228 protein-coding genes, 1 tRNA gene and 2 pseudogenes (1 of these 231 cut by a window edge) are annotated in these 230,686 nt (G+C 35.3%); 98 read left to right on the top strand and 133 right to left on the bottom strand.

The features are described from left to right. The 3 genes from gndA to trxA form a co-directional block, all read right to left on the bottom strand. A protein-coding gene (gene gndA / locus H3T56_RS06905) for an NADP-dependent phosphogluconate dehydrogenase (protein ID WP_198192343.1) crosses the window boundary here: on the bottom strand, positions 1 to 759 show its 5' portion. Its footprint begins 657 nt before the window's first position; the window shows 759 of its 1,416 coding nt (coding positions 1–759); the start codon lies at positions 757 to 759; its stop codon lies off the left edge, out of view. A 178-nt stretch (positions 760 to 937) separates the two neighbouring features. Beyond that, entirely contained in the window at positions 938 to 2,200 is a 1,263-nt protein-coding gene (rho, locus tag H3T56_RS06900) for a transcription termination factor Rho (protein WP_065577819.1), read from the bottom strand. 326 nt (positions 2,201 to 2,526) lie between these two features. Next, positions 2,527 to 2,853: a thioredoxin TrxA gene (gene trxA, locus H3T56_RS06895; protein ID WP_065577820.1), complete on the bottom strand. Its 327-nt coding sequence runs from the start codon at positions 2,851 to 2,853 to the stop codon at positions 2,527 to 2,529. Between the two features lie 153 nt (positions 2,854 to 3,006). Between trxA and rhlB the strand changes: the two genes are divergently transcribed. Beyond that, on the top strand, positions 3,007 to 4,233 hold the full coding sequence (rhlB, locus tag H3T56_RS06890; RefSeq protein ID WP_065577821.1) for an ATP-dependent RNA helicase RhlB: 1,227 nt from the start codon (positions 3,007 to 3,009) through the stop codon (positions 4,231 to 4,233). A gap of 87 nt (positions 4,234 to 4,320) precedes the next feature. On the opposite strand, the gene H3T56_RS06885 is transcribed toward rhlB, so the two are convergent. Next, positions 4,321 to 4,938: a TfoX/Sxy family DNA transformation protein gene (locus H3T56_RS06885; RefSeq protein ID WP_065651301.1), complete on the bottom strand. Its 618-nt coding sequence runs from the start codon at positions 4,936 to 4,938 to the stop codon at positions 4,321 to 4,323. A gap of 336 nt (positions 4,939 to 5,274) precedes the next feature. Here H3T56_RS06885 and H3T56_RS06880 point away from each other — a divergent pair, with 336 nt between their 5' ends. After that, complete coding sequence (locus H3T56_RS06880; protein ID WP_034903558.1) at positions 5,275 to 5,919, top strand: hypothetical protein; 645 nt, start codon at positions 5,275 to 5,277, stop codon at positions 5,917 to 5,919. Here the strand turns inward: H3T56_RS06880 and glnB are convergent. Continuing rightward, positions 5,912 to 6,250, bottom strand: coding sequence for a nitrogen regulatory protein P-II (gene glnB / locus H3T56_RS06875; protein ID WP_065577823.1), 339 nt, complete (start codon positions 6,248 to 6,250; stop codon positions 5,912 to 5,914). The two genes, H3T56_RS06880 and glnB, sit on opposite strands and share 8 nt — an antisense overlap. Before the next feature lie 25 nt (positions 6,251 to 6,275). Beyond that, a complete protein-coding gene (locus H3T56_RS06870; RefSeq protein ID WP_370545529.1) occupies positions 6,276 to 7,883 on the bottom strand; it encodes an NAD+ synthase in 1,608 nt (535 codons plus the stop codon). A 113-nt stretch (positions 7,884 to 7,996) separates the two neighbouring features. Between H3T56_RS06870 and aroB the strand changes: the two genes are divergently transcribed. After that, positions 7,997 to 9,076, top strand: a complete 1,080-nt coding sequence (gene aroB, locus H3T56_RS06865; RefSeq protein WP_198192341.1) for a 3-dehydroquinate synthase — start codon at positions 7,997 to 7,999, stop codon at positions 9,074 to 9,076. A gap of 259 nt (positions 9,077 to 9,335) precedes the next feature. After that, positions 9,336 to 10,406: a 3-deoxy-7-phosphoheptulonate synthase gene (locus tag H3T56_RS06860; protein ID WP_065577826.1), complete on the top strand. Its 1,071-nt coding sequence runs from the start codon at positions 9,336 to 9,338 to the stop codon at positions 10,404 to 10,406. A 58-nt stretch (positions 10,407 to 10,464) separates the two neighbouring features. On the opposite strand, the gene purL is transcribed toward H3T56_RS06860, so the two are convergent. The 4 genes from purL to H3T56_RS06840 all read right to left on the bottom strand — a co-directional run bounded on the left by purL (position 10,465) and on the right by H3T56_RS06840 (position 18,684). After that, a complete protein-coding gene (gene purL, locus H3T56_RS06855; RefSeq protein ID WP_198192340.1) occupies positions 10,465 to 14,367 on the bottom strand; it encodes a phosphoribosylformylglycinamidine synthase in 3,903 nt (1,300 codons plus the stop codon). Positions 14,368 to 14,733: 366 nt separating this feature from the next. Beyond that, complete coding sequence (gene glnS, locus H3T56_RS06850; protein ID WP_198192339.1) at positions 14,734 to 16,410, bottom strand: glutamine--tRNA ligase; 1,677 nt, start codon at positions 16,408 to 16,410, stop codon at positions 14,734 to 14,736. A 205-nt stretch (positions 16,411 to 16,615) separates the two neighbouring features. Further along, complete coding sequence (locus H3T56_RS06845) at positions 16,616 to 17,959, bottom strand: ATP-binding protein (RefSeq protein ID WP_198192338.1); 1,344 nt, start codon at positions 17,957 to 17,959, stop codon at positions 16,616 to 16,618. After that, a complete protein-coding gene (locus H3T56_RS06840; protein ID WP_198192337.1) occupies positions 17,956 to 18,684 on the bottom strand; it encodes a response regulator transcription factor in 729 nt (242 codons plus the stop codon). The genes H3T56_RS06845 and H3T56_RS06840 overlap by 4 nt, the downstream gene beginning before the upstream one ends. 160 nt (positions 18,685 to 18,844) lie before the next feature. Here H3T56_RS06840 and H3T56_RS06835 point away from each other — a divergent pair, with 160 nt between their 5' ends. The 4 genes from H3T56_RS06835 to H3T56_RS06820 are packed head-to-tail and all read left to right on the top strand — an operon-like array spanning position 18,845 to position 21,173. Next, on the top strand, positions 18,845 to 19,573 hold the full coding sequence (locus H3T56_RS06835; protein ID WP_198192336.1) for an MtnX-like HAD-IB family phosphatase: 729 nt from the start codon (positions 18,845 to 18,847) through the stop codon (positions 19,571 to 19,573). Positions 19,574 to 19,583: 10 nt separating this feature from the next. Continuing rightward, a complete protein-coding gene (locus H3T56_RS06830; RefSeq protein ID WP_065651307.1) occupies positions 19,584 to 20,411 on the top strand; it encodes a carboxylesterase in 828 nt (275 codons plus the stop codon). 5 nt (positions 20,412 to 20,416) lie between these two features. Then, positions 20,417 to 20,773 carry an EamA family transporter gene (locus H3T56_RS06825; RefSeq protein ID WP_034901884.1) on the top strand — a complete coding sequence of 119 codons (357 nt, stop codon included), beginning with the start codon at positions 20,417 to 20,419 and terminating at the stop codon, positions 20,771 to 20,773. Position 20,774: 1 nt separating this feature from the next. Beyond that, on the top strand, positions 20,775 to 21,173 hold the full coding sequence (locus H3T56_RS06820) for a multidrug efflux SMR transporter (protein ID WP_065577831.1): 399 nt from the start codon (positions 20,775 to 20,777) through the stop codon (positions 21,171 to 21,173). Positions 21,174 to 21,235: 62 nt separating this feature from the next. On the opposite strand, the gene H3T56_RS06815 is transcribed toward H3T56_RS06820, so the two are convergent. From H3T56_RS06815 to H3T56_RS06805, 3 genes are all read right to left on the bottom strand, one after another. Further along, positions 21,236 to 22,108 carry an arginase family protein gene (locus tag H3T56_RS06815; RefSeq protein ID WP_086321223.1) on the bottom strand — a complete coding sequence of 291 codons (873 nt, stop codon included), beginning with the start codon at positions 22,106 to 22,108 and terminating at the stop codon, positions 21,236 to 21,238. Beyond that, positions 22,105 to 23,154, bottom strand: coding sequence for a GNAT family N-acetyltransferase (locus H3T56_RS06810; RefSeq protein WP_198192335.1), 1,050 nt, complete (start codon positions 23,152 to 23,154; stop codon positions 22,105 to 22,107). The genes H3T56_RS06815 and H3T56_RS06810 overlap by 4 nt, the downstream gene beginning before the upstream one ends. A gap of 73 nt (positions 23,155 to 23,227) precedes the next feature. Further along, the gene (locus tag H3T56_RS06805) at positions 23,228 to 24,637 is read right to left on the bottom strand and encodes an aspartate aminotransferase family protein (protein WP_086361811.1); all 1,410 of its coding nucleotides are present in this window, start codon (positions 24,635 to 24,637) and stop codon (positions 23,228 to 23,230) included. A gap of 167 nt (positions 24,638 to 24,804) precedes the next feature. On the opposite strand from H3T56_RS06805, the gene H3T56_RS06800 reads away from it, so the two are divergent. From H3T56_RS06800 to gyrB, 7 genes are all read left to right on the top strand, one after another. Continuing rightward, positions 24,805 to 25,554, top strand: coding sequence for a MipA/OmpV family protein (locus tag H3T56_RS06800; RefSeq protein WP_081298796.1), 750 nt, complete (start codon positions 24,805 to 24,807; stop codon positions 25,552 to 25,554). A gap of 118 nt (positions 25,555 to 25,672) precedes the next feature. Then, positions 25,673 to 26,581, top strand: a complete 909-nt coding sequence (locus H3T56_RS06795; RefSeq protein ID WP_198192334.1) for a recombination-associated protein RdgC — start codon at positions 25,673 to 25,675, stop codon at positions 26,579 to 26,581. Positions 26,582 to 26,767: 186 nt separating this feature from the next. Next, positions 26,768 to 27,868, top strand: a complete 1,101-nt coding sequence (gene ompA, locus H3T56_RS06790) for a porin OmpA (protein ID WP_034901896.1) — start codon at positions 26,768 to 26,770, stop codon at positions 27,866 to 27,868. A gap of 165 nt (positions 27,869 to 28,033) precedes the next feature. Then, complete coding sequence (gene dnaA, locus H3T56_RS06785) at positions 28,034 to 29,392, top strand: chromosomal replication initiator protein DnaA (protein ID WP_198192333.1); 1,359 nt, start codon at positions 28,034 to 28,036, stop codon at positions 29,390 to 29,392. A gap of 15 nt (positions 29,393 to 29,407) precedes the next feature. Beyond that, positions 29,408 to 30,511 carry a DNA polymerase III subunit beta gene (dnaN, locus tag H3T56_RS06780; RefSeq protein ID WP_034901901.1) on the top strand — a complete coding sequence of 368 codons (1,104 nt, stop codon included), beginning with the start codon at positions 29,408 to 29,410 and terminating at the stop codon, positions 30,509 to 30,511. A 61-nt stretch (positions 30,512 to 30,572) separates the two neighbouring features. Then, a complete protein-coding gene (recF, locus tag H3T56_RS06775; protein WP_198192332.1) occupies positions 30,573 to 31,643 on the top strand; it encodes a DNA replication/repair protein RecF in 1,071 nt (356 codons plus the stop codon). A 42-nt stretch (positions 31,644 to 31,685) separates the two neighbouring features. After that, positions 31,686 to 34,097, top strand: coding sequence for a DNA topoisomerase (ATP-hydrolyzing) subunit B (gyrB, locus tag H3T56_RS06770; RefSeq protein ID WP_034901905.1), 2,412 nt, complete (start codon positions 31,686 to 31,688; stop codon positions 34,095 to 34,097). 136 nt (positions 34,098 to 34,233) lie between these two features. On the opposite strand, the gene H3T56_RS06765 is transcribed toward gyrB, so the two are convergent. The 13 genes from H3T56_RS06765 to gss all read right to left on the bottom strand — a co-directional run bounded on the left by H3T56_RS06765 (position 34,234) and on the right by gss (position 54,448). Next, the gene (locus H3T56_RS06765) at positions 34,234 to 35,718 is read right to left on the bottom strand and encodes a VWA domain-containing protein (RefSeq protein ID WP_198192331.1); all 1,485 of its coding nucleotides are present in this window, start codon (positions 35,716 to 35,718) and stop codon (positions 34,234 to 34,236) included. A gap of 62 nt (positions 35,719 to 35,780) precedes the next feature. Continuing rightward, positions 35,781 to 37,148 carry a VWA domain-containing protein gene (locus H3T56_RS06760; protein ID WP_198192330.1) on the bottom strand — a complete coding sequence of 456 codons (1,368 nt, stop codon included), beginning with the start codon at positions 37,146 to 37,148 and terminating at the stop codon, positions 35,781 to 35,783. 7 nt (positions 37,149 to 37,155) lie between these two features. Beyond that, positions 37,156 to 37,647, bottom strand: coding sequence for a hypothetical protein (locus H3T56_RS06755; RefSeq protein ID WP_034901911.1), 492 nt, complete (start codon positions 37,645 to 37,647; stop codon positions 37,156 to 37,158). 2 nt (positions 37,648 to 37,649) lie between these two features. Continuing rightward, complete coding sequence (locus tag H3T56_RS06750; RefSeq protein ID WP_198192329.1) at positions 37,650 to 38,339, bottom strand: hypothetical protein; 690 nt, start codon at positions 38,337 to 38,339, stop codon at positions 37,650 to 37,652. Between the two features lie 2 nt (positions 38,340 to 38,341). Next, positions 38,342 to 39,946, bottom strand: coding sequence for an SUMF1/EgtB/PvdO family nonheme iron enzyme (locus tag H3T56_RS06745; protein WP_198192328.1), 1,605 nt, complete (start codon positions 39,944 to 39,946; stop codon positions 38,342 to 38,344). Next, positions 39,903 to 41,126 (bottom strand): ABC transporter permease, encoded by a 1,224-nt coding sequence (locus H3T56_RS06740; protein WP_198192327.1) that lies wholly within the window; start codon positions 41,124 to 41,126, stop codon positions 39,903 to 39,905. Before H3T56_RS06740 ends, H3T56_RS06745 begins: the two co-directional genes overlap by 44 nt. 16 nt (positions 41,127 to 41,142) lie before the next feature. Continuing rightward, the gene (locus H3T56_RS06735; protein ID WP_198192326.1) at positions 41,143 to 41,847 is read right to left on the bottom strand and encodes an ABC transporter ATP-binding protein; all 705 of its coding nucleotides are present in this window, start codon (positions 41,845 to 41,847) and stop codon (positions 41,143 to 41,145) included. 1 nt (position 41,848) lies between these two features. Continuing rightward, on the bottom strand, positions 41,849 to 43,813 hold the full coding sequence (locus tag H3T56_RS06730; RefSeq protein WP_198192325.1) for a vWA domain-containing protein: 1,965 nt from the start codon (positions 43,811 to 43,813) through the stop codon (positions 41,849 to 41,851). A gap of 13 nt (positions 43,814 to 43,826) precedes the next feature. Continuing rightward, positions 43,827 to 44,867, bottom strand: a complete 1,041-nt coding sequence (locus tag H3T56_RS06725; protein WP_198192324.1) for a hypothetical protein — start codon at positions 44,865 to 44,867, stop codon at positions 43,827 to 43,829. Between the two features lie 130 nt (positions 44,868 to 44,997). Further along, a complete protein-coding gene (locus tag H3T56_RS06720; RefSeq protein ID WP_198192323.1) occupies positions 44,998 to 47,670 on the bottom strand; it encodes a putative virulence factor in 2,673 nt (890 codons plus the stop codon). Continuing rightward, positions 47,667 to 50,693 carry a virulence factor SrfB gene (locus H3T56_RS06715; protein ID WP_034901945.1) on the bottom strand — a complete coding sequence of 1,009 codons (3,027 nt, stop codon included), beginning with the start codon at positions 50,691 to 50,693 and terminating at the stop codon, positions 47,667 to 47,669. The genes H3T56_RS06720 and H3T56_RS06715 overlap by 4 nt, the downstream gene beginning before the upstream one ends. An 8-nt stretch (positions 50,694 to 50,701) precedes the next feature. Continuing rightward, positions 50,702 to 52,336, bottom strand: coding sequence for an SrfA family protein (locus H3T56_RS06710; protein ID WP_198192322.1), 1,635 nt, complete (start codon positions 52,334 to 52,336; stop codon positions 50,702 to 50,704). A 219-nt stretch (positions 52,337 to 52,555) separates the two neighbouring features. Next, positions 52,556 to 54,448, bottom strand: a complete 1,893-nt coding sequence (gene gss / locus H3T56_RS06705; RefSeq protein ID WP_065614687.1) for a bifunctional glutathionylspermidine amidase/synthase — start codon at positions 54,446 to 54,448, stop codon at positions 52,556 to 52,558. Between the two features lie 188 nt (positions 54,449 to 54,636). On the opposite strand from gss, the gene ybeD reads away from it, so the two are divergent. Further along, a complete protein-coding gene (gene ybeD, locus H3T56_RS06700; RefSeq protein WP_065577848.1) occupies positions 54,637 to 54,903 on the top strand; it encodes a DUF493 family protein YbeD in 267 nt (88 codons plus the stop codon). Positions 54,904 to 54,965: 62 nt separating this feature from the next. Here ybeD and adk read toward each other — a convergent pair whose 3' ends face one another. From adk to putP, 11 genes are all read right to left on the bottom strand, one after another. After that, a complete protein-coding gene (gene adk, locus H3T56_RS06695; protein WP_065577849.1) occupies positions 54,966 to 55,610 on the bottom strand; it encodes an adenylate kinase in 645 nt (214 codons plus the stop codon). A 39-nt stretch (positions 55,611 to 55,649) separates the two neighbouring features. Next, entirely contained in the window at positions 55,650 to 55,901 is a 252-nt protein-coding gene (locus tag H3T56_RS06690) for a zinc-ribbon domain-containing protein (protein WP_198192321.1), read from the bottom strand. A 3-nt stretch (positions 55,902 to 55,904) separates the two neighbouring features. After that, on the bottom strand, positions 55,905 to 57,371 hold the full coding sequence (gene der / locus H3T56_RS06685; RefSeq protein ID WP_198192320.1) for a ribosome biogenesis GTPase Der: 1,467 nt from the start codon (positions 57,369 to 57,371) through the stop codon (positions 55,905 to 55,907). Between the two features lie 18 nt (positions 57,372 to 57,389). After that, positions 57,390 to 58,562, bottom strand: a complete 1,173-nt coding sequence (bamB, locus tag H3T56_RS06680) for an outer membrane protein assembly factor BamB (protein ID WP_198192319.1) — start codon at positions 58,560 to 58,562, stop codon at positions 57,390 to 57,392. 26 nt (positions 58,563 to 58,588) lie between these two features. Beyond that, positions 58,589 to 59,323, bottom strand: a complete 735-nt coding sequence (locus H3T56_RS06675) for a tetratricopeptide repeat protein (RefSeq protein WP_065577852.1) — start codon at positions 59,321 to 59,323, stop codon at positions 58,589 to 58,591. 23 nt (positions 59,324 to 59,346) lie between these two features. After that, on the bottom strand, positions 59,347 to 60,624 hold the full coding sequence (hisS, locus tag H3T56_RS06670) for a histidine--tRNA ligase (RefSeq protein ID WP_086356660.1): 1,278 nt from the start codon (positions 60,622 to 60,624) through the stop codon (positions 59,347 to 59,349). A gap of 24 nt (positions 60,625 to 60,648) precedes the next feature. Then, positions 60,649 to 61,758: a flavodoxin-dependent (E)-4-hydroxy-3-methylbut-2-enyl-diphosphate synthase gene (gene ispG, locus H3T56_RS06665; RefSeq protein ID WP_198192318.1), complete on the bottom strand. Its 1,110-nt coding sequence runs from the start codon at positions 61,756 to 61,758 to the stop codon at positions 60,649 to 60,651. Positions 61,759 to 61,844: 86 nt separating this feature from the next. Continuing rightward, positions 61,845 to 62,285, bottom strand: coding sequence for a RodZ family helix-turn-helix domain-containing protein (locus H3T56_RS06660; RefSeq protein ID WP_065577855.1), 441 nt, complete (start codon positions 62,283 to 62,285; stop codon positions 61,845 to 61,847). A 58-nt stretch (positions 62,286 to 62,343) separates the two neighbouring features. Next, complete coding sequence (gene pdxY / locus H3T56_RS06655) at positions 62,344 to 63,210, bottom strand: pyridoxal kinase PdxY (RefSeq protein WP_065614695.1); 867 nt, start codon at positions 63,208 to 63,210, stop codon at positions 62,344 to 62,346. A gap of 4 nt (positions 63,211 to 63,214) precedes the next feature. Further along, a complete protein-coding gene (gene tyrS, locus H3T56_RS06650) occupies positions 63,215 to 64,486 on the bottom strand; it encodes a tyrosine--tRNA ligase (protein ID WP_199283287.1) in 1,272 nt (423 codons plus the stop codon). Between the two features lie 51 nt (positions 64,487 to 64,537). Further along, positions 64,538 to 66,031 carry a sodium/proline symporter PutP gene (gene putP, locus H3T56_RS06645; protein WP_086321202.1) on the bottom strand — a complete coding sequence of 498 codons (1,494 nt, stop codon included), beginning with the start codon at positions 66,029 to 66,031 and terminating at the stop codon, positions 64,538 to 64,540. Positions 66,032 to 66,293: 262 nt separating this feature from the next. Here putP and nth point away from each other — a divergent pair, with 262 nt between their 5' ends. After that, entirely contained in the window at positions 66,294 to 66,932 is a 639-nt protein-coding gene (gene nth / locus H3T56_RS06640) for an endonuclease III (protein ID WP_110452986.1), read from the top strand. Between the two features lie 7 nt (positions 66,933 to 66,939). Further along, complete coding sequence (gene smrB, locus H3T56_RS06635) at positions 66,940 to 67,485, top strand: endonuclease SmrB (protein WP_086353772.1); 546 nt, start codon at positions 66,940 to 66,942, stop codon at positions 67,483 to 67,485. 336 nt (positions 67,486 to 67,821) lie between these two features. Here the strand turns inward: smrB and cgtA are convergent, their stop codons facing one another. The 4 genes from cgtA to rplU all read right to left on the bottom strand — a co-directional run bounded on the left by cgtA (position 67,822) and on the right by rplU (position 70,625). Then, complete coding sequence (gene cgtA, locus H3T56_RS06630; RefSeq protein WP_198192317.1) at positions 67,822 to 68,988, bottom strand: Obg family GTPase CgtA; 1,167 nt, start codon at positions 68,986 to 68,988, stop codon at positions 67,822 to 67,824. Next, positions 68,988 to 69,953, bottom strand: coding sequence for a DMT family transporter (locus H3T56_RS06625; RefSeq protein WP_198192316.1), 966 nt, complete (start codon positions 69,951 to 69,953; stop codon positions 68,988 to 68,990). The genes cgtA and H3T56_RS06625 overlap by 1 nt, the downstream gene beginning before the upstream one ends. A gap of 87 nt (positions 69,954 to 70,040) precedes the next feature. Further along, the gene (gene rpmA / locus H3T56_RS06620; protein ID WP_034883716.1) at positions 70,041 to 70,301 is read right to left on the bottom strand and encodes a 50S ribosomal protein L27; all 261 of its coding nucleotides are present in this window, start codon (positions 70,299 to 70,301) and stop codon (positions 70,041 to 70,043) included. Positions 70,302 to 70,316: 15 nt separating this feature from the next. Further along, positions 70,317 to 70,625: a 50S ribosomal protein L21 gene (rplU, locus tag H3T56_RS06615; protein WP_065577863.1), complete on the bottom strand. Its 309-nt coding sequence runs from the start codon at positions 70,623 to 70,625 to the stop codon at positions 70,317 to 70,319. Positions 70,626 to 71,087: 462 nt separating this feature from the next. On the opposite strand from rplU, the gene H3T56_RS06610 reads away from it, so the two are divergent. The 13 genes from H3T56_RS06610 to edd all read left to right on the top strand — a co-directional run bounded on the left by H3T56_RS06610 (position 71,088) and on the right by edd (position 84,447). Beyond that, positions 71,088 to 71,585, top strand: a complete 498-nt coding sequence (locus H3T56_RS06610) for a MarR family winged helix-turn-helix transcriptional regulator (RefSeq protein WP_198192315.1) — start codon at positions 71,088 to 71,090, stop codon at positions 71,583 to 71,585. Between the two features lie 58 nt (positions 71,586 to 71,643). Continuing rightward, positions 71,644 to 72,780 (top strand): HlyD family secretion protein, encoded by a 1,137-nt coding sequence (locus H3T56_RS06605; protein WP_198192314.1) that lies wholly within the window; start codon positions 71,644 to 71,646, stop codon positions 72,778 to 72,780. Next, positions 72,777 to 73,937 carry an ABC transporter permease gene (locus tag H3T56_RS06600; protein ID WP_198192313.1) on the top strand — a complete coding sequence of 387 codons (1,161 nt, stop codon included), beginning with the start codon at positions 72,777 to 72,779 and terminating at the stop codon, positions 73,935 to 73,937. The genes H3T56_RS06605 and H3T56_RS06600 overlap by 4 nt, the downstream gene beginning before the upstream one ends. A gap of 392 nt (positions 73,938 to 74,329) precedes the next feature. Next, positions 74,330 to 75,112, top strand: a complete 783-nt coding sequence (gene agaR / locus H3T56_RS06595; protein WP_065577866.1) for a transcriptional repressor AgaR — start codon at positions 74,330 to 74,332, stop codon at positions 75,110 to 75,112. Between the two features lie 51 nt (positions 75,113 to 75,163). Beyond that, positions 75,164 to 76,330 (top strand): SIS domain-containing protein, encoded by a 1,167-nt coding sequence (locus H3T56_RS06590; RefSeq protein ID WP_065577867.1) that lies wholly within the window; start codon positions 75,164 to 75,166, stop codon positions 76,328 to 76,330. A 44-nt stretch (positions 76,331 to 76,374) separates the two neighbouring features. Then, on the top strand, positions 76,375 to 76,863 hold the full coding sequence (agaV, locus tag H3T56_RS06585) for a PTS N-acetylgalactosamine transporter subunit IIB (RefSeq protein WP_065577868.1): 489 nt from the start codon (positions 76,375 to 76,377) through the stop codon (positions 76,861 to 76,863). A 16-nt stretch (positions 76,864 to 76,879) separates the two neighbouring features. Next, entirely contained in the window at positions 76,880 to 77,662 is a 783-nt protein-coding gene (gene agaW / locus H3T56_RS06580) for a PTS N-acetylgalactosamine transporter subunit IIC (RefSeq protein WP_065614704.1), read from the top strand. Then, a complete protein-coding gene (locus H3T56_RS06575; RefSeq protein ID WP_065614705.1) occupies positions 77,652 to 78,548 on the top strand; it encodes a PTS system mannose/fructose/sorbose family transporter subunit IID in 897 nt (298 codons plus the stop codon). Before agaW ends, H3T56_RS06575 begins: the two co-directional genes overlap by 11 nt. Positions 78,549 to 78,556: 8 nt before the next feature. After that, positions 78,557 to 78,994 (top strand): PTS galactosamine/N-acetylgalactosamine transporter subunit IIA, encoded by a 438-nt coding sequence (agaF, locus tag H3T56_RS06570; RefSeq protein ID WP_198192312.1) that lies wholly within the window; start codon positions 78,557 to 78,559, stop codon positions 78,992 to 78,994. Beyond that, the gene (gene nagA, locus H3T56_RS06565; protein ID WP_198192311.1) at positions 78,984 to 80,144 is read left to right on the top strand and encodes an N-acetylglucosamine-6-phosphate deacetylase; all 1,161 of its coding nucleotides are present in this window, start codon (positions 78,984 to 78,986) and stop codon (positions 80,142 to 80,144) included. Before agaF ends, nagA begins: the two co-directional genes overlap by 11 nt. Before the next feature lie 226 nt (positions 80,145 to 80,370). After that, positions 80,371 to 81,624: a bifunctional glucose-1-phosphatase/inositol phosphatase gene (agp, locus tag H3T56_RS06560; protein WP_198192310.1), complete on the top strand. Its 1,254-nt coding sequence runs from the start codon at positions 80,371 to 80,373 to the stop codon at positions 81,622 to 81,624. 448 nt (positions 81,625 to 82,072) lie between these two features. Further along, positions 82,073 to 82,600 carry a gluconokinase, GntK/IdnK-type gene (locus tag H3T56_RS06555; protein ID WP_065577874.1) on the top strand — a complete coding sequence of 176 codons (528 nt, stop codon included), beginning with the start codon at positions 82,073 to 82,075 and terminating at the stop codon, positions 82,598 to 82,600. Between the two features lie 41 nt (positions 82,601 to 82,641). Beyond that, complete coding sequence (gene edd / locus H3T56_RS06550) at positions 82,642 to 84,447, top strand: phosphogluconate dehydratase (protein WP_198192309.1); 1,806 nt, start codon at positions 82,642 to 82,644, stop codon at positions 84,445 to 84,447. Positions 84,448 to 84,552: 105 nt separating this feature from the next. Here edd and H3T56_RS06545 read toward each other — a convergent pair whose 3' ends face one another. Further along, positions 84,553 to 86,274, bottom strand: coding sequence for a thiamine pyrophosphate-dependent enzyme (locus H3T56_RS06545; RefSeq protein ID WP_198192308.1), 1,722 nt, complete (start codon positions 86,272 to 86,274; stop codon positions 84,553 to 84,555). A 260-nt stretch (positions 86,275 to 86,534) separates the two neighbouring features. Between H3T56_RS06545 and H3T56_RS06540 the strand changes: the two genes are divergently transcribed. From H3T56_RS06540 to fmt, 3 genes are all read left to right on the top strand, one after another. Further along, positions 86,535 to 88,403: an SLC13 family permease gene (locus H3T56_RS06540; protein ID WP_198192353.1), complete on the top strand. Its 1,869-nt coding sequence runs from the start codon at positions 86,535 to 86,537 to the stop codon at positions 88,401 to 88,403. A gap of 104 nt (positions 88,404 to 88,507) precedes the next feature. Continuing rightward, on the top strand, positions 88,508 to 88,810 hold the full coding sequence (locus H3T56_RS06535; protein WP_034902327.1) for a hypothetical protein: 303 nt from the start codon (positions 88,508 to 88,510) through the stop codon (positions 88,808 to 88,810). 121 nt (positions 88,811 to 88,931) lie between these two features. Further along, positions 88,932 to 89,897, top strand: a complete 966-nt coding sequence (gene fmt / locus H3T56_RS06530) for a methionyl-tRNA formyltransferase (RefSeq protein WP_065577878.1) — start codon at positions 88,932 to 88,934, stop codon at positions 89,895 to 89,897. 36 nt (positions 89,898 to 89,933) lie between these two features. On the opposite strand, the gene tehB is transcribed toward fmt, so the two are convergent. Next, positions 89,934 to 90,794, bottom strand: a complete 861-nt coding sequence (gene tehB, locus H3T56_RS06525; protein WP_198192307.1) for an SAM-dependent methyltransferase TehB — start codon at positions 90,792 to 90,794, stop codon at positions 89,934 to 89,936. Positions 90,795 to 90,988: 194 nt separating this feature from the next. Here tehB and fabI point away from each other — a divergent pair, with 194 nt between their 5' ends. Beyond that, positions 90,989 to 91,777, top strand: a complete 789-nt coding sequence (fabI, locus tag H3T56_RS06520) for an enoyl-ACP reductase FabI (RefSeq protein WP_034902336.1) — start codon at positions 90,989 to 90,991, stop codon at positions 91,775 to 91,777. Positions 91,778 to 92,204: 427 nt separating this feature from the next. On the opposite strand, the gene ppnP is transcribed toward fabI, so the two are convergent. After that, positions 92,205 to 92,495: a pyrimidine/purine nucleoside phosphorylase gene (gene ppnP / locus H3T56_RS06515; protein ID WP_034902339.1), complete on the bottom strand. Its 291-nt coding sequence runs from the start codon at positions 92,493 to 92,495 to the stop codon at positions 92,205 to 92,207. Positions 92,496 to 92,769: 274 nt separating this feature from the next. Here ppnP and slyD point away from each other — a divergent pair, with 274 nt between their 5' ends. From slyD to H3T56_RS06500, 3 genes are all read left to right on the top strand, one after another. Beyond that, complete coding sequence (slyD, locus tag H3T56_RS06510) at positions 92,770 to 93,339, top strand: peptidylprolyl isomerase (protein WP_198192306.1); 570 nt, start codon at positions 92,770 to 92,772, stop codon at positions 93,337 to 93,339. A 165-nt stretch (positions 93,340 to 93,504) separates the two neighbouring features. Next, complete coding sequence (radC, locus tag H3T56_RS06505; RefSeq protein WP_034902346.1) at positions 93,505 to 94,176, top strand: DNA repair protein RadC; 672 nt, start codon at positions 93,505 to 93,507, stop codon at positions 94,174 to 94,176. A gap of 49 nt (positions 94,177 to 94,225) precedes the next feature. After that, positions 94,226 to 94,429, top strand: coding sequence for a SlyX family protein (locus H3T56_RS06500; protein WP_034902349.1), 204 nt, complete (start codon positions 94,226 to 94,228; stop codon positions 94,427 to 94,429). A gap of 283 nt (positions 94,430 to 94,712) precedes the next feature. Here the strand turns inward: H3T56_RS06500 and rplQ are convergent, their stop codons facing one another. The 37 genes from rplQ to iscR form a co-directional block, all read right to left on the bottom strand. Further along, on the bottom strand, positions 94,713 to 95,099 hold the full coding sequence (gene rplQ, locus H3T56_RS06495) for a 50S ribosomal protein L17 (protein WP_034884211.1): 387 nt from the start codon (positions 95,097 to 95,099) through the stop codon (positions 94,713 to 94,715). A 29-nt stretch (positions 95,100 to 95,128) separates the two neighbouring features. Then, complete coding sequence (gene rpoA / locus H3T56_RS06490) at positions 95,129 to 96,118, bottom strand: DNA-directed RNA polymerase subunit alpha (protein ID WP_034902352.1); 990 nt, start codon at positions 96,116 to 96,118, stop codon at positions 95,129 to 95,131. A gap of 25 nt (positions 96,119 to 96,143) precedes the next feature. Next, positions 96,144 to 96,764, bottom strand: a complete 621-nt coding sequence (gene rpsD, locus H3T56_RS06485; RefSeq protein WP_065577881.1) for a 30S ribosomal protein S4 — start codon at positions 96,762 to 96,764, stop codon at positions 96,144 to 96,146. Between the two features lie 46 nt (positions 96,765 to 96,810). Continuing rightward, positions 96,811 to 97,200 carry a 30S ribosomal protein S11 gene (rpsK, locus tag H3T56_RS06480; RefSeq protein WP_025314405.1) on the bottom strand — a complete coding sequence of 130 codons (390 nt, stop codon included), beginning with the start codon at positions 97,198 to 97,200 and terminating at the stop codon, positions 96,811 to 96,813. Positions 97,201 to 97,215: 15 nt separating this feature from the next. Then, complete coding sequence (gene rpsM, locus H3T56_RS06475; RefSeq protein ID WP_034902358.1) at positions 97,216 to 97,572, bottom strand: 30S ribosomal protein S13; 357 nt, start codon at positions 97,570 to 97,572, stop codon at positions 97,216 to 97,218. A gap of 173 nt (positions 97,573 to 97,745) precedes the next feature. After that, positions 97,746 to 97,859 (bottom strand): 50S ribosomal protein L36, encoded by a 114-nt coding sequence (gene rpmJ / locus H3T56_RS06470; RefSeq protein WP_034884218.1) that lies wholly within the window; start codon positions 97,857 to 97,859, stop codon positions 97,746 to 97,748. Between the two features lie 26 nt (positions 97,860 to 97,885). Next, a complete protein-coding gene (gene secY / locus H3T56_RS06465) occupies positions 97,886 to 99,223 on the bottom strand; it encodes a preprotein translocase subunit SecY (RefSeq protein WP_198192305.1) in 1,338 nt (445 codons plus the stop codon). Between the two features lie 8 nt (positions 99,224 to 99,231). Next, positions 99,232 to 99,666, bottom strand: a complete 435-nt coding sequence (rplO, locus tag H3T56_RS06460; protein ID WP_034902361.1) for a 50S ribosomal protein L15 — start codon at positions 99,664 to 99,666, stop codon at positions 99,232 to 99,234. 5 nt (positions 99,667 to 99,671) lie between these two features. After that, the gene (rpmD, locus tag H3T56_RS06455; RefSeq protein ID WP_025314400.1) at positions 99,672 to 99,851 is read right to left on the bottom strand and encodes a 50S ribosomal protein L30; all 180 of its coding nucleotides are present in this window, start codon (positions 99,849 to 99,851) and stop codon (positions 99,672 to 99,674) included. 6 nt (positions 99,852 to 99,857) lie between these two features. Further along, positions 99,858 to 100,358, bottom strand: a complete 501-nt coding sequence (gene rpsE / locus H3T56_RS06450; RefSeq protein WP_025314399.1) for a 30S ribosomal protein S5 — start codon at positions 100,356 to 100,358, stop codon at positions 99,858 to 99,860. Between the two features lie 14 nt (positions 100,359 to 100,372). Continuing rightward, positions 100,373 to 100,726, bottom strand: coding sequence for a 50S ribosomal protein L18 (gene rplR, locus H3T56_RS06445; RefSeq protein WP_034902364.1), 354 nt, complete (start codon positions 100,724 to 100,726; stop codon positions 100,373 to 100,375). Positions 100,727 to 100,735: 9 nt separating this feature from the next. After that, positions 100,736 to 101,269, bottom strand: a complete 534-nt coding sequence (gene rplF, locus H3T56_RS06440; protein ID WP_034902367.1) for a 50S ribosomal protein L6 — start codon at positions 101,267 to 101,269, stop codon at positions 100,736 to 100,738. An 11-nt stretch (positions 101,270 to 101,280) separates the two neighbouring features. Next, a complete protein-coding gene (rpsH, locus tag H3T56_RS06435) occupies positions 101,281 to 101,673 on the bottom strand; it encodes a 30S ribosomal protein S8 (RefSeq protein WP_034902370.1) in 393 nt (130 codons plus the stop codon). 17 nt (positions 101,674 to 101,690) lie between these two features. Further along, on the bottom strand, positions 101,691 to 101,996 hold the full coding sequence (rpsN, locus tag H3T56_RS06430) for a 30S ribosomal protein S14 (protein WP_025314395.1): 306 nt from the start codon (positions 101,994 to 101,996) through the stop codon (positions 101,691 to 101,693). An 11-nt stretch (positions 101,997 to 102,007) separates the two neighbouring features. Beyond that, positions 102,008 to 102,547, bottom strand: coding sequence for a 50S ribosomal protein L5 (rplE, locus tag H3T56_RS06425; protein ID WP_025314394.1), 540 nt, complete (start codon positions 102,545 to 102,547; stop codon positions 102,008 to 102,010). Between the two features lie 17 nt (positions 102,548 to 102,564). Then, entirely contained in the window at positions 102,565 to 102,879 is a 315-nt protein-coding gene (gene rplX, locus H3T56_RS06420; protein ID WP_034884230.1) for a 50S ribosomal protein L24, read from the bottom strand. A 10-nt stretch (positions 102,880 to 102,889) separates the two neighbouring features. Further along, on the bottom strand, positions 102,890 to 103,261 hold the full coding sequence (gene rplN, locus H3T56_RS06415; RefSeq protein WP_025314392.1) for a 50S ribosomal protein L14: 372 nt from the start codon (positions 103,259 to 103,261) through the stop codon (positions 102,890 to 102,892). Positions 103,262 to 103,456: 195 nt separating this feature from the next. Next, complete coding sequence (gene rpsQ / locus H3T56_RS06410; RefSeq protein WP_025314391.1) at positions 103,457 to 103,717, bottom strand: 30S ribosomal protein S17; 261 nt, start codon at positions 103,715 to 103,717, stop codon at positions 103,457 to 103,459. 1 nt (position 103,718) lies between these two features. Then, positions 103,719 to 103,910, bottom strand: a complete 192-nt coding sequence (gene rpmC / locus H3T56_RS06405; RefSeq protein WP_034902373.1) for a 50S ribosomal protein L29 — start codon at positions 103,908 to 103,910, stop codon at positions 103,719 to 103,721. After that, positions 103,911 to 104,321 (bottom strand): 50S ribosomal protein L16, encoded by a 411-nt coding sequence (rplP, locus tag H3T56_RS06400; protein WP_025314389.1) that lies wholly within the window; start codon positions 104,319 to 104,321, stop codon positions 103,911 to 103,913. A 12-nt stretch (positions 104,322 to 104,333) separates the two neighbouring features. Beyond that, the gene (gene rpsC, locus H3T56_RS06395) at positions 104,334 to 105,071 is read right to left on the bottom strand and encodes a 30S ribosomal protein S3 (protein WP_034884234.1); all 738 of its coding nucleotides are present in this window, start codon (positions 105,069 to 105,071) and stop codon (positions 104,334 to 104,336) included. A 14-nt stretch (positions 105,072 to 105,085) separates the two neighbouring features. Beyond that, positions 105,086 to 105,418 carry a 50S ribosomal protein L22 gene (gene rplV / locus H3T56_RS06390; RefSeq protein WP_034884235.1) on the bottom strand — a complete coding sequence of 111 codons (333 nt, stop codon included), beginning with the start codon at positions 105,416 to 105,418 and terminating at the stop codon, positions 105,086 to 105,088. A 13-nt stretch (positions 105,419 to 105,431) separates the two neighbouring features. Further along, positions 105,432 to 105,710 carry a 30S ribosomal protein S19 gene (gene rpsS / locus H3T56_RS06385; RefSeq protein ID WP_024496505.1) on the bottom strand — a complete coding sequence of 93 codons (279 nt, stop codon included), beginning with the start codon at positions 105,708 to 105,710 and terminating at the stop codon, positions 105,432 to 105,434. 19 nt (positions 105,711 to 105,729) lie between these two features. Beyond that, the gene (rplB, locus tag H3T56_RS06380) at positions 105,730 to 106,554 is read right to left on the bottom strand and encodes a 50S ribosomal protein L2 (protein ID WP_034902376.1); all 825 of its coding nucleotides are present in this window, start codon (positions 106,552 to 106,554) and stop codon (positions 105,730 to 105,732) included. 18 nt (positions 106,555 to 106,572) lie between these two features. After that, positions 106,573 to 106,875 carry a 50S ribosomal protein L23 gene (rplW, locus tag H3T56_RS06375; protein WP_034885052.1) on the bottom strand — a complete coding sequence of 101 codons (303 nt, stop codon included), beginning with the start codon at positions 106,873 to 106,875 and terminating at the stop codon, positions 106,573 to 106,575. Then, positions 106,872 to 107,474, bottom strand: coding sequence for a 50S ribosomal protein L4 (gene rplD, locus H3T56_RS06370; protein WP_034902381.1), 603 nt, complete (start codon positions 107,472 to 107,474; stop codon positions 106,872 to 106,874). The genes rplW and rplD overlap by 4 nt, the downstream gene beginning before the upstream one ends. Positions 107,475 to 107,490: 16 nt before the next feature. Continuing rightward, complete coding sequence (gene rplC, locus H3T56_RS06365; protein ID WP_034902384.1) at positions 107,491 to 108,117, bottom strand: 50S ribosomal protein L3; 627 nt, start codon at positions 108,115 to 108,117, stop codon at positions 107,491 to 107,493. A gap of 31 nt (positions 108,118 to 108,148) precedes the next feature. Continuing rightward, entirely contained in the window at positions 108,149 to 108,460 is a 312-nt protein-coding gene (gene rpsJ, locus H3T56_RS06360; RefSeq protein WP_006120582.1) for a 30S ribosomal protein S10, read from the bottom strand. A 449-nt stretch (positions 108,461 to 108,909) separates the two neighbouring features. Then, a complete protein-coding gene (locus H3T56_RS06355; RefSeq protein ID WP_086366122.1) occupies positions 108,910 to 109,845 on the bottom strand; it encodes a pseudouridine-5'-phosphate glycosidase in 936 nt (311 codons plus the stop codon). After that, on the bottom strand, positions 109,842 to 110,933 hold the full coding sequence (locus tag H3T56_RS06350; RefSeq protein WP_174564987.1) for a PfkB family carbohydrate kinase: 1,092 nt from the start codon (positions 110,931 to 110,933) through the stop codon (positions 109,842 to 109,844). The genes H3T56_RS06355 and H3T56_RS06350 overlap by 4 nt, the downstream gene beginning before the upstream one ends. Before the next feature lie 167 nt (positions 110,934 to 111,100). Continuing rightward, a complete protein-coding gene (gene fdx, locus H3T56_RS06345; RefSeq protein ID WP_034902394.1) occupies positions 111,101 to 111,439 on the bottom strand; it encodes an ISC system 2Fe-2S type ferredoxin in 339 nt (112 codons plus the stop codon). Between the two features lie 14 nt (positions 111,440 to 111,453). Next, entirely contained in the window at positions 111,454 to 113,313 is a 1,860-nt protein-coding gene (gene hscA / locus H3T56_RS06340) for a Fe-S protein assembly chaperone HscA (protein WP_198192304.1), read from the bottom strand. A 50-nt stretch (positions 113,314 to 113,363) separates the two neighbouring features. Further along, positions 113,364 to 113,870: a co-chaperone HscB gene (gene hscB / locus H3T56_RS06335; protein ID WP_198192303.1), complete on the bottom strand. Its 507-nt coding sequence runs from the start codon at positions 113,868 to 113,870 to the stop codon at positions 113,364 to 113,366. Positions 113,871 to 113,883: 13 nt separating this feature from the next. Next, positions 113,884 to 114,207: an iron-sulfur cluster assembly protein IscA gene (iscA, locus tag H3T56_RS06330; RefSeq protein WP_034902400.1), complete on the bottom strand. Its 324-nt coding sequence runs from the start codon at positions 114,205 to 114,207 to the stop codon at positions 113,884 to 113,886. Further along, complete coding sequence (gene iscU, locus H3T56_RS06325; RefSeq protein WP_034884104.1) at positions 114,207 to 114,593, bottom strand: Fe-S cluster assembly scaffold IscU; 387 nt, start codon at positions 114,591 to 114,593, stop codon at positions 114,207 to 114,209. The genes iscA and iscU overlap by 1 nt, the downstream gene beginning before the upstream one ends. Before the next feature lie 16 nt (positions 114,594 to 114,609). After that, on the bottom strand, positions 114,610 to 115,824 hold the full coding sequence (locus tag H3T56_RS06320) for an IscS subfamily cysteine desulfurase (protein WP_086353762.1): 1,215 nt from the start codon (positions 115,822 to 115,824) through the stop codon (positions 114,610 to 114,612). 30 nt (positions 115,825 to 115,854) lie between these two features. After that, positions 115,855 to 116,310 (bottom strand): Fe-S cluster assembly transcriptional regulator IscR, encoded by a 456-nt coding sequence (gene iscR / locus H3T56_RS06315; RefSeq protein WP_034902406.1) that lies wholly within the window; start codon positions 116,308 to 116,310, stop codon positions 115,855 to 115,857. Between the two features lie 163 nt (positions 116,311 to 116,473). On the opposite strand from iscR, the gene sltY reads away from it, so the two are divergent. Further along, positions 116,474 to 118,414: a murein transglycosylase gene (sltY, locus tag H3T56_RS06310; protein WP_198192302.1), complete on the top strand. Its 1,941-nt coding sequence runs from the start codon at positions 116,474 to 116,476 to the stop codon at positions 118,412 to 118,414. A gap of 11 nt (positions 118,415 to 118,425) precedes the next feature. Continuing rightward, entirely contained in the window at positions 118,426 to 118,716 is a 291-nt protein-coding gene (gene trpR, locus H3T56_RS06305) for a trp operon repressor (RefSeq protein ID WP_199283285.1), read from the top strand. A 38-nt stretch (positions 118,717 to 118,754) separates the two neighbouring features. Here trpR and robA read toward each other — a convergent pair whose 3' ends face one another. The 3 genes from robA to H3T56_RS06290 all read right to left on the bottom strand — a co-directional run bounded on the left by robA (position 118,755) and on the right by H3T56_RS06290 (position 121,113). Continuing rightward, positions 118,755 to 119,675: an MDR efflux pump AcrAB transcriptional activator RobA gene (gene robA / locus H3T56_RS06300; RefSeq protein ID WP_065614722.1), complete on the bottom strand. Its 921-nt coding sequence runs from the start codon at positions 119,673 to 119,675 to the stop codon at positions 118,755 to 118,757. An 85-nt stretch (positions 119,676 to 119,760) separates the two neighbouring features. Continuing rightward, positions 119,761 to 120,339, bottom strand: a complete 579-nt coding sequence (nfuA, locus tag H3T56_RS06295; protein ID WP_034901535.1) for a Fe-S biogenesis protein NfuA — start codon at positions 120,337 to 120,339, stop codon at positions 119,761 to 119,763. Positions 120,340 to 120,441: 102 nt separating this feature from the next. After that, positions 120,442 to 121,113, bottom strand: a complete 672-nt coding sequence (locus tag H3T56_RS06290) for a phosphoribosyltransferase family protein (protein WP_086361422.1) — start codon at positions 121,111 to 121,113, stop codon at positions 120,442 to 120,444. A 254-nt stretch (positions 121,114 to 121,367) separates the two neighbouring features. On the opposite strand from H3T56_RS06290, the gene H3T56_RS06285 reads away from it, so the two are divergent. Further along, positions 121,368 to 121,937 carry a peptidylprolyl isomerase gene (locus H3T56_RS06285; RefSeq protein ID WP_198192300.1) on the top strand — a complete coding sequence of 190 codons (570 nt, stop codon included), beginning with the start codon at positions 121,368 to 121,370 and terminating at the stop codon, positions 121,935 to 121,937. A gap of 72 nt (positions 121,938 to 122,009) precedes the next feature. On the opposite strand, the gene H3T56_RS06280 is transcribed toward H3T56_RS06285, so the two are convergent. Beyond that, on the bottom strand, positions 122,010 to 123,257 hold the full coding sequence (locus tag H3T56_RS06280; RefSeq protein WP_198192299.1) for an SEL1-like repeat protein: 1,248 nt from the start codon (positions 123,255 to 123,257) through the stop codon (positions 122,010 to 122,012). Positions 123,258 to 123,363: 106 nt separating this feature from the next. Here H3T56_RS06280 and H3T56_RS06275 point away from each other — a divergent pair. Next, positions 123,364 to 123,498, top strand: a pseudogene (locus tag H3T56_RS06275) (peptidylprolyl isomerase); the annotation flags it as partial. A gap of 80 nt (positions 123,499 to 123,578) precedes the next feature. On the opposite strand, the gene H3T56_RS06270 reads toward H3T56_RS06275, so the two are convergent. The 3 genes from H3T56_RS06270 to pepB form a co-directional block, all read right to left on the bottom strand. Next, entirely contained in the window at positions 123,579 to 124,622 is a 1,044-nt protein-coding gene (locus H3T56_RS06270) for an SEL1-like repeat protein (protein WP_198192297.1), read from the bottom strand. Positions 124,623 to 124,969: 347 nt separating this feature from the next. Continuing rightward, the gene (locus H3T56_RS06265) at positions 124,970 to 125,356 is read right to left on the bottom strand and encodes a tetratricopeptide repeat protein (RefSeq protein ID WP_198192296.1); all 387 of its coding nucleotides are present in this window, start codon (positions 125,354 to 125,356) and stop codon (positions 124,970 to 124,972) included. 66 nt (positions 125,357 to 125,422) lie between these two features. Then, on the bottom strand, positions 125,423 to 126,703 hold the full coding sequence (gene pepB / locus H3T56_RS06260) for an aminopeptidase PepB (protein ID WP_086353757.1): 1,281 nt from the start codon (positions 126,701 to 126,703) through the stop codon (positions 125,423 to 125,425). A 101-nt stretch (positions 126,704 to 126,804) separates the two neighbouring features. Between pepB and H3T56_RS06255 the strand changes: the two genes are divergently transcribed. Beyond that, positions 126,805 to 127,569: a tyrosine-protein phosphatase gene (locus H3T56_RS06255; protein WP_198192295.1), complete on the top strand. Its 765-nt coding sequence runs from the start codon at positions 126,805 to 126,807 to the stop codon at positions 127,567 to 127,569. 55 nt (positions 127,570 to 127,624) lie between these two features. On the opposite strand, the gene H3T56_RS06250 is transcribed toward H3T56_RS06255, so the two are convergent. Then, positions 127,625 to 128,242 (bottom strand): 4'-phosphopantetheinyl transferase superfamily protein, encoded by a 618-nt coding sequence (locus tag H3T56_RS06250; RefSeq protein WP_198192294.1) that lies wholly within the window; start codon positions 128,240 to 128,242, stop codon positions 127,625 to 127,627. Between the two features lie 98 nt (positions 128,243 to 128,340). Between H3T56_RS06250 and metC the strand changes: the two genes are divergently transcribed. Together metC and tilS are read left to right on the top strand one after the other, a co-directional pair. After that, positions 128,341 to 129,558 (top strand): cystathionine beta-lyase, encoded by a 1,218-nt coding sequence (gene metC, locus H3T56_RS06245; protein WP_198192293.1) that lies wholly within the window; start codon positions 128,341 to 128,343, stop codon positions 129,556 to 129,558. Between the two features lie 11 nt (positions 129,559 to 129,569). Continuing rightward, complete coding sequence (tilS, locus tag H3T56_RS06240) at positions 129,570 to 130,883, top strand: tRNA lysidine(34) synthetase TilS (protein ID WP_198192292.1); 1,314 nt, start codon at positions 129,570 to 129,572, stop codon at positions 130,881 to 130,883. Positions 130,884 to 130,938: 55 nt separating this feature from the next. Here the strand turns inward: tilS and H3T56_RS06235 are convergent, their stop codons facing one another. Further along, on the bottom strand, positions 130,939 to 133,140 hold the full coding sequence (locus tag H3T56_RS06235; protein WP_198192291.1) for a cation-translocating P-type ATPase: 2,202 nt from the start codon (positions 133,138 to 133,140) through the stop codon (positions 130,939 to 130,941). A 204-nt stretch (positions 133,141 to 133,344) separates the two neighbouring features. On the opposite strand from H3T56_RS06235, the gene H3T56_RS06230 reads away from it, so the two are divergent. Next, the gene (locus H3T56_RS06230; RefSeq protein WP_198192351.1) at positions 133,345 to 133,665 is read left to right on the top strand and encodes a helix-turn-helix domain-containing protein; all 321 of its coding nucleotides are present in this window, start codon (positions 133,345 to 133,347) and stop codon (positions 133,663 to 133,665) included. A gap of 87 nt (positions 133,666 to 133,752) precedes the next feature. Here H3T56_RS06230 and suhB read toward each other — a convergent pair whose 3' ends face one another. Then, complete coding sequence (suhB, locus tag H3T56_RS06225; RefSeq protein ID WP_065577905.1) at positions 133,753 to 134,556, bottom strand: inositol-1-monophosphatase; 804 nt, start codon at positions 134,554 to 134,556, stop codon at positions 133,753 to 133,755. 272 nt (positions 134,557 to 134,828) lie between these two features. On the opposite strand from suhB, the gene H3T56_RS06220 reads away from it, so the two are divergent. The 3 genes from H3T56_RS06220 to H3T56_RS06210 all read left to right on the top strand — a co-directional run bounded on the left by H3T56_RS06220 (position 134,829) and on the right by H3T56_RS06210 (position 137,014). Next, the gene (locus H3T56_RS06220) at positions 134,829 to 134,981 is read left to right on the top strand and encodes a hypothetical protein (RefSeq protein ID WP_165755129.1); all 153 of its coding nucleotides are present in this window, start codon (positions 134,829 to 134,831) and stop codon (positions 134,979 to 134,981) included. 171 nt (positions 134,982 to 135,152) lie between these two features. Next, the gene (locus H3T56_RS06215) at positions 135,153 to 136,646 is read left to right on the top strand and encodes a VENN motif pre-toxin domain-containing protein (protein ID WP_198192290.1); all 1,494 of its coding nucleotides are present in this window, start codon (positions 135,153 to 135,155) and stop codon (positions 136,644 to 136,646) included. Positions 136,647 to 136,648: 2 nt separating this feature from the next. After that, a complete protein-coding gene (locus tag H3T56_RS06210; RefSeq protein ID WP_081298801.1) occupies positions 136,649 to 137,014 on the top strand; it encodes a hypothetical protein in 366 nt (121 codons plus the stop codon). 49 nt (positions 137,015 to 137,063) lie between these two features. Here the strand turns inward: H3T56_RS06210 and H3T56_RS11765 are convergent, their stop codons facing one another. Next, the gene (locus H3T56_RS11765; protein ID WP_367642266.1) at positions 137,064 to 137,168 is read right to left on the bottom strand and encodes a SymE family type I addiction module toxin; all 105 of its coding nucleotides are present in this window, start codon (positions 137,166 to 137,168) and stop codon (positions 137,064 to 137,066) included. Between the two features lie 730 nt (positions 137,169 to 137,898). Here H3T56_RS11765 and H3T56_RS06200 point away from each other — a divergent pair. After that, a complete protein-coding gene (locus H3T56_RS06200) occupies positions 137,899 to 138,876 on the top strand; it encodes a VENN motif pre-toxin domain-containing protein (protein ID WP_198192288.1) in 978 nt (325 codons plus the stop codon). Positions 138,877 to 138,983: 107 nt separating this feature from the next. Further along, the gene (locus H3T56_RS06195; protein ID WP_034901483.1) at positions 138,984 to 139,313 is read left to right on the top strand and encodes a hypothetical protein; all 330 of its coding nucleotides are present in this window, start codon (positions 138,984 to 138,986) and stop codon (positions 139,311 to 139,313) included. Between the two features lie 70 nt (positions 139,314 to 139,383). On the opposite strand, the gene H3T56_RS06190 is transcribed toward H3T56_RS06195, so the two are convergent. Next, positions 139,384 to 139,686, bottom strand: coding sequence for a SymE family type I addiction module toxin (locus H3T56_RS06190; protein WP_198192287.1), 303 nt, complete (start codon positions 139,684 to 139,686; stop codon positions 139,384 to 139,386). Between the two features lie 256 nt (positions 139,687 to 139,942). On the opposite strand from H3T56_RS06190, the gene H3T56_RS11760 reads away from it, so the two are divergent. The 8 genes from H3T56_RS11760 (at position 139,943) to csdE (ending at position 146,184) form a co-directional block, all read left to right on the top strand. Then, positions 139,943 to 140,344, top strand: a complete 402-nt coding sequence (locus H3T56_RS11760) for an EndoU domain-containing protein (protein WP_198192350.1) — start codon at positions 139,943 to 139,945, stop codon at positions 140,342 to 140,344. A 3-nt stretch (positions 140,345 to 140,347) separates the two neighbouring features. Beyond that, complete coding sequence (locus H3T56_RS06180) at positions 140,348 to 140,839, top strand: hypothetical protein (protein WP_198192286.1); 492 nt, start codon at positions 140,348 to 140,350, stop codon at positions 140,837 to 140,839. Between the two features lie 258 nt (positions 140,840 to 141,097). Next, the gene (locus H3T56_RS06175; RefSeq protein ID WP_065651368.1) at positions 141,098 to 141,289 is read left to right on the top strand and encodes a hypothetical protein; all 192 of its coding nucleotides are present in this window, start codon (positions 141,098 to 141,100) and stop codon (positions 141,287 to 141,289) included. A 14-nt stretch (positions 141,290 to 141,303) separates the two neighbouring features. Continuing rightward, entirely contained in the window at positions 141,304 to 141,846 is a 543-nt protein-coding gene (locus H3T56_RS06170; RefSeq protein ID WP_086356688.1) for a hypothetical protein, read from the top strand. Positions 141,847 to 142,527: 681 nt separating this feature from the next. Continuing rightward, positions 142,528 to 143,523 (top strand): peptidase U32 family protein, encoded by a 996-nt coding sequence (locus H3T56_RS06165; protein ID WP_198192285.1) that lies wholly within the window; start codon positions 142,528 to 142,530, stop codon positions 143,521 to 143,523. Between the two features lie 139 nt (positions 143,524 to 143,662). After that, positions 143,663 to 144,541, top strand: a complete 879-nt coding sequence (locus H3T56_RS06160) for a U32 family peptidase (protein WP_198192284.1) — start codon at positions 143,663 to 143,665, stop codon at positions 144,539 to 144,541. A 1-nt stretch (position 144,542) separates the two neighbouring features. Then, complete coding sequence (gene csdA, locus H3T56_RS06155) at positions 144,543 to 145,721, top strand: cysteine desulfurase CsdA (RefSeq protein ID WP_370545527.1); 1,179 nt, start codon at positions 144,543 to 144,545, stop codon at positions 145,719 to 145,721. 64 nt (positions 145,722 to 145,785) lie between these two features. Beyond that, positions 145,786 to 146,184, top strand: coding sequence for a cysteine desulfurase sulfur acceptor subunit CsdE (gene csdE, locus H3T56_RS06150; protein ID WP_086321164.1), 399 nt, complete (start codon positions 145,786 to 145,788; stop codon positions 146,182 to 146,184). 58 nt (positions 146,185 to 146,242) lie between these two features. On the opposite strand, the gene dolP is transcribed toward csdE, so the two are convergent. Beyond that, a complete protein-coding gene (gene dolP, locus H3T56_RS06145; protein WP_086321163.1) occupies positions 146,243 to 146,815 on the bottom strand; it encodes a division/outer membrane stress-associated lipid-binding lipoprotein in 573 nt (190 codons plus the stop codon). Between the two features lie 240 nt (positions 146,816 to 147,055). Between dolP and H3T56_RS06140 the strand changes: the two genes are divergently transcribed. Together H3T56_RS06140 and H3T56_RS06135 are read left to right on the top strand one after the other, a co-directional pair. Then, complete coding sequence (locus H3T56_RS06140; RefSeq protein WP_198192282.1) at positions 147,056 to 147,754, top strand: DUF1266 domain-containing protein; 699 nt, start codon at positions 147,056 to 147,058, stop codon at positions 147,752 to 147,754. Beyond that, the gene (locus H3T56_RS06135; protein WP_198192281.1) at positions 147,751 to 150,432 is read left to right on the top strand and encodes a hypothetical protein; all 2,682 of its coding nucleotides are present in this window, start codon (positions 147,751 to 147,753) and stop codon (positions 150,430 to 150,432) included. Before H3T56_RS06140 ends, H3T56_RS06135 begins: the two co-directional genes overlap by 4 nt. A gap of 82 nt (positions 150,433 to 150,514) precedes the next feature. On the opposite strand, the gene H3T56_RS06130 is transcribed toward H3T56_RS06135, so the two are convergent. The 3 genes from H3T56_RS06130 to xthA all read right to left on the bottom strand — a co-directional run bounded on the left by H3T56_RS06130 (position 150,515) and on the right by xthA (position 154,562). Continuing rightward, the gene (locus H3T56_RS06130) at positions 150,515 to 152,185 is read right to left on the bottom strand and encodes a molecular chaperone HscC (RefSeq protein WP_065577969.1); all 1,671 of its coding nucleotides are present in this window, start codon (positions 152,183 to 152,185) and stop codon (positions 150,515 to 150,517) included. 197 nt (positions 152,186 to 152,382) lie between these two features. Further along, positions 152,383 to 153,732: an exodeoxyribonuclease VII large subunit gene (xseA, locus tag H3T56_RS06125; protein ID WP_198192279.1), complete on the bottom strand. Its 1,350-nt coding sequence runs from the start codon at positions 153,730 to 153,732 to the stop codon at positions 152,383 to 152,385. A 23-nt stretch (positions 153,733 to 153,755) separates the two neighbouring features. Beyond that, positions 153,756 to 154,562: an exodeoxyribonuclease III gene (gene xthA, locus H3T56_RS06120; protein WP_086353785.1), complete on the bottom strand. Its 807-nt coding sequence runs from the start codon at positions 154,560 to 154,562 to the stop codon at positions 153,756 to 153,758. Positions 154,563 to 154,677: 115 nt separating this feature from the next. On the opposite strand from xthA, the gene tyrA reads away from it, so the two are divergent. From tyrA to lysS, 23 genes are all read left to right on the top strand, one after another. After that, positions 154,678 to 155,799, top strand: a complete 1,122-nt coding sequence (gene tyrA / locus H3T56_RS06115; RefSeq protein WP_065614739.1) for a bifunctional chorismate mutase/prephenate dehydrogenase — start codon at positions 154,678 to 154,680, stop codon at positions 155,797 to 155,799. Positions 155,800 to 155,889: 90 nt separating this feature from the next. Beyond that, complete coding sequence (glmM, locus tag H3T56_RS06110) at positions 155,890 to 157,227, top strand: phosphoglucosamine mutase (RefSeq protein WP_198192278.1); 1,338 nt, start codon at positions 155,890 to 155,892, stop codon at positions 157,225 to 157,227. Between the two features lie 254 nt (positions 157,228 to 157,481). Next, positions 157,482 to 158,264, top strand: a complete 783-nt coding sequence (atpB, locus tag H3T56_RS06105) for a F0F1 ATP synthase subunit A (protein WP_198192277.1) — start codon at positions 157,482 to 157,484, stop codon at positions 158,262 to 158,264. A gap of 36 nt (positions 158,265 to 158,300) precedes the next feature. Further along, complete coding sequence (gene atpE, locus H3T56_RS06100) at positions 158,301 to 158,531, top strand: F0F1 ATP synthase subunit C (RefSeq protein WP_034901511.1); 231 nt, start codon at positions 158,301 to 158,303, stop codon at positions 158,529 to 158,531. Positions 158,532 to 158,555: 24 nt separating this feature from the next. Beyond that, positions 158,556 to 159,026: a F0F1 ATP synthase subunit B gene (atpF, locus tag H3T56_RS06095; RefSeq protein WP_034901512.1), complete on the top strand. Its 471-nt coding sequence runs from the start codon at positions 158,556 to 158,558 to the stop codon at positions 159,024 to 159,026. Positions 159,027 to 159,039: 13 nt separating this feature from the next. Further along, positions 159,040 to 159,573 (top strand): F0F1 ATP synthase subunit delta, encoded by a 534-nt coding sequence (atpH, locus tag H3T56_RS06090; protein ID WP_065614741.1) that lies wholly within the window; start codon positions 159,040 to 159,042, stop codon positions 159,571 to 159,573. A gap of 11 nt (positions 159,574 to 159,584) precedes the next feature. Further along, entirely contained in the window at positions 159,585 to 161,126 is a 1,542-nt protein-coding gene (atpA, locus tag H3T56_RS06085) for a F0F1 ATP synthase subunit alpha (protein ID WP_034901516.1), read from the top strand. A 14-nt stretch (positions 161,127 to 161,140) separates the two neighbouring features. Further along, complete coding sequence (atpG, locus tag H3T56_RS06080; protein WP_065614742.1) at positions 161,141 to 162,010, top strand: F0F1 ATP synthase subunit gamma; 870 nt, start codon at positions 161,141 to 161,143, stop codon at positions 162,008 to 162,010. 47 nt (positions 162,011 to 162,057) lie between these two features. Next, on the top strand, positions 162,058 to 163,440 hold the full coding sequence (gene atpD / locus H3T56_RS06075) for a F0F1 ATP synthase subunit beta (protein WP_034901521.1): 1,383 nt from the start codon (positions 162,058 to 162,060) through the stop codon (positions 163,438 to 163,440). A 26-nt stretch (positions 163,441 to 163,466) separates the two neighbouring features. Then, a complete protein-coding gene (locus H3T56_RS06070; RefSeq protein ID WP_034901523.1) occupies positions 163,467 to 163,892 on the top strand; it encodes a F0F1 ATP synthase subunit epsilon in 426 nt (141 codons plus the stop codon). Positions 163,893 to 164,158: 266 nt separating this feature from the next. Then, complete coding sequence (gene recC, locus H3T56_RS06065; protein WP_198192276.1) at positions 164,159 to 167,368, top strand: exodeoxyribonuclease V subunit gamma; 3,210 nt, start codon at positions 164,159 to 164,161, stop codon at positions 167,366 to 167,368. Positions 167,369 to 167,380: 12 nt separating this feature from the next. Continuing rightward, positions 167,381 to 168,178: a TatD family hydrolase gene (locus H3T56_RS06060; protein WP_198192275.1), complete on the top strand. Its 798-nt coding sequence runs from the start codon at positions 167,381 to 167,383 to the stop codon at positions 168,176 to 168,178. Between the two features lie 42 nt (positions 168,179 to 168,220). Then, positions 168,221 to 169,186: a bile acid:sodium symporter family protein gene (locus H3T56_RS06055; protein WP_198192274.1), complete on the top strand. Its 966-nt coding sequence runs from the start codon at positions 168,221 to 168,223 to the stop codon at positions 169,184 to 169,186. Between the two features lie 129 nt (positions 169,187 to 169,315). Beyond that, positions 169,316 to 170,704 (top strand): MFS transporter, encoded by a 1,389-nt coding sequence (locus H3T56_RS06050; RefSeq protein ID WP_198192273.1) that lies wholly within the window; start codon positions 169,316 to 169,318, stop codon positions 170,702 to 170,704. Positions 170,705 to 170,723: 19 nt separating this feature from the next. Further along, positions 170,724 to 171,356, top strand: coding sequence for an MBL fold metallo-hydrolase (locus H3T56_RS06045; RefSeq protein ID WP_086365274.1), 633 nt, complete (start codon positions 170,724 to 170,726; stop codon positions 171,354 to 171,356). Positions 171,357 to 171,463: 107 nt separating this feature from the next. Next, entirely contained in the window at positions 171,464 to 172,054 is a 591-nt protein-coding gene (locus tag H3T56_RS06040) for a biotin transporter BioY (protein WP_198192272.1), read from the top strand. Next, a complete protein-coding gene (locus H3T56_RS06035) occupies positions 172,024 to 172,617 on the top strand; it encodes a YiiX/YebB-like N1pC/P60 family cysteine hydrolase (protein ID WP_198192271.1) in 594 nt (197 codons plus the stop codon). Before H3T56_RS06040 ends, H3T56_RS06035 begins: the two co-directional genes overlap by 31 nt. 94 nt (positions 172,618 to 172,711) lie before the next feature. After that, positions 172,712 to 172,787: transfer RNA gene (locus tag H3T56_RS06030), tRNA-Asn, on the top strand. Between the two features lie 212 nt (positions 172,788 to 172,999). After that, complete coding sequence (locus H3T56_RS06025) at positions 173,000 to 173,728, top strand: type 1 glutamine amidotransferase (RefSeq protein ID WP_198192270.1); 729 nt, start codon at positions 173,000 to 173,002, stop codon at positions 173,726 to 173,728. Positions 173,729 to 173,756: 28 nt separating this feature from the next. Then, entirely contained in the window at positions 173,757 to 174,587 is an 831-nt protein-coding gene (locus tag H3T56_RS06020; RefSeq protein ID WP_198192269.1) for a VanW family protein, read from the top strand. A 134-nt stretch (positions 174,588 to 174,721) separates the two neighbouring features. Next, positions 174,722 to 175,348 (top strand): Fe-Mn family superoxide dismutase, encoded by a 627-nt coding sequence (locus H3T56_RS06015; protein ID WP_198192268.1) that lies wholly within the window; start codon positions 174,722 to 174,724, stop codon positions 175,346 to 175,348. Positions 175,349 to 175,523: 175 nt separating this feature from the next. Next, positions 175,524 to 176,622, top strand: a protein-coding gene (prfB, locus tag H3T56_RS06010) for a peptide chain release factor 2 (RefSeq protein ID WP_108720963.1) whose coding sequence is annotated in 2 segments (ribosomal slippage) — positions 175,524 to 175,598 and positions 175,600 to 176,622 — 1,098 coding nt in all. Because the reading frame shifts where the segments join, the coding sequence is not laid out codon by codon here. 31 nt (positions 176,623 to 176,653) lie between these two features. Further along, positions 176,654 to 178,168, top strand: a complete 1,515-nt coding sequence (gene lysS, locus H3T56_RS06005) for a lysine--tRNA ligase (RefSeq protein ID WP_065651387.1) — start codon at positions 176,654 to 176,656, stop codon at positions 178,166 to 178,168. A gap of 371 nt (positions 178,169 to 178,539) precedes the next feature. Here lysS and H3T56_RS06000 read toward each other — a convergent pair whose 3' ends face one another. The 4 genes from H3T56_RS06000 to ung all read right to left on the bottom strand — a co-directional run bounded on the left by H3T56_RS06000 (position 178,540) and on the right by ung (position 182,379). Next, the gene (locus H3T56_RS06000) at positions 178,540 to 179,793 is read right to left on the bottom strand and encodes a uracil-xanthine permease family protein (protein WP_370545526.1); all 1,254 of its coding nucleotides are present in this window, start codon (positions 179,791 to 179,793) and stop codon (positions 178,540 to 178,542) included. Between the two features lie 107 nt (positions 179,794 to 179,900). Further along, positions 179,901 to 180,527, bottom strand: coding sequence for a uracil phosphoribosyltransferase (gene upp, locus H3T56_RS05995; protein ID WP_034902911.1), 627 nt, complete (start codon positions 180,525 to 180,527; stop codon positions 179,901 to 179,903). A 161-nt stretch (positions 180,528 to 180,688) separates the two neighbouring features. Further along, positions 180,689 to 181,693: a gluconate operon transcriptional repressor GntR gene (gene gntR, locus H3T56_RS05990; protein WP_065614755.1), complete on the bottom strand. Its 1,005-nt coding sequence runs from the start codon at positions 181,691 to 181,693 to the stop codon at positions 180,689 to 180,691. Beyond that, positions 181,693 to 182,379, bottom strand: coding sequence for a uracil-DNA glycosylase (ung, locus tag H3T56_RS05985; RefSeq protein WP_198192266.1), 687 nt, complete (start codon positions 182,377 to 182,379; stop codon positions 181,693 to 181,695). The genes gntR and ung overlap by 1 nt, the downstream gene beginning before the upstream one ends. 394 nt (positions 182,380 to 182,773) lie before the next feature. On the opposite strand from ung, the gene grcA reads away from it, so the two are divergent. Next, positions 182,774 to 183,157: an autonomous glycyl radical cofactor GrcA gene (gene grcA / locus H3T56_RS05980; RefSeq protein WP_034902904.1), complete on the top strand. Its 384-nt coding sequence runs from the start codon at positions 182,774 to 182,776 to the stop codon at positions 183,155 to 183,157. A 60-nt stretch (positions 183,158 to 183,217) separates the two neighbouring features. Here grcA and H3T56_RS05975 read toward each other — a convergent pair whose 3' ends face one another. From H3T56_RS05975 to H3T56_RS05960, 4 genes are read right to left on the bottom strand one after another with little or no spacing between them, the layout of a single operon-like run. Beyond that, complete coding sequence (locus H3T56_RS05975) at positions 183,218 to 184,273, bottom strand: tyrosine-protein phosphatase (RefSeq protein ID WP_198192265.1); 1,056 nt, start codon at positions 184,271 to 184,273, stop codon at positions 183,218 to 183,220. 3 nt (positions 184,274 to 184,276) lie between these two features. Beyond that, complete coding sequence (locus H3T56_RS05970) at positions 184,277 to 185,545, bottom strand: PTS sugar transporter subunit IIC (protein ID WP_198192264.1); 1,269 nt, start codon at positions 185,543 to 185,545, stop codon at positions 184,277 to 184,279. 16 nt (positions 185,546 to 185,561) lie between these two features. After that, positions 185,562 to 185,855, bottom strand: coding sequence for a PTS sugar transporter subunit IIB (locus H3T56_RS05965; protein ID WP_232351412.1), 294 nt, complete (start codon positions 185,853 to 185,855; stop codon positions 185,562 to 185,564). Between the two features lie 32 nt (positions 185,856 to 185,887). Next, positions 185,888 to 186,193 (bottom strand): PTS lactose/cellobiose transporter subunit IIA, encoded by a 306-nt coding sequence (locus H3T56_RS05960; protein ID WP_034902898.1) that lies wholly within the window; start codon positions 186,191 to 186,193, stop codon positions 185,888 to 185,890. 170 nt (positions 186,194 to 186,363) lie between these two features. Between H3T56_RS05960 and H3T56_RS05955 the strand changes: the two genes are divergently transcribed. After that, positions 186,364 to 189,060 carry a sigma 54-interacting transcriptional regulator gene (locus H3T56_RS05955; protein WP_198192263.1) on the top strand — a complete coding sequence of 899 codons (2,697 nt, stop codon included), beginning with the start codon at positions 186,364 to 186,366 and terminating at the stop codon, positions 189,058 to 189,060. A gap of 378 nt (positions 189,061 to 189,438) precedes the next feature. Here H3T56_RS05955 and H3T56_RS05950 read toward each other — a convergent pair whose 3' ends face one another. From H3T56_RS05950 to dnaK, 4 genes are all read right to left on the bottom strand, one after another. Beyond that, positions 189,439 to 190,080 (bottom strand): peroxiredoxin-like family protein, encoded by a 642-nt coding sequence (locus tag H3T56_RS05950; protein ID WP_198192262.1) that lies wholly within the window; start codon positions 190,078 to 190,080, stop codon positions 189,439 to 189,441. Beyond that, positions 190,077 to 190,574 carry a MarR family winged helix-turn-helix transcriptional regulator gene (locus H3T56_RS05945; protein ID WP_065651393.1) on the bottom strand — a complete coding sequence of 166 codons (498 nt, stop codon included), beginning with the start codon at positions 190,572 to 190,574 and terminating at the stop codon, positions 190,077 to 190,079. Before H3T56_RS05945 ends, H3T56_RS05950 begins: the two co-directional genes overlap by 4 nt. A gap of 195 nt (positions 190,575 to 190,769) precedes the next feature. Beyond that, positions 190,770 to 191,900: a molecular chaperone DnaJ gene (gene dnaJ, locus H3T56_RS05940; protein WP_198192261.1), complete on the bottom strand. Its 1,131-nt coding sequence runs from the start codon at positions 191,898 to 191,900 to the stop codon at positions 190,770 to 190,772. Between the two features lie 126 nt (positions 191,901 to 192,026). Further along, positions 192,027 to 193,946, bottom strand: a complete 1,920-nt coding sequence (gene dnaK / locus H3T56_RS05935; RefSeq protein ID WP_198192260.1) for a molecular chaperone DnaK — start codon at positions 193,944 to 193,946, stop codon at positions 192,027 to 192,029. A 227-nt stretch (positions 193,947 to 194,173) separates the two neighbouring features. Between dnaK and satP the strand changes: the two genes are divergently transcribed. Continuing rightward, a complete protein-coding gene (gene satP, locus H3T56_RS05930; protein ID WP_034903495.1) occupies positions 194,174 to 194,752 on the top strand; it encodes an acetate uptake transporter in 579 nt (192 codons plus the stop codon). 70 nt (positions 194,753 to 194,822) lie between these two features. Here satP and H3T56_RS05925 read toward each other — a convergent pair whose 3' ends face one another. The 12 genes from H3T56_RS05925 to polA all read right to left on the bottom strand — a co-directional run bounded on the left by H3T56_RS05925 (position 194,823) and on the right by polA (position 208,651). After that, the gene (locus H3T56_RS05925) at positions 194,823 to 195,758 is read right to left on the bottom strand and encodes a hypothetical protein (RefSeq protein ID WP_198192259.1); all 936 of its coding nucleotides are present in this window, start codon (positions 195,756 to 195,758) and stop codon (positions 194,823 to 194,825) included. A 120-nt stretch (positions 195,759 to 195,878) separates the two neighbouring features. Continuing rightward, positions 195,879 to 196,322: a PTS sugar transporter subunit IIA gene (locus H3T56_RS05920; RefSeq protein WP_065651396.1), complete on the bottom strand. Its 444-nt coding sequence runs from the start codon at positions 196,320 to 196,322 to the stop codon at positions 195,879 to 195,881. 15 nt (positions 196,323 to 196,337) lie between these two features. Then, positions 196,338 to 196,835, bottom strand: a complete 498-nt coding sequence (locus H3T56_RS05915; protein ID WP_065577934.1) for a PTS sugar transporter subunit IIB — start codon at positions 196,833 to 196,835, stop codon at positions 196,338 to 196,340. A gap of 38 nt (positions 196,836 to 196,873) precedes the next feature. After that, entirely contained in the window at positions 196,874 to 197,734 is an 861-nt protein-coding gene (locus H3T56_RS05910) for a PTS system mannose/fructose/sorbose family transporter subunit IID (RefSeq protein ID WP_065577935.1), read from the bottom strand. A 43-nt stretch (positions 197,735 to 197,777) separates the two neighbouring features. Next, the gene (locus H3T56_RS05905; RefSeq protein WP_065577972.1) at positions 197,778 to 198,602 is read right to left on the bottom strand and encodes a PTS sugar transporter subunit IIC; all 825 of its coding nucleotides are present in this window, start codon (positions 198,600 to 198,602) and stop codon (positions 197,778 to 197,780) included. A 61-nt stretch (positions 198,603 to 198,663) separates the two neighbouring features. Beyond that, positions 198,664 to 199,644 carry a D-isomer specific 2-hydroxyacid dehydrogenase family protein gene (locus H3T56_RS05900; RefSeq protein WP_198192258.1) on the bottom strand — a complete coding sequence of 327 codons (981 nt, stop codon included), beginning with the start codon at positions 199,642 to 199,644 and terminating at the stop codon, positions 198,664 to 198,666. 338 nt (positions 199,645 to 199,982) lie between these two features. Next, positions 199,983 to 201,656: an asparagine synthase B gene (gene asnB / locus H3T56_RS05895; RefSeq protein WP_198192257.1), complete on the bottom strand. Its 1,674-nt coding sequence runs from the start codon at positions 201,654 to 201,656 to the stop codon at positions 199,983 to 199,985. Positions 201,657 to 201,820: 164 nt separating this feature from the next. Beyond that, on the bottom strand, positions 201,821 to 202,165 hold the full coding sequence (locus tag H3T56_RS05890; protein ID WP_198192256.1) for a YdbL family protein: 345 nt from the start codon (positions 202,163 to 202,165) through the stop codon (positions 201,821 to 201,823). Positions 202,166 to 202,306: 141 nt separating this feature from the next. Further along, a complete protein-coding gene (locus tag H3T56_RS05885) occupies positions 202,307 to 202,492 on the bottom strand; it encodes a YnbE family lipoprotein (protein WP_198192255.1) in 186 nt (61 codons plus the stop codon). An 18-nt stretch (positions 202,493 to 202,510) separates the two neighbouring features. Then, positions 202,511 to 204,115 carry a YdbH domain-containing protein gene (locus H3T56_RS05880; RefSeq protein ID WP_198192254.1) on the bottom strand — a complete coding sequence of 535 codons (1,605 nt, stop codon included), beginning with the start codon at positions 204,113 to 204,115 and terminating at the stop codon, positions 202,511 to 202,513. Positions 204,116 to 204,173: 58 nt separating this feature from the next. Beyond that, entirely contained in the window at positions 204,174 to 205,604 is a 1,431-nt protein-coding gene (gene gltX / locus H3T56_RS05875) for a glutamate--tRNA ligase (protein WP_198192253.1), read from the bottom strand. A gap of 272 nt (positions 205,605 to 205,876) precedes the next feature. Continuing rightward, complete coding sequence (gene polA / locus H3T56_RS05870) at positions 205,877 to 208,651, bottom strand: DNA polymerase I (RefSeq protein ID WP_198192252.1); 2,775 nt, start codon at positions 208,649 to 208,651, stop codon at positions 205,877 to 205,879. A gap of 204 nt (positions 208,652 to 208,855) precedes the next feature. Between polA and folE the strand changes: the two genes are divergently transcribed. From folE to ispH, 5 genes are all read left to right on the top strand, one after another. Next, on the top strand, positions 208,856 to 209,515 hold the full coding sequence (gene folE / locus H3T56_RS05865) for a GTP cyclohydrolase I FolE (protein WP_198192251.1): 660 nt from the start codon (positions 208,856 to 208,858) through the stop codon (positions 209,513 to 209,515). Between the two features lie 123 nt (positions 209,516 to 209,638). Continuing rightward, positions 209,639 to 210,574 carry a bifunctional riboflavin kinase/FAD synthetase gene (gene ribF, locus H3T56_RS05860; RefSeq protein WP_198192250.1) on the top strand — a complete coding sequence of 312 codons (936 nt, stop codon included), beginning with the start codon at positions 209,639 to 209,641 and terminating at the stop codon, positions 210,572 to 210,574. Positions 210,575 to 210,611: 37 nt separating this feature from the next. Further along, positions 210,612 to 213,419 (top strand): isoleucine--tRNA ligase, encoded by a 2,808-nt coding sequence (ileS, locus tag H3T56_RS05855; protein WP_198192249.1) that lies wholly within the window; start codon positions 210,612 to 210,614, stop codon positions 213,417 to 213,419. 118 nt (positions 213,420 to 213,537) lie between these two features. Further along, positions 213,538 to 214,008, top strand: coding sequence for a signal peptidase II (gene lspA, locus H3T56_RS05850; protein WP_198192248.1), 471 nt, complete (start codon positions 213,538 to 213,540; stop codon positions 214,006 to 214,008). A gap of 1 nt (position 214,009) precedes the next feature. Continuing rightward, positions 214,010 to 214,960, top strand: a complete 951-nt coding sequence (ispH, locus tag H3T56_RS05845; protein ID WP_065577947.1) for a 4-hydroxy-3-methylbut-2-enyl diphosphate reductase — start codon at positions 214,010 to 214,012, stop codon at positions 214,958 to 214,960. On the opposite strand, the gene H3T56_RS05840 is transcribed toward ispH, so the two are convergent. Continuing rightward, a complete protein-coding gene (locus H3T56_RS05840; RefSeq protein ID WP_065614797.1) occupies positions 214,957 to 215,211 on the bottom strand; it encodes a YfhL family 4Fe-4S dicluster ferredoxin in 255 nt (84 codons plus the stop codon). The genes ispH and H3T56_RS05840 overlap by 4 nt on opposite strands. A gap of 261 nt (positions 215,212 to 215,472) precedes the next feature. Here H3T56_RS05840 and H3T56_RS05835 point away from each other — a divergent pair, with 261 nt between their 5' ends. Further along, positions 215,473 to 216,675, top strand: coding sequence for an efflux RND transporter periplasmic adaptor subunit (locus H3T56_RS05835; protein WP_198192247.1), 1,203 nt, complete (start codon positions 215,473 to 215,475; stop codon positions 216,673 to 216,675). Position 216,676: 1 nt separating this feature from the next. Beyond that, positions 216,677 to 218,647 carry a MacB family efflux pump subunit gene (locus H3T56_RS05830; RefSeq protein ID WP_198192246.1) on the top strand — a complete coding sequence of 657 codons (1,971 nt, stop codon included), beginning with the start codon at positions 216,677 to 216,679 and terminating at the stop codon, positions 218,645 to 218,647. A gap of 90 nt (positions 218,648 to 218,737) precedes the next feature. Here H3T56_RS05830 and H3T56_RS05825 read toward each other — a convergent pair whose 3' ends face one another. Then, complete coding sequence (locus H3T56_RS05825; protein ID WP_086360958.1) at positions 218,738 to 219,478, bottom strand: DsbA family protein; 741 nt, start codon at positions 219,476 to 219,478, stop codon at positions 218,738 to 218,740. A gap of 14 nt (positions 219,479 to 219,492) precedes the next feature. Beyond that, positions 219,493 to 219,762: a YihD family protein gene (locus H3T56_RS05820; protein WP_065577951.1), complete on the bottom strand. Its 270-nt coding sequence runs from the start codon at positions 219,760 to 219,762 to the stop codon at positions 219,493 to 219,495. 238 nt (positions 219,763 to 220,000) lie between these two features. Here H3T56_RS05820 and mobA point away from each other — a divergent pair, with 238 nt between their 5' ends. Next, the gene (mobA, locus tag H3T56_RS05815) at positions 220,001 to 220,594 is read left to right on the top strand and encodes a molybdenum cofactor guanylyltransferase MobA (protein ID WP_198192245.1); all 594 of its coding nucleotides are present in this window, start codon (positions 220,001 to 220,003) and stop codon (positions 220,592 to 220,594) included. Positions 220,595 to 220,917: 323 nt separating this feature from the next. Here the strand turns inward: mobA and H3T56_RS05810 are convergent, their stop codons facing one another. Further along, positions 220,918 to 221,952: a low specificity L-threonine aldolase gene (locus H3T56_RS05810; protein ID WP_198192244.1), complete on the bottom strand. Its 1,035-nt coding sequence runs from the start codon at positions 221,950 to 221,952 to the stop codon at positions 220,918 to 220,920. A gap of 73 nt (positions 221,953 to 222,025) precedes the next feature. Between H3T56_RS05810 and mobB the strand changes: the two genes are divergently transcribed. Both mobB and mtgA read left to right on the top strand, forming a co-directional pair. Then, positions 222,026 to 222,520 carry a molybdopterin-guanine dinucleotide biosynthesis protein B gene (mobB, locus tag H3T56_RS05805; protein ID WP_086365587.1) on the top strand — a complete coding sequence of 165 codons (495 nt, stop codon included), beginning with the start codon at positions 222,026 to 222,028 and terminating at the stop codon, positions 222,518 to 222,520. 80 nt (positions 222,521 to 222,600) lie between these two features. After that, positions 222,601 to 223,293 carry a monofunctional biosynthetic peptidoglycan transglycosylase gene (gene mtgA / locus H3T56_RS05800; protein ID WP_065614780.1) on the top strand — a complete coding sequence of 231 codons (693 nt, stop codon included), beginning with the start codon at positions 222,601 to 222,603 and terminating at the stop codon, positions 223,291 to 223,293. Between the two features lie 9 nt (positions 223,294 to 223,302). Here mtgA and cobB read toward each other — a convergent pair whose 3' ends face one another. Beyond that, positions 223,303 to 223,989 (bottom strand): Sir2 family NAD+-dependent deacetylase, encoded by a 687-nt coding sequence (gene cobB, locus H3T56_RS05795; protein WP_198192243.1) that lies wholly within the window; start codon positions 223,987 to 223,989, stop codon positions 223,303 to 223,305. A gap of 52 nt (positions 223,990 to 224,041) precedes the next feature. Next, entirely contained in the window at positions 224,042 to 224,809 is a 768-nt protein-coding gene (locus H3T56_RS05790; RefSeq protein ID WP_198192242.1) for a hypothetical protein, read from the bottom strand. Positions 224,810 to 225,033: 224 nt separating this feature from the next. Between H3T56_RS05790 and H3T56_RS05785 the strand changes: the two genes are divergently transcribed. Next, the gene (locus H3T56_RS05785) at positions 225,034 to 225,723 is read left to right on the top strand and encodes an aspartate/glutamate racemase family protein (RefSeq protein WP_065577957.1); all 690 of its coding nucleotides are present in this window, start codon (positions 225,034 to 225,036) and stop codon (positions 225,721 to 225,723) included. Here the strand turns inward: H3T56_RS05785 and H3T56_RS05780 are convergent. From H3T56_RS05780 to H3T56_RS05755, 6 genes and pseudogenes are all read right to left on the bottom strand, one after another. Beyond that, the gene (locus tag H3T56_RS05780; protein ID WP_086360965.1) at positions 225,709 to 226,008 is read right to left on the bottom strand and encodes a hypothetical protein; all 300 of its coding nucleotides are present in this window, start codon (positions 226,006 to 226,008) and stop codon (positions 225,709 to 225,711) included. The two genes, H3T56_RS05785 and H3T56_RS05780, sit on opposite strands and share 15 nt — an antisense overlap. Positions 226,009 to 226,210: 202 nt before the next feature. Continuing rightward, positions 226,211 to 227,071 carry an RNA polymerase sigma factor RpoH gene (rpoH, locus tag H3T56_RS05775; RefSeq protein WP_065577959.1) on the bottom strand — a complete coding sequence of 287 codons (861 nt, stop codon included), beginning with the start codon at positions 227,069 to 227,071 and terminating at the stop codon, positions 226,211 to 226,213. A 162-nt stretch (positions 227,072 to 227,233) separates the two neighbouring features. After that, positions 227,234 to 228,211, bottom strand: coding sequence for a permease-like cell division protein FtsX (ftsX, locus tag H3T56_RS05770; protein ID WP_198192241.1), 978 nt, complete (start codon positions 228,209 to 228,211; stop codon positions 227,234 to 227,236). Beyond that, positions 228,211 to 228,870 carry a cell division ATP-binding protein FtsE gene (gene ftsE / locus H3T56_RS05765; RefSeq protein ID WP_065577961.1) on the bottom strand — a complete coding sequence of 220 codons (660 nt, stop codon included), beginning with the start codon at positions 228,868 to 228,870 and terminating at the stop codon, positions 228,211 to 228,213. Before ftsE ends, ftsX begins: the two co-directional genes overlap by 1 nt. 9 nt (positions 228,871 to 228,879) lie before the next feature. Then, positions 228,880 to 229,803 (bottom strand): annotated as a pseudogene (ftsY, locus tag H3T56_RS05760) (signal recognition particle-docking protein FtsY); the annotation flags it as partial. A 161-nt stretch (positions 229,804 to 229,964) separates the two neighbouring features. After that, entirely contained in the window at positions 229,965 to 230,531 is a 567-nt protein-coding gene (locus H3T56_RS05755) for a pseudouridine synthase (RefSeq protein WP_065577962.1), read from the bottom strand. Positions 230,532 to 230,686 lie beyond the last annotated feature (155 nt).

The raw sequence follows: 230,686 nt of genomic DNA, 5'->3' as shown, positions 1-230,686 counted from the left end.
CAGAATCTTATCAACCAAATAATCGCCATTTTCATCTTTATGTTTAAAAATATCTGCCGTAATTTCGGTTAAATAACTATCTAACTCACCTTTATTCCAATCAGAAAAAACGTCAGAAAGTTCATCATTAGTTAATCCACCTACATGTTTTAAGACACTATAGCTTTCAGCGATTAATTGCATATCACCATATTCAATGCCGTTGTGAGCCATTTTAACATAATGTCCGGCTCCATCAGGACCTATATAAGCTACACAAGGTTCCCCATTTGCTTTTGCAGCAATTTTTTCTAAAATTGGTGCAACAAGTTCATAAGCTTCTTTTTGACCGCCAGGCATAATTGATGGCCCTTTTAATGCGCCTTCTTCTCCACCAGAGACACCTGTCCCAATAAAATTAAAGCCTTCATCGGATAACATTTTATTACGACGAATTGTATCCTCAAAATAAGCATTACCACCATCAATAATAATATCACCTTTATCTAACAAGGGTCTGAGTTCATCAATGACAGCATCAGTACCTTTACCTGCTTGCACCATAATTAGGATACGGCGAGGTTTTTCCAAAGAATTAACAAAATCTTCAATACTATAATAAGGAACCAATCGTTTATCAGAATGTTCAGCTATAACCTCTTCTGTTTTATCTCGAGAGCGATTGTAAATTGATACTGAAAATCCGCGACTTTCAATATTCAGTGCTAGGTTTCGCCCCATAACGGCCATTCCGATGACACCGATTTGTTGTTTAGACATAATTTGGCTCCTCTACTTTACTTGATTTAATCTTTATAACCTTACAAGATTTGATATTACTGCGCTAACACAATTATTTAGTCGCAATTAGATTACATTCTGCCATAAAAAAAGCCGTATCAATACTTAATACGGCTTTTTTTCATAACTTTAATTAAATTGCTTTAAACAAAGCAAATTATGAGCGTTTCATCATTTCAAAAAACTCGTCATTAGTTTTAGTCATGGCAAGTTTGTCGATTAAGAATTCCATTGCGTCAATTTCGCCCATTGGATTGAGAATTTTACGTAAAATCCACATTTTTTGTAATTCGTCAGGAGAAGTCATTAAATCTTCTTTACGAGTACCTGAACGGTTAAAGTCAATAGCAGGAAATACGCGGCGTTCAGCAATTTTACGCGATAAATGTACTTCCATATTACCAGTACCTTTAAACTCTTCGTAAATAACTTCATCCATTTTAGAACCGGTATCAATTAGAGCAGTCGCTATAATTGTTAAACTACCACCTTCTTCCACATTACGAGCTGCACCAAAAAAGCGCTTAGGACGATGTAAGGCATTAGCATCAACACCACCTGTTAATACTTTGCCTGATGATGGGATAACAGTATTGTATGCACGCGCTAAACGAGTAATTGAGTCTAATAAAATAATGACATCTTTTTTGTGCTCGACCAAACGTTTTGCACGTTCAATTACCATTTCGGCAACTTGAACATGTCTTGCCGCTGGTTCATCAAACGTAGAAGCAACAACTTCACCTTTAACTAGGCGTTGCATTTCAGTCACTTCTTCTGGTCGCTCATCGATCATTAAAACAACTAATTCACACTCAGGGTGATTAACCGCTAAACTTTGAGCAATGTTTTGTAGTAACATGGTTTTACCCGCTTTAGGTGGCGCAACAATCAAACCACGTTGACCTTTACCAATTGGAGAGGCTAAATCAAGTACTCTTGCGGTAATATCTTCGGTTGAGCCATTGCCTCGTTCCATACGTAAGCGAGAGTTTGGGTGTAGAGGAGTTAAATTTTCAAAAAGGATCTTATTGCGAGCGTCTTCGGGTTTATCGTGGTTAACTTCATTTACTTTTAATAAAGCAAAATAACGCTCACCTTCTTTTGGCGGTCTAATTTTACCAGCTATAGTATCACCTGTTCGTAAATTAAAGCGCCTAATTTGACTTGGTGAAACATATATATCATCAGGCCCTGCTAAATAAGAACTATCAGCAGAACGCAAAAAGCCAAAGCCATCTTGCAAAATCTCGAGAACACCGTCGCCAAAAATATCTTCACCACTTTTAGCGTGCTGTTTTAAGATTGCAAAGATAATATCTTGTTTTCTAAGACGGGCAAGATTTTCAAGCCCCATTTTTTTCTCACCAAGCGCTACAAGCTCGGCGACAGAAGTGTTTTTTAATTCAGTTAAATTCATAGTTTTAAAAATTCTTGAGGATAAAATTGATATGTTTGCAATTACTGCTTTTGTTGTATATTTCTTTCATTTACTTATAAAAATTTCTCTTTCAAGCAATGTGTAAAATTAATTATTACTTAGCTTTTGATGATAATTACGCGATTGGATATTGAATTTACACCACTTTATCAAGAAAAACAATGGATTGCTGAAAGGGGTTTCTGTAAGATTTCAAGCAATTTACACTAAAATTATAGGGATGTCTATATTTTTGATTATATTTTATAGAAATAAAAATAATAAGCGCCATCATAAACGCTTATTACTAATATTCATTGAACAAATTAAAGTTGTGGGTCGATAAATGCTTTAAGCTGTGCTTTTGACAAGGCACCTACTTGAGTAGCTACTACTTGACCATTTTTAAAAATTAACAATGTTGGAATACCACGAATACCAAATTTTGGCGCTATACTCGGATTTTGTTCTACGTTTAATTTAGCAATAATAATTTTATCACCATATTCTTGCGCGATTTCCTCTAAAATAGGGGCAACCATTTTACAAGGTCCACACCATTCAGCCCAAAAATCAACTAATACAGGTTTTGTTGATTCGTTAATCGTATTATCAAATGTAGCTTCAGAAAGTGAAACAATGCTATGACTCATTTAATTATCTCCTAAGGAATTTATCTGAAATTATATTAGGATATTTTCATATCTACTGCTAGTAATTATTATAATAGGATATAATTATTAGTGAAGTTGTTATATTTAGTATGTTACAATTGCCAAATTCTGATAATTATACTTTAAACAATAATGATTCAATCATATCTTACAAAAACAACTTTCAATCAATTTCCCCTGCATCCATTAGTTATAAAAGCATTGGAGAAAAAAGGTTTCGTTTACTGTACCCCAATTCAAGAACAAACATTACCATTAACCTCAAAAGGAATTGACATTGCAGGACAAGGACAAACTGGTACGGGTAAAACGATTGCGTTTTTGGCTTCAACATTTAATCATTTATTGAATAATGATCCATTAGGCGATCATAAGCCGAATCAACCACGAGCTATCATTATTGCGCCAACGCGTGAATTAGTAGTACAAATTTATCATGATGCGCTACCTCTTTCAGAAGAAACTGGTATTAAATTAGGATTAGCTTATGGTGGTGATGGTTATGATAAACAATTAAAAATGTTGTCTTCTGGTGTTGATATATTAATTGCTACCACTGGTCGACTAATTGATTATGCAAAACAAGATTATATTAACTTAGAGGCAATTCAGGTCGCCGTTCTTGATGAAGCAGATCGTATGTTTGATTTAGGTTTTATCCGTGATATTCGTTGGATATTTAAACATATGACATCACCTAAAAAACGCCTCACTATGTTATTTTCAGCAACTTTAACCCATAATGTTCGTGAACTTGCTTTTGAATATATGAATGAACCACAATATATTGAAGTTGAACCAGAACAAAAAATTGGTCATAGGATTAAAGAAGAACTATTTTTCCCATCAAATGAGGATAAATTAGCTTTACTACAAACTTTAATTGAAGAAGAATGGCCTGACCGCTGTATTATATTTGCAAATACTAAAGTTGCTTGTGAGAAAATTTGGCGCCATTTAGTGGCTGATGGTCATCGTGTCGGCTTATTGACAGGTGATATAGCACAAAAAAAACGTTTATCTATTCTTGATAAATTCACTCAAGGTGATCTTGATATATTAGTCGCAACCGATGTTGCTGCACGAGGTTTACATATTCCAAATGTAACCCACGTTTTTAATTATGATTTACCTGATGATTGTGATGATTATCGACATCGAATTGGTCGAACCGGCCGTGCAGGAGCTGAAGGTTATTCAATTTCATTAGCTTGTGAACGTTACTCTCAAAACCTACCAGCTATTGAAAAAGCAATTGATCACGCTATTCCGGTTAGTCAATATGATCCTCAAGCATTACTCACCGATCTACCTACGCCAAGACCTTTCAAAAGAACAACTCGTAGAAAGCCGTCATAATAAGCTAATAGCTAGCGAATTAATTTAATACCATCATTAAACCAATAAATTTAATGATGGTATTTAACTTAAAGGATAAACCGACAATTAATCGACATTTTGCTTGGTTTGCAAAAACTCCTGATAAGCTAACTCTATTTCTTTTTTCAAATCTTGAGATAATAATGCTACATGTTGGCCAGATAATGCGCCATATAATCCAAATAAAATATTAAGTGATAATTTCGGATTCTTATGTTTAATTCGGTAATAAGTTTCCAAGTAACCCTTTCTTTTAAAACTCTGAATATCGGTAATATCAACACTTATCATTAGTTTTTCTAATGATATTGTCATATTAGGTAACGCTTTTAAACGATTTTGAGTTTTTGCTAATTTTTCGCTTTGATCTTGTTTAGCATGCTCAATGACTATTTTTACAATATCATGTAACTGCTTACGGTCTGTCAGTAGGTTGTCACCGACTTTATAATAATCAAGTAATTTATTTGAACCTTCAAAAACCAAATTAAGAGGCTGCATTCCTAGTTCAATAAAAAGTGATCGATAATTAGGATGAGCTCTTAAATAAACATTTTTTTGATCAACCCACCCGAACATAGTTGACTCACTATTAAGACTAAATCCGCCAAAAAACGATCTTATCGAAACGTCTTTAAAGCCAGAAAACTCTTGTTTTATTTTTTCCGCTAATTTTCTACGCATAATAAGTTCCTTTTTAACTTACTCGTTTAAGTAATTTTAGTGAGTTATTTTTATGTTAAACTATAGCAATTACCTTGATATTTAAATAATTATTTATTATAAATTGATAAATATGGGATCTGTCTTCCATAAATGAACATTAATAATATTTATGCTTGATTAATTATATTTTTTTGTTCTAAAAAATTATGGCTTTTTTAATCGTTCAAATTTGCAGCATCTCTTAATATTTCTTTAAAAAAGAAAAGCTGTTTTTACATTGTTATTATGTTGTAATAATTATACAATCAATAGTAGTTAATTTAATGGTAGATATTTTTTTCAAGATGAATCAACATGTTTAAAAACGTTTTTATATTACTGTTTATGTTTTTTACATCAACCGCATCAGCCGACAAATTAGCTTTGATTGATGCATTAACATCTTGTAATCCTGATTTTTTTAAACATGTATATGAACACAAAGATGAGCTAAAAGATCACACTAACGTCAAAATTTTTAATCAAAATCAAGCTTATATTCCTGTTGAAAACCGTAGTGATACGACAAAAAACTTCGTCTATTTTCAAAGTCCAATCATATATAAAAATCTTAAGCTTATTGGTTACTATGATAGTGCTATGGATTTAAAAAAAATGGGTAAATATTATTTTTGGGGTTTTATTATCGAAAATGATATCCACCAGATCCGCGATAGCTTAGATTTTTTAGAATGGAAAAATATGGAAGATAACCTGCTGTATATTGCTAATCCAAAAATTCGAAGCATTAATGACGATATTCAAGTTTGGCATAAAAATACCGGCTCTGTTGTTGGTGTAAAAACAATTCCTGCACCTAATACAACTGAAAAGTTATTATTACTTGAAAAAGGCGATAATATGCACCTTCTGATTTGTTCAATTCAAGGCGTTATTACTAATAATCTAATTAAGCAAGAACGCCCTGATATTTATGCAGATATGATGCTAATTAAATAGCCGACTCATCCATTTCGCCAGTGCGAATACGGATCACCTGCTCAACGTTATAAACGAATATTTTACCATCACCAATTTTACCTGTTTGCGCTGTTTTCATAATAGTTTCAATACAGGTTTCTAAAATATCATCGGGTACCACAAGTTCAATTTTTACCTTAGGTAAAAAATCGACCATATATTCTGCACCACGATAAAGTTCAGTATGTCCTTTTTGACGACCAAAACCTTTCACTTCAGTCACGGTCATACCTGTAATACCTTGATCAGCAAGTGCTTCTCGAATATCATCTAATTTAAAAGGTTTGATAATTGCTTCAATTTTTTTCATATCTCTATTTACCCTTAATTCGAGATTACCAATTCTTAAATCCAAAAGCAGAAGTAATTGGATAGCGTCTGCCTTTGCCAAAGTTACGAGCAGTAATTTTCGGACCTACTGCTGATTGTCGCCTTTTATATTCGTTAATATCAACTAATTTAATAACACGTCTTATTGTTACTTCATCATAACCTTGTGCAACTAGTTGTTCAATCGAAAAATCCTGTTCTACATAACCCTTTAATATTCCATCTAAAATATCATAAGGTGGTAAGCTGTCTTCATCTTTTTGATCTGGAGCAAGTTCAGCCGATGGAGGACGAGTAATAACGCGTTCTGGAATAACATAAGAGCGACTATTTCGATATTTAGACAATGCAAATACCATAGTTTTAGGTACATCTTTAAGTACATCAAAACCACCCGCCATATCACCATAAAGTGTTGCATATCCGACAGACATTTCACTTTTATTACCTGTTGTTAATACGAGCCTACGACGTTTATTTGACAAAGCCATCAAAATAACACCTCGACAACGTGCTTGTAAGTTTTCTTCGGTAGTATCTTTTTCCGTACCTAAAAACATCGGTGTTAAAGAGGTCATGAAGGCATCAAACATCGGTTCAATTGAAATAATATCAAACTCAACCCCCAATATTTCCGCCTCTTCTTTTGCATCAGCGATACTAATATCAGCTGTATAGCGAAATGGCATCATAACAGCCTGTACTTTATCTTTACCTAATGCATCAACGGCAATAGCTAAAGTTAACGCTGAATCAATACCACCTGATAACCCTAATACCGCACCTTCAAAACCATTTTTAGTAATATAATCACGCGTTGCAAGTACTAGCGCATCATAAACAGCCGCTAATGGATCGCCATTAAGGCTAGGTATTGGTTTATGATTATCATTGAGCTGAAAAACAGAAATTTGCTCTTCAAATGAATTTAATCGCTGGACGATATCACCTTTTTCATTACAGACAAATGAACCACCATCAAAAACAAGCTCATCTTGGCCACCAATTTGATTCAAGTAAACAATTGGTAATCCGATTCTTATTGCATGTTTTTTAATAAGTTCTTGACGATAATGAGGTTTTTCATAGGCATACGGTGAAGCATTGATCGAAATAACTAAATCGGCACAGTTTGCTGCAATTCGATCAATGGGTTCACATTGCCAAAGATCTTCACAGATTAATAAGCCAACTTTTTTACCTTTAAAATCGACCACACAAGTTTGCTCACCAGCAGTAAAATAACGTTTTTCATCAAATACATCATAATTAGGTAATTGCTGTTTGTGATAACACGCTAATTGCTGTCCATCGAGAAATAGTGACAATGAGTTATATATCAAACCATCTTGCCAATGAGGATGACCAACAATTACTCCACATTGTTTACTAGCTTGTTTGATGGCCGATAACGCTTGTTGGCAACGATTTTTAAAGTCATCACGATAAATTAAATCTTCTGGAGGATAACCACAAATTGCAAGTTCAGAGAAAATAATAAGATCATGAGATGAATGGCTTTGCATCAATTCAATGATTTTCTGAGTATTACCTTCAATATCACCTACACACCAATTTTTTTGTGCTAATACGAAAGATAAGGACATATAAATTCAACATTACAGATAAAAATTGGCAGTAAGTTTAAATGATTCTAAGTTGCGCTGCCACTTTTTTATCGTTAACATGCAATATTAAATTGGCATAAACTTGTTTGGAAATAATTATGCAAAAGATCCTAGATGTAGCATTAGAAAATCGCAGTTATCCTATTACTATTGGTGAAAACTTACTTAGTCAATTCGAACATTTCAAACTATACGGCGGCCAGCGAGTACTTATTGCCACCAATGACACGATTGCCCCGCTTTATTTACAGCATTTGATAGATATGCTTGAGGCTCATGGGATAAAAACAGATTTTGTTATAGTCCCTGATGGCGAACAATATAAAACCATGGAAACATGGAATCAAATTCTAACCGCTCTACTTGCCAATAATCATACTCGAAATAGCATCCTTATAGCGCTAGGTGGCGGTGTTATTGGTGATGTTGCTGGTTTTGCTGCTTCTGCTTATCAACGAGGAATTAAATTTATACAAGTACCGACAACGTTATTATCACAAGTTGATTCATCCGTTGGAGGAAAAACAGCCATCAATCATCCTCTTGGTAAAAACATGATTGGTGCATTTTATCAGCCACAAGCTGTCGTTATTGATATTAATTGTCTTAAAACTCTACCACCACGAGAGCTTTCAGCCGGTTTAGCCGAAGTAATTAAATATGGCATCATTATGGATTCTGAGTTTTTTAATTGGTTAGAAACGCATATCGATGATCTACTTAATTTAGATGTAGATGCCTTGAGTTATTGTATTTATCACTGCTGTAAACTAAAAGCACAAGTCGTTGCCGCCGATGAAACAGAACAAGACATGCGTGCTATTTTGAATCTTGGTCATACTTATGGCCATGCTATTGAAGCGGAACTCGGCTATGGTAATTGGTTACATGGTGAAGCAGTTAGTGTTGGTATGTTAATGGCGGCACAAACAGCTAAATTGCTTGGTAAATTGACTGATAAAGATATTGAACGAATAAAAAATCTATTAATTAAAGCTAAACTACCAGTTAAAAGACCGGAACGAATGACAATTGAATCTTATATTCCACATATGCTACGAGATAAAAAAGTTCTTTCAGGACAAATTAGATTGGTCTTGCCAACTAAAATAGGTGCAGTTGAAGTCATTGATGTTGTTGATAAACAATTGATATTAGAAGCAATATCATCTATTTAAATTCTCATTTTTTCACATAACCGGCTATATTCAATATACGGATGCATGCAATTCTCTCACCGCATCCGTACATATTTATTTACATCCACTCAAGTTAAATTATTAATACCTGTAAATATTAGCTTACAAAACATTAATTAATCTAACAATAAGTTAATTTTTGATTTACTATTCCGTAATTTTGTGTTTACATATTGCTTGTTTATGTAATTAATATTTTACATATAAAAATATGAATAATTTTAACAAGGAAAACCAAATGTTAAAAGATACACTAAATAATGTTCGAATCAGAGATGAGCATATGTTAATCACGCCCGAAGAAATAAAAAACCTTTATCCATTATCATCTGAATTAGAAAATCAAATTGCTTCATCCCGACAAACCATTGTTGATATTTTAGAACGTCGAGATCACCGATTACTTATAGTTTGTGGTCCCTGTTCTATTCATGATCCTGATGCAGCTATTGAATATGCACATAAATTAAAAAAACTTTCTGATGAAGTGAAAGATAACTTATTTATTGTTATGCGAGTTTATTTTGAAAAACCAAGAACCACTGTTGGTTGGAAAGGTATGATTAATGACCCGCATATGGATAGCTCATTTGATATTGAACATGGCTTAAAAAAAGCACGTAAGTTGTTACTTGATATCACTAAGATTGGATTACCAATTGCGACAGAAGCGTTAGATCCAAACACTCCGCAATACATTGGTGATTTAATCAGCTGGTCAGCTATTGGAGCGAGAACAACTGAATCACAAACCCACCGAGAAATGGCTTCTGGACTATCAATGCCTGTTGGTTTCAAAAATGGCACAGATGGTAGCTTAGACGTAGCAATTAATGCAATGAAATCAGCTTCAATGGCACATCGATTTGTTGGAATTAACCAAAAAGGACAAGTTACAGTATTACAAACTTTAGGTAATCCACATGGTCACGTGATCCTAAGAGGTGGAAAAGCACCTAATTACGATGCCGAAAATGTTGCATTATGTGAACAACAAATGGATAAGGCTAAATTAGTCCCTAACTTAATGATAGATTGTAGTCATGCTAATTCCAATAAAGATTACCGCAATCAACCTATCGTTGCAGACTCGATTATTGAGCAAATTAAGCAAGGCAATAACTCGATTATTGGAGTAATGATAGAGAGTAATTTATTTGAAGGTAATCAATCATCTGAACAACCAAAAGAAAATTTCAAATATGGTGTATCTGTTACTGATGCTTGTATTAACTTTGAAACGACTGAGCAATTATTGCGAAGAATGAATAATGATTTAGCACAGCCGTTAAAGAGTAGAAAAAAGTAAACAGTTAAAGATAAAATTATCTTTATAAATCGCCGACTATTGTCGGCGATTTTTTTTACTAACTAAGTTGCTTACGAGCATTACGGAAAATTCGCATCCATGGGCTATCTTCACCCCAATTATCTGGATGCCACGAATTGGTTACCGTTCTAAATACTCGCTCTGGGTGCGGCATCATAATCGTTGCTCGACCATCACTTGAGGTTACTGCGGTAATACCATTTGGTGAACCATTTGGATTTGCCGGGTACTGCTCTGTCGCTTTACCAAAATGGTCAATATATCGAACTGCAACCAAGCCAGAAGCTTCTAAACGAGTCAAATGTTCTAAATCACGGGTTTCAACTTGACCTTCACCATGTGAAACCGCAATCGGCATATGCGAACCTGCCATATCGGTAAATAGTAATGACGGACTAGATTGAATTTGAACTAAACTAAAACGCGCCTCAAAACGTTCCGATATATTACGAACAAAGCGAGGCCATAACTCAGCACCTGGTATCAGTTCTTTTAAATTCGACATCATCTGGCAGCCATTACAAACACCTAACGATAAAGTATCATTGCGATGGAAGAATTGCTCAAATTCATGACGGACTTGTTCATTAAATAAAATCGACTTAGCCCAGCCTTCGCCTGCCCCTAATACATCACCATATGAAAAACCACCACAAGCAACTAACGTATTAAATTGATTCAAAGTCACTTGACCTGATAATAAATCAGTCATATGAACATCAATTGACTCAAAACCCGCTCGAGCAAATGCTGCTGCCATTTCAACATGTGAATTGACACCTTGTTCACGTAAAACTGCAACTTTAGGCTTCACCCCTTTGACTATGTAAGGTGCAGCAATATCTTGCTCAATATCAAAAGTAAGATGAACATTTAAGCCTGGATCATCATCATTTTGCTTAGCTTGGTGTTCTTGATCTGCACATTGTGGATTATCACGTAAGCGTTGCATTTGCCAAGTGGTTTCTGCCCACCATGTTCTTAATGTCAATCGCGATTCGCTATACACCACGGCGCTATTATTACGAATAATAAATTGCTGTCCTGTTTTAGCTGTTCCTAATGTATGAATCGCCTGAGATAATCCAAACTGCTTAAAGCATGTCATGACTTTTTCTAAATCACCATTACGAATTTGAATAACTGCGCCAAGTTCTTCATTAAATAGTGAGGCAATAACATCGCTACCAAGTGAATTAATATCAATATCTATACCACAATGTCCTGCAAATGCCATTTCTGCTAAGGTTACCAATAAACCACCATCAGAACGGTCGTGGTAAGCAAGTAAGGTATTTTGCACAACTAAACTTTGGATGGCCTGATAAAAAGCGGCTAATTCTTTAGCATCATGAACATCAGCTGTTCTTTGTCCTAGATGACGATAAACTTGTGCTAATGCTGTTGCTCCTAATGCTTGATGACCTTTAGATAAATCAATAAATAGTAATAGATTATCCTCATCTGTACAAAGTTGTGGGGTAACTGTTTTACGCACATCTTCAACTCGAGCAAATGCGGAAATCACCAATGATAACGGTGAAGTTACCGTTTTTTGTTCACCATCTTGTTGCCATGTTGTTTTCATTGACATAGAGTCTTTACCAACCGGAATAGCTAATCCTAAAGCAGGACATAACTCTTCACCAATGGCTTTAACGGCTTGATAAAGACCAGCATCTTCACCTGGATGACCAGCTGCAGCCATCCAGTTAGCTGAAAGCTTAATACGTTTAATGTCGCCAATATTTGTCGCAGCAATATTGGTAATTGCTTCACCAACCGCTAATCTAGCTGATGCAGCAAAATTAAGTAGAGCAACCGGGGCACGCTCCCCCATCGACATTGCTTCACCGTAATAACTGTCTAAACTTGCTGTTGTCACCGCGCAATCGGCAACCGGCACTTGCCAAGGTCCAACCATCTGATCACGAGCAACCATACCTGTTACCGAACGATCACCAATGGTAATTAAGAAAGTTTTTTCCGCCACAACTGGCAAATGTAATACTCGTTTCACCGCATCATATAAATTGATATCGGATGTTGAAAAATGATCCCCTTCTGCTTGGTTAGATTTAACATCTCGTAACATTTTAGGGGTTTTGCCCAATAACACATCTAACGGTAAATCTATCGGATTATTGTTGAAATGTTCATCATGTAACACGACCGCTTTATTTATTGTGGCTTCACCAATTACTGCATAAGGTGTACGTTCTCGTTTACAAAGTTCATCAAATAGCTCAAGACTTTGCGGATGAATCGCTAGTACATAACGCTCTTGAGATTCATTACACCAAATTTCTAACGGTGACATTCCGGGTTCATCACTTAATATTTTGCGTAATTCAAACTGACCACCACAGCCACCATCGCTAACCAATTCCGGCATAGCATTGGACAAACCACCAGCGCCCACATCATGAATAAATAAAATTGGGTTTTTATCACCAAGTTGCCAACAACGATCGATTACCTCTTGGCAACGACGCTCCATTTCTGGGTTATCACGTTGAACTGAAGCAAAATCAAGATCAGCATCTGATTGTCCTGATGTCATAGATGAGGCAGCACCACCACCTAGACCAATATTCATGGCAGGCCCACCCAAGACAATTAATTTTGAACCGATAGGAAATTCACCTTTTTGAATATGTTCACGACGAATATTGCCCATACCACCAGCTAACATAATCGGTTTGTGGTAACCTCTGACTTCATCACCATTATAACTGTTTACTTTCTCTTCATAAGTACGAAAATAACCAAGTAAAGCTGGACGACCAAATTCATTATTAAATGCCGCACCACCTAAGGGCCCATCCATCATAATGTCAAACGCACTAACAATTCGATCGGGTTTACCAAAATCTTGTTCCCAAGGTTGTTCAAAATTGGGAATTCGTAAGTTCGAAACAGAAAAACCTACTAATCCTGCTTTTGGTTTAGCTCCTTTTCCTGTCGCTCCTTCATCTCGTATCTCACCGCCACTACCGGTTGCCGCTCCCGGCCAAGGAGATATTGCCGTTGGGTGATTATGGGTTTCCACCTTCATTAAAATATCAGCATATTCCTGATGATAATCATAGCTTCGACTATCATAATCAGCAAAGAATCGTCCAACTTTCGAACCATCCATAACCGCGGCATTATCCTTATAAGCGGATGACACATAATCTGGCGTATGTTCAAAAGTATTTTTGATCATTTTAAATAATGATTTTGGTTGTTTTACACCATCAATAATCCAATCAGCATTAAATATTTTATGACGACAATGTTCAGAGTTTGCTTGACCAAACATATAAAGCTCAATGTCAGTTGGATTACGGTTTAATTTCTGAAAATTCTCAACTAAATAGTCAATTTCATCTGGTGCTAAAGCCAAACCTAATTTTAGATTAGCTTCCTCTAATGCTTGACGACCTTGTCCTAACAAATCAATAATTGTTACTGGTTTGGGTTGATCAGCCCTAAATAATTGTTCAGCTTGCTCAAAACTGCTTAAAACGGTCTCCATCATTCGGTCATGTATCAAGCCCAGAAAAGCATTTTTTTGACAATCAGTTAACGGAGAACTAGCTTGCACATAATAAGCAATACCTCGTTCTATTCGATGGATTTGTGATAATCCACAATTATGTGCAATATCAGTAGCTTTAGATGACCATGGCGAAATAGTACCTTCGCGTGGAGTAACTAAAAAGAGTATTTTACTGGTTTTATCTTCGACATCTATTTGTGCACTTTTAGGGCCATATTGTAACAACTTATCTAAGGTTAATTGTTGTTGAACAGTTAATTCAGCACTTAAATCAATAAAGTGAATGTATTGGGCTTCAATATTTGTTATAGGGATAGATTGTTCACGACAAGAGGATAAAATTTTATTAATACGAAATGCAGATAGAGCAGAAGAACCAGCTAAAATTTTCATGCTAAGAGTACTCTTTTTAAGCCAAAATAGGAAAAAAATAGAACAACATTATAAAATAAACTGACCAAAGAGGCTATCTTAAAAATCATAATATAATGTAATCAAAGAATTTTGAGGAAAGGGGTTTTTTAACGCTCAATTCGGCTTTTTATGATTATTTAAAACACTACAATTTTTTAAAATAAATCTTTAATGTTTATTATTAAATTAAGAAATTTTTTAATTACAATCAGTTAGTAATCATTATTATAAGGATTATATTCATACGGCAAAAGTAAGCCAAACTAACCTTCTGACGATGATATCAATAAAAATATAAAGTAGAGTAGATTAATACGCCAACCAGAGTTGGCGTATTGATTATGATTAAGCTTCGTTCCAACTGTCTCTTAATCCCACTGTTCGATTAAATACTAAATTATCTTCAGTGGCATATTTACTATCAAGACAAAAATAACCTTCACGTTCAAATTGATAAGCTTGTTCTGCTTCAGCTTTTTGCAAACTAGGTTCAACAAACCCATGTTTAATAATTAATGAATTTGGATTGATAGTTGATAAAAAGTCCTCTGCACTACCTGGATTTGGAGTATTAAATAGCCGGTCATAAAGACGAATTTCAGCTGGCTTAGAAAATTTAGCTGACACCCAGTGAATAACTCCTTTAACTTTACGTCCATCTTCAGGATTTTTATTTAATGTGGCAGGATCATAACTACAATAAATAGTTTGAATATTACCGTCCGCATCTTTTTCAACACGCTCTGCTCGTATCACATAAGCATTACGCAAGCGAACTTCTTTACCTAATACTAAACGCTTATAATTTTTATTAGCTTCTTCCCTAAAATCAGCTCGATCTATATAAATTTCACGCGTGAATGTCACTTCTCGATGACCTAATTCTGGGCGATTAGGGTGATTTGGCATGCTAAGTACTTCATCTAGTGTTTCCGAAAAGTTTTCAATGACAACTTTAACAGGATCCAGTACCGCCATTGCTCGTGGCGCATTTTCATTGAGATCTTCACGAATACAGAACTCAAGTGTACTCATTTCAACGGTATTTTCTTGTTTAGTTACACCAATTCGATGACAAAATTCACGAATTGATGCCGGTGTATAACCACGGCGACGCAGACCCGATACGGTAGGCATCCGAGGATCATTCCACCCGTCAACAATTTGTTCAGAAACTAACTGGGTTAATTTTCGTTTAGAAGTAATCGCATATTCAAGATTTAATCTTGAAAACTCATACTGATGCGGTCTTGCTTCAATAGTAATATTATCTAAAACCCAATCGTACAAACGACGATTATCTTGAAACTCAAGTGTACAAAGTGAATGGGTTATATTTTCAATAGCATCCGAGATACAATGTGTAAAATCATACATTGGATAAATACACCATTTATTGCCTGTTTGGTGGTGCTCAGCAAATTTTATACGATATAACACGGGATCACGCATAACAATAAATGGTGATGCCATATCGATTTTTGCTCTTAAACAAGCTTTACCTTCTGCAAATTTACCTTCTTTCATTTGGATGAATAATGCTAGGTTTTCTTCAATGCTTCGATCACGATAAGGGCTATTTTTACCTGCTTGTGTTAATGTTCCACGATATTCGCGGATTTCATCAGCAGACAACTCATCAACATAAGCAAGACCTTTATTAATCAGTTCTATTGCATATTCATATAAACGGTCAAAATAGTCAGATGAGTAACAAATTTCACCATCCCACTGGAATCCTAACCAACGAACATCTTCTTTTATAGATTCAACGTATTCGATATCTTCTTTGGCAGGATTGGTATCATCAAAGCGTAAATTACATTTACCCTGATAATCTTGCGCAATTCCGAAATTTAAACAGATAGATTTTGCATGACCAATATGTAGATAGCCATTAGGTTCAGGTGGAAAACGGGTATGGGTTGTTTTATATTTTCCAGCCGCAAGATCTGCATCAATAATTTGACGAATAAAGTTAGTTGGACGAGTTTCGTTCTCTGTCGGTAATACACCGCTCATAAAAAAACCTCTAATTATATATGTTTACTCATGACCAATTTAGAAATGAGATTTTTCTCTTTTATCATTTGACCAAAGAATATAACAAATTTTTTGTTTTTTCGAAACGTTAAAACAAGAGTTTTAAGTTATCTAAAAAATATTGTTATTTAAATCTATATCTTTCTTAATAGTTTTTGATTAAATTTTATTAAATCTGGCTTGATTATTCATCACCTGATTTTATCGAAACCACAAATCTAGCGCCCCCTAATGGACTCGTCACCACAAAGGCTTTACCGTCGTGGAATTCAGCCATTAATTTTACATAAGCAAGCCCTAACCCATATCCGCCAGTTGAACGTGTGCGGCTAGTATCAAGTCGAGCAAAAGGCATAAAAATTTTTTCACGAGCATCAAAAGGAATACCAGTCCCATCATCATCAATCTCTAAAATCACTCGATGATCCTGTTTCGTGATATTCAACACAGCTTTATGTGCAGCATATTTAAACGCATTGAGTAGTAAATTTTTGACAATAGTTTCAGCCAAATTAGTATCAATTTTGGCTTCTACATCTTGACTATTACAAACTAGCTCAAACCCTTCTGGTTTAAATAGTGCTAATGATTGACAAACTTTTTCGCCCCATTCTTTCAACGATACATTAGTAAGATTTAATTCGATGTTACTCTGCTGCATTTTGAAATAATTCAAGCTGGCATTAATTAGCGTTTCAAGTTCGTCAATATCATCGCTCATCCCTTTTTGCAGTAATGCTTTTTCATGCTCATCAGTAGACTCTTCAAGCATACTTAACTCAAATCGCATCCGTGCAAGTGGCGTGCGTAGTTCATGAGCCATAGCATGAGAAATCGTTTGATTAGTACTAACTAAATGTTCTATGTGAGTCCCCATGTTATTGAGTACATTAGCTAACGGTTTGAATAACCAACCTTTCACATTTTCAGTGCGTGCTTTTAAATTTCCCTGCCCCAATTGCTCTGCGGTTTGACGAATATTAACCAGATCTTTCCAAACAGCACTGAAAGCAAAATAGATTAAAATAAAAAAGATAATGGCACTAAACAAAGCCCAAATAATAAGAAATACACTTAACGACATGGTATTCGATTCTAATATATCGCGCATTAAAATCGGACCTAATTGCAATAGATGTCCATCTTTTAAATCAATATAGACAACCTCATCATCACCATCATAAGCAAAACTAAGTTTTTCTAGCTCTTTTTTAACCGAATAAGATAAGATAGTATTTGCTGGTAGTATTTTTATTGGATAACCAAATGAAGGCTGCAATTCATTCACTACATCTTGCAATGGACGTTGCTTATTTTCATCAATGTGTTTACGAATTAAGTTGACAGTTCCGCGTTGAGATTCACGAAAAACAATATGATCATCGGGCATATCAGTTAATGATGAAGGTAATGAGTCAAATACCAATAATGCACCATAAGCAATAATACATTGTAACGAAAGCAAAATAACAAGGTAAAAGACGATGCGGCGATTGAAAAATAGCGGTTTAGCTAATAATTGTTTCAATGATTTTCCCCTTCACGCATAAATAAATAGCCTTTTCCACGCACTGTTTTAATCCGTGATGAGTTGTCAGGATCATCTAGTAATTTGCGCCGTAATCGAGAAATGCGCGCGTCAATAGAACGATCGCTACCGTCAAAATCAATACCTCTTACTTGGGAAAATATGTCGTCTCGAGATAAAATCTTACCGGCGTTATTTGCTAATAACCAAAGTAAATCAAATTCTGCCGTAGTCAAATCGATATCTTGCCCATCTAATAACACTCTTCGATTTTCACCATCAATAACTAAATTATCAAAGACCAGAGTATTATTGTTAAACGAAGTTATTAGTTCCTTATAGCTTTCTTTATCGGTTTCGATCTGTTTTCGTCGCAACAATGCGCGAATACGAGCAAGTAATAACCGCGGTTCTACAGGTTTAGCTAAATAATCATCTGCACCTAACTCTAAACCGACAATTTCATCAATGTTGTCTTCACTCGCGGTCATAATCAAAATATAGTTTGTAAACCACGAACGTATATCTCGACATATATCAAATCCAGATTTTTCTGGCAGCATGACATCTAAAATAACTAAATCAGGGTTGATCTGTTGTATTTTTTCTTCGGCACCGGCACCACTATTATGCCAATCAACCATATACCCTTGACGAATTAGATAAACTTGGATTAAATTGGCTAATCTTTCATCATCTTCGATGATTAATATACGTTCACTCATTTTCGGTTCTCTTTACCGTATAATGTGTACTTCATTTACCTTATTATACAGGTAAATGAAGCCTCGTTACAAAAGATATACAAAGAGCCTACAAAGTTTACTAGCACTATATGAGAGAATTGGCGCCAATATCTATAACTAAGCAATTTTTACGTTAACTATGAATACTTTTTCATCAATTACTAATCACCTTTTTCAGCCATCTTATACTCACCACCAAAACCCTATTATTTTATGTGATTTTGATGGCACAATTAGTGTTAAAGATGTTACTGATACTTTACTTAGCCAATTCGGTCAAGATGGTTGTGATGAACTTGAGGAATTATGGGTTAGTGGCAAAATCGGCTCTCAAGAATGTATGAGTAAACAGATTGCATTAATGGATGCTAGTCTGGAGGAACTCAATCAAGCATTAGCAAAAATTGAAATTGATGATAATTTTAAAGCATTTATTAATTACACCGAAAAAAATCATATTCCAGTTCATGTAGTTAGTGACGGCTTAGATTATGCTATCCAATTTGTCTTAAAACGTCATGGTATTGAGCATCTACCTATTTATGCCAATAAGTTAATGCATAATAATCAACGAAGTTGGCGCCTAGAGTTCCCATTTGCCAATAAGGATTGTATTAAACAAAGTGGTAACTGCAAATGCAATCATGTTAAACAACAGCAACATTTCCCTCAGATACTATATGTTGGTGATGGTACTTCTGATTTTTGCGTTTCTCATCATGTCGATCTGGTTTTCGCCAAAGATAAGTTGATTAATTACTGTGAAAAAAACAATATTAAGCACAGTGCTATTGAGAGCTTTGCTGATGTAACCGCAGCATTAAAACAGATGCAACAAACACTAATTCCAGTCATGGCGGTAAAATAAAGGAATAATAATGAGTACAATTGAAGATTTATCTTATTTTTTACCTGGTAATAAAAATGGCGTGCTATTAATTCACGGTTTAACTGGTACACCAAATGAAATGCGTATTTTAGCCAATGGTTTACATAAAGCTGGATTTACTGTGTATGCAATACAGCTAGCTGGTCACTGTGGTACAGAAGCAGATCTATGTAAAACAACTTGGCAAGATTGGTATAAAAGTGTTCAAGATGGTGCTGATTATTTAGCTCAACATGTTGATAATCTGTTTGTCGCAGGTTTATCTATGGGCGCATTATTAGCGTTAAAATTAGCTGCCGATCGTCCCAATCAAGTGAAAGGTGTTGGTGTTTTAGCGCCTACATTTTCTTATGATGGCTGGAGCATGCCATTTTGGGCTAAAAAATTCTTCTTTTTATTAGTCTATTTCAAAAAACTTGGTATTTTTCAAAAAGTATCTTTTATTGAAAAACCACCTTATGGCCTTAAGGATGAACGGATTCGAGCCGTTGTATCTGAAAGTATGTTAAGTGGTGATGCAGCATCTGCTGGATTGGCAGGTAACCCTTTCCCAGCTTTAGCTGAAATGCAGTTATTGGCTAAACATATGCGTCAGGAGTTACCTAAAGTTACCTCGCCGTGTTTAATTATGCATTCAGGTAATGATGACATTGCCAATATTGAAACAAATGCAAAATTAGTTGAAAAACACGTCTCTGGTCCAAAACAGTTAATTGTATTAAATGATAGTTACCATTTAATTACTATTGATAGCCAACGCCGAGAAGTGATTAAAGAATGTGCTTCATTTTTTAATAATCTTGCAGAAGGAAATTAAACATAATGTCATCTTTAGTTATTTTTCTTTGGGTTAGTAATATCTGTTTTGATACTTTAGGACAAGTTGCCTTTAAATATGCCGCAATATCACCGACCAATCGAGATGGTTGGTACTATTGGTTGGATTTGGCTAAAAATCATTGGATTTGGGTAGGAATAGCCTCTTACATTGCCGAATTTTTATTGTGGCTAGCCTTTTTAACCTTAGTGCCACTTTCTCAAGGCGTGTTACTCGCTTCATTCAATATTATTACTATCATGTTAGTCGGTCGAATTCTTTTCAAAGAATTACTCACCCTTTATCGCATTATTGGCATGTTATTAATAACTGCTGGTGTTATTTTTGTGGGGATGTCTTAATATGGCTAAGTTTTATTTGATTGGTTTTACCGTATTATTAATGTTTGATACCATTGCCCAGTGCAGCTTTAAATTGGCGGCTGAGCATGCACAACCTCTTGCGATGAGTGTTGAATGGATTATTAGGGTTTTTTCTGGCCATTGGATCTATGTATCAATTGCAGGTTATATTTTTACTTTCTTCACTTGGATGACTTTATTAAAAAAAGCGCCTGTCGGACCTGCTTTTGCGGCGTCTCATTTCGAGGTCGTCACGGTAATGATCGCATCAGTTTGGTTATTTAATGAACCAATAACATTATTTAAGTTAATCGGAACAATATTGATTGTTTCAGGAATTATGTTTCTAGCATTGGCAGAAAGTAAACTAACTAATAAAAACATTCATAATAGTTATTAATCAAATCTAAATCAAAAATCAAGCCTAGCTATATTTCATTGAAGAATAACAGAGTAACAATACTAGGCTTTTAAAGCATTTAATAATGTTAAATTGAGTTGATGTTGTTCTTGTTGCCAATCATTTAAGTTCTCTAAGGATATTTCTGGTTGTTTATCTAATGAACTAAGCAATCGTTTAAACCAACTTTTCGGTTGCCATATTGATAATTCACCAGTGATATCACTACCAATAATTCGTGGTTTAATTGAGGAAATAGTATCCAATAAGTGATAAGTTTGCAGTTTTCCTTGATCCCAATTAGTATGAATAACCTCTTCACTTAATACGTCTTTATCTATCGATAAATATATTGGCTTAGTATTACGATATTGCTCAGATAAAAACTGGGTAATCAAATCATCAGGCGAATCAAAATGACGAAAAGCATGATTTAAACCAATTCTTTTCGCCCAAGAAACATTGACATCTAAGCTCCAATAAGTCAATTTTTTATGAAATAGCGGTGACCATCTATTTTCCCAAAAATGCCATAAGCCAATATCATTTGAGGTTATGCCTAACACATGGACATGACTTACGAATGGTAAACTTGCTACATAGCTCACCCATGAGCCACAGTGAACACCAAATAGATAACGCATATTGTCTGGATGATTATCAAAAATAATCACTTCAATTGGATTATCTGCTGAATATTGCTTAGCAAGTTGCTCAATAAGTAATAACGAAATATGATGATAATCACCGCTCCCCATCAATACTGTGCCATAGTTTTCTGGTAATGCTTGTTGTAATTGCATTTTAAATTTTTGGAAATTTTTTTCATTACAACCAAAACGAATTACATCTTGCCACTGCGTGAAATCAATCGTTTTAGCGTCATTAATTTCACCTACGCTTTGATCAAAATTAAGGATAACCGGCAATGTCATGCTACTTTCTCCTTATCGGTTTCAAAATGGCCTATTAATTTACGTAAAATTACTCTTAACAGAGGATTTCGAATATAAACTAGATGTTTGGTTAAAGTAAAACTAGCACCTAACGAAGCTTTAACTTCGGGATCTGTCCAACCGGCGACATAACTACTTAGTTTCTGTTGTAACGCATATTCAAGATTAACAAACCAGCTAACAAAATAGAGATTCAATTCCCGTGCCTGCGGATAAACCATACCAATATACTTATCAATTAGAACATTATTCACCACAAAACAGATGTTATAACCAATTAATTGGCCATCATAGTGATAAGTGAAAATACGCCCATTTGCTGCTTTACTTTGCAGTAATTGGATAAAAAATGGTTTGGTTAATAAATCAAAATGGACTTCACTTTGTTCATATACATTAAGATAAAGCTGATAATATAAATCAAGATTGGCATCATCAAAAAAACAGTCATCACCAGTTTGTAAAATGTTAATCTCTAATTTTTCACGAGATTTCAGTTTTCTTCTTAAATTCTTACGACGGCTATATGATAATTTTGCCAAAAAGTCATTTATCGATTCGAAATCGATTGGAACCCACGCTAAAGCTTGTCCTTCAACCTCAATAAAACCATTATCTTTTAATGAACCAATAACCTGTTTAGAATATTGATTATCCTGCTTACTAAGTAAAGGTGAGTCAGAAGGTAAATCTTTCACAATAGTAAAAGGATATTTCTTTGCATACGCCGTTTTAACATTATCAGCTAATTGCTGCGCATTCACTTTATCAGTTAACAAGCTGTATTCAGAAACTGTCGTTCCGACAAAACATGTTCTTGGTTGTAACCAATGTCGCCATTTCCGATAAAAAGGTAATTTATGAACTTTATGTTTAAAATCATCATCGGCAGTTGTGAGCAAATCAAACTTAGCAGAAAAAGCAGGTACACCATCTTCACTCATCCAGCTCGTAAATTCCTGTGGTGGATGAGAAATAAAATTATTGATTAGTTCATTTGGTTCTAGTTGATTGATATATCGCATAACTTTCTATAAAGGATCGGGTATAACTAGAATCCCGCTAACACATATTAGCGGGATTATTTTGCTTTAAGACTTAAAGTTCTTTTTTAGCTCGAGTAATTAATTGGTCAAGTAATTCAATACCTTGATCGATTTCTTGACGAGTAATATGTAATGAAGGAGCAAAAGTGATAACATTTTTATAATAACCACCAATATCAAGCACCAAGCCCATTTTATTACCTTTCCAATCAAGATCCCCTGACATACCAATATCAACCATTTTATCAACTAATGCTTTGTTAGCTGTAAAACCGTCATCGGTACAAATCTCAGCACGTAGTGCAAGACCTAAGCCATCAACCTCACCAATTTCTTTATGTTTCTTCTCAAGTGTTTTTAATCCTTCAAGGAAGTATGCACCACTTTCCATCACCATTTTTTCGTAATCGGTTTCTGAAGTCATTTTTAATACTTCTAAACCAACCGCAGTACCTAATGGATTTGAAGCAAAAGTTGAATGTGTTGAACCAACTGGGAATACTTCAGGATTAATTAACTCTTCTCGAGCCCATAATCCTCCAAGTGGATTTAAACCATTAGTTAATGCTTTAGCGAACACAACTACATCAGGTTTAACATCAAAGTGTTCGATTGACCATAGTTTACCAGTACGATAAAAGCCCATCTGAATTTCATCAACGACTAATAAAATACCATATTGATCTAAAACTTTTTTCAGACCTTTAAAGTAGTTACGAGGAGGAACAATATAACCACCTGTTGCTTGTAAAGGTTCGGCATAGAAAGCAGCATATTCAGCTTGTCCAACTTTTGGATCCCAAACTCCGTGATATTCAGTTTCAAATAAACGAGCAAACTCAGCAACTAAGTGTTCACCATACTCTTCAGCGGTCATTCCTTTAGGACGACGGAACGGATATGGGAATGGAACAAACATTGCGCGATCACCAAAGTGACCATAACGGCGACGATAACGATAACTTGAGGTAATTGAAGATGCCCCCAAAGTACGCCCATGGTAACCACCTTGGAAAGCAAACATTAGTGATTTACCGCCGGTAGCATTACGCACTACTTTTAATGAATCTTCAATACATTGTGAACCACCAACATTAAAATGCACACGGCCTTGGTAACCAAATCGTTTTTCCATACCTTGAGCAATCGTTTTTGCTAATTCAATTTTAGTTGGATGAAGATACTGACTTGCACATTGCGGTAAAGTATCGATTTGTTTTTTAAGTACATTATTTAGACGCTCATTGGCATAACCAAAGTTACAAGCTGAGTACCACATTTGTAAATCAAGAAAGGCTTTACCTTCTTTATCATACATGTAGCTACCTTCACAGCCATCAAAAATCTTCGGTGGTTCAACGTAATGCACGGTATCACCAAATGAGCAATATTTTGCTTCATCAGCTAATAATACTGCGTCGTCAGGGCGACTGTTAATCATTTCTTTAGTTGGTTTACTCATAATTTATCTCACTAATCCATATTCAAATATGACAAAATGTGGCATTATTATCGGAGAAAAGTGATTGTAACAATGTACAATTACTGTATAGATTTTGTGACGACAGACTTGAGATAAAGAAATCACAATAGCTCTCGTAAACCATATCACTATGAATAGGTATTAAAATGAAAAGAATAAGCTGTATAATTTCGCTATTATCAATGTGTTCTCTAGGATATACGCAAATTGTATCAGCAGAATCTAACTCATTGGGAATCGGTCTAGGTTGGTCAACTTCACCATATAAAAGTTATAGTTCAAACTACTATCCTATACCACACATTGATTATGACAATGGCTCGTTTTTTATTGATGATCTTTCTGCTGGAGTTTATGCACTCAATGATGATAATCAAAGTCTATCCTTTGGCGCTCGCTATTTAGCTAATGAATTTAAACCTCACGATTCTGATAATCATAAACTAAAACAGCTTGATAGCCGCCACTCAACCCTACTTGCTGATATTGAATATTCACTTAATACCAATTGGGGGATTTTTTCTAGTAGTATTGGCGCTGATATCCTTGATAATAGTAATAGTATTTTAGTTAATGCTGATTATACTGTGCCTTATATTGAAAATAATTTGATTGTTGCACCAACTATCGGTATAAATTGGGCAAATAATAAACATAATGACTATTATTATGGGATTTCGCACAAAGAATCTGCACGTTCAGGCTTAGGTTATTTCAATGCTGATAGCTCTTTTACGCCTTACTTTGAAATTGCGGCTCAATATTCGTTAACAGATAATATTGCAACCTTTGGTGGAGTCCATATTGATAAACTAACAGGCGATGCAGCCGATAGCCCAATGGTTGATGATAGTACGGTAACATCTATTTATATGGGTGTATCTTATAAATTTTAAAGAATTTTTTATCAAATCTTATTACTAAGGCGATAATATATCATCGTCTATGAAATTTTATTATAAATCGTTATGATAAAATAAACTTCATAAAGCAAATTTTTGGAAATATAACACTATGCTTTGGTTTAAAAACGCAATTATTTACCAACTTAATAATGACAATTTACTTGATAAACAAACTATTGAACAAGCGCTTAAATCGGCTTCATTTTCGCCGTGCGGTAATTTAGATACCACTAAGATGGGATGGGTTTCGCCTTATAATGATAATAACTTAGATAATTTCATTATTGATATGCAAGGACATTTACTGTTACGGATTAAAAAAGAAACTAAAATATTACCAGCGCCAGTAATTAAACAAGCACTAATTGATAAAATTGATAAACAAGAGAAAGCATTAAGTCGAAAACTCAGTAAAAATGAGAAAGCGACATTAAAAGATGAAGTGATGATCGATTTAATGCCTAGAGCATTTAGTAAATATAACCATTATTGGTTATGGATCGATACTGAAAATAAAAGAATTATTATTGATTGTAGTAGTTTTAAACTAGCTGAAGATATTTTAGCAATTTTACGTAAAGAGCTAGGATCTTTAGCATTAATCCCATTATCAATTGATAAACCACTTGAAAAGATAATGACCACTTGGGTTAAAGAAAAGTTAAATTTCCCTCCTTTTATACTAGGTGATGAAGCTGAATTAAAAGATCCACTGGAAGGTAATGGAATTATTAACTGTAAAAACCAAGATATTACTAGCGACGAAATGTTAGTTCATTTAGATTCTGGTAAATGGGTAACCAAACTTAAAATTATTGATGAACGTGGTATCAACTTTATTATAAACCCAGACTTTACATTGAAAAAAGTAAAATTTGATTCTATTATAATGGACGAAAATGAAGATATTGGTTCTGATGAGTTTGATAAACGACTTGAAGCGGATTTTTACATTATGGCCAATACTTTATCTAACTCTATAAATGATTTATATATTACAGTTAATAAAATTGGTTAATGCCAATTAAAGTTATTTAATTTTTAAAATGTAGGATTATTCTATCTAGCTTTGCGCAATTTATGTGCTATAATTAAAGCTAGATTATGTGTAACATAATTATTAGTAATATCTATTTATAAGAAGTAAATTTAAACAATAAAATCAAATTAAACAACGTCTATAACAAATAAGTTGAGGCAAAAAATGAAAAAAACGACTCTAGCTCTAGCAATTGCAGTTGCAAGTTTAACCGCTACTGCCGCTAATGCAGCATATGAAGACAACACTTTTTATACAGGTGCTAAATTAGGTTGGTCAGAACTTTATAAATTAGATGCAAAAAAAGTTCGTGCTTTTGATGATGTAAGTATAAAAACATCTAATCGCAGTAATGTTGCTGGCGGTGCATTCTTAGGTTTCCAAGCTAATCCTTACTTAGCATTTGAATTAGGTTATGACTGGTTAGGTTCAGCTAAATACAAAAGATCTTTTCATTATGCAGGTAAAGGATACGATTTAGGAAAAAGTAAAGTTTCTGCTCAAGGCGTTTCTTTAACTGGTAAATTAAGTTATCCATTATCATTTATCTCTGACGATTTAGATATCTATGGTCGTGCAGGTGGAATGGTAACTATCGCTAAATGGAAAAATGGTGGTTTGACTAAAGATCTTTATGGTAAAGGCGGTACAAAAACAGATTTATCACCTGTTTACGCATTAGGTCTTGATTATCGTCTTAACGAAGACTTCTCAACTCGTTTAGAGTATCAATATGTTCAACATATTCATACTAAAACTGATGCATCTCCAGACGCAGGTACTGTTAGCTTAGGTATCACTTACCGTTTAGGTTCACCAGCGGTTGCAGCTCCAGTTGAAATCAAAACTGAAGTAAACCGTTATGTGTTAAATGAAGATGTGTTATTTGCTTATGCAAAAGCTGACTTAAAAGCAGAAGGTCGCCAAGCACTTGATAACTTATTAGCAACTCTTGTTAAAATTAACCCATCTGAAAGTGCTATCGTAGTAATTGGTCACACTGACCGTATTGGTTCTGATAACTACAACCAAAAACTTTCAGAACGTCGTGCTCACACTGTATTAAACTACTTAGTACAAAAAGGTGTACCAGCTGAAATCATCTCTTCACGTGGTATGGGTAAATCACAACCAGTTACTGGTACTAAATGTAATGCACTTCGTGGCGCTGACTTAAAAGCATGTTTAGCACCAGATCGTCGTGTTGAAATTGAAGTTAAAGCACGTAACGTTCAAGAAGTTCAAGTAATTGATCAAACAAAATAATAATTGTTGATTAATGATATCTGTTAAAACCCAGCTTAAAGCTGGGTTTTTTATTTATACCTTTTGTTAATTAATAAATTATATCTTGTTTTTAAGCTATAAATTATCCACAAAAAAGATTATAATTATCGCAATATTGTTAGTATCCTAGTTAAAGGAGTAGCCGTGCCTACTGCAATTTGGCAAGATTGTCTTTCTCAATTACAAGAGGCCCTTCCAACAACAGAGTTCAACTTATGGATTCGCCCGTTGCAAGCAGAAATGATTGAGAATAAACTTTATATTTATGCGCCCAATAGATTTGTATTAGATTGGGTCAAAAATAAATATTTAACGACTATTTCACAGCTATTAAATACACTTTTAGGTAATGATTCTTTAAAATTATATCTTGAAGTCGGCTCCACTCTGTCAGTAGAAAAAAAATCTGAATTTAATCAATCTAAGCCTGATATTGCCCCAGCTTGGAAAACAACCAAAGAAAGCAATAGTAACCACACATATTATTCAGGAATTAATCATAAACATACATTTAATAGTTTTGTTGAAGGTAAATCTAACCAACTTGCTGTAGCTGCAGCAAAACAAGTCGCTGAAAACCCAGGAAAAGCTTATAACCCATTATTTTTATATGGATCAACTGGGTTAGGTAAAACCCATTTATTACATGCAGTTGGTAATGAAATCATAGTCGGCAAAGCCAATGCTAAAGTGGTTTATATGCACTCAGAACGCTTTGTGCAAGATATGGTAAAAGCACTACAAAATAATGCTATTGAAGAATTCAAAAATTATTATCGTTCGGTTGACGCACTACTTATTGATGATATCCAATTTTTTGCTAATAAAGAACGATCTCAAGAAGAATTTTTTCATACCTTCAACTCATTATTGGAAGGTAATCAACAAATAATCTTAACTTCTGATCGTTATCCTAAAGAAATTAATGGTGTTGAGGATCGTTTAAAATCGAGATTTGGTTGGGGGTTAACCATTGCTATCGAGCCACCTGAGCTTGAAACTCGAGTTGCGATTCTAATGAAAAAAGCGGAAGAAAATAATATAAAACTACCTGAAGAGGTAGCATTTTTCATTGCTAAACGTTTGCGTTCCAACGTGCGTGAATTAGAAGGAGCATTGAATCGTGTGATAGCCAATGCCAATTTTACAGGTAAATCTATCACTATTGATTTTGTAAAAGATGCTTTGAAAGATTTACTTGCCTTGCAAGAAAAATTGATTACTATTGAAAATATTCAAAAAACGGTTGCTGAATATTATAAAATCAAAGTTTCTGATTTATTATCAAAACGTCGCTCTCGTTCAGTTGCAAGACCAAGACAGGTCGCTATGGCTTTAGCAAAAGAGTTGACGAATAAGAGCCTTCCAGAGATTGGAGATGGTTTCGGCGGTAGGGATCACACAACTGTATTACATGCTTGCCGAAAAATTGCAGAATTGAAAGAAGAAAGCAATGATATTAAAGAGGATTATTCCAATTTAATTAGAACATTATCAACTTAAAAAAGAATTAACACTATGAAATTTATTATAGATCGTGAAAAACTTATTAAGCCCTTACAGCTTGTTAGCGCACCGTTAAGCAGTCGCCCTACTTTACCTATTTTAGGTAATTTATTATTACAAGTTATTGATAATACATTATCAATGACCGGAACCGATTTAGAGATTGAGATGATATCTCATCTTCCTTTAACCGAACCTTGTGAGCCAGGGGCAACAACTGTTCCCGCAAGAAAGTTCCTCGATATTTGTCGAAATCTACCAAGTAATGCCCAAATTTCGATAAGCGTTGACGATAACCGATTAATTATTCAGTCTGGACGTAGCAAATTTTCCTTAGCCACATTACCTGCGACAGATTTTCCTAATTTAGAAAATTGGCAAAGTGATGTTGATCTATCCATACCACAAAAGACAATCAAACGACTTATTGATGCAGTCCAATTTTCAATGGCGAATCAAGATGTAAGATATTATTTAAATGGTATGTTATTTGAGATCGAAGATGGATTATTAAAAACCGTTGCGACAGATGGTCATCGTTTAGCTGTGTGTGCTCAACCCGTAGGTCAAAATATCGCGGAATCTTGTTCAGTTATTTTACCTAGAAAAGGGGTAATAGAACTAGCTAAACTGGTTAGTGACAATGATGAGCTGGTAAATATGCAGATTGGCAATAATAATTTACGTGTTAATCTTGGTGATTTTACCTTTACTTCAAAACTTATTGATGGAAGATTTCCTGATTATAAACGAGTGATGCCTCGTAATCCGGACAAACCACTTGAAGTATCATGCGAAGAGCTTAGAAATGCATTATCACGAGTGGCAATTCTTTCAAACGAAAAATTCCGTGGTATAAGATTATATGTACATAACAACCAAATAAAAATCACAGCAAATAATCCTGAACAAGAAGAAGCGGAAGAGGTGATTGATGTAAAATATGAATCACAAGAGCTTGAAATTGGCTTTAATGTGACTTATTTATTAGATATATTAAACACACTAAAATGTGATAGCGTACAATTATTATTAACAGATGCAACATCTAGTGTGCAAATTGAAGATATCAATAATCAATCGGCTACTTATGTTGTTATGCCAATGCGCTTATAATAAATAAATAAATAAATAACTATCTATCAAACTTCCGGTTTCGGCCGGAAATTTTACCAACATGACTCTTTCACAAATCAAAATCCACAATTTTCGAAACATTGATTATGCTGAATTATCATTATCAAATCATTTCAATTATATAGTTGGTGATAATGGTAGTGGAAAAACCAGTCTACTTGAGGCTATTTATATGCTTGGCCATGGCCGAGCATTTAGACATATTCAATCAAATAGAATCATACAACATGAAAAGCCTGAGTTAGTTTTATTTAGCCAAATAGAGTCATCTCAACAAATTCGCACAATAGGATTATCAAAAACACGAAATAATGATAATACGATAAAAATCGATGGTGATGAAGGATTTCGATTAACTGACTTAGCTAAGCTATTACCTATTCAACTTATTACTCCAGAAGGATTTGATTTACTTACTGGTGGTCCAAAATATCGTCGCGCGTTTATAGACTGGGGATGTTTTCACCATTACCCAGAATTTGTATCACTATGGAACAATTTAAAACGATTATTTAAACAAAGAAATGCGTTATTAAAACAATCTTCTAACTATAATCAATTATTACCTTGGGATAAAGAACTAATACCAATTGCCGAAAAAATCAGTCAAATTAGAGCAGATTATAGTCAAAATATATTTCCGCAAATTATAGAAACTTGTCGGAATTTTTTACCGGAGTACCAACTAAATTGCCAATATTATCAAGGTTGGGAATATGGGATGAATTATTCTGATATTTTATATAAACAATTTGAGAGAGATAAATTCATTAATTACACTTCATTAGGCCCACATAAAGCCGATATAAAATTACGTATAGATAACATTCCAGTAGAAGATTTGCTATCTCGTGGACAATTAAAATTACTCATGTGTGCATTACGTTTATCACAAGGTGAATATTTTTCAGAGAAAACCGGACTATCATGTATTTATTTAATAGATGACTTTGCTTCTGAACTGGATCAAAATAAACGTAATCTATTAGCTAAGCGGTTAAAATCAGCTAAATCTCAAGTTTTTATTACTGCAGTTAATCAAGAACAAATTACCCATATGATCGATGAAAATGATAAGATTTTTCACATAAAATCTGGTATAATTTCTTAAATATATAGAATGATATAAATAATTAAACAAGTCGAGAAATCCATGTCTAACTCTTATGATTCTTCAAGCATTAAAGTACTTAAAGGACTTGATGCGGTTCGAAAACGTCCAGGAATGTATATTGGTGATACTGATGATGGTACAGGCCTTCATCATATGGTTTTTGAAGTGGTAGATAATGCCATTGATGAAGCATTAGCGGGTTATTGTCACCATATCGAAGTTACTATTCATCCAGATAATTCTGTTTCAGTACGAGATGATGGCCGAGGAATTCCTACCGGCATCCATGAAGAAGAAGGTATTTCTGCTGCAGAAGTTATTATGACCGTTTTACATGCTGGTGGTAAATTTGATGATAATTCATATAAAGTATCCGGTGGCTTGCATGGTGTAGGTGTCTCGGTTGTAAATGCATTATCGGATAAATTAGAATTAGTTATTTACCGTGAAGGTAAAATCCATAAACAAACTTATCATTTAGGCGTGCCAGAAGAACCACTTAAAGTTATTGGTGAAACGACTGAATCTGGTACTTATGTTCGCTTCTGGCCAAGCCCAGAAACTTTTTCTAATATTGAGTTTGTCTACGATCATTTGGCGAAAAGATTACGTGAGCTATCATTTTTAAATTCTGGTGTTTCAATAAAACTTACAGATGAACGAACTGGTAAAAGTGAACACTACCATTATGAAGGTGGTATTCAAGCATTTGTTGAATATTTAAATAAAAATAAAAATCCAATCCATCCAAAGATTTTTTATTTTAGTACTGAGAAAGATAATATTGGTGTCGAAGTTGCTTTACAATGGAACGACGGCTATCAAGAAAATATCTATTGTTTTACCAATAATATTCCTCAACGTGATGGCGGTACCCATTTGGCTGGTTTTCGTGGAGCAATGACGCGTACACTAAATAACTACATGGAAGCTGAGGGATACAGCAAAAAAGCTAAAATCAGTGCCACAGGCGATGATGCACGTGAAGGGCTAATTGCAGTAGTATCAGTAAAAGTGCCAGATCCTAAATTTTCATCACAAACCAAAGATAAATTGGTTTCGTCTGAAGTAAAATCAGCGGTTGAATCAGTGATGGGTGAAAAATTAGCTGAGTATTTACTGGAAAATCCATCGGATGCCAAAATTGTGGTTGGCAAAATTATTGATGCCGCTAGAGCTCGTGAAGCAGCACGAAAAGCACGAGAAATGACACGCCGTAAAGGTGCTTTAGATTTAGGTGGCTTACCAGGTAAACTAGCTGACTGTCAGGAAAAAGACCCCGCATTATCAGAACTTTACTTAGTGGAAGGGGACTCTGCGGGTGGTTCTGCAAAACAAGGACGTAACCGTAGAAATCAAGCAATTTTACCGTTAAAAGGTAAAATCCTTAATGTTGAAAAAGCCCGTTTTGACAAAATGCTTTCGTCTCAAGAAGTCGCAACTTTAATTACTGCTTTAGGTTGTGGTATTGGTCGTGATGAATATAATCCAGATAAAATGCGTTATCACAGCATTATCATCATGACCGATGCGGATGTGGATGGTTCACATATTAGAACTTTATTGTTAACCTTCTTCTACCGTCAGATGCCTGAAATTATTGAACGAGGTTATGTTTATATCGCACAACCACCACTTTATAAAGTTAAAAAAGGCAAACAAGAACAATATATTAAAGATGATGATGCAATGACTCAATTCCAAATTGCTCTAGCTTTGGAAGATGCATCACTACATGTTAATGATCATGCCCCAGCTTTAGCCGGTGAAGCTTTAGAAAAATTAATTGCTGAATACCAAAAAGTTGAAAAACTAATTACTAAAATGGAACGTCGCTATCCTCGAGCGTTGCTATCAGAATTAGTCTATCAAGAAGTATTAGATGAAGATATTTTAAAAGACCAACAAAAAGCTGAACAGTGGGCAAAATCAATTGTTGAAAAATTATCAAATAAAGAACAACATGGCAGTAGCTACCATTATAGTGCGGATTACAATGAAAAAGCAGAGTTATATATACCTGTAATCAAAGTAAGAACACATGGAGTTGATACCAGTTATGCTTTAGATCAAGTATTTATTCATAGTAATGAATACCGAAATATTTGCCATTTAGGCTCACAATTGAAAGATTTACTGGAAGAAAGTGCATTTATACAACGAGGCGAACGAAAACAACCAGTAAGCTCATTCGAAGAGGCTGTTGATTGGTTAATTCGAGAATCTCGCCGTGGATTAACTATCCAACGTTATAAAGGTTTAGGAGAAATGAACCCCGAACAACTATGGGAAACAACCATGGATCCAACCAGTCGTCGTATGTTGCAAGTAACCATTAAAGATGCAATTGAAGCAGATCAATTGTTTACTACATTAATGGGAGATGAAGTCGAACCTCGTCGACTATTTATTGAGGAAAATGCATTAAAAGCAGCTAATTTAGACTTTTAATAACGATTATTTAATCAATAAAAACCAGACATCCTGTCTGGTTTTTTTACCATTTTTAATAGTTATTTTTATTAAAGATAACTATTGATTAAAATCTAGTTCAAATCATTCGACATTATCAATTTTATTTATCTGTTTACTGGCAAACAGGACGATTAATTTTTAAATCAGATACCGCTTTATTCATCTGTCTAATCATATCTTTAGGACTTTGTGCAATATAAACTTTACCTCGAGTAGCGTTAGCAACACAATCTATTTTATGTTCACCCGCTATATCAACGATATTTATCTTAAGTCGAGGTTTCTGAGCTGCAATATAATTAGCTAGAGTACAAATATTATTCCTTGAGCAGTTATCATCGCCATCACTGATTATAAGGATATAATCATCTCGTTTTACACCATCCAGCATTTTACTTGCTTTTTCTAATCCGCTATAAAGTGGTGTGCCTCCGCCACCAGCTGCACTTGGTGTTAATCGATTAATTTTACTTTTTAAAGCGCCTCTGCCCGAGTAATTATAAAATGGTGTTGTATCTGCCGCTGGACAACTATTTAATGCCACTAATGCTATATTAATATTTTGTTGAATTTTATCGATACTAGTCAATGCCACTTTTTTACTGGTTGATAAACGAGTCGGTAGTCGAGACATCCGTTTTTCATACGCAATTCTTTCTGATGCAGGCATATAGCTAGGGTAGCCATGGGTTAGATAATTAAAATATTGCTGAACTTGTGAAGGAGGTTCAGCTAATGTTATCGTCATTGATAAAGAGTTATCAAAGATCAACGCCATTTTGGATGGATTAGAATTTTTTACCAATTCTTCCTTAGTAATACAATTTGGTGGATTTTTTACTTTTGGCGCTGGTTTAGGTTCTGATTTGCTAACCGACTCTGGTGTTGGGTCAGGTACAACTACAGGTTGTGGCTCTGAAACCTGTGGTTCTGGTTTCAATTCAGGTTTAGGTTTAATGACAAGTTCTGGTTGTTTTGCAAATTCAACGGTTAGTTCAGTTTTTTTCGGTTCAATTGGTTGTGTAATCGCTGGTTCGACGATTGGTTCCACCTTGCTAGTCTTTTTAAAAGGATTAAAAAAGAACCATAACAAACCTAAAATTAATAATAAAAATAAAACTAATATTAAGGTGTACCACCATCGCCAAAAACCTTTTGGCGCGACAATAGGAGGTTCAGGAAATACAATTGGCTCAAAAGTATCAATAATAACTGGTTCATTATTGATCACATAAATTTGATTATTTGGACTTTTAATTCTTGCTAACCATGAAGAAACTAAATTTTTTTGTTGATTATTTAAAGGAATTAATTTTACAGTTGTTTCAATATCATTGATTCGAGTATGTAAAGCATCTTCAATTACTGCTTTTTGCGAGGCGTCATTTATATCATTAAGTGATATAGGTTGACCTTCAAGGTTTGTATACCAAGCAATATATTGGTTATTTTCTATTAATTTTGGTGAAGCAAAAATTGAAAATGTTCTTGCTGTCAAATGAGGTTTAAGTATCGAAAGTAAAGAATTATACTGTTCCAGTGACTGCATCTTGTCTACATTATTATGATCAAAAGCAATACGAGTTATTCTTTGCATCTCTAAACTTATTCCTTGTTACTAAAAAATTAGTATAAAAGCCCATTGGTTAACTAGATATTTTATTTACAAATAGGTTTACTAATATTCATATCTGAAACGGCATTACTCATTTGATTGATAAGCTCGGTTGGATTTTGAGCTATATAAACATTACCACCAGTGCTTTTTGCTACACAATCTATTTTATGCTGTCCAGCAATATCAACAATATTAATTTTTAAACGAGGTTGTTCTGTAGCTATTTTATTAGCAAGAGTACATATATTACTTTTAGTACAATTATCCTCACCATCACTAATAATTAATATATAATCATCACGATTAATGCCATCAAGCATTTTACTGGCCTGTTTAACACCGCTATATAATGGTGTGGCACTATTATATTCTAATGGCTGCAACCGTTTAATTTTACTTTTTAATTTTTCTCTATCTTCATAAGAATAGAATGATGTAGTTTGTGCAGCCGGACAACTTGTTAACGTTACAAGTGAAACATCTATATTTTGTTGTATTTTATCAATACTGGTTAATGCCACTTCTTTACTACTTGATAAACGATTAGGTAATCTGGTCATTTTTCTTTCATAAGCTTCGGCTTCTTTTTCTGTCATCGAATAGAAATCACTTTTTAAATATTTATCGATACTTTCTTGTGATTCCATCAAGGTTAAAGTCATTGAGGCTGAATTATCAAATATCATCACCATTTTAGAAGCAGACTTATTGTTAGTTAATTCTTCTTTAGTTATACAATTCTTAACTTCCGTTACAGGTTCTGTTTTTGGTTCTAAAGCATTGGGTTGTTCAACTACGGGGGTTGATTCAACTTCTTTTTTTTCAGTATTTTGCGAAATTATTGGTAGCGTATCTGATACTTTTTCTTTGCCATAAGGACAAAAAAAGTACCAAACAAGACCAATTAATATAATTAAAAACAGTACAAGCAATAAGAAATACCACCAACGCCAAAATGATTTTGATGCTGGTGGTATTGCGATAGGCTTAGGTAAAATCGGGGCTTTAAATGAATTAACAATAACAGGGTCATCATTAATTACATAAATGGTATTTCCTGAGTTTTTTATTCTCGGTAACCATGCAGATATTAATGCTTGTTCCTCACTTGTCAATGACATTGATTTGATTACGAATTCAAGGTCATTAATTCGCGTATTCAGCTTTTTTTCTATCTGCTTTTTATATTCTTCACTTTCAATATCATCAAGTGAAATAGGTTGCCCTTCTAAATTACTATACCAACCAATATATTGATTATTATCAATTATTTTTGGTTGAGCTAAAATCGAAAATGTTCGTTCAGTTAAATTATTTTTTAGCAATGCTAATAAAGAGTTATATTCTTTTAACAAAGAAATCTTATCCGATTCACTCTGATCAAATATAACTCTTGTTATACGTTGCATGGCTAAATTATTTACCTAAATTTAAAGCTTTTTGTAACTGTTGAAGTTTTTTATTTAACTTATCTAATTCAACTTGTTTTTCAAGTTCAGATGAATTGGAATTGTTAACTTTCTTCAACTGTTGCTCAATATCATTAACTTGTGCTTGTAAATCATCACGATTTTTAGCCTTTTGTTTTACTTCACTAGTTAATTGAGTTAATTCTGTTTTTAATTTTTGCAACTGTGTCTGTTTTTGTTTCACACTTAATGAAGTCGAATTTTTTTGTCTTTCAATCGTTGCATAAATTTCTCTGAATTGTGCATTAGCTCGTTTTTCATTCTCTAAAATTTGCTCTTTTTTATCAATACGAGCTTGATAGTTACCTGAATAATTGCAACTAATTTTATCCATAATACCAATGTTAGTATTAGTTGGGTCACATTGTTCTGGCGTTGTCGAACACCCCGTTATAAGTAACAATGGACTAAGTAAAAATATAATAGATATCTTTTTCATAATTAGCTTACCCTTACAGCTGAACGTTGTTGAGTAACAAGATTAATTTGTTTTTCAAGTACCGCAATTTGTTTATGTAACTGATTAATTTCTTTATCAAGTTTTGACACATTTACACCTGATTGTCGTTCTTGTGAAGAAATTGAAACCCAATCATTTTCAACTTTTTTCATGCGTGATAATTTATCTTTCAAATAAGCAATGTTAGCGTCTATTTGAGTCAGATCTTTTTGGGCCTGTGTTTTAGTGACTGATTGAGAATTAATTTGTTTATTTAACGATTTTAATGTTGCCAAGTTTTTATCTAAAACAGCTCTCGCATTTTCAGTTATAGCTTGGACTTCATAGGTATTTTGCTGAACATCTTGAATATAAACATCAAGTCGCATTTCAGCATCAGCATATTCAGCTCGTTTAGTATCAAGATAATAATTGGCCCCCATCATTACCCCACAACCAACAGCGGCTGAAGCAAGGCATGCCCCGGTTTTACCACCCAATAAAACACAACCAATACCACCGATTCCGGCACCTATAGCACAAGACTGCCATGCTGATTTACTAAAAAATTTGGCGCTATTACTTTTGCTTAAAGCTGGATCAACATCTTTTGAACTTGCACCACCTGATGCTTGACAACCTGATAGAATCAAGGAGATACACAAAGTTATTGTTACTATTAATTTATTCATTATTACTTTCCTTTTATTTCATTACACGTCTCAAGCCAATTTGTTCGGTCGATCTTCCCTGATTCAATATATTTATTAATATGTTTGAAATAGAGTTTTAAGTAATCGCTCATATTAGCTTTACCACTATTTTCAAGTATAAATTGCGTAGGTTTAGATTGATTATTAATAATATCCTTATCATAATTTGTTGCAGTATTTACAATAGTATCTGAATAGTATTTTAATATAAAATCACGTGCATTTTTAGACTCATTTAGGACATTATTTAAATCATTTAGTTTCACTTTGGAACACATATTATCTTCATTCAATGTCTCTATTTCATTTGGATCACATACCTCATTAATCATTGTTTCATATAAATTATTATTATATTCAAATTTAGCATTTAAATCGGAAACATTAGCACATAAAAAAGCACCCAATTGTAATGCTGATTGAATAGAGCGATCTCTTTGTTCATCACGAGCTTGATTGGCACTACGTAAAAGAGCATTAAGTTGATTTAATTCTTTTTTAGTTTTTTCATCATCAACTTGCTTGGTAATTTTTTCTAACTCACTAACCACATTATCATCTTTTGAAAGACCCGCTTGGTTACCCAGTTCATTCCATTCTTTGTCGAGTTCTTTTACTAGCTCATTCGACTGTATAACTTCAGTTGTATAAACTAAACGAAATCCGACATCTTTGCTTTTATAAGCACTTTGAACATCATAGTAAGGTTTTTCTATTTTTAACGAAGTAGTTATTGATGCTTCAGGTGTTAAATAACTTCCTCCACGAACAGTAATACCTCCTTGCTGACCATGATAACGATCAAGTTTATTCATGCGAAATGAATCGAACATCATTTCACTCGCATTACCCAAAATATCATAAAGACCAAGCGGATTGGCTTCTAACCGACCAATAAGTTGTAATTTACCATTGGCTGATTTTGCACCAGAAAACCAAGCATAATTTTCTAAACTATTCCCCATAGGAAATTTTGATTCACGAAATTCTGACTCAGTAACTTTAGCACCACCTCTTGCAGCGTATTCCCATTCAGTATTCGTTGGTAAACGAAAATAACCTTTTGGAACATCATTTGATCTATTTTTTGTTTGTTCAATTAACCAACGATTATATTTATCCGTAAAAGCCACGGCATCAAACCAACTGATGTCAGTAATAGGAAAAGCAAGATTCGTTTTAGCTGTTGGGCAATTATCATTCATAACAGATTGATATTGAAGAGCGGTAATTTCATATTTGCCAATAAGATAATATCTTTCGGCACCTCCATCAGAAAAACTACCTGAGATATAATTAGGTGTTGCATACTCAGCGAAACCAAGTTCTTTTTGGTTATTACCTAAAATAATTTTAATATCATCTAATGGTTTACGTGTTGATGTAAAGACTTTTTTCATTACCAGACTACCTTCACATGGCATAGGTAGAATAACATCATCATTGTCAGGTTTAGGATTATAAAATTTACTATCCCAAGGCTGAGCATATCCACTACTAGGAATAAAACTGAAAGCAATTACCAAAAAAATAGGCTTAAACTTACGCTTCACGTAGGCTTTCTGCTGGTTGAATACTGATGGCACCTCGTCCTCCTATCGCAACAACAATGAATGATATCAATAGTGTTAATATAAATGCGATAATAAAATGATAAAATTGTAATTGACTAACAATTGGTTGTGAAACTAAATTTTTACCTAAAACCAGATTAAATGCACAATTTCCTAATAAAAATAGCAAACATGATACTATAAAAGCTAAAAAGCTTAACGTCATTGCTTGTATCAGTAAATAGAGCATAACTTGCTTAGACTTAAATCCTATAAGCCTCATAAAAGCAATATCTTTACGTTTTCGCTCTATATTAGATAAAAATGAACCACTGAAAGATAATATACATCCAAAAATTGCCGTAATAGCAATCACACTAAAAATAAAACCTAATACTCGGTCAATGGCTTGCATATTTTCAATCGCACTAGCCTGAGTTCTCGTCTCTATATTTTTTTCACGTAATTTAAATGCTAAAGGAGCAACATCATCAAGTGAATCAGCATAAATTCGGGCTCTTGCAAATGAGTTAGGGTAGGAAGAATCAACTAAACCCGTTCCGGTTGGAAAAATTTTACTTTGATAACCATCATAAAAATGTTCCATTTCAATTAAAAGATCTAAGCTTATAAAACCTGCGGCACGACTATAATACGTTTCAGGAATAATGCCAATAACCTCTAATTCTGTTATCCCTTTTTCCAATTTACCATCTAGTTGTCTGGTGATAACCATCTTTATTCGATTACCAATTTTTATTTGCATTTTCTCAGCAGCTAAAGAACTCAATAAAATTTGGTCTTTTTTATCAATCAAAGGCATATCTTGAGTTATTGGATCACCTTTTGCGGTTGGAATAATTTCAGCATTATTAACAAAATGACTTGAATCATTAAGCAAATCAGCTTGAGTATTCAAAGAACGAGTAAGCGGAATAACAAACGCTGTTTCAGGTTGCTTTGCAATCCAATCAAACATTTGTTGATTAAGTTGTAAATTACCAACAATTTTTATCTCTAAATTTTGTGGATCATTAAGTAACTGATGGCGTAGCTGAGCGACAACACCATACTTCAAACTAAACAACAGCAATAATGGCGTAATAACAGATATTATAGATGCGATAATACAAAATGATACTTTCTTGTCATACCATAAATCGGCCAATGATAACCGAGTAATAAATCGCCATTTTGATGTGACATTATCCATCTTTTTACACCCTATTTTATAACGGTAAAAATTCTGATGATTGCGTAGAGGATAATTTTGCCGATAAAGTAAACAATCCTTTATTTTCAATCCGTTGCCAATCATGAGTGACAATCAGAGCTGCAATATTATCTTGTTGAGCTTGCTCTATAATTAAATCAAATAGTAAATTAGCATTATAAGGATCAAGTGCAGAAGTTGGTTCGTCGGCTAACAGTAACGCAGGTTTATGAATAATCGAGCGTATGAAAGATGCTCGTTGTCTTTCACCTATTGATAACTGTTTAGGATATTTATTTAACAAATGACCAATATTCAATTTATCAATTAAGTAATCAAATCTGGTAGTATCAATATTTTTTTGTAATAACTTCGCTGATAATAAAATATTATCTTTAATATTTAAAAACGGTAATAATCCACCTGTTTGTAACATAAATCCCAAATATTTTGCTCGTATAGTCGCTAATTCATTCACATCATTGCGTTGAATCACATCAGCAATATCGTAATTTTGATTATCAACCATAAGATGATAATGGCTGATTTCATCAGGCTGTAAGATCATACCGATCATTTCGAGTAAAGTACTCTTACCACAGCCACTATCACCTTTAATGACAACAACCTGACCGGCTTGAACCGAAAGTTCTGGTAGGCAAACTTTAAAAAAAGATTTGCCTATCGGCCTAGAAATTACCAAGTTATGAATAGTTAACATTTTATGGCAACATTTCTAATGGTACAGGATAGACATTTTCACGTGGATCACTACCTTCAGATAGTGAAATCCAACGATCAACATCAGCATTACATTTTTGATAATAACGGACTTTGCTATTTAGATTACGAATAAACTTTTCTTGTTCAATTCCACTCATACTTTTCCATGTTTCTTGGTCAAGACCTGTTACATCACTTTTATAGGGAATATTATCTAAATATTCACCAAGTAAACCTAAATCAGCAATCTTAGTGACTGAGTCTGATTTTAATTTATTTGGATCTTGTCCCATTGCCGCAGCAACAGAACGTAATTGTGAAAACATATCATCGGCTGAAATTAATCCATCATTAGCTGCATTAGCAATCTTAGTCACAATATCACTCAAATCACTTAATTGTGATTTAGTTAACAAAATTCGCGGTTCCGCAGTTGGAATTGTCGGTTTAATAAAATCTTTATCAGCAATCCATGCTTTGAAAACAGTTGGCGCTTTAGTTCCTTTAGTATCACCTAGATAAGCTAATTGCATCGCCTTACTCAATAGTAAAGCATCTTTTAGCATATTAGAGTTATCATCATCTTTAGCATTAAGCGCATTACCAACTGATGATTCACCTTTATAAGCTAATTTAACTTGCTCTGATAAAGCTTGTGCTAATGAATCTACTTTCTTTCCAAACTCATTAACATCACCAGCATTTACTGGATAATATAATGATTTATGAATAAAATCGTTATAAGTTAAGTCAGAATATTGAGCTGCGGCAACTTGATGATCCTTTTCACCACTTTTTGTTTTTAAATGTAAGGCATAAATTGCAACCCCTTTATGTTGTGCTTCAAGTCGCAATTGGGCAGCATCCATACCGGTGCTTGAAAGTTTATCATCACCAGGAATAGCGCTGGCATCAGTAATCAAAATCATATATCGAGCGCCAAAACTATTCCAATTAATATCATTCAATGCTTGAGATACACCAGCATAAGAGTCTTCGGCAAAATAAGCAGTGGATACTGATGCCTGTTTGAGTGAAGCACTCAACGCTTTAAAATCATCTTTATTTTTTACTTTATTTGGATCTGCAAAAACTTTACTAACAAACTCTAATTTATCTGAGGCTTTTAAACTTGAACGAAACGAAATCAAACCAAATTTAACTTGATCTTGTAAATGTTCTTTTTCAATATGTTGATAAACTCTTTCCACCGCTTCTTTGGTCCTAGAAATATAAGGATCCATTGAAATAGTTGAATCAATAACAAATACAATAGCAGCCTTAAACGGTGCAACTTGATTACTGTTATCATCAGAAGATGAATTCGTAGATTTGTTATTATTTTTAACGACTGTTTCTTGTTTACTAACCGAAGCAACCTCTAAAATTCTTTCATAAAAACCTTGACCATTCATTACCTCTTCACCCTGTAAGATAGGTAATAAATAAAAATTACTTTTAAAATCAATAAATTCTTTAGGTTCTTGAGCCACCACTTGTGGTGCGACTTTATTCTCTTTTAATGCATCACGAATAGGTGTTACTAATGTTTCCGGTTTATCAGCATCAACAATTGTTGATAAAGAAGCTTTATCTTTAAAAAATAATAAAGGATCACGTTCAACAGGATTAGTAAAAACTAAAGTCAATTGCATATTCCAAGCAACAGCACAGGAATTATTAATCCAACCAACAGTTTTACCATATGAATCAGGTCCGACATTTAACCATTCTTGATTATTTTCGTTTTTACGTTCGTACACATAATAACGAGAAAAAGCAGGTACTGATTGACCAGTAGCATCATTAATATTTTTTTTCAACTCACAAGTTGGTGTACTCAAGACTCGCTGATAAAGTGTTGTTTTACCGGCTTGCTTTAATGGTTCTAAAGCCGAACTAACCAAAGGTAAGCAAGTCAGGCTAAATCCGAAAATCAATGTTGAAATTACTGTTTTTTTCATACCTGCACCTTAATTATTTTTGTAATTCTGCTAACCGTTCTTTAGCCAACTCATTATTTGGATCATTATTTAATGACGTTTCATACCAATAAATTGCCGTTTCTTTATCAGCCTTAAAACACTGGTTATCTTGATAAAACTTCATATCGTATTCTTTCGCATAAAGTAGAGCCACTTTGGCATTCAATAAAGATTGATTTGCATATAAACGCTGTGCGATATTACATTTATTAGCTTGTTTGGCCTGATTTATGATATCAATTACGGTGTCAGTATCAGGTTTACTCTGTAAACATTGCTGAATAAAAGATAAATCATCGGTTGTAACATTAGCAACATTACATTGACTATTACTTTGAGTTAGAGACGTTAAAGGATTTTTACCTTGAGAGAATAAGAAATACCATACTCCAACACCAATCCCAGCTAAAGTTAGCAGAATGACAAAAATAATAATAAACAACCCTAATTTACTTCGGGTCTTAGTGGGTTGTGGTGATATTGCTGGTGCAGGCGTTACTTCTATTTCCGTTTCTATCTCTTTTTCAGGCTCTGCTTTTACCTCATTTTCAATCTCAATTATTTGTTCTTCGGTTTCTGGCTCTACAGATTGAGAATCATCAGATTCAACAAGATTAAAAGTTACTTTATCCGACTCTAATGTATTTTGTTCAATCTCATCAGATATTGATGATTGGGTATTTAAAGCAGATGAAGGGAATACTGTTTCAGCAATACTTACCACTCCTCTATCAGTATAGTTTTGATTCTGTTTATCACGAATTTCAGCAAGAAATCTAACACTATTTTCTTGAGATAACAAAGAATCAACTAGCCATTCATCAACGAGACCACTTAATTGCTCATTCTCGACAGACATGCTAGTTACAGTATGCCAATTCTTTTCTGGTCCCCATTGATTAAGACCGGACAAATAATAACCATCTTGGTTGCGTTGAATAAGTATATCAATATCTGCACTACCACTCCATTTTTGCGCAAAAAACTTAGCAACACCCGGTTTATCGCCTTCTAATTCAATTCTTAATGCCATGATATCCTCTATTTCATCACTATGATTGTATTAATATTATTTTATGGATATTTCATATATGTAAGGTAGTTTAAAAAACCACCTTATTGTTATTAAATTGTTGTTATTAAATATATTCACTATAATACTATTATATTTGTGATTCCTTAAAACAAGTTAAAATTTCACCAAGACGAGAGTTTTGTTCTTGGCTTATTTCACGACCAGCATGATGACCAACATTTTCTTGAGCAAGCGTCGCAAAGGCAATAAACCAATCAAATATAGCAAATTGAGAATAATTTTTGGTCTTATCATCAAGTACTGGCAATGGATGTGATAATTGACTTGAGAATTGACTCAATGGCGATGAAAATATCGGCTTACCTTGATTAACACGGCTAACAGGGATATTACTTGTTTGCCCAGGAATAAAACCAAGCCATGCAATAAAATCAGCCAATAACATATTAATAGAGCTAACCTGCCGAGACTCAAGATCATCACGCTTACTACCTACATTTTCATTAGCTAAAACTTTTTCAGTTAAGCTAGTATCAAGTTTCAAACGGTTAGCACCAGTAATCAACTCTTCAACAATAAAAGAGAGTGCTTTCTGATCAATACTGAAAAATTGTAGAATATGTTTATCTAATACAATATTTCTTAAATGTTCTAGCCATGCAGTAAACACATTTTTAGCAAATTTTGATTCGCTAGCGATATTAGCAACTACCTGAGGTTGTAAAGGTGAATTTACTTCCGGAAAAAGTTCAAAGTCGGTATTTAAACCAAAATCGTTTGAAGAATTATCGATTACGTCATCACCGCTAGTATTGCTGATATCATTATCCATATGGCTAGAATGATATAGAGCTCGAATAGTTTGATCCGGCAATTCTAAAACTTTAAGTAATTCACCTAATAATAATGCTTTTCCTTGTAGTTCTTTTACAACATTATTAATTATCTGTTTTTTCTTACCTAATTCTTCATCGCTATCAGCTTGATACCAAGTATCAAAACGCATATTGATAATATAATCAATTTGTTCATTAAGTTGTTCAACAATCCGCTGTTGTTTGACTTCAGTAATGGCGACTTGTTCTAAATACTGGCTAATTCGGCCAATGCCACCATCATTTAATTTTAACATCGCATCCCACGCTTGATCAGGAGCGTTGACATACTCTTGAATATCTGGATTTTCAACGAATGTATTTTTCAACATTAACATTTCTTGTCGATAATTTTCATTGTAAGACAATTCAATATTTGCTTTAGCATCGACATTTAAAAATGGTACGTCAAATCCTGGTTTACGGACCAAAAATACATTGTTAAATTTACCATCATTTGACCAATTGGATAGCCAATCATAACTACCAAAACGTTCTAAAATGGTTTGCTGTAATAAGCCACCTTTACCCCAAGTATTTTTTAAATTGTCTTGGGATAACGACAATGATGCGCCAATTCGTTTATCAAACATCGTGATAGCCCATAGTAATCCAGCTTTCTTTGTTGCTCTTTTATCAGCTGTTTCGCCTTGGGTTTTATCAATCCATCTTTGTAATACTGGACCAACATCATTAACATCTGATTGTTTATCCGATGGCGTACAAACTACCAAAACATTCATCTCTTGGCTATCAGTGTATTTTTCAAAAAGATAAGCGACTTTACCGCGTAATAAAAGTTGAGCGATAGGATTACCTTCTTTGACATCAGAAATAGAAATTAAATTTAATCGACCACGATATCCTGGGAAATCAAGCAGATCGACATTCTCAAAAGTAGGTACACGAGTTTGATTCACTAATGGGAAGATCAATTCTGCAGTTAAAAAGGCTAATTGCGCTAATGATATTGATGTTGGCACTCCATTAAGTGGCGTAACTGTTACCGATGAATCATTTTTAGTATTTAACCTTTCAAGCATATCGACATTCATGATGCTATCAATCTGTGATTTAGTACCATCACCATTGTCCTTAACTAACACGGTGAGGGGCGCATAAATGGTATTTACATGATTTAAGCTTAATAAGGTTGTCGCCAATTGAATATAAATTGCTGTAAGTTCACTGATACCACCCCATAACACAGAAAATAAAGCACCACGGTCTGTAATCGAAAGATAAGGTAACAATGACATGACTTTTTCCCAATAACCACCTTTCAATCCTTCAAGTGAATTGCCAAAATTTTCAGATAAATAATCATATAGATCAACGATATCATCTTCAGTTATACCGCCGGTGTAATCAGCTTGCTTTTTACTTTCGATACGTTGAATAAGTTGATTTAACTCTGAAAACTCAACTTTATTGATAACTTTTTGTTGATCAAAATCTTTAAAATAGGCATTAATTAAGATTTTAACAATTTCTATTTCTTGAAATAATTTCAACTCTAATGGATAGTTGGCAATACCACCTTTGGCTGTCCGACTAAACCGAGTAACAAGTCCGGTTGCCTCTTTACCTCCACCGACAGGATTTACGTGATCAATAAAATCTAAAACTTCATTATCAACTACTGTTTCAAGTTTACCATTTTCACCAGCCGCTAATGCTGAAATAAGATAAGATTTACCTGCTTGTGACAAACCAAAAAAACCGACCGCAACGGATTTAGTCGACACATCACCTAAACGTTTAGCACTATTACGTAATCGGCGTAGATCAAGAATTAAATTATCAGCTTCATTATGCAAACGTTTCGATGAATCTCGGGTTTGATTGACCCATTCAATTGCCTGTGCTGATGCTTGATAAATCTGTTCCCAAGATTTAGGAAGTTGTTCGTTTAAATTTTTCATCGTTTTATCATTCCACTATCAAGCCAATATTGTGTGCTAATTAGGCCAGAATTTACCATTGTATTTAGACTAAGCTTTATATCTTTGGTTTTACTGCAAGCACGTCCATCAGAAGCTTTGACATCTTTAATATAGAAATTCTCAACTGTTTTTTGTCGATTTTTTATTCCTAATGTTACTTCTAAAACTACTCCTTCAGCACTTAATCTTTTAGCCACATCACTATTTTCAATAGTTAAAATATAAATTGCTGAGGCAGGCCAACGATCAATTTCTAACTGTTTGAAACCAAGTCTTGTTGTGCCTCGAATTTCAAAAGAGATCTCAGGAAAATCATAATCAGGATCATCTAAATCGATATCTTGATAATAAATATTTTCTTTTTTTATCATATTTAGATTATCTAATAGACCAATATATTTAACCGTTGAATACAAATCCATATTGGCGGATCTAAAATAAAAATTAGCTAATCTTAGGTTTTTACTTAAGAAACATAACATGGCTCCAACTGCTGCTGTTGTTTTAGGATCATCAATGCGCTCTTGTTTATGGAAAGGATACCAGCCACCGGTATAATAACCATGTAATGGTAAAACACGCCCAGCTGGAATAGATAAGCGAGAACGGAAATAGCTTTGTACACCAGGTAAACGAGATGGTCGACCGGTCAATAACAATACATCACATTGATAACAGCTAATAATTTCAGATAAGGCATCGAATGTTTTACAAATATTATAATAATCACCACGAATAAATAAGTGATGAATACGTTTAAGATTTATTTCAACATTTAAATCAAGAACGGAAAATTCAGGATTATTTAGAGCTCGACGAACCGGTTCATTAATAAAATTAAGAACATTATCTGTCATCACATTATTTTGTAATAACTCACCAAAAGTCATGTTATAAACATGTTTTTCGGAATGTAATGGCTCATAAAGTTCATATAGTTTTAATACCTGTAATCCGACAGGTGTAAATAACTGTAAAGTTAATTGTTGTCGTAACACAGCATCTTGAATTGATACCTGCTGTGAACCAATAATGGTGGATAAAATCGGATTTGGATCAACAAGTCCAACCTGTTTTAATCCATTAGTTAATGAAGATAAAACTGTATCTTGGATGATATCAAGCAAAATATCATCACCTGCAACTTTAAAGCCATCACGAAAGCGTTGAGTTGGAACAAGGTAAGCATTACTACTATTAAGTTGTTTATTGGCTCCATAATCCAGTTCGTAATCATTGATGACCAAATCTGTTGTTCCACCACCAATATCAACTGTGGCAATTGTTAGTTTTTGTTTATTGGTTTTGTCTGGTCGTACCATTGAAGCAATAAATTCTTCTGAACGACCATTATAATTGTTCTGCGTTTCGTTAAAGAGATAAACAACTTGGCCACAGGTTGCTTCGTCCCACTGAATATAAACTTCAGGAATATTTGGCCAAATACTTTTCAATTGTTCAGGATTACTAAAATCAATATTATCTTCAGAATTATCCCAACCTAAGCTTTTCCAAACTAGGCCAATAGCTTGATAAACACAGCTTTTAAATATTGCTTGTTCTGGTTTAGGCATTGCCGGGGGAATGGTAAGAATAATAGAACGCAAATTACGCGGTGTTCTTGCGTGTTCAAGCTTGTTGCGTTGAGCGACACTATTAATTTGCATTAGAGCATGCATTAATACTTCACATAGCATAAATGTCATTAGTGAACTACGTGAATATTTTGGGTGGAAAACGGGTATTTTTCGGTCAAATTCTTCCTCAATTTCATTACTGAGGATATGCAGTGCTTCACCATACTCATTAATTAAACTTGAAAATGGCTCTGCGGTAGCAAATGGCTCATGATCACTTTTGACATAATGAGAATTAAATCGCCAACCTTGCTCATACTTTTCTTGATCCCATAAATAACGTTTCGGGCTTGAAAGTCCGGTAGCACCTTCATTCCCTTCGCGGCGACTAGCTAAACGGCTCGCTTCTTTTCCAACCCGAACAATACTTGGCCAGCGGAATGTATCTCGTCTACCACTTTGTAGTGAAAAATGTTCTTTACCAAAAAAAGTTTGCGCAAATTCTACTCGACTTTCGAATGGTTCATTATAGATATGTTCAGGCTGGGTTAAATCTCGAATTTCAAGCTCATAACGACGATTTAAACTATCTTTATCTTGAATATGATCTTCTATTAAAATGCCACATGTTCTTGAGTTACCAACATCTAAAATCATATCAACAGGAATCGATTTAATCACATCATCTCGATTATTCGAGACAATTTTAATTTTTGGTAACTGTAATGAATCAGCAAGCAAACTAAGAATATTTAAATAATGACCATAATAAGCTTTATTAGCTATTTCTAAATCAATATCGTCTTTATGTACTTTTAGACGTTCTGGTTGAGGCGCTAATTCTTGGAATAAATCAATCAACCAACTGGTGATCCATTTTTGCTCTAAATACCATGAAACTTGATCCGAACGATGAGCTAAACTAAATACGGCACCGGTTTTTACATCATTTTCCGTTGGTGCTAAATAAGCAACATCCTGCATATTGGTAAAAATTTTTGTATCAAAGGCAAAAGTAATACGATGAGTATTGCCATCTGGATCTTCACCTTCAGGAATATTAACAATTCGCACTCGACTCCAGTTATGAGGTCCTTTATCGAAGCGCTCTGGCGGAATTGATCTGAGAATTGGAACTGGCAACCAAATACCATCATATAGTTTTAAGGATTGCTCAACACTAATCTCTTGAGTAGGTGTGACAGCAAAAGAAAGATTATCTGGTGCAAAAAATTTACCATTATCGATATCTTCAATTAATCTAACTAACGCTCCACTTTCTGATGGATCAATAAAACAGCCATTAACTTTACTGCGCCATTGATTATCTTTCCAATCTATTTTTAATGCAAAATCAAGAAATTGAATCCCACTATTCATGATAAGTGTAACTTCTTGACCGTAGTTGCGTATTTCTGGAAGCATATACAATCCTATTGTTTTTTCATCGTAATTGGGAACGAAGTCCCGTTATCATAAATTCCCTGACAATCAGCTTGATTGTTTTTGCCTGATTTACACTGAATTTTTGGTAATTGATATTTAGTATTATCACTGCAAATGGCTTCGGTATTACCAGTAATATTTAAATTAGCATTTTGGATACCTGTGCCAACTTTACCAACACATTTAACGCCATCACTACGAGTAACCGTAACTTCGCCATTACCTTGATTAAAATTATAACTTAATTGTAATGGTTTACCTGTTGCTTTATCTTGAATACCAGCACCAACTGACCATTGACCATTTAAAAAGTTTGTTGATCCCTGTTTTAACGCGTCAGCAGGCAAAGATAAATTATTTACTTGATTAGCATTTGCATTAGCTTGATTGCCTTGATCAGAATTACTATTCGTTATAGCTGGTTTATTATCTAAATCAGGTGTTGGTGGCACTTGTCCATTTTTATCATCTTTATTTTGCCCATCTTGATTATCTTTTTTATCATCAGATGGATTAGCATTACTGCCTTTATCACCTTTATCAGCCTGATTTCCCTGTTCACCTTGTTCGCCATTATTTCCTTTATCATCAGGTGAAGTCGTAGATTGTGGTTGATCTGTAGCACCATCTGAATTTACATTATTGGCTATTCCTTGATCTGATGCTGTTGCTGCCGAATTATCAACTACAGCTGGATCTGTAGCAATACCATTAATTGGCTGTACATTAGGATCTACTGCAACTTTTCCATTTGGTACTATACCATTAACCACAGTAACAGGTTTATCATTAACCTCTTTGATTTCTGGCTCAGGATCTTTTTTCTCTTGCTTGTCCTCTTTATCATTTGCCACTGTTGGAACCGGAATATCAACTTTACTATCTAATGATATTTTAGGATCGATAGATACACTTGGCTTCCAGCTACAACCTTTTAACCAAAATATTGCTAATAATAGTAATAATAACAAGGGTAATAATCCTAACAACCATATCCACCAGCGCTTCCACCAAGGTTTTTTAACAATAACATCTTGTATTGGAGCAGTGGTTGCAACTTTTGGAGCAGCTTTTCGAAATGCTTCTAAACAGTAAAAAGGTGAAGTTGCTTGTGGCGTCTGAGGGTTAACAAATCCCCAAAAAGTGATAACCGGTTTACCATTGACAATATAGACAAACTGATTACTAGGAAAACGTAATGCCATTAAATTAGGTTCAAGACTATCTGAGCTCTGTTTTGGATCGTAAATCAATCGACTAAAAAGTAATTGGTCGCCTTCTAGATTAGGATTATTTGCTAATTTTTGTCCTAACTCAATGACTTTATTTTCGAATTCTTTCAGTAAAACTAGTGCAGACTTTTGTTCATCTTCACTAGCTGAAGTCCACGGGATGATATCATATTGACCATCAGGTAGTTCTGAGTCGAAGGGAATGTACCAATCAACAATATTTCCCTGATCATTACGTTGGGGAATAGCTAAACAATCAGAGTATTGGCGGCCTAATTTAACTCGGAACATTTCACGGATTTGCGAAGCGACAAGATAAGCTGCTTTGCCGTCATGTCCGAGCATTTTAAAGTCTTTAATATCGCCACTGCGCAATAATGTATTTGCCATATATCCTGATATTCCTTTATTTTGATTATATTTTTAATAATTATTATTTGTAATAAATCAATTCTATCAAAAAAGTTAAGTTATTGTCATTGTCAATCAAATAGATAAGATATTTTAGTTATTTTTAATAAAATGAAAATATCTTAATTAGCTCTGTTTAATTAAACAACAAAACTCACCATCTGTCATTGGCAAATTGATGTTTAAAAACCCCTTTCCTCAACTTTTTTTGTAAAATTGTTTAATAAATTCCTCATCAGTTAAGACTCGTAAAGGCTGCATATCACTTTCCCCCCTTATAACTAAAGAAGGATCTGAACGTAAACAAGCTCCACCATAATGACCACCAACGGTAAAGGTACAAATTTGTAAATAACGATCATCAACTTTAGGTAAACACCATAGTTCTTGATAAATGTTTTCTTGTTTAGCAAATCGGCCAACCGTTTTATCCAATACTTGCTCATGACGACCAACTAACTCGATATCACTCCCCCTGCGCCCAGCAATCGGCTTAATGGCATAACCTTTTTTTATTAAGTTGTCATTGAGTTCAAATGTAGATTCCAGCAGATAACGATGGTTTGGAAATAGCGACCATAATACAGGTAAAATAGCTTTGTTACTTGGGATGACTGTCCATAAAGGCTCAAAAACAGAAACCTCAGGTCGAAGTAACACATCTATTAATCTTACCGAATTTTCTGGATGCCACGTTCTAATTGGTAATCCAGCCACTTGGGCTTCGCTCTCTTGACGAAGTTGTTCAAGTACAGTTTCCCATGCCCAAGTTTTCCATACGCAGGTGACCTGACGTTGCTCATCATCTACTAATCGACCTCGTTTATCCCAACTGAGACCTGAGAGTCCACGTAAAATCTTGCTTTCAAATCCAGCTTGAGTCAGCGCTTTTTGCATAAATAATGCATGATAATTTTCTTCGCTATCATTATCTTGCATGATATGTACAAATGCTTTTGCATCACTATGTTTCCAACAGTTAGCTAATGCATTAAGTAGACCAGCACTAGGATTTACTCCAGCATTTAATTCGGCTTGTATTGCCCAATTTTGTAAAATTTGTCCAGCTTCGGTATGGCATGAAGCTGAATCAGCATTATATTCATAAACTTTAAAGCCTCTTTCATCCATACAGAAATCTAGTCGGCCGGTTATCATCTGATAACGGCGTTGTTGCCATGATAATCTAAGCCGAGGCCAAAGTATTTCGGGAATATTGAAATTACACAATAAATTATCATCTTTTAAAACTTTATCGGTAGCATGCAAATACATCAAATGAAGTTCGTTTGTTGCACGAATAAGCTCCTGTTCAGCGCTTTCCGAAATAGTAAAATAACGATACTGATCATCATGGCTTATGGCATGTCCAGTTGCTGACACATAGGCACTTTCTAATGGGTCACTCTCGTTTAACCATTTTTTATCAAATTGACCATGATTTTCGATATGAACACTATGGATATCGAGTAAATGCTTAGCAACATTCGGTTGTGGTAAACTATGAAGAGTATTCTCAGTTTGAATCATCCAGCCTAAAATATTGGTATCATCAAAAGTGTCGTGTAAATAATAGCCATCATTGGATACCGTCATTTTTAATTCTCGAGTCCATTGTTGACCAATAGGAAGCCGAGTATGGACAACATTTTGTTCGGCAATTCTAATTTTATTATCAAAAACTTCAGTAATAATCGCTACATGACCAGTCCTATCAAACATACCGCCATCATCCCATATTAACAATGCTCCCGCTTCTGGCATTTTTTTGCTACCATTAGCAAATGCTTGCAATGGTAAAATGGCTTCATTGATCACTTGACGAAGAAATCGTAATGAAAATATTTCATGAGCCATACCGACATCAGTAAAGACAATCCCATAATTTAAAAATAAAAATCTTCTAGCAAATTCGACACATTGCCACTTATAGCCCATATACTCATGACCAGAATAACTTCTAAATGATGCATCATTAGGGTATTGTTCAGGATTTAATGTTTCATAATCAGAAGAGTAAATAGCAACACCACCCGGTGCATAACCAAGCAATGTACCAAAAGGTTCTTTGTTAGCAGATTGGGATAACATGTTATTTTAGCCTTTTAAAATAATAGTAAGGTAGGTTTTACTAAGCTATGTTAGAATTTGATTATCATAGATCAAATTATAGGCTTTAAAAAGTAATGTTTATTATTCTGATCTTGAAGAATAATAAACTGACTATATATATGGAATATCTTTAATAGCTGTATTGATAAAACGAGAAAAAGACTATTATGCAACAAACAAAATTAAATGAATTATTAGATTTCCCTTGTTCTTTCACTTATAAAGTAATGGGTGAAGCAAAACCAGAACTAGTTGATAAAGTTGTATCTGTGATTCAACGTCATGCACCAGGGGATTATACACCATCGATCAAACCAAGTAGTAAAGGTAATTATCATTCAGTATCCATTACCATTAATGCAACCCATATTGATCAGGTAGAAAATCTATACAAAGAATTAGGTGAAATCGATATTGTAAGAATGGTTTTATAATCTTTATTTAAAAAAATAAGATAATTATAAAAAGAGGGATAGTTTGATCCCTCTTTTTTGAATTAGCCTAAAATTTTAGTCAATTCATTGGTCACAGCGGAAACAGCTTGTGTCCCATCAATACGGAAATATTGAGTTCGACCTTCTTTGGCTTCATGTTGATAATATTTGACTAATGGTTTAGTCAAATCATGATATTCAACAAGACGTTTACGGACGATTTCTTCACTATCATCTTTACGAATAGTTAAAGGTTCGCCAGTTACATCATCAATATTTTCAACTTTTGGTGGATTATGACGAACATGGTAGACACGTCCTGAGCTTGCATGAATACGACGACCACTCATACGGTCAATAATCACTTCATCAGGCACATCAAATTCAAGTACGAAATCAACATCGATACCCGCTTCTTTCATTGCATCTGCTTGCGGCACAGTACGAGGAAAACCATCTAATAAAAAGCCATTTTTACAATCGCTTTGCGCGATACGCTCTTTAACTAATGCAATAACTAACTCATCAGTAACAAGCTTACCATTATCCATTAGCTCTTTTGCTTGTAAACCTAATGGACTTTCTGCTTTTACTGCTGCACGCAACATATCGCCAGTTGAAATTTGCGGAATTCCATATTGTTGCATAATAAATTGTGCTTGAGTTCCTTTTCCTGCTCCTGGTGCGCCTAATAAAATAATTCGCATAAAATAACCTCTTATGGCTTTAAATATAGATACAATTTTCTATTCTGGTAAATAATGAAATATCACTTTACTGCTGGAAATTAAGCCATCAGTGTGACAAATATAGTTAATAGCGCCACAGCCTTTAACCATTTGCGCATTTTGTCGGCAAATTGGGCAAATATACTGTTCTTGATAATGCTGTTTGCAATGAGGACAATCATAATGTTGTGGCGAAACAATACTCATTCTATTATGACACTTAGGACAAATACCTTCTTGCCCACCATCTATCATCTTTGTTTCTGTCATAAGTTATTTACGACCTCGTACATGTTTCATTAAACGACGACGTTTACGTTGTTGCGAAGCAGTCAAACTATTTTTTCGACCTTCGAATGGATTGGCGCCTTCTTTGAATTGAATTCGTATTGGCGATCCCATAATTTTTAAGGAACGTCTAAAATAGTTCATTAAATAACGTTTATAAGAATCAGGTAAATCTTCAACTTGATTACCATGAATAACCACAATGGGAGGATTATAACCGCCGGCATGGGCATATTTTAATTTAACACGACGTCCTCTGACCAATGGTGGTTGATGGTCATCTTGTGCCATTTGCATTATTTTAGTTAATAATGCAGTATTAACACGACGTGTAGCACAATCATATGCTTCTTGAATTGAATCAAATAAGTTACCTACACCACTACCATGAAGCGCAGAGATAAAGTGTAGACGAGCAAAATCGATAAAATCAAGTCGATCATCTAACGTAGTTTTCACTTGTTCTTTAATATCTTGTGATAAACCATCCCACTTATTAACAGCAATAACCAGTGAGCGCCCACTATTAATAATAAAGCCAAGCAAAGACAAATCTTGATCAGAAATACCTTCTCGGGCATCAATGACCAAAATTACGACGTTAGCATCTTCAATTGCTTGTAACGTTTTAATAACCGAGAATTTCTCAACGGTTTCCGTTACCTTACCTCGTTTACGAACACCAGCAGTATCGATCATAATATATTCACGATCATCACGTGTCATTGGTATATAAATACTGTCACGTGTTGTACCTGGCATATCATAAACCACAACCCTTTCTTCACCTAGAATCCGATTAGTTAGTGTTGACTTACCAACATTTGGTCTACCAACAATAGCAACTTTGATTGGTTGGTTGATGAGCGACTCGGCTTCATCTTCAATATCATCATAAGATTCAGGAAGAACGTCATCTAGCTCATCCTCTGACAAGACTTCATTTTGATCATTGGCAAAATGAAAAATAGGATCGAGCACCGTTTCGATTAATACATTCACTCCACGACCATGACTCGCGGCAATCGGATGAATGTCACCTAATCCTAAACTATAAAAATCAGAGATTGCGCTATCGGCATCAATACCATCAATTTTATTAGCAACTAAAAACGTTGCTTTTTGGCGAGATCGAAGATGTTTAGCAATTGCATGATCAGCTGGCATCGCACCGGCCCTTGCATCTACAAGAAATAGTACGATATCCGCTTCTTCAATTGCTTGTAAGGATTGTTCTGCCATAAAGCTTTCAACCCCATCTTCAGTGCCATCAATACCACCTGTATCAATGACTATATATTCGTGCCCTTTGATTTCGGCTCGGCCATACTTACGATCTCGCGTTAATCCAGGGAAATCCGCCACTAAGGCGTCTCGAGTTCGAGTTAATCGATTAAATAGAGTCGATTTTCCTACATTCGGACGACCAACTAGTGCGACAACAGGTACCATATTTATTCTCTAATTACCTTAATTTTTTGTGAATGCGTAAATATCACCATTTTTAGCTTGGACAATAATTTTATTATCTACAACTAATGGCTTCGAAATCAATCCACTGCTACTTACTTGTGTTTTAGCAACTACTTCTCCATTATCTTTATTTAACCAATAAAGATAACCCTCAAAATCACCAACAACAATATAATTTTGATAAATAACCGGATCGGTTAATTGACGATGTAACAAACCTGCCTGAGTCCAATTCACTGCACCACCATTTTTGCTTACTGCTTGAACATTGTCATTTTGATCCACGATAAATAACTGATGTGAATCAACGGCAAAGCTATGGGTAGATCCCATTTCTTTACGCCATACAATTTGCCCATTACTTAAATCAAGTGCGACAACATTACCATTATAGCCAATTGCATATGCCAAATTACCTTCAATAACTGGGGTTGAATCAACATCATTTAATTTGTCAATTTCAGTCGATCCACTTGGTTGAGATATGCGTTGCTGCCAAATAAGTTGTCCATCATTAAGATAGTAAGCATTCACGTGACCTGTATCATCACCAAGTATAGCGGCGCCATGAGCAATAGTTGGTGTTGAATTACCTCTTAATGAAAGTGTTGGTACTTCAAGAACAACATCCCATACATCTTCACCTGTGTTACGATTCAAAGCTTGTAAATTACCGCTAGCGGTATGAATTATTAGTTTATCATCAGAAGATACTGGGCGAGCCAGTACTTCACCTTTAACCGGTTTTTCCCAAATTACATTACCATCATTACGATCTAATGCGTAAACAACCGCACGTTCACTACCGACATAAACATATCTATCATCAGCACTTACACCGCCAGAAAATAACGCTGTTTTACTGCTGAATAATGTACTTTGTGATAAATTTTTGTCCCATATAGTATGACCAGTTGATAAATCAATCGCTTTAACTTGCCCACTACGGCTAGCAACATAAATAGCATTATCGTAATTAATTGGCCCTAATAATGAATAAACATGTGTATTGCCTGCTGTGCTATTTCGCCATATTTCTTGGATTGGAAATTGGTTATCCACTTTTGGTGAAGGTGAAATTTGGACAATTTCTTCTTCTCCACCAAACAATGAACACCCCGCAAGTGAAAACATAAAAACACTCATAAACAGACATTTTGATAACTTCATCGTATAGATCCTTATATCAGGATAAATTAATCTTCATTTTCTTTAGCTGCGTTTTTTTGGGCTTCAGCTTCTTGCTTAGCTTTTTCCTTAGCGGCAGCTTCTTCTTGTTTAGCTTGTTCAGCTTGTTGTTTATCTTTAAGATATTGAGCTTGATTTAACTTCATTTTGATATTTTGCTCTAAGGCTTGAGTAGGTGATGAACTTAATGCAACATTATAAGCCTCCACAGCCTCATTGTAATTGTTCATTTTCACCAATATATCGCCACGAATATCATTAACCACCGGCGCCCAACTTTTTTCGGTTACTTTAGTTAAAGTCGCCAAACTTTCTTGATAATGTTCTAGTTGATATTGTATTTTTGCAATACGAATATAACTTATTGATTTAATGATATCTGAATCAGTTTTACTTAACGTATCTGTAAGTAATTTTTCTGCTCCAGCATAATCTTTTAATTGTTCTACATAAAATTTTGCTGCTCTAAAATTAGCAAAAACACTATAAATAGTATTATTATCTTTAGCAAAAGAGACTAATTCATTAACTGAATCAGGATTATTATTATCTAATTTAGCAATTAATTGTTCATAATGATCGGAAGATTCTATCACTTTTTCTAATTTATAAGACTGCCAATAACGCCAGCCATAAAAAGCTAGTAATCCAATTACAATAACCGCAACAATGATTTTCCACGTTTTAGCAAGAAATTCTTTTATCTCTGAAACTTGTTCTTCGCCAGACAATTGATGACTCACGTTTTTCTCCTATTTTCCTTAATTTACAATATTGCCAAACAAGTTTGAACAATCTCTTTTTCTGCAACTTCAACTTGTTCGCCTGTTTGTAAATTTTTAATTGTAACTGATTGATTAGTAATTTCGTTTTCGCCAATAATTACAGCTATTTTAGCACCTAATTTGTCCGCTTTGGCAAATTGTTTTTTAAAATTACTACTACCGTAATTAGTCACAATTCGCTTATCAGTTAACCCATCACGGAGTACTTCTGCCATTTTTTGAGCTGCAGCTATCGTTTTTTCATCCCCCGAAGATATCATATAAATATCAATTGAACTATCTCGATTTAATGAAGGATTAACTGCTTGTACTAATAATACCAAACGTTCAACCCCCATGGCAAAACCAACTGCTGGTGTGGGTTGTCCTCCAAGTTGGCTAACTAGACCATCATAGCGTCCACCGCCACAAACTGTACCTTGAGCCCCTAAACTATTCGTTACCCACTCAAAAACGGTACGGTTATAATAATCTAAACCACGCACCAATCTTTGGTTAATATTATATTTTATTCCTGCACTATCTAATAATTGACACAAACCATCAAAATGAAGTTTAGATTCTTCATCTAAATAATCAAATAATTTTGGTGCTTGATTAAGTAATTCTTGAATAACAGGATTTTTTGAATCTAACACCCGTAATGGGTTAGTATACATTCTACGTAAACAGTCTTCATCTAATTTATCTTTATGTTGCTCAAGAAAACTGACTAAAGCATTACGGTAATTTGCTCTTGCTTCAACTGAACCAATAGAATTAAGTTCAAGTGTTGTATGCTCTTCAATACCAAGTGCTTTCCAAAAACGTGCTGTTAATAAGATAAGCTCGGCATCAATATTAGGTCCTTCAAGGCCAAAGACTTCAACACCAAATTGATGAAATTGACGATAACGCCCTTTTTGCGGTTTTTCATAACGAAATGCAGGCCCTAAATACCATAGTCGTTGTTCTTGGTTATAAAATAGACCATGTTCAATACCAGCTCGTACACAACCAGCTGTAATTTCAGGGCGGAGAGTAATACTTTCATCATTACGGTCATTAAAAGTATACATCTCTTTTTCAACAATATCGGTAACTTCACCAACTGCACGTTTAAATAGTGCTGTATCTTCAACGATTGGTGTTCTAATTTCATTATAACCATAACTATTTAGTACACCTTTAACAATTTTTTCAATTTGTTGCCATGTTGCACTTTCATTCGGGAGTAAATCATTCATTCCCCGTATTGATTGGATTTTTTTCTCTGCCATTTGTTTATTCGCTATCTAATAAAGTTATAGTTCAGTTGTTGCAATTCTATTTTTTAAAATTGATGCCTTAGCACGAATTTTAGCTTCCAACTCATCTATCATTTGTTCATTATCAATACGCCCTATGCGCACACCATCTTCATAAAAACCACTTTTGTTGTGACCGCCAGCAACACCCATTGTAGAGACTAAAGCTTCGCCCGGACCATTCACAACACAACCAATAATCGATACATCCATTGGTGTTATTATATCTTCTAGTCGCTGTTCTAATGTATTAACAGTACTAATTACATCAAACTCTTGCCTTGAACAGGTTGGGCAAGCAATAAAATTAATACCTCTAGCTCGAATACGTAGCGATTTTAAAATATCAAATCCAACTTTAACTTCTTCCGTTGGATCAGCTGCAAGGGAAACTCTTAATGTATCACCAATCCCTTCCGATAATAATAAGCCAAGCCCAATCGCTGATTTTACCGCACCACTACGCACTCCACCAGCTTCGGTTATTCCTAGATGCAAAGGTTGCTTAATTTGTTTTGCCAATAATCGGTATGAATCAACAGCAGTAAAAACGTCTGAAGCTTTTACACTTACCTTAAATTGGTCAAAACCTAGCCTATCAAGTATATCTACATGTCGCATAGCAGATTCGACTATCGCTTCAGGTGTCGGCTCGCCATATTTTTCCTGAATATCTTTTTCCAGCGAACCAGAGTTTACACCAATTCGGATCGGGATATTTTTATCCTTAGCACAATCAACAACCGAGCGAATCCGTGATTCATTACCAATATTACCAGGATTAATCCGTAAGCAATTCACACCATATTCAGCAACCTTTAAAGCAATGCGATAATCAAAGTGAATATCAGCAATAAGTGGAACTTTTACTTGTTGCTTAATTATTTTAAACGCCTCTGCAGCATCCATAGTTGGAATAGAAACTCGAACAATATCAACTCCTACACGCTCAAGAGCTTGAATTTGAGCTACAGTCTTTTCTACATCGGTCGTTCGAGTATTCGTCATCGATTGCACAGCAATCGGCGCACCACCGCCTATTGGCACATTACCAACGTAAATTCGGGTTGATTCTCGCCTAATAATTGGTGACTCTTGATGACTCATAAGATGCCTAATCATATTACAAAATAACTAGGACGCAATCTTAACAAGATTTAAGGCAAATGTCTGTATGTGAATAAGAAAATTTGCTAACTGTTAACGCGATCTGAAGGCTGTGGAGAAATATAATGACTAACTTCAATAAAGTTACTTTTATTTTGTGAATTGACATAGTATAAGCCAACACCTAATGCACAAACTAAAGCAAACAAGCCAAAAAAGAACGGTTTCTTACTACGTTTTGTTTTACTATATATCGGTTTAGGTTTTTTAGTTTCTTTTACTAAATATTGTTTAGCTAAAATTTCGAGATGAGGTTGATACTCATCTGCTGATAAGCCAACAATATTGGCATATGAACGAATATAACCTTTAACAAAAACAAAAGGGGCATGAAGTAACTGATCATTTTCAATTTCAGAAATGACTGCCGTTCTAACATGAATTTGTTCAGCAATATCTTTTTGCGATAAACCCATATTACTTCTTAAATCGGAAAGAATCTTACCCAATGAAATACTGTCTTCCATTAATCCCCTCATTGTCTTACTATCCGCAATTTTTTGTTATTTTTACATATTTCCGCAATTAATCAATTCTTTTTGCTTTAAACCACTGTTTAGGGGTTTCTATTTCATTCTGTGCGGCTACTAATTGCAATTCATATTCATTTTGTCTTAATGTTTCAAGCATAACCGCATAAACCGCCGATGTAGTATGCTCAAATGCTTCAACCATAGATTTACCAAGCATAATATTTGCTAAAAATAACCCACTAGTCATATCGCCAACACCAACTGGTTGTTTGACTCCAAAATCGACTAACGGCCGATCAATATGCCAAGCTTCATTTTCTGTTACTAACAACATTTCAAAACGATCTTGTTGATAGCCCGCTCGACTTAAATGTTTAACTAAAATTGCTTTAGGCCCTTTTTCACAAATTGAACGGCATGCTGAGATTGCTTGACTGACATTATTAATCGGCTGTTTACCATTAAGTTCTTCTAATTCTAAAATATTCGGTGCCATCATGTCTGATATGGGTAAAGCTGTATTACATAAAAATTCTGCTACACCAGGAGCGACAAAGCATCCTTTTTCGGGATGCCCCATTACAGGATCACAAAGATAAATTGCTTCAGGATTCTCAGCTTTTACTTTTTTCACAATTTCAATAATTGCATTACCTTGTTCTGGTGACCCCATATAGCCACTTAATACGGCATTACATCGTTGTAATTCGCCAATAGCATTAATCCCATCAGCGATATCGGTTAAATGAGATGCAGGCATTACCGTTCCAGTCCATTGCCGATATTGAGTATGGTTTGAAAATTGTACTGTATTTAATGGCCAAACATTCACACCTAAACGACGCATTGGAAATACAGCAGCACTATTACCTGCATGACCAAATACAACATGAGACTGAATCGATAAAATATTTTTCATGAAATCATCTCCAAATAAGTAAGCAATAGTATTTTTTACCTCGACGCAGTAATGTGTAACGATTAAATAACTTATCACTATCAGAAAAACGATAATCTGTTGTTGAGTTACGTTCACCATTAACGGAAATAGCATTGGAATCAATCATTGTTCTTGCTTGACCTCTTGATGGCGCAAATTCAGCATTAACAATGGCTTGTTGTAGATCTACATCACCTTCAATGCTGGCTGTTGGCATGCCATCTTGAGCTAATTGTTCAAAATCAGCTTCAGATAAATCGGTTAATTTACCAGAAAATAAACTTTCAGTAATACGTTTTGCCGCTGTTAGTCCTTCTTCACCATGAACTAATCGAGTCACTTGTTCGGCAAGGACATACTGAGCTCTAGGTGCAACGCCACTGTTTTTATCCTCTTCTTCCAAAGCATCAATTTCTTCCAATGACATGAAAGTAAAGAATTTAAGGAATCGATAAACATCAGCATCAGCAGTATTAATCCAAAATTGATAAAATTTATATGGACTGGTTTTTTTCGGATCTAGCCATACAGCACCACTTTCAGTTTTACCAAATTTAGTTCCATCAGATTTAGTAATTAATGGTACAGTTAAACCATATACTTGTTTCTGGTGTAAACGACGGGTTAAATCGATACCAGCAGTAATATTACCCCATTGATCAGAACCACCAATTTGTAACACAACATTATGTGCTTTATTAAGACTTGCAAAGTCATAAGACTGTAACAAACTATAAGAAAATTCAGTAAAAGAAATACCTGATTCATCACGGTCAATACGTTGTTTAACGGATTCTTTGTTAATCATTGCATTAACAGAAAAATATTTACCAATATCTCGTAAAAAAGATAAAACATTCATGCCACCAAACCAATCATAGTTGTTGGCAACAATAGCGGCGTTATCACCACATTCAAAATCTAAAAATGGCGATACTTGTTGTTTAATCTTTTCACTCCATTCAATTACCGTATCTTCAGTATTGAGTTTACGTTCAACAGCTTTAAAACTTGGATCGCCAATTAATCCTGTCGCACCTCCAACTAAAGCTATTGGCTTATGACCAGCCAATTGAAAACGTTTCAAACAAAGCAATGGAACTAAATGACCAAGATGCAAACTATCAGCGGTTGGATCAAAACCACAATATAGTGCAATAGGATTTTGCTCAATCAGTTCCATTAACGCTTTTTCATCAGTAAGTTGAGCAATCAGTCCACGCTCTTGCAGTTGTTTGATCACATTTTTTGTCATGATATTTTACCTATTAAATTTGTTACGTTTATATTCTACTTTAATTAAATTCTATACTGTTTTATTGTGGTATTTTTTATACGCTTGTTTGAAATGGTCTTCAACTATTTCGTTCGGTTTTTTATCTAATAAGCTAAAAATAATGATTGCTATTGACGCAAATAAAAAGCCAGGAATTAGTGAATATAAATTAAGCCAATTAAAATTAATCCAAAGCAAGACCGTAATTGCACCAGTTATCATACCTGCTAATGCACCATTGCGGGTCATTCGAGCCCAAAACACCGAGAATACAACAATCGGACCGAACGCTGCACCAAAACCAGCCCAAGCATGGCTAACTAAATCAAGCACACTGTTATTAGGATTGATCGCTAATAAAATAGCAATAACAGAAACTAATAGCACCATCACACGGCCAACCCAAACTAATTCTCGCTGCTTAGCCTTAGGTCGGATAAAAGCACGATAAAAATCTTCTGTTAATGCACTTGAACAAACCAATAATTGACAACTTAAGGTGCTCATTACTGCGGCTAGAATAGCTGCTAGCAAAATACCAGCAACCCATGGGTTAAATAGTAATTTAGATAATTCGATAAAAATACGTTCATGTTTCCCATTATCAATTAGATAAGCTAAGTTAGGATTATTGGCAAAGAAAGCAATACCAAAGAAACCAACTGTAATTGCGCCAGCTAAACATAAAATCATCCATGTCATACTAATTCGACGAGCATTTTTCATTACTTCATGAGAATCAGCAGCCATAAATCTAGCTAAAATATGTGGTTGACCAAAATAACCAAGTCCCCAACCTAACAATGAAATAATGGCAATCAAATCCATATGAGCAAAGATATTTGTATAATCAGGATTTAATGATTGAATGTTAGCCATTGCATCAGTGAAACCACCAGCATTAATCATTACCATAATTGGTGTTAAGATTAGAGCAAACATCATTAAACTTGCTTGAATTGTATCGGTCCAACTTACCGCTAAGAAACCACCAATAAAAGTATAAGCAATTGTCGCTCCAGCACCTGCTAGCATTGCCCAGCCATAACTAAGCCCAAATGTACTTTCAAATAATTTAGCGCCAGCAACTACACCTGAAGCACAATAAATGGTAAAAAAGATTAAAATTATTACTGCTGAAATAATTCTTAATAGTGAACTATTGTCATCAAATCGACGAGCAAAATAGTCAGGTAAAGTTAATGAATTATGATTTATCTCAGTGAAAACTCTTAATCTACCGGCAATCAGCAACCAATTTAGATAAGCGCCAATTATTAATCCTATAGCTATCCAGCTTTGCGAGATACCAAATAAGAATACTGCACCCGGTAATCCCATTAATAACCAACCACTCATATCAGAAGCACCAGCAGAAAGTGCAGTAACTACACTGCCTATGCGACGTCCACCTAATATATAATCACCAAAGTTTCGTGTTGCACGAAATGCAAAGAAACCAATCGCAATCATTCCTAATATGTAAACAGCAAAGGTGACAATCATTGGTAATGACATTTTTATAATAAACCTTGATCGATGAAATTAAAAAATAGTTGGCTAGCTTATCATAAAAAGCCCCTGCTAAAAAGCTGGCGATTTTGCTATATCTATCTTAACTATAAAAGCTAGTATTACAATTCAATCCACAAAATAAAAATATCTTCAATTTTTTAAATAGATACATTGTTAATAGTTTCAACCTATATAAAAACTCAATATATCCTAAGGTAAAATATCATATAATGTATATAATATTGATTAACTTTTTTATTTATAAAATATTGTGAAACAATCAACTCGAATTGAAATTTTAGAAAGATTAAAAGAGCATATTAAAGATCCTACAACTGAATTGGTATATAAAACACCATTCGAGTTACTTATAGCTGTCGTATTATCAGCTCAAGCCACTGATGTTAGTGTGAATAAAGCGACTAAACCATTATTTGCTATCGCAAATACCGCTGAACAAATTTTGGCGTTAGGCGTCGATAAATTAAAAGATTATATCCGAACCATCGGTTTATATAATAGTAAAGCTGAAAATATCATCAAAACTTGTCAGATTTTGGTTGATAAATACCAAGGTGAAGTGCCTGAAAATTTTGACTCATTAATTGCGCTACCTGGTGTAGGAAGAAAAACAGCTAACGTAGTTTTAAATACCGCATTTGGCTGGCCAACTATTGCTGTCGATACGCATATTTTTAGGGTAAGTAACCGAACAGGATTTGCACCAGGTAAAACGGTTGAAGCTGTCGAAGAAAAACTACTTAAAGTGGTTCCAGATGAGTATAAAATAAATTGTCATCATTGGTTAATATTACATGGTCGATATACCTGTATAGCTAGGAAGCCACGCTGCGGATCTTGCGTTATTGAAGATTTGTGTGAATATAAAGAAAAAGTTTATCCAGAGTAAAAAATCAATGCCAAATAAATTTAAATTAGAAGATGAAGATATCAACTTGTTTAAAAGTAGTATTGGGAATGCCAAACAACTTAAACAAGATACCGTTATTCATAAACCAGTAAAACGATCCCAAAAGCTAATTGATAATCAAAAGCTTCAACATGAAAAAGTAAATAATGAATTTTACTTTTCTGATGATTACCAACCACTACTACAAGAAGATCCTATTCGTTACATTCGTGAAAATGCGGATACTAATGAATTAAAAAAATTGCGACGAGGATTTTATTTACCCGAGTTTTTTTTAGATCTACATGGATTAACTCAGCAAGAGGCAAAAAAAGAAATCGCTGCACTTATTGCTGCTTGTTTACGTGAAAATGCCAATTGTGCTTGTATTATGTATGGACATGGAAAAAACATATTAAAAAAACAAACGCCAATGTGGTTAGCCCAACATCCACATGTAATTTGTTTCCATCAAGCACCAAAAGAGTTTGGTGGTAACGCGGCATTATTAGTTTTATTTGATATCAATAATCCATCAGTTAATCTAAGATAATTACTAATAGATATATAGTAAACAATAAAAAAGCCAGCTTAGTTTTACTAGGCTGGCAAACATTGGAAGCAATGTGAGCAATGTCATACTTTTTTAGAAGTCTTTCGACGCTCTAACAAAGTACAACTGAATGATAATCATTCTCATTATTAAAAGCAAGTTATTTTTTTGACTATTTTCAAAAAAATGACAAAATTTTGTCAGTTTAACATGTGTTTTTATATTAACATTTTGTTTTTATAAGGAATATAATTGAGAAGAGCAGGGTGATTTGCCCCTGCTTGTTGGAATATTTAACTATAAACAAACCATTATAATTAACTTTTGGGAATAGTTTTATTTTTGATAGATAAACTCAACACCCTCTTCATCACTTTCATCCCAATCATCAAAATCATCGTCATCATCAAATGCATCATCCATTACTTGTTGATGATAATCATCCCACATAAATTCGACTTTTTCAGGGGAATTATTCTCTTCTTCGGTCTCCCGAGGATGCGCATTGATATACTCCATCAAATCCCAGCATAGTGCTTTTACACCTTCACGGTTAACTGCCGAAATAACATAATATTTATCATCCCAATTTAAAGCTTGGGCAATTTCGGCTGCTCGTTTTTCACTTTCTTCGCGGCCTAATACATCCATCTTATTGAACACTAACCAACGCGGTTTATTGGCTAACTTTTCACTATATTGATGTAGTTCTTGGATGATAACTTTGGCGTTTTCAATCGGATCTGAACCGTCAATTGGCGCAATATCAATTAAATGCACTAACACACGGCAACGTTCAAGGTGTTTTAAAAAACGAATGCCAAGCCCTGCACCATCTGATGCGCCTTCTATCAACCCAGGAATATCGGCAACCACAAAACTCTGTTCATTATCCATTCTAACCACACCTAAACTCGGTACTAAAGTTGTGAATGGATAATCAGCTACCTTTGGTTTTGCTGCTGAAACACTGCGAATAAATGTTGATTTACCAGCATTAGGTAACCCTAACATACCCACATCAGCTAGCAGTAATAATTCTAATAACACATCGCGTTTTTCACCAGGCGTACCATCGGTTTTTTGTCGTGGAGCACGGTTGACTGAGGATTTAAAACGGGCATTACCCAGTCCATGAAAACCACCTTTAGCAACCAGAACTTTTTGTTGATGATGAGTGAGATCACCAATAATTTCACCGGTATATTTATCGGTTATACGCGTGCCAACTGGTACTTTAACGGTAATATCTTTACCTCTTTTACCGGTACAATCTGAACCTTGGCCATTTTGACCACGTTCAGCGCGATAGTTTTTTTCAAATTGAAAATCAACAAGTGTATTTAGATTTTCATCAGCAATAAAAAATACATCACCACCATCGCCACCATCGCCACCATCAGGACCACCTTTAGGTATATATTTTTCACGGCGGAAACCAACACAGCCATTACCACCGTCACCAGCTTCGACGCGAACTGAAGCTTCATCTACAAATTTCATTATTTGTCCTCTTTATTGCGGTTAATTAGCCAGCCTTTTCTTGGTTGCCATAAATGGTGTCCAACTGTTGCAAACATTGCCCCAGCGACCACAGATACTGCGCCAATATAACCTAAAATATTTAAATATTGCATTGCGAACTTTTCTGGCCATAGTAAAGCAAATAAATCTGAAAAAATCAGTGCAAAAAGTGGTGTTAATGTGGTTATTGCACTTACTTGTGCTGCTTGCCAACGTTCCATGGCCATAACCAAAGCACCATAAGCAATAATAGTATTCAACCCGCAAAAAATAATAGCAAACAATTGGCTAAAATCAGCACTGGCTATTTTCGTTGGTGATGCTAGAGGCCATAAAAAAATACTACAAATAAGATAAATCAACCAAAGTAGCTGTTCTGCTCGTAATTTTTTTAATAATACTTTTTGTGCTAACGCATAACATGCCCATGAGATAGAAGCCAGTAAGGCCAGCCAAACACCTATGCCATATGAAGACATATTAGCAAAAAGATCGGCTAAATTTTCATTAAAAAACAATCCTAACCCAATTAATAATATGGTAATACCAATAATTTGAGTGGGTCTTAATTTCTCCTTGAAAATAAAAGCACTTGAAATCATAAATATAACAATACCAGTTTGACTAACAACTTGCGCTGTAGTTGCAGATAAATATTGTACAGCTGTGGCAAAAAGTGCAAAATTACCGAGTAGACCAAATCCAGCAATCATCAATAAGATAAAACGGCGACGTTTTTTGAACATAGCTAAATTAGGAAACTGTTTTTTATAAGCCAGCCATAGTGTAATACCGATAGCTGAGATACTTAATCGTGACCAAGCTAATGTTAATGGATCAATAACAACTAATGCATATTTCATAGCAATTGGCACTAGTCCCCACATAACGGCTGTTAACATGGCTAATGCAAAACCTAATTTAACATTTTGCTGTTTTATCATAATGAATTAATTTATATAAATTTCAAGAAATGAAAAAAGCCCCACAATAACTGTGAGGCTTCTATAACTTCTTAAACCGCTAATTTATTAGCTGTTAGCAACTACACTAACATAACGGCGATTTTTAGGTCCTTTAACTTCGAACTTAACTTGTCCATCAACTAAAGCGAATAGGGTATGATCACGACCACAACCTACGTTAGTACCTGGGTGGAATTGAGTTCCACGTTGACGAACTAAAATGTTACCCGCAAGAACTTCTTGAGAACCATAACGTTTAACACCTAAACGTTTACTCTGGGAATCACGACCATTACGTGATGAACCACCAGCCTTCTTATGTGCCATTGTTCGATACTCCTATTAAGCGATTGCAGTGATCTTCACATCAGTGAACCACTGACGGTGACCTTGTTGTTTACGATAGTGTTTACGACGACGGAATTTAACAATTTTCACTTTCTCGCCACGACCGTGTTCAACAATTTCTGCTTTAATTGTTGCACCTTCAACAAACGGAGCACCAACTTTGATGTCTTCACCATTTGCTACCATTAAAACTTTATCGAAAACAACTTCTGAACCTGTTTCGACTTCAATTTTTTCCAAGCGAACGACTTGTCCTTCGCTAACTCGGTGTTGTTTACCACCACTTTGGAAAACTGCGTACATACTTAACTCCGCAATAAAAAGCAGACGATTCCTGATTAAAAATATATGTCTGCATTGATTAATCTTATAGGGCGTGAATTTTACGCAAAATTTATGCTTGTTGCAAGCGCTGTTTAATAAAAGATCGCAAAAAGTCACAAAAAAGATCTTAGACCAGCAATTTTCACACTACAATATAGTTAAATTATTATTTATTTGAACAATATTGATTGTTAAAAATAATAGGGACTATAACTATTAGTATAGTTATTATCAATTCAAACAACTATTGATGAAAAAAAATCCATATATAAAAGTTAACATGAACAACTATATAACATTACTTATACTTTTCTCAAAAAAATTTACGATAGCACTGAAAATAACTAATTCAATTAGTACATTAAAATAGCCATAAAAAAGGATTGCCAATTAGTGGTAAATAAGTATAATTAGCCGACTAAATAAATTAGGTAATGACAATTGAATTACAATTCAAGAATACTTCCTTCTCGCGAAACTTTAGCAAAAGCACAAAGATTTAATGATGAAATTATTGAGGTTTCAGGCGTTGATCTTGTCTTAAGTTTAATCACCACCGCCGATTTAATTCGATCAAATATTTATGCACAACTAGCCAAAGATTATGATGTATCTGAAGGAAAATTTGCCTTGTTAATGTCACTATATAGTGAAGGAGAAACTTGCGCTAGCGAGTTAGCATTAAGAGTTGGCGTAACACCAGCAACCGTTTCGGTAATGGTGAAACGAATGTTAGCAGCACCCGATCCTTTAATATCGATGACCAAAAGTGGAGAAGATGGCCGCTCTCGACTAATCACCCTTACTGTAACTGGGGAAAATCTTATCCAAAAGGCATTACCTAATCACTTAAAATCGATTCGTGCTTTTGCTCAAGTCTTAAATCCACAAGAGCAGGAATCTTTAATTGCAATGTTACGCAAATTATTGCGTAAATAATTGCCAATAATTATTCATAATCATGATATTTTAACAATATACTTAGCTGACTAAATAAATGAAAAATAAATTAAACTTAAATTTACCCAAAAACATTAAAATTCCTGCTATATTTTTATTGCTACTTCTATTTGGATCTACATTAATTTGTCTTGGTTCAAGAAATGATGCAGTAACTGTTGCTAAAAGTATCAAATCAGGGGTATTAACCGCTGATGAAATCAATGTTGCCTTTCAAAATGTAGGTGGAAAAGTAATTAAACGCTTTGTCCAAGAATCACAATTCGTTAAAAAAGGCGACCCATTAATGCAACTTGAAGATATTGATACCAAGCTATCAATTGCTCGCTTGCAAGCATTAGTTGATAGTCAAACTGCTGCTGTTAATCAAGAACAAGCAGCAATCGAAATCACTGAAAATGAAATCAATCTTAATGAGTTATCAACTTGGCGAAAAATTGAGGAAGTTAAAGCTAACCTTGAAGCGGCAAAGTCTGCTCGTGATCTAGCTAATACTGAATTTCAACGCCATACTCAATTAAGAAAAACGGGCGGTACTTCTCAATCACAACTTGACGCTGCACGAAATGTCTACATTAGTACCAAAATGCAGGTTGTACAGATTGAAAGCCAATTATCAACCTTAATGATTGGCGCAACTCCAGACCAAATTAACCAGTTTGAACAAACTAGAAATGCCACAGGTATGACATTGCAATCGATTACTATTGATCGACAAAAACTGCAAAATCGTCAAAATCAGCTTGCTCAAATTAAAGCGCAATTAGCACAAGCTCAAGCTGATTTAAAACAATTACAAGTCAATTACGATCGACTAACATTAGTTGCGCCAGAAGATGGTAAAGTTCTAAAACTGATGTTTGAAGATGGTGAGATGGCACCTGCTGGAGCACCAGCTATATTATTAGAAACTGATCGCAAATATGTCGATATCTATGTTAATGAAAAAATGGTCAATGATTATCAACCAGGCACAAAGGTGAAGGCGAATGTTATCGCATTAGATAAAACCGTAAAAGGCACCGTTCGATTTGCAACTGCTGCGCCATCATTTGCTGACTTACGCATGACTAGAGAACGAGGACAGGCTGATTTAACATCTTACCAAGTCAGAATCTATATGGAATCTATTCCACAACTATTAACCGGTATGACAATTGAGGTTGATCAATGATGCGACAAAACATCATTAAATCTATGCTTGAAGAGCTTGATGCTATGTTATCAGGCCACTTCATTCCTTATTATAAAGTGTGCTTAGGTTTAGCAGCAATCGTATCACTTATTTTTTCAATTGTTCTGAGCCATGGTTCAGTTTTTGAAGGAAAAATCGCCGTTATTGATCTTGATGGTTCTAATTATTCAACTGAATTAATCAGTAAGGTAAATACGTCACCATTTATTGAAATAACAGAAGTGATTCGATCGCCAGTTAATCCAATTACATTGGTTTCTCATGATCGTAATTTAGGCGTGTTATATATCCCTAAAGGGTTAGAAAAATCGTTAAAAAAAGGTGATCAGACGGTTAAATTAGGTTATTTTGCTGATGACTCAAATGATGCCCAAAATGCTAAAGTAATGCAAAGCCTGAATGAAATTATCCCTGAATCAGGTGCAGAATTAAGTGTTGGTAAAGTCGCAGCATTAGGACTAGGTCGAGAAGCAACAGAAGCGACCTTATCACCAATGCAATTAAAAACGAGAACCATGTTTAATCCAGCTAGTTCATCAACAATATCCACTATTATCTATTTTGTTTACTTCTTTTCATCATTAACCTATGGTTTAACCTCGTTAATGATTATTGGTCGATTAAAGACCATGGGGATGTGGAATACAGTAATTGAACGTGGTTTTTTACCATTATTAGCCAGAACAGTGCCTTATGCCCTATTTTATACAACGGCTTTAACCTTAATCACGGCAATACTGGTAATATTCGGTCAACTACGCTTTGATGGTAACTATTTTACTTTCGTACCAAGCATTTTTATGACTGGTTTAGCTTTTGGTTGGTTAGGTTTACTACTATCTTGGAAAACTAACCATCCTGGCGAAGGAGCTAGTAAAATGATTTTCCTTGTCCCTCCCGGCTTTATTATGGGTGGTTCAACCATGGCTGTAGGTATTATGCCAATATGGGCATTTTATGTTAGTCATGCCTTTCCATTAGTTTGGTTATTTCGCTTTTTTCGTGATATAGGCATCCGCGGACGTTCATTTATCGATATGCTATCTACATATGGTATTTTCATTATCTATTTAACAATTATTGCTTTCGTCGTAATGATGTTTGTTAATCGCAGTAAAAATAGCCAACCAGAATAAAAAATAACCTCATAAATTATTGAAACACCAATCGGTGTTTCAATATCAACTGCAGTATTCTCTTGATTATAATTTTCAATTAACAACCTTATAATCAATTACATTCATAAATTTGTGATATAGATCACATTAAACAGTGAAAGCGAATATTCATTTATTGTTTAGTTTACTTTCTTTTATGTGATTTCTATTTTATGTTAATATTTTGAATAATAACATTAATATTCTTTTTATTGTTTACCTTTCACATTGAAACCTTTCGTTTCGTTTCAAATGAAAATAATATTTCAATTTTTCCTTTTATAATCAGTTTTGTGACCTATCTATCATTTTTCGATCCCTTATCTATGTTTAAATTTAATAAAGGAATGAAAGTTGAACGAGTGGTAAAAATGAATAAAGAAATAATCAATACTTTGCAGCGTAGAGAAAAAATTATTCATTTACTCGATACAGAGAATACCGTATCAGTTAATAAATTAAGTAAATTATTTAAAGTATCTAGCGTTACCATCCGAAACGATTTAAGACACCTTGAAGAAAAAGGCTGTATATTGCGCTGTTATGGCGGCGCAATGTTAAATAAATCCTTTGCATTGGATAAGCCATTATTAGACAAAAGCCGTATCAATTCGATCATAAAAAATAAAATTGCTCAGCGAGCTGCTGAAATGGTTAATGATGGAGACCGAATCATTCTCGATTCAGGATCGACAACAGCAGCTATGGTTCCCTATTTACGTAACAAAAAGAACTTAATTGTCTTTACTAATGCTGTAAATATTGCCTATGAATTATCAACTAATAACGACATAGAAGTAATTATTGCTGGTGGTAACATCAGAAAAAAAGCTTACTCCATTTCCGGTCCTACAGTAGAACAACAATTAAGAATGTACCATTTTGACAAGCTTTTTTTAGGTGTTGATGGTTTTGATCTAGATGCTGGTATTACAACACCAAATTTCGGTGAAGCCAATGTTAACAGAGTAATGTGTCAAGTTTCTGGGCAAATTATCGCAATGACTGACTCAACAAAATTCGGTCGTAAAAGTTTCTGTACGATTGAAAAAATTAATCTAATTAAAACCCTAATTACTGATACAAAAATTCCAAAAGATTATCTAGAACAATTACATAAATTAGGAATAAATGTAGTAATTGTAGATGATTAAACGTTATAAATTTATTGAAATGATTAAAAAGGATATAGAAGGATATAGATTATGCAAAAATATTTGAATTATTCGTTAGATTGGTTAGAACAACACGGAGCTCAACATACTGCGAAAGAAATTTGTCAACAACCACAAATTTGGCGAAATTTATTACAAATCATTTTACAAAAGCAAAATCAGTTACAATCATTTTTACAACCTTTACTTTCCGATCCAAATCTAGAAATAATTTTGACCGGAGCAGGCTCATCCGCTTTTGGTGGTGTTGCTCTAGCACCATGGCTAAGAGAACAGACTCATCGTAACGTTCACGCTTATGCTACAACAGAGATTGTCACTAATCCTCAGCAATATTTATCACCAAATAAAAAAACGTTAATTGTCTCATTTGCGCGATCCGGAAATAGTCCAGAAAGTGTTGCTGCAGTCAAATTAGCTGATCAAATAGTTTCTGACTGTTATCATCTATTTTTAACCTGTAACCCAACCTGCGCATTAACAGAGTATGCGGCAAAAGAAAATAATTCTAAGCGTATTTTACATCTGGTCATGCCTGAAGGAACTCATGACTTAAGTTTCGCAATGACATCGAGTATTAGTAGTATGATGCTTGCCACCCTTTTATTGCTAGACAATGTTGATTTAGAAAAAGCACACAATGCAGTAATGGAAATTGCCAGTATTTGTGAAGAGAAGCTTTCAAGCTGGCAATCAATAACCAAACAGTTAGCTGGTAAAGAACATGATCGCGTTATCTATGTTGGTAGTAGCTGCTTCACAGGTATTGCACAAGAATCTGCATTAAAAATTTTAGAATTAACCGCCGGTAAAGTAGCAACCCGCTTCGATTCAATATTAGGACTACGTCATGGTCCAAAATTTATGGTTGATAAAAAAAGTTTAGTTGTCTGTTTTTTCTCAAGCGAACCATATGTTCACCAATACGATATTGACCTATTTAATGAACTTGTTCATGACAAAATTGCTGCTGACGTCATTGCACTAACAAGTCAAGAGAGTATTGATCAACAAATATTATCGGTGGATAGCAAACTCCCTGATTGTTGGTTGATATTTCCTTATCTAGTTTTCGCACAAATGTTAGCGTTTGAAAAATCACTTTATCTTGGATTGACTCCAGATAACCCTTGTCCAACAGGAGAAGTCAATCGAGTAGTAAAAGGCGTTAATATTTATCCATTTAATAAAAATTAATCATCTGAATATGTTAAACAAATAAACAAAAGGACTTAATAGCAATGAGCACACCTAATATTCTTATGACACGTATCGATAATCGTTTAGTTCATGGTCAAGTTGGCGTAACTTGGGTTAATGCACTTGGTGCGAATCTATTATTAGTCGCCAATGACAGTGCTTCGCAAGATCCAGTCCAACAAAATCTAATGGACATGGTTGTCGCTGAAGGCATTCAAACTCGTTATTTTACCTTACAAAAAACTATCGACATTATTGGCAAAGCAGCAGAAAGGCAAAAAATTTTCATTGTCTGTAAAACACCACAAGATGTATTAACCCTCGTTAAAGGCGGCGTACCAATCAAATTTGTCAATGTTGGCAATATGCATTTTTCCGAAGGTAAAAAACAAATTCATAAAACAGTTTCTGTCGATGAATCAGATATCGCAGCATTTAAAGAACTTGAACAATTAGGCGTAACTTGTGAAATCCGCCGAGTACCTGATGAAGCTGGCGAAAAAATAGCGGATTTAATCAATCTATCTTAACTTAAGGGAGCATACTATGTTAATGGATGCATTATTAATTGGACTTCTAGCCGGTATAGCTGGCGTAGATTTATTTGATGGCCTGACTCATTTACACAGACCGATCGTAATAGGGCCGTTAGTTGGATTAATTTTAGGTGATGTTACAACCGGTTTATATGTTGGAGGATCATTAGAACTGGTATGGATGGGAATGGTACCGTTAGCAGGGGCACAACCACCTAATGTGGTTATCGGTGGTGTGATAGGTACTAGTTTTGCAATCTTAACTCATGCAGATCCTAAAGTTGCAATAGGTATTGCCGTACCATTTGCTATTGCAGTTCAAGGATGTATCACTATTTTATTCACCATATACTCACCAATGATGCATAAATGTGATCGTTTCGTTGATCAACTCAATTTTAAAGGAATTGAATGGGTTAACTATCTTGGTATGATTATTCTTTTTGGTTTCTATTTTATTGTTGCTTTCTTACCTATCTACTTTGGTGCTGATGCAGCAACAGCACTAGTTCAGAAATCACCACAATGGTTGCTTGATGGTCTTAGTGTTGCTGGAGGTATGATGCCTGCCATCGGTTTTGCAATGCTAATGAAAATTATGATGAAAAAAACCTATATTGCTTATTTCATTTTAGGTTTTCTTGGTGTGACTTTCCTTAATTTGCCAATTTTAGCAATTGCATTAGGCGCTTTAGCTATAGCAATGATTGATTTCTTTAATTATGGCCGTGAAAACAACGATAGTAACAAGCCAGTAAGCTCAGATTCAGTGGAGGTGGAAGATGGAATTTAATAACGATCATGATAAAAAAATGGCCGAGAAAGAAGCAAAACGTATGGAACAAGCATTAGCGACAAGCAAAGCCACAGCCGATACTTTTTATGATCAAAGCCAAGATGTAACACTAACCAAAGGTGATATTAACCGAATGGCATTTCGTTCTCTTGCTTTACAAGCATCGTTCAACTATGAACGTATGCAAGCTGGAGGTTGGCTTTATACTATCTTGCCAGCATTACGTAAAATACATAAAAACAAAGATGACCTTAAAAATTCGATGCATATGCATATGGAATTTATTAATGTCCATCCTTTTGACGTAACTTTCCTTTCAGGGTTAGTTCTTGCCATGGAGAAAGGCAAAGAAAATATTTCAACTATACGCGCAGTGAAAGTGGCGTTAATGGGACCATTAGGTGGAATCGGTGACGCATTATTTTGGTTAACTTTACTACCAATATGTGCTGGAATTGGTGCATCGTTAGCTTTAGAAGGTAGCTTTTTTGGACCAATAATTTTCCTACTAATGTTTAATATTGTGCATTTTGGTTTACGTTTTGGTTTAGCTCATTATGGTTATCATGCCGGTACCAGTGCTTTACCTTTATTAAAAACACACACAAAACGTATCTCACATGCTGCATCTATAATTGGTATGACAGTAATAGGAGCATTAGTTGCTTCGTATGTACATTTATCTACACCGTTAGAAATAAATGCAGGACAGGCTCATGTTGCGCTACAAGCTGATGTATTAGATAAATTGATGCCAAATATATTACCACTTGGTTTTACCTTAATTGTTTATAGTTTAATGAAACGTAATTTCTCACCAGTAAAATTAATTGGATTAACCGTTATTATTGGTGTTGTAGGTAAATTAGTTGGATTTTTATAGAGGAAATTATGTTAGGGATAATATTAACAGGTCACGGTAGCTTTGCTACCGGGCTTTACGAAGCCGCCACCCAAATTATTGGTAAACAACCACAATTTACGGCTATAAATTTTCCTGATGGTATGAGTAGTGAACAATTAGAGGAACAATTGCACCAAGCATATCAAGAAACTAATAGTGGTGATGGTGTCTTGTTTTTAACAGATATTGTCGGCGGTTCTCCATTTCGATTAGCGGCGATTTTAAGTTATCAACACCCAAATATTGAAGTAATTGGTGGTATTAATATGCCGCTTTTACTTGAAATTTTGTTACTACGTGAAAATTTAGATATTACAACCATTCGTCAAGAAACTATTGAAAATGGTAGGCAAACAATAACTAGCTTATGGCATGAACATCAAAAACAGTCAACTATTGATAAGGAATGTTCTGATGGAATTTAAACAAATTTGTGCTGAAAAGGTTTTAACACCTGTTGGTTGGATTGATAATGCAATTATCAGTATTAATAATGGAAAAATTATTGATATTCAACCTAGTGAGAAACCTTGTACGAACCAAATAAAACTGTTACCAGCGCTCATAGATACCCATATTCATGGCGTCATGGGCGCTGACACTATGGATGCTACTCATGAATCATTAAATACCATAAGCTGTTTTTTAGCACAACGTGGTGTTGGTGCTTTTTTAGCAACAACAGTAACTGAAAGTTATGAAAAGATTGAAGCTGCATTAATACAAGTTAAAAACAGTATAAAAAAAGGCGTTTCAGGTGCCACATTATTAGGTTCGTATTTAGAAGGGCCTTTTTTTAGTGATATACATAAGGGCGCTCATCCGGAAGAGTTTCTATGTGCACCAGATCGTGCAATAATTGAAAAATGGTTATCGCTAGCTGAAGGAACTTTGAAATGTATAGCTTTAGCACCAGAATACCCCAATGCCCTCTCTATTATCAAGTGGTTAAATGAACAAAAAATCCGCGTTATGTTAGGACATACTAATGCCGACTATCAAACAATTAAAGATGCAATATTAGCTGGCGCAAGCGGCGTGGTACATTGCTATAACGGCATGTCTGGATTACATCATAGACAACCGGGCGTTGTTGGTGCAGCATTAAGTATCGATAACTGTCAAACTGAAATTATCGCCGATGGCCACCATGTTCATCCAGCAGCGATTAAAATCGCCCATAAATGTTGTGGAAAAAATCTGTTACTAATTACCGATGCAATGCAAGCAACGGGAATGCCAAATGGCGATTATTATTTAGGAAAATTACTAGTACATATGCAAGATGATGTTGTTCGGACTGACAATGGTGGTTTAGCTGGTAGCACGTTGACCCTTGAGCGTGCGGTAACTAATTTTGCTGATTATACTAATATACCTTTCGAACAGGCTTGGTTACATGGTAGTTATTATCCAGCTAAAGCATTAGGGATTGATGATACTTTAGGTAGTATTGCGCCAAACAAATTAGCCAATTTAGTATTATTAAATGATGATAATCAAATTGTTGCAACCATTATAAATGGTAATGTTGTTTATCAAACATCAGATGATCTTAGCAATATTTTGATTTAAAAAACTATACGCTTTTTAATAAAATAAGAGGTATAAGGGTTAATCGTGTAGGCGTCTACATATCTATTAAATCCATTTTCTTTCCTCTTATTATATAAGGATCGATAAGTAATATAGAGTAAAAATATACTATTTGATTGAAATAATTATTGGTGTTTACCTCCTACTTATCATAAGCAATATCATGGTGATCTTATCTCCTCGAACGTTACTTAAGAGGTTATTTATGCGAAAATTAAAATTAATATTAGGCCTATCTTTTGCTTTATCTTTCTCAACACAAGCATTAGAAACAATAGATAATTATACATTAGAACAAGTGGTGGTTTTCAGCCGTCATGGATTGCGAGCTCCATTAGCTAGTCCAAATAGTACTTTAGGTAAAGTAACCCCTAATCAATGGCCACAATGGGATACACCTGCTAGTTATTTAACTACCCGAGGTGGAGTATTAGAAAGTTATTTTGGACATTATTTTAGTGAATGGTTAGTTGATAATAAATTATTAAGCGAAAATACATGTCCAACAGAAAAAGAAGTATATATTTATACTAATAGCTTACAACGAACTATCGCAACTGGTCAGTACTTTGCGGTTGGCGCTTTTCCTGGTTGCATTGTCCCAATTATTCATAAAGAAAAATTAGGCACTATGGATCCTACATTCTTTCCTGTAATTAAAGATGATAGCTCAACATTTAAAGAGTCTGCCATTGCATCAATCAATCAAATTGCTGATACAAATGGTATTGAAGGATTAAATAAAAAATTGGATAACGCCTATAATGACATGTCCAAAATAATCAATTACGCAAATTCGGCAAATTGTTTAAATGATAAACAATGTGATTTTACTGCTTTACCAACTAAACTTATTATTGAAAAAGGCAAAGAACCAGGTATAACAGGTCCTCTTCGTACTGGAACATCAATTGCGGATGCCTTTATTTTACAATATTACGAAGGGGCACCATTAACCGATATAGCCTGGGGTAAAATAAAGAATAACGAGCAGTTTGAAAAATTAGTCGCTATCAAAGAAAATTATAATACCGTATTATTTGGTTCGCCTGTTGTAGCCAAACAAATCGCAGCCAATTTAGTTAATTATATCAATCAAACATTTTCAGAAAAAAACAACAAAAGCAAATTTACATTTTTAGTCGGCCATGACTCAAATGTTGCATCACTATTTTCCGCCATAAAAATTAAGTCGTATACACTGGCAAATCAATTTGAAACTACGCCAATTGGTGGAAAAGTTGTATTTCAAAAATGGCGCGATAACAAGACTGGCGAAGCATTAATGAAAATTGAATATTTTTATCAGTCAACCGATCAAATTCGTAATTTGACCCAATTAAATAGGAAAACTCCTCCGCAAAAAATTGTATTAGAAATGGAAAATTGTCCAACTAATAAAGATGGTTTTTGTTCATTTTCAACATTTAAACAAATCATGAATGATGTTACTAAATAATGCTTGATATATTGATTGTATGCTTAGGTTTAATAAAAATTTGGGCATACAATCAAAAATTTATTATTTAACAGTTATATTAGTAATCTATACTTAAATCATGACTTATCAAAGTCTACACACTATCTAAAGAAAAAGTTTACCACAACTTCAATAACTAATTTAATCAACATAGATATAATATTTTGATTATAAAAATTATTTTCAAATCGTTAACTAGCAACTAGTTTCATTTCTACAAGCCCCTGTACATTCACTTTAACTTAGTTTCCGAAAATGGCTATAAATCATAGTGAATGCAATAAAACAAAGAAAAATAGCCAGATGAGTATTTTTGGGTCGCAAATAAAAATATGATCTAGGTCACAAAAGAAACTTTTTTATATTGCAATAAAAGAATATAGTGACAAAATGTTACCCGTAACAGAGTGGTTTAGAGAATAAACTAATGACCGAGAAGAAAAATATTTTCATTTTTATGGGGGTATCCGGAAGTGGTAAATCAGTTGTTGCTAAACAAATTGCCGATAACCTAAATGCGGCTTTTTTAGATGGCGACTTTTTACATCCCAAAGCCAATATATTAAAAATGCGTAGCGGTATTCCGCTAAATGATGAAGATAGACTGCCGTGGCTAAATCTAATTAGTAACGCCGCATTTGCGATGAGTAACGTCAATGATGTTTCGATCATAATTTGTTCCGCATTAAAACAACAATATCGAGATATTATTCGTGGCGAAAATAAAAATATTCACTTTATTTACCTAAAAGGAAGTTTTGCGGTTATTGCACAGCGTCTAGCTGAACGTAAAGGACATTACCAAAAATCTGGCATGTTACAGTCACAATTTGACACCTTAGAAGAACCTACTGCCGATGAAAAAGATGTCTATGCTATCAATATTGAACAATCGCTAATTGATGTTATTAATGAAACTACGCAGGTTATTAATTCAATATGTAATTGTGAATAAATTTATAACAATAAAAAATAAAAAAGATCGGAGAGGTTAATGTGAATTCCACTATTTTAGCTGTAACGCAGCGTATTATTAATCGTTCTAAAGCATCACGTGAGGCTTATTTACAAAAAATAGAACACGCTATGTTAAAAAAAGTCACTCGAGCAAGTTTACCTTGTAGCAACTTAGCACACGGCTTTGCCGCTTGCTGTTTAGATGATAAAAATGATCTTAAAAATATACTAAAAAGCAATATCGGCATTATCAGTTCTTATAATGACATGTTATCTGCACATAAACCTTATGAATCTTACCCCGAACAAATTCGCAAAGTATTACATGAAATAGGTGCTGTTGGTCAAATGGCCGGTGGGGTACCCGCCATGTGTGATGGAGTAACACAAGGTGAACCCGGAATGGAAATTTCACTCATGAGCCGAGATGTTATTGCAATGTCAGTTGCGGTTGGCTTGTCGCATAATATGTTTGATGGTGCTCTTTATCTTGGCGTTTGCGATAAAATTTTACCCGGGTTATTTATTGGAGCGCTATCTTTTGGGCATTTACCGGCTATTTTTGTCCCTTCAGGACCAATGCCATCAGGCCTATCGAATAAAGAAAAAGTTCGTATTCGCCAACTTTATTCGGAAGGAAAAGCCTCACGTGAAGATCTATTAGAATCTGAATCTGCATCATACCATTCTAGCGGAACCTGTACTTTCTATGGTACAGCGAATAGTAACCAAATGGTCATCGAATTGATGGGTTTACATTTACCTGGCGCAGCCTTTGTACATCCAGAAACAGCATTACGTTATGAATTAACAAATGCCGCGGCAAAACAAATTACGCGCTTAACTAACCAATCAGGTAATTATATGCCTATAGGTAAAATGGTTGATGAAAAAGTCATTGTTAATGGCTTAGTTGCTCTATTAGCAACAGGTGGGTCAACCAACCTAACCATGCATATTGTTGCTATGGCTAAAGCTGCTGGTATTATTATTAATTGGGATGATATTTCTGATTTATCAACTGTTGTACCGCTACTTAGTCGAATATATCCAAATGGACCTGCTGATATCAATTATTTCCAAGCGGCTGGTGGAACGTCATTACTTGTAAGAGAATTATTAGCTGGCGGCTTATTACATGAAGATGTTGAAACCGTTGTGGGGCGTGGACTAAGCCGTTATACCAAAGAACCAATTTTAGAAAATGGCAAACTAATTTTCCGTGAAGGCCCTACTAAATCTTTAGATGAAAATGTGATTGCATCAATCAAAAAGCCTTTCAATTCCCATGGTGGGCTAAAGGTCATGTCAGGCAATTTAGGTCGAGCCATAATGAAAACATCTGCTGTTACCGCAGAGCATCAAATTATTGAAGCTCCTGCCGTAGTTTTTAATAGTCAATATGATTTAGATGCAGAATATAAAGCCGGTAACCTCAATAAAGATTGTGTTGTAGTTGTACGCTATCAAGGTCCAAAAGCTATCGGGATGCCGGAACTACATAAATTAATAACACCATTGGGCGTGTTACAAGATCGCGGTTATAAAGTTGCCTTATTAACTGATGGCCGCTTATCTGGCGCCTCAGGTAAAGTACCAGCCGCAATTCATGTCACACCTGAAGCTTATGCTGGAGGATTGTTAAGCAAAGTACAACAAGGCGACATGATTCGTGTCAACGGTCAAACTGGTGAAATCACATTATTGGTCGACGAAGCGGAACTAGCAATGCGACAAGCAGAACCAATCGATCTAACCGATTCACATCAAGGCTTTGGTCGAGAACTTTATTCGGTTATTCGAGAGAATCTTACTTCAGCAGAAGAAGGAGCCGTTAGCTTTTAATTCAACTTATCTGCCGCCATATGCGGCAGATATCGTTAAAATTAGGCTAAAAAACCCCTTTCCTCAAAATTTTTTAAGATAATACTCAATTGTTAACTTAGTGATTTATTTTTTAACAAAATTATCCACCAACAAATTAACCACATCTTTCATTTTGCCATGCAATGATGCTTTTACACTATAAAGCGCCATTCCCATCACTTGTGAACTATGTATTTCTGGCGGCATAACTAATTCATACTCGCTTGTTTTAACATCTAATAAAGCTGGACCAGGATGGGCCAAGAATGATTGCACGGCCGCTTCAAGCAAATCAGAATTATCAACTCTAATTGAATACAATCCCATTGCATCGGCAACTTTAGCAAAATCAGGATTTTTTAAATCAGTATAGTGATCGACAAGCCCTTCCGATTTTTGTTCTAATTCAACAAAATTAAGTGAACTATTATTTAGTACGATAACTTTGATGGGTAGATTCTCCTGAATTGTAGTCAATAAATCACCTAATAGCATACTAATACCACCATCCCCGGATAAGGTAATAACTTGACGATGAGGAAAGGCTTTTTGCACACCCAATGCTTGTGGCATCGCATTGGCCATAGTGCCGTGTTTTAAACTAATAACGGTACGTCTTTTACCATTGGTTGAGAAATGGCGACATGCCCAAACCATCGCCGAACCAACATCAGCACAAAGTACCGCATCATCATTAGCATATTTATCAATCAATTCGGTTAAATATTGTGGATGAATAACGGCTTTTGATGGTATCGCTTTTTTATTTAATTTATCGATTGCTTTAGTGTGTAATTCGCAACATTTATCCAAAAATGTCGTATCTGTTTTTTCGTCAACTAGTGGTAATAATGCCGCTAAAGTTGGTTTGCTTGCCCCAACTACACCAACCTCTACGCTATGGCGGTGACCTAGATGGGTAGCATCGATATCGACCTGAATAATTATTGCATTATCTGGATAAAACTGAGACCATGCAAAATCAACGCCTAACATTAAAAGCACGTCACAATCTTTAATAGCCGTTGCTCCAGACGCCATACCAAACATACCGGTCATACCAACATTATAAGGATTATCATATTCAACAAAATCTTTAGCTCTTGATGTGTGGACTATCGGTGATTTTAATTTATGAGCTAAATCAACTAACTCATCATGAGCGTCTGATACCCCATGCCCTGCAAAAATTGTCACTTTACTATTTTCATTTAAAATTTTAGAAATTTTAGCCAACTCATCATCAGATGGACGAATTATAGGATTCGGATGATAGATATTGTATTCACTGTTATCCTCGACTTTAGTTAAACTAATATTGTAAGGAATAACTAAAACAGCAACACCACGCTGATTAATCGCGGCTTGAACTGCTGCAGTGGTAATTCGCCTTGCTTGAGTTGGATCAGTAATTTGCTGACAAAATACAGAACAGTTTTTATAAACTGCTTCAAAGTCAACTTCTTGAGGAAAATCCGTTCCTTGTTGAGAAGTAACCAACTGACTAGCCAATAAAATAAGCGGTACTTTATTACGTTGTGCTTCATAAATACCATTAATAAAATGTAAACTTCCCGGTCCACAAGAACCAGCACATGCTGTTATTTGATCGGTCAAATAGGCTTCAGCGCCAGCAGCAAAAGCGCCAACTTCTTCATGACGAACATGTACCCACTCAATATCACTTTTTTTAATAGCGGAAGTAATCTGATTTAATGTATCACCAACAATACCATAACAATGTTTCACACCGGCTTGAGCTAAAACATCAACAATAATCTGTGCAACTGATTTTTTTGATGACATACGGTCTCCTCAATATGGTTTAGAATTAAACAATTCAAGTTAACTAACTTACACCTAAGTTTTATGAATGCGAATAGTCGGAAAATAAAACAGCAGAAAATGTTAAAAATGTCATAATGACAAATGACGGCATGGAATAATCTTTATTTGAAGATATTCCCTATTACTATAAATCAAGGTATTATGTCGAAAATCTACTCAACACTATAGAGCTACTTTTTGTGGAACATTTGTCATCTGGGCATAGTTTTGTATCATCAATGTCGGCTTTTTTGCCTAGTTATATAATCGAATATTATCCTCTTATTACTGTTTGTTTATTGCTTTTTATTGCTATTCTACTGTTTTCATTCAGTAAATTAAGAATGGATATTATTGCACTTCTCATTATAACCGCAATCACCGTTACCGGGGTATTAACCCCTGCAGAAGCACTTTCAGGATTTAGCGATCCAAACATTATCTTAATCGCATTGCTATTTGTTATTGGGGAAAGCCTAGTAAGAACCGGTATCTCTTACAAAATGAGTGAATACATATTAAAAGCAGCGGGTCAAAATGATATACGAATTATAACATTTATTATGTTAGGTATAGCATTATTAGGATCGATCATGAGCTCAACAGGTGTTGTAGCAATATTTATTCCAGTAGCGATTAGCATTGCCAATCATACCGGTATACATGTAAAAAAACTAATGATGCCACTATGTATTGCTGCGCTAATTAGTGGCATGATGACCCTAGTTGCTACTGCACCAAACCTAGTAGTGAATAGTGAACTGAGTCGAGCACATTTAACCGAGTTTAGTTTCTTCTCTATTACACCAATAGGTCTTGGAGTATTAATCGTTGGTGTTATTTATTGTGTACTAACTCGCAATTGGTTACTGACAGCCGACCAAATTACACCAACCAATAGTCAACCACAAAGGCGTAAAATTACCGACCTGATTAGAGATTATAAATTAATTGGTCGAGCGCATCGAGCGCAAATTCTTGCAGGATCCCCTTTTGTTGGTCGAACTATTGACGGTTTACATTTACGCAGTGAACACGGAGTAAATGTTATTGGTATCGAACGTTGGCGAAAGTTTCAAAAAGTCCTCATTCCAGTAAATGGAAACACCGAATTTAGAGAAAACGATATTCTTTTATTGGATATGTCCCATTCCGAAGCGGATTACCGTACATTTTTAACGACCAATAATCTTGAACCCAAAATTTTACGTGGTGAATATTTTTCTGAACAAGTAAAAGAAGTTGGCATGGCCGAGGTAGCATTACTCCCAGAATCATCATTATGTGGTAAAACGCTTAATGAGATAGATTTTAGAAGTAAATATTTTTTAACCGTGATTGGTATTTGGCGAAATCATGCTCCTGTTGAGACTAATAACTTATTCCAAGAACGCTTAGAAATGAGTGATACACTTTTGGTGTGTGGCGATTGGGGATCAATCCAAAAACTTCAAACTCGTACCAGTGATTTTGTGGTGTTAGATTATCCATCAGATATTGATGATGTAGCCCCTGCTAGCTCGCAAGCTTATATAGCACTATTTAATCTAGCCTTGATGATTATTTTAATGGTTACCGGAATTGTGCCAAATGTTGTTGCCGCGCTCATCGCCTGTCTATTAATGGGAGCAACACGTTGTATTGATATGGCTAATGCCTATAAATCGATTCATTGGCCAACATTAATTCTCATTATTGGTATGATGCCTTTTGCAGTAGCTTTAAATAAAACTGGGGGAATTTCGTTAATCTCGGAATGGCTTGAAATTCATTTACGATCGTTTGGTCCTTATATGGTGTTAACCTTTATCTTTTTATTGTGCTCAACAGTGGGATTATTTATTTCTAATACCGCAACTGCAATTTTGATTGCACCAATTGCGATTGATTTAGCCATAAAATTTGGCTATTCACCGTATCCATTTGCTATGACAGTCGCGATTGCAACATCGGCTTCTTTTATTACACCTGTTTCATCACCAATTAAAACAATGGTAGTGGCTCCAGGAGGATATAGCTTTAGTGATTTTGTTAAGATTGGCGTACCATTAACTTTTCTAGTGATGACTGTTGATATAGCATTAGTACCAATCTTTTTTCCATTTTGAATATATAATATTTTCATAGTTGTAAATAATGTTATAATCATTTCGCTTCAAAAACTAAAAATATCAATAGGGATATAAGATAAAGTATAAAGGATACACAAAAAATGACTATGTTATTACGCCTTATAATTGCAATTTTATTTATAATATTTATCTATTTTTTAATGTCTGCCTATATGAGTTTGTTAGGTAAATGGTCATATAAGCGTATGTCAAAAAAAATCCAATCTGGAAAGATGAGCGATAAGGCTCTTATTCGTAATTATAACAAATTTAAAAAATCAAAAGATAATAAGATTATGGCTATTTTGATTTGTGGAGTATTTTTTAAATCATATATTAAATTACAAAATTGTACCTTTGAAGCTTATAAAGAAGGTATGATTCAACGTAATTTACCACTATAGCCTATCAGCTTTATAAAATACAAAAGTGATATCAATTAAGGATTCACTTTTGTGTATTAAAGATTCTTAATTTAATTTAAAGTATAATATCTATAATATTTTGATTATGGATATATTGCATATGCCACAAACAACCAAACCCTTAAATATTATTTTTGCAGGTACACCTGATTTTGCTGCCACACATTTAAAAGCTTTAATTAACTCAAACCATAATGTCATCGCCGTCTTCAGTCAACCAGATAGACCTGCTGGTCGAGGAAATAAATTAACGGCAAGCCCAGTAAAACAATTAGCAATCGAAAATAATCTTCCCATTTATCAACCGGCCACACTCAAAACAGAAGAAAATCAGCAAATCATTGCCAATCTTAATGCTGATATTATGATTGTGGTTGCTTATGGATTGATTTTACCTCAAGCTGTGCTTGATATGCCAAAACTAGGATGCTTAAATGTTCACGGTTCTTTATTACCTCGATGGCGAGGTGCAGCACCAATTCAGCGCGCCTGTTGGGCTGGTGATAGCGAAACCGGCATCACCATTATGCAAATGGATGCTGGCCTTGATACTGGGGATATGCTGTATAAATTAGCATGCCCAATTGAAGCGAATGATACTAGTGCAACATTATATGAAAAATTGGCTAAATTAGGTCCTCAAGCATTACTTGATACGCTAACACTAATTAACCAAGGAAAAGTTAAACCTGAAAAGCAACAACAATCACAAGCCACTTATGCCGAAAAATTATCTAAGCAAGAGGCTAAATTAGATTGGAATTTATCAGCGAAACAATTGGAACGATGTGTACGGGCATTTAACCCGTGGCCAGTTAGTTACTTTGAAGTAAATGGTGAACCCGTAAAAGTTTGGCAAGCTCAAGTTATTACTGTTGAACATAATCAACCCATCGGCACCATTTTGCAGGCTGATAAAAAAGGCATCTGTATTGCCACTAGCGATGGGGCGTTAAATATGACAGTATTACAACCAGCAGGTAAGAAACCAATGTCAGCCCAAGATTTATTAAACTCTCGAAAAGCGTGGTTTGAAGTTGGTAAAATACTGGGTAATAACCAATAGTAAAAAATAATATATTACAGGAAACATCCTGTAATATTATGGTTTTTTGGCGAATAGTGTCGCAAAACGGAGTTTTATTCGGTTGCCATGGATATCCGTTTTATGCAATTCGCCAACATCCTCATTATATTTTATAATCTGCCAATCCTGATAATAATTACGTAATTCATTCTCTTTAAACGTAAACGAAAAGCCAACAGTGCAAGGAAAATCATCCGTTGACATAGCACAAACAATTAAATTATAACCGCCTGATTTAGTTATCGTTTGCATATTGTTAATAATATCGGGAATTCTATTAGGTTGTAAAAACATCATCACAACGGTTGAAATAATTAAATCATAATTACCTGTTAAATTAGCTTGGTTTATATCATAAATAGATGCATTGATATGCGCTAAATGATCATTGGCAATAATTTGCTGTAAATTATTAATACTCATCTCTGACTTATCAACGGCATCAACATCAAAACCAAGTAGCTGCAAATAGAGTGAATTACGACCTGAACCACAACCTAAATCTAACGCTTTTCCGGCTTGAATCATTTGACAGATTTCTGACACGTCAGAATGGGTTTGCGTCATTTGATATTTTTTATGTGTATAATCTTCAGGTTGGCAATAAAAAGCCAGTTGGCACTGTAAATCATCGGATACATTAGCTATTCGATGCCATTGTTGAGGCTGAATAAAAGGCGGTTGATGCTCAACATCAAAAACATGTTGCGAAATGATCTCGCCTTGCTCGGTTAACATATCAAAATTCACACGACCTTTAATAATGTTTAATTTTGCCCATGTTCCTACTTGGGTATTATGCTTTTCACAAAACATTTTCGGTAGAGTTGTTACATCCCAAACTGGTAGCGTTTTATAGCAAACTAAATCTTTCATCACTATTTACCAAACGAAGCTATTTAATAGTTGAGTATTATAGTCAACTATTAACCCAATAAACAACCTCTTTTTTAAAAATAAAATGGCAATTAAATAGGTAAAAATGAATTTATAGTAGCGAAGTTAACTATATCAACATATAATCATCAACATTCTAGACTATATAGTAAAAAATATTAGAGGAATAATTTATGGGATTTTTAACAGGTAAACGCATACTGGTTACCGGCGTGGCAAGTAATCGTTCTATTGCTTACGGTATTGCAAAAGCGATGCACCGAGAAGGTGCTGAATTAGCTTTTACTTATCAAAGCGAAAAATTAAAAGGCCGCGTTGAAGAGTTTGCTGCTGATTTTAATTCTAAAATCGTTTTACCTTGCGATGTGGCACATGATGACAGTATCACATCGTTATTTACTGAGTTAGCAAAAACATGGGATAAATTTGATGGTTTTGTACACGCTATTGCTTTTGCGCCAGGAGATCAACTAGATGGTGACTATGTTAATGCAGTAACGCGTGAAGGTTTTGCAATTGCCCACGATATCAGCTCTTATAGCTTTGTCGCGATGGCTAAAGCGTGTCGTTCAATGCTTAATCCTGATTCAGCATTAGTTACCCTTTCTTACCTAGGTGCTGAGCGTGCAATTCCTAACTATAATGTGATGGGTCTTGCTAAAGCATCTCTAGAAGCAAACGTACGTTACATGGCTAATGCTATGGGACCTGAAGGTATACGTGTAAATGCGATTTCAGCAGGTCCTATTCGTACTTTAGCGGCATCAGGTATCAAAGATTTCAAAAAGATGTTATCACACTGTGAATCAGTCACTCCTATTCGCCGAACAGTAACCATCGAAGATGTGGGTAATTCAGCAGCATTCTTATGTTCGAACCTATCTTCAGGTATTACCGGTGAAGTTATTCATGTTGATGGTGGGTTTAGCATCGCTGCTATGAATGAATTAGAACTTAAATAATATAAACTTAAATGAAATAAGGTGTCAGAATAAATAACTGACACCTTATTTTTTAATTCATCACCGTGATATTTTTTATCTTAACCTCTAGATAATCAAACTTTTGTATAGAGTAAATTAATATTGCTGTCTAATTCAAAACATAAAATTTTTACTAATCCATTTTATCTGTAAATTCTTGCTATATTAGCTAATATAAATCAAAATCTTAGTATCTTAATTCTAAAAATTATCTATCACTTTTCGACAATTAAAATACAATTATGATGATTTAATAATCATTAAGTCTATTTTATAGAACCTTAAAAATCTAATAAATTATCATTACCCAAATAACATATGATCAAATTTTTCAATAGAATATAAATCGTGCTGTAGAATCCAATGGTTAATTTAATAATATTATTTGTAATACATTGGTGCATCTTTATTTTGCGAGGTAACGACACAAATAAGCGGTTGGTTCTGAAACCTGAACATCGAATTTGCTTTCTTTAGCAATATGAAAAACTTGTCCAGCTTCAAATATTTGCCAATCATTTGCCGTAGGCAATAACACTTTAAGTGAACCGGTTATGACGGTCATTTCCTCTGGATTATCAGTATTAAAAATATATTCACCTGGTAACATCACACCAACAGAGACTTTACCGGTAGAACCATTTTCAAAGCCGATAGATTTCACTTTCCCTTCAAAATAATCATTAACTTTCAACATAAAATCCCCCTTTCCTCACTATTTTTAGTCATTAGCAATAATTTAATATTAGCTACAATAAAGTACTGTGTAAAATTCACGCTATCAGCTTAATTGATTTCAACAAGCTATCCAACTATTATTTACTAATTAAAATTGGTCTCTTGAAACAAAAGCACTTCAAAAAATAAAACATTAGCAAAACTTGTTAAAATACGAAAAAATAGCATACAGATGGATTTTTTTCCGTTAAAATCTAACACTATTTGCTCAGTAACAGTTTGTTGGAGAAAACATGAAAATAGCAAAAAACACAGTGGTAAGTTTAGCATATCAAGTTCGTACTAAAGATGGTGTTTTAGTTGATGAAGCAACAACAGTAGCACCACTCGAATATCTACACGGTGCAGGAAACTTATTACAAGATCTTGAAAATTCCTTAGAAGGCCATCAAGTTGGTGATAAATTTGACGTTGAACTAGTTAATCCTTATGGTGATTTTAATGATGCACTAGTACAAAATGTGCCACGTGACGTTTTTGTTGGTGTTGACGAACTTGAAGTCGGTATGCGTTTTTTTGCTGACACTGATCAAGGCTCTTTACCCGTTGAAATTACTGCAATTGATGGCGATAGTGTAACTATCGATGGCAATCATATGCTAGCAGGCCAAGATCTAAATTTCAATGTCGAAGTATTAGCAATTCGTGAAGCGACACCAGATGAAATATCGCATGGACATATTCATGGTGCGCATGGTCACGACCACGAGCATGGTGGCTGCGGTTGTGGCGGACATGATCATGATGAAGATGAAGAAAGCGGTTGTTGTGGCGGTGGTCACGGCGGATGTGGCTGTCATTAATTTTCAAATAAATAACCAGTTAAAAAGCGCTAACAAGCGCTTTTTTATTTGCTGTAAAAATAATTTCATTACTGCGAACTTGTTCACAACGTTATATATCTCTACTTATTATTTTTCACAACATAGCTAATAATCACATTTTGTGTGAATAACAAGAATCCAATTATGTCAGAAAAAAAAACCACCTTAATGCCTCGAGAAAAATTATTACTATTTGGTGTCGAAACACTATCTGATGCGGAATTACTCGCCCTTTTCTTACGCACAGGTATACGTAATTTACCTGTCCTAGATTTATCGCAAAAATTATTAAATGAATTTGGCTCATTTTATCATTTAATAAATGCTAGCCACGATGAGTTTTGTAAAAAACAAGGTCTTGGAACTGCAAAATATACTCAGTTAAAAGCGGTTGTTGAACTTTCTAATCGTTATTTGAAAGTTAAAATAAGCCATGAAAATTACTTAACATCGCCAAGCTTGACCCATCATTACCTAGCTAGTCGCTTAATGGATAAAGATCGTGAAATTTTTATGGTGATATTTTTAGACAATCAACATCATGTCATTACTTCTGAAGAGATGTTTGTTGGAACCTATAATTGTGTAGAGGTTCATCCGAGAGAAGTAGCTAGACGGGCATTACAACACAATGCCGCAGCATTAATTTTAGCTCATAATCATCCATCAGGATTGGCTGAACCAAGTCAAGCTGACCGGATATTAACAAAGAAAATTGAACAAGTTTGTGAATTAATAGATGTTCGCATTGTTGATCACCTTGTGATTGGTAAGGGAGAGTATGTTTCTTTTGCCGAACGAGGATGGATTTTATAATTACTTTTACTTACAATATAAAATTACTAAACCAATTAATGAATAAACTATGAACCAACAACTGGAATTATTAGAAACTAAAGTCGCATTCCAAGAAATGACCATTGAAGAACTCAATCAAATGGTTGTTAATCTTCAAGCAGATATCAGCAAACTCAAAGAACAATTAATGTTATTGTCACAAAAGTTACAGGCTACACAAACCTCAAATATTGCTAATTTATCAGAAGAAACACCGCCTCCTCATTATTAACTACAAGTTTAATAATTCGAGGGACTCTAAAATCTACTTTTTACCAATAAAATTATACCCTCGATAAGAAAGCAGAGAAATTAAAATCAAGAAACAACTGACCCATTTTGTCCATCGCCCAAATAAACAATTACGCCAGCCAAAGTTGTAAATACCGACTCTAAATTCATAATTATTGCAAAGCAAATCGTAAAATTGTAGTAATAAAAATACTCAATTAGGTAATATCTAGATAATAAAAAACCGGCTAAATAGCCGGTTTTAGTTTAAGCATTAATTATTTTTATTCAGCTGCTGCTTCTGCTTCTACCGCAGGACGATCAACTAATTCAATATAAGCCATTGGAGCATTATCTCCATCACGGAAACCACATTTTAAAATGCGAACATAACCACCTGGACGGGTAGCAAAACGTGGACCTAAATCTGAAAATAATTTTTTTACTGTATCTTTATCACGGATACGAGCGAAAGCCAGACGGCGATTAGCTACGCTATCGCTTTTAGCTAACGTAATTAACGGCTCAACGACACGACGCAACTCTTTTGCTTTAGGCAATGTTGTTTTGATAATTTCATGTTCAACTAATGAACTTGTCATATTACGAAACATCGCTTGACGATGGCTGCTATTTCGGTTCAGTTGACGACCACTTTTACGATGGCGCATAACTTTATCCTTCTTATATAAATTTTATCTTAGTCTTCAACAATACTTGCTGGTGGCCAATTCTCAAGACGCATGCCTAAAGATAAACCACGAGATGCGAGCACATCCTTAATTTCAGTAAGAGATTTTTTACCAAGATTAGGGGTTTTAAGTAACTCGACTTCAGTACGTTGCACTAAATCACCAATATAATGAACTGCTTCTGCTTTTAAGCAATTAGCAGACCGAACAGTTAATTCCAAGTCATCTACTGGACGTAAAAGAATTGGATCAAATTCCGGTTTATCTTCTTTGACTTCTGGTTGACGTACATCACGTAAATCAACAAAAGCTTCAAGTTGTTCAGCCAAAATAGTAGATGCGCGACGAATAGATTCTTCTGGATCAATAGTACCATTAGTTTCCATATCGATAACCAGTTTATCTAAGTCGGTACGTTGTTCCACACGAGCAGCATCGACAGAATATGCAATACGCTCAACTGGACTATAACATGCATCAACTAATAGACGACCAATTGGTCGCTCTTCATCTTCTGACTTAACTCGAGCAGAAGCAGGGACATAACCACGTCCTCGTTGTACACGAATACGCATACTAATTGAAGCATTGGCATCAGTAAGATGACAAATTACTAAATCAGGATTAACAATTTCAACATCACCATCGTGAGTGATATCTGATGCAGTTACAGCACCAACGCCTGATTTATTTAAAGTCAGCATAACATCATCTTTAGTATGTACACGAACCGCTAATTTTTTCAAATTAAGCAGAATATCAAGCACATCTTCTTGAACGCCTTCTTTAGTACTATACTCATGCAGAACACCGTCAATTTCAACTTCGGTCACTGCATATCCCGGCATAGATGATAATAAAATGCGGCGTAGTGCATTACCTAAAGTATGACCAAAACCACGCTCAAGTGGCTCTAAAGTCACTTTCGCATGAGTTGGGCTGTATTGAACAACGTCAACTAGGTGAGGTTTTAAAAACTCTGTTACAGAACCCTGCATTATGTCCTCTCTTAAGTGCTAAACTTTACTTAGAGTAAAGTTCGACGATCAAATGTTCGTTGATGTCAGCAGATAAATCTGAACGTTCTGGTAAGCGTTTAAATACACCTTCCATTTTGCTAGCATCAACTTCTAACCATGTTGGTTTTTCACGTTGTTCAGCTAACTCTAAAGCGGCTTTAATACGTGCTTGTTTTTTTGATTTTTCGCGAACACTAATAACATCTTCAGGTGAAACTTGATAAGATGCGATGTTCACAACGTGACCATTAACAAGAACAGCTTTATGACTAACTAATTGACGAGCTTCAGCGCGAGTTGCACCAAATCCCATACGATAAACAACGTTATCTAAGCGACGTTCTAAAAGAGCAAGTAGGTTTTCACCAGTATTACCTTTAATACGTGCTGCATTTTTATAGTAATTACGGAATTGACGCTCTAGAATTCCATAAATACGTCTAACTTTTTGTTTTTCGCGTAACTGAACACCATAATCTGATAAACGCGGTTTACGCGCACCATGTTGTCCAGGAGCTTGTTCTAACTTACATTTACTGTCAACCGCTCGGACACCAGATTTAAGGAATAAATCTGTACCTTCACGACGACTTAATTTGAGCTTTGGTCCCAAATATCTTGCCATTTTTTTTCTCCAATAATCCTATAAACATTCAATGTTTAATAAAAAATTAAACACGACGTTTCTTTGGTGGACGACAACCGTTATGAGGAATCGGAGTAACATCAGTAATATTAGTGATGCGATAACCCGCTGCATTTAATGCACGAATTGTTGACTCACGACCAGGACCAGGTCCTTTAACCATAACTTCCAGATTCTTAATTCCGTAGTCTTTTACAGCTTCGGCACAACGTTCTGCTGCTACTTGAGCTGCAAAAGGAGTTGATTTACGAGAGCCGCGGAAACCAGAACCACCAGCGGTTGCCCAACCCAACGCATTACCTTGACGATCGGTAATTGTTACGATTGTATTGTTAAATGATGCATGAATATGAGCTATACCATCAGAAACTTGCTTTTTAACACGTTTACGTGTACGAACAGGTGTCTTTGCCATTTATTATCACCTCAATTATTTCTTGATTGGCTTACGCGGTCCCTTACGGGTACGAGCGTTAGTCTTAGTGCGTTGACCACGGACAGGAAGTCCACGACGATGACGCACACCACGATAACAACCAAGGTCTAATAAACGCTTGATACTCATAGTTACTTCACGACGTAAGTCACCTTCAACAGTGAATTTAGCGACTTGTTCGCGTAACTGTTCAATCTGATCTTCAGATAGTTCTCTGATCTTAACATGTTCAGGAATACCCGCTTCAGCACAAATTGTCTTTGCACGAGTACTACCGATACCATAAATTGCTTGTAACGCAATAACAGTATGTTGTTGATCAGGAATGTTAATGCCTGCTATACGGGCCACTATGCACTCCTTTATTGTTAATGTTCAGTAGATCCACCATACTGAAAAGCCCGTTTTCAGGATACTCAAACAATGGATCTACAAAAAATTTTTTTAGGCTGGCTATTCTAGCCAGCTTTACTATACTTTGGCAAGTAAAATATGCAAAAGTTCAACTTTACAGTTAAATAATATTAACCTTGACGTTGTTTATGTTTACCTTCAATGCAAATAACACGAACAATGCCATTGCGTTTGATGATTTTACAATTTCTGCATAATTTCTTGACTGAAGCACGAACTTTCATTTTTTTCTCCGTAACTTCTGGCTAACTTATCGGCCGTAGCCTTTAAGATTCGCTTTCTTTAACACTGACTCATAACGATTTGGCATCATTAAAGTCTGTACTTGTGCCATAAAATCCATGATTACAACAACTACAATTAATAATGATGTTCCACCAAATTGAACTGGAACTTTCATTGCACTTGTCATAAACATTGGTACCAAACATACAAGAGTAATGTAAATAGCGCCAATTAGCGTTAAACGTGTCATTACTTTGTCAATATACTTCGATGTTTGTTCACCTGGACGGATACCTGGAATAAATGCACCAGATTTCTTTAACTGATCTGCTGTTTCTCTAGGATTGAAAACCAATGCTGTATAGAAGAAACAGAAGAAGATAATCGCTGCTGCAAAAAAGATTATGTATAACGGTTGATCATGAGAGAAGTATTGCCCAATAAGAACAAAGATATATCTCCATCCTTCACCATTTCCTTGGAACCAAGAAGCCATCATTGATGGTAACATAACAATTGTTGAAGCAAATATTGCAGGAATAACACCTGCCATATTAATCTTTAATGGTAAATGTGTACTTTGTGCAGCATACACACGACGGCCTTGCTGTCTTTGCGCGTAATTAACAACGATGCGTCGTTGACCACGTTCAACAAAAACGACAAAGTAAGTCACACCAACCACTAATGCTGCGACGACTAATAATAAAATCGGATGCAAATTACCAGAACGAGCTTGTTCAATTGTTTCATATATTGCATGAGGAAGACTTGCCACAATACCAGCAAAGATAATGATAGAAATACCATTACCTACACCGCGTTCCGTGATTTGCTCACCCAACCACATAAGAAACATAGTGCCAGTAACTAAGCTAATCGATGCAATAAAATAGAAAGAAAATCCTGGGTTAATCACTACATGACTATAACCAGGAATATTCGGTAAACCAGTCGCAATACCAGCTGCTTGTACAATTGCTAAAGCTAATGTGCCATAACGGGTATACTGACTGATTTTTTTACGACCTGATTCACCTTCTTTCTTCAATTCTGCTAATTTAGGGTTAATTGCCGTTAATAACTGCACAATAATAGATGAAGAAATATAAGGCATTATCCCTAAAGCAAAAATTGAAGCACGGCTTAAAGCACCACCAGAGAACATATTGAACATACCAACAATACCATTAGATGATGATTGTAGTAAGTCCGATAACGCTTTAGTATCAATACCAGGAACCGGAACGTAAGAACCAAGACGGAAAACAATAAGCGCTAAAAGCACAAATAATAAACGTCTTTTAAGCTCACCACTACCGCCTCGTGTGCTTTGAAAATCTAATCCTGGTTGCTTTGCCATCTTTCTAATTATTCCTCAATTTTTCCGCCAGCAGCTTCAATTGCAGCTTTAGCACCTTTAGTTACTCGAATACCACGAACTGTTACTGGTTTAGTAACTTCTCCAGATAACATGATTTTTGCATATTCGATTTGTGAATTAATCACATTAGCAACTTTCAAGCTATTTAGGTCAACAATATCGCCTTCAACTTTCATTAAATCAGAAAGACGAACTTGTGCTGTTACCATAGCTTTACGTGAGGTAAAACCAAATTTTGGTAAACGACGATATAAAGGCATTTGACCACCTTCGAAGCCACGACGAACGCCGCCACCTGAACGTGATTTTTGACCTTTGATACCACGAGTACCAGTTTTACCTAGCCCTGAACCGATTCCTCGGCCCACGCGCTTAGATGCATGCTTTGAACCTTCAGCAGGAGATAAAGTATTTAAACGCATTACTATTACTCCTCAACTTTAACCATGTAATAAACTTGGTTTACCATACCGCGAATTGCAGGTGTATCTTCACGCTCAACAGTATGACCAATACGACGTAATCCTAGACCAACTAACGTTGCTTTATGCTTCGGTAGACGGCCAATAGAACTACGAGTTTGTGTAATTTTAATTGTCTTTGCCATGGCTAATTACCCCAAAATTTCTTCGACGGTTTTACCACGCTTAGCAGCAACCATTTCTGGAGATTTCATATTTTCTAAGCCATCAATAGTCGCACGAACCACGTTAATTGGGTTAGTAGAACCATATGCTTTAGCTAGAACGTTACGAACACCAGCAACTTCTAATACAGCACGCATTGCACCACCGGCGATAATACCAGTACCTTCTGATGCTGGTTGCATGTAAACACGAGAACCTGTATGAGCACCTTTAACTGGATGCTGTAAAGTATCGTTATTTAACGCAACGTTAATCATATTACGACGTGCTTTTTCCATTGCTTTTTGGATTGCTGCTGGCACTTCACGTGCTTTACCATATCCAAAACCAACGCGGCCATTACCGTCACCAACCACTGTTAGTGCAGAAAAACTAAAAATACGACCACCTTTTACGGTTTTAGAAACTCGGTTAACTGCGATTAGTTTTTCCTGCAGTTCACCAGCTTGTTTTTCGATGTTTGACATCTTTAACTCCTACCTTAGAACTGTAGGCCAGCTTCGCGAGCAGCATCTGCTAGCGCCTGAACTCGACCATGATATTGGAAACCTGAACGATCAAAAGAAACTTCTTTGATATCTTTCGCTAATGCGCGTTCTGCAATTGCTTTACCAACTGCTGCTGCTGCATCTTTGTTTCCAGTGTATTTTAAACTTTCACTGATAGCTTTTTCTAATGTTGAAGCCGCTGCCAGTACTTCTGATCCGTTTGGTGCGATAATCTGCGCATAAATATGACGCGGAGTACGGTGAACTACTAAGCGAGTTGCAAGTAGTTCTTGCATCTTACGACGCGCTTTAGTTGCACGACGGATACGAGCTGATTTCTTATCCATAGTGTTACCTTACTTTTTCTTAGCTTCTTTAGTACGCACAACTTCATCTGCGTAACGAACACCTTTACCTTTATAAGGTTCAGGACGACGATAAGCACGGATATCAGCAGCTACTTGTCCAATTAACTGTTTATCAGCACTTTTCAGAACGATTTCAGTTTGCGAAGGACATTCAGCTGTTACACCTGCAGGTAATTGGTGATCAATTGGATGTGAATAACCAAGAGATAAGCCAATTGTATTACCTTTAACTTGTGCACGATAACCGACACCAACTAGCTGAAGTTTTTTAGTAAAACCTTCAGTAACACCAATAACCATTGCATTAATCAATGCACGAGCAGTACCTGCTTGCGCCCAAGCGTCAGCAAAACCGTCACGAGGCGCAAATGTAATCTGGCCTTCTGCTTGATTAATAACAACTGCATTATTTATTGTACGAGATAACTCGCCATTTTTACCTTTAATCGTAATTACCTGACCATTGAGTTTTACCTCTACGCCAGCAGGAACAACGACAGGTGCTTTTGCAACACGAGACATTTTTTTCTCCCTTACGCTACGTAGCAGATAATTTCACCACCAAGACCTGCTTGGCGTGCTGCACGATCAGTCATAACACCTTTAGAAGTAGAAACAACTGCAATACCTAATCCAGCCATTACTTTTGGTAATTCATCTTTACGTTTATAAATACGTAAACCTGGACGGCTAACACGTTTAATACTTTCTACTACAGCCTTACCTTGGAAATATTTTAAAGTGATTTCCAATTCTGGTTTAGTGTCACCAACTACTTTATAGTCCCCGATATAACCTTCTTCTTTTAGCACATTGGCAATTGCCACTTTTAGCTTAGAGGAAGGCATGGTGACTGCAACTTTATTCGCAGCTTGACCGTTACGAATGCGGGTCAACATATCTGCTATAGGATCTTGCATGCTCATCTATAACACTCCCCTGATTACCAACTTGCCTTTTTAAGACCAGGAATCTCACCACGCATGGCTGATTCACGAACCTTAATACGGCTTAAACCAAACTTACGAAGGACGCCATGAGGACGACCGGTTTGACGACAACGACGACGTTGACGTGATGGACTAGAATCACGAGGAAGCGTTTGCAATTTAAGCACTGCATTCCAACGATCTTCATCTGATGCATTAAGATCAGAGATAATCGCTTTTAATTCTTGACGCTTTGCAAAATATTTTTCTGCTAGCTTTACGCGTTTTTTATCGCGTTCAATCATTGATTGTTTAGCCATTATGCCCTACCTTACTTACGAAATGGGAAGTTAAAGGCAGATAATAAAGCTCGGCCTTCTTCATCAGATTGTGCTGTTGTTGTGATAGTGATATCTAAACCACGAACACGATCAACTTTATCATAATCGATTTCAGGGAAAACGATTTGTTCACGAACACCCATGCTATAGTTACCACGACCATCGAAAGATTTTGCGCTTAAACCACGAAAATCTCGAGTACGAGGAAGAGCAATATAAACTAGACGTTCAAAAAATTCCCACATACGTTCGCCACGTAAAGTGACTTTACAACCAATAGGATACCCTTGACGGATTTTAAAACCAGCAACTGATTTGCGTGCTTTAGTGACTAGTGGTTTTTGACCACTGATTGCTGCTAAATCTGCAACCGCATTATCTAATAATTTCTTATCAGTAATTGCTTCACCCACACCCATATTCAAGGTGATCTTTTCGATCCGAGGGACTTGCATGACAGATTTGTAGCCAAACTGTTCTTGCAGTTTATTTACTACCTGTGCTTTGTAGTAATCATGCAGTTTCGCCATCGTACACTCCAAATTACTTAATTGATTAATTTATTAGTAGACTTATAAAAACGGACTTTTTTACCGTCTTCAAAACGAAAGCCTACGCGATCTGCTTTGCCTGTATCTTGGTTAAAAATTGCTACGTTAGAAACGTTAATTGGCGCTTCTTTCTCAACAATTCCACCTTCTTGATTTAATGCAGGTACTGGTTTTTGGTGTTTTTTCACCAAATTGATACCTTCAACAATCACTTTACCAGTAGACAAAACACTTTTTACTTTACCGCGTTTACCTTTATCTTTACCGGCTAACACGATAACTTCATCTTCTCGACGGATTTTAGCTGCCATTACCCGCTCCTTACAGTACTTCTGGTGCTAATGAAATGATCTTCATAAACTTCTCAGAACGAAGTTCACGAGTGACCGGTCCAAAAATACGCGTACCAATCGGTTGCTCACTGTTATTATTTAAAATAACACAAGCATTGCGATCGAAACGAATGACAGATCCATCAGGACGACGAACACCTTTTCGAGTGCGCACCACCACAGCTTTAAGTACATCACCTTTTTTAACTTTACCACGTGGAATAGCTTCTTTAATGGTAACTTTGATGATATCACCTACCGCTGCATAACGACGATGCGATCCACCGAGAACCTTGATACACATTACGCTACGTGCGCCAGAGTTATCAGCAACATCGAGCCTAGTCTGTTCTTGGATCATTTTAATGCTCCGTATAAATTAATTATTGTCTAATCTACCTTCATCCACCTCAACTACCATGGATAAGAATAGACAACCAAAAACCCACTTACGTGAGGGCGCATAGTATAACACCACTCAAATAAAATGGATAGCATAAAATAAACGGCCGGTGAGCCGTTTATTATATTATGTACAGTTTTTAATCAAATTTGATTAGCTAACTGCTTTTTCAACGATTCGAACAAGAGTCCAAGATTTGGTTTTTGATAATGGACGACACTCTTTAATTTCTACAGTATCGCCAATACCACACTCGTTGTTTTCATCATGTACATGCAATTTAGTCGTACGTTTAATGAACTTACCATATAACGGATGCTTCACTTTACGTTCAATAGCTACAGTAATAGATTTATCCATTTTGTCGCTAATAACACGACCTTGCTGAGTACGAATTTTTACTTCAGTAGTCATATTACGCACCCGCCTTCTCAGTTAATAACGTTTTAACTCGTGCAATATTACGACGCACTTGTTTTAACATATGAGTTTGTGTTAACTGACCTCCAGCTAATTGCATACGTAAGTTAAATTGCTCACGTAATAAATTAAGAAGTTCAGTATTTAACTCTTCAACGCTTTTTTCGCGTAGCTCTTTTGCTTTCATTTACATCACCGTCTTAATCACAAAGGTGGTTTTAATTGGCAGTTTTGCAGCTGCCAACGCAAATGCTTCACGAGCAACTTCTTCCGGTACACCGTCCATTTCATAAAGGACTTTACCTGGTTGAATCTGAGCAACCCAGTATTCAACGTTACCCTTACCTTTACCCATACGCACTTCAAGTGGTTTTTCAGTAATTGGTTTATCAGGGAAAACTCGAATCCAGATTTTACCTTGACGCTTAACTGCACGAGTCATTGCACGACGTGCTGCTTCGATCTGGCGCGCAGTCAAACGACCACGACCCACAGCCTTAAGACCGAATGTACCGAAACTTACATCAGTACTCACAGCAAGACCACGATTGCGGCCCTTGTGCACTTTACGGAATTTTGTACGCTTTGGTTGTAACATCAGCGACGCTCCTTATTGTTTTCGGCCTTTGCGCTGCTTTTTCGGTTGAGCAGCAGGTTGTTTTTCTGCTTGTTCAACGGCAGCCATACCACCAAGGATCTCACCTTTGAAGATCCACACTTTAACACCAATAATACCATAGGTAGTCAATGCTTCTGATAAACCATAGTCGATGTCCGCTCTTAATGTATGTAATGGTACGCGACCTTCACGATACCACTCACTACGAGCAATTTCAGCGCCGCCTAAACGACCACTTACTTCAACTTTGATACCTTTAGCACCCGCCTTCATTGCATTTTGAACCGCACGTTTCATTGCACGACGGAACATAACACGGCGTTCTAACTGAGAGGTAATACTGTCAGCAACTAATTTAGCGTCTAGTTCTGGTTTACGAACTTCAGCAATATTAATTTGTACTGCAACATCACGTTTCTCTTTTTTGTCTTTGTATTTATTGACAATAGAAGCTACGGCATTACGTAATTTTTCAACGTCCTCACCTTTTTTACCAATCACAATACCTGGACGAGCAGTGTGAATAGTAATGCGAACGTTAGTTTCTGCTGAACGATCGATAACAATTTTAGAGATTGATGCTTGTGCTAATTCTTTATTTAAGAATTCACGCACTCTAAAATCACTTTCTAAATTATCAGCGAATGTCTTTGTACCCGAATACCATGTAGATGTCCAAGGCTTGACGATGCCTAATCGGATACCATTTGGATTTACTTTTTGACCCATTGCTATTCTCCAGCCTAGCGATCTGAGACGATCACGGTGATGTGACTCGTACGCTTCAAAATTCGATCTGCACGACCTTTCGCACGAGGCATAATACGCTTCATGGTTGGGCCTTCGTCTACGAAAATTTTCGCAACTTTCAGATCATCAATATCAGCACCATCGTTATGCTCTGCATTAGCAATAGCAGACTCTAATACTTTTTTAACAAGTACAGCCGCTTTTTTATTGGTGTACGTTAAAATATCAAGTGCCTGAGACACTTTTTTACCGCGAACAAGATCTGCAACTAAGCGAACTTTTTGTGCAGAAGAACGAGCGTGGCGGTACTTTGCAATTGTTTCCATCTCTTTCTCCTACTTATTTCTTCTTAGCTTTCTTATCCGCAGCGTGGCCGCGATAAGTACGAGTCGGCGCGAATTCACCCAATTTATGACCAACCATTTCGTCGGAAACATAAACTGGAACGTGCTGACGACCATTATGGACAGCGATGGTCAATCCGATCATGTTAGGAAAGATCGTTGAACGACGGGACCAAGTACGAATTGGTTTCTTGTCCCCGCTTTCCACCGCTTTCTCTACCTTCTTCAGCAAGTGTAGGTCAATAAAAGGACCCTTCTTGAGAGAACGTGGCATAGCTAATCCTCTATATTAATTATTTCTTATTGCGACGGCGAACAATATACTTATCAGTACGTTTGTTGCTGCGCGTTTTCAATCCTTTGGCTTTTTGACCCCATGGAGACACAGGATGTTTACCAAAGTTACGACCTTCACCACCACCATGTGGATGGTCTACCGGGTTCATTGCTGTACCACGAACAGTAGGACGAACACCACGCCAACGCGTTGCACCCGCTTTACCTAGTACGCGAAGCATATGTTCTGAGTTACCCACTTCACCAATAGTGGCGCGGCAATCAGATAATACTTTACGCATTTCACCTGAACGTAGACGTAATGTTACATAAGCACCATCACGCGCAACGATTTGAACATAGCTACCAGCTGAGCGAGCAAGTTGTCCGCCTTTACCTGGTTTCATTTCAATATTATGCACGGTAGAACCTACTGGAATATTGCGCATTGGTAAACAGTTACCTGTTTTAATCGCTGCATCAACACCAGATTGGATCTGATCACCTGCTTTTAAGCCTTTAGGCGCTAAAATATAACGACGTTCACCGTCTTTATATAGAACCAATGCAATATTTGCACTACGGTTCGGATCATATTCCAAACGTTCAACAACTGCTGGAATACCATCTTTATTACGCTTAAAGTCGACAATACGATAATGTTGTTTATGACCACCACCGATATGACGGGTAGTGATACGACCATTATTATTGCGACCACCAGTTTTGCTTTTTGTATCAAGCAACGGTGCATAAGGCTTACCTTTATGCAACTCTGGGTTAACCACTTTAACAACGTGGCGACGACCCGGAGATGTAGGTTTACACTTAACAACTGCCATTGTTCTTACTCCTCCGAATTACTCAGCGACGCCAGCAAGGTCTAAATTTTGACCTTCTGCTAAAGTAACGTAAGCTTTTTTCCAGTCGCTACGGCGACCGATTTGTTGACCACGACGTTTTACTTTGCCTTTAACAACAAGAGTATTAACGTCATCTACTTTGACTTCAAATAGTTGTTCAACTGCGGCTTTAATCTCTCTCTTAGTAGCATCTTTAGCAACTTTCAATACTAATGTATTTGTTTTTTCCATTGAAATAGATGCTTTTTCAGAAACATGTGGTGCTCGCAGGACTTTAAGCAGACGCTCTTCACGAATCATGCTAACATCTCCTCTACTTGTTTAACGGCATCAACAGTGATAACCACTTTGTCAAATGCAATCAAACTAACTGGATCAATACCTGCCACATCACGCACATCAACTTTATATAAGTTACGTGCTGCTAAGAAAAGATTTTCATCAACTTCAGAGGTAATGATTAGAACATCTTTTAGGTTCATATCATTTAATTTCTGAGTTAATAATTTAGTCTTAGGTGCTTCAACAGTAAATGTTTCAACCACGATTAAACGTTCTTGACGCACTAATTCAGAGAAAATACTCTTTAATGCACCACGATACATTTTACGGTTAACTTTTTGGCTATGATCTTGTGGTTTTGCTGCAAATGTTACACCACCACTACGCCAGATTGGGCTCTTAATAGAACCTGAACGAGCACGACCTGTGCCTTTTTGACGCCATGGTTTTTTGCCTGAACCAGCGATTTCTGCACGAGTTTTTTGTGCGCGAGAGCCTTGACGAGCAGCAGATGCATAAGCAACAACTACTTGGTGAACTAACGCTTCATTAAACTCACGTCCGAAGGTAGTTTCGGAAACAGAAAGCGCTTGCGCGTCTTTTACTACTAATTCCATCTCTATCTCCTCGACGTTAAGCCTTGATTGCCGGTTTAACAATTACGTCACTATTGATCGCGCCTGGTACTGCACCTTTAATTAATAAAAGGTTACGTTCAGCATCAACACGAACAATATCTAAGTTTTGAACAGTTACACGTTCATTACCTAAGTGACCTGCCATTTTACGACCTTTGAACACTTTACCTGGAGTTTGGTTTTGACCAATAGAGCCATGACCACGGTGTGCCAAAGAGTTACCATGAGTAGCATCTTGAGTGCGGAAATTCCAACGTTTAGTTACGCCAGCGAAACCTTTACCTTTAGATGTACCAGTAACATCAACTTTTTTAACGTCTGTGAAAATATCAACGTTAATGCTTTGACCTACAGTATATTCGCCTTCTTCAAAACGGAATTCCCATAGACCACGACCAGCTTCAACGCCAGCCTTAGCGAAATGACCTGCTTCAGGTTTATTTACTCGGCTTGCTTTTTTGCTGCCAGTAGTAACCTGAATAGCTTGATAACCGTCATTTTCAAGTGTTTTAACTTGAGTAACGCGGTTGCTTTGAACTTCAACTACGGTGACAGGAATAGAAACACCCTCTTCGGTGAAGATTCGTGTCATTCCTACTTTACGACCGATTAAACCAATCATTGTTTCGACCTCTCAATCATTCAGCTTAGGATTAACCTAAACTGATCTGCACATCAACACCGGCAGCAAGATCTAGACGCATTAAAGCATCAACTGTTTTTTCAGTTGGCTCTACAATATCAACTAGACGTTTATGAGTGCGAATCTCATATTGATCACGCGCATCTTTATTAACGTGCGGAGAAATCAATACTGTGAAACGCTCTTTGCGTGTCGGTAATGGAATAGGACCACGAACTTGTGCGCCAGTGCGCTTCGCAGTTTCTACAATTTCAGCAGTTGATTGATCAATCAAACGATGATCAAACGCTTTTAACCGGATACGGATTCTTTGGTTCGACATGAGACCAGAGCTCCACTATTTAAAAGTTATAACAAAAGATTACTCCTCTTGCCCTGTTTCGATTGACAGGAGAGTGTAATCCGTTCTTTTCGTAATTCCCAAATCGGGAATGTTGTTGATATAATTCAATATTTTTACATAAAGATTATATCTTTTTACGCATTTGCTTACATAAAGACAATAAACAAAGTGGCGGGATTATACCCTGTTAGTTAACTAACATCAAGCATTAATTATCATATAGATAGAGAAAATCCGATAATTGATAGTTGCAATAAAAGTTAAGAAATGGAGTTTTTTTAATCAGACTATGCCGCCATTAAAGGTGGTCGATTACTGAGCTTCTTTGATATATGTAATATAGATATTTTTTCGAAATCTCGATATCGAGAGTATCATCAGTCACTTAAGTTTAACCACTTAAGTGACTATATGACTCAATACATTCGTTATTTAATATTGCAATAACTCATCGCAATTTCAGAAGCTAATTTTGCATTATTAAAGACAAGATTGATATTTGCTTCTAAACTATCACCACCAGTTAATTCCACTACTTTTGCCAATAAAAATGGGGTAGTTTCTTTACCTTTAATTCCTTGCTCAACTGATTCTTTTAAGGCTTTTTCAATTGCTGCTGAAATTAACTCTTCATCCATTGCATATTGTGTTGGGATAGGATTAGCAACCACAACCCCACCATTTAAGCCTAAATCCCATTTTACTTTAATCATTTCAGCTATTTGTTTGGCACTATCTAGTTTAACACTAACATCAAATGGGCTAGTTCGACTAAAGAATGACGGTAGTTTTTCAGTTTGATAACCAACCACAGGAACGCCAAATGTTTCTAGATATTCCATAGTTAAACCTAAATCTAAAATTGATTTAGCACCAGCACAAACAACGGCAACACTAGTATTGGCAAGTTCTTGAAGATCGGCAGAAATATCAAATGTATGTTCTGCCCCACGATGAACACCACCAAGCCCACCGGTTGCAAATACACGTATACCGGCTAATTCAGCGATAATCATAGTTGCCGCGACGGTAGTTGCACCATTTTGTTTATTAGCTACAACTACTGGTAAATCTCGACGACTCACTTTGGTTACATTTAATCCTTCTTTACCCAGAATCGTTATCTCTTCTTTTGACAAACCCGCTTTTAAACGACCATTAATAACAGCAATAGTGGCGGGTATCGCACCATTTTTTCTGACAATTTCTTCTACTTTTAATGCCGTTTCAACGTTTTGTGGATATGGCATACCATGTGAAATAATGGTAGATTCTAAAGCTACAACCGGTTGATTATTTTCAAGTGCTTGTTTAACTTCAGGGGAAATATCAAGATATTGATTATATTTAGACACATTGTTCATGAAAGGGACTCCAAAATATTTTGAACACAATTAATTGATAAATTAGGATTATTAGTAAATTCAGATGATAATGTTAATGCCGAACAAGCTTGACCAAATCTCACACTTTGATAAAAACTCAGTCCATTCAAGTAACCTTGAACAAGCCCTGCCAGCATGGCATCACCAGCACCAGTAACGCTGACAATATCAGTTGGAATGGACGCAGACCAACCACGATCACCATTGATTTCGCTATAATAAACACCATCAGCACCAGCGCTAATTGCAATTCGTTGCACGCCTTGCTGATGGAACCAGTCAACCACTTTAGGAATATCGTCATTAGTTTCGATTTTTATTCCACTTAAAATTTCGGCTTCTAGTCGGTTAGGTTTTAAAGTATGAATATATGACAACCAAGCTTTAATCTTATGAGACTTAAATGCAGATACAGTATCAACAAAAATAGGCACTTCCCCAGCATTATTAAACAGCCATGTTAATGCTTCTTGTTGCAAATTACAGTCGATAACCAGTAATTTAGCATGCTGAATTAACTGCTTAGATTCATTTAATAAACTTGGTGTTAGTTTGTTAATAATATCCATATCATTAATAGCTATCACCATTTCTCCTGATTGATCAAGCAGAGAGAGGTAAGTTGAAGTACTATCGCCTTTTATCACATGGCAATGCTCCATATTAACACCGGCTTTTCGGGTATGTTCAATAAGCTGGGCACCATAGAAATCATCGCCAATCATTGAAATAAGATGGGTATCAAGCCCTAAAAGCGCCAAATTTTCAGCAATGTTTCGCCCCACACCGCCAGGAGTACAACGAATCTTACCGGGATTAGAATCTTGATAAACTAACTTTTCATCTGAATATCCAGTCACATCCATGTTACAAGAACCCACGACAACCACATGATTATTTTCAGACAAAAGATAACCTTTTCCTTTTATATAACCTTTTTGAGTCAAAGTCATAATATAACCAGCTACACTAGAACGGGTAATACCTAACATTTCAGCAATCACTTGTTGTTGGATGAAGGGATCTTTGCGAATAATCGTAAGAATCTGCTTTTCTCTTTGATTCATAAACACCTGTCTATTTTTAAGCATATGTTTAGTCTGTGACTATAGCAGAATCATTATCAAGTTGAAAGCAACTAAGTCAATTAGGTAAATAAAATGAGATAATTATCACAAGTAAAAATTTGAGGAAAGGTGTTTTTACAGAAGGATGTCGCCATAAAGGCGACTAATTAATGATCTTCTTTGGCGTGATTAAGGCTATATCTTGGAATTTCGACTTCAAGATCTTCATCGGCTACTCGAGCTTGGCAACTTAAGCGACTATGAGGCTCGACACCCCAAGCTTTATCTAGCATATCATCTTCTTGTTCATCACTTTCTTCAAGTGAGTCAAATCCCTTTCGAACAATACAATGACAAGTTGAACATGCACAAGACATTTCACAAGCATGCTCTATTTCGATGTCATTGCGCAAAGCAACATCTAATATTGATTCGCCTTCTTCGGCCTCAACAGTTTTTCCTTCAGGACAAAGATCAGCATTTGGTAAAAAGGTAATTTTTGGCATAATAATCTCATTGGTTAAATATCATCAACGCTATGCCCGGTTAAGGCATCACGTATTGATCTATTCATACGTTTAGCAGCAAAGGTTTGTGTTGCGTTATCAACATGTTTAATTTGCTGCTCAATCAAAGAACAATCATTAGATTCCGTTGCTTGTTGCAATTTTTGCTTAGCATTCAAGATAAGATTAAGTTCCTCTTCATCTAATAAATCAGCATCTTTATCTAGTGCAGATTGTAATGTTTCAAGTACTCTGGCAGCCTCTACTTTCTGTTCGGCAAGCTTTCTTAGTTGTTTATCTTGATTTGCATAATTGATTGAATCTTGAATCATGCTAGCAATTTCGTTTTCTGACAGTCCATAAGAAGGCTTAACTTGAATCGCCGCCTCAATCCCGGTCGATTTTTCCATTGCAGTGACACTCAATAAACCATCAGCATCGACTTGAAAGGTAACTCGAATATGCGCACCACCTGCAGGCATAGGAGGGATGCCTCGCAAAGTAAATTTTGCTAATGACCTGCAATCGGCAACACTTTCTCGTTCACCTTGCAAAACATGAATCATCATCGCCGTTTGACCATCTTTAAATGTGGTAAACTCTTGTGCACGAGCGCATGGAATTGTGCTATTACGAGGAATAATTTTTTCAACTAATTCCCCCATAGTTTCAATCCCTAAAGATAAAGGAATAACATCCAGCAATAACATGTCTGAATCAGGTTTATTGCCAACCAGTATATCCGCCTGTATTGCTGCACCAATGGCAACAACTTTATCTGGATCAATCGAGGTTAAAGGTTCAGTTTTGAAATAACGACCAACTAATTGCCTTACTAATGGCACTCGAGTTGAGCCACCAACCATCACAACTTCACTAACTTCATCAAAATCAATTTGCGCATCTTTCAACGCTCGGCGACAAACAGCCAATGTTCGTTTAACTAGAGGCTCAATTAAGTCTTCAAATTGTTTACGAGTTATTGTGAAAGACTGCCCTTCTATATTAACTAAAGCAGAATCTTGCTGACTTAGTGCAATTTTAATTTCAACAGCTTCATCGATAATTTTCTGGTTTATATATGGGTCAGAATTGTTATTTAAACCTAACTGTGTTTTTAAATAATCAGCAAGTAATCGGTCAAAATCATCACCACCAAGTGCTGAATCGCCTCCAGTTGCTAAAACTTCAAATACACCTTTATGTAGGCGTAAAATAGAGATATCAAATGTTCCACCACCTAAATCATAAACAGCAATAACACCTTCTTTACCTGAATCTAAGCCATAAGCGATAGCAGCAGCTGTTGGTTCATTCAGTAATCTTAAAACATGTAATCCAGCTAATTTAGCCGCATCCTTAGTTGCTTGTCTTTGCGCATCATCAAAATAAGCTGGTACTGTTATTACTGCACCATCAATCTCACCATCTAAGCTTTGTTTTGCTCGATCAACCAAAGCAATCAAAATCTCAGCTGAAACTTGTACTGGATTAACTTGCTGATTAGGTAAATTTAATAAAGGAACACCATTATCAGTTTGTGAAAAAGTATAGGGAAAGCGTGAACTATCAATATCAGTTAAGCTTCTTCCCATTAAGCGTTTTATTGAACTAACCGTATTCAATGGATCATTGGCTGCATTAGTTTTAGCATTTTTACCGACCGTAATAATAGTATTATCATCATAGTCTAGGCCATAATGCACAACCGATGGTAATAATGCATTACCATCTAAATCTGGCAAAACTTCTGCTTGCCCACTACGAACTGTTGCGACTAAAGAATTAGTTGTCCCTAGATCTATGCCAATAGCTAATCGACGTTGATGAGGTTCTGGTGTTTGTCCCGGTTCACTGATCTGTAATAATACCATTTGATCTATCTCTAATTGATGTGTTACTTAATCTTAAATTATAGAGCAAATTACTTTTCTTGTAACTTTTCGATCTGTTCAATCAATCTAGCTAGATAACGGATTTTATAGATTTGATTAACTGCGCTTTGCCAATCTTGTTGGGATATATGTTGCAATAGCTGATGATAGACTTGTTTTTTTCGTTGCGAAATTTCCGAATGAAAATCATCTAATAGATCAATATTATTTTGATTTTCAATATCATCTAATTTTTCACGCAAACTAAATTGTTCCATTAAAAAATCGGCATCATGAATAATATTTTGCTCTGTTGCAACATCAAAACCTTGCAATGATAAAAAGTATTCAGCCGCTTTTATCGGATTTTTTAGCGTTTGATAGCCATCATTGATCATTGCCGACTTTTGAATGATAGCCACTTTTTCATTATCTGTTGCCTGAGCAAAATTATCAGGATGATATTGGCGTTGCAACTGTTGATAGTTAGCCGTTAACTGACCATTATCAATAGGTAATTGAATTGGTAATTGAAATAATTCAAAGTAATTAATCACAATTCATGTCCCATTAAACATTAAAGCTTTCGCCACAACCACATTCATTGCTAGCGTTAGGGTTATTGAATTTAAAGCCTTCATTTAGACCTTCTTTAACAAAATCAAGTTCTGTTCCATCAAGATAAACTAAACTTTTTTTGTCAATGATCACTTTGACATCTTTATCTTCAAAAACACTATCATCATCATTAATGATATCAGCAAATTCTATTACATAAGCCATTCCCGAACAGCCTGAAGTTTTAACGCCTAACCGAAGCCCAACCCCTTTACCTCTGTTAGCTAAAAAGGCCTGAACTCGATTTGCTGCGCTATTAGTTAATGTGATTGCCATTAACGTTGTCCTTTTTTGGTTTTATAATCATCAATAGCTGCTTTAATGGCGTCTTCCGCTAAAATTGAACAGTGAATTTTAACCGGAGGTAAAGCTAATTCTTTCGCTATATCAGTATTTTTTATTGCTTCAGCTTCATCTAATGATTTACCTTTAATCCATTCAGTCACTAATGAACTTGAGGCAATTGCACTACCACAACCATAAGTTTTAAATTTGGCATCTTCAATAATACCATCATCATTAACTTTGATTTGTAACCGCATTACATCGCCACATGCTGGTGCTCCAACCATACCACTACCAACATTTGGATCATTTTGATCAAAAGAACCTACATTGCGTGGATTTTCATAATGATCGACGACTTTTTCACTATATGCCATAATTTACTCCTAATTTTTAATGGGCTGACCACTTAATTTTTGTTAAATCAACACCATCTTTAAACATTTCCCAAAGTGGAGAAAGATCTCTTAATTTACCGATAGAATCTTTAATTAACTTAATTACATAATCTACTTCTTCTTCGGTACTAAATCGACCAAATGAAAATCTTATTGAGCTATGGGCAAGTTCATCATTAAGTCCTAGTGCTCGTAGTACATAAGACGGTTCTAAACTTGCAGAAGTACATGCTGAACCAGATGATACTGCTAAATCTTTTAGCGCCATCATGAGTGATTCACCTTCAATATAAGCAAAGCTTACATTTAAAATATTAGCCACACCATGCTCTAATGAACCATTAAGATAAACTTCATCAATATCTTTTAATCCATTCCATAAACGAGTTTTTAGTGCTAAAAGACGTGGTATTTCTGTTGTCATCTCTTCTTTTGCTATACGGTACGCTTCACCCATACCCACAATTTGGTGTACCGGTAAAGTACCAGAACGCATACCGCGTTCATGTCCACCACCATGCATTTGGGCTTCAATACGTACTCGTGGTTTACGTCTAACATAAAGTCCACCAATGCCTTTTGGCCCATAGATCTTATGACCAGAGAACGACATAAGATCGACTTTTAATTTAGTTAGGTCAATCGGTAATTTACCAACACTTTGGGTTGCATCAACATGAAATACAATGCCTCTTTCACGGCACATTTCGCCGATTTTTTCGATATCCTGAATAACACCAGTTTCATTATTAACGTGCATAATTGATACAACAGTTGTGTCACTACGCATCGCTGCAGCCAGTTTATCAAGATCAAGAATACCATTTGATTCTGGTGCTAAATAAGTCACTTCATAACCTTCTCGTTCTAATTGACGACAAGTATCAAGCACTGCTTTATGTTCCGTTTTACAGGTAATAATGTGCTTACCTTTAGCATGATTAAAATGCGCCGCACCTTTAATGGCTAAGTTATCGGCTTCTGTCGCGCCTGAAGTAAATACAATTTCACGTGAATCGGCACCAATTAAGTCAGCAATTTGATTTCGTGCAATATCAACGGCTTCTTCAGCTTGCCAACCAAATTTATGTGAACGAGAAGCGGGGTTACCAAAAACACCATCGGGTGTTAAATACTGCATCATTTTTTCAGCTACTCTAGGATCTACAGGCGTTGTTGCTGCATAATCCATATAAATAGGTAATTTCATTAATTACTCCCAATTACAAATTCTGTATTTTTAATTAATTCTGTTTTGATGAAGATGACTTTGTCGATTAAAGACGGCTTTCACTTCTTGATTATTAACCAATTCGCTTAAAGTGATACTGGTCAGAAAATCATTGATTCGCTCACTCAAGTCATTCCATAAACTATGGGTAAGGCATCTTACACCATTTTGACATCCGGTATTACCGTGGCATTTAGTCGCATGAACAGTTTCATCAACAGCCTTCACAATTGAGCTAATCGCAATTTGCTCCATACTACGACCAAGTACATAACCACCACCAGGACCTCTAACACTTGAAACTAAACCATTTTTACGCAATCGTGAAAACAGTTGTTCTAAATAAGATAGTGAGATTTCCTGACGTTCTGAAATATCAGCAAGTGATACAGGGCCTGATTCTGAATGCAGTGCTACATCTAACATAGCTGTCACTGCATATCGCCCTTTTGATGTCAATTTCATTAATCATTCCCCTATATTTAATAGTAAATATTTTATATATCCATTACTTTTAGTCAAGTATTTAGTTGACTATTTTAGTGGGAATTAAGTTATCAGTTCTTCATCGACGAAATATATGGGAATATGCTAATCTAATAAACTAAATTGATACAGGAGTTTAAGAATGAATTTAGTAATACGCTGGTGTTTAATATTAAACATACTTTGGGCTAAAAGTGTGTTTGCGGAGCCTACTTTGAATGATTTGCGACAAAATTACCAAAAGTGGCAAAACACTTATCAATCATTAACTTTTGATGAACAACAGAAATTACTAAAACAATTAAAAAACTATCCACTATACCCTTATGCTGCTGTGCAATTTTTTCAAAACAACATTAAAACAGTATCAACACAAGCAGTGAGTGATTTTGCAAAAAAATATCATGATTTCCCATTAACATCGTCATTAACTCAGGCTTATATAACTGAGCTGGCTAACCGTCAAGACTGGAATGCAATTATCACTTTTCCTATAGATAATTCCATTGCCTCTAATTGCCGATATCAGTATGCAAAATTACAACAACATCAAGATAAAGCGGTATTCGATAATGTTGAATCGCTATGGTTAACAGGTAAAGAATTGCCTTCGGCTTGTGATCCTTTATTAGATGCATGGTCAAAAAGTGGTAAACGCACAGCAAATATTATTTTATTACGCATAGAACTAGCTTTAGAAAACAACAATTTAAAATTAGCTCGCCATTTAACCAACTTACTAGATGATAACTATCAAACAACCAAAAATCATTTATTAGCTATTTTTGATAATCCTCGAAAAATTGAAGATTTTTCAAAAAATATTAAAACGAGTACCTTCACCCAAAAAATTGTTTTAGCATCTTATCCTCGGTTAGTTAAAGCTGACAAAAAAATGGCTGCGGTATTATTACCACAACTAATAAAAAAACAGAATTTCACTGATGATGAGCAAATTAAATTACAACAAAGCTTAGCCAATAGTTATTTTAGTGATTCAGCAACCCCGGAACAGATCAAATGGCGAGATAATTATATTAGCAAAAGTCACGACTCAACTTTAGTTGAAAAACGTATTCGCATGGCTATTGATGCTAATAATTACAAAGATATTGCACATTGGCTAAAACAACTAACTTCAGAAGATCAATTAAAAGAAGAGTGGCAATACTGGCACGCTCGAGTATTACTCAATAACAATAAAACCAACGAAGCAAAACATATCTTAAAAAGTTTAACTAATAAACGTGGTTTTTATGGCATGGTAAGTGCACAAGCTCTTAATCAACCATATACTATTAATAATTTATCGAAAAAGATCCCGACTGCAGAAGTCAATGCACTTAAAGCCAAGTATGACCAGCAACCATTTGCCATTAGAATTAAAGAATTAAGATTATTAGGTATGTTAGGGGAGTCAAAACAAGAATGGCGATATGTACTTAAAAACCATACAGCAGAAAATGAATATTTAGATTTAGCTAAATACGCTTATCAAAAAGGTTGGGGAGAACTAAGTATTCAAGCAACAATATCAGGTAAATTATGGGATAATTGGACTGAACGCTTACCTATCATGTATAAAAACTTATATAATGATGCCTTGAAAGATAAAGCGATTCCATTATCTTATGCTTTAGCAATAACTCGGCAAGAAAGTGCATTTGACACCACGATACAGTCTCCAGTTGGAGCCAGTGGTTTAATGCAATTAATGCCAGCAACAGCTAAGGAAACAGCCAAAAAAATCAGTAATATTACCTATTATTCACCAAGCCAACTGTTTGAACCGACAACGAATATACAGTTAGGTACTTATTTTTTAAATAGCGTTTATTTACAAAATGATAACAATCGTATTTTATCCTCAGCAGCATATAATGCTGGTCCAGGCCGAGTAAAAAAATGGTTGAATAATAGTAATGGAAAACTTGATGCTATCGCATTTATTGAAAGTATTCCCTTTAATGAAACTCGAAATTATGTCAAAAGTGTATTAGTTTATGATTATATTTACCAATATATTTTAGGAAATCAACACCCTCATATACTGACAACAAACGAATTTAATAGACAATATTAATGGTGCATTACATGAAAACTAAAGAATGGAACCAAACGGTTGAAATATTACACCAAGCATTTAATAGTGGTTATTCATTAGATATATTGAAATTACTGATGACCGCTGATGAACGGGATGCATTAATCACAAGAGTTAAAATTGTCCGATCATTACTGGATGGCTCAATAAATCAGCGCCAACTTAAAGAACAATTAAAAATTGGCATTGCCACTGTTACCAGAGGATCGAATAGTTTAAAAGAAGCAACTCCTGAATTTAAAATGTGGTTGGAAAACATTCTATTGAAATCAGATAAATAAAATAATAGTCAATATTTATAAAAACTAGTTAAAGTAGACTATAACAAGTTTGACTGGATATTGACTTCTTCATCTGCAACGACAGGCACACAATAATCACATTCCATAGTATGGATATCTTTAAAACATTTAATCGTATCATCATGATGATTATGATGAATCTCAATTAAACAACTTGAGGTGCGTAACCGAACTTTTAATGCTGGCATTGCAGCTAAGTGGACTTGAGAAATAAAATCACTGAAATTTTCTAGCGAACCAATATATTTAAAACAAAGATATAAACCACCTTCATTAACAATTGGTTCTATATGCTCAAGATTATTATTATGATCTAAAGCAATTGTATATAAAAGTTCTTGTTCATTAGCATTATCTTTACTTTTCAAAATGCGGCTAAAAGCAAAAATCTTATCCGGTAAACTGTCACTATTGTGAGCATAATGGGATAAATAATTTTGAAAAAACTGCGATCTTAATTTATTTTCTTCATCTAAAATTTGACTCAAATTACAATTATTTTTATAAGAGATTCCCCAAAAAGTTTGTTTCGGCATATTCACAAATTTAGGTTCAGGTAAAGAAAGTCGATTTTTATTTAATTCAATAGCAGGAGTTAACCCGGTAGGATCCCAAAATTCACCACGACGATAACTTGCAGGTGTTTCATTAAATTGCTTTTTAAAAGAACGAGTAAAAGTTTGCTGCGAATCAAAACGATATTGCATAGCAATATCTAAAATAGGTTTACTTGTCATGCGCAAAGATAATGCCGCATAAGTTAATCTGCGGTGACGAATATAAGTACCAAGTACTTGACCAGTTACTTCTTTAAACATCCGTTGTAAATGCCACTTCGAATAACCTGATTTCTGGGCGACATTATCAATAGATAAGGGTTGCTCCAAATTTTTTTCAATCCAAACGATAAGATCTGAAATAATACTAACTTGATTCATATAACCCCATCATGATGTGAATTGGCAAATATTATGAGATTATGACTTAATCACAGCAATAAGCAAGATGTAAATCGAAAATTTTTTAACAATATGAATGGGTTCCAGCTTGATGTTCGGTAATATCTTTTACGCCTGCCAGTTCAGGGAATTCAGCAAGTAGCTGTTTTTCTATCCCCTCTTTTAAAGTGTAATCGACCATCGAACAACCATTACAACCACCGCCAAATTGTAATATCGCATAATTATCATCGGTTAATTCAACCAAACTCACATGACCACCATGACTAGCTAATTGCGGATTAACCTGTGCTTGAATAACATAATTGACGCGTTCAATTAACGGTGCATCATCGGCAACCTTTTTCATTTTTGAATTTGGTGCTTTTAAAGTTAATTGAGAACCTAATTCATCTGTTACATAATCAATCACCGTTTCCTCTAAAAAAGGAGCGCTAATTTCATCAATATAAATAGCAAAACCTGCTTGTTGTTGTTCTTCTATATCGCTATCTTCTATAGTATCTGCTGGGCAATATGAAACCCCACATTCTGCTGATGGTGTGCCAGGATTAATAACAAAAACCCGAATTTGTGTACCATCAGGCTGATTAGCAAGTAATTTTTTAAAATGTTGTTGCGCTGATTCAGAAATGGTAATAATAGACATAATCCCTCACTTTGACACGATTGACATTAATCATCACTAACATCATCGATAATAGTTGACTAACCTTGTTGGTCATTATAGGGGGTGTTTTAGATTTTACAAGATGGTGCGACATAAACAAACTACCTGAATATAGTTTGCCCCACATTGTTTTAACTGTTGGCTAATGGCATTTATGGTATTGCCGGTAGTAACAATATCATCAATAAGCATTATCGATTGATTGGTTAAATCATCGCGGCAACTAAATAAGGTTTCAACATTGGTTATTCGTTGCTTAAGCGATAGATACTTTTGATCGTGTGCTACTGACTTTCGTGATAACAGATAAGGTTGAAAATCACAATTAAGCCATCTGGCTATCGGTTTCGCTAATAATGCCGCTTGATTAAATCCTCTAGACCAATAACGAAAATGGTGCAATGGAACACAAGTTACAATATCTGGTTTAACCAAACCACTACTCAACCGTCGTTGATACCAAGCTAAAAACATTAACCTGGCCAAAGCATTAGTTAACTCAGTTTTACGATAAAATTTTAAATGTTGGATTAATTTTTTTAACGGTGCCGTATATTCTGTTACTGCAACCATTTCATCCCAATAAGGCTGCTTATCACGACATCGATAGCAGATTTTGGTTGATAATGAATGAGGAAGGCTACATTGATAACAAATCTTATTAAATTTTGGTAAGTTTTTAACACATTGACTACAAATCCCATGATGAGGCAACACTAAAGGCATATTACATAAAATACATCGCATAATGATTCATCGCTTAGCAAAAAATTTTGAGGAACAGGGTTTTTTATCTACAAAATAAGCTTAAAAATGGAAATAAAATAGAAAATAAACTCACTAATAATATGAATTATAATAAATAAAGAATATTTTTTATTTATTAATCGCAATACTGGAAGCTATTACCCAAAATTTTAGTTATTTAGTCATATTAATCATTTCAATTCATCTAATATTCGGTATAATTTGCCTACTATTTTGGAGTAAGGATTTGTTAAATGAAAAAAATCAAACTATTACTTATATCATTACTATTAAGCCTTGTTTCAACTGTTGCTTTGGCTAATAGCAAAGTATTATTACAAACCAGTATGGGCGATATTGAAATTGAATTAGATAGCGAACATGCACCAATTACCACGAAAAATTTTCTTAATTATGTCAATAACGGTTTTTATGAAAATTTAACCTTCCATCGAGTCATTCCTGGATTTATGATTCAAGGCGGTGGTGCTGATGATCAATTAAAATTCAAAGAAACTCAACAACCAATTAAAAATGAAGCCAATAATGGCTTGAAAAACGATCGCGGAACTATCGCAATGGCAAGAACGAATGCTGTAGATAGCGCAACTAGCCAATTTTTTATTAATGTTGTCAATAATGATTTTCTTAATTACCAATCACCAGTCCAATATGGTTATGCTGTTTTTGGTAAAGTCGTTAAAGGAATGGATGTCGTTGATAAAATTGTTAACGTAGCCACCAAACGCATGGGACCACATCAAAATGTTCCTGTTGAACCAATCTATATTAAAAAAGCAACAGTGATTGAAGATAAACAATAGGCCCTAAAATTAATTAACTCTTCAAATAAACCACCTTAATAATTTAAGGTGGTTTTTCATCAAATAATCGGATTATTTTTTTAACTTATCACAAGCTGATTCATAACCTTGATCACAAGACTGTTTAAAAAACTCTTTGGCTAAAGATTTATTCTGCTTAATCCCATCACCTTCATCATACTTAAGCGCTAAATTATATTGAGCAACAGGTTCACCTTGCTCCGCTGCTTTTTTATACCAATATACCGCTTTTTGTTTATCTTGCTCTACGCCTTCACCGTTTTCATACATAACTGCTAAATTATTTTGTGCATTTATATTGCCTTGTTCGGCTGCTTTTGTATACCAATATACCGCCTTTTGTCCATCATGTTCTATACCTTCACCGTTATCATACATAATGCCTAAATGGTATTGTGCTCTAGCATAACCTTGCTCCGCTGCTTTTGTAAACCAAAATACAGCCTTTTGTTTATCTTGCTCTACGCCTTCACCTTTCGCATACATAACTGCTAAACTATTTTGTCCGTCAAAATGTCCTTGCTCAGCTGCTTTTGTATACCAATATACAGCTTTTTGTTTATCTTGTTCTACACCTTCCCCATTATAATATTTAAGAGCCAAATTGAATTGTGCACTTGAGTAACCTTGTTCTGCTGCTTTCGTAAACCAATATACAGCTTTTATTTTATCTTGTTGTATGCCTTCACCGTTATCATACATAACCCCTAGATTATCTTGTCCATTCGAATCACCTTGCTCCGCTGCTTTTGTAAACCAATATACAGCCTTTGGTTTATCTTGTTCTACGCCTTCACCTTTATAATATTTGAAAGCCAAATTATTTTGTGCGTTCGAATTACCTTGTTCTGCTGCTTTTGTAAACCAAAATACAGCCTTTTGTTTATCTTGCTCTACGCCTTCACCTTTATCATACATAAAGGCTAAATTATTTTGTCCGTCAAAATGTCCTTGTTCTGCTGCTTTTGTATACCAATATACCGCCTTTTGTTTATCTTGCTCTACGCCATCACCTTTATCATACATAACTGCTAAATTATTTTGGGCGCTGGCCTCTCCTTGCTCTGCACTTTTTGTATAAAATACAAAAGCTTTTTGTTTATCTTCTTTAACACCCTTACCTTTCTCAAACATAAATCCTAAATAAAATTGTGCATCAGAGTCACCCTTCGCCGCTTCTTGTGTACACACAACAAATGCTTTCTCATAATTTTCTTTTTTAACCTCTACTTTACAATCACCTGCATAAATTGAGAAAGAACATAGAGTTAATAATCCAAATGATAATATTTTTTTCATTGTATTTCCTATACATGTTAAACAAACATTAGTATTTTTTATTTTACTTATTATATATAAATATATGTATCCAAAACAGCTGTTGTTATTGATTTCCTTGATTACCAGAAAATATGGCTATGCCGTTTTTGGCAAAGTCATTAAAGGAATTGATATCGTTGATAAAATTGTTAGCATAGCCACTAAACGCATGGGGCCATATCAAAATGTCCCTGTTGAACCAATCTATATTAAAAAGTAACTGTGATTGAAGATAAACAATAAGTTACTTAAAAACGCAGAATACCTAAAAACCATCTTAATCATTTAAGATGGTTTTCTTCAAAAATTTAGTTCTTTTTTTAATTCACCACAAGCTTTTTCAAATCCTTGATCACAAGATCGATTAAAATAATCTTTGGCTAAAAATTTATTCTGCTCCACTCCATCACCGATATTATACATAAGTGCTAAATTATACTGCGCTCTGGCGTAACCTTGCTCTGCTGCTTTTGTAAACCAATATGCCGCCTTTAGTTTGTCTTGCTCTATACCTTCACCTTGATAATACATAACAGCTAAATCATTTTGTGCGATTGATAAACCTTGCTCGGCTGCTTTTGTATACCAATATACCGCCATTTGTTTATCTTTCCTTACGTCTTCACCTTTTTTATACATAAACGCTAAATTATATTGTGCGCTAGAATCACCTTGCTCGGCTGCTTTTGTAAACCAATATGCAGCCTTTTGGTTATCTTGCTCTATACCATCACCGATATGATATTTAAGAGCCAAATTGAATTGAGCATCAAGATAACCTTGTTCTGCCGCTTTTGTGTACCAATATATCGATTTTTGGTTATCTTGCTCTAGACCTTCCCCTTTACTATACATAATTGCTAAATTATATTGCGCACCAGAATGCCCTTGCTCTGCTGCTTTTGTAAACCAATATGCAGCCTTTTGGTTATCTTGCTCTATACCATCACCTAGATAATATATATTCGCTAAATTAAATTGTGAACGATACAGACCTTGTTCCGCTGCTTTTGTATACCAAAAAATAGCTTTCTGTTTATCTTGTTCTACTCCTTCACCTTTTTCATACATGAATGCCAAAGAATTCTGAGCATTAGAATAATCTTGTTCTGCCGCTTTTGTATACCAAAAAATAGCTTTCTGTTTATCTTGTTCAACGCCTCTTCCAAAATGATACATCATCGCTAAATTAGTTTGAGCATTCCCATCTCCTTGTTCTGCTTCTTGCGTACATTCAATAAAGGCTTTTTGATAATTTCTTTGTTCAATTTCTGTTTTACATTGGCCAGCATAACTTGAAAAAGAACACAGAATTAATAACCCGAAAGATACTAGTTTTGTCATTGTATTTCCTATACATGTTAAAGTAGACACTGCTATTTTTCATTTGCTCATTATATATAAAGTATATATCAAAGATAACCATTATTATTGATTTCCTTTATTACCAATCACCAGACCAATATAGTTATGCCGTTTTTGGCAAAGTCATTAAAGGAATAGACATTGTTAATAAGGATTATGAATGTAGCAATCAAACACATGGGATAACATCAAAGTGTGACTGTTGAGCCAATCTATGTAAAAAAAGCAACAATGATTAAAGCTAAACAAAAGTTGTTCTAAAATGAACAAATACTTCAAGCAAACCACCTTAGTGATTTAAGGTGGTTTTTAACCGAATAATAGGACTATTTTCTTAATTCCTCACAAGCTAGTTCAAAACCTAGATCACAAGACTGTTTAAAATACTCTTTAGCTAATGATTTGTTTTGCTCAACACCATCACCCTCATTATACATAACCGCTAAATTATATTGCGCGCTGGAGTAACCTTGCTCCGCTGCTTTTGTATACCAATACACCGCCTTTTGTTTATCTTGTTCTATTCCTTCACCATCATCATACATACGAGCTAGATTATATTGTGCCACTTTGTCATTTTCTTCTGCTTCTTGTGTACATTCAACAAGTGCCTTTTCATAATTTTTATTTTCAAATTCTGTTGCACAATCCCTCGCATAAGTAGCAAAAGAAAATAAGAGGGGTATAACTAATAGTAACTTTTTTATGTTCATGATATTCCTTATATATTTATCAACTTTTTTAAAATTCTATTTAATGCATCATAAAATCATTACTAATCATTTTAATATAGTTAACAAATTAGCTAGCGTTCTTACCCCGATACCTGTTGCGCCAGTTGCCCATAAAGCGGTGGCACTTTTGCGGAATGTCGCTGAACAGTCAATGTGTAGCCAATTTTGTTTATAATTTTTAATAAAATGAGATAAAAATGCCGCGGCAGTGCTGGCACCAGCGGTATTGGGTAATCCTGAATTGGCTATATCCGCAAACGATGATGGAAATTGGCTACGATGAAAATCAGCTAATGGTAATCGCCAAAAAGCTTCATGTTCCGCTTGGCTACTTGCCAATAATTGATTAGCAAATTTGTCATCAAATGAGAGTAATGATTGATAATCATTACCTACTGCAATTTTTGCTGCTCCAGTAAGGGTTGCGCAATCAATAATATAGTGAGGCTTATCACTGTCAGCACTAATTAACCCGTCAGCTAAAACTAATCGTCCTTCCGCATCGGTATTATCCACTTCAACTGTTTTACCATTACGATATCGAATAATATCACCCAGTTTAAATGCCTTACCACTCACCAAGTTATCAGCACAACATAGATAAAGTTTAATACGATGTTTAACTCCTCGGGCAATAGCAAGTGCCAGAGCACCAGTTACTAATGCCGCGCCCCCCATATCCGATCGCATTGATTCCATAAAACTGCTTGGCTTTAAGCTATAACCACCAGAATCAAAAGTGATACCTTTACCGACTAAACAAGCGACAATTGGCGCTTTGGGGTTGTTAGTCGGATTATAATCAAGCTCAAGTAACGCTGCCGGCCGATCAGATCCTTTGCCAACCGTATAAATTCCCATATAATCCTGTTCTTTTAATGCTTCGCCGGAAATAATGTTATAGGTAATATCAGAAGAATAATTGCTGATTAAGTTTGCACTTTGCGTGGCCAATTCTAGAGGACTTAATGTTTCTGCTTGTTGATTAACAATATCTCGACACCAATCAATAATTGCTAAGCGATATTTTAGTTCTTGTTTATCATGGCTATTAAGTTTTGCCCAACTCACTTTATTATTATTTTTGGCATTACGATAACCGAGCCAAAAATGCCAACATGATTCTAGATCCCAATTATCACCACTAAGTTTAACCGACTTAATACCTTGATTATCTAATTTTCTTGCTGCTCGCTGAATGGCACCATGTCGATGATCCGGTTGATAATGAATGGTAACAGCATCATCTGAAAAACTAAGTAACGCCTCTTTTCCCCACTTTGATGGTGCAGGTTTTTCCGAAAGTAATATAGATAAACTCGACATAATAAATTCCTCAAGCAATAAAAATGCAAAAACGATAAATCAATTCTAATCAGAAACATGTTAAGATAGCAAGCAAAGTTAAGCATAAATAAGGACCTATAATGACATCAGTTGTACCAATCCAAAATGGCATCAATTTTCGTGACTTAGGTGGCATTAAAACCAGTGATGGTCGCCAAATTCGAACAGGAATGTTGTATCGTTCAGGTGAATTTTCACGTCTTAATGATAGTGAAAAAAATTTTTTATCTGATGAGCTTAATTTGCATTATGTATTAGATTATCGTGATCAACATGAAATTGATCGTCATCCCGATAATCTTTGGAATAACAGTCAATATATTAATGTGCCAGCAAACCCATTAAGTGATGAAATTACAGCAAGCCTAACCAGTGATGATATTTTCGTTATGAAAAAATATTCACCGTTTGATTTTATGATTAAACTTTATCAATTATTACCTTTTAATAATCTTGCTTATAAAAAGTTAACATCACTACTACTTAGTGCTAATGGAAAACCCTTAGTGCAACATTGTGCAGTAGGTAAAGATAGAACTGGTGTTGGCGTAGCTTTAACCCTATTTGCATTGGGGGTAAGTGAAGACGTAGTTATGCAAGATTACTTACTTACCGAGCGCCATTTAAATGATTATCGTCAAGCCATACTTAGCCAAAATAAAAGTAAATTATCGGCTGAAGAGTTTGAAAAACAGAAAATCATTTTTGCAGCTAAACAAGAGTTTTTAACCGCAGCTCTTGATGAAATCAAAAAACGCTATACCACCATCGACGATTGGTTAACTAAAGAGTATCAATTGGATGATAAAAACAGGAAAATTCTGCAAGATATTTATTTAATTTAATTAATCTAAGTGTATGGATAATCACCATACACTTATGATCAATTTGTCTGTAACATTAAGATTGTAAGATAAAATCGGTGATAGGTTTATTCTGATTAACGGCAAGATGAACCGATGCCACTTGCTGATATTGATAATAAAAATCTTGGCCAAATGGCGCACTAATCAACTGGTTTGCGACATCAACTTTTACCGATTTCATTTGCCAAACGCCTTTGGCATATAATTTAAGAGCTGACTCTTTTAATGTCCAAAGTTGCCAAAATGCGGTTAAAGTATCACGTTGTTTTAACATCCATTGATATTCATCATTAGCAAAAATACTTTCAGCGACATTCAAATAATTTTTACGCTGCCTAGCAACTTCAATATCAAGGCCGACTTGACCATTTAGCGATATTGCAACCGCCATCCAATCTTGGCTATGACTAATATTAAAATCAGGAAAATGGTTATCTAAAAAGCAAGGTCGGCCATTATCGCCAACTATCATGCTCGGTAAACTATCAATTTGACAATACTGTTTAAGCAAACTCGCTAACATTGAACGGCAAACTAAAAACTGTTTTTTACGTGTACCCTTTAATAATTCAGCATCATCAATGACCTGTGGTGATAATAGCGAATAGTTGACTTCAATCGTATCTAAATGGGCAAGTTGGACAATTAACATGTTGTGTAAGCCAGTTTAAACAAAAATTATTTTTTACTATTTTAACAGCATGCTATGCTAACTGTTATCGAAATTTATCGGTTTACTAAGGATGCATCATGTCATTACAAACAAAATTAGTTCATGCTGGTCGAAAAAAACGCTATACCCAAGGTGCAGTTAATTCAGTTATTCAGCGAGCATCATCGCTAGTTTTTGATTCAATTGAGGCCAAAAAAGAAGCGATGGAAAATCGCACTAAAGGAGCACTATTTTACGGTCGTCGCGGCACATTAACTCATTTTGCCCTGCAAGATGCCATGGTGGAAATTGAAGGTGGTGCTGGTTGCTATCTCTATCCTTGCGGTGCGGCCGCCATTGCAAATGCCATTTTAGCTTTTGTAAAAACCGGTGATCATATTCTGGTATCAGAAGCCAGTTACGAACCAACGCAAGAATTTTGTGAACATATACTCAAAGATTTTGGTGTGGAAACCGATTATTTTTCTCCACTAATTGGTCGTTATATCACGAATCATATTAAACCAAATACCAAAGTGGTATTTCTTGAATCACCAAGCTCAATCACTATGGAACTGCATGATGTGCCAGCAATTGTTAAAGCGATTCGCAAGGTAAATCCGGAAATTGTCATTATGATGGATAACACTTGGGCTGCTGGTGTTTTATTTAAAGCATTAGAGCACGATGTTGATATCTCTATTCAAGCCGGTACTAAGTATTTAATTGGTCACTCTGATGCTATGTTAGGTACTGCTGTTGCTAATCAACGTTGTTGGGATCAATTACGTGAACGTTCTTATCTAATGGGACAAATGTGTGATGCTGATACCGCTTATATGGCAGCTCGTGGATTACGAACCTTAGCGGTTAGACTAAAACAACATCACGAAAGTAGCTTAAAAGTGGCAAACTGGTTAGCTAATCATCCTAAAGTGGCAACTGTTAATCATCCGGCTTTAGCAAGTTGTAAAGGACATGAGTTTTTTAAACGTGATTTTAGTGGTGCTAGTGGTCTATTTTCGTTTGTACTTAAAGATCATTTAAGCGATGTGCAACTATCTGATTTCTTGGATAATATGACTCACTTTTCAATGGCGTATTCATGGGGTGGATTTGAATCATTAATTTTAGCCAACCAACCAGAAGATCTGGCAAAAATACGTCCGGTATCGGGCATTGATTTCACTGGTACATTAATTCGATTACATATTGGCCTTGAAGATCCTGATGATTTAATCGCCGATCTTGCCGCTGGCTTAGATAGAATTAAATTGCATAAAAATAAAGTTAATGCATTACAAAGTTTAGTATAAATGGATAACCGATGAGTCATCAAAATAAAGCTAAGACTAAAAGTATTATTGAACAAACAATTTTACAACATCTAAACGGTCGGCAATCGCTGCTGGTTGCCTTTAGTGGTGGTGTCGATTCGACTGTTTTACTGCAAGCATTAGTCAACTTGAGACAAAAGTTACAAAATTTACAACTTAGAGCAATTTATATTCACCATGGTTTAAGCAAAAACGCTGATAGTTGGGCGGAACATTGCCAGCAACAATGCCATGTTTGGCAAGTTCCTTTGATTATTGAAAAAGTCAAACTTGATAGAGCGGCGGGCAATATTGAAGAACAAGCAAGAGAAGCTCGCTATCAAGCAATTTATCGACATTTAAAAAGTGATGAGTTGTTATGTACTGCTCAGCACCTTGACGATCAATGTGAAACGTTCTTCTTAGCGTTAAAGCGTGGTAGTGGTCCTGCTGGCTTATCCTCTATGCCACTTGAAAATGGCCAACATCTTCGGCCGCTACTCACGATATATCGTCAAGAGATTGAACAGTATGCCAATCAGCACCAATTAACTTGGATAGAAGATGAAAGTAATCAAGATGATCATTACGATCGTAATTTTTTACGTTTAAAGGTACTGCCAACGCTTAATCAGCGTTGGCCACATTTCTCGCAAATGGTGGCACGTAGTGCCGAGTTATGTCAACAGCAAGAAGCATTAATCCATGAGCTTTTATCGACAGAATTTAAGCAAATTACTGGCAATGCCAAACAACTTAATATCCAACCACTACGTGATTATTCAGATTATAAACGTAATGCAATATTGCGGATGTGGTTTAAAGAACAACATATCGGCATGCCAAGTCAAAAGCAACTCTCACTAATTTGGCAAACCGTTATTCAAGCGAAAGAAGATGCTAATCCACAATTTATTTTACATAACCGACAGATTCGTCGCTATCAAAACCAACTCTATTTATTGCCTCTATTTCAAGATATTGAACAGCAAATCTTGCCTTGGGATCTAAATACTTCGCTAAGCTTGCCGGATAATTTAGGCATATTACAGTCCAATTATCAAACCAAGTTAACTTGTCGTTTACCACAAAAAGAGGAAACCGTTTCGGTGCGTTTTCATGCCCAAGGTCAATTTCAAATTGTGCAGCGCCAAGGATCACGATCAATAAAAAAACTATGGCAAGAACACCATATTCCGCCTTGGCAGCGCACTCGTATTCCATTAATTTACTATAATGAACAATTGATTACTGCCGTCGGGGTATTTGTTACTGAACAAGGTAAGGGATCACAAGTTGGGTTTAACCTGATTAATACGCGATAATTTAAAAAATAAGGAGACAGTACATCTCCTTAACTTAATTTTATAAAATCTCAAACTATTTTGCTTCAGAACGTGCTTGCCAACGTTTTAACAATAAAGCATTAGTCACTACACTTACACTGCTAAGTGCCATAGCCGCACCGGCTATCATTGGATTTAAGAAGCCGAAGGCCGCAAGTGGAATGCCAATTAAATTGTAGAAAAATGCCCAAAATAAGTTTTGTTTAATTTTATTGTAGGTTCTTCGTGAGATATCAATGGCATCAGCAATTAAAAATAGATTGCCGCGCATCAAGGTTATACTTGCTGCATGCATCGCGACATCAGTCCCCGTTCCCATGGCAATACCAATATCAGCCGCAGCTAAAGCTGGAGCATCATTAATACCGTCACCCACCATTGCCACTTTATGATTGCTATTACTACTTTTAATATTTTGGTTTTCTTTTTGTAATTGATAAATATAATTGGCTTTATCTTGCGGTAAAACTTCAGCAATAACTCTATCTAAACTTAATTGTTGCCCTACATAATTAGCGGCTTGTTGATTATCACCAGTTAACATAACTGTATTTACGTTTAATTGATGTAATGCATCAATGGCGCTTTTCGCTTCCGATTTAATCACATCGGCAAAACCAAATAAGGCTAATATCACAACACCATTTTCCGATTGCTGTTTGGCTAAAAATGAGATTGTATAACCTTTTTGGGTAAGTTCATTAATTTTATCCTGCATATCCACAAAATAGGCATTTAACGATTTCATCCAACGTAAACTACCTAAATAATATTCATGATTATCAATCGTTGCCATTACCCCTGAACCAGCAACTGAGGTAATATTCTGTGCATAATTATACGATTTAGCTTTCGCTAAAATTGCTTTAGCGAGTGGATGCTCACTTCCGGCTTGCATTGATGCTGCTAGTGCGAGAATTTGATCGGCAGTTTCTGTGCCCATTACATCCAGTTCAACTAATTCTGGTTTACCAATGGTTAATGTGCCAGTTTTATCAAATGCTACCGTATTAATGTTATGTAAGGTTTCAAGCGCCTCGGCATCTTTAATCAAAATACCATGGCGAGCAGCAACACCCGTACCAACCATTATGGCGGTTGGTGTCGCCAATCCTAATGCACATGGGCAAGCAATCACTAACACGGCGACCGCATGTAGTAAAGCTTGCTGCCAATCATGAGAAATAACGCCCCAAGCAAGCAGCGTAATCAGCGCAATCAATAAAATCACGGGAACAAAAATAGCACTAATCCGATCGACAATACGTTGAATTGGCGCTTTTTTCGCTTGAGCAGACTCGACCATAGCTATAATTTTAGACAAAGTCGAATCAGCTTGTACTGCTGTTGCTTTTACTATCAATAATCCTTCGCCATTAATCGTACCACCGGTTACGATACTATTGAGGGTTTTACTAACCGGGAAACTCTCCCCCGTCAACATAGATTCATCACAACTCGATGCGCCGTCAATAACCACACCATCTACTGGAATTCGTTCACCAGGTTTGATCACAACCACATCATCGACCTTAACCTGACTTATCGGCAAACTTACCTCTTGATCGCCTTGTCGAACTAATGCAACTTCCGGGCGCAGCGCGGAAAGAGCTTCAATCGCTTGGGTCGTTTGATGTTTGGCTCTTGACTCTAACCATTTACCAATCAAAATTAACGTAATAATAACCACCGATGACTCGAAATAGAGATGATCGTCATTACCGATAATAAGCTGATAAAGTGACAATCCATAAGCAGCACTGGTACCAATAGCCACTAACAGATCCATATTACCGGACAACGCCTTGGCAGCATTAAAACCACTACGATAAAATTTAGCACCAAGCCCAAATTGCACAACCGAGGCAATCACTAATTGCAACCAAGCTGGCATCATCCAATGAATGCCAAATGGTTCAAATAACATCGGCAATACAAAAGGAATCGCTAAGATAACCGAGATAATAATCGGCCAGAGTGACGCTTGCTTATTTATATCTTTGGCGTGAATTTCCGGCTCGGTTATCTTTACCGCGTGGTAACCGGCTTTATCGACTGCTGCCATTAAGGTTTCTAATTGCACATTCGTATTGGCTTCAACTGTTGCCTTTTCTGTCGCAAGGTTAACACTAACATTAATCACGCCATCAATCTTTTTTAATGCTTTTTCAACACGACTAACGCATGATGCGCAGCTCATCTCTTCCACAAAAAAACTATATTCGACGGTTTTCATTTGATGTTTCCCTTGGTTTTTGATGTGATTTATATAGCTATTGTAATATTAATTATCCTTTTAACAAGAATGCACTTTTTTGATATATACTACCCCAAAAGATACTATTAAGATAATAATGTGAAAAATAATCCGATTAATACCACTGGTCGTGGAAAAGAACATCAACCTATCACCTATTGTCCAGTTGATGCCGCAATTAATATGATTGGTGGTAAATATAAATCGCTCATTTTATGGAAACTAATGACCGAAATCACCTTGAGATTTTCACAATTACAGAAAGAAATTCCAAGCGCTACACCTAAAATGCTAACCCAACAGCTACGTGAACTTGAAGCAAATGGCCTAATTAATCGACACGTTTATCCCGTTGTACCACCTAAAGTAGAATATTCTTTAACCAACTTTGGCAAAAGTATCAAACCAGTCCTCGAATCAATGTATGTCTGGGGTAGTGATTATTTAAACAATCAAGGCTTACAAGTTAATTGTTCCATGACAGCAATAACTGATCCACAATAACCAATAGCAAATTTATATTTTTGATAAAAGATATAAAGACAAAATGCAGGGATAAGACAGCCCTGCATTTAGATAAAGAAAGTAAAATTAATTACGTAAATTTTCTGGCCAATCATTTTGAGTAGAAACAAGCAGATCTTTAACGATTCTTGGATTTCCAGCCACAATATTACCAGAGACCATATAGTTATTACCGCCCGCAAAATCGGTAACCACACCACCCGCTTCACGTAAAATCAATTCACCTGCGGCAATATCCCATGGTTTTAAGCCAATTTCAAAAAAGCCATCTAAGCGCCCTGATGCGACATAAGCTAGATCTAACGCGGCTGAACCTGTACGACGAAAATCACCACACTTAGTAAATAACTTTTGCAATACCGCGAAATAACAATTACTGTGTTGTTTAGCTTTAAAAGGAAAAGCTGTTGCCAGCACACTACCCTCTAAATCTTTCGCATTACTTACTCGAATACGGTAACCATTTAACTGCGCACCTTTACCTCGAGCAGCCGTGAAGAGTTCATTACTCATCGGATTATACACGACAGCAACTTCCGTTTTACCTTTAACTCGAGCGGCAATCGAAACCGCAAAATGAGGAATATTCTTAATAAAATTGGTGGTACCATCAATTGGGTCGATAATCCATTGCGTGTCAGCATCATTACCTTTAGCCAATCCGCTTTCTTCGGCAATAATCGTATGATCAGGATACGCTTTTTTGATTGTTTCAATAATTAAAGCTTCAGCAGCACGATCGGCGTTAGTAGCAAAATCGTTAGCACCTTTAGTGTCAATTTCGATTGAACTTGGATTTTCATAAGCCTTAATGGCCACATTACCTGCTTTACGAGCAGCACGAATAGCAATATTCAGCATCGGATGCATAATTTTCTTCCAATTGATGATGTTAAAGAACGGGTTGATTTAGCAACACAGCAAGTATTACTAAAAATTGTCGCATAGTATAAAGGTTTTATACTTACTTTGCCAGCCGAGCGACGATAAATTGAAAAATAGACACAATTAATGCAAAAAATCAGGTTATATCAATGTCCTAATAACTATCATGGTATAGACTTCTCAATTATTTTTACAAAATAAACCTAAATAAAGCAACTCAAAATAACCATTATCTAAAAAATAATTAACCAATTAGAATGGTTGTTGGTAGTAATGTTTTTTCACCGACCAGTGGCCAACCAACCATTTATTACCACAACGATGAAGCCTCGAATATTACCCATGCGGCAATTAGTGACGGTGAATTAATCATTCGTGACCCAGATAAGCAAACACAAGATATTAATTAACTCAGTCATGATACCGAAAATGCTCATAGCAAACTCAAACCAATCTTTAATAAAGAGGATGAACAGACCAGATTAAACATTGTCACGAGCTTAAAAGAGTTAGGAGAACAGGTAAAAAAGCTCGAACGCACTATTCATAAAGATGCCGGTAAAGACTCCCAAGATGGCAAAATGGGCAATGACTTTAGCAAAGGCGTTGACTCAGCCGTATCAATTATTACCGGCATTATCACCGGCGATATGACCGGCGGCCTTGCTGGCGCTAGTGCACCATGGTTAGCTGAGCAGATAAAACTGCACACCGGGCATATGGGTGAAGATGGTAAATGGCAAACCGATGATATTGCCAGCAACTTAATTGCCCATGCTATACTTGGTGCGGTAGTGGCTGAGCTACAAGGTAACTCAGCATTATCTGGTGGAGCGGGTGCAGTGGCCGGTGAAGTTGCGGCAGATATCATCCGCAAACAACTGTATGGCAAAGAAGTCAAAGATTTAACCGAAGAAGAAAAACAAACCATCAGCGCATTATCTCAACTAGCATCCGGCCTTGCGGTAGCTGCCGGCGGTGGTAATTTTGGCGATGCCAGTGCGGCTATTAGTAGCAGTAAAAATGCGGTTGAGAATAATTATTTAAACTCAGATGAGCATCAAACCAAAAAAGGTTTAGAATACAAAGAAAGAAAAGGTATATTAACAGATGAAGAAAAAATGGAATTACTTGAACTTCGTCTTAAAGATGATAGTTTAAGTGATGCATTAATAAATGCGTGTATTGATGTAAATAGTGATGAATGCCATGTGGAACGCCAGAAAGCCTACGATGCTTTAAAAACTTATAAGTATTTAACTTATTCAAATCCTCCAAATGCTCAAATTGGTTACCAAGAAATTGAGCATTTATTGAACAGCACATCAGCAGCAGCAAATAAATTCCATGCTATTTATAATGGATATGTAGTAAGTTTTAAAAGTTTTGGTTACAGTGATGAAGAAGCTCAAGTAATGGCTGGTAGAACCATTGCAATAATGATGATGATTAATGGTTTGGAAGGGCATTTTGCTTTACCTATAATAAATAGAGCATTAAAAGGAAGTAAATTATCAACGGCCAATAAAAGTAAAACTAGTAATATAACGGGAAAATTAGATAAAGATTATTTTGAATCAGTATATGGAAAAGAAAACGTTCAACAAGGTGGTGGAAATTATAAAGAAACAAGAGAGAATGTAACAGGGAATATCGTTGAAAATCAGAAAGGGAAAAATGATGGTTTTACCCAGCACGCAGGCAAAGAAAGTCAATTAGCTGATAATTGGAATAATACTAATCAGGCGCATAACGTAAATAATTATGAAAAATACAAAGATAAAACAATTTCTCAAATGGAAAAACCTATTGTAAAAGATCAACAATTGCAGGGTTTATTTAACGATCTGTATAGAGAGAATGCAAAAATTGGAAGTGGAAGTACTGCCGATGCAGTTCGTCATGAGTTATCTACAGGGCAAAATGTTGGAGGGAAAACGCATTCTCAAAAAGCTGAAGATTATTCAAGAGCTTTACAAGATTGGATAAATAGAAATCCTACAGCATCTAGTGGTGATAGAGCAGCCGCTCAAAATGTTTTAAAAGATATGCAAAATGCATTAAAAGGAAAATAGAAATGTTTGACTATAGTGATTTCACAAATAAATTTAAAATATTATCTGTTGTCATTGAAAGTGAGATAAACAAAAATTATTCATATTGGGAACCCGAATCCCCTCCCTTAACGGTATTGCTTTCAAATATTGGGAAATGTTTATTTAATGAATTTGATAACCTTGATGCTATAAATAAAAAATATTTATTCAAATTGATAGAGGAAGGAATGTCATCTTCAGATGATAGATTAGCTAATGCTACTGCAACAGGTCTTATAGAAGCTATAATCAACAACTCAACATCAAATCCAGAACGATGGAAAAATTTTGAGCGTGGACTATTAAAAAAGTCTAAAGAGTATGCTTTAGCTTTTTACAATCAATAAGTTTTTGAGGTAGATCCCCACCTAATCCGTGGGGATCTGGTTTTAGCTCTTAGCTCAGCCCCTCAATCCTGATAATCAATAACCCTTGCTGCGCATCGATGATGACTGGCTGACCGGTAGTAAAGCCGAAGGCTTCCACCCAGCAGCCTTTAATGGTGAGTTGCGGTCAGGGGTTAGGTTGCCCGCCGTTGGGGCTGTAACCGACCGTTAAACTGCGCTTTGGCCGTGGTTTTACCGTTCGGGTTTTAGTAATGGTGGTTTTTAGCGTAGAATGTGCCTTAGTCATAGTTAACTCTTATATGCATAATTCTCGCAAACTATGACCAGTTCATTCATATCCTAATGTCACTAAGATGGTATAGACTCCTTAATTATTTTTACAAATACACCTCAATAAGCCAACTCAAAATAACCATTATCTAAAAAAATAATTAACCAATTAGAATAGTTGTTATTACCCATGCGGCAATCAGTAACGGTGAGTTAATCATTCGTGACCAAGATAAACAAACACAAGATATTAATGAACTCAGTCATGATACCGAAAATGCCCATAGCAAACTCAAACCAATCTTTAATAAAGAGGATGAACAGACCAGATTAAACATTGTCACGAGCTTAAAAGAGTTAGGAGAACAGGTAAAAGAGCTTGAACGCACTATTCATAAAGATGCCGGTAAAGACTCCCAAGATGGCAAAATGGGCAATGACTTTAGTAAAGGCGTTGACTCAGCCGTATCAATTATTACCGGCATTATCACCAGCGATATGACCGGCGGCCTAGCTGGCGCCAGTGTACCATGGTTAGCTGAGCAGATAAAGATACAAGCCGGTGATAACGAAACCGCGAGGTTAGAGTTGCCCATGCAATACTTGGTGCGGTAGTGGCTGAGCTACAAGGTAACTCAGCATTATCTGGTGGAGCGGGTGCAGTGGCCGGTGAAGTTGCGGCAGATATCATCCGCAAACAACTGTATGGCAAAGAAGTCAAAGATTTAACCGAAGAAGAAAAACAAACCATCAGCGCACTATCACAGTTAGCGGCAGGTCTTGCGGTAGCTGCCGGTGGTGGTAATATTGGTGATGCCAGTGCAGCTATTAGTAGTAGTAAAAATGCGGTTGAGAATAATTATTTGAGTGTAAATGAAGCTAAGCGAAAAGCTTATTTGACTTGGATAAAGCCAAACTATCTAGGTGAGGAATTAACAGAAGATGAAAAGAAAGAATTAGAAAATCTCAATAAACTAGATAAAGAACGAGATCAAATTTTACAGGATAATTGTTCATTGGGTAACATCTCAAGCTCAGCTTGTAAAGGATTGCTGCAAGAAGCATGGGAAATGCAGAATGAATATGAAAAAGAGGTTGCTAGAAGTTTAACAAATGCTGATTTATATAGAGAAGACTCAAAAAATCTTAACGAAGCATTAGTCGGTTTAGATCCCAACAGCATTATTCATTTAATTTCAATTGAAGCAATTGCAAAAGAGACAGGTAGAGATGTAAAAGATGTTGCTCAACAGTATAAATATGTTATGGCTGCACATGGAATTGTATCTTCATTGGCTGGTTTGTATGGAGGAGTAAATTTTACGCAACCAAATACCAATATAGGTAAACCCGGTAATATTGTTAATAAGGTTGATGATATTGCTGTAAAAGGGAGTATTCCCGAAATTAAAGGTACTCAAGTCGGATTAAGAGATCCTGCTCAAATTGATTTAATGAAAAGCGATATGCTAAACGGAAGTTTTGAGTTCACGGCTACAAGAGGGAAAATTGCAGGATATATTGATAGTAAAGGAAATTATTATATTACCGAAGGTCATCATAGAATGGCAGCAGCTCAAGAAATATACTAAACTACAGGTGATGCAACATATATCCATAAGCTATTAGAAAATGGTAAATGGGATAAAACTAATAAAGTCCCTGTTGATGCACGGCCTCTACCAACAAGGAAACCATGATGAAGAAAAATGAAATATATGTGGAAATGTTAGGACGAACATTAACTTATATAAGAAACGTGCAGTCACAAGACTCGATTAGAAAGGCGAAAGATATATCATGTTATTATGAGGCTGAATTAGTTCATAATTTATTAATTACTATTTTTGATGCTGAATTTGAGCAGCATGATATTTGGTTTTTAAATCATCAGGCTCGATATTATTATGAGAACTGTAATACCGAAATATCTATTAATTATGATAAGCAAGTTAGTTTTATTAAAGAACTCTTTGCTATGGTTCCTGTAGAACTTAAAAATAAGCTGACATGGAATGGACCCATATAATTTGATCCATTACATGCCATTAGTGAAGTTAACCTCAACTCAATGATAGGGTGGATTCTGACTATCCGTTTTACTGATTAAGCTTAACGGTGATATCACAGATGCGCTGCTGGGTCTGTTGTATCTCTTCGAGTAACTTACGGTTATCCGTCTGGTGTTTAGGTTCGGTGATGATGACTAAACAACCCTGCATCACCCGGATAATCAGCGGTGTACCGGTGGTAAACCCGGCCTGATTTAGCCATTTACCCTTAAGATGAATAGCCGGAATACTGTCATCACTGCGGGACGGCAGATAACCAACGGTGTAATGCCGTTCAATCTTGCTCTTCTGGACAATCATCTTATCCAACGTAGAATATACCTTAGTCATAATAACTACTCCTATAGTTGTTGTGATTAGTAGGTTAGCGGTGGTGGTACACCGTTAATCTGCGTCTATTTTACTGCTCTTCTTTAGCCGCCTTGTCTTATTCAATCAACTGCTTAGCCTGATGTTTTAAAATAATGCTGGAAAAGGCACGACGAGTACAGAAAGTAAAGTAGGCGAGTATCTCGAAGACTTTAAACCATCACCAACACCGACCGAGTTAGTTCAACAACAAGCAGGTAAAGGTACTCAGGTAACAATCAATACCGATCACATTTTAAATGGTGAAATTAAGACTTATAGAGACGGCACGAAGGTTGGAACAGGAGGACATTATTTAAAAGATCCAAATATTAAAGTAGATAAGTGGACAGGTGAAGCCGATGTAAATGGTGTCACGACAGGATATATATCGGTCAGAGATCCTGCTACAGGTAAGTGGTATGAAAAGCAGGCTGAAACAACATTCTTCCCTAAGCATTGGTCTAAACGTCAAACTGAAAGGGAAATAAAAAGTGCTTTTGAAAATTCAAAACCAGATCCTTATGATACTAGAAAATGGATAGGAACGTCTTCAAGTGGAATAAAAATGCAAGGTTTCTATAAAAAACCTGGTGGTACAGGTGCAACAGCGTGGCCGATTTATAATAAAGGTAAATAATGTATGAAAAATAGAAAAATATATTTATATTGGACGGATTTTTATGAAAATTTCCGTCCATCAGGAAGATTGCCTGAGGAAAATATTCGATACACACCTAAACAAGGTTACGGTGTATGTGAGATTGCATCTTTGCTATTAGATGAAATCCAATACTCAGTTAACTCAGTCAATATCTGGATTAATAATCTAACCGATTTAGCAAATAGTCGAGCACCGGACGGCATGTTTGGTGTTGGTAATGCTCATTGGGTATTAATTACCGGCGATTACGTTTTTATTGGTACTGAATATGTTGAAGAGCAACAGGTTATCCTTACTAGGGAACAGCTTTTATATGTTCTGGAACAATATAAAGCCTTTTTAGAAGGGAACTATGAAGATCCTAATAATCCACCCGCTCCGATAGATGTAGAGTTTATTGCTGAGGGGCAAGAGGCGGTTGACCTTTATAATAGCTTAGAAGGAACTCATCATGTTCTCTATCTTGAATAACGAGGATGAGTAGACCAGACCAGATTAAACATTGTCACTAGCTTAAAAGAGTTAGGAGAACAGGTTAAAGAGCTCGAACGCACTATTCATAAAGATGCCGGTAAAACGTTAACTCCTGATTTTAATGCTCAGGAAAGCTATCTGAATGGTCAAAAGGTAAAATGGGGAACAGACGGGAGTGTAAGACCAGATTTTTGTAATGGTACTACTTGTTCAATAGAAGTAAAAAATTATGATATACAAAATAATATTAATGGTTTGATTGATAATGTTTCCAAACAAGCCATTGATAGAAAAAAACATCTACCATCAGGAGTACAACAATTAGTTGTAATAGATATTCGCGGTCAGAAAATGACTGCCTTACAGGAATTTAAAATAAAACAGGGTATAAAAAATAAATCAAATGGAATAATTAAGCCTGAACAAATTGAATTTAAAACAAAATAGGAGGTGAGTAAATTATGTTAATAAAAATTGGTTTCAGAGGCGGTGGGTCAGTATATGAATTAGGTACAGATAGTGATATGCAGCTATTTTTTGACTGCATTTCATATTATGTTTTACCTAAATATCCTGACCAAAATTGGTCAATAATTACTGACCGCTTATATCGTCGTTATTTAAAATTAGAAGAGTTAGATGCCGCCGTAGCATTAATGAAATTGGTAGAAAAAGAGTTTAAACAGTTGGATAGAGAAGCATTTGATTGGAGTAAAATATTATCAGGTCAAGTTAAAAGTGATTTAGATAGAACTAAATCAACTTTATTTGAAATTTTTGGTGAATATTTTGAAGCATTTTATGAGTGTATTGAATGTGCTATAAGAAATTATGAATGGTTTAAATCAGATCCCGATTATAAATATCAGCCGGTAATGGTAGCATATACTACAATACCGGATTTAATTACCTACAAGCTGATCCCTTTATCTGTTTTCGATAATTTACAACCTGACGAAAAACCAATTTGGTGGACAGGTAAAATTCCTAAAACCACAACTTAGTTACTTTTTAACTTACCTCTAATCCCCTTTACCTAAAAATTTTAAGGAAAGGGGGGGATAGATATTATTACTGATTTTAATTTCACATTAATGTTGTTTTATTTAGTTCGTTTAGTATGTCAAAATCCTGATGTCTAAAATTATCTTCAGCGACTTATTATTGCTTAATTAATAGCCCACGGATATTCAAATATCAATAAGACGGTATACACTCCTCAATTATTTTTACAAAATAAACCTAAATAAAGCAAATCAAAATAACCATTATCTAAAAAATATAATCACCAATTAGAACTGTTACTGGTAATGACAGTTTTTCACCGATTGGTGGATAACCTCGTTTATTACCACAACGATGAAGTATTGAATATCATTCATTCAACAATAAGCAATGGTGAATTAATCATGTTGCTATATTTTATTGGGGAAAATATAAAATAAACATTTCTAAGTCGCAGGCGAAAGTCATTAACTTTTACCTAGGTATGACAAAGATTACGCCTAGGTAATTGATATCAGAAACAATTTCACCATTAATTATCTTTGTTAGGCTTTTTACATGACATTATTAATCTATCATTTGTTATGTTTTTAGTGACTTTGCCTGCTTTCTATTCGCATTACAGTCAGAATTATTGCATAATACACGGCGAATAAAATGCAGAATCTAAAGGTATAAATATGGAACTTCTTTGCCCTGCCGGCTCGTTACCATCATTAAAAATAGCAATCGATAACGGTGCTGATGCCGTTTATATTGGTTTGAAAGATGATACCAATGCTCGTCATTTTGCGGGATTAAATTTTAATGAAAAGCGTTTAATTGAAGCATCCGAATATGTACATAAGCATGGTAAAAAGTTACACATCGCAATTAATACCTTCGCTCATCCGGAAAACTTTGAGCGCTGGCAATATGCAGTTGATACAGCGGCAAATATTGGCGCTGATGCTCTAATCATTGCTGATTTAGCCATGCTTGATTATGCAGCCGAAAAGCATCCTAATCTTGAACGCCATGTTTCGGTTCAAGCATCATCAACCAATGAAGAATCAATCAAGTTTTATCATAATAACTTCCAGGTGCATCGTATTGTTTTACCGCGAGTGTTATCCATGCATCAAGTGAAACAGTTATCACAAGTCTCTCCAGTACCATTGGAAGTGTTTGCATTCGGCAGTCTATGTATTATGGCGGAAGGTCGCTGTTATTTATCCTCATATTTAACCGGTGAATCTCCCAATACCGTAGGAGCCTGTTCACCAGCGAAATTTGTCCGTTGGGAAGAGACCGATAAAGGACTTGAATCTAGACTGAATAATGTATTAATCGATTGCCATAAGAAAGGTGAAAATGCGGGTTATCCAACCTTATGTAAAGGACGCTATTTTGTTGGCGATGAACTTTATCATCCTATTGAAGAACCAACAAGTTTAAATACCATTGAACTATTACCTGAACTATTTGCGGCTAATATTGCCTCAGTAAAAATTGAGGGGCGTCAACGTAGTCCAGCTTATGTGGAACAAGTGACTAGAGTTTGGCGACAAGCTATTGACCGTTATAAAGCGAATCCTCAAACATTCCAAGCAGAAAAGAACTGGATGGATACATTAGGATCAGTATCAGAAGGCACACAAACGACATTAGGTGCTTACCACCGTAAATGGCAATAAAATATAAACATATTTACTCATGTTTACCAATAAAATAAATATGATACTCATCTAAATGACTTTTGATATTAGCGTTAGAAAATAGCTATCAAACATTGACTATTTAAAATAATTAAATACAGATATAGTGAGCAAGACTATGAAATATGCGTTAGGCCCTGTGCTTTATTATTGGCCTAAAATTGAAACCGAAGCCTTTTATCAAGCCGCTAAGGAAAGTGAAGCGGATATTATTTATATGGGCGAAACAGTATGTACCAAACGTCGGGAAATGAAAGTACCCAATTGGTTAGATTTAGCCAAAGAAATTGCTAAGTCAGGCAAACAAGTCGTACTTTCTACTCTTGCTTTACTTGAAGCGCCTTCTGAACTGACTGATTTAAGACAATTAGTCAATAATGGTGATTTTTTAATTGAAGCGAATGATTTGGCGGCAATTAATATTGCTCATGACAATAATTTACCTTTTGTCGCTGGTCCGGCAATTAACTGTTATAACGCATTAACCCTAAAATTATTACAAAAACAAGGTATGGTGCGTTGGTGTATGCCAGTTGAACTTTCTCGCGATTGGTTAAGCAATGTTTTAAAACAATTTGATGCATTGAAAATTGAGCGCAATTTTGAAGTTGAAGTATTTAGTTATGGTTATTTACCATTAGCCTATTCCGCCCGCTGTTTTACTGCTAGATCGGAAGATAAACCAAAAGATAAATGTGAGACTTGCTGTATTAAATATCCCGTTGGTCGAGAAGTATTTTCTCAAGAGCAACAAAAAGTATTTGTCCTTAACGGTATTCAAACACAAAGTGGCTACTGTTATAATTTAGGTAATAATCTAAAAGAGATGAAAGGATTAGTTGATATCGTGCGTATTTCTCCGCTTGGAATTGACACACTCGAGGTAGTTAAGCAATTTAGAGCTAATGAAGAAGGACTAAATCCTTTACACATTGAACATAAACGAGACTGTAACGGTTATTGGAATGGAATTGCAGGACTTGAACTTACACAATAATATGCTACTACTCGAAAAATTTAGGGCAGACTTCCCTGCCCTAACTAGCCATAATGTGTATCTTGATTCAGCCGCTACAGCACTGAAACCACAAGCCATGATCGATGCAACTGTTGAGTATTACGGACATAACACTGCAACAGCGCAACGTAGCTTACATCAAGATGCGCTACAAGTCACCGCAACGATTGATCAAACTAGGCAAAATATTGCTGATCTACTTCATGCTAAATCAAATTGTGAGATAATTTGGACTCGTGGCACAACCGAATCAATCAACTTAATTGCCCAAAGTTATGCTAGAACACAATTACACATAGGTGATGAGATCATTGTTAGCGAGTTAGAACATCACAGCAACTTGTTACCTTGGCTTATTGTGGCGAAACAAACTGGCGCCAAAATCATTAAATGGTCAGCAGATATTGATGAGCTTTCAAGATTACTCTCAGCGAGAACTAAAATTGTTGCTATAACTCAAATGTCTAACGTTACTGGTTTTTGTCCAGATTTAGCCCAAATTAGCCAACTAGTTCATCAAACCAATGCGGTATTAGTCGTGGATGGCGCACAAGGCGTTGTACATCATCCGATTGATGTTGAAAAATTAAATATCGATTTTTATGCCTTTTCTGCTCATAAGCTATATGGCCCAACTGGATTGGGGATACTATATGGAAAACAACATTTACTCAAGCAAATGGATGTTTGGCATGGTGGTGGAAAAATGTTAAAAACGGCTTCATTTACCGAATTTACAGTTGAAGATCTTCCCTATAAATTTGAAGCGGGTACGCAAAATATAGCTGGTATTATTGGTTTTAAAGCAACCTTAGATTGGTTAACAAAGTGGAATGAAACACAATTAGAAAGTTATATAACACAATTAGCTGACTATACTGAATCAAAATTAAGTCAATTAACCAATATACAATTTTATAGTGTTAAAAATAGTCCTATAATTAGTTTTAATATACAAAACATTCATCATAATGATGTCGCTATTTTATTAAGCGAACAAAATATTGCCATCCGAACCGGTGAATTGTGTGCTAAACCACTTATGGATAAACTTGGTTGTCATGGTGTTATTCGCATTTCACTTATGCCATATAATAATCAGCACGATATTGATCATTTTATCACGGCGTTACAAAATTCCATTGAATTACTCACTTAAACTCTAGCCAGTAGTTAATCAAAGAAACGTTAATGACTTGTTCAATCACTAATCGGTTTTAATTATGCTATCACAACAAACTTTATTTGAATTATTTTCTAAACAACATAACTGGCAAGATCGTTATAGACAATTAATTGCCTTAGCAAAACAATTACCTGATTTTCCGGATATAAAAAAAATAGAATCCAACCAAATTTATGGTTGTGAAAATCGGGTATGGCTAACTAATGAAAAACAATTAGATAATACTTTTACCTTTCAAGGTGATAGTGAAGGTAGAATCGTAAAAGGATTGTTAGCTATTTTAATCATTATTGCCAATCATAAAACAGCAGAACAAATCCAAACCATCGATTTTCTTGCAATATTAAAGCAATTAAAAATTACTGATGAGTTGAGTCAATCTCGGCTACAAGGGATTGAAAAAATAATTGAGCGTATTAAGTTAGCGGGTAGCTAGTAAAAAAGGGAGAATAATTTCTCCCTTTTTAAAGCTTTTTAGCTTTTACAATTAGTGATTAACGTATAGTAAATAATGTAACAACTTTCTTAACACCAGCAACTTTACTTGCAACAGTAGCGGCTTCTTGCCCTTCTTCACTGCTAACAATACCGATTAAAAACACCTCACCATTTTCAGTAACGACTTTGATATTACGTGCTTTTGTTTTGGAATTTAGTGTAAGTTGAGATTTAACTTTGGTGGTTATCCACATATCATTGGTGATTGTTCCTGCTCCAACCGGTTCTCCAGCACGAATTTGGTTATAAACTTTCTTAACTCCTTCAACTTGATAAGCTAGACGTTCAGCTTTTTCAATCTGTTCAGCATTGGCTTGGCCTGTCAAAATAATATTGCCATCATAAGTACTTGAAGAAATACGAGAGCCAATAAAAAAAGGACCATTTTCACTTAATTTACTGTTCATTCTGGTGTTCAGGGTCGTATCATCAACTTGTGTTCCTGTGGTACGCGGATCGGTGGCAACTTTTGCGGTAGCACCAGCACCGACGCCAATAACAGCAGCAACACACCCTTGTAACATTAATGTGCTAGTTACTAATGCTGTTACTAAAATAAATTTTTTCATTATCACTCCTTTTATTTACTACCCAGTAGAATTCAAATACTGATGAACAGTTTTTATTATGCCTTGTAGATATAGTTTTGCAAAATAATTTTATTGTTCTAAAAAATAAAATCTCTCGATTTTTTTAGCTAATCTATAGCAAAAAAGTAATTAATTTAATTATTATAACAAGCATTTATTTTTTCATAAAATCTGTTATCTTTTATTAAAAGGTCGTATAAAAATTAATGGAATAAAGCTATGAATCAAGATTATATCGATTGGTTATATGGTCTATCGGCACCAATGGTTGCCTTAAATAAAGAGTGTGGCGCAAGTTATACATCACCCTTTTTTTTTCCTGAGGATAAATATACCGATTTGAAAAAAGACTGGGGTATTGATTCGCGAGAAACACTATTAGCAATGGTTTTTAATATGGTCGATGATGGTCATGCAACAGCCTTATCTAAACATTATTTTATGTATCCTCGCCTATCGGCATTAGATTGGTTAAATTATATCGAGAAACAGAGCGATTACGATAAAGTTTTGCTCGAATTTGTTGAACAGACTTATTCCGAATGTGGCACAGGAGGCATCCGTAGTTGGGATTACGCACGTATGGGATATATATTGCGTAATGGCATCACCAATAAATTTATTACTGAAGAAGAAGCCCTTTGGATTTTGTATAGAATAGGACTGCGAGCACAATACTATTATTCATCATGGCAAAGTTATTTTTCTGGTTGGTTTGTCGGTTATCAATATTGGGAATCATTGACTAATAAAGAAGATTTAGAAAGATTACGTTGTGACTTATGCCGTTCATCCCAAACATGGACTATGACTAAATTGTATACCGACGAAGATTCCCCTTATCATCACCTGCCTTGGAATATTGATATAGATGAATTGGAAAAACCTGAATCATTAATGGAGTATGCTTGGTCATGAATAACAATTTTTGGCAATTATTAGCAATTGAGAAAACTACCGATATCGCCGTGATTCGACAAGCATATCGGGCAAAACTACCTGAATATCATCCTGAAACAGATCCTGATGGTTTTAAAGCGCTACGCGAAGCCTATGAATTAGCAATGCAGTATGCAAAATCACCAGAATCAATGGCTGATGATTTAAATCAAGAACAGCCTACTGAAGAAGTTATTAAACCACTCACCGCAGAAGAGCAACAAGTCAAAGAAATCTGTGATAACTATCAAGCACTACTCGATGATCCGGTTCGATGCCATAATGTGAATGAGTGGCATAAATTTGTTGCTTCATTTTATGATTACCCAATGTCTATAATAGAAATTGCTAAATGGAAAATGTTAGATATCAGTTATGACACTGTGACAATATCACTATCATGTGTGAAAATATTAGCTGATAATCTACGCTGGCGTCAGCAAATAAATAGTTATTCGCCCAACGACGCTGATATGTATGAAAATTTCTTCGATCATATTGATCGTGGTGATTTTTTTGATTATGACAGCTTACCAAAGACAAATAAAGCCGTACAAAATGTAACCATCGACTATGCTCGTTGTGCTAGATGGCTTTTCTGGGAAAAACCAGCAGCAGAATTAACAGAATATTTATCTATTCATACTGTAGTTTACTTACCTGATAATCCCGAGTTCATGCAAGAACTAGCCAATTGGTATTATTTTGCTAAATCGCCAAATAGAGGATTATTAGATTATGCCTTAACTTGTATTGACGATCCTAATCAAGAACAGCAAATACAAGAACAATGGAAAGCTGTCGCCGCAATGCAGTATTCACTGCTTGAAGACGAACAAAATGCCTTATCACTTTGGTTAGAACTTTATCGTTTACCGCAATATCAAGAAAAGGCGACCAGCTGGTTAATGTTATGGTGTTCCAAGAATCGGTTTGATTATCTACCATTATTAATTCTGGCATTAAACCAATCTTATTGTTTAACGGCAGAAGATCAGGAAACTTATATATATAGTATTCCGCAATTTACGCCATCAACAATTTCCCGACTACTGAAATTTAGGAAACAAAACTACAGCAATGAAATTGCGGCTGTTATAACCTGGGCTCTGGATAATCATTGGAATTATCGTCAAGTTCTACACACTTTATTATGCGATGATGGAAACAATCGGTTATATCGTTTATACCGACATGCAATCATGCTACGACACGGTAATAAAACACTTTTGCAAGAAATCTTAGCTGACTCAAGTGAAGATGAGTTTGAACAATTTATTTTACAAAATTTACAGCGTCAAGCTAGACAACACCTTGAATGGCTCACTAATTTGCCACCCGTTCAGGAGTTTAAACAATGGTTGTACCAAAGTGATGAAAATGCAACTATCCCGACTAAATTTGATCCAGATAACGAAAAAGGCAATCAGTTTTTATATGCTCGATTATGGTTAGATAGATTCGATGATATCCCATTTGTCGCCAAATTACATTTATACCGCAATGTAACTTATCGAAATATGGAAATGTTTGATTGGCCGATATATTATCAATTTAGGGGGGGTAATAATTTACCTAAATCACCTGAACAATCAATTATTGAGGCTGATAAAAATGCGTATTGGCAATGGTATCGTTACTGTTTATTAGCCATTACCATTGCCAATTCACCAATTAAAGCCGCGGACTTTATTCGTGAAAAAGATAACTTATTTTTACTCCCAGAAAATGATCCGCTAGTGCCGCTGATCAATACCTTTAAGTCTAACGAATGGCAAAATGATACACAATTATATAATTTAATCGATACTGATAACCAGTTGATTGGCAGTATGTTGGTTAATTATCCCAATTCGATTGAGACGTTTACCGACTCTCCAGAAGAGGTTAATTGGGACGAAATTGAACAAATAGTTGAACAAAGATGGGCACATAAACTAGCCAACAAACCAGTAAGTTGTTTAATGTTACTGTATATGATTGTTTTTGATAAACCAAATCAAAAAACAAAACTACACCAAATACTACAAAAACTTGCTGGCGATGATCTACAGTTACAAAAACTTGCTAACGCATTTTGTGACAAATTATCTATTCCATCATCCCTTAAAAGACATAATGATGAATTGCAAAACATAGATAAATTATATGCTATAAATAAAAAGTTAGACAAAGATGATTCGCTATGCGAAGAAGAAGATATCGAAGTACTAGAAGAAATTGGACAAAATAATGATAATAATAGCATAATTAAATTATCCTCAGCATTGCTGTTAGCCAAAAATATGGATCACCAGAAAAAGCTGCAATCAAAATCATTTCCGCCAAATGAATGGTGGCAAATTTGGCGTTGGAAGGGGCGAACAAATTTAACTGGTTTCTTAAAACAAATGGGCTACGTCAGTTTACCTTTATTTTTTCTAATAATAGGAGCAGCAGGAAAAACTAATTTAAATCATCCAATTATGCTTGTATTATGCGGATTAGCAACAATCAATAGTGTTTTGGCAATAAAACGACGCTTAAATGACTGTTATTCTAATGGAGGTATCTATTATTTTGTATCCGCCACAATTCTATTACCATTTCTATTATTGCCGTGTTGGCTTTCAACTGTTAATGAAACCAACCGCTACGGACCACCAGTACAAAAATAATTAGAAAAAATGAATCATCTACATATCCCCTTTGAAACGTCATTTTCTGATTAGCAAAGGGGAATTTTAGAAAAAGTAATGATTATCGATTAAGCTCGCTAAGATTTACCTCTATCTCACTGCGTACTTGCTCGATTTCTTCAGGATTCTGCTGATCAAGTACTTGCATAAAAGCTTCAATATATGCTCCAATTAATATTCGTTCATCACCCAATGACTGTGCCCATGCTCGTTCTAGTCGCGCTAATAAAGTACGATTTGGCATTTCATCACGCGGATGAATCTTAAGGGCCGCTAGACGTTCATGGCTCTCTTGTTTTTGCTTATCGGTTAACCCTATTGGACTATGATCAATCACTTTGCCATGCAATTCGCCAGTTTCAAGCAATACCACATCAACTTCGAGCAAACCATTTAAATCATAACTAAAACGAACATCAATCCCTTGTATTTTTTCCATTGGCTTTAAAGGAACTTCAAATTCATCAATTAGAACATTATTTTCTACCCGAGGGTTTTCACCTTGATAAACTGAAAGCATAATGCTTTTTTGTTGTGGGTGGGTCGTAGAAAAGGTTTTTACTTTTGACGTTGGAACAATCGTATTACGTTCAATAATCGGCGAAAATAAACCATTGATATTACCAGAACTACTTTCAATGCCTAGCGTATATGGGCACACATCGGTAAGAATCACTTCTTCAACATCAACATCACGTAAACGACATGCTGCTTGCACTGCTGCACCTTGTGCAACAATAGTCGTAGGATTAATGTGACGATAAGGTAATTTGGCAAATAATTTGGTTACTAACTCTCGAACTACACCTAACTGCGATGAACCACCAACTAAGACTATATGCTCAAGTTCATTAGGTTTTAAGCGAGCATCACTTAGAGCCTGTTCAACAGGTGCTCGTAAGCGATTAAGTAAAGGTAACCAAATTGATTTAGCTCTTATTTCATTTAATGAAAATTGCCATAACTTGTCTTGCCAAGACCAAGTCAAATTATGTATTTGTTCACCATTTAGCTTACATTTTAGTTGTTCAGCTAAATCTAATAAGCGAGCATAATCATCAACAGGTATATCAGATTGTTTGAGTTCCCATTCGCTTAAACAAGCTTTAACAAGTTCATGAGTAAAATCTTCACCACCTAAGTAATTATCACCAGCTGAAGCATGAACCTCAATGATTGGCATGCTATATTCCAAAACAGTAACATCAAATGTACCACCCCCTAAATCAAAAACTAATGTATTACCAGATTGTTCTTCATGTAATCCATACGCCATGGCGGCGGCAGTCGGTTCATTAATTAAACGCACGGCATTTAAGCCGGCCAGCTCAGCAGCAAAGCGAGTCTGTTTACGCTGCTCATCATTAAAATAAGCAGGTACGGATATTACTACATCACGAATCTCTTGTTTTAAAAAAGCTTCAGCATCAGCTTTTAATGATTTTAAAACCAATGCAGAAAGTTCGGTTGGGGTAAATTTTTGCTCACCTAATTCAAAAACTTTACTTGAGCCTAAAAAACGTTTGAATGCCGCAGCACTACGGCTAGGATGAGTGGTTAAACGTGATAAAGCAGCATGACCAACTAAAATAGAGTTATCTTCATCAATGCTAACCACCGATGGCGTAACAACTTCGCCGATAGCGTTGGGAATAAGCGTTGATTGACCATTTTGCCAAACACAAATCAAACTATTGGTAGTACCTAAATCAATACCTATTGGAGGATGCATAACCACTTTATTCTCTTAGTATTTTTTAATAAATTTTTTGGATATTATATCCCTAATACTATTTAAGATACAATTTTATCCAATTTCGAGCATTAAATTTATTAAAAGTGTAGATTAGGAATAAAAACAGAATAGTTAAATAAAGCGCTAATTTTTAATTAAGCTATAATAAGTTGATTTTTCAAACCTAAACACAACTATTTTGAATTAGATTTTTTATTAATCTCAATAATTTGACTCGTTACTTTGCCACTTTTTAACTGCGTTTCAATCATTTCTCCAATAACGACTTGTTCAACTGTGCGTATCACTTTGTGTTGCTGATTAGTTGTTACTGAATAACCTCGTTCTAGGGTTGCTAGTGGACTAACACTATTAAGTTGAGATGTTTGTAATACAAACTGATGTTTAGCATCTGTCAGCTTGTTTTGAATTAAATTAATGAGTTGCTGCTGTTTTTGTTCAAGACTTTGCTCATAATAAAGAATTTTATGTCGTGGTGAAACACGAACTAAACGTTTATCAAGTAGGTTGTGGCGATAAGATTGCCTTAATAAATATTGCTGCATATTTTCAAACAAGGCATGACGGCCAGTTAATAAGCGATTTAATTGTTTTGATAATTTTGCTTGAGGGTGCTGTGTTTGTAATTGATGGCGCCATTTATTTAAACGTTCTCGTCGGCGCATTAAATAGTAATCCATCGCCATGCATAAATATTGTTCTTGAACTTGCAAACGCTTAATTTGCTCTAGTTTGTCTCGACTTACCAGCTCAGCCGCTGCAGAAGGCGTTGCTGCACGAACATCAGCAACAAAATCAGCAATCGAAAAATCGACTTCATGACCAACAGCACTGACAATCGGTAATCGGCTAGCAAAAATTGCTCTTGCAACCACTTCTTCATTAAATGCCCAAAGATCCTCAAGTGCACCACCACCTCGCCCAACTATTAGCACATCACATTCTTGGCGAATATTGGCAATTTCAATCATCCTTGCTATTTGGGCAGCCGCTTCATTACCTTGTACCTGAGTTGGATAGATAATCAAATGCAAACTAGGATCGCGTCGATTTAATATCTGACAAATATCATGCAACGCAGCACCAGTTGCTGAAGTAATAATTCCAACCGTACGAATATTATCGGGTAATGTTTGTTTATAAATAGGATCAAACAATCCTTCTTCTGACAGTTTTTGTTTTAAATGCTCAAATTTTTGTTGTAACAGTCCCGCACCAGCGGGTTGCATTTTATTAATGACCAATTGATATTCGCCACGTGCTTCATAAAGCGTTACCGAAGCGTTTACCAACACTTGCTGACCATTTTGTGGAGTAAATCCGGTGCGAAAATTACTATTACGAAACATAGCACACCGCACTTGAGCAACTTCGTCTTTTAGAGTGAAATACCAATGACCAGAAGAAGGGCGAGAAAAATTGGAAATTTCCCCCACTAACCAAATTTGTCCAATAGCTTCAGAAAGCAGTTCTTTAACGATTTGGTTAAGATCTTTGACCGATAAAATCGAACTGCTTTGCATACTATTATCCTCATGGTTGAAGTTTAATCTAAATCAAATTGTGCCCAGATCGGTGCATGGTCAGATGGCTTTTCCATGCCTCGAATATCATAATCGATACCTGTTTGCTGACAATGTTGCTGTAACTTTTGGCTGGCTAATATTAAATCAATTCTTAATCCTGTTTCACTATCAAATCCTTTGGAACGATAATCAAACCATGAATATCTTTGCGATTCAGGATTAGCATGACGATAAGTATCAGTATAACCAAGAGACATTAAATTATTTATCCATTCACGCTCTTCAGGCAAAAAAGAACATTTACCAGTACGCAACCACCGTTTACGACTATCATCAGAAATACCAATATCTAAATCGGTTGGACAAATATTCATATCCCCCATAATTAAGGATAATTGACTATTAAGTTGCTGACTTTGTATGTACTGATTTAAATCCTGATAAAATTTACGTTTAGCCGGGTATTTGATTTCATGGTGTAAACTTTCTCCCTGCGGAAAATAGCCATTGATAATGATTAAATTACCTTGGCTAGTCGGTAATTCAGCCATAATTAATCGGCATTGTGCGCCTTCCTCATCAGTTGGAAAACCACATTGGACTGATAATGGTTTTTGCTTAGTCAATAATGCCACGCCATAATGCCCTTTTTGACCATGATAATGTAAGTGATAACCAAACTGCGCCAGTTCCTCAACAGGAAATTGATCGTTATGAACTTTGGTCTCTTGCAAGCCAATTATATCCGGTTGATGTTTATCAATAATTGCAGCTAATTGGTGAATTCTAGCCCGAAGACTATTAATATTAAATGAGATAACTTTAATCATAAATTTATTGTATTTGATTTAATTTTGCAATTGACCCATGCTACCAAAAATACGTTATACTGTTAAGCAATTACAGTAAAAGCTATAACTTGTGATAAAGGATCCAGCAAATATGTCAAAGGAATTACTTGCATTACGCAATAAAATTGATGAAGTAGATAAATCGATTTTATCCTTAATTAATCAGCGACTAGCATTAGTCGCCGAAGTTGGCGAAGTGAAAAGTGAGCATGGAATTCCAATTTACGATCCAAAACGTGAAGCGGATATGTTAGCTAAACGGAAACAAGAAGCCGAAGATTTAGGTATATCACCAGCGCTAATCGAAGATATTTTACGCCGCTTAATGCGTGAGTCTTATATTAGTGAAAACGACAAAGGTTTTAAAAAGGTTTACACTGGCAAAGGATCAATTGTCATCATTGGTGGTAATGGCCAAATGGGTAGACTATTTGCCCGACTATTTACCCTGTCAGGTTATACAGTCAAGACCTTGGGTTCAAAAACCATGCATCAAGCAGCCGAAGTCGTTGCTGATGCTGCTGCAGTTATTGTGACCGTACCGATCAACAAAACATGTGAAATTATTGAACAATTACCACCACTACCTAAAGATTGCATTTTAACTGATTTTACTTCAATCAAAGTCAAACCGTTACAAGCGATGTTAGCTAAGCATACTGGTCCTGTCGTTGGCTTACATCCAATGTTCGGCCCTGATGTACCTAATTTAGCTAAACAAGTTATTGTTTACTGCCAAGGACGATATCCGGAACAATACCAATGGTTAATTGAACAAATGCGGATTTGGGGAGCAAATTTATGTGCGATTGATGCCAAAGAGCATGATAAATGCATGTCATTTATTCAAGCATTGCGTCATTTTACTTCATTCTCATATGGTGTGAATTTACAACGAGAACACGCTGATTTAGAACAGCTAATTACCCTATCATCACCAATTTATCGACTTGAATTAATGATGGTAGGCCGTTTATTTGCTCAGGATCCAGAACTTTATGCCGATATCATCATGGCATCAGATGCCAATATTGAATTAATTAAACGTTACTATCAATGTTTTGGGCAAATGGTTAAATTAATCGAACAAAGAGATAAAACCAAATTCATTGAGAATTTTAATGAAGTAACCAAATGGTTTGGTAAATATGCCGAGCGTTTTATTAAAGAAAGCCAAGTGTTATTGAAATTTGCTAACGACAATCGAGAATAGTTTAGCTAAGTTCCTTTGTAAAACACTGATAACGTTAATATGATAACGCCGGAAATAAGTTAAATAAAAAATTCTGTATGAGGAAATAACATGTCTAATCGGAAATATTTTGGGACAGATGGTATTCGTGGAAAAGTTGGAGAATATCCTATAACGCCTGATTTTGCTCTCAAATTAGGTTGGGCTGCTGGGCGAGTACTAGCTAAAGATGGTGTAAAAAAAGTCATCATCGGTAAAGATACTCGCATTTCAGGCTATATGCTGGAATCAGCATTAGAGGCAGGATTTGCTTCGGCTGGTGTAGCAGCTGCATTTACTGGGCCAATGCCAACACCAGCGATTGCTTATTTAACTCGGACATTTCGTGCTGATGCCGGTGTAGTCATTTCTGCCTCACATAATCCTTTCTATGATAATGGCATTAAATTTTTCTCAAACGAAGGACGCAAACTTGATGATGCAATTGAGTTAGAAATCGAAGCACAACTAGAGAAAGAGATCGATTGCGTCGAATCAAAACAGTTAGGTCGAGCCAGTCGAATAACCGATGCTGCTGGTCGCTATATTGAATTTTGTAAAAGTACTTTTGATCACGATTTAAGTTTATCAGGCCTAAAAATTGTGGTGGATTGTGCTAATGGTGCCACCTATCACATTGCCCCGAAAGTATTGCGTGAGCTTGGCGCCAAAGTGATCAAAATTGGCTGTGATCCTGATGGCGTTAACATCAATGAAAATTGTGGTGCTACTGATGTAAAAGCGTTAACTGAGCAAGTTATCAATGAAAAAGCCGATTTAGGTTTCGCTCTTGATGGTGATGGCGACCGTATTATTATGGTTGACCATAAAGGTAATAAAATTGATGGTGATTTAATTATTTATATCATCGCTCGAGAAGCATTAAGACAGGGTCAGCTAAAAGGTGGAGTGGTCGGTACGCTAATGAGTAATATGGGGCTGGAAATCGCCCTTAAAAATCTTGGTATTCCATTTGTAAGAGCAAAAGTCGGCGATAGATATGTACTTGAAATGCTAGTTGAAAAAAATTGGCGGTTAGGCGCTGAAAATTCAGGTCACGTTCTACTGCTAGATAAAACCACTACCGGTGATGGCATTGTTGCTGGCTTACAAGTTTTAGCTGCAATGGTACGCAATAATATGTCATTAGCTGATTTATGTAGTGGTATGACAATGTTGCCACAAGTATTAATTAATGTCCGTTTCTCTGGTAAACATGATCCATTAACGAATCCTGAAGTTAAATCAGCCATTGAACAAGCTGAACAACAACTTGTTAATAATGGGCGAGTACTCATTCGTAAATCAGGCACAGAGCCTCTTATTAGAGTGATGGTTGAAGGAAGCAATCAATCACAAGTTCAGCAACTTGCGGAACAAATTGCTAATGCAGTTAAACAATCAAATTAGCCTATTTTTTCTACATTAATTAGGCAATTGGTGAAAATTATTTCTAATAAAGTGAGTAATAAAGCTGTTATTCTTTACGCAAAATTAGTAAAAAGTGTCTAAATTCTTTATTTTTTTAATCAGTTGTTGACTTAATATAGGCAATTAGGTTTAAAATAACAGCTTCGGTTATTGCAGTAATTGTTTATACCTTTTAAGGTAAAAAATATAACAAGCTGTAGTTTTTATTTTTAGAAAATAGGTAAGAGGGTTATATGGCAGTTTCCTCTCCAGCTTCACCGCAAGCTTATATAAAACACCATCTTGAGAACTTACAAGTCGGTTCTGGTTTTTGGACCTTTAATCTTGATTCCTTGTTCTTTTCAATTTTACTTGGTGTGCTGTTTTTATGGATTTTCCATCGTGTTGCAAGGAAAGCAACGAGTGGCGTACCAAGTAAACTTCAATGTGCAGTCGAGATGATCTTTGAATTTGTCAATAATACCGTCAAAGACATGTTTACTGGCCAAAATAAACTCATTGCCCCTTTAGCTCTTACTGTGTTTATTTGGGTTTTCTTAATGAATCTGATGGATCTCATTCCAGTTGATTTCTTACCTTACGCTGGACAATATTTAGGTTTATCACATTTAAGAGTAGTACCGACAGCTGACGTTAGTATTACCATGTCAATATCTTTAGGCGTATTTGCGCTTATCATCATCTATTCAATCAAATATAAAGGGATTACAGGTTTTATTAAAGAATATACTTTACATCCTTTTAATCATTGGGCATTTGCACCAATTAACTTAGTCCTAGAACTTGTTAGTTTATTAGCTAAACCTGTCTCATTAGGATTACGACTTTTCGGTAATATGTATGCTGGTGAACTTATCTTCATCTTAATTGCTGCACTATTACCTTGGTGGTCACAATGGGTATTATCATTACCATGGGCTATTTTCCATATTTTGATAATTACCTTACAAGCATTTATTTTTATGGTGTTGACGATTGTCTATTTAGCGATGGCTTCGGCAACAGAAGATCATTAATTTTTAAATTTTTTTGATAATAAACTGGAGTATATAATGGATAGTATGTTATTTGTAGCCGCAGGCATAATGATGGGATTAGCTGCAATCGGTGGTGCAGTTGGTATTGGTTTATTAGGTGGTAAATTCTTAGAAGGTGCTGCTCGCCAACCAGAATTAATGCCTATGTTACGTACCCAATTCTTTATCGTTATGGGCTTAGTTGATGCGATCCCTATGATTTGTGTAGGTATTGCGTTATATGTCATTTTTGCTGTTGCAGGCTAATAATAATTTAAGAGGAATTGTCTCATGAATATGAACGCAACTCTCCTCGGCCAAGCAATTACATTTGTATTGTTTGTTTGGTTCTGTATGAAGTTTGTTTGGCCACCCGTTATCCGAGCGATTGAAAAACGCCAAAAAGAGATAGCAGATGGACTTGCTTCAGCAGAAACAGCAAAAAAAGATTTGGAATTAGCCAAAGCAAATACATCTGACATAATGCAACAGGCTAAGGTTGAGGCTAATGCAATTATTGAGCAAGCGAATAAACGCAAAGCAGCCATTCTTGAAGAAGCACAACAAGAAGCTTCTCGTGAAAAAGAAAGGATTGTTGCTCAAGGACTTGCTGAAGTTGAAGCTGAGCGCAAACGCGCTAGAGAAGAGCTTAAACAACAAGTCGCTACACTCGCTATTGCCGGTGCAGAAAAAATTATTGAACGTTCTGTTAATGAAGCCGCTAACAGCGACATCATTGATAAACTCGTAGCTGAACTATAAGGAGAATAGAGCAATGGCTGACTTAATTACGATTGCTCGCCCTTATGCTAAAGCCGCTTTCGACTTTGCTGTTGAAAAAAATAGCATCGAATCATGGCATAAAATGTTGGTGTTAACATCTGAAGTGAGCAAAGATGCTCAAATCAGAAGTATCTTAACATCTGACATGAAAACTGATTCAGTGGCTAACTTACTCATCAATATCTGTAAAGATGTATTAGATGAGTTTAGCACTAATTTTATTAAAGTTATGGCTGAAAACAAACGTTTATCGCTTCTTCCTGAAGTGTTAAGTTTGTTTGAGCAATACTGTCTAGATAAAGAAGCACAAGCAGATGTTGAGGTTATTTCTGCTAATGAGCTTACCAGTGAACAACTTGATAAAATTTCTGTCGCAGTCGAAAAACGTTTATCACGAAAAGTAAAACTAAAATGTCATATTGATAAATCGCTCATTTCTGGTTTTATTATTCGTACGGGCGATATGGTTATTGATAGTAGTATCAGAGGGCGTCTAAATCGACTAAATGACGCTCTACAGTCTTAAGGGGACTGATAATGCAGCTAAATTCAACTGAAATAAGTGAACTAATTAAAGAGCGGATAGCTCAGTTCAATATTGTGAGTGATGCTCACAATGAAGGAACAATCATCTCAGTAAGTGATGGTATCCTTCGTATCCACGGATTAACCGATGTAATGCAAGGCGAAATGATTGCTTTACCTGGTAACCGATATGCAATGGCATTAAACCTTGAAAGAGATTCTGTTGGTGCTGTGGTCATGGGACCATACGAAGACTTATCTGAAGGGATGAAAGTGCAATGTACTGGTCGTATTTTACAGGTACCAGTAGGTGACGGTTTGTTAGGCCGTGTTATCAATACACTTGGTGAACCAATTGATGGTAAAGGTTCGATTCAACATGATGGGTTCTCACCTGTCGAAGTTGTTGCTCCAGGCGTTATCGACCGTCAATCAGTTGACCAAGCATTACAAACTGGTTATAAAGCGGTTGACTCAATGATTCCAATTGGTCGTGGTCAACGTGAACTTATCATCGGTGACCGTCAAACAGGTAAAACCGCATTAGCAATTGACGCCATTATTAATCAACGTGATTCTGGTGTTAAATGTATCTATGTAGCAATCGGTCAAAAACAATCAACTATTGCTAACGTAGTGCGTAAACTTGAAGAGCATGGTGCACTTAAAAACACAATTGTGGTGGTGGCATCAGCATCTGAATCTGCAGCATTACAATACTTAGCACCTTACGCTGGTTGTGCCATGGGAGAATACTTCCGTGATCGCGGTCAAGATGCATTAATTGTTTATGATGATTTATCAAAACAAGCGGTTGCTTATCGTCAAATTTCATTATTACTTCGTCGTCCACCTGGACGTGAAGCTTACCCTGGTGATGTATTCTATCTTCACTCTCGTTTACTTGAACGTGCAGCTCGGGTTAACGAAGCTTATGTTGAGGAATTCACTAAAGGTGAAGTAAAAGGTAAAACAGGTTCATTAACTGCATTACCAATTATCGAAACTCAAGCAGGTGACGTTTCAGCGTTCGTACCAACTAACGTAATTTCGATTACTGATGGTCAGATCTTCCTTGAAACCAGCTTATTTAACTCAGGTATTCGCCCAGCGGTAAACCCAGGTATTTCGGTTTCTCGTGTTGGTGGTGCTGCGCAAACTAAGATAATGAAAAAATTATCTGGTGGTATTCGTACTGCACTTGCACAATATCGTGAATTAGCAGCATTCTCACAATTTGCCTCTGACTTAGATGAAGCAACAAGAAACCAATTAAGCCACGGTGAAAAAGTAACTGAATTACTCAAACAAAAGCAATACTCACCAATGACTGTTGCTGAGCAATCAATTGTACTTTACGCTGCGGAGCGTGGTTATCTAGAAGATGTTGAACTTGCAAAAGTATTATCATTTGAAACAGCACTTCTTGCTTATGCCCATAGTCAATATGCCGATTTTGTTAAGCAAATCGACGAAACAGGCAATTACAATGATGAGATTGAAAACAAGTTAAAAGCAATGCTTGAAAGCTTTAAATCAACTCAAACTTGGTAAGGGTGAGGTAACAAATGGCTAATGCAAAAGAAATTAGAACGAAAATTGCCAGTATCCAAAGTACGCAAAAAATCACCAAAGCGATGGAAATGGTAGCTAATTCTAAAATGCGTAAAACGCAAGATAGAATGGCGGCTAGTCGTCCATACGCTGAAATGATTCGTGAAGTAATTGGACATTTAGCGTTAGCTCAAATAGGCACTAAACATCCTTATCTGGAAGAAAGGGATGTTAAGCGAGTTGGCTATCTTATCATTTCAACCGATCGTGGTTTATGTGGTGGATTAAATATCAATCTTTTCAAAACTGTTATTGCTGATATGTCAGCATGGCAAGAGAAAGGCGTTGAAGCAGATGTCGCTTTAATTGGTTCTCGAGGTGTTTCGTTTTTCTCTTCAGTAAAAACCAACATCTTAACCCAAGTAACCAATTTAGGTGATGAACCAACTTTATCTGATTTAATTGGTCCGGTAAAAACAATGCTTGAGGCATATGACAACGGTAAAATTGATAAACTATATATTGTAACCAATAAGTTTATTAATACCATGTCGCAAAAGCCGACAATACAGCAATTATTACCATTACCGGCTTCAGAAGATAAAGAACTTAAAGCTTCATCATGGGATTATATTTATGAGCCTGATGCAAAATCATTATTAGATGTGATTTTACGTCGTTATATTGAATCACAAGTCTATCAAGCGGTGGTTGACAATTTAGCGAGTGAACAAGCAGCAAGAATGGTGGCCATGAAGGCAGCAACCGATAACGGTGCAAATTTAATTAATGAATTACAAATTGTGTATAACAAAGCCCGTCAAGGTGCGATCACAAATGAATTAATTGATATTGTATCTGGTGCAGCTGCTGTTTCAGGTTAGTGCTAAATATTGGCTTATAGTTAAGAAAAAGACGTAGAGGATTAAAAATGGCTACTGGAAAGATTGTCCAGATCATCGGTGCGGTGGTTGATGTCGAATTCCCAGAAGATGCAGTACCAAAGGTATATGATGCATTAGAAGTGGAAACTGGCACTGATAAATTAGTTCTGGAAGTTCAGCAACAATTAGGTGGTGGCGTTGTATGTTGTATCGCAATGGGCTCATCTGATGGTTTAAGACGTGGACTTAAAGTAGTAAATACAGGTCACGGCATTGAAGTTCCTGTGGGAACAAAAACACTTGGCCGTATTATGAACGTACTTGGTGATCCTGTTGATAAAGCGGGTCCAATTGGTGAAGAAGAGCGTTGGGCGATTCACCGTGCAGCACCAACATACGAAGAGTTGGCTAACTCAACAGAATTACTTGAAACTGGTATCAAAGTTATCGACTTAATTTGTCCATTTGCAAAAGGTGGTAAAGTCGGTCTATTTGGTGGTGCTGGTGTTGGTAAAACCGTAAACATGATGGAATTAATTCGTAACATCGCGATCGAGCATTCAGGTTACTCAGTATTTACTGGTGTAGGTGAACGTACGCGTGAAGGTAACGACTTCTATCATGAAATGAAAGAATCAAACGTACTTGATAAAGTATCATTGGTTTATGGTCAGATGAATGAGCCACCAGGAAACCGTTTACGCGTAGCGTTAACTGGTTTAACCATGGCAGAAAAATTCCGTGATGAAGGTAAAGATGTACTATTATTTATCGACAATATTTACCGTTATACCTTAGCCGGTACCGAAGTATCTGCACTATTAGGTCGTATGCCATCTGCGGTAGGTTACCAACCGACATTAGCAGAAGAAATGGGGTTATTACAAGAACGTATCACCTCAACAAAAACTGGGTCAATTACCTCAATCCAAGCAGTATATGTACCTGCCGATGACTTAACTGACCCGTCACCGGCAACTACCTTTGCTCACTTGGATGCAACAATCGTATTAAGTCGTCAAATCGCATCATTAGGTATCTACCCAGCGGTTGACCCACTTGACTCAACCAGTCGTCAGTTAGATCCACTTGTTGTTGGGCAAGAACATTACGATTGTGCTCGTGGCGTACAGTCAATTCTTCAACGTTATCAAGAATTGAAAGATATCATTGCGATTCTTGGTATGGATGAATTATCAGAAGATGATAAATTAACTGTTGCTCGTGCACGTAAGATTCAACGTTTCTTATCTCAACCATTCTTCGTTGCAGAAGTGTTCACTGGTTCACCAGGTAAATACGTACCATTAAAAGACACCATCAGTGCCTTTAAAGGTATCATGAATGGTGATTATGATCATATTCCTGAACAGGCATTTTATATGGTTGGTTCAATCGACGAAGCGATTGAGAAAGCGAAATCTCTCTAAGAGATTTATAGAACGGAGAGAGCATTATGGCACTAACTTCCTATCAATTAGAAGTTGTTAGTGCTGAATCTCACCTTTTTTCAGGTGATGTTCAGCGAATCAGAGTCACAGGACGAGAAGGTGAACTTGGAATTTATCCTGGTCACACTCCGTTACTGACAACCATTAAGCCGGGAATGGTCGGGATTGTTAAAGCCGATGGTGAAGAAGAGTTTATTTATCTATCTGGCGGTATTTTAGAAGTACAACCAACCATGGTAACAATCTTAGCTGACACCGCCATTCGTGGTGAAGACTTGGATGAAGCAAGGGCTCAAGAAGCAGTAAGACAAGCGCAAGAACACATTAATCACCCTAGCGATGATATGTCTTTTGCTCAAGCATCTGCTGAACTTTCAAAAGCCTTAGCAAAAATACGAGTTATAGAATTAACTCGTCGTTTAGGTCAATAAGGATTATTGATCACTAAACTAGGCAATAAAAGGCTACAAATTAATAAATTGTAGCCTTTTTTATTATTTGCTGAACGACTATTTGAACTATCACTATCTAAAAGACACAATTTTTACCTCTAAAAAACCCCTTTCCTCAAAATTTTTATAAACCATTGGTATTTTATATAGTTATTTAGTTATAAAAAGTTACTATTTAAACATGGCTAGATTTATTAATAGCAATCAGCGATAATCTGATTAATTCTATTAATATTAATGTAACTATGTTCACCATTTATCATTCAAATCAAGTCGATTTACTAAAATCACTCGTTAGCGAATTAATGCGCAGAGATCCGCTAGAACAGGTTTTTATGCCTGATATGGTTATGGTGCAAAGCCAAGGTATGGCACAATGGTTACAAATTGAATTAGCTAATGATCTAGGGATTGTTGCTAATGTTGATTTTCTCTTTCCAAGCCAATTTATTTGGCAGTTATACCAAACTCTGTTACCTAATTCACCTCTGGAAAATAGTTATAATGTCGAATCAATGACTTGGCGTTTGTATTATCTATTACCAAAAATAATCGAGCGACCTGAATTTGATACCATTAAACATTATCTTAATATTGATAAAGAAGAACGAAAACAGTATCAACTAGCGACCCGAATCGCACAATTATTTGACCAATATTTAGTTTATCGCCCTGACTGGTTAGCCAAATGGGAAAACAAGCAAACGGTAGCTGAACTAAATCATCATCCAGATGAAATCTGGCAATCTGAATTATGGCGACAACTAATTGCAATTAGTCAACCTTATCATCGTGCCAATATCTATCAGCAAATGTTAGACATTTTGTTAGATAATGATTTCGATCGCACAAGATTGAAATCATTACCAAAACGAGTCTATATTTTTGGTATTACCTCACTGCCGCCAATTTATTTGTCATTATTATCAGCACTTGGTCAACACATTGATGTCCATTTAATGTTTAACAATCCTTGCAAATGGTACTGGGGCGATATTGTAGAAAAACAGCTATCAGAGTTCCAAAATACACCTGATAATACTCCTAATCCATTATTAACATCTTGGGGTAAATTAGGACGAGATAACCTATTTTTATTGCAGGAATTCAATAATAAACAAGACATTGATATTTTTGTCGATCATGAGCGAAAATGTTTATTAGATTCAATTCAGCAAGATATTTTAGAACTTTATCAAACCAGTGATCTAAAATCACCTATAGATAAAACAGATAGATCAGTAACCTTCCACGCTTGTCATAGCGAACAGCGTGAGGTCGAAGTACTTTATGATTATCTATTATCTGCATTTGATGCCGATCCAACACTCGAATTACGTGATTGTATTATCATGGTTTCAGATATTGATAAATATGTACCCTATATTCGGTCAGTATTCGGTAACGCTGAAGGACAACGCTATTTACCATTCACAATTTCCGATCAAAAAGCGCGTAACATTGATCCAATGGTGCAAGGATTTTTTGCTATATTAAACTTTACCGAAAGCCGCTTTACCGCTGAAGAGTTATTTAATCTACTTGAAATTCCAGCCATTGCTGAAAAGTTTGCCATAAGTGAGTCACAACTAACTTTATTACATACTTGGATTATTGAATCAGGCATTCGTTTTGGTCTAGAAAATGCTCACAGCTGGCTCTTTGGTCTTGAACGATTATTACTTGGTTATACCATGAATAGCGAACAAGGTGGTTGGCAGCAGATTTTACCTTATGATGGTGCAACAGGATTAGATGCCGAATTAATTGGTCAGTTAGCAGAATTTATAAAATCGGTACGCAAATGGCTAACTATTTTAAGTGAAGACAAACCGTTATCAGAATGGCAAAGTTGCTGTATTGAGCTTATCAATGACTTTTTTGTTAGCGATACTTCGCGCGAGTCAATTTTGCTAATGATCCAAGAAGAGTGGCAAAAGCTGATCAGCAGTGGTTTAAATGCCAATTTTACCGACAACATCTCGATAACTATTTTACATGATGCAATGCAATCACGCTTGGAACAAAATCATTTAGCCCATCGATTCTTAGTTGGTAAAATAAACTTTTGTACCATGATGCCTATGCGCTCGATTCCGTTTAAATTGGTTTGCTTGTTAGGTATGAATGATGGTGATTATCCAAGAACATCTTTACCTTTAGATTTTGACTTAATTGCTCAAAACCCTCGTCGAGGTGATCGTAGTCGACGTATTGATGACCGTTATCTGTTTTTAGAAGCTATTTTATCTGCACAAGATCAACTCTACATCAGTTATATCGGTCGAGATATGAAAGATGATAGCGAACGTTATCCGTCAGTATTAGTCGATGAGCTTTGGGATTATATTGTGCAGTATTATCATGATGCTACTGATAAAGATTCAGATAAAAACACTCCTTTAATTGATAATTTAAGAACGTTGCATACTCGCACACCATTTAATCCACAAAATTTCTTAAATGAACCTAAAAGTTATGCTGATGAATGGTTACCTGCCGCATTAAAAGCGGGAGAAAACCAATCATTTATCAGCGGTATTAGCAAAGTCATTGTGGATAATATTAATCTAGATGAATTAAAACGTTTTTATCAACACTCTATTCGGTTTTTCTTACAAAAACGCTTTAATTTTTATGTCAATTATTTAGATGACACCTTGCCCGATGCTGAAAACTTTAGCCTAGATAACTTAAAACGCTATCAACTCAATTTACAGATTTTAAATGAAATGATCACCAAAGACTCGCAAGGTTGTGATAACTTTTACCAACGGCTTAAGCTAACTGGTGAATTACCAGATGGTGCCTTTGGTGAAATTATTTATGATGAGCTGTGTGAAGCTCTGCAACCTTTAGCCAATAAAATCATTGAAGAGAGAACTAATCCATCAACCTTAGAGGTAAATTTAACTATTTCGATAGATGAACAACATTATCAATTACAAGGTTGGCTAACCCATATTCAAGCAGATGGTATTTTAACTTGGCGCCCAGCTAAGCTTTCGATTCGTGATGGTATTTCATTATGGATTGATCACTTAATTTTTTGTATTTTGAATTGGGATAAAACCGACAGCCAAAGTCGCTTATATGGCCGAGAAGACAACCAATGGCGATTTTTATACATTGATGCCCCACAAGCTTTAACCTTATTAACCGATCTCGTTGAAGGTTTTATACAAGGTGTCAACCAACCACTATTAATGCCATTACAAAGCGCATGGAGCTGGCTACTTGCTGCATATAATCCAAAAACTGAACAAATTGAACCCAATGAAAAAGCAATAAGCAAATTATTAACCACTTGGCAAGGGGGCCAATTTCTTACCGCAGAATGTGATAGTTATTACGCAAGGCTTTATCCCGAATTAACCGATGATCTAATAGAACAAATAATACAGTTTGCTCAGCGATATTTATTGCCGATATTATTACATCAAGTCGAAGAATAAATAGGAGGCACTATGTTTATCGATACGCATTGCCATTTCAATTTTCCTGCTTTTGTTACCGATCTCGATAATTCAATCAATAATATTCGCCAAGCTAAAATTAATAGCTTAATTATTCCTGCTGTATCAGCAGCACATTTTAATCAAATATTACAACTCACTGAGCAATATAGTGAACTTTATGCAGCACTCGGTTTACACCCTATCTATCAACACTCATCGGCTGATCTTGAACAACTATCAGATATAGTTAGTACTCACCCAACAAAATTAGTTGCCATTGGTGAAATTGGCTTAGACCTTTATGACCAATCTGTTGATTGGCAACAGCAACTAGATTTTTTTCGAGCTCAATTAGTATTAGCCAAGCGCTATGATCTACCCGTTTTAATCCATTCACGCAAAACACACGACATTATCTATCATGAATTACATCAAGCTAATTTGCCATGTCGAGGGGTGATCCATGGCTTTTCAGGTAGTTATCAACAGGCATTGCAATTTATTAAATTAGGCTATTATATTGGTGTTGGTGGGGTAATAAGTTATACCAGAGCCAATAAAACTCGCCAAACCATTGCAAAAATACCGCTGGAAAGTTTAGTGTTGGAAACTGATGCACCTGATATGCCGTTAAGCGGTCGCCAAGGACAAATAAATCGCCCCGAAAACATTGTCGATATTTTTAATATTCTTAGTCAATTGCGAACAGAACAGTCTTCACAAATAATTAACACTATCTTAACAAATACCTTGACGCTATTTAGTAGAATTAATAGAATGGAAATTACAAATCCAATCAAAAGATAACCATTTAATTATTAATGATTTATCAACAAAAGGTGATATTTTATGTCGCAGCGCTATAGTCAACTTTTTGTACAATCCATTATTTCATTAACTCGATTATTTCCATTATGGGCAATTCTTTGTGCACTAGCTGCCTATTTTTCACCTGATACCTTTCTACCTGTGCGACCACATACATCACAATTATTAATGTTTGTCATGTTTACCATGGGGGTAACGTTAAGTATTGATGATTTTAAACGCGTCGTCACTAAACCGAAAGCAGTCATAATTTGTACTTTACTGCATTATATTGTAATGCCAGTGACTGCGTTAATCTTATCTAAATTATTCACTATGCGGCCAGAGCTATTAGTCGGCATGGTTCTTGTAGGGAGCGTTGCTAGTGGTACCGCCTCTAATGTAATGATTTATCTAGCTAAAGGTGATGTAGCATTATCGGTTACTATTTCATCGGTATCAACACTGGTTGGCGTTGTAGTCACCCCATTACTGACATTATTGTTAGTTGGTACTACCGTTGAAGTTCCGGTTTGGGATATGTTGGTACATATTGTCCAAATTGTGCTCGTCCCTATTATTTTAGGTTTAATTGTCCACCATTTTTTATATCCTGTGGTAAAAAAATCTGAACGATTCTTACCACTGTTGTCAATGCTTTGTATTTTATTAATTATTTGTATTGTTGTTGCCGGTAGCCATGCTCTCATTACTCAAGTAGGTATAACCGTTATCTTTGCCGTTATTATTCATAATGGTGTTGGTTTACTAGGTGGCTATTGGGGCGGTCGTTTATTTGGTTTTGACGAGTCCACTTGTCGAACTATGTCTTTAGAAGTAGGCATGCAAAACTCAGCATTAGCTGCAACATTAGGTACAACCTACTTTTCAGCATTATCGGCACTACCTGCTGCGGTCTTTTCTGTTTGGCACAATATTTCTGGCTCACTATTGGCTGGTTATTGGCAAGGAAAACCCGTTAAAAATAAGAAAAAATCCAGCAATTAACAGAGCATATTGTAAAATAGCATTCATTAGCTCTCTTACTCAATCATACCCGATGAGTAAGAGAGTATAATCTTAGGGTTAATAAAACTCCTCTGCTTCCAGCATATCAATCAATTTTAGGCTGAACAAATGAATAGCGAACTACAGTTACCACCTTTTGTCTATCGTATATTACCTTGGATTGCTGCATTTGCTTTTTTTATGCAATCACTCGATACCTCAATTCTAAATACTGCTTTACCAACTATGGCTAAAGATCTCAATGAATCGCCATTAAATATGCAATCAGCGGTAATCTGCTATGCGTTAACTTTGGCGCTGTTTATCCCGGTAAGTGGCTATTTATCTGATAAATTTGGTACTAAAAACATCTTCGTTATGGCCGTATCGCTTTTTACATTAGGATCACTACTGTGTGCTTTATCCAATTCCCTAATATTCTTAGATATATCTAGGGTAATCCAAGGTATTGGTGGTTCAATGATGGTACCGGTTTCTCGCTTAGTTTTGATTAAAGTATTTAAACGTAACGAGTTTTTAGCGGCATTAAATACCGCAACAATTCCAGGATTGATCGGACCAGTACTAGGGCCAGTTTTAGGCGGTTATCTAGTCGATATGGTGAGTTGGCATTGGGTATTTTTGATTAACTTGCCAATTGGGATTTTAGGGGTATTTATTAGCTTAAAGTATATGCCTAACATTAAAGGCAAACATATGCCTTTTGATTTCTTTGGTTTTCTTTTTATCGTTATTACTTTTATCAGTGCCACCCTTAGTGTCGAATGTTTAAATCAAGGTCAACAATATTATTTACCAATAACACTTGCCATCATCAGTCTGATTTTTTTATTTATTTATCGAACCTATGCGCAAAAAAAATCTGGGCCACTATTTCCACTATCATTATTTAATATCCGGACGTTTAAAATCGGTATTATCGGTAATTTAGTTTGTCGATTGGGCATTTCTGGCGTGCCTTTCCTTATTCCACTATTTTTACAAGTTGGTTTTGGTTATTCAGCAATTTTTGCTGGCATGATGTTAGTCCCTATGGCTATTGCTTCAATTTGTACCAGATTTTTTATTACGCGGATTCTTGCTCGTTTAGGTTACCGTTTTGTACTGGTCGCTAATACCATCTTAGCTGGAATTTTGATTCTTTTAATGTCATTAATAAACTTAGCGACACCATTAGTAATATTAGGCATTTTGCTATTTTGCATTGGCGGAATCAATTCAATGCAATTTACCTCAATGAATAGTATAACATTAGCTAATTTACAAGGTGAAAGCACCAGCAGTGGTAATAGTTTAATGGCGGTTAATCAGCAATTAGCCATTAGCTTTGGTACTGGTTTTGGTGCGGTATTAGTAAGATTATTCAGCAATTCAACAACTACTATTCACGCATTTCAATTAACCTTTGTTATACTAGGCATCGTAACTATGCTATCAAGCATAATCTTTGCGCAATTAAACAAAGAAGATGGGCAAAATTTAACGTCTCGGCACTAAGCAACAAGGAGAAAACACTATGTTTCAGTATCAAATCATTCCAGTTACCCATTTTCAGGAAAACTGTAGCATTATTTGGTGTGATGAAACAAAGGAAGCCGCATTTATCGATCCGGGTGGCGAAGCAGAACTACTTAAAAAAGCGGTTGAAAAGCTTGGTGTTAACATCAAACAAATACTCCTAACTCATGGCCATTTAGATCATGTTGGCGCAGCGATTGAATTAGCGAAACATTATAATGTTGAGATCCTTGGTCCTAGCCAAGAAGATGAATTTTTATTGTCAAACTTACCACAACAATGCATGCAATTCGGGTTTCCATATATTGACAGCTTTTTACCCGATCGTTGGTTAAAGGAAGGTGAACAAGTGAAAGTCGGCAATATCACTTTAGATATTCTATTCTGTCCCGGCCACACTCCCGGTCATATCGTATTTATTAATGCTAAAGATAAAATTGCTTTTGTCGGTGATGTCTTATTCAAAAGTAGCATTGGCCGTACCGACTTTCCTCGAGGAAATCATGCCGATTTAATTTCCTCTATCACAAATAAACTATTTCCGCTTGGTGATGATTTTATCTTTGTTCCCGGCCATGGTCCGATGTCGAGCTTTGGCAATGAACGAATGACAAATCCTTTTTTAGTTTAAAACAAAATTCCCCCAACAAATGTAAACTATTTTATAAAAAAATAGTTTACATGCTTTGTTTTTGTATTATTATGGCACTACTATTTAGCTTTTAATGGTAGAAAATAATGAAACAACAATTAACATCGTACTATCCAACTTATATTAATACACTGTTTAACTTATCCTCTTGGCAACGTAAGTTGTGCGCAGTAACTTGTGCCGCATTGCTGCTAGGTGTTGCCGCAAATATCAGTATTCCAACCTATCCGGTACCATTCAGTCTACAATCATTAGGCGTGCTTCTGATCGGAGCTTGTTTGGGGCGTAAATTAGGTACTCTAGCAATTCTTCAATACCTATTTTTAGGGGCATTAGGATTGCCACTATTCGCCAATGGTAGTGGTGGCATCATGGCGCTTGTTTCACCTTCTGCTGGTTATTTATATGGTTATGTATTTAGCGCTTATTTAGCTGGATATGCAGCAGAAAAAGGTTACGATCGTCGTTTTCTGTTAGGTTTAGTTGCCTTTGCTTGTGCTCACCAATTATTATTTGTCTTTGGTGTAATCTATTTAATGGGGTATTTACATATTTCCCTTAGCGAAGCAATACAAGTAGGCTATTTACCTTTTGTTGGTGTGGATGCACTTAAATTTATCATCGCAACTTGCGTCATGTTTTCATTATGGCGTCATCACGCGAAAAAACATCAATAAAAATGCAATCTGGCGATATTATTTTTCAATCCCAGAATGAAGAAAGCGAATTTAATAAAGCGATTACGCATTCTGGTTCACAGCTTAGCTCGGATGAGATAATCAATCAGATAAGCCATGTTGGTTTATATATTGGCAATAATATCGTCATTGAAGCCACTCAAAAGTATGGGGTAATCCAACAGCCCCTTAATAATTTTTTAGCTAGCGCTCAATATAATCTAGTCACAACCATTTATGATGATTCCGTCATTAAAAACGCATTAATGCGAGTGAAAACCTGTCTAGGGTTGCCTTATAACCATAGTTTTCGTGAGGATGATGAAGGGTTTTACTGTAGTGAACTGATTACTTATGCCTTCAAGTACCCATCTGGTGAAGATTATTTTCAACGTTATCCTATGAATTTTAGCGATTTAGCCACAGGTCAAATTCTGCCTTATTGGAGCAAATATTATCAAGCATTAAATCAAGCGATCCCTGAAGGAGAATTAGGATCACATCCACAGCAATTACTCAGACAAAAAGCATTATTCAAGACAATCCGAATACTTGAAGCATAATAATCGAGACAACCTGATACAAAAAACGCATTTTAAACAATTTAACTATTGACATAGTGTCATTAAATCTATAATATGCGCGCTACATTTCGGTTCCTCCATAGTTCAGTCGGTAGAACGGCGGACTGTTAATCCGTATGTCACAGGTTCAAGTCCTGTTGGAGGAGCCAACTTTCCGAATATTGAAATCTGCTCAAGCAGATTTTTTTATACCTATTATTCTCTGTTCTATAACTCATTCGTTCATCGCCTACTAATATCTTTGCTATTGTCTTTCTTAATAAAAGATTCATAATAATTATTGCGCTTAATTTTCCATATTCATATCTAATGGCAATTGAGTACTCTGAACGATAATAGTTAGGTTAAAGGAGATTTACCAATGCATTTGCATTTTATTATTCATGAAGATTTCGAAGCTCCTGGAGCTTATGAGCAATGGGCTAAAGAACATCATTATACCATTAGTTATTCTCGTGTTTATCTTGGTGAATCTCTTCCCAACAATGTCGATAATATTGATATGTTGATTATTATGGGTGGCCCACAATCACCAGCAACAACCAAACAAGAGTGCCCGCATTTTGACTCACTAGCTGAACAAGCTGTAATATTATCAGCTATCAATTCAAATAAAATCGTTATCGGTGTCTGTCTTGGTTCACAATTAATTGGTGAAGCATTAGGTGCCCCACATGGACATAGCCCGGAAAAGGAAATCGGTAAGTTCCCTATTACCTTAACTGAAATGGGTAAAAATAATCCTTTATTTACTGATTTTGGCAATAGTTTAGCTGTCGGCCATTGGCACAATGACATGCCTGGTTTAACCCAAGCAGCACAAATTATTGCTTATAGTGAAGGCTGCCCACGGCAAATCATTGCTTATGGTCCTTTAGTATATGGTTTTCAATGCCATATGGAGTTAACTCCAGAAGTTGTTGAACAGCTAATTGCTCACTCTGAAAGTGATCTTAATCAAGCGGCAAAATATCGTTTTGTTGAGACACCTAGCCAACTTCGTTCGCATGATTATTCTGAAATGAATCAAAAACTGTTTGGCTTTCTAGATAAATTAAGCATTAATTATTTATCAACTATAGAAAAATAAGCAATTCAGTGGTTAGGGCTGTTGTTGTATGCAAAAGACTATTGTAGATAAACCTAAAAAACGCAGTAATTTAAGATTAAAATTAGGTAAGGAGTATTTTATTCTCAAACGTAAACTAGATTGGTGGCGCAACTGTCACGCCTATAGCGTAATTGATAAGAATAATAATACTTGCAGCTATTCTCATAAAAAACATCAATCGGTATTGTTAAGACAACTGAAAGATGTTGATATGTATTTGCAATATAACAAAATCACTAACCTGCGCTTAGCAATTGAACAGCTCGACGGTTCGATAATTAAGCCCAATCAAAGATTTTCAATTTGGCAAAAAGTTGGTCGGCCATCAAAGAAACGTGGCTTTTTAGAAGGTCTCTCATTACATAATGGCCAAGTCGGCAAAGATATCGGTGGTGGTTTATGCCAACTTGGTAATTTGATTTACTGGATGGTATTACATTCAGATTTAACCATTATTGAACGATGGCGTCATAGTTTTGATGTTTTTCCGGATGTTAACCGTACTATTCCATTTGCTTGTGGTGCGACACTTTCTTATAACTATATCGATTTACAATTACTCAATAAAACCAATACTACATACCGACTTAATCTTTGGTTAGATGATGAATATTTACATGGTGAACTACTTGCGAATACACCGTTATCTTATCACTATGAAATATTTGAAACCGATCACGTTATTGAACAACAGTGGTGGGGCGGATACACTAGACACAACAAGATATGGCAACGTAAAACCCATTTGCTCGATAATCAAATAGAGGAAAAACTCATTAGCGAAAATCATGCAATTATGATGTATACACCTTATTTAACACAACCAAACGAAGTATAAAAATCATACAGCAATGATATTAAATTAGATAGTCATAAGCTATCTAAACAATAGTTTGTGGGATATATAGATAGACCGTATACTCGATAGTATAAATAAGTTAATAATACTTAATAAATGAAAGGAGCAATTTCATGGCTTATACATTACCCCCTTTACCTTATGCTTATGATGCTTTAGAGCCTTATATCGATACTGAAACAATGCATCTTCATCATGATAAACATCATCAAACTTATGTAAATAATGCTAATGCATTATTGGAATCGTTACCTACCGAAGTTAAAGACTTTTGCCCTGAAACATTACTAAAAAATCTAGACAAAGTGCCTGCAGACAAAGTTACTGGTGTTAAAAATAATGTTGGTGGTCATGTTAACCATACCCTATTCTGGAAATTATTAAAAGTTGGAACTGAACTTAAAGGTGAACTGAAAGCTGCTATTGAAAAAGATTTTGGTTCAGTTGATGCATTTAAAGAAAAATTCTCAGCTGCTGCAGCAACTCGTTTTGGTTCTGGTTGGGCATGGTTAGTATTGAAAAATGATAAGCTAGAAGTGGTTTCAACTGCTAATCAAGATTCCCCAATTATGGGTGAAAAATTCTCAGGCGTTTCTGGCACACCAATTTTAGCGCTTGACGTTTGGGAACACGCTTATTATTTAAAATATCAAAACCGTCGTGCTGATTACATCGGTGCATTTTGGAATGTTATTAACTGGGATAAAGTAGCTGAATTATACACAGAAGCGAAAAAATAAGCTTGTTTAAAAATATCACATTATAAAAATGACGCAATATGCGTCATTTTTTATTTATTATTCATTTACATTATTATCAATGATGTGAACAAATTGGTAATTGCTAAGTTATACTTAAATCCGTTACAATGTAGGATTAATTAAAAAAACTTAAAAATTAACAAAACAGCATAATATGTTTGAAATTAATCCTATCAAATCGAAAATAGCCGAATTAACCGAGCGAACAGATGTGATTCGGGGGTATCTTTGACTACGATCTCAAGAAAGAACGTCTTGAGGAAGTCAATGCTGAATTAGAACAATCGGAAGTTTGGGCAGATCCAGAAAAAGCACAAGCATTAGGTAAAGAACGAGTAATGCTTGAAGAGATCATCAATACCATTAATTCATTAGATCAAGGACTTGACGATGTTGAAGGCTTGCTTGAACTTGCTGTTGAAGCTGAAGATCAAGATACTTTCGATGAAGCAAATCTAGAACTAGAGCAATTAGAAAAAAAACTGGCTGGTCTCGAGTTCCGTCGAATGTTCTCAGGTGATTATGATAGTGCTGATTGTTATTTAGATATCCAATCTGGCTCAGGTGGTACAGAAGCACAAGATTGGGCGGAAATGCTACTTAGAATGTATCTCCGTTGGGCTGAATCAAAAGGATTTAGTACCGAAGTGATGGAAGTATCAGATGGTGATGTAGCAGGCATAAAATCGGCCACCATTAAGGTATCTGGTGATTATGCTTATGGTTGGTTACGTACCGAAACTGGCGTTCATCGCTTAGTACGCAAAAGTCCATTTGATTCAGGTAACCGACGTCATACATCATTTGCATCAGTATTTGTCTATCCAGAAATTGATGATAATATTGATATTGATATCAACCCTGCCGATCTACGTATTGATGTTTATCGCGCATCTGGTGCAGGTGGTCAGCATGTTAATAAAACTGAATCTGCTGTTCGTATTACCCATGTGCCAACAGGGATTGTGACTCAATGTCAAAACAATCGCTCTCAACATAGTAATAAAGATCAAGCGATGAAGCAGCTCAAAGCGAAACTTTATGAGCTGGAAATGCAGAAAAAGAATGCCGAAAAACAGCAGATGGAAGAAAATAAATCCGATATTGGTTGGGGTAGTCAAATCCGTTCATATGTACTTGACGACTCAAGAATTAAAGATTTACGTACCGGCGTCGAAACCCGTAATACTCAAGCCGTTTTAGACGGTGATTTAGATCAATTTATTGAAGAAAGCTTAAAAGCAGGTTTATAACCCTGTTTGGTGATAAATAAAAGGTAATATTATGTCAACACAGCAAGAGCAACAAAACCATATTGAAGAGTTAAACAACGAGCTTACAATACGTCGTGAAAAGCTAGCTGCAATTCGCGAACAAGGTATTGCTTTCCCAAACGATTTTCGTCGTGACGCAATCTCAAGCGAACTTCATAAATTGTATGATGATAAAACTAACGAAGAGCTAATCGAAAATAAAATTATCGTTACTGTTGCTGGTCGCATGATGATGCGCCGTATTATGGGAAAAGCATCATTTGTATCACTACAAGATGTAACTGGACAAATCCAGCTTTATGTCACTCGTGATGATCTACCAGAAAATTACTATAACGAACAGTTTAAAAAATGGGATCTTGGTGATATTGTTGGTGCTAAAGGTTATTTGTTCAAAACCAAAACTGGTGAGCTTTCAATCCATTGTCAAGAAATTCGCTTATTAACAAAAGCACTACGTCCATTACCAGATAAGTTCCATGGCTTAGCCGATCAAGAAATGCGTTATCGTCAACGTTACCTTGATTTAATTACTAATCAACAATCACGCGATACCTTTATTGCTCGCTCTAAAGTGGTAACTGAAATTCGTAACTTCATGTTAGAAAACCACTTTATGGAAGTCGAAACACCAATGATGCAAGTTATCCCTGGTGGGGCATCAGCTAAACCATTTATCACTCATCACAATGCGCTTGATCTAGATATGTACTTACGTATTGCGCCAGAACTTTACTTAAAACGTTTAGTTGTTGGTGGATTTGAACGAGTATTTGAAATCAATCGTAACTTCCGTAATGAAGGGGTATCACCACGACATAATCCAGAATTCACAATGATGGAAATGTATATGGCTTATGCCGATTACAAAGACTTGATTGTATTAACCGAAGCATTATTCCGCCGTTTAGCTATCGCAGTAACGGGTGATGCAGTTGTACAGTATGGCGAGCATACATTTGATTTTGGAAAACCATTTATCAAAATGACAATGCGTGAAGCAATTTGTCATTATCGTCCTGAAACGAATAATGCCGATTTAGATGATTTTGATAAAGCATGTGCGATTGCCAAAGATGTGGGAATCAAAGTAGAAAAAGGCTGGGGATTAGGTCGAGTTGTAACTGAAATTTTCGAAGAAGTTGCTGAAGCTAACTTAATACAACCAACTTTTATCACCGAATATCCAGCTGAAGTATCACCACTGGCTCGTCGTAATGATGAAAACCCATTTGTCACTGACCGCTTTGAATTTTTCATCGGTGGACGAGAAATTGGTAATGGTTTCTCAGAACTTAATGATGCAGAAGATCAGGCGCAACGTTTTGCCGATCAAGTATCACAAAAAGATGCTGGTGATGACGAAGCAATGTTCTATGATGAAGATTACATTACTGCATTAGAACATGGTTTACCACCAACTGCAGGCCTAGGGATCGGTATTGACAGAACTGTAATGTTATTTACCAATAGTCATACTATTCGTGATGTCATTTTATTCCCAACAATGCGTCCAATTAAATAACGATTGTTACTTACTATTAAACCAAACTCACTTATTGAGAAATAAGTGAGTTTTTTATTTTTCAAAAACCCCTTTCCTCAATTTTTTTAAAATAGCTTTACTGTTTGGAAGTTATTACTCACTTACGTTTGTAAACAACATACAGTAAATCAAATCTATTTTATTATGCAAAAATAATAGTTATTAAGTTAATCCTAACGCTTAAAATTAGAATTTGATCAATGTACTCTTAATATTTTTTATAAAAGTTAGTACTTGCTGACTAAAATAATTATTTATTTAGTAAAACGTAGAGATCTTATAGAGTAGTAAAAAAAGGAAATATGATTAGCCGTTAATCGATTTTATGATTAACGGCGAGAATGTTTATCTTAGTTATTGGTTTTAGTTTGTTGCGGTAAGATTAAATTTAACACAATGGCTAAAATCCCACATAAACTAATACCCTGTAATGCATAAGAACCAAAATCGAAGATCATGCCACCAATACCAAATACTAGTACTAACGAGACGATACACATATTCCGTGATACAGAAAGATCAACTTTATGTTTAACTAAAATATTAATACCAACCGAAGCAATTGAACCAAATAACAGCACCATGATTCCACCCATTACGACAGTTGGAATTGAGCTTAAAAATGCCCCTATTTTACCAATGAAAGACATTAAGATTGCCCATAACGCCGCCCAAGTCATTACCTGAGTTTTAAAATTGCGGGTTAATGTTACCGCACCAATAACTTCAGCATAAGTAATACATGGTGGCCCACCAAAAAATCCTGCTGTTGTAGTAGCCAATCCATCACCCAACAATGTCCGCTGTAAACCAGGTTCACGAGTATAATCTTTACCTGTTACAGCACCAATTGCCATAATATCCCCCACATGCTCAATAGTTGGAGCAATCACAATAGGTATCATATATAAAATAGCTTGCCACTGAAACTCGGGAAATGTGAAATCAGGTACTTTAAACCATGGGGCATCAATAACCGGTTGAAAATTGACAATACCAAAAGCACATGAAAGTGCATATCCAACCACAATACCGGCAATAATCGGAACCAATCTAAAAAAGCCTTTTGCCCAGATAGCAACAATTAAAGTGGTTAACAAAGAAGCCATGGAAATAATGATAAGTTGATAATTTTCGGCTTGAAGTCCACTATCTTTACCCATAGCCATACCAACTGCAACGGGGGCTAATGATAAACCAATTACCATAATAATTGGCCCGGTAACTACCGGCGGTAAAATCCGATCGATAACATTGTTACCATTAATTTTGACCAGAAAAGCAAAAAACATAAATACCAAACCAGCGGCAACCAATCCACCTAAAGTTGCCGGTATTCCCCATTGAGCTACACCAAAAGAAATTGGAGCAATAAAAGCAAAAGAAGAGGCTAAAAATACCGGTACTTTATTTTTGGTTGCAAGTTGAAATAACAATGTACCGACACCGGCAGTAAACAATGCTACATTTGGATTTAAACCAGTTAACAGTGGCACTAAGACTAAAGCACCAAAAGCGACAAACAGCATTTGAGCACCAGTAAAAATATCTTGCCAAGCTGGTTTTAATGGTGAAGTATCATTTTTAATTTCATCATTATTGATTTTAACCACGTTTTCCTCTCTTCTTAAACTTCTTTTTGCTAATAGCAAATTAATTATTAAATAGCAGACATAAAAAAACCGGATAAACCGGTCTAAAAATTGAGATTTTATTTAGTACCAAATATTTTGTCTCCGGCATCACCTAGCCCAGGTAAAATATAGCCTTTATCATTTAGACGTTCATCAATTGATGCCGTATAAAGTTCAACATCAGGATGAGCTTGTTCTAATACTTTGATACCTTCTGGAGCAGCAACTAAAACTAACACTTTGATATTTTTACAGCCTGCTTTCTTAAGTAGATCAATAGTTGCCACCATTGAACCACCGGTTGCTAGCATTGGATCAACAACTAACGCCATTCGTTCTTCAATATCAGAAGTGAGTTTTTGGAAATAAGGAACCGGTTCAAGTGTTTCTTCGTTACGATAAAAACCAACAACACTGATTCTTGCACTAGGTATGTGTTCTAATACGCCATCCATCATACCTAAACCAGCACGTAGAATAGGAACAACAGTAATTTTTTTACCTTTAATACGTTCTACTTGCACAGGGCCACACCAACCTTCAATGGTTACGGTTTCTGTTGGTAAGTTAGCGGTTGCTTCATAAGTTAATAAACTACCAACTTCACTGGCAAGGTTTCGGAAATCTTTTGTGCTAATATCGTGTTCACGCATTAAGCCAATTTTATGGCGAACTAGAGGGTGTTTTACTTCAACAATTTTCATGGGGGCCTCAGTGTTATTCTTTGATGATCTAATTAGTAGGTGTAAATAACCACTGAGAGGCGATTTTAGCATAGATATCAAATCATGAAAACCTGAAATCCATCCCAACCTAATCAATAATGTGATAATGATATAAATTTTAGAAAATATTTTAAAATTAATTACAAACTTTCACCATCAAGATATTCAACAGGTAAATCGATGACCTTTTCAGCAATATTTTCACCATTTATACGTTTCAAGAGTAATTCCGTAGCAATTTTTCCCATTTCAATTCTTGGCGTATGAATGGAAGCTAATTTAGGATTCATATACTGGCCAATTTTATGGCCATGAAAACCAACAATCGCTATTTGTTTAGGTATTTCAATACCAATACGCTGACATTCAAGTAATACACCTAAAGCCAAATCATCATTGGTACTAAAAATACCATCAACACATGGATATTCTTTTAATATCTGGTGTAAAAATCTCGCTCCCAAATCATAAGATGAGGCTTCTTTAGTGGCTAATGTTTTAGGCATTAATCCTGCCTCTTGCATGGCTTTTTCATAACCTTGTTGCCGAATAATACTACGTTGATCTTGTCTTGCACTAAAATAGACAATGTGACGTCGTCCTTTATTTATCATGCGATGAATCATATTTTTTGTAGCCGTAAAATTATCAAATCCAACAGCCATATCAATGCAAGGCGACACACTATCCATAATTTCCACTACTGGGACACCTGAAATTTCAATCATCTTTAAGGTAGCTGGATTATGTATCCTTTCCGTCAAAATTAATCCATCAATATTATAAGACAGTAAAGAACGGACTCGTAACTCTTCTTTATCAGCGTTATATCCGGTGTGAGTGATCATGGTTTGATAACCTTGCACGTCGGAAACCATCTCAATACCTTTTAAAATATCAGCAAAAACTTGGTTAGTTAACGAGGGAAATACAACTCCAATAGCATGACTTTTGGCATTTGATAACATATCAGGAGCTTTGTTAGGAATATACCCGAGCTTATCAATAGCTGATGATATTTGTAATTGAAGTGATTCAGATACAAGCTTAGGATCTCGCAAAAAGCGACTTACTGTCATTTTGCTGATCCCAACTAAATTAGCAATTTCCTGTAAACCTGGACGGCGTTTCTTATTACTACTCATTAACTTTTTTCCGGTAATCGTGGTTGCCAATCGATAGGCGTTTTACCATGCTGTAAAATAAAATTATTGGCTTTTGAAAAGTGTTTACAACCAAAAAATCCACGATGAGCCGATAATGGTGATGGGTGTACCGCCGTTAACACATGGTGTTTTTGACGATCAATAAATTGACCTTTTTTTTGCGCCGGAGAGCCCCAAAGTAGGAAAACAACACCCTCTAGATATTTATCAATTGCTGCAATAACATGATCAGTAAAGGTTTCCCAACCTATTTTGGCATGAGAGTGAGCTTGACCTGCTTCAACCGTTAATACGTTATTGAGTAATAAGACACCTTGAGTAGCCCAATAGCCTAAATAGCCATGATTAGGTATCGTGAATCCTTCAATATCAGTTGCTAACTCTTTATAGATATTTAATAACGAGGGAGGCGGTTTGATTCCGGGTAATACAGAAAAGGATAAGCCATGAGCTTGATTTGGGCCATGATAAGGATCCTGCCCTAGGATCACTACTTTAATATCACTAAATGCAGTAAAGCGAAAAGCATTAAATACATCGTGCTGGGGTGGGTAAATAATTTTACCTTGTGCACGCTGCGTTGCCACAAACTGCATTATATGTTGAAAATAGGGCTTCTCTTTTTCAGAGCCAATAACATCATTCCATGTTAATTGATTACTCATATTTGACCTTTGCAATTATTTTATCTAGTTCAACACTGGATTTATTGATGATATCAATTATACCTAAAAATACCAATAAACCTACTGATAATCAATGATGAGAAAAGTACTCTTCATTCAACAGTAAATAAGCGTTCAACGAATAAAAAGACAAATAAAAATAACTTGTTTAGTTTAAGATCATCAAAATATTACTTAAATTGCAAGTGACAATAAAAGATTACCTATTAATAAATATAAAGTTATGTGCAAAAATTGGGTAAACCTACACAATCAACGGTAAAACTTATCAGATTAATAGCTTTTTTTTGATTTTAATCAAATTTTGAAAGTGCTATATTACTTATAAATAGTTTAGGACAATAAGGTCCAGATCCATTAGGAGGATTTAAAAATGATTACAGGTATCCAAATTACTAAAGCAGACAATCAAGCACTACTTAACTCTTTCTGGTTGTTAGATGATTCAACAAAAGAAGCTCGTTGTGTTGCTGCTAAATCAGTTTACAAAGAAGATCAAATCGTCCCAACTGCGGAACTTGGTCAATTCGAATATCGTGAAGTTCCATTAGATGTAGCACCAACAATTAAAGTTGAAGGTGGTCAACATTTAAATGTAAACGTACTTCGTCGTGAAACATTAGAAGATGCAGTACAACATCCAGAAAAATATCCGCAATTAACAATTCGTGTTTCTGGTTATGCAGTTCGTTTTAACTCACTAACTGCTGAACAACAACGTGACGTTATTGCTCGTACATTTACTACTAAAATGTAATTTACAGAGTATAAAATAGTGTAAATTAGATTAACCCAGTTTAATACTGGGTTAATTTTTTTAATAGAGATAATTTTGTTTTATCTTTTCTCTCTCGCTTTCTGTTATTTTTAACGCTTTAGTTAAATATTCCGCAATTGAGCCGAATCTTGTACGCATTTCATCAAATGCAGCTTCAAGGTAACTACTACGCGCTTCCATCATAGAATACAAAAAAGCTAATATTTCAGCATTATCGGTCTCTTTTTTATATTTCTCCATTCTACGCATATTACGCGAATACCTTAATTCACTTGTCATTGCATAATCTAATAATATAGTTTGTTCATCAACACCTAAAATAGCTAATATAATAGCTATACCGAAACCGGTTCTATCTTTACCTCCTCGACAATGTTGTACTATCGCTAAGTTTCGGCTATCTAAAATAATATCAACAAGTTCTCTGTATATTTTGGCTGTTTCAGGATTACGAATAAAATCACGATTTTGTTCTTGCATAATTAGCCCAGAACCATCAATAACCATTTTGCCATTTTTGCTTTGGCTTAAACTAATGAGTTCCTGTATTTTTTCATGATCATTACTAGCTTTAGCTGCTAACTCTGCTGAAGATGCATCGGGAATTAAACGAAGTGTATTTAGCTGATTATTCCACAAGCGATTGGGCTGTTTGCTGTATTCTTTTTCATTACGATAATCAATAATAGTATGAAAATTTGCCGTATTTAAATATGCGATATCCTTATCTGTCAAATTATGTAAATGATCTGAACGATAAAGATTACCCCATCTAACAGTTTTACCATCACCAGTTCTATAGCCGCCAATATCACGAAAATTATTTGCACCTTCCAATGGCAGAACACGTTCTGCAGTCACATAATTTTGACCATTAATATCAAGGATAAAATAGCAACGTTTATCATCAAGAATATCTAAATCAATGCTTGATTGTGTTGTTTGAGTAAGTATAGTTTTTTCAGCATTTTTTATATCAGCACTATCACTCAAATAAATTTTTACCTCTTGCGATTGTGCTGGTGATTGCCAACTTAGACGCACACGGCTTGGTGTTAATCTTTCAACTGCATTAACTATAATATTATTGTGCATCTATTATTTCTCCGTTGTCGCTTGTTCAATACTAAGTTTTTGTTTATCCATGTAACGAACAAATGGAAAGTAAACTAACATAGCAACAACTAACAATACCACATGCCATATTGCCATTTGCCAACCACCAATCATAAATCCTTTAATAATTTCAGGCGTTCCAGCCGTTGGTAGAGGCATACCATTAACACGAGGAATAATACCAATCAATGTAGCAAAATAAGATAAGCCGACATTAATTGTTCCAGCAAAAATCAACGGTAAAAATAGAATTGGATTTAATACCATAGGTAAACCAAATTTATAAGGCTCACTAATACCAAAGCAACCAGGTATAAAGCCAATCTTACCTAAACTTTTCATTTGTTGGCTCTTACAGCGTACTAATAAAATAGATAATGCCAAATAACGCGGTCCTTTTTGTGCATTAATAAATGTCATTGTGACAATAAATGGTAATGCCTGACCTGCTTGAAATGCTTCTAAATTAGCGATATCAAAAGGATAGAATAAGGCATATAAGATAGCCGAAGTCGCCATTGAACCGTGAATACCAAAGAACCATAAAAATTCCGCTAAAAATACAATTAATAACGCTGCTGCTAAACTTGCACCTAAGCCTTGAAGCGGTACTTGAATTATGGAATAAATTAAATTATGTACATTATCAAATTCGGTAAGACCAACTAACGCATTAATTAGAGCAAAGACTACGGCAATAATAAATGCGGGAATAAGACTGGAAAAAGATTTTGAGACAAAATCAGGTACTGACTCAGGCATTTTTATCGTTAGTTTACGATTAAGTAAGAAAATATAAAAACGTGTAGCAAATAATCCTACTAACATCGCAACAATCATTCCTCTTGAACCAACATACAAGAGATCAATGGCTGCAATACCGTTGGTTTTCATTGGAGTGATAAAAAGGAAAGCCATTAGCCCCATTAATGCAGCTAAAATACCATCTTTTTTATGTAATTCTGCCATCTTATACGAAATAGCCACTACGACATAGAGTGAAATCACGTTCATGGTGACTACTGAAGCAACTTTAAAAGCGGATTTCAATCCTGTTGCCACTAATACTGCCTGATAAGATTCTATATTTAAACTATTTAAAACCGCAACAATCGAGCCTACCATCATGACAGGTAATAGCATCATCATGCCACTTGAAACAGCTTGCACAGAATAACTTGATTGAATAGAGCCAATAACCTTTTGCAATTTTGCTCTAAAACTCATTAGCGTTTCTTTATTATTTATCATAATAAAATCTCTCTTATTAGCTGATTCCATTGTCTAAAATTTCTAAGGCAGTTTTTAACACCTTTTCACCATTCATCGTTCCATAGTCTAGAGAATCAATAACAACTATTGGAATGTCATGCTGTTTTTTTAAGTTTTCATAGATATACTCTATTTGCGGTCCTAACATAATAATGTCCAGATCATCATATTGATCTAATTCAGTTTCGCTTACTGCATTAATATTGACATCAATACCGATCTTTTCCGCAGACTCTTTCATTTTTTTGACTAACATACTGGTAGAGAATCCACCCATACAAGCTAGCATAATGTTATAAGTCATATTAATTACCCCTTTAATTATTTATCTTTTAATATTTCTATAATTTCAATGGCTAAGTCTCGCATTGAAATTGCATTCATTAAGTGATCTTGAGCATGAATAATCAGTAACGAAACTGGAATATGATTACCCTGAATCTCGTTTTGAATTAATTCAGTCTGTGTTTTATGCGCAATCGCTAAAAATTTTTTTACTTCTTCAATTAAACTATCGGCTTGTTCAAAATTACCTTTACGAGCAGCCCTAATTGCTTTTAGGCAGCGACTTCTTGCATCACCGCTATTGGTAATTAGTTGCATTACAATCTCTTCATACTCATTCATTAATTTTTCCTCAGTTTGATATATTTCATGTAATAAATAACAGCAATAACCGTGCCAAAACAAAATAAATTAAAAATAATCAATAATTAATTTTTTAAGTTACTAATGTGTTTTTATGTGTTTTAATACACATTAAGGAATAGATTTGCTAAAACACATTAGGATGTGAAATGTTAAGAATTGAGATTATTTTCCAAAAATTACAGGAATTAACGCTAAAAAACAGTGAAGGAGTTACTACTTCTGAACTTGCCACATTACTGAATTATTCTCGGGCAAATGTTAGCCACGAATTAAATCAGCTTATTAAGCAAGGAAAAGTGGTTAAAGATAAAGGAAAACCAGTCAAATATTCTATTGCTAAATCTTCGATAAAAACCGAAAACAAACCAAATTTCAAATTTGGTGAATTCAAAAATTTTATCGAATCTAGCACCAGTTTGCATACCTTGATTGAACAAGCTAAAGCAGCTATATTTTATCCTCCTCATGGTATGAATATTTTAATTACTGGTGAGACAGGAGTTGGCAAATCACTGTTTGCCGAACTGATTTATAACTATGCTAAAAGTGTCAATAAAATTAGTCCTGATGCGCCATTTATCCACTTTAATTGTGCTGATTACGCTTCAAATCCACAATTACTTTTAACCCAATTATTCGGCTGTAAAAAAGGTGCCTATAGTGGTGCAATCGATGATCGTGAAGGTTTAGTTGAAAGGGCGCACACCGGACTGTTATTTTTAGATGAAGTTCACCGTTTACCACCAGAAGGACAAGAAATATTTTTTACTTTTATTGATAAAGGCCTTTTTAGACGACTAGGTGATACCGTAGAACGAACAGCACAAGTTCGCATTATTGCCGCAACGACAGAAGATCCGAATTCAGCATTATTGCGTACATTTACTCGTCGCTTTCCTATGAATTTAACCATTCCGCCTTTAAGAGCAAGAACTTTTGAGGAAAGATTTAATCTAATTCAAAATTTCTTTAATACCGAATCGGCACAATTAAAAGAAAAAATTGTCGTATCAAGTAATGCCCTTCGCGCTTTGTTAGGCTATAACTGCCCTAATAATATAGGGCAACTTGAAGCTGATATTCGTTTTATTTGTGCAGCCGCCTATGCCAAACATATTTCCTACAGTAATTCAGAGTATATTTATATTAATAGTGCTCTATTACCAAATCATATCAGTGAAGCATTATTGATTGAAACACAACATCGCCAAACGTGGAATAAAATCATTGGTATTAATCGAAAAAATATTATATTTCAGGGAGAAGATAATAAGATCCTATATGAAAATAATAAATCTAATGATATCTACGATATCGTAAATCGAAAAATCGCTGAATTAAAAACACAAGGTAGGGGAAATTTCGAACTCGAAGAAGAAATTGAACAAGAGATTCAGGATTATTTTTATACCTATATTTATAATAATACTAAAAAATATGATAAGAATAAGTTGAAAAATATAATTTCAACTAAAGTATTACGTTTAACTGAAGCCTTAATTGAACAGGCTGAAAACAGTTTACAGTGCAGCTTTAATAATCGTATTTATTATAGTTTAGCTAACCATATCGAACAGACATTAAAGCGAATAAATAGCAATCAAAAGATTAGTCATCCGCAATTAAATAAAATCCGAACGAATTATCCAAATCAATTTAATGCTGCACTTGATTGTCTCACAATGATTGAACACATTATGGATACGACACTGCCCATTGATGAAGCTGCTTATCTGGCCATGTTTTTTATATATGGTACTAATAATCCTATTTTACCTTCAAATAATGTGCAAATTGTCGTTATTGCTCACGGAGATAAAACCGCAACGTCAATCACGAAAACAGCACATGACTTACTTAACATTGAATATGCACTTGCTTTTGATGTGCCACTTGATGAATTGCCACAAAAAATTCTCGAAAAAATTATTAACCATATTCAATTAACTAAAAATAAATCAGACATGCTATTACTGGTTGATATGGGATCTTTGAAAAATTTTGGTGAAGAGATAGAGGCAAAATGTAATATTAAAACCAAAACAATTCAACTGGTTAGTACTTTACATGTGATTGAGGCAATTCAAAATGCAATGAATGGATATTGCTTAGAAGAAGTATATGAGAATGTCTTACAAATTCATATGCTTAATCAAGCACCATTAGTATCAGCACCGCAAGAAGAGAGTTTAGTTAATAAAAAATTAGCCATTTTAATTATTAATGTGCCGAATAAAAGTACCAATATCACCATAGATTTATTAAATAATGTACTTTCATATCGACAAAATATCTTAGACATTATTGCACTTAGTTTATCTCACGAAGATGATAAATTATTTAAAGAAATCGAAGAAATTCAGCAAAGCCATACGATTGTTGCTATAGTGAGCCCATTTAACTTTAATACTTCAATCAGCCAATTCGATTTAACATCATTAATTTATCCGGACAATATTAAGAAATTACAGCAATTAATTGATATTGAAACCATTTACTCTTTAATCGAAAAAACACTTTCGAATATTTTATCCAATATTGAACCACGCGATTTACTAACCGATATTAAGCATTTTAATGAAAATATAACCCGTAAATTTAATATTAGAGTATCAAATAATACTTTGATTGGACTCGTTATGCATATTGCTTGTATGCTTGAACAGATAATTAATGGCGAGCAGAGCAAGGTTAAATTTATTGATAAACAAAATTATATTCGTAAGTATAGGAATGAATATTCAATTATTAAAGATGAATTAGTTGTCTTTGAAGAAAAATATAAAATTACCATTCCTGAAGAGGAGATCTGCTATATATTAAAATTCTTTAACCACCTTTAGAAAAATGGCAATATCAAGCCATACTCCTGATATAACCTGATCAATAAGGCCCGTAATATCACGGGCTGTTATGAGGTTATTTAAAAATTAGGCCTGTTTTTTGCCAACAAAAAGATGAGCAAATTAATATTAAAATCCCCAATATTGCGAAGATAAAGTATAGGCCAATATAGGCTTTTTTCTTTATCTTCACAAGCTGTTACCTTATAACTCACTCACATCAGAACAATAGCGTTATGTTATTGCGTATGTTCTCACAACTAAAATGTAACTTTATAGTTTTAATTAAATTTAATATAAAAAGGGATAATATAAATATTATCCCTTTTTATATCAGATTAGTAACATTTCATATTGCTAGATAAATTTAAATTTTTATTACTTTAATACATTTATTAATTCAGATATATCAGCTCGTTCCATATAATTAGCATTAACATAAGCAAAATAAACCTTTTTATCTTGCCCAATTAAATAAGTTGCGGGTATTGGCAATGTATAGCTATCATCGCCATTAAAATCCAATAAATTAGCACCTAAATTATTATATAACTCTCTAACTTTTTCAGGTAATGTGAATACTAAACCAAACTTATCAGCTATGTTATTTTTAATATCTGATAGTATCGTTATCGACATCGATTTTTCTTGTTTTAACTGTGCGCTAATTGCAGCTTTCTGTGGTGAAATAGCAATAAAATGCATATTTTTAACTTGCTGAATTAGCTCTAAATTATTTTGAAAATGTTCTAATTCTTTTACACAGAACGGGCACCAACTACCTCGAAAGAAACTAATAATTACGGGTTTGGTTTCCAGTAATTTGTATAAATTGATTTCTTGATTATCAGTTGATATTAGTGAAAAGTCTGGTGCAATATCTCCACATTGTAAAGAATGACTATCTAGTTTTTCACTTAACATATCTGCTAATGAGTTATCCAGAATATTTTGTACTTCTTGGGGTAATTGGGTAATTAAATCTTGTCTTAATCTTTGTAAATCTTCAATTAGTTTCATTTAACGATTTCCTTTCTTGATACATTTTCATGAATTTGGCTTAATACCTTTTTGAATATAGCAACATCATTATCAGATAAATTATTAGTTATTTTTTCTATCCAAAAACTGTGCTCTTTTAACGTTTCCGTCAATAAATCCATTCCTGCTGGGGTTAAACAAATAATGGAAATTCTTTTGTCATTTTCATCATTTCTTTTTGATACTAGCTCATCATTAATTAGAGAACTAACAAGTGTTGTTGTTGAAGCTTTAGTTATCCCTAATAATTTAGCAATTTCTTGCAAAGATAATTCTTGGTATTCTTTTAATAAAACTAAAATAATTAATCGACTTTCTGAGAGATGATATTTTTGAAGACGTTTGGCACACTCTATATCAATTAGATTAGCAACAGATAACAACGTAAAGCATGTTCGGATTTTTTCTAAATCTACTGTATTTTGTTTCTTCAAAATATTGCAAAAAGATAAATAGCGATTTTCAAGCTGCATACTTTATATCCATAAAATTAGTTAGCCACCTTACTAATTTAATATGCTAATTAAGATATGGTTTAATGTCAATAAGGAATATTGAATAATAAAGAAAAATATACGATATCTGAAAACAGCAATAATGCTATTTAAAAAAGCAGAATAAAAAAATCGAGCCATTATTTGGCTCGATTGTATAATCAATAATGAAGGTTATCCAAAAAACTTCTTCACTTTATCAATAAAGCCTTTTTCTTTTGGACTGTGTTTTGAGTTTTTATCAGATTTAAAACTTTCGCCTAACTCTTTTAATAACTCTTTTTGTTTGCTAGTTAGATTAACTGGTGTTTCAACTGCAACATGGCAATAGAGATCACCTACAGCACTGCCTCGTAATGATTTAATGCCTTTTCCACGTAATCTAAACATTTTACCGGTTTGTGTTTCTGCCGGTATGGTTAGGCTAACTTTACCGTTCAGGGTTGGTACTTCAACCTCACCACCTAGCGATGCTAACACAATATTAATTGGAATTTCGCAATGTAAATTAGTGCCATCTCGCTCAAAGATTGCATGCGGTTTTACTTGTACTTGTACATATAAGTCACCAGCTGGAGCACCATTTAATCCCGCTTCACCTTCACCTGAGAGTCGAATTCGGTTTCCTGTATCAACCCCAGCAGGAATAGTAACAGAAAGTGTTTTAGTTTTTTGAACACGTCCTTCACCATGACATTTCTTACATGGATTTTTAACCACTTTTCCACGCCCATGACAAGTCGGACACTCTTGCTGTACGGCAAAAAAGCCTTGTCGCATTTGCACAACACCAGCACCGTGACAGGTATTACAAGTTACAACATCTGAAGCTTTTTCAGTTCCTTGACCATGGCAAACATCACAATTAACCCAAGTTGGTACTTTAATCTCTTTGCTTACACCGCTAGCAGCTTCTTCTAATGTTAATGAAATATTATATTGTAAGTCATTACCACGCGATGCTGCTTGACCTCGTCCTCGGCCACCACCGAAGAAATCACTGAAGATATCATCAAATGCAGAACCGCCGCCAAAACCACCAAAACCGCCGAACCCACCTGTGCCACCTTGCCCTTGTTCAAAAGCAGCATGGCCATACTGATCATAAGCAGCTTTCTTTTGTGGATCGGTTAAGATTTCATAAGCTTCTTTAACTTCTTTGAATTTTGCTTCAGCTTCAGCTTTATTATCCTGATTTTTATCCGGATGATATTTCATGGCTAGGCGTTTGTAGGCTTTTTTTATCTCAGTTTCACTGGCATTTTTACTCACGCCTAATGTTTCATAATAATCTTTCTTCGCCATAATTAACCTTTAAATTTAATCATTATATAAACAACTAAACGGGCTTGAGTTACCTCGCGCCCGTTTAATGTTTTACATGTTTAAAACTCGTTGCAATAACTCATTAAAAAACATATCAGTTAATGCTTATTTTTTTTCATCATCAACTTCTTTGAAGTCTGCATCAACAACATCATCTTGTCCTGCAGCACTTCCGCTATTTTCTTGACCTGCAGATTGATCTGCTTGAGCTTGTTGTTGAGCTAACTCAAGTAATTTTTTTGAAGCTTCCATTAATGCATTAATTTTAGCTTCGATCTCTGCTTTGTCTTCACCGCGAGCGGCATTTTCTAAATCACTCACAGCACTTTCAATAGCTGTTTTATCATCAGCTGATAATTGATCACCAGCTTCAGTCACTTGTTTACGAGTTGAGTGAACAAGATGATCAGCTTGGTTACGAATTTGAGCTAATTCTTCAAATTTACGGTCTGCATCAGCATTTGCTTCAGCATCATTTACCATTTTTTGGATCTCTTCTTCGCTTAATCCTGAAGAAGCCTTAATGGTAATGTTTTGCTCACGACCAGTATTTTTATCTTTTGCTGATACATGCAAAATACCATCAGCATCGATATCAAAGGTTACTTCGATTTGTGGCATACCACGTGGTGCAGCTTGAATACCATCAAGGTTAAATTGACCTAATGATTTATTGTCACTTGCACGTTTACGTTCACCTTGTAATACATGGATAGTTACGGCTGATTGATTATCTTCAGCAGTTGAGAATACTTGACTATGTTTTGTTGGGATAGTCGTGTTTTTCTCAATTAAGGTAGTCATTACACCACCCATTGTTTCAATACCTAATGATAATGGTGTTACGTCAAGTAATAATACATCTTTAACATCACCACCTAATACACCACCTTGTACTGCTGCACCAACAGCTACTGCTTCATCAGGGTTAACGTCTTTACGTGGTTCTTTACCAAAGAAATCTGCAACAGCTTTTTGAACCATTGGCATACGTGTTTGACCACCAACTAAAATGACATCTTTAATATCAGAAACACTAAGACCGGCATCTTTTAATGCTGTTTTAACAGGTTCCATTGAACGTTTAACTAAATCTTCAACTAATGATTCAAGTTTAGCGCGAGTCACTTTGATATTTAAGTGTTTTGGCCCACTTGCATCAGCAGTAATATACGGTAAGTTAATATCAGTTTGTTGAGCTGATGATAATTCAATTTTCGCTTTTTCAGCAGCTTCTTTTAAACGTTGCATTGCTAATGGATCATTTTTAAGATCAAATCCTTGTTCACGTTTGAATTCATCAACTAAATAGTTGATTAAACGTGAGTCAAAGTCTTCACCACCTAAGTGAGTATCACCATTTGTTGCTAATACTTCAAATGTTTTTTCACCATCAACTTCATCAATTTCGATAATTGAGATATCAAAAGTACCACCACCAAGGTCATATACAGCAATAGTACGGTTACCAACATCTTTATCTAAACCATAAGCTAACGCTGCTGCGGTTGGCTCGTTGATAATACGTTTTACATCTAAACCAGCAATACGACCAGCATCTTTGGTTGCTTGACGTTGTGCATCATTAAAATAAGCAGGAACAGTAATAACTGCTTCTGTCACAGGCTCACCAAGATAATCTTCTGCAGTTTTCTTCATTTTCTTTAATACTTCAGCAGAAATTTGTGGTGGAGCAATTTTTTGACCTTTAACATCAACCCAAGCATCACCATTATCAGCTTTAACAATTTTATATGGCATAATACCAACATCACGTTGTACTTCAGCATCTTCATAACGACGACCGATTAAACGTTTAATTGCAAATAATGTATTTTGTGGATTGGTTACGGCTTGGCGTTTAGCTGGTTGACCAACTAAGATTTCACCATCTTGAGTGTAAGCAATGATGGAAGGGGTTGTGCGATCACCCTCGGCATTTTCTAATACTTTTGCTTGACCATTATCCATTACTGCAACACATGAATTTGTTGTACCTAAATCGATACCAATAATTTTACCCATAATCTTTTCTCCTCAAACCTGTATTTTATTTCTTATATATAAGACTGAAAACATCGTTTTCAAGTCCCATTTTAGATAAAGAAATGTTTTTGTTTTCACATAAATGGGAACAATATTATTAATATCAAGGGGTGATACAAAATTATTTTTTACAAAATCTTGATTATCAGCTTTTCAACACTTATTATTGCCGCTCTTTTTTACTAAGATTAATTTATAGGATCCTTATGGAACAAATAAAACTTGCAAATCCAGGTCCACTTGGACTAATGGGTTTTGGTATGACTACAATTTTATTAAATATTCATAATGCAGGATTTTTTCCAGTTATGACGGCAATCGTTTCTATGGGTATTTTTTATGGTGGATTAGCCCAAGTAATCGCAGGAATTTTAGAATTCCGTAAAGGAAATACCTTCGGAACAACCGCGTTTACTTCATACGGTTTCTTTTGGATTGCTTTAGTTGGTATTTGGTATTTACCTACTTCACCAGCAACTGCACCTACCGATGCAACTTTTTTAGGGATTTTTCTAGCACTGTGGGGTATTTTTACCGCATTTATGTTTATTGGTACATTAAAAGCTAATCGAGCATTACAATTTGTTTTTGCCAGCTTAACCATTTTATTCGCTCTATTAGCAATTGGTAATATTTCTGGTAACCATGACATTATTCATATTGCTGGTTTTGAAGGCATAATTTGTGGTGCGAGTGCAATTTATCTTGCGATGGCTGAAGTTCTAAATGAACAATTTGGTCGTACAATTCTACCTATTGGTGCAGCAAAAGGCGCTACACATTAGTTCATCTCAATTTTGATACTTACCCAATTCTATCGGTAGGTATCAAGTTCTTTTCCGCAACAATCCATTATCATTTTTCATTCATCAATGCTCGGCATACATCTCGTAGCGATTGTGTATGTTTTTCTAATCTTTCATCAGATAAATAATTATCTTTAGACGAGTGAGCATTTTTTATAAGAATTTTATTATCTTCATTTATATGACCTGATGTGATCATAATGTAATTAGGTAATTGAGTTTCAATACTCCCATCATGAAAATGAACATCCGCTATATTTAGATCAGATCCTTGTGGTTTAAAAAAAACTAAATCATCACCATTGGCAATACTATCCAAGAAAATAAATTTTTTATCTTTGATTTGTTTAGCATAGCTTTCTAACATTTTTAAACCATATTGGCCACTATTGCCGCCATCATAAAGAACAAAAGCAATTTTTTTCTTTTCTTTTTTATCTAACTTATTAATAAGATTAATAATAGTAATAATACTTGATGAATTACAAATGAAATTTTTAGTGTTTGGAATGCCACTTTTAAATTTGGCAATTAAGAAAAACAATAGCACTGTTGAAACTATAGCTGAAATGCCAGAAACACTAAAAAAGCCATTAATACGGATATCAGGTAAAAAAACGAGGTAATTTAATATTAATGATGCAATGAATAAAAATATAAACGGGGCAACACTAATAAAGTAAGTCAGCTTACTAAATTGTGATTGAAAAGCATACGTTTTCTGCAAATTAAAATTATTGATGCCTGTATCGTAATTAGTACAAATAACGACCTCTGCTTTATTAAGATCGCCGATATAAGCATTATAATAATTTTGATAACGTCTAGTTGCTAATTTTAATTTAGATAGTTTCGCATCCACTTGATAACCTAATGGCGCTAATTCCTTAGATATTACCCTTAAAAAAGAGATTTTCTCTTTTGGATTAAACCTTTTACCAAATATGATGCCATATCGTAAAATCAGATCTTTCAATATTTCCATTATTAATAAACTATTTTTAAATAAAGTTAGACAATATAGTTAATATGATTTTTAAAATCATATTAACTATAAATAGATTAAGATAAAAATTAACTTAATAACATTAAATTAGTTATTACATTAATAGTCATCATCATTTTCATTGTTGTTTGATTGAGATATGTTGGCAATGGCATCTTGAATATTTTCATGCCCAGCCTCGATACATTCGGCAGTAAGATCATTCAATGACACAGAATCTCTATTACATACTGCATTAATTACCATAGGCAGACTCATACCAGTAATGACTCGAACATTCATACCAAGCTCATTCCATTGTGGAACGCATTGCATCGAAGCATTATATGGAGATGCGCCATAAAGGTCGACAAATATAAGAACACCATCGCCAGAATCTAAAGATTTTGAACAATTGAATAAATCAGTTTTTAACTGATTTATATCTTGTCCAGGATTAAGTGATAATGATTCAAATTGGCTTTGTTCTCCAACAATCATTTTCACACTGTCTTTTATTCCAGCCGCCATACTTCCATGGCTAACTAATAAAACACCGATCATATTATTAATCCTATATTATTCAAACATTTTAATTACTTCACTTAAAGGTACTTTCTTTAATGAAGGCGTTGCTTGGCAATAAATATCCATATTCGGAAAACTATTTTGTAAATCAATTAATAAATCGAGTTGCTCTTTATTAATCGATACTTCTTTAATGATTGAGGTTGCCCCTGGTACCAGTGGTAAACCGCCAATATTAAGATTAGTTACAGGTACGCCAGATTTAATAATTTTATACATTACTTCAATATTTTTAGTAATTAAAATAACGTTAAAATCATCATATTGACGATCGTTCCAATACCTAACCGCACCATCTTCTTTTAATACTCTAATTTTATGACCAGTGCTGGCACCTGCGCCAAGAATAATATTTTTGGTGAATTCATCATTTGCCGAATAATCATCTGCAACAAATAAGGCATTAGCTCCGGCCGCTTTTGAAACATTTGTTGCAACTTGACCATGAATAAGACGACTATCAACCCGAGCTAAAACAACTTTTCCCATAATTTAAAACCTCTATTATTATTTATATTTAATTATTTTTATAAAATACCAATTGCGGCTAAAACACCAAGAATAACAGTTAGCCCAATTAAAGCTCTTGTTACTTTCAATCCTTTCTTAGAAAAATAAAAATACAGTCCCATTACAACAACAAGCGGTAATACTCCAGGTAAAATCTTATCCAGTGTATCTTGTATAATGAAATCTTTACCAGATAAGGTAAATTTTAAACTTGAAGAAACTTTAATATAGCTAGCAGCTAAAATACCCATCATAAATAGACCTAAAATAGATAAGGCTTCTATGATCATCTGCATCTTATTTCCAACGACTTCTGTTGCCGCATTTCTACCTAATTTAAATCCTAATTGGGCAAAATAGTAACCAACAAATAGTTGATATAAAACAAATGCAACAAATGGGAACAATGCACCTATCGCTAAACCTTCTTGCGCCCAAGGTAATGCGATGGCAATAAAAATATATTGTATAGTACCCGAGTCAATCGCATCCCCGATACCAGCCAAGGCTCCCATTAAACCGGCTTTAGTGTTATAAAGCACATCATTATCGATACTAATCGGTTTGTTTTGATAAACTTCATCAGCACGCACCGCTTCTAGTGAAGCCATAATTCCTGAAATTGTTCCACCACCCCACGTAATTTGAGTATTAAAAAATAACAAATGCCGTTGATAAGCAGCAGCTAATTCACTTTTTGATTTATATAACTTTTTAAGAATTGGCATTAATCCCCACATTAATGATGCCGCAAGATAACGGTCAAATGAGTGTGGAATTTCATTGGCATAATACCAACGTAACCATGCAAATGTGATATCTTTTTTAGTAATCGTTTCTGGCTTTAGATCAATACTTTCTTGTACTATTTCTGTCATTATAAAATTCCTCTTTCTAATTTATTAATCAAATAACTAATGATTAATAATCATCGTCATCAACTTGATTGTTATTATTTGAATTATTTCTAGGTTGATCTACCGCAGAATTTACTGCTTCATTTTTTGCAAGAACAAAAATAAACGCAACTATTGCACCAACTATTGCGTAAGTTACCATGGTAACATTTAGTGGTTTGGCAATAACCGCCATAAAATAGGCAAGTAAGAAGAAAATGATGTAGCTTTTTTTACCAATAACATAAATGGTTAACGCAATACCCACAGCAGCAAGACCGTCACCAATTACATTAAGAATATGGAAAACTAGTCCTCCGGCATTAGATTTAATTACATCAGCAATAATTGGTGCCCCAAAATATAACGCAACAAACATAAACGGTATGAACAATGCAAAGCTACAAATTATTGGTAATACGATGATAGAAAAGGTTAATCCTTTACTATTAGCTTCTTCGGCATATTTTTCTGTTAATTTCATAATCATGGTATTAAAGAAAAATCTTAATTGATACAAGTAAGATCCTAATAATCCTACCGGTACTGCCACAGCAACAGCAGCTTTTGGTTCCATTTTACCCAACAGTGCGACGGTGACAGCAACTGCTGTTGCTATAGCTGGTTCTGATGGCATTTGCCCACCAGGCGAAAAAACACCCATATAAATCAACTGAATAGCTGCTGTTGTTATCATTGCATTAGGAATGTCATTAAACACAATCCCAACGATTAAACCGGTCATCATTGGTGTAAATCGCAACGTTAAAGTAGCACCACCTAGACCCCGAGACATTACCATTGCAACCCATATTGATATAATAGCTGCTTGAAGAAACGTTACATGCATTTCTTGCATATATAAACTCCTTACTATTTTTATAATTAATTAGTTAGTTTAAGTTAAATGATTAAGAAACCACCGATTGTAGTTCTAAGTTATTAACAAAATTTTCTACATCTTGTACACATTTTTCCCCCATACCTTGCAGACATTCAATTGCATAAGCAGAAGTATGCGGCGTAACAAGAACTTTAGGATGTTTAACTAAAGGATGATCACTGTATGAAGGTTCAACATACATGACATCTGTTGCGTGACCAGCTACAGTGCCATTATCGAGCGCATTTAAAAGTGCAGTTTCATCAATTAATTCGGCTCGAGCAGTGTTAGTTATATAAACGCCTTTTTTCATCAAAGAAAATTGCGGCGCTTTTAAAATATGATAACTAGTTTCATTTAATGAGGCATTTAACGAGATGATATCTGCATTTTGCAGTAAATAATCTAACTCAACAATTTCAATATTATTTTTGTTAGCCCAATCGACATTAACTTTTGGGTCAACCACCAATAGGCGAGCATTAAATCCATGTTTGAAAATTTCTGCCACGCGACTACCAATGTTGCCACAGCCAATAATACCAATTACTTTACCCGTAACATTGATACCTAAAAAAGAGGCTCTTTTCTTCCATTCATTTGACTTAACCGCTTCTTGTGATTGAACTGTTTGTCTAATTAATGCAAGTAAATTAGTCACTGCATTTTCAGCAACAGCATCACGTTCAACCAAAGGAGGTACGATAGTAACTATTGTGCCATGCTCTTTGGCAGCAACAACATCAACATTATTAAATCCGATGCCATGACGGGAAAGTAATAGTAGCGGTTGTTTTTTATTATCAAAAAATTCTTTGTTAAAAAAAGGTCTGACACTGGCAATAACAATATTGAAATCTTGCAGTGCATCAGCTAATTCCTTCCCTGGAATATTATTTTCAAAAGTAAAATGTTTTACTTCACCTATTTTTTCTAATCTTTCTAAATGATTAGGAAAATATTTTCCAAAACTACTTGAGTTGATTATAGCGATTTTATAATTTTTCACTCAATGCTCCTAATTCATGATTTATATACTTATATAAAGTTATTTATAGGAATATAAATATTATTTTATTTCCATTCAGCCACAATGTGACTGGTAACATTTAGTATAGTTTATAAACTTTTTAAAAAAGTGAATTTAGATCACATATTTAATAAAAAATTATTTTCTATAATTATTAGATAGCAAGCTGAATAAATAAAAAAGGAAAATTGGAGAATAATTGTTTGAATATATTAATTATTTTCATAATCGCATAATCTAAATATGAAAATTTTTAACAAATTATTTAGATATAAAAAAAGGGCATAATGCCCTTTTTCAGATTGAATTAGTTAATACTACTTTTTATAAGCATCATTATGTACACCAACCGCTGCGCGGCCTGATGGATCATTTAGATTTTTAAATGACTCATCCCATTCGATCGCTTTAGCTGTTGAACAAGCTACTGTTGGACCACCAGGTACGCAATGTGCAGCACTTTCAACTGGGAATAATTCATCAAAAATTTCACGATACATATAAGCTTCTTTTGAAGCTGGAGTATTGTATGGGAAACGGAATTTTGCATTTTCCAACTGTTGATCGGTAATTTTGCTTTCGGCAATCTCTTTTAAGGTATCGATCCAACTATAACCTACACCGTCAGAAAATTGCTCTTTTTGACGCCAAACCACTGATGCTGGTAAATAAGATTCAAATGCTTCACGAACAATGTGTTTTTCCATTTTACCGTTACTACCACACATTTTATCTTGTGGGTTAATGCGCATAGCAACATCTAAGAATTTTTTATCTAAGAATGGTACCCGAGCTTCAACGCCCCAAGCAGCCATTGCTTTATTAGCACGCGCACAGTCATACATATGCAGTGCCGCTAATTTACGCACAGTTTCTTCATGGAACTCTTTAGCATTTGGCGCTTTGTGGAAATAGAGATAACCACCAAATACTTCATCAGCACCTTCACCTGATAGAACCATTTTAATACCCATAGCTTTAATTTTTCTTGCCATTAAGTACATCGGTGTTGAGGCACGAATCGTTGTTACATCATAAGTTTCAATGTAGTAAATTACATCACGAATTGCATCAATCCCTTCTTGTATTGTGAAGTTAATTTCGTGGTGAACAGTACCTAAATGATCAGCAACGGCTTGAGCAGCTTTAAGATCAGGTGCACCTTTTAAACCAACCGCAAATGAGTGTAATTGTGGCCACCATGCTTCTGATTTTTCATGATCCTCTACACGACGCGCAGAAAACTTTTTAGTAATCGCTGAGATAACTGAAGAATCAAGTCCACCAGATAGTAAAACACCATAAGGAACATCAGACATAAGATGGCTTTTTACTGACTCTTCTAATGCTATACGAAGTTCATTGATATCTGTCTTATTATCTTTGACATTATCATATTCCATCCAATCTCGTTTGTAGTAGGTTTTAATTTCACCTTCAGTGCTAGATAAATAACAACCAGGAGGGAAAGCCTCAATAGTTTTACAAACTGGGACCAATGCTTTCATTTCAGAGGCAACATAAAATGTGCCGTTTTCATCATATCCCATATACATTGGGATTATACCGATATGATCACGACCAATAAAATAGGTACCTTTATTAATATCATAAAGAATAAACGCAAACATACCTTGTAAATCATCAAGACAGTTAATACCTTTTTCTTGATATAAGGCTAGGATAACTTCACAGTCAGATCCTGTCTGAAATTCATAACGATCTTTGTACTGATTTCGGAGTTCTTGATGATTATAAATTTCGCCATTTACCGCTAAAACTAGGGTTCTGTCTTTATTATAAAGCGGTTGAGATCCTGTATTAACATCTACAATTGATAAACGTTCATGAGCTAAAATAGCTTTATCAGAAGCAAAAATACCAGACCAGTCAGGTCCACGATGACGTTGTAGACTTGATAGTTCTAATGCTTTTGTTCGTAGTTGTTCTGGATCTGATTTAATATCAAGAATACCTAAAATCGAACACATTGATTTTCTCCATTTAAAATCGCCAAAGCGATACTATTTACAAATAAAACTTATTTTAATTATCACTGCAAGTAAATCGCAAAAATAACAGGATACACATTATTGGTAAACAATTAAAGTACAATATCATTATACTTTTTCTATTGTTGTAATAAAGTTTGCTATTATTTTTTTAACCACTGCCCTTGTTTTTCTATATATTGGCCTGCTGGCGTTTTTTCTTGTGCTTTACTACCAGCTCGGCTCTGCACGTCAGACAATGGTACTTTAGTTTCTGCAGATACTTTTTGATATTGCTGTTTGCGAGCCTGATTAATTAATTGAGCAATTTCGCTAGCATTACCTTCATTTTTGACCACGCCTAGGTAACCATCAGCTTGTTCACCAACCAACCCATTAGCTTTGGCTTGACTTAATTCATTAATTGCCTGATCTAAATTTAAAGCAAAAACTGGTAAAGCTAATATTATTGATAATAATGCTATCGTTGCTTTTTTATAGATATTCATAATAACCCCCTTATTAAATACATCATATTAAATTGTATTAAATATGTGTAAAATTTATTAAAAAATCATCTTATGTTGCGCAAGAGTAATTTTTTAGATTCATGACATTATTTGTAAATAACGACCGATAATAATATTAATTTAGTATAAACCTGATTTATTGATAATGTTATCTAAGGCTTTATCAACTTTAATATTAATTTCATGATCAATCTTAACATTCAAATTGATATTAATTGGTTCATTTGGCGCTTGTACCTTGACCGTTGGTGTACAGCTAATTAATACTGCGCTACACACGATAATAGTAATCATATTTTTTAGCATAATATAGCCTCTTATCTATCAAGATTTCCTTTTCAAATACGCTTCAATACGTTTTCGTATGGGTTCGTTAATCTGATCGGAAAGTTGTAAACTTATCAACAATTTTGCAATATTTTCTTCAAGATTAATATTTAAATTTACTGCTTTACCATTCTCAACATCTCGGTTATTGCCTTGGATATTTAATCCTAACTTAGCAATCTCATTAGCATAATTAACCGTACCTGACAATTTAGTATAATGAAAATTTTTAATAATATCAGTGAGAATTTTCATATTAGGATTGGCTTGTGCATAATTTTGCAATGCTGAATTTTCAAACCGTAAAAAGCCCTCATTAACCGTTACTAATTGACCATTTTTGATAATAATTTCGGTCAAAGCAGTGCCTTTTTTAGTAGAAGGTAATAAAGTAATCGGTAAAACACCATCTATCGCCCCTTCTCCAGCTAAGCCTTCGGCGGGATATTTTGTAAAAATATCTTTTAACTGTATCTTTTTTAACCTTAAAGTAAATTTTTGGGGTAATTTTGCTAAATTCAATTGCCCTTTATCAAGAGAAACAGAGCCAGAAAAAATAGCTGCTTGTGCTAATTGCCATTTTACAACTCCTTTATTTGGTGCAGCTAAAGATGCTGAATAACTTCCAGCTAATTTTATTTTTTCAAAAATAACACCAATATTCACTTGTTGAATGGTTAATGCTGAAGTTGTAACAGTAAATTGATTATTGTTAAATAAAAGATTTATATCCCCCAAGGCGGATTTAAATTCGCTAGCTTTATATATACCGTCAAATTTATTAATTGTTAATGTTGATTTGACGCTAACTTGATTAGCTTTAAATGGAATAGGCAATGCTGCATCAAGAGTTAATTTTCCGATCAATGGTTTAATAATTAAATCATCAGAGAAGTTCGCTTTTTCAATATTAACTTGTGCTTTATCGGTACTCTTTAAAGTAAATAGCTTATCGGTTAAAACACCGCTGAATGGTAAAGTTAAACTACCTTTTTCAATACCAAAATACGATAAGGATGTGGTCAAAACACCATTTTCAATTTCAATTGATGAATTTAATTGATTAAATGAGATATCAGCAGCAAGCGTTGCCATATCCTGAGTGTTACTGGCTAAATTGAGTTGCAAAGTATTTTGATTTTTAACTACTGCAACTTTCAGATTAAATAACTCACTATCTTGCTGGTGTAATGTTAAATGTTCAATGTTAATATTTGTTGGTAACCAGGCAATAATAGTTGAGATCAATGAAGGTTCAAAAGTAGATTGATCAAGTTTTTGTAATTGATCATCAGCAACCTTCACTACAGCTTGTGTATTGGTTAAATCGGCTTTTTGCCAATAGATATCGATATTTTTAGCGCTTAGCTGTGACCATGATATTTTCACATCGCTGGCCGTTACTGATAATTGTGATGGCTGAACAATATTTAGTTCAGCAAAAGATAAACCATCCCAGCTGATGTTGATACCTTGCCAGTCTATCGAAAGATTATATTCATCCTTAAATGCTAACCAATAACGCCATCCAGATAAACCTACTATGATTATAATCAACAGTATAAACGACGGAATCCAATAACGTTTCTTTAAGCGAGCCATAATAAACTCTCAACAAGATAAAGTGAATCGCCGAGTTATTATCGGCGATTAAATGAGATTATGCTTGAGTTTGTTCTCTGTTAGCAATATAAGCCAATGCTTTATCTATACGGGCTAAGGTGCGTTTTTTTCCAACCGCATAAACAGTAGCATCAACTGAAGGTGATTGACCAATTCCGGTTACAGCAACCCGAAGAGGCATACCAACTTTACCCATACCAACCTCAAGCTCTGCTGCTGTTGCTTCAATGGCATGATGAATTTTATCTATTTGCCAATCAAAATCAGAAATTGCTTCAATTTTAGCCTTAACCACTTCTAATGGCTCTTTGGCAACAGGGCGCAAATGCTTTTTAGCCGCATCAGCATCAAACTCAGCAAAATCTTGATAACAATAGCAACTTGATTCAGCCATTTCTTTCAATGTTTTACAACGTTCGCCAAATAATTTGACGATAGTAATCAAATCTGGGCCTTGAGTTAAATCATAACCTTGTTGATTCATATGCCAAACTAAATGTTGCGCGACATAATCAGCATCTAAATGGTTAATATAATGATGATTTAACCAAAGTAATTTTTCAGTATTAAATGCACTTGCCGACTTACTGACTGCATCTAAAGAAAAGTAACTCACCATTTCTGGCACCGAGAATATCTCTTGATCACCATGAGACCAACCAAGCCTAACTAGATAATTTAATAGAGCTTCAGGCAAATAACCATCATCACGATATTGCATAACACTTACCGCACCATGACGTTTAGATAATTTTTGCCCATCATCACCTAAAATCATCGATACGTGACCATATTCAGGTAATGGTGCACCAAGCGCTTTAAGTATATTAATTTGTCGAGGGGTATTATTAATATGATCTTCACCACGAATAACATGAGTAATTTCCATATCCCAATCGTCTACCACGACACAAAAATTATAAGTTGGAGATCCATCAGTACGACGAATTATAAGATCATCAAGCTCTTTATTGGCAATCTCAATTGGTCCTCGAATTAAATCGTTGAAGACAACTACTCCATCAGTAGGATTAGCAAAGCGAACAACATGAGGTTCGTCATGATTATGCTGTTTTTGTACGTCATCACAACGGCAATGACCATCATAACGCGCTTTTTCGCCTTTAGCCATTTGCTCTTCACGCAATTTTTCTAGGCGCTCTTTTGAACAATAACAACGATAAGCCGTACCATTAGCTAACATTTCATCAATCACTTGATTGTAACGATCAAAGCGTTTAGTTTGAAAATATGGGCCTTCATCCCATGATAATTTCAACCAATTCATTCCTTCCATAATCGCTTCAATCGCTTCTGGCGTTGAACGCTCAAGATCGGTATCTTCAATACGTAATACGAAAGCGCCTTGTGCATGGCGAGTATATAGCCAAGAATAAAGTGCTGTACGGGCACCACCCACATGTAAGTAACCGGTTGGGCTCGGTGCAAAACGGGTTTTAATTTTCATGAAATAATCCTATTAATAACAAAAAAGAACACTCAAACGTCAATTCGTTGCTCGCGCTCTTCTTTATTTAAACTCTTCTCATAAATGAGAAAAGTACTAACATTTTGTAATAAATTCAATTTAATTGATTATTCTAACATGCCAAAAGGTTTCGGCAAGCCATCGCTAATAGCATAAAATTAACAACTATTTTATAAAAGTATTGAATAATTAACTATATATTTTAGTATAAAAATCAAACTATAACGTATAAGTTAATTTTAATAAAAAGATTAATGCGCTTCATCCCAATTATTACCAATACCAACATCAACTTTTAACGGTACTGAAAGTTGGTAACAATTCTCCATAATTGATTTAATCAACGCACTATATTCACTCACCAACTCTTCTTTAACTTCAAACACCAGCTCATCGTGTACTTGCATCACCATTCTGATATTACCTGTCGGTTGATTTTTTATCCACTCACTCATTTTAATCATAGCGGTTTTGATGATATCTGCAGCAGTACCTTGCATAGGTGCGTTAATTGCCGCACGTTCAGCACCGCGTTTTTCAATACCATTGCCAGAAATGATTTTTGGTAAATATAATCGTCTTCCGGATAGAGTTTCCACATAGCCTTGTTGCATTGCCAATTGGCGTGTTTCTTCCATATAAGTTTGTACGCCAGGATAACGTTCAAAATAGCGATCAATATAGGATTGTGCTTCTTTACGAGGAAGATTAATTTGTTTCGATAATCCAAATGCACTCATACCATAAATCAAACCGAAATTGACCGCTTTAGCGCGTCGTCGCTCTTCGGCTGTCACATCTGCTTCTGGTTTACTTAATACTTCACTCGCGGTGACCCTATGAATATCTTTATCATTAGCAAAGGCGCTAAGCAGACTTTGATCTTGTGATAAATGCGCCATAATGCGCAACTCTATTTGCGAATAATCGGCTGAAATAATCTTATAACCATTTGGTGCAATAAATGCTTGCCGAATTCGCCGCCCTTCTTCATTACGTACTGGGATATTTTGCAAATTCGGATCATTTGATGACAACCGCCCTGTTACCGTACCTATTTGGTTGTAATTAGTATGAATTCGATGGTCTATTGGACTTACCATCAGTGGTAATTTATCAGTATAGGTATTTTTCAGTTTTGCCAAGCTACGATAAAACAAAATTTTACGCGGTAAAACATACTGCTCAGCAAGTTCACTCAACACATCTTCACTAGTTGATGGATCACCTTTTGGTGTCTTTTTTAAAACAGGTAACTGGTGTTTATCAAATAAAATAGCTTGAATCTGTTTTGGTGACGAAGGATTAAATTTTTCACCTGCTAGGAAATGTAATTCGGCCTGTAATTCTAGCATTTTTTTATTTAATTCAATGGAATAGTCATTTAACTGTTTAGTGTCAATTAACACTCCTGTCCTTTCCATATCGGCCAACACAATCGCCAATGGCATTTCAATATCGGTAAATAACTTGCTGAGCTTTTGGTCTTTTTCCAGTTCAGGCCATAGTTTCTGATGAAGTTGCAGAGTAACATCTGCATCTTCAGCGGCATATTGCGTAGTTTTTTCAACTTCAATAACATCGATAGTGACTTGTTTTTTGTCAACCTTGGTTAATTCATTATAAGTAATAGTTTTAAGATGCAAATAACGATTTGCCATACTATCCATATCGTGTCGTTCAGTACTATTTAAGACATATGACTCCAACATTGTATCATAAGCAATACCTTGCACATGGATATCATAATTAGCTAACACACTATAATCAAATTTGGCATTTTGGGCGATTTTCTTAATTGCGGGGTCTTCTAATATTGGTTTTAATTTAGATAATACCTCATTTAATGGTAATTGATCTGGCACACCAAGATATTGGTGATTAATTGGAATATAAGCAGCTTGATGAGGTGTAACGCTTAGCGATATGCCAACCAATTTAGCATGAAGATGATCAACATTATCAGTTTCTGTATCAAAAGCAAACTGCTGACAGTTAGCTAATTTACTGATCCAATCATCTAATTGCTCATGGGTTAATATACATTGATAATCTGTATCAATCTTATCTTTAACGGTATCGTTTTCCTGTGAAAATAATGACATATTTTCAATATCATTAGCTGTTAGTTTTTGTTTTTTTAAAAAATTACCCGCTATTAATTCTTTTTGCCAACGATGAAAACCATAATAAGCAAATAATTCGACTAATTTATTTACATCAATATCTGAAACAAGTAGTTGTTCATTGGTAAAATCTAATGCTACATCAGTTTTAATGGTAGCTAATAGATAAGAAAGCTCAGCATCCTTTTGATTGTCTATTAATTTTTGCTTTAATGATTTAGCACCTCGAATCGATAAATTTTCAATATCGTCTAAATGGTCATAAATATCTTGTACACTATCAAAAGCCGTTAATAAAGCTTGTGCTGTTTTTTCTCCAATCCCAACTACACCAGGTATATTATCGGAATTGTCGCCTCTTAATGCTAAATAATCTATAATTTTTCCTGGTGGCACACCAAATTTATCCATGACTCCTTGCGGATCAAGCACCGTATTATTCATGGTATTAATCAGTGTAACTTTATCACTCACTAATTGCGCTATATCTTTATCGCCAGTACTAATGAGTACCTGAAGATTTTCTTTTTCTGCTTGTCTGGCTAAAGTCCCGATCACATCATCAGCTTCAACACCTTCAATGCAAAGTAATGGTAAACCCATCGCTTTTAAAATGGTGTGAATTGGTTCAACTTGTGGCTGTAAATCTTCCGGCATCTCGTCACGTGTTGCTTTATATTCACTATAAATTTCATTACGAAACGATCCACCTTTAGCATCAAAAACTACCGCAACATGGGTAGGATTATATTGATTCATCAAGCTACGAATCATATTAACAACACCAAAAATTGCCCCAGTCGGTTCACCATTGGCATTGGTTAAAGGCGGACATGCAAAAAAAGCCCGATAAAGATAAGAAGATCCATCAATTAAAATAATTGGCGCATTATTTGGCATAAATAGTTACCCAAATGTTATTCAATTTAATAACCATAAGTATAACCTAATTAACAACAATATTCTCGTTGGCTCCGATAATATAGTGTAAAAATAATCCAGATAATAACAATCTTTTATTCAATCCAATTAATGAAAATTACTGTATATCACAATATGAGTAATATATAATGTGACATCTATTTTCGCCTGAGTACTAAATAAATGACAGAATTAAGTCCCGCTGCACAAAAAGTCAAAGAAGCATTAGCAGCTAAAAATCTTGAAACCCCATCATGTCGTTTAGCTATGGAAAATAGCCAACGGAAAGCTAAAATAGAAGCGCACTTCCGAGAAATCATGAAACTCATGGAACTTGATTTGCATGATGATAGCCTTAGCGAAACGCCACACCGAGTTGCCAAAATGTATGTTGATGAGATCTTTTCCGGACTTAACTATCATAACTTTCCCAAAATCACCCTAATTGAAAATAAAATGCTGGTTGATGAAATGATCACTGTTCGTGATATTACTTTAACCAGTGTTTGTGAACACCATTTTGTCACCATCGATGGTAAAGCGACCGTTTCTTATATCCCGAAAGATAAAGTGATCGGTCTATCAAAAATCAATCGAATTGTTCAGTTTTTTTCACAACGCCCACAAGTACAAGAAAGATTAACCCAACAAATTTTGGTTGCCTTGCAAACACTACTCGGTACGGTCAATGTTGCAGTATCAATTGATGCAACACACTTTTGTGTAAAAGCCCGAGGCATTAAAGATTCAAATAGTTTAACCACCACTACTGCGTTAGGTGGCGGATTTAAAACTAATCCAAGTACTCGACAAGAGTTTCTAAGAGCATTAAAACACTATTAATCAATCACAAGATTGCCGATATCGCCATAAAAAGCCTAATTGTTATTACGTGCATCTTCAAGAAAGATTGGTATAATTGGCAGCTATTTTAGTAAAAACATAATAATTAACTAACACGCTTTAATGAAGATAATCCGCGGTATTGATAATTTAAATAATGAATTTACTCAATGTGTAGTTACATTGGGCAACTTTGATGGTGTGCACTTAGGACACCAACAATTAATAAATCATTTAATAGAACAAGGTAAAAAATTAAACTTACCCACAGCGGTCATGTTATTCGAGCCACAACCATTAGAATTCTTCAGTAAGCAGGCACCAACTCGCTTAACTTCATTTAAAGAAAAAGTGCAGTTAATTGAAAAACTCGGTATCGACTATATTATCGCGGTTCCCTTTACCCAAACCTTTGCCAATATGTCAGCTAATGCATTTATTCAAGATTGGTTGATTAAGAAATTGAGTGCTAAATATATTGTTATTGGTGATGATTTCCAATTTGGCCGTGACCGCAAAGGCGATATCAATCTGTTACAACAATATACTCAAAATAACCAATTTTCGGTTGAAAGTATGCCAACCTTTGTTTGGAATAATTTAAGAATCAGTAGTACAGCTGTTCGTGAAGTACTGTTTAATAGTGATTTTGAATTAGCTCGTTGCCTTTTAGGTCGTGATTACGCAATTCAAGGTAGAGTGGTGCATGGTAATGCATTAGCAAGACAATTAGGATTTCCAACCGCCAATATTCATTTGAATCGAAAAAAACCTGCTTTACAAGGGGTCTATTTTGTCAAAGTCAAAAACTGTTGTAGCAATCAATATTATCATGGCATTGCCAATATCGGTATTAGACCAACCATTGAAGGTAAAAAAGCAATTTTAGAGGTGAATATATTTGACTTTTCAGGTGATATTTATGGACAATATTTAGACGTTATCTTTGTCTGTAAATTACGCGATGAGAAAAAATTTGACTCTTTAGCAGATTTAAAACAACAAATTTCACAAGATGTTTGCACTGCGAAACAGATCAGTGCAAAATTAACCAATTAAAAAGTAGTATCAACAAAAATAACTGGAATAAATCAGCATGACAGACTATAAAAATACATTGAATTTACCGGAAACTGGATTCCCTATGCGAGGCGATCTTGCTAAACGTGAACCAGCTATGTTGCAAAATTGGTATGATAAAGAACTTTATCGCAAAATCCGTCAAGTAAAAAAAGGCAAAAAATCTTTTATTTTGCATGATGGCCCTCCTTATGCAAACGGAAAACTTCATATCGGTCATGCCGTTAATAAAATAATTAAAGATATTATCATCAAATCTAAAGGTTTAAGTGGTTATGACTCCCCGTATATTCCAGGATGGGATTGTCATGGATTACCGATAGAACAAAAAGTTGAAGAACAGGTTGGTAAACCAGGCGTAAAAGTGACACCAGCTGAATTTCGCCAAATTTGTCGTGATTATGCGGCTTCACAAGTTGAACTACAAAAAGCTGATTTTATTCGTATGGGTGTACTTGGCGATTGGCAAAATCCATATCGTACAATGAATTATGATACTGAGGCGAATATTATTCGGGCTTTAGGTAGAGTGATCGAAAATGGTCATTTAGTCAAAGGAGCTAAACCAGTTTATTGGTGTACCGACTGTATGTCAGCCTTAGCGGAAGCCGAAGTTGAATATTATGATAAATCATCACCGGCAATTGATGTCAAATTCAAAGCAACTAACAATCAAACAGTAGCAAATAAATTCGGAGTTAGTACTGACTTAACTATTTATGCGGTTATCTGGACCACCACACCATGGACATTACCAGCTAGCCGAGGAATTGCACTTAATGCAACGGTAGAATATCAATTAGTCCAAATCAATGATAAAGAGTGCTTAATTTTAGCTGCTGATTTAGTTGAATCAGTTATGAAACGTGCTGATATCACTGATTGGAAAATCTTAGGTTCTTGCCAAGGTGATGCGCTTGAATTATTACGTTTCAAACATCCGTTCCTCGATTTTGATGAGCCAATTGTACTTGGTGAACACGTTACTGTTGATGCGGGTACTGGTGCTGTTCATACCGCTCCAGGTCACGGTGCTGAAGACTTTATCGTTGGCCAAAAATATGGCCTTGAAGTCGCCAACCCAGTTGGAGGTAATGGTTGTTATTTACCAGGAACAGGCGCTGGTTTAGATGGTTTATTCGTTTTTAAAGCCAATAAAGTAGTCATTGAGCTATTAAAAGAACACAATGCACTATTACATTTTGAAAATATTGAACATAGTTACCCGTGCTGTTGGCGACATAAAACACCGGTAATTTATCGTGCAACACCACAATGGTTTATCAGCATGGATAAACAAGGTTTACGTGCTCAATCGCTAAAAGAGATTAAACAAGTTCGTTGGATCCCTGATTGGGGTCAAGCCCGAATTGAAACAATGGTGGCAAATCGTCCTGATTGGTGTATTTCACGTCAACGTACATGGGGCGTACCAATGACGTTATTTGTACACAAAGAGACTGAAGAGTTACATCCAGACACACTACAGTTAGTCGAAAAAGTCGCTAAATTAGTTGAGCAAAATGGTATTCAAGCATGGTGGGATGCCGATATTAAAGATCTATTAGGTCCCGATGCCGATGATTATCGCAAAGTACCAGACACGCTTGATGTATGGTTTGATTCAGGTTCAACATTCTACTCAGTTGTTGGCGTACGTCCTGAGTTTGAAGGACATGAAGCGGATATGTATTTAGAAGGTTCGGATCAACATCGTGGTTGGTTTATGTCTTCGTTAATGTTATCAACGGCAATTGATAACAAAGCACCGTATAAACAAGTATTAACGCATGGCTTTGTGGTCGATGGACAAGGTCGTAAAATGTCTAAATCGCTAGGTAATATCGTTACACCACAAGAGGTAATGAATAAATTAGGTGCCGATATTCTACGATTATGGATTGCTTCAACCGATTATTCAGGTGAAATGAGCTATTCAGATGAAATCATCAAACGAGCAGCTGATAGCTATCGTCGTATCCGTAATACTGCCCGTTTCTTATTGGCTAACTTAAATGGTTTCGATCCAGTTAAAGATATGGTTAAACCTGAAGATATGGTGGTACTCGATCGCTGGGCGGTTAGCGTGGCTAAAGAAGCACAGGAACAAATTATTCAAGCCTATGAAAACTACGATTTCCATAGAGTGGTACAACGCATAATGCAATTCTGCTCAATTGAAATGGGATCATTCTATTTAGATATTATCAAAGATCGTCAATATACGGCGAAAAGTGACAGTATTGCCCGCCATAGCTGTCAAACAGCGTTATACCATATTGCGCAAGCAATGGTTCGTTGGATTGCACCTGTTTTATCATTTACTGCAGATGAAATTTGGCAATATCTACCGGCAACAGAAAAATCAGAATTTGTGTTTGAAGATGAATGGTACACATCACTATTTAGCCTGTCTGAGAGTGAAACACTAAATAGCGCTTACTGGGCACAAATTTTAACTATTCGTAGTGAAGTGAACAAAGTGTTAGAGCAAGGTCGTAATGATAAAGTCATTGGAGGCTCACTCGAAGCAGCAGTTACACTTTACGCCAATAGCGAAATAGCTACGGCACTTGCGAAATTAGAAAACGAATTACGTTTTGTATTACTGACTTCACAAGCAAGTGTTAAACCGTTAGACAATGCATCACAACAAGCAGTACAAAGTGATATTCAAGGTCTTAAAATTGAGCTTGCTAAAGCACAAGGCGATAAATGCCCTCGCTGCTGGCATTATACTGTTGATAACAATCCTACCACTCACTTATGTAAACGCTGTGAAGAAAATATTCATGGCAATGGTGAAGTAAGACATTTTGCTTAACCACTAACAGTTAGTGATAGGAATAGAAAAGAGCTATAAAAATAATCTTATAGCAATTAACTAAGTACATTTACCGCCGACGATTGTCGGCGGTATTATAATAATGAGCATAGACTATATGAAAAAAGATAACGGACTTTACTGGTTATTATTGGCGGTAGTGGTTTTTGTTATAGATATTGCAAGTAAATTTTGGATTGTAAAGAATTTTTTCCTTTTTGAATCAGTAAATCTACTTCCCTTCTTCTCAATAACATATGTCCGCAATATTGGTGCCGCATTCAGTATATTTGAAGGCCAACGCTGGATACTGGCAGCAATTGCCTTTATTGTCAGTGCAGTAATTGTTTATATGCTATATCGCAATAAGCATAAACAAAAATTAGAAAACTTCTCATTAGCATTAATTTTAGGAGGTGCGTTAGGCAACCTATTCGATCGCCTCTATCATGGTTTTGTTGTTGATTTCCTAGATGTTAATTTTGGTGATTGGCATTACCCAACTTTTAATATTGCTGACTGTGCCATTTGTTTAGGTATTGGAGTCTTTATCCTAAGCAATTATGTAAAACCGAAAAAAATAGATTAACATGCAGATTATCCTCGCTAATCCACGTGGTTTTTGTGCTGGTGTAGATCGAGCAATAACCATCGTTGAACGAGCAATCGAACTGTTTGGCGCACCGGTTTATGTGCGCCATGAGGTTGTTCATAATCGCTATGTGGTTAATCGTCTTAAAGAGTTAGGAGCAATATTTATTGAAGAAATCAATGAAGTACCTGACGATAGTATCCTCATTTTTTCCGCTCATGGCGTATCTAAAGCGGTTCGAGATGAAGCTAAACGTCGTCAACTACGGATATTTGATGCAACATGTCCTTTAGTTACCAAAGTTCATATGGAAGTTGCTAGAGCAAGCTATCGAGGAGAAGAAGTTATTCTTATTGGTCACGCTGGCCATATTGAGGTCGATGGTACTATGGGGCAGTATAGCAATCCTGAAGGTGGTATTTATTTAGTCGAATCCATTGAAGATGTGCAGAACCTGCAAGTAAAAAACGACCAGCACCTCTGTTTTACAACCCAAACAACGTTATCCGTTGATGATACTGCTGAGATAATTGCAGCGTTAAAAAATCGCTTTCCGAATATTCGCAGCCCTCGTAAAAACGATATCTGCTATGCCACCACCAATCGCCAGCAAGCAGTAAAACAGCTATCATCTCAAGCCGATGTGGTTTTAGTGGTTGGTTCGAAAAACTCGTCAAACTCAAACCGATTAGCTGAACTGGCAAGACGAAACAGTAAACACGCTTATTTAATTGATTTCGCATCCGATATTAATCTTGAATGGTTAGTTAATGCTCGAACTATCGGCGTAACAGCTGGAGCATCAGCGCCAGATATTTTGGTTAAGCAAGTTATCGATCATCTAAAAAGTCTAGGTTGTACATCATTGGTTGAAACCGAAGGAATTTCAGAAAATATCACCTTTGAAATTCCAAAAGAATTACGCATAGAGGTAAAATCAACTAACTAAGAAGAATGGGTTAGTTGCTTGAATTTTTCTAATAATTGCTCTTGGCTTTCGACACAATCCGGATCGGCAATAATCGCATTTTGAATCGGACAAACTCTCTGGCAAGTCGAATGATCATAATAACCAACACATTCAGTACATTTATTTGGATCAATTTCATAAGTATCAAACCCCATTGAGATAGCCTCATTTGGACACTCGGGTTCACACATATCACAATTAATACACTTTTCGGTTATTTTTAATGCCATTGCTATAATATCTTTAACCAGTAAAAAAATTGGCGTCATTATAACGCAATACAAAATAATTCCTAATATGGATCTATATTGCAATTGCATGATTAGCAAAATTTTTGCAAAAAAATTTTGAGGAAAGGGGTTTTTAAAAATAGAATTTAGCGCTAACACCAATTAATTTTCATAAAACTTACAATTTATTATCTTTAGTTATCATTGCAAATTAAATTAATACGTTACAATGCTCAAAAAAATAACAAAAGAAATAAAAGGATGAAAAGATTGGTAAAATTCTTAACATTTAAATCCATCGTTATTACGGTTATTGGTTTTGTTCTGCTCTACATAGCAAAATTAATTTTGTTTCCTGCTGAACCGAACATTAATTATATAACGTCAACGGTCACTAAAGCGAATATTGAGAAAACGGTACTTGCTGATGGCACTATAAGTGCTTTCAAACAAGTTAGCGTTGGTGCACAAGTTTCTGGGCAAATTAAAAAATTGTATGTTGAGCTCGGCGATGAGGTTAAACAAGGAGATATGATTGCTGAGATTGATGATCTTAAGCAAAGCAATGATCTTAAACAATCCGAGGCATCTCTTAACAGCTTAGAAGCCCAACGAACCTCCAAGCAAGCAAAATTAGTCAATTATCAATTAACCTATGAACGTCAATTAAAGTTGGTTAAAAAAGGGGTTGGCGTCCAATCTGATTTAGATTCTGCCAAAGCAGATCTTGATGCAATTAAAGCCGATATTGCTGCCCTTGATGCAGATATTGTTAGTGCTCAAGTTGCAGTTGATACTGCAAAAGTCAATTTAGGCTACACTAAAATACGCGCACCAATTGATGGTGTTATTGTTGCTATTCCAGTTGATCAAGGACAAACCGTAAACTCGGTACAAAGTGCACCTACTATTGTTAAAGTTGCCCAACTGGACAAAATGACTATTGAAGCACAAATTTCAGAAGCTGATGTTATCGGTGTTAAAAAAGGAATGCCGGTTTATTTCACTATATTGGGACAACCAAACAAACGTTTTGATGGACTAACATTGCGGGCAATTGAACCAGCCCCTGACTCAATTAATACTGAAAGCTCAGCAAATTCAAGTACGTCATCGACCACCAAAAGTGCAATTTATTATAACGGCTTATTAGATGTCGATAATCCTGATCATATTTTACGTATTTCTATGACTGCTCAAGTTTATATTGTGCTAGCAGAAGCAAAAGATGTCCTTGCCATTCCATCTCAGGCTATCCAAAAAAATACTGGTAAAAATAAAGCGATTGTTTATGTTCTGAATAATCAAAATAGTATCGAAGAGCGAGAAGTTAATTTAGGGATTAATAATAATATTAATGTTGAAATCAAATCAGGTCTTAAAGAAGGAGAAGTTGTCGTTGTTAGTAGTGCAAACGGTGCAACATTTAATCCAAATAACAAAGGACCAAGGATAAGATTCTAAGATGACCAACAATAATACTCCATTAATAAAACTTGAAAATATTATTCGTGAATTTCCGGCTGGAGATTCTACGATACAAGTCCTAAAAAGCATCAACTTAACCATTAATGCCGGAGAAATGGTTGCCATTATAGGGGCCTCTGGTTCTGGTAAATCGACGTTAATGAATATTCTTGGTTGTCTTGATAAGCCAACCGAGGGAATTTATTCAATTGGGGGGCGAACGACGAGTCAATTATCGCCGGATGAATTAGCTGAATTACGCCGTGAACATTTTGGTTTTATCTTTCAACGTTATCATTTATTAAATGCCTTAACCGCACAAGGTAATGTGGAAATACCGGCAATTTATGCGGGAGTGACCAATGAACAACGGCAAAGTCGAGCCACTAATATTTTATCCCGTTTAGGCCTTGCCGATAAAATAAATAATAAACCCAATCAATTATCTGGTGGTCAGCAACAAAGAGTGAGTATTGGACGGGCATTAATCAATGGCGGACAAATTATATTAGCCGATGAACCAACAGGTGCACTTGATCGTAAAAGTGGTTTAGAAGTCATGGCTATTTTACGGGAGTTACATCAACAAGGGCACACTGTCATTATCGTTACTCATGACCCCAATATTGCCCAAAGTGCTGAAAGAATTATTGAAATTAGTGATGGCAATATTATTTCCGATTCAATTAATCCTAATTATTGCCCTGAACAAGCTAATAATCGACAAGTTAAGCAAATCGAAATAACCAAAACTCAAGATAATTTTTCAGCTAAATATTACCGTTTTCGCGATGCGTTTAAAATGGCAATATTATCTATGTTGTCGCAACGATTACGAACTTTCTTGACTATGTTGGGTATTATCATTGGTATTGCTTCTGTGGTATCTATGGTTGCTTTAGGAGAAGGAACGAAGCAGAAAATACTTTCCAATATTAATTCATTAGGTACCAGTACTTTAGAAATTTACGCCGGTAGTGGTTTTGGTGATCGTAATGCCGATAAAATTACCACACTACGATCATCGGATGCTGATTTTTTAGCTCAACAAAGTTTTGTTCATAGCACCACTCCAAATCTTTCTACTAGCGTCTATTTCCGTATTGATAATTTAGCGGTTACTGGGACAGTTAATGGTGTCGGCGAGCAATTTTTTGCTGTACGTGGCTATACAATCAGTAAAGGTATTGCTTTCGATGAAACCGCGGTAAGCACTTCTGCACAAGAGGCGGTAATTGATGAAAATACCGTTAAAAGATTGTTTAGTGATCAAGATCCAATAGGAAAAATTCTCATGGTTGGCCAATTACCGGTTAGAATCATTGGGGTTGCCACCAAACAACAACAAGGATTTGGTAATAATGAAAGCCTTAATATATGGTTACCTTACACGACGGTAATTAATCGTATGGTTGGGCAAACATCATTAAAAAGTATTACTGTTCGAATAAATGATAATGTAGATTTAAATATTGCCGAGCAAGCGATTAATAAAATTATGTTGCAGCGTCATGGTAGTAAAGATTTCTTTATCTTTAATTCAGACAGTGTAAGAGAAACCGTTAATTCTTCTGCTTGGGTATTAACTTTGCTGATCTCAACTATCGCATTAATTTCTTTGATTGTTGGTGGTATTGGAGTAATGAATATTATGCTGGTATCTGTAACCGAAAGAACTCGGGAAATTGGTGTCCGTATGGCAGTTGGGGCACGTTCTAGTGATATTTTGCAACAATTCCTAATTGAAGCTGTGTTAGTGTGTTTAATTGGTGGAACATTAGGTATCGTTCTATCATTTATTATCGGTTTTGTTTTTAATTATTTTGTTACCTCATTTGCTATGAGTTTTTCTATCATTTCGATTATCGCAGCGTTTAGTTGCTCAACCATGATAGGTATTATTTTTGGTTATGTTCCGGCAAAACGAGCTGCAAAACTTGATCCAATTTATGCTTTAGAAAGAGAATAGAAACTTTTTGCTAAAATAAAATCCCTTTGTCGTAATACCAACAAAGGGATTTTGATATTTTTAGAAAACCGTAAAAACATTAAGTGATAATTATTTGGCTTGCTCTTGACTTTCAGCCTTATCTTTTTCTACGTCTACATTCGGATCTAAATCAACTAAATAAGCAGTTACTCTTACATAGTCTTTGATATAATCAGTACTATTACTGGCATTAAGACCACGTGAGTTGACAAAAAACTTGCGATTAACCACTACCATTGGAATTGATTCTGGGCTTAATTGTTTAATTGAATCAGTTTGTTGTGCCATAAAAGCTTTAACTAAAAAACTTTTTTGGGTTTTCTCAAACTTTTCAGCATCAACACCTAAACTGGCAAAAACAGCTTTAATATCATCGACAGTTTTTATACTACGATCGGTTTGCACTGCTTTATATAGCGCATCAGAGGCTTTATCTTCAATACCTAAAACATTAGCAATAGCCCATGCCTCAGCAAGCTCTTTAGCTAAAGGACCAAAGTTTTCCAAATGGTAACGTCTAAATTTTGCATCTTTAGGCAAAGCCTTAGCAATCATTTCTGGCGTATGATATTCACTTTCAAACTTGAAACAGCTAGGGCAATTGAATGAAAAGAATTCAACAACTTCTTTATCCGGAGATGGCTGAAATGGCAAAACACCATATTGTTTGCCACTTTCAATCGGTGCTGGCTGTGTAGCAGCACTTGCCGTAGCTGGCTGAGTATCATTTTTACTAGTTGCTGGTGCTTCATCAGCAAAACTGGTCATAGAGGTTAGTAATACTCCAATTGCAATAAGCGTTTTTTTCATTTAATTGATTCTCCTTATTCTTCAATAATTCCGCGTGCCTTTAATAATGCGGTTTTAAAATCATCTTCATAATCTTTTTTTAATCCAGGTATAGCTTCGTTTTTATCTGAATTACGCATTTTTAAATGATAAATTAAAACTTCATCACTAAGATCTTTAAGATCACCATCAAAACCAGCTTCCTTTCCTAATTTATCTAAAAGTTGCAATAAATTAAGATCTGAATCGTTTTCCCAAGCTGGTTGTAATAATTCTATTAACTCATCAATACGATGACATTTCATAATAAATACCTTATTTAATATTCAACTAAGTTGAAGACGATGATATAAACCTTTATGTTAATCTTCTTCGTTACTATCTATATATTAAAAAGTATCTATTATATACTCGACTTTAAATTTAAATAGTGCATTTACAAAGATTCATAACCTAGTGATATATGTTATTTGCGACTAAAAAATAACTTTGCTATATAGTAATGCTATTTTGTTTTTTAGCAATGTAAAAGAGAAAGAATTTATGGAAAAACCGCCAATTACTGGCATTATTTTAGCTGGTGGCCAAAGTAACCGTATGAATGGTAAGGATAAAGGCTTGATGTTATTAGCTGGTAAACCTCTTTACCAATATGTCATTGATCGAATTAAGCCACAAGTCGATTTGCTAATGATTAATTGTAACCGTCATGTTGAGCAATATCGTTCGCTTGGTTATCCAGTATTTTGTGATGATTTGCAGGGATTTCTAGGGCCTCTTGCCGGAATTTATAGTGGCTTATTACGCAGTCCCACTACTTGGAATTTATTTGTCAGTTGTGATACCCCTTTTTTACCCAATGATCTCATCACTCGTTTAGCAAAACTCACTACAACCCATCAAGCTATCTATCCTTTTGATGGCAAAAATGACCACCCAACCATTTTATTAATCAATAAATCCATCGCCCCACAATTAAAAAAATATTTAGAAGAAGGCGATCGCAAACTGATGTTATTTTTACAACAGATTAATGCCGTTGCCGTAGATTTTAGCGACAATCCAGTCAGTTTTACCAATATTAATACATTAGATATGCTGGAAAACGCCAATTTTATGATCAAAGCAAATAACTAAATCATTCAAACAACTATATCAAGTAACCAATCGGTAATTTTAAACTATAAAAAACCCCTTTCCTCAAAATTAATATTTTGTTTAGTTCCATATTATTGTTCATTAGTATTTTTAATACAGTTAGTTGATTTGCTGATCACAAACTTAGTTCACATCTAAACATATTTTCAATTATGTTGAAATTTTAATCTATTTATATTAAGTCACAGCATAACAAAAAAGGGATTTTTAGCTATTTAACAGCATAAAATCCCCTTTCTTCAGATGTATTTATTTCTCAATTTAGATAACAACAAAGCTAAACTTACCGATAAAAAAGCGCACTATTCGTTTTTAAGCAGCTTAGCTAACTGATTAGCAAAGTTTTCTATTTCAACTTCCTGAGTTGACCATGAAGTACAAAAACGTAAGCAAATATGTTCTGGATCACTTTGGCCTAAATTATCCAATTCATAAACAGAAAGAATTTTTTGCGCTAATTGATTAGGTAACAGAACAAATAGTTGGTTAGTTTGTGGTTTAGCAGCAAAAGTAAATCCAGCTTTTTCAAATAGGGTTGTGAGTTTTTCAGCCATGCTATTACTATGTTTACCTAAGGAAATATAGAGGTCATCTTGCATCAATGCTTTAAATTGTACGGCTATAATCCAACTTTTCGCTAAAATTGCTCCTTTCTGTTTCATATTAAAGCGGAAGTCATGATTAATGCTATGATTATTAAATACTAACGCTTCACCGGCAAAAGCACCAACTTTGGTACCACCGATATAAAATGCATCAGTATATTTGGCTAAGTCAGGAAAAGTAATATCATTATCTTTAGCTGCCAATGCCATTGCTAAACGCGCACCATCTAAATAAAGGTAAAGATGATTTTTTTGACAAAATTGATACAGATTTTGTAACTCTTGCTTGCTATATATAGTCCCTAATTCGGTGGTATTGGAAATATACACCAGTTTTGGTTGTACCATATGTTCATCACAATGATAATCTAACACTGGTTTGATTAATTCTGGCGTTAATTTTCCATCTTTGGTTTTAACCGTCACCACTTTATGCCCGGTTGCCTCAATTGCGCCAGTTTCATGCACATTGATATGCCCAGTTTCAGCAGCGATAACCGCTTGATAAGGTTTTAAAATATGCGAAATTACCGTCAAATTGGCCATGGTTCCACCGGCCATAAAATGGATATCAGCATTCGGTGATTTTAATATTTCTCTTATGTGATTGATGGCATCATTACAACAATCATCTAAACCATAACCACTCAACTTTTTATTATTAATATCGATAAATTCTTTTAATAAATCAGGGTGCACTGTTTGGTTATAATCATTTAAAAAATCATACATACCATTGCCTTTAATCTTGTATAAAATAATGTAATATCTACTTTTAAATATAACATGTTAGTGGCAAGAGTCTATGAATAGTAAAAAAATTATTGGCATATCTGGATATAGTGGGTGTGGTAAAACCACATTGCTAAAAAAGATTATTCAGTTAATGGTTTCACAAAATATTAAGGTAGGTTCATTAAAACATGCCCATCATGATATTGAATTAGATATCCCAGGTAAAGATAGCTATGAGCTACGCAAAGCTGGGGCGCAGCAAACGATTATTGCTTGTGATAAACGTTATGCATTGATTGAGGAAACACCCAATAACCCCATTGACTTAAAAACACTTATTAACCATTTTAGCGATGTTGATATCATATTAGTTGAAGGATTCAAAGATGAGCAAATTCCCAAAATCATGTGCCATCGTAATACAATCGCAAAACCACTATTTATTGATGATTTTACTATCGCCGTTGCCAGTGATGAGCAATTAAATACATCTGTACCTGTATTAGATATTAATGAGCCAGAACAAATAGTTAACTTTATAAATAATTATTTATTTAACGATTAATATAACCTATCTTACTTGACGACTTTTGTATTAGAATACTGTTTACTCAACCATTTTTAATTAGTGGTATCTGGACTAATATGAAACTCACATTAAGGAAAACGTTAAGCATAATAACAAAAATCGTGATTGGATTTATGCTAGTTTCGGTTTTTATTATTTTATTAATGCGCTGGGTTAATCCGTTTGGTTCGATGTTAATGGTTGAAAGAAAGATCGCTCATTGGAATATCACTCAGCAACGCACCTGGAAAGATTGGGATCAGATTTCAGATAATATTAAAATTGCAGTTATTGCCGCCGAAGATCAAAATTTTGCCGATCATTGGGGTTTTGATTTTAAAGCCATTAATCGGGCACTAATTTATAATCAAAAAAATAGAAAAATCCGTGGTGCTAGTACCATAACGCAGCAAGTAGCAAAAAATATTTTTCTATGGCCATCGCGAAGTTGGATCCGTAAAGGTATTGAATCATGGTTTACCGTTTGGATTGAGCTTATCTGGTCAAAACAACGTACACTCGAAATTTATTTAAATAGTGTGGAATGGGGTGAAGGTATTTTTGGTATTGAAGCTGCTTCTCGACACTATTTTAACGTCAGTGCTAGTCAATTAACACCCTATCAAGCTAGTTTATTAGCGGCTACACTACCAAATCCAAGAAAATGGAGTCCGGCCAATCCTGATGATAAGATACAAAAAAAGGCCGAATGGATCCGCGGGCAAATGAGTAATTTAGGTGGTAAAAGTTATCTAAAACAGCTTAACTAATATATTTCCTTACATAAAATTTTTAATATATTCAGGTACTACTTGACTGGCAGGACCGTAAATTTTAGTCTTAAATAAGTTTTCACCTAAACTAGGTTCTAAGTTAAGTTCTACCGTTTTAACGCCAAATTGATTAGCCATTTGCACAAAACCAGCGGCTGGATAAACATTTCCTGAAGTACCAATTGAAATAAAATAATCAGCTTTCGACAGCGCATCATAGATTTCATCCATTTGTAGTGGCATTTCACCAAACCAAACTATATGTGGGCGAATCAGTTTGTTTTCTTCATAATTAACATCTTGATAACAATCTAGAATTTGCCCATTTTTTTCATTGCGAACCTTTAATAATTCACCATGCATGTGGATGATATTTTTTGAACCGGCTTTTTCATGCAGGTTATCCACATTTTGGGTAACAATTAATACATTATCCGAGCCTAAGGTCTGCTCTAGTTGCGCTAAGGCAAAATGAGCCGCATTGGGTTTTACCTCAGGATTTTGTAACTTATTGCGTAGCATATTATAAAAATTATGTACACCAATGGGATCACGCAAATAACCTTCGTAAGTAGCAACATCATCCACATTATGACCTTCCCACAATCCATTTTGGGCGCGAAAAGTTGATAAGCCAGATTCAGCAGAGATACCGGCACCTGTCAAAATGACTATTTTAGGTGTTTGCAACATATCTGTTTGCCTTTTATTAATAAGTTAAATCATCTACTATAATTAAACATCATTATTGACTATATTCTGTGGTAAATATATGTAAAGCGGGTTTGCTTAACTTTTGATATTGGCTATAAGCCGTTGCTACTTTAAGCCTTGTTTCATCTTTTGCTTCACCATTCAACCAACTACTAATCATAGCATGAATACTATAAGCTTCCGGTGCCATACGGTGCAGGGTTAAAATAAGTGGTGTTATACCTAATCGAGATAATGGCGGCGTAAAATACTTCTGACTTTTACAGGCAAATACGGCTGCATAGCGTGTTTTTTGTTTCTCTTGTTCTGCTTTTGACAGCGTGTACCAACGCCAACTATCTGGTAAATAATTCCACCATGACCATTCCATTAATGCATCATGTCCAACATAAACAACTAAATGAGCTTTTGCTCCCGCCTCAATTTGAGTTTTATCGATTAAAAAGGACGCTGATTTTTTTCCAGCTGAATAACTAATAAAATCATCTACTGTGTCGTTGATATATTTACCATCATATGCCTGAGCAATAAGATAGACATCCTTGCTTTGATGTTTATAAATTATTTCCTCTAATATCTTGCCTTTATTGGGTTTATTAACTTGTAGAACTTGCCACTCTTTTTGTTTAGCAAAATAGGTTTTAAAACCATAAGCCGCGCCCCAATAAAGATTATTTTTCGGATCTTGACCATTACCAATTGCCGCCGGTACTCGAGCGATAGCCTGATATTTGTTATCACATAATGCCACTAGCACATGGATCACTTTGGGTTCAGCCAAACATGAAAATGATAACATTAGCAATCCAAATGAGAGAAATGCAAAATACTTTTTATATTTTTTCATTGATAGTGATCATCCATTTATCAACCAACGGCTACAATGCGTTTTTTATAACTTATTCACAACAATATTTTGATAGTTAATGATATTTTATTCTAATTCACTATCTTTACATACTAATAATTATAATTAATAATCAATTATTACTAGTAACGAGACAATATTATGGAGTATTAGAAATGAAAACAATTGGATTAATTGGTGGCATGAGTTGGGAAAGTACCGTTACTTATTATCAAGTGATTAATCAATTTATTGGCAAATCCCTTGGTGGATTACATTCAGCTAAAACTCTGTTATATAGTGTCGATTTTCAAGAAATAGAAAGCTGCCAAGCAAATAATGAATGGGATAAAAGCGCAATTATTTTAACTGATGCAGCTAAAAGATTAGAATTAGCCGGTGCTGACTTTGTTATTATTTGTACTAATACGATGCATAAGGTTGCAGACCAAATTCAAAAAGCAATTACAATTCCTATCATTCATATTGCTGACGTGACCGCCAAACATTTGATTAAAGATAAAATAAAATCAGTTGCATTACTTGGTACCAAATACACCATGGAGCAAGACTTTTACAAATCAAAACTAATTGAAAAAGGTTTAAATGTTTTAATTCCTGATGAACAAGATAGAATCATCATCAACGATATTATTTATGATGAACTTTGTCTTGGGCAAATTAAACCAGAATCTAAGCAAGCTTATCTCAATATTATAGATAAACTCGTTAAGCAAGGCGCTGAAGGGGTAATTTTAGGCTGTACTGAAATTGGTTTATTAATATCCCAACAAGATTACGCCATTCCTTTCTTTGATACAGCCCTATTACATGCTCAAGAAGCTGCATGGTTAGCGATTCATTGATCGCAAAGCAGTATAGGCAGAATTACACTCTCTCTTAGTTGATTCGGGATTTTTTTCTATCAATTGTTTGAAATGATTTATAGTATTTTCCAATGATTCTTCAGGATCAGCTGGGAGTTTAGATGATAATTGTAATTCGTGAACTAATTTTAGATAGCGATCACATTCAATAACACCAGTATCAATGGATACATCAGAAGGTGTATTTTTAGCATTATCATTACAAGCAACTAAACTAACAGCAATTAGACTAAGTAAAATAACTCTCAGCAAATCATTTAACATTTTTATCCCTCTTATAAAAGCTAACTTCTTGGTGATTATCTATTTAATCTTAAATTATAGTGTATAAAAAGAGTTTAAATATAACTATTTTATTCAATTAGTTATTTTAATTCTTAACTTATCTATAAACTAATTTAAATTCAGCATATAAAAAAGCCCCACTTTAACTAAAGTAGGGCTTATATGTTATTAATAAAAGCAATTATGCTTCAATCGCTACACGTAATTTTTTCATGGCATTTTTTTCAAGTTGACGAATACGTTCAGCAGAAACGCTATATTTATCGGCCAACACTTGCAATGTTGATTTACTGTCATCGGCATCTAACCACCGTGCTTTGATAATATCTTGGCTACGTTCGTCTAATTGAGACAAGGCATCATGTAACTTGTCAGTTGCCTCATTTTCCCAATTATCGTTTTCGATTGATTTTGAAAAATCAGAATTACCATCTTCTAAATAAAGCGCTGGTGCGACAATTGAATTATCATCGTCATCATTATCAATATCAAATGACATATCTTGCGCTGACATACGTGATTCCATCTCTAAGACGTCTTTACGACTTACACCTAGTTCATCAGCAACCATATCGACTTCAGCGCTATTAAACCAACCTAAACGTTGTTTATTCTTTCTTAAATTAAAGAATAATTTTCTTTGTGCTTTGGTTGTAGCAACTTTAACAATACGCCAATTTTTTAGTACATATTCATGAATTTCAGCTTTTATCCAATGTACTGCAAATGATACTAAACGTACACCCATTTCAGGATTGAAACGACGTACGGCTTTCATTAAACCAATATTTCCTTCTTGAATCAAATCGGCTTGTGGTAGACCATAACCAGAATAACCACGCGCAATATGCGCAACAAAACGCAAATGAGACAAAATCAATTGTCTTGCTGCATCCACATCATCATGATAATAAAGGCGTTCACCTAAAGACTTCTCTTCCTCTGCAGTTAGCATCGGATAAGTATTTATCATACGAAGATATGATTCAATATTTCCTTGTGGGATTAAAGCACCTGCTTGCATTTTTAAATCAGTACTCATTTAATTCCCCCTTAAATTAAACTAATTTTGCTACATTTTACATTAGTAACAATTTAAAATCTTTCTATAAACTTAGACCACCAAAATGTGATTTAGTTCACATTTTTATCATTATATTTGCAGTAAAGCTGCTTATAAAAATCGTAAATAATTAATCTACAATTATGAAGCTATTACCGTTTTATTCAAATACTTTTTAGTAGCAATAAATGCTGAAAACCAGCCAATAATCATCGAAAATAAAACAATTAACAAACTTTCTTCCCATGAAAGTCCATTTATATTAATAATTGTTCCAAAAACATCTGATACATGCAACATGGTTGAATCTATTTGAAGAATAAATACTTTCGATAGAATCAATGCCAAAATCGCACTAATCAATCCAGTAAAAATACCATTATATAAAAATGGTCGTAAAATAAAGCCTTCAGTCGCACCAATCAATTGCATAACAATAATTGTTTGCCTACGGGCAAATATATTTAACCGAATACTATTACCAATAACCAATGATACGGCAATAACCATAAAAATTGAGATTGTCCACACTATCGATTTTACCATATTGGTCAATGCGGTTAATCGAGTAAACCAGCTATCATCAAGTTGCACATCATCAACACCCGCTATTGTTTTTAACTGTGTTTGCAGATCATGTAATTTATCGGTAGATTTGGCTTCTTCTATTGGAAAAACAATAGCAACAGCTGGTAATGGATTTTCATCGAGTAGGTCAAGAGCATCATCAAATCCAGACCAAGTTTTAAACTCTTCTCGTGTATCTTCACGAGAAAGATAAGTCACATTTTCAACTTCAGCAATAGTCTTAAATTTATCAATTAAATCATTAGTTTGTTCCGAATCTAAAGTTTTATTAATATAAACTGTTAAATTGGGCGTCGGATACCACTGTTCCGCCGCTTGATTGGCGTTTTTCAATAATAAATAGCCTATCGTCGGCAAAGTAATTGATATAGCAATAACCAAAATTGTCAGCAAAGAAGCAAATATATTTTGATAAAAATAGTTAAACACATTATGCCATGCGTAGCTGATCTGCCTTTGCCAGCGGCCCAAAAAGCTATTATTGTTGGTTTTGTTTTTTTGTTTAGATGGTTTAACCTTCGCATTTATCATCAACTTTTAACCTCTAAACGTCCTTGATTCAAATTTAGTATTCGATGATGTTTTCGACGTATCAACCCCATGTTATGGGTTGCCATTAACACAGTTACACCGGCTTGATTAAACTCTTCAAATAATTTCAAAATATCTTTTGAAAGTTTGTCATCTAAATTACCAGTTGGTTCATCAGCAAGTAAAACCGTAGGTCGATTGACGATTGCTCGAGCTATCCCCACTCGTTGCTGTTCACCGCCAGATAGCTGTATTGGGTAAAATTTCATTTTATCAATCAAACCAACTTTATCTAATGCCGCAGAAACTCGTCTTTTAATTTCTTCAACAGGTTTACCTAAGATAATTAATGGAAAAGCAACATTATCATAAACAGTATGATCGAGTAATAGTTGATGATCTTGGAAAATCATACCAATGGTACGGCGCAGAAAAGGCATTTGATTTTTTTTCAAACTGGAAACATCAACACCATTCAGTAATACCTTGCCGTCATTAGCTTTTTCTAATCCACAAATCAAACGCATTAATGTACTTTTACCCGCGCCGGAGTGACCGGTTAAAAAGGCCATTTCTCCTTGCGCTAAAGTAAATGTTATATTTTGTAAAGCTGGTTTACCACCCGAATAAACTTTACTAACGCGTTGAAATTGGATCATGATTTATCTCTATTCTTCCGTTTCGTCAAATAGGGCATTAATAAAATCATCAGCAACAAAAGGTCTTAAATCTTCAATTTTTTCACCTACGCCAATATAGCGGATTGGAATATTAAATTGATCAGCTATGCTAAATATAATGCCACCTTTTGCGGTACCATCTAACTTGGTTAATGTCATCCCTGTTACGCCAACCGCTTCATTAAACAGCTTTGTTTGGCTAATTGCATTTTGTCCTGTCCCAGCATCTATAGTTAACATAATTTCATGCGGTGCTGTTTCATCTTGCTTTTTAATTACTCTGACTATTTTTTTCAATTCGTCCATTAAATGAGATTTATTTTGTAAACGGCCAGCAGTATCAGCAATTAAAACATCGATATTTTTTGCTTTTGCAGCCTGAATAGCATCGAAGATTACCGATGCTGAGTCAGCATTAATATGCTGAGCAATGACAGGGATGTTATTACGTTCACCCCAGACTTGCAATTGTTCAACCGCGGCAGCACGAAAGGTATCGCCAGCGGCAAGCATCACTGATTTGCCTTGTTGTTGAAATTGACGGGCTAATTTACCAATGGTTGTCGTTTTCCCAACACCATTGACACCAACCATTAAGATAACAAAAGGTTTATGACTTTCTATATTAAGTGGTTGCTGAGCACCATCTAAAATAGATTTCATTTCATTTTTTAATAGATCATGTAATGCATCCGCATTTTTTAATTCTTTTCTTGACGCTTGTTGTGTTAACGAGCTAATCAATCTTTGTGTGGTATCGAAACCGACATCAGCAATGATCAACTGTTCTTCTAATTCTTCAAACAACTCATCATCGATCTTTTTGCCTTTAAATAAGCTTAGAAAACCAGATCCAATATTTTGTTTAGTTTTAAAAAGACCTTTCTTTAAACGAGTAAAAAAACCTTCTTTCTTTTGTTCAACCATAAATAATCTATCCTACGATCAATATTAATGATCATTTTATCTTATTTTACAATAAAGCCCAAAGGATTCGATCAAAGAGAATCATATAATTGATCCTTTTGATCTTTCAAAAAATATAATTCTTTAGAATTGTCTGTTAAATGTGGTTAGCGGAGATAAAGATCACCAGTAGCAACCGATCGCCATTCGCCTAAAGGTAACTGATGAGTGAATAAATTATATTTGCCAATCTGAACACGAATTAAGCGTAAACAAGGGAATCCAACCGCAGCACACATTCTTCTAACCTGTCGATTTTTTCCTTCTGTTATGGTAATACTTATCCATGAAGTAGGAATAGTTTTGCGTTCTCTAATAGGGGGTATTCGTTGCCATAAATTAGTCGGCTCTGCAAGTGATGTCACGATTGCTGGAGCAGTATAAAACTCTTTCAATTGCACACCACTAGTTAATTTATCTATGGCTTGTCGATTTATTAATCCTTCTACCTGCACCCAATAAGTTTTAGGTAATTTAAATTTTGGTGAGCTAATTTTTGCTTGTAGCTTACCGTCATTAGTAAGCAGCAATAAACCTTCACTATCGGTGTCTAAACGACCAGCAGGGTAAAAACCAGGTAAAGCTATATAATCTTTTAATGTTTGATATTTTTCATGTGCAGAAAATTGTGTCACAACATTAAACGGTTTATTAAAAGCGATTAATGAACTCATCTCACCCTCAGAAGAATTTTTAAGTATTCTTAGAATGCAAAAAAGCCCAGCATTGCTGCTGGGCTCGTATATTTAAAAGTCTGGCGGCACCCTACTCTCACATGGGTAATACCCACACTACCATCGGCACTACGGCGTTTCACTTCTGAGTTCGG

It is taken from the genome of Gilliamella sp. W8123 (assembly GCF_016101085.1).
GTDB lineage: Bacteria > Pseudomonadota > Gammaproteobacteria > Enterobacterales > Orbaceae > Gilliamella > Gilliamella apis.
This window is presented reverse-complemented; position numbering and strand designations above follow the sequence as displayed.

Excerpts from the sequence above, each read along its gene's own strand:
- H3T56_RS06040 (WP_198192272.1), top strand. The coding sequence starts at position 171,464 with ATGAAACAACAATTAACATCGTACTATCCAACTTATATTAATACACTG.
- H3T56_RS06195 (WP_034901483.1), top strand. The coding sequence starts at position 138,984 with ATGAAGAAAAATGAAATATATGTGGAAATGTTAGGACGAACATTAACT.
- H3T56_RS06720 (WP_198192323.1), bottom strand. The coding sequence starts at position 47,670 with ATGAAAAATTTAAACGAACAACTTCCTAAATCTTGGGAACAGATTTAT.
- H3T56_RS06590 (WP_065577867.1), top strand. The coding sequence starts at position 75,164 with ATGCAAAAATATTTGAATTATTCGTTAGATTGGTTAGAACAACACGGA.
- satP (WP_034903495.1), top strand. The coding sequence starts at position 194,174 with ATGGAACAAATAAAACTTGCAAATCCAGGTCCACTTGGACTAATGGGT.
- rplD (WP_034902381.1), bottom strand. The coding sequence starts at position 107,474 with ATGGAATTAGTAGTAAAAGACGCGCAAGCGCTTTCTGTTTCCGAAACT.
- dolP (WP_086321163.1), bottom strand. The coding sequence starts at position 146,815 with ATGAAAAAATTTATTTTAGTAACAGCATTAGTAACTAGCACATTAATG.
- H3T56_RS06660 (WP_065577855.1), bottom strand. The coding sequence starts at position 62,285 with ATGGAAGACAGTATTTCATTGGGTAAGATTCTTTCCGATTTAAGAAGT.
- H3T56_RS06130 (WP_065577969.1), bottom strand. The coding sequence starts at position 152,185 with ATGCATCCTCCAATAGGTATTGATTTAGGTACTACCAATAGTTTGATT.
- H3T56_RS05785 (WP_065577957.1), top strand. The coding sequence starts at position 225,034 with ATGAAAACAATTGGATTAATTGGTGGCATGAGTTGGGAAAGTACCGTT.
- H3T56_RS05890 (WP_198192256.1), bottom strand. The coding sequence starts at position 202,165 with ATGAATATCTATAAAAAAGCAACGATAGCATTATTATCAATAATATTA.
- rplV (WP_034884235.1), bottom strand. The coding sequence starts at position 105,418 with ATGGAAACAATTGCAAAGTACCGCCACGCTCGTTCTTCTGCACAAAAA.
- H3T56_RS05920 (WP_065651396.1), bottom strand. The coding sequence starts at position 196,322 with ATGATCGGTGTTTTATTAGTTAGCCATGGAAGTATGGCGGCTGGAATA.
- dnaK (WP_198192260.1), bottom strand. The coding sequence starts at position 193,946 with ATGGGTAAAATTATTGGTATCGATTTAGGTACAACAAATTCATGTGTT.
- H3T56_RS06840 (WP_198192337.1), bottom strand. The coding sequence starts at position 18,684 with ATGAGTGAACGTATATTAATCATCGAAGATGATGAAAGATTAGCCAAT.
- tyrS (WP_199283287.1), bottom strand. The coding sequence starts at position 64,486 with ATGACAAAAAATGTGATCAAACAACTGCAAGAGCGTGGACTGATTGCT.
- slyD (WP_198192306.1), top strand. The coding sequence starts at position 92,770 with ATGAAAATAGCAAAAAACACAGTGGTAAGTTTAGCATATCAAGTTCGT.
- H3T56_RS06765 (WP_198192331.1), bottom strand. The coding sequence starts at position 35,718 with ATGCAAAGAATAACTCGTATTGCTTTTGATCATAATAATGTAGACAAG.
- atpG (WP_065614742.1), top strand. The coding sequence starts at position 161,141 with ATGGCTAATGCAAAAGAAATTAGAACGAAAATTGCCAGTATCCAAAGT.
- H3T56_RS06810 (WP_198192335.1), bottom strand. The coding sequence starts at position 23,154 with ATGCGATATATCAATCAACTAGAACCAAATGAACTAATCAATAATTTT.
- H3T56_RS05970 (WP_198192264.1), bottom strand. The coding sequence starts at position 185,545 with ATGATAAATAATAAAGAAACGCTAATGAGTTTTAGAGCAAAATTGCAA.
- H3T56_RS06265 (WP_198192296.1), bottom strand. The coding sequence starts at position 125,356 with ATGAACATAAAAAAGTTACTATTAGTTATACCCCTCTTATTTTCTTTT.
- glmM (WP_198192278.1), top strand. The coding sequence starts at position 155,890 with ATGTCTAATCGGAAATATTTTGGGACAGATGGTATTCGTGGAAAAGTT.
- H3T56_RS06710 (WP_198192322.1), bottom strand. The coding sequence starts at position 52,336 with ATGGCAAATACATTATTGCGCAGTGGCGATATTAAAGACTTTAAAATG.
- H3T56_RS06290 (WP_086361422.1), bottom strand. The coding sequence starts at position 121,113 with ATGCGATGTATTTTATGTAATATGCCTTTAGTGTTGCCTCATCATGGG.
- sltY (WP_198192302.1), top strand. The coding sequence starts at position 116,474 with ATGAATTTAGTAATACGCTGGTGTTTAATATTAAACATACTTTGGGCT.
- rplC (WP_034902384.1), bottom strand. The coding sequence starts at position 108,117 with ATGATTGGTTTAATCGGTCGTAAAGTAGGAATGACACGAATCTTCACC.
- ribF (WP_198192250.1), top strand. The coding sequence starts at position 209,639 with ATGAAGATAATCCGCGGTATTGATAATTTAAATAATGAATTTACTCAA.
- H3T56_RS05840 (WP_065614797.1), bottom strand. The coding sequence starts at position 215,211 with ATGGCATTAAAAATAACCGAAAAGTGTATTAATTGTGATATGTGTGAA.
- H3T56_RS05790 (WP_198192242.1), bottom strand. The coding sequence starts at position 224,809 with ATGTTATCATTTTCATGTTTGGCTGAACCCAAAGTGATCCATGTGCTA.
- H3T56_RS06800 (WP_081298796.1), top strand. The coding sequence starts at position 24,805 with ATGAAAAGAATAAGCTGTATAATTTCGCTATTATCAATGTGTTCTCTA.
- cobB (WP_198192243.1), bottom strand. The coding sequence starts at position 223,989 with ATGTTGCAAACACCTAAAATAGTCATTTTGACAGGTGCCGGTATCTCT.
- smrB (WP_086353772.1), top strand. The coding sequence starts at position 66,940 with ATGCCAAATAAATTTAAATTAGAAGATGAAGATATCAACTTGTTTAAA.
- rpsK (WP_025314405.1), bottom strand. The coding sequence starts at position 97,200 with ATGGCAAAGACACCTGTTCGTACACGTAAACGTGTTAAAAAGCAAGTT.
- H3T56_RS05780 (WP_086360965.1), bottom strand. The coding sequence starts at position 226,008 with ATGTTAAATGATTTGCTGAGAGTTATTTTACTTAGTCTAATTGCTGTT.
- rpsS (WP_024496505.1), bottom strand. The coding sequence starts at position 105,710 with ATGCCACGTTCTCTCAAGAAGGGTCCTTTTATTGACCTACACTTGCTG.
- H3T56_RS06575 (WP_065614705.1), top strand. The coding sequence starts at position 77,652 with ATGGAATTTAATAACGATCATGATAAAAAAATGGCCGAGAAAGAAGCA.
- H3T56_RS06015 (WP_198192268.1), top strand. The coding sequence starts at position 174,722 with ATGGCTTATACATTACCCCCTTTACCTTATGCTTATGATGCTTTAGAG.
- H3T56_RS06830 (WP_065651307.1), top strand. The coding sequence starts at position 19,584 with ATGAGTACAATTGAAGATTTATCTTATTTTTTACCTGGTAATAAAAAT.
- folE (WP_198192251.1), top strand. The coding sequence starts at position 208,856 with ATGACAGAATTAAGTCCCGCTGCACAAAAAGTCAAAGAAGCATTAGCA.
- cgtA (WP_198192317.1), bottom strand. The coding sequence starts at position 68,988 with ATGAAATTTGTAGATGAAGCTTCAGTTCGCGTCGAAGCTGGTGACGGT.
- tyrA (WP_065614739.1), top strand. The coding sequence starts at position 154,678 with ATGTCAAAGGAATTACTTGCATTACGCAATAAAATTGATGAAGTAGAT.
- H3T56_RS06170 (WP_086356688.1), top strand. The coding sequence starts at position 141,304 with ATGTTAATAAAAATTGGTTTCAGAGGCGGTGGGTCAGTATATGAATTA.
- tehB (WP_198192307.1), bottom strand. The coding sequence starts at position 90,794 with ATGAAAGATTTAGTTTGCTATAAAACGCTACCAGTTTGGGATGTAACA.
- gyrB (WP_034901905.1), top strand. The coding sequence starts at position 31,686 with ATGTCTAACTCTTATGATTCTTCAAGCATTAAAGTACTTAAAGGACTT.
- fabI (WP_034902336.1), top strand. The coding sequence starts at position 90,989 with ATGGGATTTTTAACAGGTAAACGCATACTGGTTACCGGCGTGGCAAGT.
- csdA (WP_370545527.1), top strand. The coding sequence starts at position 144,543 with ATGCTACTACTCGAAAAATTTAGGGCAGACTTCCCTGCCCTAACTAGC.
- rplW (WP_034885052.1), bottom strand. The coding sequence starts at position 106,875 with ATGATTCGTGAAGAGCGTCTGCTTAAAGTCCTGCGAGCACCACATGTT.
- dnaN (WP_034901901.1), top strand. The coding sequence starts at position 29,408 with ATGAAATTTATTATAGATCGTGAAAAACTTATTAAGCCCTTACAGCTT.
- ftsX (WP_198192241.1), bottom strand. The coding sequence starts at position 228,211 with ATGATAAATGCGAAGGTTAAACCATCTAAACAAAAAAACAAAACCAAC.
- aroB (WP_198192341.1), top strand. The coding sequence starts at position 7,997 with ATGCAAAAGATCCTAGATGTAGCATTAGAAAATCGCAGTTATCCTATT.
- robA (WP_065614722.1), bottom strand. The coding sequence starts at position 119,675 with ATGAATCAAGTTAGTATTATTTCAGATCTTATCGTTTGGATTGAAAAA.
- atpB (WP_198192277.1), top strand. The coding sequence starts at position 157,482 with ATGGCAGTTTCCTCTCCAGCTTCACCGCAAGCTTATATAAAACACCAT.
- H3T56_RS05910 (WP_065577935.1), bottom strand. The coding sequence starts at position 197,734 with ATGACAGAAATAGTACAAGAAAGTATTGATCTAAAGCCAGAAACGATT.
- trxA (WP_065577820.1), bottom strand. The coding sequence starts at position 2,853 with ATGAGTCATAGCATTGTTTCACTTTCTGAAGCTACATTTGATAATACG.
- H3T56_RS05825 (WP_086360958.1), bottom strand. The coding sequence starts at position 219,478 with ATGAAAAAAACGCTTATTGCAATTGGAGTATTACTAACCTCTATGACC.
- H3T56_RS05960 (WP_034902898.1), bottom strand. The coding sequence starts at position 186,193 with ATGAATGAGTATGAAGAGATTGTAATGCAACTAATTACCAATAGCGGT.
- H3T56_RS06280 (WP_198192299.1), bottom strand. The coding sequence starts at position 123,257 with ATGAAAAAAATATTATCATTTGGATTATTAACTCTATGTTCTTTCTCA.
- H3T56_RS06885 (WP_065651301.1), bottom strand. The coding sequence starts at position 4,938 with ATGCGTAGAAAATTAGCGGAAAAAATAAAACAAGAGTTTTCTGGCTTT.
- H3T56_RS05810 (WP_198192244.1), bottom strand. The coding sequence starts at position 221,952 with ATGTATGATTTTTTAAATGATTATAACCAAACAGTGCACCCTGATTTA.
- H3T56_RS06045 (WP_086365274.1), top strand. The coding sequence starts at position 170,724 with ATGTTTCAGTATCAAATCATTCCAGTTACCCATTTTCAGGAAAACTGT.
- mtgA (WP_065614780.1), top strand. The coding sequence starts at position 222,601 with ATGAAACTCACATTAAGGAAAACGTTAAGCATAATAACAAAAATCGTG.
- H3T56_RS06250 (WP_198192294.1), bottom strand. The coding sequence starts at position 128,242 with ATGTTAATTGTCCAACTTGCCCATTTAGATACGATTGAAGTCAACTAT.
- H3T56_RS06760 (WP_198192330.1), bottom strand. The coding sequence starts at position 37,148 with ATGCAACGTATAACAAGAGTTATATTTGATCAGAGTGAATCGGATAAG.
- H3T56_RS05955 (WP_198192263.1), top strand. The coding sequence starts at position 186,364 with ATGTTAAGAATTGAGATTATTTTCCAAAAATTACAGGAATTAACGCTA.
- ftsE (WP_065577961.1), bottom strand. The coding sequence starts at position 228,870 with ATGATCCAATTTCAACGCGTTAGTAAAGTTTATTCGGGTGGTAAACCA.
- hscA (WP_198192304.1), bottom strand. The coding sequence starts at position 113,313 with ATGGTATTATTACAGATCAGTGAACCGGGACAAACACCAGAACCTCAT.
- ileS (WP_198192249.1), top strand. The coding sequence starts at position 210,612 with ATGACAGACTATAAAAATACATTGAATTTACCGGAAACTGGATTCCCT.
- mobA (WP_198192245.1), top strand. The coding sequence starts at position 220,001 with ATGGAAAAACCGCCAATTACTGGCATTATTTTAGCTGGTGGCCAAAGT.
- rplE (WP_025314394.1), bottom strand. The coding sequence starts at position 102,547 with ATGGCGAAACTGCATGATTACTACAAAGCACAGGTAGTAAATAAACTG.
- H3T56_RS06690 (WP_198192321.1), bottom strand. The coding sequence starts at position 55,901 with ATGACAGAAACAAAGATGATAGATGGTGGGCAAGAAGGTATTTGTCCT.
- gltX (WP_198192253.1), bottom strand. The coding sequence starts at position 205,604 with ATGAAAATTAAAACCCGTTTTGCACCGAGCCCAACCGGTTACTTACAT.
- ispG (WP_198192318.1), bottom strand. The coding sequence starts at position 61,758 with ATGAGTCATCAAGAGTCACCAATTATTAGGCGAGAATCAACCCGAATT.
- H3T56_RS06600 (WP_198192313.1), top strand. The coding sequence starts at position 72,777 with ATGATGCGACAAAACATCATTAAATCTATGCTTGAAGAGCTTGATGCT.
- H3T56_RS05945 (WP_065651393.1), bottom strand. The coding sequence starts at position 190,574 with ATGCAGCTTGAAAATCGCTATTTATCTTTTTGCAATATTTTGAAGAAA.
- rplX (WP_034884230.1), bottom strand. The coding sequence starts at position 102,879 with ATGGCAGCTAAAATCCGTCGAGAAGATGAAGTTATCGTGTTAGCCGGT.
- H3T56_RS05820 (WP_065577951.1), bottom strand. The coding sequence starts at position 219,762 with ATGAAATGTCATCGTATTGATGAGTTAATAGAATTATTACAACCAGCT.
- rpsD (WP_065577881.1), bottom strand. The coding sequence starts at position 96,764 with ATGGCAAGATATTTGGGACCAAAGCTCAAATTAAGTCGTCGTGAAGGT.
- atpD (WP_034901521.1), top strand. The coding sequence starts at position 162,058 with ATGGCTACTGGAAAGATTGTCCAGATCATCGGTGCGGTGGTTGATGTC.
- rplU (WP_065577863.1), bottom strand. The coding sequence starts at position 70,625 with ATGTACGCAGTTTTCCAAAGTGGTGGTAAACAACACCGAGTTAGCGAA.
- atpF (WP_034901512.1), top strand. The coding sequence starts at position 158,556 with ATGAATATGAACGCAACTCTCCTCGGCCAAGCAATTACATTTGTATTG.
- radC (WP_034902346.1), top strand. The coding sequence starts at position 93,505 with ATGTCAGAAAAAAAAACCACCTTAATGCCTCGAGAAAAATTATTACTA.
- H3T56_RS06060 (WP_198192275.1), top strand. The coding sequence starts at position 167,381 with ATGTTTATCGATACGCATTGCCATTTCAATTTTCCTGCTTTTGTTACC.
- glnB (WP_065577823.1), bottom strand. The coding sequence starts at position 6,250 with ATGAAAAAAATTGAAGCAATTATCAAACCTTTTAAATTAGATGATATT.
- H3T56_RS06285 (WP_198192300.1), top strand. The coding sequence starts at position 121,368 with ATGAAAAAAATCAAACTATTACTTATATCATTACTATTAAGCCTTGTT.
- ispH (WP_065577947.1), top strand. The coding sequence starts at position 214,010 with ATGCAGATTATCCTCGCTAATCCACGTGGTTTTTGTGCTGGTGTAGAT.
- H3T56_RS06730 (WP_198192325.1), bottom strand. The coding sequence starts at position 43,813 with ATGAAAAAAACAGTAATTTCAACATTGATTTTCGGATTTAGCCTGACT.
- agaF (WP_198192312.1), top strand. The coding sequence starts at position 78,557 with ATGTTAGGGATAATATTAACAGGTCACGGTAGCTTTGCTACCGGGCTT.
- rpsQ (WP_025314391.1), bottom strand. The coding sequence starts at position 103,717 with ATGACTACTGAAGTAAAAATTCGTACTCAGCAAGGTCGTGTTATTAGC.
- H3T56_RS06160 (WP_198192284.1), top strand. The coding sequence starts at position 143,663 with ATGAAATATGCGTTAGGCCCTGTGCTTTATTATTGGCCTAAAATTGAA.
- H3T56_RS06355 (WP_086366122.1), bottom strand. The coding sequence starts at position 109,845 with ATGAACAATGTGTCTAAATATAATCAATATCTTGATATTTCCCCTGAA.
- H3T56_RS06555 (WP_065577874.1), top strand. The coding sequence starts at position 82,073 with ATGACCGAGAAGAAAAATATTTTCATTTTTATGGGGGTATCCGGAAGT.
- agaR (WP_065577866.1), top strand. The coding sequence starts at position 74,330 with ATGAATAAAGAAATAATCAATACTTTGCAGCGTAGAGAAAAAATTATT.
- rplF (WP_034902367.1), bottom strand. The coding sequence starts at position 101,269 with ATGTCTCGTGTTGCAAAAGCACCTGTCGTTGTTCCTGCTGGCGTAGAG.
- pepB (WP_086353757.1), bottom strand. The coding sequence starts at position 126,703 with ATGTCGAGTTTATCTATATTACTTTCGGAAAAACCTGCACCATCAAAG.
- H3T56_RS05830 (WP_198192246.1), top strand. The coding sequence starts at position 216,677 with ATGACCAACAATAATACTCCATTAATAAAACTTGAAAATATTATTCGT.
- tilS (WP_198192292.1), top strand. The coding sequence starts at position 129,570 with ATGAGTCATCAAAATAAAGCTAAGACTAAAAGTATTATTGAACAAACA.
- H3T56_RS06860 (WP_065577826.1), top strand. The coding sequence starts at position 9,336 with ATGTTAAAAGATACACTAAATAATGTTCGAATCAGAGATGAGCATATG.
- mobB (WP_086365587.1), top strand. The coding sequence starts at position 222,026 with ATGAATAGTAAAAAAATTATTGGCATATCTGGATATAGTGGGTGTGGT.
- H3T56_RS06035 (WP_198192271.1), top strand. The coding sequence starts at position 172,024 with ATGGCGTCATCACGCGAAAAAACATCAATAAAAATGCAATCTGGCGAT.
- secY (WP_198192305.1), bottom strand. The coding sequence starts at position 99,223 with ATGGCAAAGCAACCAGGATTAGATTTTCAAAGCACACGAGGCGGTAGT.
- H3T56_RS06070 (WP_034901523.1), top strand. The coding sequence starts at position 163,467 with ATGGCACTAACTTCCTATCAATTAGAAGTTGTTAGTGCTGAATCTCAC.
- rpmD (WP_025314400.1), bottom strand. The coding sequence starts at position 99,851 with ATGGCAAAGACAATTAAAATTACACAAACTCGTAGTTCTATTGGCCGT.
- H3T56_RS06750 (WP_198192329.1), bottom strand. The coding sequence starts at position 38,339 with ATGAATAAATTAATAGTAACAATAACTTTGTGTATCTCCTTGATTCTA.
- H3T56_RS06835 (WP_198192336.1), top strand. The coding sequence starts at position 18,845 with ATGAATACTTTTTCATCAATTACTAATCACCTTTTTCAGCCATCTTAT.
- agaW (WP_065614704.1), top strand. The coding sequence starts at position 76,880 with ATGTTAATGGATGCATTATTAATTGGACTTCTAGCCGGTATAGCTGGC.
- pdxY (WP_065614695.1), bottom strand. The coding sequence starts at position 63,210 with ATGAAAAATATTTTATCGATTCAGTCTCATGTTGTATTTGGTCATGCA.
- rhlB (WP_065577821.1), top strand. The coding sequence starts at position 3,007 with ATGATTCAATCATATCTTACAAAAACAACTTTCAATCAATTTCCCCTG.
- H3T56_RS05905 (WP_065577972.1), bottom strand. The coding sequence starts at position 198,602 with ATGCATGTAACGTTTCTTCAAGCAGCTATTATATCAATATGGGTTGCA.
- H3T56_RS06165 (WP_198192285.1), top strand. The coding sequence starts at position 142,528 with ATGGAACTTCTTTGCCCTGCCGGCTCGTTACCATCATTAAAAATAGCA.
- atpE (WP_034901511.1), top strand. The coding sequence starts at position 158,301 with ATGGATAGTATGTTATTTGTAGCCGCAGGCATAATGATGGGATTAGCT.
- gss (WP_065614687.1), bottom strand. The coding sequence starts at position 54,448 with ATGTTATCCCAATCTGCTAACAAAGAACCTTTTGGTACATTGCTTGGT.
- rpmJ (WP_034884218.1), bottom strand. The coding sequence starts at position 97,859 with ATGAAAGTTCGTGCTTCAGTCAAGAAATTATGCAGAAATTGTAAAATC.
- nagA (WP_198192311.1), top strand. The coding sequence starts at position 78,984 with ATGGAATTTAAACAAATTTGTGCTGAAAAGGTTTTAACACCTGTTGGT.
- H3T56_RS06535 (WP_034902327.1), top strand. The coding sequence starts at position 88,508 with ATGACTATGTTATTACGCCTTATAATTGCAATTTTATTTATAATATTT.
- rpsJ (WP_006120582.1), bottom strand. The coding sequence starts at position 108,460 with ATGTCGAACCAAAGAATCCGTATCCGGTTAAAAGCGTTTGATCATCGT.
- suhB (WP_065577905.1), bottom strand. The coding sequence starts at position 134,556 with ATGCATCCGATGCTGAATATTGCTATTCGTGCTGCTCGTAAAGCAGGT.
- rplN (WP_025314392.1), bottom strand. The coding sequence starts at position 103,261 with ATGATCCAAGAACAGACTAGGCTCGATGTTGCTGATAACTCTGGCGCA.
- iscR (WP_034902406.1), bottom strand. The coding sequence starts at position 116,310 with ATGAAATTGACATCAAAAGGGCGATATGCAGTGACAGCTATGTTAGAT.
- rplQ (WP_034884211.1), bottom strand. The coding sequence starts at position 95,099 with ATGCGCCATCGTAAAAGTGGTCGTCAACTGAACCGAAATAGCAGCCAT.
- atpA (WP_034901516.1), top strand. The coding sequence starts at position 159,585 with ATGCAGCTAAATTCAACTGAAATAAGTGAACTAATTAAAGAGCGGATA.
- recF (WP_198192332.1), top strand. The coding sequence starts at position 30,573 with ATGACTCTTTCACAAATCAAAATCCACAATTTTCGAAACATTGATTAT.
- lysS (WP_065651387.1), top strand. The coding sequence starts at position 176,654 with ATGTCAACACAGCAAGAGCAACAAAACCATATTGAAGAGTTAAACAAC.
- rho (WP_065577819.1), bottom strand. The coding sequence starts at position 2,200 with ATGAATTTAACTGAATTAAAAAACACTTCTGTCGCCGAGCTTGTAGCG.
- rpsN (WP_025314395.1), bottom strand. The coding sequence starts at position 101,996 with ATGGCTAAACAATCAATGATTGAACGCGATAAAAAACGCGTAAAGCTA.
- purL (WP_198192340.1), bottom strand. The coding sequence starts at position 14,367 with ATGAAAATTTTAGCTGGTTCTTCTGCTCTATCTGCATTTCGTATTAAT.
- polA (WP_198192252.1), bottom strand. The coding sequence starts at position 208,651 with ATGCCAAATAATGCGCCAATTATTTTAATTGATGGATCTTCTTATCTT.
- recC (WP_198192276.1), top strand. The coding sequence starts at position 164,159 with ATGTTCACCATTTATCATTCAAATCAAGTCGATTTACTAAAATCACTC.
- H3T56_RS06725 (WP_198192324.1), bottom strand. The coding sequence starts at position 44,867 with ATGGCATTAAGAATTGAATTAGAAGGCGATAAACCGGGTGTTGCTAAG.
- H3T56_RS06350 (WP_174564987.1), bottom strand. The coding sequence starts at position 110,933 with ATGAATCAAAGAGAAAAGCAGATTCTTACGATTATTCGCAAAGATCCC.
- trpR (WP_199283285.1), top strand. The coding sequence starts at position 118,426 with ATGAAAACTAAAGAATGGAACCAAACGGTTGAAATATTACACCAAGCA.
- fdx (WP_034902394.1), bottom strand. The coding sequence starts at position 111,439 with ATGCCAAAAATTACCTTTTTACCAAATGCTGATCTTTGTCCTGAAGGA.
- xseA (WP_198192279.1), bottom strand. The coding sequence starts at position 153,732 with ATGCAAAGCAGTTCGATTTTATCGGTCAAAGATCTTAACCAAATCGTT.
- H3T56_RS06020 (WP_198192269.1), top strand. The coding sequence starts at position 173,757 with ATGCAAAAGACTATTGTAGATAAACCTAAAAAACGCAGTAATTTAAGA.
- H3T56_RS06500 (WP_034902349.1), top strand. The coding sequence starts at position 94,226 with ATGAACCAACAACTGGAATTATTAGAAACTAAAGTCGCATTCCAAGAA.
- rpoA (WP_034902352.1), bottom strand. The coding sequence starts at position 96,118 with ATGCAGGGTTCTGTAACAGAGTTTTTAAAACCTCACCTAGTTGACGTT.
- lspA (WP_198192248.1), top strand. The coding sequence starts at position 213,538 with ATGAAAAAAGATAACGGACTTTACTGGTTATTATTGGCGGTAGTGGTT.
- iscA (WP_034902400.1), bottom strand. The coding sequence starts at position 114,207 with ATGGCAATCACATTAACTAATAGCGCAGCAAATCGAGTTCAGGCCTTT.
- agp (WP_198192310.1), top strand. The coding sequence starts at position 80,371 with ATGCGAAAATTAAAATTAATATTAGGCCTATCTTTTGCTTTATCTTTC.
- adk (WP_065577849.1), bottom strand. The coding sequence starts at position 55,610 with ATGCGAATTATTTTATTAGGCGCACCAGGAGCAGGAAAAGGAACTCAA.
- H3T56_RS06140 (WP_198192282.1), top strand. The coding sequence starts at position 147,056 with ATGAATCAAGATTATATCGATTGGTTATATGGTCTATCGGCACCAATG.
- metC (WP_198192293.1), top strand. The coding sequence starts at position 128,341 with ATGTCATTACAAACAAAATTAGTTCATGCTGGTCGAAAAAAACGCTAT.
- rpoH (WP_065577959.1), bottom strand. The coding sequence starts at position 227,071 with ATGAGTACTGATTTAAAAATGCAAGCAGGTGCTTTAATCCCACAAGGA.
- rpsE (WP_025314399.1), bottom strand. The coding sequence starts at position 100,358 with ATGTCAAACATCGAAAAACAAGCTGGTGAACTGCAGGAAAAACTAATC.
- rpsH (WP_034902370.1), bottom strand. The coding sequence starts at position 101,673 with ATGAGCATGCAAGATCCTATAGCAGATATGTTGACCCGCATTCGTAAC.
- H3T56_RS06320 (WP_086353762.1), bottom strand. The coding sequence starts at position 115,824 with ATGAAATTACCTATTTATATGGATTATGCAGCAACAACGCCTGTAGAT.
- H3T56_RS06735 (WP_198192326.1), bottom strand. The coding sequence starts at position 41,847 with ATGTTAACTATTCATAACTTGGTAATTTCTAGGCCGATAGGCAAATCT.
- der (WP_198192320.1), bottom strand. The coding sequence starts at position 57,371 with ATGGTACCTGTTGTCGCACTAGTTGGTCGTCCGAATGTAGGAAAATCG.
- rplB (WP_034902376.1), bottom strand. The coding sequence starts at position 106,554 with ATGGCAGTTGTTAAGTGTAAACCTACATCTCCGGGTCGTCGCCACGTT.
- H3T56_RS05975 (WP_198192265.1), bottom strand. The coding sequence starts at position 184,273 with ATGCACAATAATATTATAGTTAATGCAGTTGAAAGATTAACACCAAGC.
- H3T56_RS06190 (WP_198192287.1), bottom strand. The coding sequence starts at position 139,686 with ATGACTAAGGTATATTCTACGTTGGATAAGATGATTGTCCAGAAGAGC.
- grcA (WP_034902904.1), top strand. The coding sequence starts at position 182,774 with ATGATTACAGGTATCCAAATTACTAAAGCAGACAATCAAGCACTACTT.
- H3T56_RS05885 (WP_198192255.1), bottom strand. The coding sequence starts at position 202,492 with ATGCTAAAAAATATGATTACTATTATCGTGTGTAGCGCAGTATTAATT.
- H3T56_RS06255 (WP_198192295.1), top strand. The coding sequence starts at position 126,805 with ATGACATCAGTTGTACCAATCCAAAATGGCATCAATTTTCGTGACTTA.
- H3T56_RS06625 (WP_198192316.1), bottom strand. The coding sequence starts at position 69,953 with ATGATAAAACAGCAAAATGTTAAATTAGGTTTTGCATTAGCCATGTTA.
- H3T56_RS06270 (WP_198192297.1), bottom strand. The coding sequence starts at position 124,622 with ATGACAAAACTAGTATCTTTCGGGTTATTAATTCTGTGTTCTTTTTCA.
- H3T56_RS06815 (WP_086321223.1), bottom strand. The coding sequence starts at position 22,108 with ATGACATTGCCGGTTATCCTTAATTTTGATCAAAGCGTAGGTGAAATT.
- H3T56_RS05880 (WP_198192254.1), bottom strand. The coding sequence starts at position 204,115 with ATGGCTCGCTTAAAGAAACGTTATTGGATTCCGTCGTTTATACTGTTG.
- ompA (WP_034901896.1), top strand. The coding sequence starts at position 26,768 with ATGAAAAAAACGACTCTAGCTCTAGCAATTGCAGTTGCAAGTTTAACC.
- csdE (WP_086321164.1), top strand. The coding sequence starts at position 145,786 with ATGCTATCACAACAAACTTTATTTGAATTATTTTCTAAACAACATAAC.
- H3T56_RS06795 (WP_198192334.1), top strand. The coding sequence starts at position 25,673 with ATGCTTTGGTTTAAAAACGCAATTATTTACCAACTTAATAATGACAAT.
- H3T56_RS05835 (WP_198192247.1), top strand. The coding sequence starts at position 215,473 with ATGAAAAGATTGGTAAAATTCTTAACATTTAAATCCATCGTTATTACG.
- H3T56_RS06230 (WP_198192351.1), top strand. The coding sequence starts at position 133,345 with ATGATTGGTGGTAAATATAAATCGCTCATTTTATGGAAACTAATGACC.
- H3T56_RS06880 (WP_034903558.1), top strand. The coding sequence starts at position 5,275 with ATGTTTAAAAACGTTTTTATATTACTGTTTATGTTTTTTACATCAACC.
- H3T56_RS06215 (WP_198192290.1), top strand. The coding sequence starts at position 135,153 with ATGGGCAATGACTTTAGCAAAGGCGTTGACTCAGCCGTATCAATTATT.
- H3T56_RS06740 (WP_198192327.1), bottom strand. The coding sequence starts at position 41,126 with ATGGATAATGTCACATCAAAATGGCGATTTATTACTCGGTTATCATTG.
- ybeD (WP_065577848.1), top strand. The coding sequence starts at position 54,637 with ATGCAACAAACAAAATTAAATGAATTATTAGATTTCCCTTGTTCTTTC.
- asnB (WP_198192257.1), bottom strand. The coding sequence starts at position 201,656 with ATGTGTTCGATTTTAGGTATTCTTGATATTAAATCAGATCCAGAACAA.
- H3T56_RS06715 (WP_034901945.1), bottom strand. The coding sequence starts at position 50,693 with ATGCTTCCAGAAATACGCAACTACGGTCAAGAAGTTACACTTATCATG.
- rplP (WP_025314389.1), bottom strand. The coding sequence starts at position 104,321 with ATGTTACAACCAAAGCGTACAAAATTCCGTAAAGTGCACAAGGGCCGC.
- rpmA (WP_034883716.1), bottom strand. The coding sequence starts at position 70,301 with ATGGCACATAAGAAGGCTGGTGGTTCATCACGTAATGGTCGTGATTCC.
- H3T56_RS05915 (WP_065577934.1), bottom strand. The coding sequence starts at position 196,835 with ATGGGAAAAGTTGTTTTAGCTCGGGTTGATAGTCGTCTTATTCATGGT.
- H3T56_RS06235 (WP_198192291.1), bottom strand. The coding sequence starts at position 133,140 with ATGAAAACCGTCGAATATAGTTTTTTTGTGGAAGAGATGAGCTGCGCA.
- H3T56_RS05950 (WP_198192262.1), bottom strand. The coding sequence starts at position 190,080 with ATGAAACTAATTGAAGATTTACAAAGATTAAGACAAGATTTAATTACC.
- bamB (WP_198192319.1), bottom strand. The coding sequence starts at position 58,562 with ATGAAGTTATCAAAATGTCTGTTTATGAGTGTTTTTATGTTTTCACTT.
- H3T56_RS06540 (WP_198192353.1), top strand. The coding sequence starts at position 86,535 with ATGTCGGCTTTTTTGCCTAGTTATATAATCGAATATTATCCTCTTATT.
- H3T56_RS06605 (WP_198192314.1), top strand. The coding sequence starts at position 71,644 with ATGAAAAATAAATTAAACTTAAATTTACCCAAAAACATTAAAATTCCT.
- ung (WP_198192266.1), bottom strand. The coding sequence starts at position 182,379 with ATGAGTAATCAATTAACATGGAATGATGTTATTGGCTCTGAAAAAGAG.
- H3T56_RS06805 (WP_086361811.1), bottom strand. The coding sequence starts at position 24,637 with ATGAGTAAACCAACTAAAGAAATGATTAACAGTCGCCCTGACGACGCA.
- hisS (WP_086356660.1), bottom strand. The coding sequence starts at position 60,624 with ATGGCAGAGAAAAAAATCCAATCAATACGGGGAATGAATGATTTACTC.
- H3T56_RS05755 (WP_065577962.1), bottom strand. The coding sequence starts at position 230,531 with ATGAGTTCATTAATCGCTTTTAATAAACCGTTTAATGTTGTGACACAA.
- fmt (WP_065577878.1), top strand. The coding sequence starts at position 88,932 with ATGCCACAAACAACCAAACCCTTAAATATTATTTTTGCAGGTACACCT.
- H3T56_RS06180 (WP_198192286.1), top strand. The coding sequence starts at position 140,348 with ATGAAAAATAGAAAAATATATTTATATTGGACGGATTTTTATGAAAAT.
- H3T56_RS06050 (WP_198192273.1), top strand. The coding sequence starts at position 169,316 with ATGAATAGCGAACTACAGTTACCACCTTTTGTCTATCGTATATTACCT.
- H3T56_RS06755 (WP_034901911.1), bottom strand. The coding sequence starts at position 37,647 with ATGAAAAAGATATCTATTATATTTTTACTTAGTCCATTGTTACTTATA.
- H3T56_RS06220 (WP_165755129.1), top strand. The coding sequence starts at position 134,829 with ATGGTTGTTGGTAGTAATGTTTTTTCACCGACCAGTGGCCAACCAACC.
- H3T56_RS06820 (WP_065577831.1), top strand. The coding sequence starts at position 20,775 with ATGGCTAAGTTTTATTTGATTGGTTTTACCGTATTATTAATGTTTGAT.
- rpmC (WP_034902373.1), bottom strand. The coding sequence starts at position 103,910 with ATGAAAGCAAAAGAGCTACGCGAAAAAAGCGTTGAAGAGTTAAATACT.
- H3T56_RS06210 (WP_081298801.1), top strand. The coding sequence starts at position 136,649 with ATGTTTGACTATAGTGATTTCACAAATAAATTTAAAATATTATCTGTT.
- dnaJ (WP_198192261.1), bottom strand. The coding sequence starts at position 191,900 with ATGGCGAAGAAAGATTATTATGAAACATTAGGCGTGAGTAAAAATGCC.
- ppnP (WP_034902339.1), bottom strand. The coding sequence starts at position 92,495 with ATGTTGAAAGTTAATGATTATTTTGAAGGGAAAGTGAAATCTATCGGC.
- H3T56_RS05925 (WP_198192259.1), bottom strand. The coding sequence starts at position 195,758 with ATGGAAATATTGAAAGATCTGATTTTACGATATGGCATCATATTTGGT.
- H3T56_RS06545 (WP_198192308.1), bottom strand. The coding sequence starts at position 86,274 with ATGTCATCAAAAAAATCAGTTGCACAGATTATTGTTGATGTTTTAGCT.
- iscU (WP_034884104.1), bottom strand. The coding sequence starts at position 114,593 with ATGGCATATAGTGAAAAAGTCGTCGATCATTATGAAAATCCACGCAAT.
- H3T56_RS06055 (WP_198192274.1), top strand. The coding sequence starts at position 168,221 with ATGTCGCAGCGCTATAGTCAACTTTTTGTACAATCCATTATTTCATTA.
- rpsC (WP_034884234.1), bottom strand. The coding sequence starts at position 105,071 with ATGGGTCAAAAAGTAAATCCAAATGGTATCCGATTAGGCATCGTCAAG.
- upp (WP_034902911.1), bottom strand. The coding sequence starts at position 180,527 with ATGAAAATTGTTGAAGTAAAACACCCTCTAGTTCGCCATAAAATTGGC.
- rplO (WP_034902361.1), bottom strand. The coding sequence starts at position 99,666 with ATGCGTTTAAATACTTTATCTCCTGCTGAAGGTTCAAAGCATGCATCT.
- H3T56_RS06825 (WP_034901884.1), top strand. The coding sequence starts at position 20,417 with ATGTCATCTTTAGTTATTTTTCTTTGGGTTAGTAATATCTGTTTTGAT.
- H3T56_RS05965 (WP_232351412.1), bottom strand. The coding sequence starts at position 185,855 with ATGCTAGCTTGTATGGGTGGATTCTCTACCAGTATGTTAGTCAAAAAA.
- H3T56_RS06025 (WP_198192270.1), top strand. The coding sequence starts at position 173,000 with ATGCATTTGCATTTTATTATTCATGAAGATTTCGAAGCTCCTGGAGCT.
- gntR (WP_065614755.1), bottom strand. The coding sequence starts at position 181,693 with ATGAGTAGTAATAAGAAACGCCGTCCAGGTTTACAGGAAATTGCTAAT.
- atpH (WP_065614741.1), top strand. The coding sequence starts at position 159,040 with ATGGCTGACTTAATTACGATTGCTCGCCCTTATGCTAAAGCCGCTTTC.
- agaV (WP_065577868.1), top strand. The coding sequence starts at position 76,375 with ATGAGCACACCTAATATTCTTATGACACGTATCGATAATCGTTTAGTT.
- glnS (WP_198192339.1), bottom strand. The coding sequence starts at position 16,410 with ATGAGCGGTGTATTACCGACAGAGAACGAAACTCGTCCAACTAACTTT.
- H3T56_RS06135 (WP_198192281.1), top strand. The coding sequence starts at position 147,751 with ATGAATAACAATTTTTGGCAATTATTAGCAATTGAGAAAACTACCGAT.
- rplR (WP_034902364.1), bottom strand. The coding sequence starts at position 100,726 with ATGGATAAGAAATCAGCTCGTATCCGTCGTGCAACTAAAGCGCGTCGT.